The sequence below is a fragment of the Allobosea sp. GW821-FHT03A12 genome, assembly GCF_058986765.1.
The window spans coordinates 562,977-790,719 of the sequence record NZ_JBYSVZ010000001.1 but is presented as its reverse complement, the minus strand read 5'-3'; the positions used below and the strand labels follow the sequence as shown (position 1 = coordinate 790,719).

Sequence of the window (227,743 nt, the reverse complement as noted above, 5' to 3'; positions counted from 1 at the left end):
TAATGGTCGATGTCGGTGCGCCCCGCCGGAAAGGCCGTCTCGCCACGCCGCTCGCGCCAGAGCCGCGTCAACTCCACGAGATCGAGCCCGCCGGCCGCCTGCGCCTGCCGCTCGGGCCCGTCGATATTGCGGCCGAGGCGCTGGTCGAGCTTCTTGCGCTCATAGGCGAGCTTCCAGCCGATCTTGCGCCGGAACAGCCCCGCCTGCGCCCGGAAGGAGCGGGAGCAACGCACGAAGCGCTCATGGTCGAGCCGCTCCCAGAGGCGATCCGCCTCGGGGGAGCCGTCGATCTCGGCCGCGAGATAGCGGCAGCAATCGGCGAGTGGGCCGGAGGCGAACCAGCGCGGGCGGCGATAGCCCTTCAAATCAATGCTGTGCCAGTCCGGAAAGAAGGCGTCGGCAGGCGCCGTCTCGAAGCTCGCCTCCTCCCATTCCGGCGTCGCCATGATGTGGTAGTAGTCGAAGGACAGGACATCGGCGGCGATGCCATGGGCACGCTGGATGCGCGCATTGTTGAAGGCGTTGTTGGCGATGTTCCCGATATGCAGGACGCGCAACGGCCGGCCGAGCCTGGCCTGATGCTGCGCCAGCCAGTCCAGCGCCTCTTCCTGCATCTCAGCGTCCATCATGCGTGGCGACGCGGGTCGAGCGGCTGGCCGAGATCGCCGCCATAGACCCCGAAGCTCTCGCACCAGGCATCGAAGGAGAGCAGCGACCAGATCAGCGGCAACCGGTTCTGCGCGCCGCTCATGTGCTGGTCGATCGCCTGCGCGACGAAGGCCGGGTCGAAGACGCCGCGCGCCGCGATCCGCTCGGGCGACAGCACCTTGCGCACGAAGGGCTGCAGCGCGCCGCGATACCAGGAGGCGTCGGGCGGGCCGAAGCCCATCTTCGGCTTGTCGGCGATCTGCGGCGGCACCCAGTCGCGGATCGCGTCGCGGAACGCGATCTTGCCGGTCTCCCCGTCGCTCAGCAGGCTCCAGTCATAGGTCAGCGCGAGGTCGATCACCTCGTTGTCGAGCAGCGGTACGCGCGTCTCCAGGCTGTGCGCCATCGACACCTTGTCCTCGACCATCAGCAGACCTGCGAGGTAGGTCTTGGCGTCGATGTAGAGCAGCCTGTCCCAGATATCGTCGGAAGGGCAGGTTTCGAGGACCTTGCGCATCTCGCCGTCGAGCGAATAGCCGTCGGCGCCGGCCCGGAACGTTGGCAGCAGCGCCAGTTCGATCTCGTGCGTGGCGACGGGGTAGCTGCAGAGCTGCTGCATGCGGTGGAAAGCGTCGGCCGCGGAGTCCGATGCCGGTGCGCGGTTGCGCCCGAGCAGCCGGCCGAGCCAGGAGCGCGCCTCAGCGCCCCCTTGCTGCGCGGGCGGACGAACATAGGCGTAGCGCGAAACATAGCCGCCAAGGATCTCGTCGCCGCCGCAGCCAGAGAGCACGACCTTGCTGTCGGCAGCGACCCGCCCGGCGATCAGGTAATTCACATAGGCCATGCCCATGCGCGGCTCTTCCAGCGCCGCGACCGTCCGGTGCAGCGAAGTGGTCAGTGCCAGCTGCGGCAGCTCCAGCTCGATATGCGCGATGCCGAGATCCTTCGCCACCAGCCGCGAGAACTCGCGTTCGTCGACGATTTTGTCGTCTCCGACCTGGTCGAGGTTGAAGATGCAGGAATAGGCCCGCACGCTCGGGTCGTCGCGATAGGCCCCAGCGACGATCGAGCTCGAATCGATGCCCCCCGACAGATAGCCCATCACCGGGACATCCGCCGCGAGCTGGCGCCGGATCGCGCCTTGCAGCACCTCGCGCAGCGCCTCCGCCGCATCGGCCCGCGACATCTTGCGGCGGTTGAAGGTGATGTCCCAGTACTGGCGATCGCGCCGGCCGCCGGGCTCGTCGATGAAGATGTGGCCGGGTTCGAGCAGCCTCACCCCCTTGAACAGCGAGCGTCCGCGCCAGACGTTCTGCTGCAGGAAATAGGCATAGACCGACTGGCCATCCGGCTCGACCGGCACCAGGCCGGAGGCATGGATGCCGCGGATCTCCGAGCCGAAGACCACGGTGCCGTCAGCGAATTCCGCCAGATAGAGCGGCTTGATGCCGAGCCGGTCGCGGCCGAGCATCAGCCGGCGCGTACGGACGTCCCAGATCGCGAAGGCGAACATGCCGTTGAGCCGCTCGGCCAGCGCCTCGCCCCATTCCTCATAGCCGTGCACCAGCACTTCGGTATCGGAATGGTCGCTGGCGAAGCGATGCCCCTTCGCCTCCAGCTCCTTGCGGAGCGGGACATGGTTGTAGATCTCGCCGTTGAAGACGACGTGGACGGTGCCGTCCTCGTTCGTCATCGGCTGGTGGCCGCCGGCGATGTCGACGATCGAGAGCCGGCGGAAGCCGAGCTCGACATCGGGAGCGGACCAGAAGCCGGCATCATCGGGGCCGCGATGGACGATGGCGTCGGCCATCCCGACGATGCGCTGGGAGGCGTCGCCGAGCTTGCCGCGATGGAGAATGCCAAGGATGCCGCACATCGGAGAATCCTAGAGAAAGCCGGGGCAGTTCCAGCAGACCTGGATAGCCGTCCTGCGTCCGGAACTGCGTGAGAACGAAGGGATGGAGCCTTGGCGGCGAAGCCGTGTTCGCCGTAACGTTCTAGTCGCCGCCGATCGTCAGCGGGGCCGTCGGATCGCGGTAGATGCACGCCATCGCCCTGGCGGTCTTCACCGGATCATGCCAGCGCTCGACATAGGCGCGGGAGCGGCGCCCGGCCTCGACCAGCGCATCCGGCGCCGAAAGAATCCGGGTGAGGTCGTCTTCGAGCGTGCGCTCGTCAATGCGCAGGATCGGCATCTCATCCCACATCTGCGCCGGGACGAAGGGGCGATCCTCCTCGCGGATATAAGCCGCCACCGGCTTGCCCATCGCCATAAGCTCGACGGCGAAGCCGCCATACCAGCCGGCCAGGAGCTGGTCGATCGCCAGATCGGCGGAGCGGTAGAGCTCCATCGCCTCGGCATGAGGCTTGTTCTCGATCACGATCAGCTCGAAGTCGAAACGCTGCCGCAATCGTTCGAGCACCGGCATGAGCAGGCTCGTCCCCTTGATGCCGCCATTGCTCGGCGCATGGACGACGCGGGGCGGCCTGCCGGCGACGGGCAGAGCGACCGCCTGATCCCAGATCTCGACATTGCAATAGGGCAGGAAATCGCCCTTCTCGATGAAACGGCCGAGCTCGGGATTGAGGTAGAAGACCCGGTCCATCAGCGGCAGCAGGCGCTCGACCATGGCGCGCCGGGCTTCGTCGATACCGCTTGTGCAGGCCGAGAACGCCGGGCAGGCTCCCTCCCGGCACATGGTGACCGCGTTGATCTTGTTCGACCGGTCCGCTTGCCGGACATCGCACCCCTGCAACGTCATGAAGGTCTTGCGGCCGAAAGCGCGCGCCAGCCTGACATCGAACAGCGCCTTTCGGTCCTCCGCCTCGCTGCGGCCGAGCACCCGGCCCCAATCGTCCCAGAGCATGAAGCTCCGGCCGAAATAATAGTGCACGACATCGTAGTTCAGCGGGATGCCGAGCGCGAAGCGGAGCCGGCGCCAGAGCGCGCCCGAGCTTTTCTTGGCATAATCGCTGAGCGTGATGTCGGCGGGGTAGTCGAGCCAGGTGTTGTAGTTGATGACGACGTCGCTGCGCAGGCCGAGCCCGCGCTCGGCGCGCGACAGCGACCAAGGCTGGTTGCCGACATTCACCGGCCCGTGGACGACGCGCGGCGACTTCATGCCCATCGGCATGCCTCGACCTCAAGCCTGCGCACGCGGCAGCTCATCATAGAGACGGACCAGTTTCTGCCACTCGGCCTCCGCGTCGAGATCCGACAGGGCAGCAACCGTGTTCCGGCGCAGCTGCTCGCACAGGGCGGGATCATCGATCAGCCGGTTGATTGCCGCGGCGATCGAGACAGGATCGTGGGGATCGAACGATAGGCCGGTACCGTACTGCTCAACCATTCGGCTCACTTCGGGGTAGTTCACCACCAGCGCCGGGAGCCCGGCAGCCATGTACTCGAATACCTTATTGGGCAGCGCGTGAGTGAAATTTCGGCATACGCCAACCACCGAGTAGATGCCGGCATCCGCCCCCTTCGCGGCAGCCACGACATCCCGCGACGGCACAGGCTGACCGAGAATGAGCCGATCATCGGCTCCAATCCGCCGCGCAATAGCACGATACTCTTCTCCGAACTGATCGAGCGAAGGGCCGCGGAGGACCAAGATGCAGCGGGGAGCATGCTCCAATGCCTCGATGATCGGCTCGAGCAGACGCGCCGGCCCAGTTCCGCCCTGGTACAGGAGAACGAAACTGTCGTCCGGCAGGCCGAACTGCTGCTTCAGCAGAGGGTATTCCCGCGTCGGCGTCGCCGCCAGCAAGGGGATGTTGCGCACCAGGCTGGCCCGGCGGCCCTGGCCGAGTTCCTGCGCCAGCGCCTCGACGATGGACTCCGATACGGTGACCACGGCCGAGGCCTCTGTCATGATCCTGGCTTCGAGCGCCTGCAGCTCGGCCTTCCACTCGCCCGCATAGGGCGTCCAGGCTTCGTTCGCGCTGTCCCAGTGCACATTCTCCGACGTCCATTCGTGGAAATCGGCGATGAAATGCGCGCCCGTCATCCGCGCCGCCGCCAGGGCCGCATAGGAGGTATTGAGATCATGCCCGTGAAAGGCCAGCGGCTGCCCTCGCCTGGCGGCCCGCATCGCCGCGTCGAACATCTCTCCGCCGATGAAGCCGGGCCGTTCGCCAACGAATTCCGCCGCCCCGGGGCGGATCAGTTCGATCGCGACGCCGGGCCCCCAATCCGGGGGCTTGCGCGACCCGCGCGGCTGCGCCGTGTCCGGGCAGATGACATCGACCGCATAGCCCGCAGCGGCAAGCGCGCGCGCTTCCCGCTCGACGCGCGGATCGACCCAGATATTGGAGACCAGCAGCATGATGATGCGCCGCCCGGTCGCCCTGGCCCCGATGCCGATGGCGTCCTGCGCCCTCGCGGCCTGGTGCAGCCGCGCCGCCGAGCCGCGGGATTCGAGCAGCCGCCGGGCCAGGCGGAAGCGCTGCCGGGCGTTGCTCCTCACCCAGGCGACGTTGTCGCGCGTCGCAATGGCGATGAGCGGGCGTGCGACCGGGCGCGCCAGCGTCGCCAGCTGCGGAAAACGCCGCGCAAGGCCGTGCAGGAACTGCTTTAGCATGGTGCAACCATCGGGTTCGGGAACGTCGCGATAAGGTCGCGATAGGCGCTCGCCTGCAGCGAGACGATCCGCTCTGCGGAATGGTAGTCGATCATCCACTGCCGTGCGGCAGCTCCACGCCCGGCCCGATCCTCCGGGTCGAGCAGGACGTCCCGGAGCCGGTCGGCGCAGGCCTCCACCGTCTGCGCGATCAGGCAGGGCGGCGGGCAGCCGAAGAACCGCGTCAGCTGTTCCTCGTCCAGAGCCGTGATCAGCCGGCGCCCGAGCGCCATGGTCTCGAAACCGACGCCGCCGAGCGCCGGCAGCGCGAACTGATCGATGACGGCGTGCGAGCGGCAATATTCCACCCAGAGCTCGCGCTTCTGCATCGTCGGCACCCAGGTCACCTTCGAGGTCAGGCCGAGACTTTCGATCAGCTCCCGGCTTTCGCCGACCTCCTTCCCCCATTCGACCAGGACCAGCCGGAAATCGTGCCCCTCCGCCGCCAGCTTGCCTGCCGCGAGCAGGAACACATCGTTACCCTTGGTCCAGGAACCGCTCTTGTCCTTCCAGTGGTGCCGCGTCGGGCTGAAGAAGACCGGCGGGCCGTCGGGCGGCCTGAGATCGGGATGCGCATCCCGGAAGGCACGCAGCTTCGAGTCGTCGAAGGCGTGAGGCAAATAGACCACGCGCTCCGGCGGCAGGCCGAGCCTGTCGACCGAGGTGATCACGTCGGAATTCGTGACGAGAACGAGGGGCGCCTCCCTGTAGACCCGCGAGCAGACGGCACCGCTGACGGAAGGCTCCCAGGGCAGGTCCCGGATCGTGCCGTGCTCATAGGCGGCGAAGCGCGCGAAACCGTTCATGAACGGAATGAAACCATCCGTCGAATAGCCCTGTACGATGTCGTACTGCTTGAGGATATCGAAGAATTGCAATGGAAGATAAGTGATATAATTCCGGAGGTTACCCTCGAATTCCTGGTGCTTGTTTTCCTCGAGGAAATGGCGCCTGCGATCGGAAAAGATCTGGAACCGCGACTGGAACTCGGCATCGTCGACCAATGACGCCAGCTTCCTGCGAGGCGCTCTCCCAAGCGCCTCGAGCAGATCCTTCACAAGACCGACGAGGAGGGTACGGGTCCAGCCGAACGCCCCAGCCACGCGTCGCAGAAAACCCTGCACGCGCTCCTGGAGCACGCGCCTGCGATGAGTCTTCTCCGCATTCACACGCCACTCGAAATGGGTTCGACTCTCTCGCTTGCCGTCCAGCAATTGCTGGCCCAGAACCCCGGCAAGCGCGGCCGGCGATTCAACCGGATGTCCCCGCATGCGGCGCAGCAACAGCCACATCCTGACACCGGGCGCCTCATAGCGCTCCTCCGACATCGGCCCCATGACGAGCCGGTGAAACAGCCGGATACGCAGGTTTGCAGCGGTCTGCTGAATATGAGCACGCCCGCGTCTCAGGAGGCTGTTCGCTTCTGCCTGTCCCGACGGCGAAACCTCGCCACGACTCTCGGAGTCAGGCTCGCGCTCCGCGGCCAGAAGCGCAATCAGCCTGTCCTTGTCGGCATTGATCGGCCGATGCAGCCCCAGCGCTTCCACCAGCCAGGCAGTCCAGCGCATATGGCGAGGCATGCGCGGCCTTGCCCGCCCTTCCAGAGCCGCGAAATCGTCGAGGATCCGCCAGTAGTTGGCCTGGAGATAGGTCCTCATCAGCCGCGAGGTCAGCCGCATGCCCAGCCGATCGGCCCGCAAATACTGCAGGCAGAGATCAACGGGACCTTGGACGAACCAGTCCGGCCTGGACCATCCTGCAAGGCTGGTCGCGAACCAATCGGGGAAATTACCTTCCGCCGTGCCCGTGAAGGATCCGTCCTCCCATTCCGGGCAACTCATCACGTGATAGTAGTCGTAGCAGATGACATCCGACTGGATGCCGAATTTACGCTGGATGCGCGCATTGTTGTAGGCGTTGTTGGCGATATTGCCGATATGCAGCACGCGTAGAGGACGCCCCAGCGTCGCCTCGAGCTCGGCGATTATCCTGCCGGGAGGCAGTTCCCGCTCCGTTTCCACCCTGGCACCATCGACAGGGGCTTCCCCTGAGATCCCACCGGGGGGCAATTTGCTCACCGCTTCCATCATCAGAGCTCGTAAGCTGGGAAAGGCGGGGCGCCTGCAAGCTGCTCGCGGTGGTATGCAGCTTCCTCCGCTGACAGTACCTCGGAGAGTGGCGAAGTCCCCCAGTCGAACCTGTACCCCATGGCGGCAGCATTCAGGAGCAACTTGTAGTCGCGCCAACGGGCGCTCGAAGCGTGGTTCGCCAGGAACCACTTGCGGGTATTCGCACCGATCTCTCGCCGCAGCTCCGGCTGGTCATACAGCATCGACAGATGAGCGGCGACCGCCTCGGCGCTATCGGCAGCCAGCACCGGCGGGCAGCCATCGGGGACAAGCCCATCATACTGGGCCTTCTCGATCCGCATGATCAACGGCAGGCCACTGGCCATCGCCTCGAGCCCCGATGCGCCGAAATAGCCGAGCACGAACTGCTCCATAGCCACGTCGACGGAGCGCAGATAGCGTGCCAGGCGCGCCTTCCCGACGATCGGCAGCAGCAGGACCTTGTCTGCGACTCCGAGTTCCTCCAGCCTGTCTCGGCTCGACGCCTCGTCGACCCCCCAGCCGAGCACGAGGAGGCGGGCCCGAGGATAGGCCCGGCTGAAGCGTGCAAAGCCCTCGAGGCCGATATGCGCACCCTTCCACTGATTATCGAGCCTCATCGAGGTAAGGATGAAGAAATCGCCTCCCGTCTTTGCTTCCCACTCCGCTCTCAATTCGTCGGCCGGGCCGGGGAAATATCGCTCTTCATCGATAACGAGGGGGAGGTAGAGGCAATTGTTCAGCCCGTGGCGGCGAGCATGCGCAAACGTGATCGGATTGGAGACTAGTATGCACGACGCGCGCTCCAAGGAGCGACGTGTAATACGCCCCAAACTATCGTCTCTTGCTGCATCGAACCAGATTTCACCCCCCATCTGGGCGACGATATAGGGCCTGCGAGACAAGTATCCGAAGTACAGCACCTGCGAGACCAGCAAGGCGTCGTGCCGGTTGAGAACCTTCAGGCCCTTCGCATGGGGCATGAAGTCCGGCCAGGCGATCACGTCTTCCATCTCGATGAATGGGTAGCCGCGAGCGCGCAGCTCATTCTCCCAATCGCCGGAGACCTCGAGCCAGCTTGTGCGTTCGGGCAAAGGACGCTCGAGCAAGCGGGCGACCGGGTCCTCGCCGAGCTCTTCGATGTCGCCGTCGAAATCCTCCCAGGCCGGAAGGCTCATCAGCGCCCGGTCGAATGTCGGCAGGTGCAGATCGATGCCCGGAATGTGCCGCCGCAACCCGCTCGCGCGCATATAGCCGATATTGGCGATGTTGCCGACGAAGCCGAAATCGCCGGTAGCGACGTGATCATCCCCGATCGCCGACCTCAACTCGGCGAAGGCGTTCCGGCTGAACTGCGAGAACGCGCGCATGTTGCCTGATGTCAGCCAGGGATGGCGCCAGGGCGCGCGGTCATAGCTGGCCCACGCATCGCGCGGTTCCGGTCCAAGCCCTGCAGCCTGCCAGCGCTCCGCTGGCGAAGCCTTCTTGAGCGCAATCGCGCGGTCGATCTCGGACGTCTTGTAGGGCGTCAGCCGCTTGGCAGGACCGGCCGCGCTGAAGCCGATCAGGAAAGGGTGTTTCCAGTCGGTCGCATTCGGAATACTCGCCCGGCGCCGTGCCTCCGCATCGCGCTGGGCGCGGATATTGGCGAGAACCGCGTCCGGAAACGCGGCGGTGTCCTCGTACATCTGTCCGAAGCGGCTCGCGACGGCGCTGATCGAATGCCAGCGCTCGATATAGGCCCGGCCCTGCGCACCGACGGCAGCCAGTTTGTCACGATGGGTGACGCACCAGAGCAACGTCTCCTCCAGCGTGTCCGGGGTGACATTGATCAGCGGGCAATCCTCCGGAGCCTCGATCAGCTCCGGCCCCCGCGCATAGGTCAGCACGGGCTTGCCGCGCGCCATCGCCTCCAGCGCGGTGAAGCCATACGCCCCGCCGATGAATTGATCGGCGACGATGTCGGCCTCGCCGAACAGGCGGATCACTTCGGTATTGGGTACGCCTTGAACTTTGACATACTCGATCTGGTGCCCTTGGGACCTGAGCTTCTCGATCGCTGCTTCGAGATGCCCCGACCCCTTGAAGTGCGTATGATTTGGAGCATGGGCGATCTTCAAAGGCCCATCGTGCCGCGAAGGCGCACCAAGGGGGATCGCGGCCGTGTCGATCGGCCAATAATGCATGTTCCGGGCATCAGGGACATAGGCCAGCATGTCCCCCAGGGCGACCGCCTGGGTGACGCGCTCGCACATGCCCTCCATGATCTCGCTTCCGCTTGCGTCATCGCAGACGCAGAACCGGCCCGGATCGGGGCATTCCGTGCAGAAATTCCACTTTCCCAGCGCAAGCGTCGCACCGCGCCGGCGCACATCCGCGCCATAGGCGTAGAGATAGACGCGCTTGCCGGCAGAGCGCAGCAGGTCCAACTCCTGAGGATTGACGCCGAAGCGCGTCACGGGAAGCATCAGGCCGCGGTCGTAGAAGAAATGGAACACGTCATAACGCGCGATGGCCCAGGCGAGGATCATTCGCTCCAGCGCCTGGGACAGTTGCGGGGCAAGCTTGGCGGTCGCATTGACCAGCTTGCGCAGATTGAAATCGAAATTGCGCGAGATGTGATAGGTGACGAAAACGAGCGAGTGGCTCCTGAAGCCGAGAAGGCGATCGGCCTGCGCCTTCAGCGGCAAGGTCAGGATGGGCGTCACACCCCACAACGAGCGCGGCCGGGCCTTGGCCAGCCTGGCATCCGACCAGCCTTTGGCCCGCGGCATCACATAGTCGTTGAGCAGCCACTGCGAGAACCGGTTCGTCGGCTCGGCCATGAGACCTGCCGCCCGATGCGTGATGCGCAGGAGCAGCGCTTGCAGCGCACCCCAATCCCGGCGCAGCACCATCCCGCCGACACGCGCGAGACGAACCGGGATCAGCAGCAGGAACTTCACTGCACGCAGCACCCACCGGGCAGGCTCGCGCCAGCCTGGCGGTAGGCGGTCGACAGAACTGCGAACGACTGCTCGAGCGCGCTTCAAAAGTGACTTCACCGATTCAACGCCCGAACAGCAGAAACGCCCAGATCAACCCTTCAGGGCGCGCCGAACCACATCCACGACGCGCTCCTGGTCGGAACGGCGCATGAACGGCACGATCGGCAGGGTGATGGAGGTGTCCTCCGCCTGGGCGGCATTCGGGAACTGGTCGGCCGCCAGCTGATACTTCTCGCGATAATAGCCGAGCCGGTGGACCGCATGCGTGCCGGGCCGGCTCTGCATTTCGGCCAGGGCCAGGGCGGACATCACGGCGTTGCGGCGCTTGCGCCCACCATCGGCGAGGCGAATGACGTAGGACTGGTAGGTGTGGCCCTCGACCTCGCCCGCCACCGGCAGGATGAGATCGTTGATCTCCCGCAGCATCTCCGTATAGCGCCCGGCCGAGGCGCGCCGGTCGGCCACCAGCCGCTCCAGCTTGGCCATCTGCGCGACGCCCACGGCCGCCTGGATGTCCGACAGGCGCAGGTTGAAGCCGATCCGGTCGAAGCGCGACATGGTCCACGGACCCTGCGGCTCGTCGTCGACCACCGGCAGGCCGGTGGCGCCGTGGTTGCGCAGGGAGCGGACGGCGGCGGCGAGCGCATCGTCATTCGTCGTGACCGCACCGCCCTCGCCCGTCGTCACCACCTTGCGGGGGTGGAACGAGAAGCAGCCGATGTCGCCGAGCGCGCCGACGGGCTCGCCCTTGTAGGTCGTGGCGATGGCGCAGGCCGCATCCTCGATGATGCGAATGCCGCGTGGAGCGCAGATCGCACGGATCTCGTCCATCGGCGCCGCGAGCCCGAACAGATGCACCACCACGACGGCGCGGGTGCGCGGCGTGATGGCGGCTTCCAACGCTGCCGGGTCGATATTGAAGGTCGCAAGATCGACATCGGCGAAGACGGCCTTCGCCCCGACATATTCGGCGGAATGCGCGCTGGTAATCCAGGTGAAGGCCGGCACGATCACCTCGTCGTCCGGCCCGAGACCGAGCGCCATGGTGGCAAGATGCAGCGCCGCGGTGCAGGAGGTGCAGGCCAGGGCATATTTGGCGCGCTGGTTCTGGGCGATCAGCGCCTCGAAGCGCTCGGTCATCGGCCCCTGCGTGACCCATTTCGAGCCGAGCACGGTGCGCACCATCTCGATTTCGGTTTCGTCGAAGCTCGGTTCGGTGATGTTGATCATGGCGCTTGCCTGGCCTCGGGAGTCTGACGCGCGACGGCCCGGAATGCGGCCGTGCTGCGCTGGTGAGGATCGGTGTGGGTCATGGCGGCGCCCTTCGAGGGGCCGGCCGGGTGCTGCGCGGCGAAAGATCCGCGCGGATCGATGGTCATTGCTGGCCGCGCAGCTTCTCTGCATAGGCCAGGACGTTGTCGATCGTGTCGAGCTCATCGAGCACGTCGTCGCTGAACGTGACGCCGTGGTCCTCCTGCAAGGCGAGGACGAAGGCGGCATGATCGAGGGAATCCACGGAATCCCCGAGGAAGCGATAATCCGCCGCCCAGCTCTTCGGCTTTTGCGAGTTCAGCACCTTGCAGAGCGCAGCCCGGACATCCTGTTCTGTCATCATCGATCTCCAAGCAGGAACAAGGGCGCCACCGCCCAGGAAAGGCCAACCCCGAAGCCTGCGGTCAAGATGCAGCGATGCCCCTGATCGGCTTCCGCTTCGAGCATGAGCGGGACAGAGGACGAGACGGCGTTCCCATAGAGCGCCGCACCGAAGGGTGTCTTGTCCATCTGGTCGATCCGCTTCGCGATCGTCTCGACGATGTAGCGGCTGCCCTGATGGAGAATGACCCGGTCAACGTCCTGCCAGCCGATCCCGTTGCGCTCCAGCGCCTCCTGCATGGCGCCCGGAACACGCGTGGCCGAGAATTCGAAGACGCCGCGGCCATTCATCTTGAGCTGCCGGTTGGCCTGGACCTCGAGCGCACCGGCCTTGTCGCCATCCGTGCCGAACACCGCGCGGCCCAGGCGCCAGATGGGCTTACGCCTCGTCAGCGCCGTGGCTGTCGCGGCATCTCCGAACAGCATCGCGGTATCCCGATCATCCGGTGAACCGATCTTCGAGTAAGGATCCGCCGTCACCAGCAGCCCGTCATCGATGCCCTGCGCTTCCATGAGTGCCAGGGCCGTGGCGACCGCATAGACCCAACCCGAGCACCCGAGCCCGATGTCGAAGGCCGCAAGGTCCTTGCGCATGTTCAGGGCGGAGGCGACGCGCGCGGAGACGTGGGGCAGGCCGAAGCCGTCTGGATTCTGCGTCACCACGATCAGGAGCCGCGCCCGCTCGATGACGCCCGGCTCGAGCGCTTCGAGCTTCCTGACGGCCGCGATGGCGAGATCGGAGGTATCCTCGTCGGGGCCGCGACGCGACAGCTTGAGGAAGCCGGTCTTGTTCTCGATGAACTCGGCCGTGACGCCGAAACGGGGCGCCAGCTCGAGCACGTCGACACGACCCGGTGGGATATATCCGGCGATCCGGCCGATGCCGACCGGAGAGGCGCTATCCTGCGCGGGCGAGGATGGGCTGCTCACAGGGATTGGCTCGCGAAATAGATGAGACCCGCGTCGACGCCAGCCGAAAGAATGCGCGTCGCATGGTGCCGCTCGCCGATCCGCCGGACATGCCGGAGCGACAGTGCCGCAAAGGCCGGCAGGTTTCGCGTCAGATCGAAGCGCGTGGCGACATAGCGCTCACTCGCGCCAAGCGAGAAGAGCTCTGTCAGATAGGCCTTGTTGAGCGCCACCAGCCGATCGATCAGGGTGTAGCCGAGGCCCACCCCTTCTCCCAGCTGAGCCATCCCTTCGACAAGGCTCCAGCCCTCGATCGCCTTCTCCTCGGCATAAGGAACACGCAAGGTCGGCATAGCCTCGCCGGCCTCGAACATCAGGATCTTGCCGCTCTGCCGCGGCGCGCTCCACCAGGCGTCGAATACCGCCTCGGCCGGTGTCTCGACCTCTCGCGCCACATGGACGAGACGCAGCCGGTTATGGCTCGTCATCCGCGAAAAGCGTACGGTCAGCGACGTATAGCCCTCGATACGCGGCAGGATGGCGTTGATCACGCTCGTGCTGTGTACATAGGGCCGCGCCCCACGGAAGGGGAACAGGTCTTCCGATTCGGCCAGGGGTGTCATCTGTTCCGTCATCACTTGATGTCCAGCACCTTCTTGGCCGGAACGCCGAAATGAACCTCGAAAGACGGCACGCGCTTGGTCGCAACCGAACCGGCGCCGATCACCGAGAAGTCCTCGACGACCATGCCGTCGACGATCACCGAATTGGGGCCGAGATGGGCCCCCTTCCCGAGAACCGCCTTGCCGCACAAGGTCGCATTCGGCCCGACATAGGAGAAATCGCCGCAAGCGGCATCATGACCAATATTCGCCCCAGCGCGGATGGTGGCGCAGTGGCCGATGCTCGCGCTCGGCTGGACGACGGCATGAGCGGCGAGGAAGGCGCCGGCAGCGATCCGTGCATCGCGCGCAATGACGGCTGTGGGGTGCGCGATGACGGTCCAGCGCTCCATCGGGATGGCGAGGCTTTCGACCAGCGCCTGCCGCCGGTGCATCTGCCTGACCTTGTGGAGAGCAAGGACGAACCGCGTCTCCGGATCGAGGTGCGCCCAGTCCCTCAGCCCGCCCAGCACCGGGCTGCCATCGACCTGCTGGCCAATTAGCCCGTCGTCCAGATAGCCGCGAAGGGTCACCGACTGGCCATGGGCCTCGCAGGTCCGCACGGTTTCGGCCACCACGCGGGCGTCGCCGGCCGCACCGAGAATGACGATGGGAACGGGTCTGGTCATGCGCTCGCCCTCCCGGCGAATCGCCTCAGGCGCGCCATGAAGCCCGGTTGAGCCGTCGGCTCTTGCTGCTCCGGCATAGCCGGCTCGGCGGGCTGGTCCGGCTGCAGGTGGGTCGCGGCTCCGGGTGCGACGATGCTATGGACCGGAGGGTCGGCAATGCCGGCATCACGTGCGCCGAACCAGTCGAGCGCCGCCCCAAAGGTGGCGGCGGCAAACCCCCACTCGCGGACGAGACGATGTGCCGCCTCGTGCATGGCCGCGGCCTTCACCTGATTGGCGGGGTGGAGGTTGAGAACGACGATGCCCGGCACGCCGCTCTTTGCAATCGCCTCCCCGTAGGAGAGCAGGGCTTTCATCGCCTCGTCGGCATTCCAGTCCAGAAGGAAGAACACCCCGTCGCCGAAGGCCGTCAGCTGGCTCCAGTGCTCCGTCACTTTTCCTTCGAGCAGGAGGCGGGCCGGCAGCAGCGAACCGTTGAGCACACGCCCATCCTTCCCCGGCAGGTTGCTTGAGCCAACGATGCCGTGGCTCAGCCAGGGGGTCGCATGGCCCCAGTAGCCATCGTTCAGATAGCCATGGTTGCGCACCAGCCGGGCCGGCTTGCCAGTCAAGGTCTCGAACCAGGCGCATTGCTCGTCGAGGCGCAGGCCATACTCGTCCGGGGTTTCCAGCGCATCCGGATGGAGCTCCCATTCCACCGTCGCATCCTGGCCTTGCCAGGCCATGCTGGCGGCATCGTGCTTCGTGAGCGGATGCAGGAAATAGGTGATCGGGATGAGGCCGAGCTGCTCCTTCTGGCCTCGGTAGTCCTCGAGCGGGGCTTGGTCGTCATCCCCGGTCACGATCACCATGCCCTTGGCGCCGAAAGGCAGCACATCCCGCGCCGGAACGCGCCCATGCCCGGCCAGCGCCTCGCGGGCCGCCCATATCCACCAGTCCGCCGGCCGGTCACGCGGCGCTGTCGGATCGAGCTGGGCCTCGAAGAGATACATCGGGCGCTCGCCGGCATGGTCCCATTCGACCTCGGTCGGTCGATTGGCGGCCGCTGCGGGGTCTCCCTGCCGAAGGCGGGTGAGATCGCGCGCCAGATCGGTGCCGAGAAGCAGCAGGCCGCTGGCCCCGGCCGGAACCCAGATCCAGGCTGGAGCGCCCAAGACCGTGGCAGCGACGGTCTCCGCCTTGTCCGCGAACAGGGCCTGCACCTCGTGCAGGCTTTTCGCCCGCAGGTCCCGCTGTCCGCCTTTCAGCAGCAGCGCCTCATCCATCCGGCCAAGGGGCTCGGCCCGGCCGCCTGCAAGATTGGCGATGGCCGCGGCGGCGCGCAGGACCACGGCGGGACGGCCAGCAGCCGCGGCCGCACGCGCAGCGACCCAGCCTGCCTCGTCGGCACCATCCGCCACGAGGACGGCCGCATGCCTCTCCTCGTGGGCCGCCGTGGCGTCGATGCCGACGACGCGCAGGTGATGGGCGACGAACTCTGCGGCGAAGGACGGCGCCGGGCGCGCATCGTCGCTCCGGAGAACACCGCTCTCGGCCATGTGCGTGGCCACTCTCGCCACCGCCTTGTGCGCGAGGCGCGCATCCATGAACAGGCTCGCCACATTGGTGGGCACGGAGCGCCCCCCGAACTTGCCCTTGAAGGCGGAGACGCGGGAGATCGGCCAGGCTGACGGAACCTCCGGGAAGATCGGCCCGAAGCGATAGGCGGACAAGCCGCGCGCACGGCACGCCAGAATGGCGCGCCAATGCACGAAATCGTTCGGCCGCAGCGCCAACGCCTCCGGCTCGGAGACGCCGCCGAGATAGGAGGCCGCACCCTTGTCGATCAGCAGGAACAGCGCCCCAACATCCTGCCCCTCATGCCGCGCAAAGCACAGCAGCGCCCGGCCGCCCGGCATGAAGGTCCGGATGATGGTCTCGTAATAGGCCTTGTCCGGCAGGGCCTCCCCCGTGCGCTCGGCCGAGCGGCAGGCAAGGGCCCAGTAGCGCTCGAGATCAGCGCCGTCCTGCGAGACCTCGAAGGTCAGGCCGGACTTCTCGGCCTTCCTGACGGCACGACGGCAGGCTTCATCGAGGCCCGCCCAGAGGTCTGCCTCGTCCTGATCGAGCTCGACGATCTGGTCGGCTGCGAGTGTTGCGTAACCCGGCGCCGGCTCGAGACCGTTGGGGCCGAACCCGATGCCGAGCTGGAAGCCGTGATCGCTCACCCAGACAGGGACATGGTCTCTCTGTGCGCTCCGGCTTCGAGGCGCGAGATTCTGTACGGACAACTGGATGCGGTCGGCGCCGATGGCGCGCGCGATCCGCCTAACCTCTCCCATCGCGACCTTCTGCGCGGCGCGTGCCTCGGACTTCGCGAGGTCGGCGGCAAGGGCCAGCCCGGCATGACGATGGATACCGGAATGCAGCAGGCTTTCGCCCGACGATGTGCCCTGTCGCGCCGTGCTCAGATAAAGCGGCTGCACCGCCACGATCCGTCCGGCATCGAGGAGGGCGAAGGAGAGGTTCCGTTCGACGAAGAATGCGGTCTCGATGTCGACCCATGCCGCGCGATGCATCAGCCAGGCATCGGCCGACGAATCGACAGCCCTGTCCCAATCCCCGGCCGCGACGTCAGGGTAGCGAACAATCCGCATCAGACTTCGCGACTGAAGGCGACATTGAAACGGAAGCCGCGATAGGGGTTCTTCTCATGCACCTCGGCCAGCTCGACCTTGGCGCTGAGCCGCTCCCCGGCCGCGAGGAACTCCTCCCAGAGGAAATCGTAGGTCACGATGGCGGGCATGACCTTCGGCTCAGGCGGCTGCGGCGCAGCGGGTTGCGGAGCTGCCTCAGGCCCGCCGAACAGCCTTGCCCAGAAGCCGACCTTGCGCGGCGCCGCCGCCGGCGCGGGGACGGGGATCGCCTGCGGCTCCGGGATCGGGCGCGGCACATAGGGGCCGTGGCGCGCCTCCAGCTCGGCCGCGATCTCCTGCACCCTCGCAGGCAGATCGGCAGCGCGCAGGCGATCCGGGACATTGCCCACCAGCACGCGGCCACCGGGCCGAACAATCCTCAGCATCTCGCCGATCAGCGGAACGCCATCCTCGATGCTCGGGAAGTTGGTGAAGACATCATAGCAGAAGGCGGCATCGAAGGAGGCATCGGGAAAGGGCAGCACTCCGCCGTCCGCCTGCCGGAACTCGGCATTGGCCAAGCCGAGGCGGCGCGCGACGGTCAGCGCCCCGGCGGCCAGATCGACACCCGTGAATTTCCGGACGCGGGGGGCGACGAGATAGGCAAGAAAGCCGGCCGCACACCCCACTTCGAGGATGGAGCTGGTCTCGTCTGCCTTCGTCAGGGACAGGATGCTGTCGGCCAGCTCGCGGGAGGTCTGCTCGTCCCTCCAGATGCGCGGATCGCGGCCCGCGATGTAGCAGAGATCCTCCAGCGTCGGCGCACCGGCAACCGCGGTGCCCCGCTGGTCGAAGAAGGCGGAGAGCGACGCGAGCCAGTCGGAGTTCTCAGGCTTCATCAGCGGTCACTTTCCACTCGTAGACGGGATCGTAGATCAGGCTGATGTTCCAGATGATGCGCCGCGACACTGTGAACTGGCAGGCCTTTTCAATGTAGTGGAGGATCGAATCCTCGCTCTTCGGCATCTGGTGTCGGCAGATCGAGGCGCTGATCCAGTACATGCCCGGGCCGAGGGCATGGTTCTTCACCGAGTAGGTGACGGAACCCTTCTTCGGGAACTCGCGATCCCGGTCGATATAGGCACCGATATCATAGCCCTCGACCCCCGCGACCGCCTGCACCCGGGCGCCGTCGATCCTGAACCCCGCATAGATGTCTGAGGCCCCGGGATCGCCTTCCCAGGAAATCCGGATGTTCAGATTATCGCCATTGGGCACATGCCCGATGATCTCACCGGCATCGTCGACGACATCGACGCCGGTAATCCGGATCCGGTCGCCGGCCAGCTCGTAGCGGCCCGTTTCAGCCGTCTCCTGCAGCTTGGCGCTCGCCTGCTTGTTGGCCGTGAGGTTGGCGGCCTCCTGCCGATCCCAGACGCTCTGCACATAGGCCTTGGCCACGGGCTCCGCCGGCCCCTGCATGACCAGCTGCCCCTGGTTGATCCATACCGCCTGGTCGCAGAGTTCGGCGATCAGCCCATCCGAGTGGCTGACGAAGAACACGGTCGCGCCCGATTCGCAGATCTCCCGGATGCGCTTCATGCACTTGGCGACGAAATAGGAATCGCCCGCCGCCAGCGCCTCGTCGACGATGAAGATCTCGGGATCGACCGCGATGGCGGTGGAGAAGGTGAGCCTTGCCTGCATGCCGCTGGAATAGGTGCGGAAGGGCTGGTCGATCACGCTCTCCAGCTCGCTGAAGGCGATGATCGAGTCCATCTTGGCCTCGATCTCCTCGCGGCTCATGCCGATGCACATGCCGCCGGTGATGATGTTCTCTCGGCCGGTGAAATCCGGATGGAAGCCGGTGCCAAGCTCCAGGATGGCCGAGATGCGGCCGTTCACCTCGACCTCGCCCTCGGTCGCGTCGAGCAGGCCGGTGATGATCTTCAGAAGCGTGCTCTTGCCCGAGCCGTTGGGGCCGATCACGCCGACGATCTGGCCACGCTGCACCTCGAAGGAGATGTCCTTCAGGGCCCAGTGCTCGCGGTGGCGGTGCTTGCCGGTCAGGATCTCGCGCAGCAGGTCGCTGTTGTTGTCATAGAGGCGATAGGCCTTTCCCACGCCCTTGACGCGGATGGCGACATCCTTCTGCTCCGTCGCCACGGCCTGGCCGGCCGGCATGGTCATGTCTTCGGCCTTCATGTCAGAGCACATTCCCGAGATAGGGCTTGACCCTGCGGAATACGACGAGACCAGCGATGAATAGGCCGAGCGCCATGACCGTGAACACGATCCAGGCGAAACCGTGGCGGATCTCGTTGAAGAACAGCGTGTCCTGATAGACCCAGGCCACATAGCTGAACGGGTTCAGGTAGAGCACGGGCCGGATCGTCGGCGGCACCCAGTCGGGCAGGTAGATGGCCGGCGTGAAATACATGGACACGGCCATGTAGATCGACACGAACTCCCTGATGTCACGCAGGAAGGGCGTGGTCACCGAGAGCAGCAGCGTAAGGCCGATGCAGAGCAGGGCGTGGAGGCCCAGCACGACCGGAAGCGCGAGGAAGAGCCAGCCGAGCCCGCCACCGAAGAACAGCTTGTAGGTGAGCATCACCGCGAAAGCGGGAACATAGGTGATGAAGCAGGCGATGATCGTCGCCACCGGCAATGTCTCGATGGGGAAGACGACCTGCTTCACCAGATTGGCATTGCTCGAGAAGGCATTGGGCGCGCGCCCCAGGGCGTTCGACATGAGCAGCCACGGCGTGAGGCCGACCAGGATGTAGCTGGTATAGTCGCCCGGGAAGGTGGTGGTCACCGCCATCTTGCTGCCGATGACCACGCCGAAGATCAGCATGAAGGTGCCGACGACGACGATCGGCTGGATGTAGACCCAGAGCGAGCCGAGCCCATGGCCGGCATGGCCGCCCTTGATGTCCCGGAGCACCATCTCGCGGATGAGAGCAAGATTCCGGCGGATGACCCGCGCGAAATTCAGCACCATCGCGCCGATGCCCGGCTGGCTCGCCTGTATGGCGGGAGATCGCGGCGCGCTCACAGGTAAGCCTCGCAGAATTGTTCCAGGTTGAGCAGCGACCAGATCAGCAGGCGCCGGTTCTGGCGGCCTTCGAGATGGTCCTCGATCAGGCTCTTCACCGTGCCGCGGTCGAGATAGTCGTAGATGCGCGCGCGCTCGTTGAGCAGGCGGCGGCGGACATAGTCGATGCTTTCGCCCTTGAACCAGCTCGCATCCGGCGCCGAGAAGCCCTGCTTCTCGCGCTCCGCCACCTGCGACGGGATATGCCGGCCCATCATCTTGCGCAGGATCAGCTTGCCGTCGCGCGTCTTCTCGAAATAGCGCTGCGCCTTGCCGCCGGGCTCGTTCTCGTTGAGCTGCACCACTTCGGTCAGGTTGCCGAGCTTCATCTTGGCCGGCAGGCGCATGGCGAAGTCGACAAGGTCGTTGTCGAGGAAGGGCACGCGCCCTTCCAGCCCATGCGCCATGGCGAGCTTGTCGTCGACGACGAGCAGGCCGTTGAGGAAGGTCTTGGCCTCGAAATAGAGCGAGTGGTTGATGTAGTCCTCCGGGCGCGTCAGCGTATGCGCGTGCTCGTGGAAGACGTCGCGGAAGATCTCGGTCGGCGCAGGTCCCGTCGCCTGCCCCCAGACCGGAGCCAGCATCTGCGGCAGCAGTTCGGTCGGCACCAGGCGCTGCCAGAAGCCGTAGTACTTCTCGACATAGTGGTCGAAGTCGTCGTTCACCACCGCGCGATAATAGCGCCAGGGATAGCCGGCGAAGAGCTCGTCGCCGCCCGTGCCCGAGAGCACGACCTTGACGAATTTCGAGGCCAGCTTGGCAGCGTAGTAGTTCGGATAGGACTGGCCGACGCGCGGCTCCTCGAGATGCCAGGCGAGGCGCGGCAGGGCGCGCTCCATGTCGCCGGCCTTGAGCACCATCTCGTAATGCTCGGTCTTGAACAGATACGACATGTGCTCGGCTTTCGAGCGCTCGTCATAGCCGAGCTCGACGCCCGAGGCCGAATTGAGGTCGAAGCCGACGGTGAAGGTCCGCATGAACGGCAGCTGCGCCGCCGCCAGGGCCGTGATCGAGCCCGAATCCATGCCGCCAGAGAGATAGGAGCCGACATCGACGTCGCTGATCATTTGCCGGCTGACGGCCTGCCGGAACAGGAAGTCGAGCTCGTCCAGCGCCTTGGCTTCGTCGACCGGGCCGTCCGGCTCCTGGAAGTGATAATCCCAATAGCGCTTCGGCTGGAGCGGCTCGCGGCCCGGCTTCACCTCGAGATAGCAGCCGGCCGACAGCAGCTTGACGCCGGCGAACAGCGTCCTGTCGGTGAAGAAGTTCTGGAAGGTCAGGTACTCGGAAAGGGCGCTCACATCCATCCGGGACGAGAAGCCCGGAAAGCCGCGAAAGGCCTTGATCTCGGAGGCGAACAGGAAGGCGCCGTCGACCTCGGCATAATAGACCGGCTTCACGCCGAAGCGGTCGCGCGCGATCGTCAGCTTGCGCTCTTTTGTGTCCCAGATCGCGAAGGCGAACATGCCGTTCAGCCGCAGCAGGGCCGAGATGCCCCATTCGGCGAAGGCGGTCAGCAGCACCTCGCTGTCGCCGCTGGAGTGGAAGAGATGGCCGCGCGCGCTGAGCTCGGCCTTCAGCTCCTTGAAATTGTAGATCTCGCCATTGTAGCTCAGCACATAGCGACCATCGCGCGTCGCCATCGGCTGGCGTGCCGCGTCGGTGAGGTCGATGATCGAGAGCCGGCGGTGGCCGAGCCCGACCGGACCGTCGCAATAATGGCCTTCACCGTCCGGGCCGCGATGGGCGATGATGTCGGTCATCGCCTTCAAGGTCACCGGCGAAGCCGGTCTGCCGTCCCGATGCAGGACGCCTGCAATGCCGCACATAGCGCTACCGTCCGATCATGGAGCTGAAAGAGGCCGGCGCCTCGAGGCGCCGGCCGATATTGCGAATGGTCAGAGCTGGGCCTTGGCCCGGCGCTGAGCGACCTGCTCGATGTGCTCCTTGCGCCACTCGATCAGCTGCTTCAGCCCCTCGTCGAGGTCGATCTTGGCGGTGAAGCCGATCTCCTTGCTGGCCTTCACCGGCGAGCCGATGCGGTTGCGCACCAGGGTAGCCTGGCTGCGCGGCGCATAGTTGATCGGCTGGTTCGAGCCGGTCAGGTTGAGCAGCTTCTCGGCGACTTCCTTGAGCGAGGTGCGCTTGCCGGTACCGACATTGTAGAAGCTGTCGGTGGCGGTCGACTGCATCGCGCAGAGGTTGGAGCGGGCGCAATCCTCGACCGCGACGAAGTCGAACGCCTCGGAGCCGTCACCCATGATGGTCGGGCCCTCGCCGCGATCGATCGCGTCGAGCATCTTCATGATCACGGCGATATAGGCGCCGCGATAGTCCTGGCGCGGGCCATAGACGTTCATGTAGCGCAGGCCGACATAGTCGAGCCCGTAGCGGAAGTGATAGGCCCGGGCCATCGCCTCGCCGCAGATCTTGGTCGCGCCGTAGAAGTTCTTGTTGTTGAAGGGATGGTCCTCGGTCATCGGCTCCTCGACGGCATCGCCATAGACGGAGGCCGAGGACGACCAGACGAGGCGCTTGACGCCGTTGCGCACGCAACCGTCGAGCACGTTGAACATGCCGCGGACATTGGTCTCGAAGGCCGTGCGCGGATATTCATGGCATTGCAGCAGCCAGAGCGCCGCGAACTGGAAGACGCCGTCCGCGCCCTTGAGCGCCGCGTCCAGGATGTCGGTCTGCGTGATGTCGCCGCCGGCCTCGAAGATCTTGACGCGCGGATCCTTCAGCGCGTCGGCCAGGTTCTCGGTCGTGCCGCGTACGAAATTGTCGTAGATCACGATCTCGCCGACATCGGTCTTGGTCAGCTGATCCACCGCATGCGAGCCGATCAGGCCCGCGCCACCGATGACAACGACGCGCTTTCCCTGGAGTTCCACGTTCAGTTTCCCTTGTTGGCGATGCGACGGCAGGCCCGCGCATGATTTGTCCAAGCTACCGCAGTCCGGGTGCGACGAAGCGCCCGAACCGCACCTTACTAACTGGCCGAAACCGTCCGCTCACGCGGCCTTTTCGACCATGTCCTCGTCCAGCAGCACCCTGACCTTGCCGCCGAGCAGGTCGAGCAGCACGGCGATACGGTCCTGGTCCCTGAAGCCTTCGAAAAGGCCCAGCGTTTCGGCGAAGCTGCCGGAGCGGATGCGCACCATCTGGCCCGGCGCGAGATCCGGCCGCTGCGAGAGCGCGATATAGCCCTGCCCGTCGCGGCGCGCCCGCAGACCCTCGACCACCGCATCGGCGATCGGCAGCGGGCCGCTCTCGCCGGCGACGAGCCGCGCCACGCCATAGGTGCCGTTGATGGAGCGCCAGCGCTGACGAGCCGGATCAAGGCGCACGAACAGATAGCCCGGGAAGAGCGGCGCAGGGGCGAACGTCACCTTGCGCGCATGGCGCCGCTTGCGCAGATAGCACGGCAGGAAGGCCTCGAAGCCCTGATTCTCGAGCTCGTGGACGGCCCGCTGCTCGGACAGGTGCCGAGCCTGCACGACATACCAGCGTGCGCCGGTCGAGAGGGCGGCCGGCATCGTCACGAGCGCGCCTCCGCGCCGCGCACCGACAGCATCGACGGCACCAGGACACGCTGCTCGCCGAGGGCGGCAACCGCCTCGTCATAGTAGCGCTGGGCGTCATGGATGCCGGTCACGATCGCGCCGCCGGGGCGGACCGGCACCTCGGCCAGCGAGGCCACGACGGGAATGTTGAACAGGCTCGGCTTGCGCATGCCGGCGTCGACGATGGCGACGATGGTGACGCCATGCTCGGCGGCGCCCAGGATCGCGATCTCCGTCAGATCGCTGCCGCCGCAGAGCGCAAGGCGATCGAGCTTGCGCTCGCGGGCCTGCTCGAACAGGGCCGAGCATTCGCTGCGGGCACGGCGGAAGAAGGAGAGCGACCAGGACAGGTATTCGGCGGTGAGCCGCGACTTCTCGGCGAAGCCCGACGGCGTCAGATAATAGGCGTAGCGGCGGCGCGGCACCTGCTGGACCTTGATCAGGCCCTTCTTCACACAGCGCTTGATGTAGGTGTTGACCAGGCCGAGCGCGACGCCGAGCTCCCCGGCCAGCGCCCGCTGCGAGACATGGGCCTCGCGCTCGACGAAGGCGAGCAACCCGGCAATGTGGCGCCCTTCGGCATCGGCGGCCCCGAGCTCGGAGCCGTCAGCGGAGACGCCTGCGCCGTTGTTCGATCCGACGATCATGGCCGGCGGCGTATCACGTTCAGCGCGTGAACGTCAAATGCGTTCAGCGCATGAACACTGGGCCGGCAGGGTTAATTGACGGAGCCGAGTCCTCGGATATAAAAGCCCGCCCTGGAAACGATCATGGCAACCTGAGAACGATGCAGCCGGATGCGAAAAATCCGGCAGAGCGGGCCAGTGGACTCGGGAACGTCGTTCCGCTTCGTATGCGTCGAATACCGACCTGAACCCCTAACCTGAAACGGCAATGGCGCTCAACTCGTTCAGCTTCGTCCTCATCGCCGTTCTTGCCGTGCTGGCCTGCCGCCTGTGGGCACCGCGGCTGATCCGCGAGGCGGTAACGCTGCTGCTCAGCTTCTATTTCCTGTCTACTTACCTGTCGGATGGCAAGCAGGTCGCGCTGCTGTGCAGCTTTCTCGTCCTCGTCTTCGCGATCGGCTTTTGCAAGGCACGGTCGAAATCGCTTTGGCCGGCCACGATCTCGTTTGCAATCGTCATTTCCTTCTGGATTGGCCTCTTTCTGCTGAAGGATCCCGACCTCTTCAAATCGCTGAACCCGTTCAACGGGAACCCGATCAAGATCATCGGCATCTCCTATATCGTCTTCCGAGGCATAACCTTCGTCCTCGAGGTCGCTCCCGGCGACCGGTTGAGCTTCATCACCTTCATCAATTACATGCTGTTCTTCCCGACTCTGCTCGCCGGTCCGATCGAGCGGTATCAGCGCTTTGACGCATCGACCGCGCAGCAACTGTCGTGGGAAGCGAGCGGCTACCAGGCGCTCAATCGCGTGCTCAACGGCTTCATCAAGAAGTTCGTCATTGCTGACAATCTGATGGAGCTGGGCATCTTCTCGATGACCGCCGCCGGCAACGACTTCTCGACCCCGATGCTCTGGATCGGCGCGCTGCTGATGCTGACCATCCTGCTGCTCGATTTTTCCGGGTATTGCGACATCGTCATCGGCATCGCAGCCCTGATGGGTTTCAAGCTCGTCGAAAACTTCAATTACCCGCTGATGGCGAAGAACCTGCAGGATTTCTGGTCCCGCTGGCACATGTCGCTCGGCTCGGTGATCCAGGATTATGTCTTCTCGCCGCTCAGCAAGGTCGTCATCACCCGCATGGGACGCGACCTTCAGATGTACGGCATCGCGTCGATCTATGTCATCGCCATGGTGCTCGTCGCCATGTGGCATGGCACGACCTGGGGATTCCTGATCTTCGGCATGCTGCAGGGGGCCGTGCTGTTCGCCATTCAGATCAGGCGCGAATGGGCGCGCGCAAGAGCCAAAGCGCTGAAGATCAAGTTCACCGGGCAACAGACGGCTGCCGGCCTCTGGTCTGGCCGCGTGGCGACCTATCTCTTCGTCTCGCTGACAATGATCTGGTGGCAGGGTACCGTTCCCGAGGCGCTGAGGACATACCAGAAGCTGGCGGGGTGGTGACGATGAAGACTGTCGGCGTCGATCTGCTCAAGGTCTCGGTCATCGTGACCAAGATCGTCATCATCCTGTATTTCATGAACTCAAAGCTCACCTTTTTCACCTATCAGAATTTCTGACCCGCAGCTCGATGAAACAAGCCTTCAAGAACTTGCTGCGGCTGGCCCTGCCCATCGTCGTCGCTTTCGCGTTGATCGATCTCGCGCTGCTCGGCGTGACCCGTCACACGCGCCTGCTCGAGGACGTCGTCGATATTCAGACCCCGGCCGCGCTCTATGCGAAGCTCGATTATCTGCAGGCGCATGCGGGTCGCCGCATCGTCTTCATTGGCGACTCCGTGGTCTATGGCCGACGGATGGAAGAGAAGGGCGACACCGGCTGGCGTGCGCACACGATTCCGGCGGCGGTGGCGTCGCTGATCGAAGCCCGCCCTCCCCGCATGCCGGTCCTTGCAATGAATCTGGCCATGAACGGAGCGCTTCCGGCCGATATCGAGCAGGTCGCGCGGCTCGTCGCTCCTCTGAGACCTGATTGCATTGTCGCCGACATCAGCCTGCGTGCCTTCTCCGCCGATTTTGCCCCCGAAGCGGGCCGGTTCAGCCGTTCCTGGCTCACCTCCATGCAGCTCGACGCCAATCGGAAGCTCACAACGGAGAGCGGCTCTGCCGCAGGCATGAGCCAGCGTCTGGAGACGACGCTGCGCGACTGGGCCATCAACCACTGGCGGCTCTATCAGCTGCGCGACTTCGTCCAGTGGCGCGTATTCGACGGCGAGCCGGCCAGCCTCGTCAGGCGTTTCCGCGCCTGGCTCGATGACAAGCTCCGTGGAAAGTCGGCGACGGCGCCCGATCCCCTGGACGACATCCTGCTGACGCTCAAGACGAAGAACCGACACGACTCGATCACCCTCGCCGCGCAGAACCCGCAGGTCGCAGCCCTGCAGCGCACGCTCGATCGCCTGGCGAGCGACGAGCAGTGCGCAGTCTTCTTCTATGCGACGGAAGACCGGGAGCAGTTGCCCGATCTGATCGAGCTTTCGCGCTACAAGGCGCTGCAGGCCGAGCTGGCGCAGATCTTCGCAGGCTATGCGGCCAGCGGCATCACCTACATCCCGCCGCTGGAGACGCTGGAGCCGAAGCACTACCTTGACTACGGTCATCTGAACGAAGCCGGCAGCGCGATCGTCGCCAGGGCGATCGTCGACGGCGGCCTCGGTCAGGCCATCGATCGCGCTGCGAGGACACCATGACCTTGCCTCCGACCCAGGGCCGCGCGCGGATCACCGCACTCGGCTTCCATTTCCCCGGCTCGCCCGTGCGGATCGACGCCCTGCCGCTGTCGCCGGAAGAAACCGCGCGTCTGCCGCGCCTGGGGCAGGCGATCACCCATATCGCCGGGGAGGATTCGACGGCGCTGATTGTCCATGCGGCGCGTGACGTCCTCGCACGCCATGAGGGTGCGGCCAGCGACATCCGCATGGTGATCTCGGCGCCCTCGCTGGTGACGTCCTATGGCCTCGAAATCCCGGCAGTCGCGGTCCGCGCGGAACTTGGCCTGACCAACGCGCAGTGCCTCAATCTGGCGCAGGGCTGCGTCGGCGTCCTGCGTGGCATCGACCTCGCCGCACAGCTCGTCAACGCTCAGCCGGAGGCCGGCGACATCATGGTGGTGACCAGCTGCCGTGCATCGTCCCATACCAGGAACATGAACCACGGAGCCTTCTTCTGGGGCGATGGCGCCGCTGCGGTGATCGTCAGCGCGAAGGGCAATACGGGGCTGGAGATCGTGGGTTACGCCGAGGCAGCCAGCGACGCCAACTGGGGCGCGATGCGGATCGGCCTAGGCGACGCAATGGATACGGCCAACGCCGAAGACGTCAACCGGATCAGCGTCCATTTCAATACGCCGGAAGACCAGATCGACTATATCCGCGCCGAGCAGCGCCACTTCGCCACCGTCACGAACGCCCTGCTGGAGCGGCAGGGCCTGCAAGAAGACGACATCGACGCGATCTTCCTGCCATCGACCGGCAAGAACCGAACGCCTATTCTCTTCAGCGAGCACCGCGGCCTGCTCAAAAAGGTCGGGACCGATTTCAGCTACGCGCATTTCGGCGGCGTCGATCCCATCCTGTCTATCAGCCAGCATCTCGAGCGCGGAGAGGGCAGGCCCGGCGGTTGGCTACTGCTCGTCTCGCCCGCCTTCACCGCGCAATGGGGCGGCCTGCTGCTGCGCAAGCCGGACTGAACAAGGCTCGCTGGATCGCGCCCCTAAGCGGCGATCTCGGCATCCGTTACCTGCGTCCGTTGGATATCCATCGGCACGGCGGGAGCCTCGTACTGATCGAGATCCAGCGACCAGACCGTCGTGCCTTCATCGCGGGTTTCGACCAGCTCGAAGCCGAGCTTGCGGTAGTGATCCGCGACCATCTCGTTGCGATCGGTCGGGCGATAAGTCCCGATCAGTCGTGTCCCGCCCGCCTTTCTAACAGCCGCCGCTATTTCATTCAGTGCCGCCCGCTCGACGCTGCGGCCAAGAACCCGGCAGCTCATCAGCCAGGTATCGATCGCCCAGTCCTCGACCTGCTTTCGCACGATGATGACACTGATCATGCCGTTGTCGCCGAATGCATCGGCGAGGCGGATCTGGAAGGTCAGCGCGCTGTCGTCGGCGCCGACCTGCTCGATCTCCGCTTCGGTATAGCGCTTCGTCGTCAGGTTGAACTGGTTCGACTTGTTGATCAGCTGGGTGATGCGGCTGCGGCCAGCCTTGTCGAAAGGCCCGACTGTCATGCGCATATCGAGCGACTTGAGATAGGATGCCAGATCGCGAGCCCCAGTCTGGAGCGCCGCTCGCTTGGCATTCGCCTGATACTGCTCAGCACGTTGCCGATCCGCGTCGAGGAAGGCGAGAGCTTCGAAATACCCACCCGCAAGCACGAAGCGCGGATAAAGCGCCGGGTCGTCGCCGATCTCGGGAACCGCGACCTGCGGAAGCGCCTGGCGCACCTGGCGGCGTTCTGCCGGGTTGTCGTCGAGGAAGACCAGCGAGTCGACGCCGATGTTGAGAGTCTTCGCGATGGCTTCCAAATTGCTGGCCTTGTCGTTCCAGTTCGCCTGGAAAACCGCGATATGCTCTTCGCGAAGCAGCATTTCCGGATGCTTCTGGAAGACCTCGCGCGCGATCCGATCCTCGTTCTTCGAGCTGACCGCGAGGATGATACCGCGTTCACGCAGATCGAGCGCCATGCGCTGAATAGCCAGGAAAGCCTCGCCGACGGCCGATCCGTTGCCGAGCACGATCCCGTCCAGGCCATCGTCGCCGATCACGCCGCCCCAAAGCGTATTGTCGCAATCGAGCACGAGGCACTTGCGCGACTTGCCGACCATGGCCGCCAGAAGCCGGGCGCAGTGCTCCGCATAGAGCGGCACATAGCGCTGGGCGAAGGGCAGCTTGGCGATATGCCATTGGGCGGGATCGAACCAGTTCTGGCCGCCGATCGCCTGGCTGATCGCCTCGACGTCGAGCACGACATCGGAGCTGCCATCAAGAGCTTCGACGAGAAGATGATTGAAACGGCTGATCCGGGCACGCTGGCTTTGGCCGAGCCGGATGTCGGCGCTGCCGAACAACGTCTCCGGAGGGGTCGCCAGCGTCTGCAGGATCAGCGCGCCCTTGAACTGATCCCGCAAACCAGCGCGCAGAGCGTTGAGATAGGCGATGGCGGAGTTTGCATCGCCCCTGCTTCCGGATTGCAGGTCCTCATACCCGTTATGGTCGAGCGCCAGAAGAATCGCGTTCGGGTTCGACGAAAGAACTTTCGAATCGCCGCCGGTCGCAGCCTGCATCACCTGATTGTATTCGGCTTCGATGACCTGGAGATCGATCCCGTACCGCGCCGCACTCGCGACGATCGCCGGTGCGAACAGCTTCGTCGTCGCATTGCTGATGAGGCCTAGCTTGAACGGCGTCATTCCGGGAATGGCGCCGCTATTCGCGGCCCGCACCAGGCCGATGGTTTTCGCTAACCGTGCCAGCTGGCTGTCACTCAGCGCCGATTCCGCAAGCGCGCGCAACGAGGCCGCAGGAGAAGGATCGCCCTGCTCCACCGCCGCGCAGCGTGCACGAAAGTCGGCAGGCGCTTCCGGAAGCCAAGGCATGATTGACAGATCGAGGTTCATGTCATGCTCGCTGGTTGCAGGTTGAGACGCTCAACAATCTCGTCAGCCACGTCATCTACGCTGGAGAAGGGCTGCTGTTCTCGCATCAGGTCGAGAAAACGACTGTCGAAGGCATTCAACATATCCGTCTCGATAAATCCGGGCGCCACCGTGGCAACGCGGAGCCAGGGGAACTCCGCTGCCGCGAGCGACATGACGCCCAGTAGGCCGAACTTCGAGATCGTATAGGCTCCCAGGCCGCCCATGGCCTTGGCTCCGTCTTCGAGACCGCACGCGTTGCCCATCGCCTTGGTGAGCACGCCGACGACGGAGCCTGCCTTGCGCGGCCGAAAGCATTGCCGCACCAGCCCTGCCAGCAGACGCTGTGGGCCAACGACATTCGCCGTCCAGAAGAGAGTGTGCTCCTCCGGCGAGATCTTGCCGAACGGGGCGACCACGGGCGGTGGCGAGGCGGCCAGCACTGCGCCGGCGACCGGCCTGCCATCCGCTGCGATGCGCAGGATTCCGGCATCGATCGAGGTCGGATCGGCCATGTCGAGACAGACGGCAATGCCACCGCAGGCTGCAGCCAGTTGCGCCGCCTCCTCCGCCTTGGCGGAGCGATGCCCGATGACGGGACTGAAGCCACGATCGGCGAGCCGACCGGCAAGTCGACGACCGACCCCTCCGGTAGCCCCGGTGATAACGACAAGTTCGCTCACCCAGTCACCTCCACGCGGAACGTCGTGTCATCCCGAGAACGCCTTCCCGGGATCAGCGGGGATGGAGCGTTGCCAACGCGCTGCCGCTGGCGATCAGGCGCTCTCCACGAGTCACCGCTATCTTCAGCGACAGCGTGCGCGTGGCTTCGGAATAGTGGCTCGTGTCGATTTGGACATGAGCGGTCTCCCCGACATAGAGAGGCTGCCGAAAGTCGATCTTCAAGGCGCTCCAGATCCCGGACGGCCCAGGCAGGTGCATGCCGACAATCTGCGAAATTTTTGCGACGATCATTGCGCCGTAGACGACAGCCCCGGACAGCCCCCGCGCCTCGGCAAATGTCGCATCGAGATGCAGGGGATTGTAATCCCCGGACAGCAGCGCGAAAGCCTGCTGATCAGCTTCGCTGACCGTAAAATCCAGTCCGAAGCTCTGGCAATCGACCCCTCCAGCTGAATCAGGCGAACTCGTCCCAATTCCCTCGAGCGGCACGTTATCGCCCACCCTTCGCGATGATACTGCTTACGACCTGGCCGACATTCTCAAAAGACGAAGCCTCTGCCGCACTGAAACGCACAGCAAAGGCCTGCTCAAGCGCGACGATGAGTCTGATATGCGCAAGACTATCCCAGCCCTCGACGTCGGCAGCCACAGTCGTCGGCGTCACGACGATAGATTCATCATCGAACACATCCTGGAAGATGGGGTTCATCTTCTCAATAACGTCGGATTCCATCATCTGACCCGGAACTCTTGCTCGCACTGTCGGAAACGCGGTTGGGCGCGCACGCTAGATAGGGGGGGAACCCTGGCGCGTCAACCCAAACTGCCCGGCGCCTTGGCGGGCCGGACCAGTCTGCGGGCTGCCTTTTGGCGAGCCGCGATGCGCTCCGGAAGCCCCGTATCGGACCTGGCATTTCCCATTTTCGACCCGGCCCTCGAACACCTGGAGCCACTTGGCCCCAAGTTCGCGGATGCCCAAATCACACCTGATCCAGCCCTCTCAGCCTCATGCGCGGGTGGTCCGCGCACCGTGCAAAACCGGCACGGTGCCTTCCCGACCGCTGGCGACTGACTCTCCGTCACCCCGTTGGCCGGCAGAGGCCTAAATCCCGAAGAACGCGGCTCCCACGCGTCCGGAAACCGGCAGCTCTCCACTCTTTACCTTGACTCGTCACGCCGCGCTGAGCTAGCTGTCGCGCATTCGGGCAAAGGGAAAACATGTTGTTTTGGCGTGGAGGAAACCACCCGCGCGCCGCAATCTAGAAAGTCGAGCGCAGACCATGAACAAAACACTGTTGACTAAACTTTGGATCTGCTCGGCCGTGGCCTTGATGTCGCCGCTTTGCCTACCGGCAGCGGCTCAGCCTGCCAAAAGTCTTGAGATCGCCGAGAAAAGCCGGGTTGTTTCTAACAAGGGAAGCTTCCTGATTCTGGTGCTGGACCTACGCCCTAATGCCGAGACGCTGAAGTCTTCCGGGGCCGGTTCAACAGACCTCATCATTGCTACCGCAGCGAATTACGCGAAAGATTATCTGTCGAAAGCTGAATACGCCTCTGTTCCCAAGGTGGTGACCTATCTCATTTCCGTCGACAGCATGGATGAGTACAACCGGGCGAACTTCGACGGCATGAAGCGTTTTGGCACCTTGACCTTTGAACGCAAGGGAGAGGGCGTGGACCTTGTTGAGAATAAACTGTCATACACGCCATAACGCCGCCAACCCGCCCCAGGCCGTGCTGCAGAATCTCCGATGATCGCTGTAAAAAACAAGATACCGCCGAAGAAGCTTTTTCTGATCTTGGTGTCGGCCGTTCTCGTCGCAGCTTTGTTGGCGGTCAGCGTCATCCGCTTGCGAAAATTCCTGCTGTCCCGCATCGACAAGAAGGTCGCTGTGGAGATGCTGCTGCTGAAAAATCAGCTCGAGGCACAGATCGCAGCGCAAAAGCCGGTCGCCGCACCTCAGGCCCTGCGGATGCAGGAAGCCGCTTCAGTCGCTGCCCCGGCAGACATCACGGCGCGCATCGAGACACTGGAAAAGCTGGCGATCGGGGGTACCGACGCCACCTCCGGCCGCCTACCGCTTGTCAGTGACTATCGGGGCGCCGGCGCCCCTGTCCTGGCGATGATCGATGCCGTCGGGCCGTATCGCAAGAATGGCCTGTTCGAGGTTTATGGCGGCAGCTTCCGCGAGCGCCGCTCGGGGCCGATCCGGGTGACCGAGGCCCAGTTCGAGGTTTCCCATGATGAGGGCTGGCTGATCTGGTCGCCGGACGACAGCCCGGCACGGGACGCCACTCATTTGAGCCTCGAGTTCGCCGCCGCGCCAACTGCCGGAGACATCACCGTCGGCTTCGTGCTGGATGACGGCCAAGTCGTTTCCTACGGCCTGCAGACTGGACCGGCAACGGCCAGCCCTTCAGGTTTGCTACCCCCTCTGTTGCCAAAAGACGTCACGGACAAAGCCAGTGCCAGCCAGCCTCTGGCCTCGCTCAAGCTATCCGGGAACAAGGCACTCTTCGCACTTCCTTCTCAAATGCTCGTGAAGTTGCGCAACGGTCAGCGCAACCAGATTGCCCAGTGGTTTCTCAAAGTGAAAGGCGCCGCCGGAACGTCGCTGCGCCTTAGCCAGATCGCTCTCATCCGCCCGACGCCGCCCGCCACGACAGCAGGCGTGACCTTGGCTGGTCGCGTCGTTGGCGTTGACCTCGCGCCCGGGACACAAATCGAGCTCTTGACCGAGTCGGGAAACTTGACGCGGCAGGCGCTGGGCGCTGATGGCGCTTTTGCTTTCACCGGAGTGGACTCGGCACAACCGGCGTCGCTCAGGGTCAGGCATCCACGCATCCTGAACTATGCCACGCTCGGGCGGTGGTTTCTGCCGTCATACAACCGCAGCGATTTACTGGTCGATGTGACCCCGCGCTATGTGAACAAGGATGGCCACGCGCCCGATCAATCGACCGCCCGCTTTGTCGGGCCGCGCACACCGTCGTCGGTTGCAGCGCTGTATGAGCCGCATGCGCGTCAGTACTGGCCGGGCGGAAGCACCGTCCAGGAATTCGATTCGACGACGTTCACCAATAACTATGGCTATCTCGACCGCGATCGGTTCTTCGACAATCCTGACAACTGCGTCCGACTGGCGAGCACCGGCGGCAGCGACATGGTCGCACTGCAGGTCCGCCCTCAGGAGAAGTTCAACATTCTCCTGGAAGAGAGCGTCGGCATCGCGCTTGGAAAGTGCGTCGAGATCATCTCGGCCGGGGCAGACAACGGCGACCTCGGGACCAATTACCCTCGCATTCGAGATTACACCTCGAAGTTCAACGTCGTCCACACCCTGGTGTCCATGGCTTCCGGGCTTGTCTACCAGGTCAATCCGCAGATGCTGCGTGATGGCCTGGGCATGGATCCTGAAAACAGTGCTTTGCCGAATTTCTATTTCGACGACAAAGGCGTCTTTACGTACCGCGATGCGTCGCCCGTTTATCCCGTTTTCATGTCCAAACCGACGCATCCGGAATATATCAAGGGCATACCGTTCACCTACACGCTGAGCGTTCCTTTCGACGTGATGCCCGATCCTGGCAAGGAAGCGTTCCGGTACTGGACCGAGATCGTCAATTATGTTGAGCGCAAGCATCCTGGACAGAATTTCGTCTTTCATACCGGCGTGGACCAGGCACAATGCCGGAAGAATTGCGAGCCGACTTTGACACTCGAGGACGGCCGCAAGGTGTTGGCGGGCGCGCGTGGGTATGTCGACACACTGACCGAATACTGCACCAAGAATGGATATAATTGTATCAACCCACCGTTCACAGAATTCTATACCGAACGACCCAGTTTGCTGACATTCGAGTTTGACAGTCACTATTCTTTGCTCGGCCATCAATGGCTGGCCGAGCAATTGACCACTCCGGTAGTGAAGCTCCTCGGCGGAAACCACAGATGAGCTTTGCGGCTGAGCACAGCCTGCGGCGCCTGGCATCGGTCAGGCGGTGGGCTATCTGGATGATGGCGGCATGGATATCCGGCGTGGCGACCACGCCTGTCCGGGCCGACGAAAACCCGGACATCAGGTCGCTGCCCTATCCATTTTCACATGTCGTCAGCTTCGCCAGCGATGTCGACATGCAGCGGCCATGGCACGGCGCCGCCATGCACCGTGTCTTCAATGAAGAGCTCGGCCTCACGATCTCGGATTCGCTTTGGCCTCAAGGCAGTGGTTATTCATCGGTATTTTTCCTCGGCCCGCACACAATCAACCGAACTCCATCTGAGGTCGGCACACAGCCTGTATTTGCGCTGTTATTGCGCGAATGGCATCGCGGAAACATCGATCACTTCCATGGCTGGCAAGAAGATGGAGTCTTGCAGGCACGGACCGATATTGACCCGCCGCTGGCATTGACATCGGCGCGTGTCAGCTACGAGGTACCGCCCATCCATCCAACGCTCACAGCGCAGAACGCACAAAACTTCCGGCTTTATTTCTCGGCACCACCGCCGCCTGACCTCACGGTCATTGTCCGTGATGTGCAGGGACGCTCGTTGTCGTTACCTGTCGTGGAGCGGTCACGCGGCGAGAACATCCAGCTCGAGGTTGGAACGTTCGGGTGGATCGTGGAGGTGCTGATCCCCCGGGTTCAATCCGACTCGTCGCCGGTCAAGCGCTCGCCAAAGTCGCTTGTCGAGGAGGTGATTCCTCAGCTGCGGGCCGACAGCTCTTCTCTGGCGGTCAGCCCCATGCAGATCAACCGGGTCGAGTTGATTGCCCCATCCTGCGCAGCTGGGTGCAACACCAGCCTCGTTCGGATCGAGCGCGATCATTTCAGCCGCCAAACTGTGCTGGCGCAATTGCCTTGGCTCGAGCAGTGGAACATCCGCCCGGCGCTGGTAACATCTCACGGCGGCAATACGCTCATTCAGGATTACGGGATCAAGGGCAAGAAGCTCGAGCTCCCGAGGACGGAAGGCACCTTTCTCGCCGACAAGTCCACGGTCGTTTCACGCGAGGCATTGGCCGACCGCAAGGAAAGCCACGCCTTCCATTCTGATCTGCTTCGCAGGCTCTCAGTGCTGGGGGTCTGGTCTTATTTCCCAGCCGTGGGAACGGATCTGTATCGGCCGCTATCGACGGGCAAAGTCGATATTGGCTGGCCCGCTCTTACCACATCCTATTCCGGCCTCTACAACGTGCCTCGCTCGATCGTTGTGGTCGACAACTCCAGCGAGAACGCGTTTGTCGAAAGCCTAGGCAAGCTCGCTCCAGGCATGGCTGCGGAAGTTCGCAGAACGCTTTATTGCGGCATCGCCTGCGTTGCCGATCAAGGCGACGCCCTCTCCTTGCTGATCAGCCAAAGTATTTACCTGATCGATGCGGGCGAGAAGGTCAGGCACTTCTGGTATTCGCATTTCGGATCGGGGGGCACGGCTTTCAAGCCCTCGCCCCAGCAACCGCTGACTCCCAGTGTTCTGCTCTGGATGCGGCGCTTGGCCAATCTGGTTTATGACTTCGATCGCAGCGTCGGCGAGCAACGTCGTGTTTGGTCGCCTCCGGCGAACAGCTGGCTGCGCTATCAGATCATGAAAAGCGGCGTTCAGAAGCATGTGAGAATTGGCGAGTCGGGCTCGGATATCGAGATAACGCCATGGCAGGATACCGTCACGCAGGCCACTATGCCGGACCCCGTCGCCGGCACGCGCGATCTGCATGGGCTGACCATTTATGTTACGGATCCGGCCAAGGCATCCATCGAGGTGGCAGGTCGGGAGGTGGGGAGTTTCACGCGCAATCCGCCGGATGCGACTGGGCGCGGCTCCGTCACGATTGTCGATGACAACACCCCCACCTCGCTGATCGGTCCCATCGCCCTGCGGGAGCGTGGGGACATTGAGGTCCCGAGCGGCGACTTCCAGGACGTAGGACCTGCGCGCGACCATATCAGTCTGATGGCCGATGCCGAGGGCCGAGCGCAGGTTGCTTTCGCGCCCTGGCAGTTGGACCTTTGGAACACCAGTCACATCCAGCTCGCCTATCGTAAACTTCCTGCCGCGCCGGGTGAACGCGCGCCTTCGCAGGGAGCGCTCAAAATTGAACTGTCGATGGAAGACGGCGGCACAATTGCCCTTGCCGAAGCGCCGCAGGAGGTAGGCTCAACGTCGAGCTCCTGGCTCCTTGTCAGCAGAGCCACTAACGAGGAATGGGAGCGCGTTACGCTCGATGTCGCCCGTTTGGCCTGGCCTGACCTGAAACTCGATGAAGGCAATTGGCGGCGGCCTCCTTTGCCTATTGGCCGGGTACGAAAGATAAGCGTGTCAATGACGGGCGCTAGCGCGGGGGAGCGTATCGACATTAGCGAGCTGCGGGCCCTACGCCCTTCGGGCAATGGCGAGGCTCCGGAAGGCGCCAAACTGGTCGCAGGCCGCGTGACCGTCGATGGCCTGGCACCTGCCGCCCTCATCCCGGTCGAGGCCGAGGCCGAAGACGGCAAGGTGACGACGACAGCGACCGACCAAGACGGCTATTATTTTTTCCCCGGCCGCAAGCGGAACGAGAAGCTGGCCATCCAGGCAAGGATCGGCGCAACGACATGTCCCCCACTGCAGGGACGAAAGATGGTCGTCACCAAGAACGATGTGGAAGTCGATATCTTGCTGAGCCATTGCCGCAACTGAGGCCGCCCGGCCCGTAGGATGAGCGATCCTGAAAATCCGGAACGCTCATCCTTAAGCAACGCTCCGGCCTCAGAGTTCCGCCTCCACCGTCAGATGGCTGCCGCTGCCCGATGTGACGAGCAGCGCCGCAAATGACTGCCCTGCCCCGATTGACGGCGAGATCAGGGTCAGCGACAGCGTTGCACCATGGGCGCTGCTGCTGCCGAGGCCGGATATCGCGGCGTCGGCGAAGACCCTGCGGCTGAGGCCGGATTGCGTCACGGTCGGGTTCGAGATCCGCAACGGCGCCGGCAAGGCGATGCTCACGGACAGCTCGCCGGTGTCGATGAGCAGGCCCGCGGCCAAGCGCACGCCCGCCGCGCCCGGCCGGACGACATGACAATAGCGCGCCGCCAGCCAGCTCTCCTCGGGCCGCCTCTGCCAGCCCGTCGCGCTCGCCCCGAGCTCGAGCTTGACCTGGCCGAAGCTGACCGAGCCGCCGCCGCTGCGCGCCAGCTTGACCGTGATGTCGCCGGTGTCGCCAGGAGCGGTGGTCAGCGTGACGCTTCGCCGACCGGGGCCGGCAGGGATCGTCCCGGTCGCCGTGCCGACCGTGACCGACAGATCGCTGGTCGGCGCCTCGACCGAGAGCGTCACGATCGTCGATGCCAGCGAGGCCTGCCCCCAGAACGCCCGCTCGACCACTTGGGCGATCTCCCCGGAAGCCAGGGTCAGGACAGTCCCGGACAGCGACAGACTGCTGGCGCCGCTCGCCTTCCAGCGATCATGGCCGTAGACGCCGCTCGCCAGCGAACCGCCGGCGAAGGCGCGCTGGTTGATCTGGAAGTCGCCGTTGATCAGCAGGTTCTGCCGCGGCACGTCACGCGCCCAGCTGCTGGCTGGCAAGCTGACCAGCCCACTCGTCCGGTCGACCACCAGCGCCTCGGTCCAGTTCGCGCCATCGGGGCTGACCTTGATCCGGAACTGGTCGTCGCCGGCAAGGCCGATCTCGGCCCTGCCCGAGAACGCATCCTGGAAGAGCAGGCTCGCCGTGCGCGCCGCGCTCGCCTTGTTGAGCTTGAGCCGATGATCGGTGCCGGCATGGCTGAACAGGCTGGCACTGGCCGAGACGGCGAGCCGGTTCGTCGTGTCGGCCGTCGTGTTCACGCCCCAGAGCGTCGCGCCGAGGCTGCTCTCCGGCTGCGAGCGGCGCCATTGCGTGCCGGTCCAGACATGGTGCTCGGCCTCGTCCGTGACCCAGGCCTGCCAGCCGGCCCGCGGCGCCAGGAAGCTCCAGGCCCCGTCCTCGAAGATGGCGAGTTCGTCCTGACGGCCGGAGAAGACGCCGCTGCCGCCGGTCGGCACGATATAGGCAGCGGTCTCAGCCGGTGAAGCCGGCGGCACGGTCTGCGTCCGGCTGGCGACGACGAGATGCACCAGCGCATCGAGCCGCATCAGCGCATCATTGTGGGTGACGTGTTTTTGCGCCTGCCCGGCGGCGAGCAGGGGCAGGCCAAGACGCGGCGTATCGCTCATGGAACCTCGCAGGATCGGAGCGGCGCGCGGAAAGCGCGCCATGCCGGCCGATTATGCGGGCGCCGGAAGCGGCGGGGATCGATTCAGCTTCTATCCCCGCTCCAAAGCATTTTCGAGCGAAGTGGGCACCGTTCGCGTGAAGAAAATGCGAAAATAAAAAGCTCAGTCGAGCTCGAATGCGTCCTTGTAGTTCAGCTTCAGGGCCGGGTCCTGCTCCTCCTTGCGCAGCAGGCAATTGCCGACGACCAGGAGCTCGATCTCCGAGCCCATGAAGCAGCGGAAGGCGTCGCTCGCCGTGCAGACGATCGGCTCGCCGCGGACGTTGAAGGAGGTGTTGACCACGACCGGGCAGCCGGTCAGCGCCTTGAAACGCGAGATCAGCTGGTGATAGCGCGGGTTGGTCTCTTCATGGACCGTCTGGATGCGGGCGGAATAGTCGACATGGGTGACGGCGGGGATGGTCGAGCGCGGCACGTTCAGCTTGTCGATGCCGAACAGCGCCTTCTCCTCCTGCGTCATCTCGCGTCGCAATTCCTCGCGGACATCGGCGACGAGCAGCATGTAGGGGGAATCGCCGTCGAGTTCGAACCAGTCGGCGACATCCTCGCGCAGCACCGACGGCGCGAAGGGCCTGAAGCTCTCGCGGTACTTCACCTTGAGATTGAGCGTCTTCTGCATCGCCGGCGAACGTGGATCGCCGAGGATCGAGCGGCCGCCGAGCGCGCGCGGACCGAACTCCATCCGCCCCTGCATCCAGCCGACGGCCTTGCCGTCGGCGAGGCCCTGGGCAGTCAGGTCGATCAACGCGGCATCGTCGAGGACCTCGAACTTCGCCCCCGCCGCCGTCAGCTCGGCCTCGATCTCAGCCTGGCTGAACTCCGGGCCGAGATAGCTGCCGCGCATGGCGTCGCCCTTCGCAGGCACCTCGCGCGGCTTGCCATGGAAGAGGTGGTAGCCGGCCAGTGCTGCCCCGAGCGCGCCGCCGGCATCGCCGGCCGCCGGCTGAATCCATAAGCCCTCGAACAGGCCTTCGCGCAGCAGCTTGCCGTTGGCGACGCAGTTGAGCGCCACGCCGCCGGCGAGGCAGAGGTTCTTCATGCCCGTCTCGGCCCGGACCGAGCGGGCGAGCCTGAGCACGATTTCCTCCGTCACCGCCTGCACCGAGGCCGCCATGTCCATGTGGAACTGGGTCAGCAACTGCTCGGGCTTGCGGACCGGCTCGCCGAACAGGGCGGCGAACTTGTCGTTGGTCATCGTCAGGCCGACGCCGTAGTTGAAATAGCTCTGGTCAAGCTGGAAGGAGCCGTCCTCCTTCAGATCGACCAGCTTCTCCAGCATCAGCTTGGCGAAGCGCGGCTCGCCATAGGGCGCGAGCCCCATCACCTTGTACTCGCCGGAATTGACCTTGAAGCCGATATAATAGGTCACGGCCGAGTAGAGCAGTCCCAGCGAATGCGGGAAATGCAGCTCCTTGTGGACCTTGAGGTCGTTCCTCCTGCCGATGGCGAGCGTCATCGTCGCCCATTCGCCGACGCCGTCCATGGTCAGCACCGCCGCCTCCTCGAAGGGCGAGGGGTAGAAGGCCGAGGCCGCATGCGACAGGTGATGCTCGGTGAAGAGCAGTTTTTCGACATCGAAGCCGGGGCTGAGCTTCTTCAGCTCCTTGGCGATGATCTGCTTCTGGAACAGCTTTTCGCGCAGCCAGAGCGGCATGGCCATGCGGAAAGAGGTGAAGCCGCGGGGCGCGAAGGAGAGATAGGTCTCGAGCAGGCGCTCGAATTTGATGAAGGGCTTGTCGTAGAAGACGACCGCGTCGAGCTCCTCCAACCCGCAGCCGGCGACCGAGAGGCAGTATTCGACCGCGTGCTTCGGGAACTCGGCGTCGTGCTTCTTGCGCGTGAAGCGCTCCTCCTGCGCCGCCGCCTCGATGCGCCCGTCGACGACCAGCGCAGCCGCGCTGTCATGGTAGAGCCCCGAAATCCCGAGAATGCGCATCGCGGCCGGGACGCTCAGAACAGCGTGTAGATGAAGGGCGCGATCGCGCTGCCCTTGGTCAGGAAGAGCAGGCCGCCGAGCAGCACGCACATCAGAAGGATCGGCACCAGCCAGAACTTCTTTCGCGCCGCCATGAAGCGGAAGAACTCGCGCAGGAACGACATCGCAGCAATCCCGTCAGAACTGGTCTTTCATCGAGACCGGCTCCGGCCCCGGCGGATCACGGACGATCCAGTAGCTCTTCGCCTCCGGCTGCTTCTTCAGCCGCAGGAAATCCTTGCCGACCAGCCGGGCGATGAAGGCCATCGGCGTGAAGACGAGGAAGAACAGGATGCCGAGCACGATCGGGTTGATGATCATGGCCAAGAGCAGGCCGAACTTCATCCAGAGCCGGTTCAGCGGCGCCAGCACCGCCGGGCGGACCAGCGCGACCACGAGGAAGCCGGCTGCGACCAGCGCGAGCCAGGGCCAGGCCCGGCCGTGATGCCAGGCATTGTAGAGGCCGACCAGCGCGAAGAAGCCGGCGAAGACGAAGCCGAAGGAGCGATCGCTCGATCCTTCGTGATCGTCATGGCCGGCCCCGGCCCCGAATTCGTGATGGACGCCCTTCGACAAGCCGCCGCTCCTGTTCAGGCGGCATCCTCTAGGCGATTAAGGGCGGAAGGTCGAGGGTAGAGGCGCCATCGTCGCCTCCACCAGCGCGTCATGCTCGGGCTTGCCCCGAGCATCTCAGGCCGGAAGAGGCTCCGACCGGCGCCTTCTCGTCCTGAGATTCCCGGGTCTGCGCTTCGCTCCGCCCGAGAATGACGCCTTTCTCCCTCAGCTCAGCATCCGCGTATCGCCGCAGACCGAGATCTCCTGCCCGGAGATCGTCTTGGCGAAGGGAGAAGCCAGGAAGACGATCTGCTTGGCGATGTCATTGGGATCGACGAACTGCTTGATCGAGACGCCGGCGAAAAGCCGATGCGTCATCTCGTCATGCGAGACGTTGAGCGAGCGCGCCTTGTTGGCGATGACGCTCTGGATGCGCGGCCCATCGACGAGGCCGGGGCAGATCGCATTCGCCCGGATGCCGAACTCGCCGAGCTCGGCCGAGAGCGCCTTGGTGAAGCCGATCACGCCCCATTTCGCCGCGGCATAGGGCGAACGCAGCGGGAAGCCGTGCTTGCCCGCCTGGCTGGAGAGATTGACGATCGAAGCGTTCTTCGACTGCTTGAGGTGCTCGACGGCGAGCCTCGTGCAATTGAACTGGCCGGTCAGGTCGATGGCGACGCAAGAATCCCAGTCCTCCGGCGCGATCTCGTCGACCCGGCCGGTCGGCCCGGCGATGCCGGCATTGTTGACGAGGCAATCGAGCCCGCCGAGCGCCGCCAGGGCTTCCTCGAACAGCCGCGCCACGGCCTTGCGGTCGGAGACGTCGCAGACCGAGCGTGTGATCGCAGGATCGCTCTCAGCCATCTCGGCGAGCGCCTTCTCGTCGACGTCGCAGATATGGACCTTGGCGCCCTCCGCCGCGAAGGCGCGCGCCGTCGCCCGGCCGATGCCATTGGCGCCCGCCGTCACCAGCACACGCAAGCCCTTGATCGTCAGGTCCATCGTTTCCGTCCCTCTTCCTTCATTATGAGGCCGCCCGGCTATTCCGCCAGCCGCGCCGTCCGTTCGATATGCTCGGCCGCGGCGCTGATGTCCTCGACCAGCGCCTGCCGCGCCGCCGCCGGATCGCGCCGCCGCAGGGCCGCCAGCAATTGCGCATGCGCGACGACGGCGCTGCCGCCATCGAGCCGGCGCGGCTCGTGCCGCATGTCGAGATTGAGGACCGGCCCGGCCTTGAGCCAGAGCCGCCCGATCATCTCGACCAGCGAGGGCATGCCGGCGGCTTCGTAGAGAGAAAAATGCAGGTCGCGATTGGCCGCGACCGCGGCGGCCGGGTCAGGCGGGTCCTTGGCCGCGGCCAGGAACGCAGCCTCGTGCTCGGCGACCACGGCGATCTGCGCGTCGGTGATGACCTTCGTCGCCTCCTCGGCGGCAAAGCCTTCGACCACCAGCCTGATCCGGGTGAGCTCGCGGAACTGCGCCAGCGTCAGCACCGGCACGCGCACCGCCCGCCCCGGCAGGACTTCCAGCGCCTTGTCGGCGGCGAGCCGGCTCACCGCCTCGCGCACCGGCATCATCGAGACGCCGAGCGCCTCGGCGACGCGGCGCAGCGACAGTTTCTCGCCCGGCGCCAGCCGCCCGGCGATCAAGAGAGCTCTGAGCTCGCCGGTGACCCGTTCGCCCAGCGTCTCGTGCTGGAGCGAGCCGACCTCGTCGAGCGCCGACACCTCTCCCAGCTTCCCCGCTCCTGGGGAGGCGGGCCGCGATTGCGGCGCAACAGAGGGCTGGACTCGGGCAACCATGTCTGCCAACCTAACTGTGATCACAGATCACGACAAGCGGTTCGAAACCGCAGAGTGAAGAAGACGATCCACGCGATCCGACGCCGAAGAGCGCGGGCGAGTTCTGGGAGGAACGGAATGTCAGAGCAGTCAAGGATCAAGGGCCTCTCGCGTCGTCAGACGCTCGTCGGGCTCGGCGGCGTGGCCACTGGCCTCGTCGCCAGCCCGGCGGTCATCCTCGCACAGAGTGCGGATGCGGTCCGCTTCGGGCACCTGACGCCGCGCACCGGCTTCCTCGGCCCGCTCGGCGAATACGGCGTCATGGCCGCTGATCTCGCCGCCGAGGAGATCAACGCCGCCGGTGGCATCAATGGCCGCAAGCTCGAACTGCTCAAGGAGGATTCGGTCAACCCGCAGACCGCCTCGACCAAGGCCGAGCGCATGTTCGAGCGCGACCAGGTCGCCTGTATCATCGGCGAGATCTCGTCGGCCTCCTGCCTGACGATCTCGCAGGTCGCGGCCCGCAACAAGAAGCTGTTCTTCAACACTGGCGGCAATTCCGATGCGCTCCGCGGCGAGAGCTGCAACCGCTACATGTTCCATGTCGAGCACCAGAACTCGATGTATGTGAAGAGCGCCGGCCGCTCGCTGCTGGCACAGGGTCTGGTCAAGGGCAAGAAGTGGTTCTCGCTCACCGCCGACTACGCCTTCGGCCATGACCTCAGCAAGGTCGCCAAGCGCTTCATGGAGGCCAATGGCGGCCAGTTCGCCGCCGACAAGCTGGTGCCGACCGATGCGACCGACTTCTCGGCGCTGCTGCTGGAGATCCGTGCCGCCAAGCCCGACCTGGTCATCTCCAACCTTGCCGGCAACCAGATCACCAATTTCCTGAAGCAGTATTCCGAATTCGGCCTGACCTTCCCGGTCGCCGGCTTCGGCTTCGACACCGCCCTCGCCTGGGCCGCCGGCAAGGACAATTTCGGCGGCATCTGGCCCTGCGTCTGGCATCACCTGATCGACACGCCCTCGACCAAAGCCTTCGTCGCCGCCTTCACCAAGAAATACGGCAAGCCACCGGAGAACCAGGCCTGGGGCGACTATGTCGGCGTCAAGGTCATGGCCCAGTCGATGAACGAGCTGAAGTCGACCGATACGGCCAAGATCCTCGAGCATCTCGAGAAGGGCGCGAAGTTCGACGTGATGAAGCCGCGCCAGGGTTATTTCCGCGCCTCCGACCATCAGCTGATCAGCGAGATGTACACGATCACCGCGCTGCCGGCGGCGCAGGTCAAGAACCAGTGGGATCTCTTCACCTCCTCGCCGCCGGTGCCCGGCCCGAACGAGGACATGGAGGTCATCGCCACCCAGGGCGACGAAGCCGTCTGCAAGATGAGCTGAGCACCTCACGTCATTCTCGGGCGAAGCGCAGCGCAGACCCGAGAATCTCATGACTGGAAGGCGCCAGCTGGCGCCTCCTTCGGCCTGAGATGCTCGGGTCAAGCCCGAGCATGACGGCTCAGCACGTCATCCCATCGCACAAGTCCGCAAAGGCCATCCCTTGCTCACCCTCTTCATCCAGCAGGTGCTGAACGGGCTGCTCGACGGGGTCTACTACCTCCTGATCGCGCTCGGCCTGTCGCTGATCTTCTCGCTCGGCGGCATCGTCAATCTGGCGCATGGCGCCTTCTATGCGATCGGCGCCTATCTCACGATCGTGCTCGCGCCCCATATCGGCTTCGGCGGCGCCATCATCGCCTCTCCGGTGCTGGTCGCGCTGATCGGCATCGTCATCGAGCGCGGACTCTTTCAACGCTTCTACAGATCCGATCCAATTCTCTCGCTGCTGCTGACCTTCGGCCTCGCCATGGTCGCCGAGCAGTCGCTGCGCATGATCTTCGGCGCGCCGCCGCTCTCCTTCTCGATCCCGCCGGCGCTGCGCGGCCAGCTCTTCATCGGCGACTTCATCTATTCGCGCTATCGCGCCTTGCTGATCCTGATCGCCGCCGCCTGCGTCCTCGGCCTCTGGTTCCTCTTGCAACGCACCGCCTTCGGCCGCGTCGTCCGCGCCGGCGTGCAGAATCCCGACATGGTCGGCGCGCTCGGCATCTCCTTGCAGCCCTACATGATGACGGTCGCAGGCATCGGCATCGGCCTTGCCGGGCTTGCCGGCGTGCTGCTGGCGCCGATCTATTCGATCCATCCGGCCATGGGCCAGGAGATCATCACGCCCGCCTTCGTCGTCGTCGTCATCGGCGGGCTCGGCTCCTTCTGGGGCGTCGTCGTCGCCGCCCTGATGGTCGGCCTGGTCAAGGGCATCACCATCGGCCTCGGCCTGACGCAATGGTCGACCGCGGTGATCTACCTGATGATGCTGCTCGTCCTGCTCTTCCGTCCGCGCGGCCTGTTTGGCGAGCGCATCCAGCGCTTCGAGTGAGGCCGACATGACCAGCTCCCAGCGCGACTATCTCCCGCTCGTCCTCGCCGCCATCGGCCTTAGCCTGCTGCCCTCGCTGATGCACGCGGTCGGGCTCGGCACCACCTCGGCGACCGAGGTCGTGGTCTTCGCCATCGCCTGCATGGCGCTCAACGTACTGGTCGGCACCACCGGCCTGGTCTCCTTCGGCCATGGCGCCTGGTTCGGCATCGCCGCCTATGCCGCCGGCCTGATCCAGCGCAACTGGCTCCCCGGCCAGTTCGCCCTGCCGATCCTGCTCGCGGTCGCGCTCGTCGCCCTGATCGCCTTCGCCTTCGGCGCCCTGATCCTGCGCCGTCGCGGCGTCTATTTCTCGCTGCTGACGCTGGCGCTCGCCGCCATGATCTATTCGGTCGCCTTCCGCTGGACCTCGGTCACCGGCGGAGAGGACGGTCTCGGCGGCATCAAGCGCCCGCTCTTTGCCGGCATCGATTTCGAGACCGCCCTACCCTTCTACATGCTGGTGGCGACGATCGGCTTCGCCGTGGTCTACGGCCTCTGGCGCTTCCATCGCTCACCGGTAGGCACTGTGCTGGTCGCGATCCGCGAGAACGAGCAGCGCGCCCGCTTCCTCGGCTATGCCACCACCCGCTACAAGCTCGTCGCCTTCACCGTCTCGGCGGCGCTCACCGGCCTTGGCGGTACACTTCTCCTCTTCAACAACCGCATGACCTCGGCCGAGCCGATCTCGGTCGCCTTCTCCGGCGAATTGCTGGCGATGGTGGTGATCGGCGGTATGCGCTCTTTCCTCGGCCCGGCGCTCGGCGCGCTCTTCTTCGTCGTCTTCCGCGACTTGCTCTCCAGCGTCACCGAGAACTGGCTGTTCTGGTTCGGCCTGCTCTTCGTCGCCTTCATCGTGTTCTCGCCCGACGGGCTCGTCGGCGTTGGCCAGCGCCTGCTCAAGCCCTTCCGCAAGCAGGCGGCCGAGGACGCGGCCATGTCCGCCCGCAAGGCCGGCGCAGTCGAACTCCCCGCCTTCATGAAGCCGAAGGACGCGGGCGACGGCGCTATCCTGACCGCGACCGGCCTTGCCAAGAGCTTTGGTGGCATCAAGGCGGTCGAGAACGTCGACATCACCATGCGCGACCGGCGCCTGCATGCGCTGATCGGCCCAAACGGCGCCGGCAAGACCACGGCCTTCAACCTGATCTCCGGCCTGTTCAAGCCGGATCGCGGCGAAGTCCGCCTGCGTGAACGCGACATCGCCGGCCTCTCGCCCGAGGCGATCACGCGGGCCGGCATCGGCCGCGCCTTCCAGATCACCAATCTCTTCCCGGCGCTTTCGGTCGCCGAGAATGTCCGCCTCGCCGTGCAGGCGCGGGCGCCCGAACGCTTCGGCCTCTGGCAGGCGGCTGGCGGCCTCGATCAGGTCAATGACGAGACCCGTCAGGTCATCTCGACCATGGGCCTTTCCGGCATCGAACAGGCCGAAGCCGGCTCGCTCAGCTATGGCGGCCAGCGCCTGCTCGACATGAGCCTCGCCCTCGCCACCAGCCCGCGCGTGCTCCTGCTCGACGAGCCGCTCGCCGGCCTCGCTGCGGCCGAGCGCGAACGCGTCGGCACACTGATCAAGTCGATCTCGACCGATTTGCCGGTGCTCTTGGTCGAGCACGACATCGACCGCGTCTTCGCCATCGCCGACCATGTCACAGTGATGAACGAGGGCTCGGTGCTGGTCGACGGCACGGTCGAGGACGCTCGTTCCTCGCCCAAGGTGCAGGAGGTCTATATCGGCTCCGGCGCCCATGCGCTGGCCGAGAAGCCCCGCGAGAGCGCCGCCGGCGACAAGGTCCTGCTCGGCCTCGATCAGGTCGATACCTTCTACGGCAAGAGCCACATCCTGCGGCAAGTCAGCTTCGGCGTGCACGAGAACGAGATCGTCGCCTTGCTCGGCCGCAACGGCGCCGGCAAGTCGACCTTGCTCAAGACCATCACCGGCATCGCCCCGCCCGCTTCCGGTTCGATCAGCCTCGCCAGCAGCGACATCGCCCGCCTGCCTCCGGCCCAGATCGCCCGCGCCGGCATCGCCTATGTCCCGCAAGGGCGCGGCCTCTTCGCCGGCATGAGCGTCAAGGACAATATGGAGCTCGGCCGCCTGCGCCGGCGCACCGGCAACGGCACCCATTGGGAGGACGAGAAGATCTTCGCCTTCTTCCCACGCATTCGGGAACGCTGGCAGTCGCCGGCCGATTATCTCTCCGGTGGCGAGCAGCAGATGGTCGCAGTCGCCCGTGCCCTCTCCGGCGACACCAAGGTTCTCCTGCTCGACGAGCCCTTCGAGGGCCTGGCGCCGGCCGTGGTCGAGGAATTGTTCGAGGCCTTCGACAAGCTGCGCAAGGAAATCGCCATCGTCATCGTCGACCACCATCTCGACCTGGCACTGGCATTGTCCGACCGCACCGTCGTGCTCGAGCGCGGCCAGGTCACCCATATCGGCCCATCCCGTGCCCTCAGCCAGGACCTTGCGCTGCGGCGGCAGGTGCTGTGGCTGTGATGGGTGGTCCGAGAGACGATAGAAGCGCGGGGAACCCTCTCCTGGAAGGAGAGGGCAGGGTGAGGTGTTGGCGGCTCGACCAGTTCCGCGAGCGCTCACCGCGCGGGCATGTTCAAGCTAGCGATCACTCTCCCGCACACCTCACCCCTGCCCCTCTCCTTCCAGGAGAGGGGTTCCCTGCGCCCTACCACACCAGCCGAGACCTTCCCTGATGACCAAGATCGCCATCGTCGGCTCGGGCCTGATCGGCCGCGCCTGGGCCACCGTTTTCGCCAGCCATGGCTTCGAGATCGCGCTGCACGATGTGAAACCGGAGGCCGCCAAGGCCGCCCGCACCCATATCGGCAAGAACCTGAAGGAACTCGCCGGCCACGGCCTGGTCGATGATCCCGCGGGCTCGCTCGCCCGCATCCGTGTCGCCAAGGACCTCGCAGATGCGCTGAAGGGCGTCGCGCTGGTGCAGGAGAACGGGCCGGAGACGGTCGAGGCCAAGCGCGAGCTCTTCGCGCAGATGGACGCGCTCGCCCCGGCCTCGGCGATTCTGGCCTCCTCGACCTCCTTCATCATGGCTTCGACCTTCTCCGAGACATTGAAGGGCCGGGCCCGCTGCCTCGTCGCCCACCCGGTCAACCCGCCGCATCTGGTGCCGATCGTCGAGCTCGCGCCGGCGCCCTGGACCGATCCCAAGGTCGCCGCCAAGGCGAAGCGCATCTACGAGCAGGCCGGCCAGGTCGCGATCATGCTGCGCAAGGAGAAGCCCGGCTTCGTGCTCAACCGGCTGCAGGCCGTGCTGCTGGCCGAGGCCTTCCGACTCGTCGGCGAGGGCGTCGCCAGCGCCGAAGACGTCGACAAGACCATCCGCGACGGGCTCGGCCTGCGTTGGTCCTTCATGGGCCCATTCGAGACGATCGAGCTCAATGCGCCAGGCGGGATCCCGGATTACTGTTCGCGCTATTCCGAGTCGCTCGACCGCATGGTCAAGTCCTCGGAAGGGCTGGGCAATCCGTTCAAGGCGGAGACGGTCGCCGAGGTCATGCGCGAATGGCGCGGCGCCCAGGACGCCAGCCGCATCAAGCGCGTCAGCGACTGGCGCGATACGCGTCTCGCCGCCTTGCAGGCGCACAAGCGCGCCGCGAAGCGCAAGCCGGCGTGAGTTTCAAAGATTTTGGGATCAGCGAAGGACTTAGATCGCATGGCCAAGAACCGCAAAGTCATCATCACCTGCGCCGTCACCGGCGCGATCCACACCCCCTCGATGTCGCCCTATCTGCCGGTGACGCCCGACGAGATCATCGATGCCGCCGTCGGCGCGGCCGAGGCCGGCGCGGCTTTGGTTCATGTCCATGCCCGCAACCCGAAGACCGGCCAGCCCGACCAGTCGCCGGAAGCCTTCGAGCCCTTCCTCAAGGTGATCAAGCAGCGCTCGAACTGCGTCATCAACATCACCACCGGCGGCGCCCCGACCATGCTGGTTGAGGAACGCCTGAAGCCTTGCGCACATTTCAAGCCCGAGGTCGCCTCGCTCAACATGGGCTCGATGAATTTCGGGCTCTACCCGATGCTGAACCGCTTCAAGGAGTTCAAGCACGACTGGGAGCGGCCCTATCTCGAAGGTTCCAACGATCGCGTATTCAAGAACACCTTCAAGGACATCGAGAACATCCTGACCACCTGCGCCGAGAACGGCACGCGCTTCGAGATCGAGTGCTACGACATCGGCCATCTCTACACGCTGGCCCATTTCGTCGATCGCGGGCTGGTGAAGCCGCCCTTCTTCGTCCAGTCGGTCTTCGGCCTGCTCGGCGGCATCGGTCCGCATCCCGAGGACGTCGCCCACATGAAGCGCACGGCCGACCGGCTCTTCGGCGACGACTATCACTGGTCGGTGCTCGGCGCCGGCCGCCACCAATTGCCGATCGCGGCGATGGCGGTCGCGATGGGCGGCAACCTGCGCGTCGGCCTCGAGGATTCGCTCTGGCTCGGCCCGGGGCAGCTCGCCAAGTCGAACGCCGATCAGGTCAAGGCCGCGCGCAAGATCATCGAGGGCCTCGGTCTCGAAATCGCGACGCCGGACGACGCCCGCGAGCAGCTCCAGCTCAAGGGCGCCGACAAGGTCGCGTTCTAGGGCTTATCCAGTCGCGTTGAGCGACCGAACGGGCCTTTCCGAAGGTCGGAGAGAAAGCTCCAATCTTCGGAAAAAAGCGGCCGATGGGATCGGCTCGGCGACGCCACGACGGATGCGCGCATGGCTGAACCTCTGGACGCGTCAGCTTCCGAAGTGATAGCCCATCGCGCAATGACCGATGATCACTGCAACGCGGCGCCCGGCCACCAGCCTTGGCAGCACCATCATCATGGCCCGAGGGCCATGGCCCCCGCAGGCCGGGGCTGCGCTCGCGCGTGACCGATCAGGCCTTCGATATCGCCATCGTCGGCGGCGGCGCCAGCGGCACCTTGCTGGCGCTCCATTTGATGCGCCAAAGCTCGTCGCAGCTGCGTGTCGCGCTGATCGATCGCAGTGGAGTCTTCAGCCGGGGCGTCGCCTATGCCGACGGCGCGACGGACCATCTGCTCAACACCCGCATCGGCGACATGAGCGCCTGGCCGGACGATCCCGGCCACTTCGTCCGTTGGCTGCCGCAAGGCACCCACGACTTCGTCGAGCGCCGGCATTATGGCAGCTATCTCGCGGCCGAACTGCAGCAAGCCGTCATCGCGAGCAATGGGCAGCTCGTGCTCGTTCGGGGCGATGTGATCAAGCTGGAGCCAAAAGACGGGGTCATGACCCTGCAGTTGGCAGAGTCCACTAGCCTGGTTGCCTCTCGCGTCGTTCTTGCCGCCGGTCATCGCCCGCCCTCGGCGGACCAGGGCGCGTTCCATGGCAACCCTTGGAGCGAGGCCGCCCTTGCAGCGCTCTCACCATCGGCTGACCTGCTGCTGATCGGCACAGGGCTGACGATGATCGATATGGTCGTTGCGCTTGCCAATCGTGGCCATCGCGGCCGTATCCTGGCACTGTCCCGGCGCGGCCTGCTGCCACGCATGCAACCAGCGGGTCACCCCAAGGCGGATCCGGCGGCGCTGTCGCCGTCCCTGCTCCAGGGCGAGTTGTCGGCCCGGCTCGCGACCTTCCGTCAGCTCGTTCGCAGCGGCAAGGCCTGGATTGCGTTGATGCTGGCGCTGAGGCCGCAGACTGCGGAGCTGTGGCACGGCCTGACCGAGGCCCAGCAGGGCCGTTTTCTACGCCATCTGCGGCCGTGGTGGGACACGCATCGCCATCGGACCGCACCGGAAACCGGCACCATCGTCGAAAAACGCCTCGCCGATGGCCGTCTGACTGTCCTGAAAGGCCGCCTGGCGGCGCTCGTTCCGGCGGCGAACCACGTCGAAGCCACGATCGTGACCAAAGCTGCACCATCCGGCGCGGTCATGCGCTTCGACCGAGCGATCGATTGTCGAGGACCGCGCAATGACATCGCCCCTGATGCCGGCCTGCTGGCTGCGCTGGCAGAAGGCGGATTGGCGCGGCCGGATCGGTTCGGCCTCGCGCTCGACGTCGATGAGGACGGGCGCGTACTCGACAAGCATGCCCGCCCTTCGCAGCAGCTTTTCGCGCTTGGCCCGCTCACGCGCGGTCTGCACTGGGAAGTGACGGCCATCCCCGATATCCGCAATCGAGCCGAGAGGCTGGCCAGCTTGCTAACCAGCGAACTTCGCTCGGCCTAGAGCATTTTCGAGCGAAGTGGACACCGGTTTGCGTGAAGAAAATGCGATAGGATAAAGACTTGGAGCAGTTCCGCGATTCGCGAGAATTGCGGAACTGCTCTAGACTTTTGCCGGGCACCAAAGATGTTGGCTCGCCGCAAGTCGGCACGTTAATCTCGCAGCCTCCGGGCCGACCGCTTCCCCAATGCAGACCTTCACCTTCATCCTGATCCTGGTCATGCTCGTCGTGGCTTCGCAGCCGCTCACCCGGCTGTTCAGGATCATCCCGCTCCCGATCGTCCAGATCGCGCTCGGCGCCGCCATCGCCTGGCCGACCGCCAGCTTCCATCCCAGCATCGAGCCGGAACTCTTCCTCCTGCTCTTCATCGCGCCGCTGCTCTTCGCCGATGCCTGGGAGGCGCCGAAGCGCGAATACCGCAAGCTGCTGCGACCGATCCTGTCGCTCGCCGTCGGCCTGGTCTTCTTCACCACCCTCTTCGGCGGTCTTGCTTTGCACTGGCTGGTGCCGTCCATGCCGCTGCCGGTCGCCTTCGCGCTCGCTGCCGTGCTCTCGCCGACCGATGCGGTCGCCGTCTCCTCCATCGTCGACAAGGAGACCGTGCCGAAGAACCTGATGCATGTCCTGGAAGGAGAATCGCTGCTCAACGACGCGTCGGGTCTGGTGATTTTCCGCTTTGCCACTGCGGCCGCTTTGACCGGCACGTTTTCGTTCTGGCAGACCTCGCTCGCCTTCCTCTTCGCCGTCACCGGCGGCATTGCCGCAGGATTGCTGGCGGTCGCCGTCGTCTCCTGGGCGCTGAAGCTGCTGGCGAAGTTCGACCGGATCGCGCCGGAAGCGCAGGTTCTGGTCGTGATGTTCCTGCCCTTCGCCGCCTTCCTCGCGGCGGAAGCCGTGCATGCCTCCGGCGTGCTCGCCGCCGTCGTCGCCGGCCTCACCGTCGGGCGCACCCGCACTGCCAACCGGCTCAGCGTCTCCGCCTATATGCTCGCCCACTCGTTCTGGACGATGCTGGCCTTCCTCCTGAACGGCACGCTCTTCGTCCTGCTCGGCCTGCAATTGCCGGCGATCATCCGCACCGTTCCGCCGGCGCTCATCGACACACATTGGCTGTGGCAACCGCTCGGCATCATCGTCGCGCTGACGCTCTGCCTGATCCTGCTGCGCTTTGTCTGGATCACGGTCGCCATCGCGCTGAGCCGCGTCGTCAGCCGGCGCCTGCACCTGGAACAGTTCCACACCACCCTGCGCACGCGATTGGCCGGCTCGATCGCCGGCGTGCGCGGCGCGGTGACACTTGCCGGCGTGCTGTCATTCCCGGTGCTGGCGCTCGACGGCTCGCCCTTCCCCGGGCGCGATGCCGCGATCTTTCTGGCAGCCGGCGTAATCCTGCTCTGGCTGGCGATCGCCAGTCTCGGCCTGCCGCCGATCGTGCGCGGGCTGGCCGCTGGCCATGGCGCCGCGCAGGCCACCGAATTGCGGCGGGCGCGGATCACCGCGACGGAAGCCGCGATCGCCCGGCTCGAAGGCGTCGCCCATCGCGGTGGCACCGATGGTGCCGCGACCGTCGACCAGGCGGTTGCTGAGGGCCTGATCGCGACCTATCGGCGGCGCCTCGCGCTGCTCGACGATGGCCAAACACCGCGGGAGGAGGCCGTCGCGTTGTACCAAGCCGAGAGCCAGCTGCGCCAGACCGCCCTCGCCGCAGAGCGCGAGGCCCTGCGCACCCTATTGAAGAGCGGCGAGATCGACGACGTCACCTTCAACGCGCTGGCGCACGAGATCGCCCTGCACGACGTGCTCGCCGCGACGAAGGCCGGATCACACTGACCGCCGGAGCTACGTCCGCGCAGCCAGGATGAACAGGCGCGGGAAGCGCAGCAGCACCTTGCCGTCCGGCTCGACCGGATAGGCCCGAGTGATCTTCTCGCGATAGAGGGCGAGGAAGGCCTCGCGCTCATCGGCCGGCAGCGGGTCGATATAGGGCTTCAAGCCCGTGCTCTTGAACCACTCGACGATCGCGTCATGCCCGGCGAGCGCATGGACATAGGTCGTCTGCCAGATGTCGACCTCGCAGCCGGCCTCCATCAGCCAGCGCCGATAATCCGAGAACGACCCGATCACCGCCTTCGAGGCCCGCGCATTAGCAAGGCGCCCGGCCCACGGCCCCTCGGCCGCCGCCTCGTCCATCGAGACATGCGAGGGCTCGCTGAGATTGTTCGGCATCTGCACCGCGAGCACCCCGCCCGGCGCCAGCGACCCAGCCAGCCGCGCGAACAGGGCCGGATGGTCGGGAATCCATTGCAGCGCCGCGTTGGCGAAGATCAGATCGTAGCGGCCATCCGCCGACCAGCTCTCCAGATCGGCCAAGGTGAAGGAGAGCTGCGGCAGGCGCTTACGCGCCTTCTCCAGCATGTCCGGCGAGGAGTCCAAGCCCTCGACCGTCGCATTCGGAAAACGGGCGGCGACCAGCTCGGTGCTGTTGCCGGGCCCGCAGCCGAGATCGATGCAGCGCTGCGGATTGGTGAGCCGCACGCGCTGGATCAGGTCGAGCGGCGGCCGCGTCCGTTCGTCCTCGAAGCGCAGATACTGGTTCGCATCCCAGTCGACCTTGCCCGTCATCGCGCCTGCTCCGTTCGTCAAATCGTGCGGCGCGATGGCTACGCTTCTACAGCGAACGCATCAAGCCGCCATCGACGCGCAGGTTCTGGCCGGTGATGTAGCCGGCGCCATCCGAGGCGAGGAAGGCGATCGTCGCGGCGATCTCCTCGCTGGTGCCGTAGCGCTGCATCGGCACGCCGGCGCGGCGCTCCTCGGTCGCCGGCAGCGAGTCAATCCAGCCTGGCAGGACATTGTTCATCCGCACGTTCTGCGCCGCATACTGATCGGCAAAGAGCTTCGTGTAGGCAGCGAGCCCGGCGCGGAACACGGCCGAGGTCGGGAAATTGGCAGCCGGCTCGAAGGCCCAGGCGGTCGAGATGTTGATGATCACGCCCGATGTCTGCGTCGCCATCACCGGCGCGACCAGCCGCGTCGGCCGGATCACGTTCATCAGGTAGACGTCGAGCCCGGTATGCCATTGCTCGTCGGTGATCTCGGTGATCGGCGCGCGCGGACCGTGGCCGGCGCTGTTGACCAGCACGTCGATGCGGCCGAAGCGCGCCATCGTCTCGTCGACCAGGCGCTTCAGATCATCGTTCGACTGGTTCGAGCCGGTGACGCCGAAGCCGCCGAGCTCCTTGGCCAGTGCCTCGCCCTTGCCGGAGGAGGACAGGATCGCGAGCTTGAACCCGTCCTGCGCCAGCCGCTTCGCCGCGGCCGCGCCCATGCCGCTGCCGCCGGCGGTAACAATTGCGACTTTTTCTCCTGCCATGGTACGCTCCATCATTCTGCGAAGGGCATATGGCGCCGCCGGTGGCAGCGCTCATTATGGCCTTTCTCGCATTAGCCGCGTAAACTCGCCAGCGAGTTGGCCAACATCATATCGATAGAAAAACTACTGCATGATCGAGCCGCAGCAGCGTCTGCCTTCGCTTAACGCGCTGCGCGCCTTCGAGGCGGCAGCGCGGCATCTCAATTTCCGTGCCGCCGCCGATGAGCTCGGCGTCACCCAGGGCGCGGTCGCCCAGCATGTCCGTGGCCTTGAGACCGAGTTACGCCTGAAGCTGTTCGAGCGCCAGCCGCGCCAGCTCGCCCTGACCAGCGCCGGGCGCAGCTATGCGACCCATGTCGCCCGCGCCTTCGCCCTGTTGGCCGAGGCGACCGACACGCTGCGCCCACAGCCCCTGCGGCTGACGATCAGCGCCACGCCGAGCATCGCGGCGAAATGGCTGGTGCCGCGCCTGCCCGACTTCACCACCACCCATCCGCAACTCGAGCTCAACATCCTCGCCAGCGACGCCTTGGCGAACTTCCAGTCGGACGGCGTCGACATCGCCATCCGCCAGGGCCGCCCGCCCTTCGGCCCCGGTCTCACTGCCGACCTGCTGTTCGAGCACGAGATCGTCGCAGTCTGCCAGCCAGCCATCTGCCCCAGCATGGACGAACTGGCGCACCTGCCGCTACTGCGCGATGGGCACGATCTCTGGCCGGAATTCTTCGAGCGTGCCTTGGGACGGTCCATGCCGCTGGCGGTCCGCAGCACGCGCTTCAACCAGACGGCGCTCGCGATCGACGCCGCGATCGCCGGTCAGGGCATCGCGCTCGCCAGCCGCTTCCTGGTCGAGCCCGATCTCGCCGCAGGCCGCCTCGCTCTGGCGACACAAGCCAGCATGCGCGGCGGCCTCGATTTCTACGTGGTCAGCGCCCGCAAGCCGCGGCACGCCGAGCAGACGGCGCTGGTCAGAGCGTGGTTGCTGAGCCAGCGGGGCTGAAAAGCATTGCAATCGGCCCGAAGCATCCAAGAGGACGTAGAGCACGGCCACCCCTGGATTGCTTCGCTACGCTCGCAATGACGGCTGCGTGCCCGGTCAGCCGGCCGCAAAAGTCTCCTTGAGCCAGCCCTGCCATTTCGGCTCGCTCTCGGCAGCGCGCTTGTCGGCGTCATCGCCATAGAAGAACAGGCAGGCGCTGAGATTGACCTTGTCACCCATGCCGTAACTGCCGATCAGCGCGACGCCGTCATCGGAGCGCAGCAGCACATGGCGCTGCTTCCGGTTCTGCTGGGTCTGCTCGACCGTTCCGGCGAAGGCCTGCGGTACCGAAGGCAATTCGCGCTGCTCGCCGACATCGGCGCCGGAAAGGCCGAGTTTCTCGGTCAACCGCTTCCAGGCAGCGAGATGGTCGCCCTCGGTCGGCAGCATCGCCTGGAAGCATGCCCCCTTCTTCCCCGCGAAATGAGTGAGATAGAGCCTCAGCACCGCGAAGAAACCGGGCCAGCCGCCCTCGAAGCCTTCCATCTGGTCGTCCCAGTCGTCGCTGGAGGCGAAGAGCGAATGCACCATCCTGACCAGGCACTGGTCGCCGGAGCGGCTGGTGATCGTGATCTCTGTCGCGATCGGCGGCGCCTTCTCACCCCATTCATATTCAGTGTAGCCGAAGCGATGCGGCGGCTCCCAGAGATTGACCTCGCCGGTCGAGCTCATCTCCGGCCCAAAGCTGAAGCTGAGCTTGCCGCCGACTCGTCCCTCGATCGTCGTCGGCGTGAACCAGGTCGAATTGCCCGGCCCGGTCGCCATGGCCTGCCAGACCTGTTCGGGCGTGCCGGGCACGAGAACCTCCATCTCGACCCAGCGCTTGCCGGTTCCGTCCTTCTTGATCGGCATGGTCCAGTATCCTTTCAGGACTTGGTCGGTTCGGGCGCCGGATAGGCGGCGACCACGAGGCGATGCGAGCGCCCGCCCGGCGCGCTGTCGTCGTGATAGCGAGCGGCGAGCGCCGCCACGGTTTCGGTAAGCTCACGGGTGAAGGCAGCGCGCTCGGTCGGCGAGCGGAAGCGGATGACGCTGTCGAGCGAGAGCGTCGCCAGCCGCTTGTCCTGCCGACGGGCCTCGCGCCAGAGCGCCCCGACCTCGCGCACGATCCTGGCCGCGAGCGCGATCAGGTAGCTCGCCGAGAGGCGGTCAGGGTTGCGCTCGGGATCGGCCCCTATCGAACCGAGCGCCGCCGGTGAGACGACGAAGGACGCGGCGCTCGCCACCAGCAGTCGCTCGGTCAGCCCACCCCAGTGCCGCTCACCCGCCGGCGCGACCAGCTGGTGCTCTTCGAGCGCGCGCAAATGGTAATTGACCTTCTGCCGGGTGAGCCCAACGCGGCCCGCAAGCGCCGCGGCCGAAGCCGGCTCGGAGAGTTCGGCCAGGATTCGCCGCTTCACCGGGTCGAGCGCCACGGCGGCGCGAGCGGGATCATCGATGACATCAAGGTCGAGCATCCCCGGAAGCTTGCATTGACAAATTTTTTTGTCAATGCGCCGAGACCGCCGTTTCGGCAGTTAGCAAGAAACCGGTTGCAGCATACCAACTAAATGGTATGTATTGGCCATGCCGCGGCCCACCAAACAGTCACCCGAACGCGGCAATGCCCGCACCCGCCTGCTCGAAGCGGCGCGGGACGTCATTCGCGCCAAGGGTTTCGCCGGCACCAGCGTCGACGATCTCTGCCGCGCCGCCGATGTCACCAAGGGCGCCTTCTTCCATCATTTCGCGAGCAAGGAGGTGCTCGGCGTCGCCGCTGCCGAGTTCTGGACACAGGAAGTCACGCCCTTCTTCGCCGCGGCGCCCTATCATCAGCCGGCCGACGCCCTCGCCCGCGTCCTCGCCTATGTCGCCTTCCGCAAGGCGATCATCGCCGGCGATATCCACGAGTTCACCTGCCTGGTCGGGACGATGGCGCAGGAGGTCCACGCCAGCGCACCCGACATCCGCGACGCCTGCGGCCGCAGCATCTTCGGCCATGCCGCGACGCTGGAGGCCGATATCGAGCAGGCTCGCCGCGATCACGGCATCACCACGACCGGCTGGAGCGCGCAGAGCCTGGCCCGGCACACCCAGGCCGTGCTGCAGGGCGGCTTCGTCCTCGCCAAGGCCGGCAACGATCCGGATCTCGCACGCGAAAGCCTCGACCATCTCGATCGCTACATCCGCCATCTCTTCCACGTCGCCGAGGAGTGCGCAGCATGAGCCAGTTCATGACGATCGGATGCGCTTGCCGCCATACGCAGCTCCGAGTTCACGGCGCCCCCATCCTCGTCTCGGAGTGCCTGTGCGACAGCTGCCGGGCCGCCGCGGCGTGGCTCGCCAAGCTGCCCGGCGGCAGCGACATCCTCACCTCATATGGCGCGACGCCGTCGGCCGAGTACCGCAAGGACATGGTCGAGATCGTCGCGGGCGCGGAAAGCCTGCGCGAATTCAGGCTGAAGCCCGATGCCGGCTCGCGCCGCATCGTCGCGACTTGCTGCAACACGCCGGTCTTCCTGGAGATGAAGGGCGCGCACTGGCTCAGCCTCTATCTCCATCTTTGGCCTGAAGCGGCCCGGCCGAGGCCGGAATTGCGGACCATGACCGGCGACCTGCCCGACGGCTCCGCACTGCCGGCCGACATCCCGAACCTGAAGACCCACACGGTGTCCTTCTACGCCAAGCTGCTGGGCGCCTGGATCGCCATGGGCTTCCGCAATCCGACAATCACGACAGCGGGGACGATCGATGCCTGACGACAAAATCGAGATCGAGAACGTCAACAAGCCCGGCAAGTCCGAGCGGGTCGACCGCGCCAAATACCAGGCGATGCGCAAGGCTTTGCTGGCCGCACTGCCGGAGGAGGCGCCCGGCCTGACCGTCCCGGACGCGAAGGAGGCGCTGCTGCCGCTCCTGCCGGACGAGCTCTTCCCGCAGGGCGCCACAGCCGGCTGGTGGCTGAAGGCCGTCCAGCTCGACCTCGAAGCGAAAGGCGTGATCAGGCGCGCCCCGCGCAAGCCGGTACATCTCTACCGGCTCGCTGCGAGCTGACCTCAACCCGTCTCGGCAAAGGCCGTCGCCAGCGCGGCCGCGGCCTCGTCGAGCTCGGCCGTCTCATGCGCAGCGCTGACCTGCAGCCGTAGCCGCGCCTCGCCCTGCGCCACGATCGGGAAGGACACCGCCGGGGCGAAGACTCCAGCCCGGGTCAGGCGCATCGTCATCGCCCGTGCCCGCTCCTCGCCGCCGACCTTCACGGCAGTAATGGCGCTGTCGCTGTCATGGCAGGCGAGCGCATAGAAGCGCAGCGCCTCGCGTAGATGCGCGACATTGCGCCAGAGCCGCTCGCGGGGCGAAGGATCGTCGCGGCAGATCTTCAGCGCCGTCAGAGCCGTCGCGGCATTGGCCGTGGTCATCCCCATGGTGAAGATCCAGCTGCGCGACTTGCCCTTCAGCGTCTCGATCAACGCGCGTGGCCCGGCGACAAAACCGCCGCTGGCGCCGCCCAGCGCCTTCGACAGCGAGCCGGTCAGCAGCATGCCCGGCGCGCCATTAGTAAGGCCGCAGAGCGGCGCGGTTCCGGTGCCGCCAGGCCCGACCACGCCGGTCGCGTGTGCCTCGTCGATCATCAGCAGCGCATCGAACTCGCGCGCCAGCGCCTGGATTTCCGGCAGCGGCGCCGCACCGCCCTCCATGCTGAAGATGCCGTCGGTGACGATCAGCCGGCGCTTCGCCCGCCTTGTCCCCTCCAGCACCCGGCGCAGGCCAGCGACGTTGCGGTTCTCATAGGTCTCGACGTCGGCGCGGCTGAGCCGGCAGCCATCGATGATGCTGGCATGGTTCAGCCGGTCGGAGATGATGACGTCGCCGGCCCCGACCAATGTGGTCAGCACCCCGCCATTGGCGCTGCCGCCTGACGAAAACAGCGCCACCGCCTCGACGCCGAGGAAGGAGGCAAGGTTCTCCGCCAGCGCCTCGTGCAAAGGCGTCGTCGCGAAGACCGGGTATATCCCGGTCCCGCTGCCATAGAGCCGCAGCGCCTCATTGGTCGCCGCCAGCACGCGCTCATCGGTCGAGAGGCCGAGATAGTCGTTGGCGCCGAGCATGATCGTGTCGACGCCGTCGAGCAGGATGCGCCCGCCACAGCGACGCTCGATCACCCTGCGGGTCGGGACATGCGCGTTCATGGCTTGGCCTTCGGCAAGGCACCGGCGACGAGGCTCTGCCAGTAGCGCAGCACATGCGGCACGATGCCGTCATTGAAGACGTAACGGTCGCCATGCAGGCCTTCGCCGGGGCCGACCTCCCCGGCGCCGATCCAGGCATAGCAACCGCCTGCGGCCCGGATCATGAAGGCGAAGTCCTCGCAGCCCAGGCTTGGCTTGAACTCGGTCGAGACGTTCTGCAGCCCGACCGCCGCGGCCGCCGCCCGCGCAGCCTGCGCCGCCGCCTCGACGGTATTGATCACCGGCGGATAGCCGCGCTTGTAATCGAGCGTCGCGGTGACGCCATGCGAGATGGCGACACCCTGCGCGATCTCGCCGATGAGCCGCTCGCACAGATCCGACAGCGCCGGATCGAAGAAGCGGCAGGTGCTCTGCAGCCAGACCTCCTTCGGCACGATATTGCCGACATTGCCGCCATGGACCTGCGTCAGGCTGACGACGATCGGCGTCTGCGGGTCGACGCCACGCGAGACGATGCGCTGCACGCTCTGGATGAAGGCCCCGGCCGCGAGGATCGGATCATCGCCGAGATGCGGCATGGCGACATGAGCGCCGAGGCCGGAGAAGCGCAGTTCGAAATTGTCGACCGCCGCCATCTGCGCCCCGGCGCGGGCCGCGATCGTGCCGAAGGGCACGCCTGGCCAGTTATGCACGGCATAGACGGCCTCGACCGGGAAGCGCTCGAACAGCCCGGCCTCGATCATCCTCATGCTGCCGCCTTCGTTCTCCTCGGCCGGCTGGAAGATGAAGTGGACGGTGCCGTCGAAATCCGGGGTTTCGCTGAGGAGCTTCGCCGCCCCGAGCAGCATGGCGCTGTGGCCGTCATGGCCGCAGGCATGCATCACGCCCTCCCTCTTCGAGGCGTAGGGCAGGCCGGTGCGTTCGATTACCGGCAGCGCGTCGAGCTCGGCGCGCAGGCCGATGGCGCGCTTGCCGGAGCCGGCGCGCAAAGTCCCGACGACGCCAGTGCCGCCGATCCCTTCCTGCACCTCGAGGCCGAAGGAGCGCAGCTTGTCGGCGACGAAGCGTGCGGTCTCGACTTCCTGGAAGCCGAGTTCGGGATTGGCGTGGATGTGATGGCGCCAGGCGACGACCTCTGGCGTCAGCTTGGCGATCGGGTCATTGTGCAACATGGTTCTCTCCTGTCCGTGTATCAGGATTAGGAGAGCGGGCCGGGCAGCGTCTTGAACCAGATTGACCGATGAGTGAGCCGCGACAGGAAAGTCAGGCATTCTGGCGCCACGCCGCCTTCCGCGAGCTCGGCCTGCTCGCAGCGCGCTTTCGCGAGCATCGCTATGACCGCCACACCCATGAAGGCTATGTCATCGCGCTGATCACCGAGGGCTGCGAACGCGTCCGCGTCGGCAGACAGGAGGTGCTGGCGCCGGCCGGCTCGGTGCTCGTCGTCAATCCCGAGGAATGGCACGATGGTGAGGCCGGCGCCGAGCAGGGCTGGGCCTACCGTACCTTCTATCCGTCGGTTGCGCTGCTTTCGGAGGTCGCAAACGAGCTCGGGCAGGCGCAGGCGCCGCTGTTCCCGCAGACGCTGCTCGACGACCCCAGCCTCTCCCGGTTGCTCGCCGCCGCCCATGCGGAATCGACCTCGGCGGATGCGACCCGCGCCGAAGCCTCGCTGTTGGCTGCGCTGCGCCGCCTGATCCTGTGGCATGGCGACGTCGATCGGCCGGCCGAGCTGCTCGATCGCTCAGGCGCTCAGCGCAGGTTCTCGCGCTATGAGGAGATGATCGAGGCAGGCCTCTCCGACGAGCTCGACCTGCAGGTTCTTGCCGCAGCCGCCGGCGTTACCCGCTTCCAGGTCATCCGCGACTTCAAGAAGCTCACCGGCTCGACGCCGGCCATCTTCATCCGCGACCGCCGCCTGCGCCGCGCCAACCGGCTGATCCAGGAGGGGCTGAGCCTGGCGGACGCCGCCTTCGCCGCCGGCTTTTCCGACCAGAGCCATCTCTCGCGCAGCTTCCGCGCCGTACATGGCATCACGCCCGGCATGTTCCGCCGGGCGGGCTGAGGACTCTCTCCGGCAGGATTCGATGAAACCGCGTCACCTCCTGCTCGCGCTCGTGGTCGTCTTCTTCTGGGGCGTCAATTTCGCGATCATCAAGCTCGGCCTGCGCCAGATCTCGCCGCTCGGCCTCGGCGTCATCCGCTTTGTTCTCGCAGCTTTCCCGTGGATCTTCTTCATTCGACGGCCACAGATCCCGCTCGGGTCGCTGGCGCTGTACAGCCTGCTCATCTTCGCGCTGCAATTCGGCTTCCTCTTCACTGGCATGAAGGTCGGCGTCAGCGCCGGGCTGGCCTCGCTGGTCATGCAGCTGCAGGTCTTCTTCACCATCGGCTTTGCCGTGCTCTTCCTCGCCGAGCGGCCGACGCGCTGGCAGCTCCTCGGCGCCCTCTTCGCCTTCGGCGGCATCGCCGTCGTTGCGGCGAATCTTGGCGGCGACATCACACTCGCCGGCCTGTCGCTGCTGATCCTGGGGGCGATGGCATGGGGCGGCGGCAACATCGTCTCGCGCATCATCTCGATGCGTCATGGCGCGATCAACGTGCTCGGCCTGGTCTGCTGGGGAAGCCTGTTCGCCACGCCGCCCTTACTGGCGGTTGCGCTGATCCTCGACCCGCAAGGCCTGGCGGCCAGCTTCAGCGGGCTCGACTGGACCTCGCTCGGCGCAATCGCCTATCTCGTCTACATCTCGACCCTGTTCTGCTTCGGGGCCTGGAGCCTGTTGCTGGCGCTCTATCCCGTGGCGACCGTCGCGCCCTTCACGTTACTCGTTCCGGTCTTCGGCTTCCTCGGCTCGGCGGTCCTGCTCGGCGAAGCCATCCAGCCCTGGAAGCTGCTGGCCTCCGCCCTGATCATCGCCGGGTTGCTGCTCAATGTCTTCGGCCAGCGCCTGTTCAGGTGAACAGCGGCAGCCGCGGTCAGAACTTGTAGGCGAGGCTGGCGCGCACCGCATGGGCGGTGGGCTCGTGCTCGACCGTGCGGCCGAGATAGGCGCCCGCGCCGACATGGTCGAAGCGGCCATAATCGGTATAGCGATAGTCGAGGCCGAGGATCAGATTGTCGGTCAAGGCGTAGTCGACGCCGCCGCCGACCGTCCAGCCGGTCCTGGAGGAATTGATCGTCTCGGTCAGGCCGGCAAGCGGACTGACATAGGCATATTCGAGCTTGGTGAACGCGACGCCGCCGGTGGCGTAGATCATGATCCGGTCGAGGCTGTAGCCGAGACGGGCACGCACCGAGCCCTGCCAGTCCTGTCGCACCCGAACCGTGCCGCCGAGATCGCCCTTCCCTTCAGCGGCATTCATGCCCTCGATGTCGCCCTCCACGCCGACCACGATCGCGCCGAGCTGATAGTTGAAGCCGAGGCGGGCACCGCCGATGAACGAGGAGGGGCTGTAGTCGAAGGAGCGGCCGAGCGGCACACGACCGGCAGTCGCGAATTCGCTGGCCCGGTCGGAGCCCCAGGAATAGCCGACCTGGCCGCCGACATAGAGGCCACTCCAGTTGTAGAAGGTCGGCAGTTCCGGCGCCGGCGGGAGGACGCCCCTGCCACGCAGATCGGCCGCCAGGGAGGCTCCGGCACTGAGCAGGGCGATGGCTGCGACGGCGGCTTTCAGCAGGGTCTTCATCAAGATCTCGGCTCGAACGACGGCTGCAGCCAAGGAGAATCCGGCCGGCGCCGCGATGGCGATGGGAGTGCGATTATGAAATTGTTAAGGTTAACGAACCTCTAAGCCGCCTCATCGCCAGCACCGGGCCGGAACGAAAACCTCCGCCACGACGTTGGCAGCGCGACGGAGCCGTTTAAGATCGGCGGCCTTCGACCGGAGCGCCCATGGCCTATTTCAAGCGACTGACAGGCGCTGCCGGACTCGCCGCCGTCGTCGCCGGCTATGTCCATGGTCTGGTCTCGCGCCGGATCGGCGAGCCGTTGCGCCAGGCGAGACGCGGACGCGGGGCCAGGAGCCCGATCACCCTACCCTGGCGCGGCTGGAAGGACGTGCTGCTGCGCTTCGCCGCCCGCATCCAGGAGGCGCGGGTGCTCTCGCTCGCCGGCGCCGTCGCCTTCTTTACCCTGCTCTCGCTGGTGCCGGCTCTGTCACTGCTGGTGACGCTCTACGGCATGCTGACGGACCCGGCGACGATCGTCGGCCAGCTCGACGACGTCACCATCGTCTTTCCGCTGGCGGCGCGCGAACTGATCCGCGAGCAGGCGATCAGGCTGGCGAGCCAAGGCACCGCCAATCTCTCCGTCACCTTCCTGATCAGCTTCCTCGTCGCAGTCTGGAGCGCCAATGCCGCGATGAAGGCGGTCTTCGATGCGCTCAACATCATCTATGGCGTGCGCGAGCGCCGCGGCTTCATCCGCCTCAACCTGGTCTCGCTCGGCACGACGCTGAGCGCCCTTGTCGTGCTGATCCTGGCCCTGTCGCTGATCGCGAGCCTGCCGGTGGTGAGCGCGCTCTTCCCCTTCGGCCATGAGCTTGAAGTGCTGATCCGCTGGCTGCGCTGGCCGGCCTTCTTCCTCGTCGGCATCACCGCGATCGGCTGCCTGTACTGGATCGGCCCGAGCCGCAAGCCGCCGCGCTTCGCCTGGGTGCTGCCCGGCGCCATCGCCGCGGCGCTGCTCTGGGTCGCGACCTCCGTCGGCTTCTCCTGGTATGTCAGCACGCTCGGCCGCTACACCGCGACCTATGGCTCGCTCGCCACCATCGTCGTGTTCATGACCTGGCTCTGGCTCTCGGCGACGATCGTGCTCTCCGGTGCCGAGCTCAATGCCGAGCTGGAGCATCAGAGCCGCCATGGCTCGGCCCCGGCGCCGGTCACGCAACTCAGCCGCAACGCGCCTGGCGGACGCTGACCGCCAGCTGGAGCACGATGCCACAGCCGCAGGTGCTTGACCTCGCGCTCAGCCACAGCATCTGCTCGCCGGAGCGCGCTTTGCCCTAGGCTAACGACACGGATACGCCCATGATCACCGCGACCCGCATCCACCTCACCATCGCCATGCTGATGGGGCTCACCGGCGTGACGCTGCTCGCGGCCGGCACGCACTCCGGCGCCTCAGACAATGTCCAGATCGCCGGCCAGATGCTGCTGTTCCACGCCCCCGCCGTAGTGGCCGCCTGCGCGGCGCGGCGCGCCGAACTACTGGCAGACTGGCCGGCGCGGCTCGCGATCTCGCTGCTGATCCTCGGTGTCGCGCTGTTTTCCGCCGATCTTTCGGTCCGCGGCTTTCATGGCGAGCGGCTCTTCCTCGGCGCAGCGCCCGCCGGCGGCTTCATGATGCTCGGGGGCTGGCTCGGTCTGGTCATCGCCGCCCTGTTCGCCAAGCGCGCCTGACCGGCATCGCCACGCTTTCGTCACCTGATATCTTCAGTTAGAACGCGGCGCGGCGCGGCTGCCTCCCTGCGCCTTCGCGGAGCCTGCCGATGAACGCCCCCCATAATCTCACGCCCTCGCAAGCCGCCGAACTGCTCGTCCAGGCGCTGCCGCACATGCAGCGCTACGACCAGGAGGTGATCGTGATCAAATATGGCGGCAACGCCATGGGCGACGCCGCCACCGCCGAGGATTTCGCCGAGGACGTGGTGCTGCTCGAACAATCCGGGCTGAAGCCGGTGGTCTGCCATGGCGGCGGGCCGCAGATCGCCCGCATGCTCGACAAGCTCGGCATCAAGTCCGAGTTCAAGCAGGGACTGCGCGTCACCGACGCCGCCACCGTCGACGTGGTCGAGATGGTCCTGGCCGGCTCGGTCAACAAGGAGATCGTCGGCTACATCTCGCGCGAGGGCGGCAAGGCGATCGGCCTCTGCGGCAAGGACGGCAACATGGTCCTCGCCCGGAAGGCGACCCGCACCATCGTCGACCCCGATTCGAAGATCGAACAGGTGCTCGACCTCGGCTTCGTCGGCGAGCCCGAGACGGTCGACACCACCGTGCTCAAGGCGATCCTCAAGGAAGAGCTGATCCCGGTGCTGGCGCCGGTCTGCGCCGCCGCCGACGGCCAGACCTACAATGTCAACGCCGACACCTTTGCCGGCGCGATCGCGGGTGCGCTGGGTGCCAAGCGCCTGCTGCTGCTCACCGACGTGCCGGGCGTGCTCGACAAGGACAAGCAGCTGATCCCCGAGCTCACCATCGAGCAGTGCCGGCGCCTGATCGCCGACGGCACCATCTCCGGCGGCATGATCCCGAAGATCGAGACCTGCATCTACGCGCTGGAGAAGGGCGTCGAGGCCGTCGTCATCCTCGACGGCAAGGTCCCGCATGCGGCCCTGATCGAGCTCTTCACCGATACCGGTTCGGGCACGATCATCCGGAAGTGACACAGGTCGTCATTCTCGGGCGAAGCGAAGCGCAGACCCGAGAATCTCTGGACGAGACGGCGTCGATCGGCGCCTCTTCCGGCAGGAGATGCTCGGGCCAAGCCCGAGCATGACGGAGTACTTCCCTGTCGCAACCGTTTTGCAAGCATCTTGCATGTCATGATGGTGCGTCCCACATGACATGACCCAATGAACCAGAATGCATCAATCACCACCGCCATCCCGCTCCTGCCGGAGCAGGCGGCGTTCGGCCATGTCGACCACTGGATCTTCGACCTCGACAACACGCTCTATTCGCACGAGGCGCAGGTCTGGCCGCAGGTCAATGAGCGGATCACCCTCTTCCTGCTCGAGCTGTTCGGCCTCGACGGCCTCTCCGCGCAGCAGCTGCGCCGTTATTATTACGAGCGCTACGGCACGACGCTGAACGGGCTGATGGCGGAGCACGGCATCGAACCCGACGACTTCCTCGCCTTCGCGCACGACATCGACCTGTCGATGCTCGACCCCAATCCCGATCTCGGCGCGGCGATCGCGGCCCTGCCTGGCCGCAAGCTGATCCTGACCAATGGCTCGCGCGGCCATGCCGAGAACGTCGCCGGCAAGCTCGGCATCCTCCACCATTTCGAGGACATCTTCGACATCGTCGAGGCCGGTTTCCTGCCCAAGCCCGAGCGCGCGACCTATGAGAACTTCCTCGCCAAGCACGCGGTCGACCCCGCCCGCGCCGCCATGTTCGAGGATATCGACAAGAACCTGATCGTGCCGAACGACCTCGGCATGAAGACGGTGCTGATCGTGCCGCGCACGCCCGACCCCTTCCGCGACGCCGCGGAGCAGGCGGTGGTAGAGGCGGCCCATGTCCATTTCGTCACCGACGATCTGACTGGGTTCCTGAAGCCGCTTCCGTCATTGCGAGGAGCGTAGCGACGAAGCAATCCAGAGGCGGCAGCGCTCGACGTCCCCTGGATTGCTTCGCTGCGCTCGCAATGACGTTTAGGCGAAACGCTCCGCCGCGAGCCCATGTGCGCGGCGCAGGCTCGTGAGATCGAGCCCCGGGATCGCACCGTCGATCACGCGCCAGCGCCCACCGACCATGACGCGGTCGGCTTTGGTCGCGCCGCACAACACCAGCGCCGCGATCGGATCATGCGCTCCGGAGAAGCGCAATTCGTCGAGCCGGTAGAAGGCGAGATCGGCCTGCAGGCCGGTGGCTATCCTGCCGATATCAGAACGGCCGAGGCAGCGGGCCGAGCCTTCCGTCGCCCAGCGGATCGTGTCGCGCGCCGTCACCGCGCTCGCACTCTTGTAGTGCAGCCGGTTGACCAGGAGCGCGTGACGCAACTCCTCGATCAGGTTCGAGCCGTCATTGCTGGCCGAGCCGTCGACGCCAAGGCCGACAGGGGCGCCCGCCGCCTCCAGCTCGCGCGTCTTGCAGAAGCCCGAGGCGAGCACGCCGTTCGAGGTCGGGCAATGGCAGACGCCGACCCCGGCCCTGCCGAGCCGCTCGCATTCCTCGCAGGAGAAATGGATGCCGTGCGCCAGCCAGGTTTTTGGCCGCATCCAGCCAGCCTCTTCCAGAAGGTCGAGCGGGCGCTTGCCATAGACCTCCTGGCAATAGGCATCCTCATCCTCGGTCTCCGCCAGATGGGTGTGCAGCGGCGCATCGAAGCGCGTCGCCAACTCTGCCGAGGCCGCCATCAGCGAGGTCGTCACCGAGAACGGCGAGCAGGGCGCGAGCGCGATCTGCACCATGCTGCCGGGCTTGGGGTCATGGAACAGGGAAAGCACCCGCTCGCAATCGGCGAGGATGGTGTCCTCGTCCTGGACGACCTCGTCGGGCGGCAGGCCACCATCTTTCCGCGACAGGTTCATCGAGCCACGCGAGATGGTGACGCGGATGCCGAGCGCCCTCGCCTCTTCCACCGCGATATCGACGGCGTTCTCCAGCCCGGCCGGGTAGAGATAGTGATGGTCGGCCGCCGTAGTACAGCCCGACAGCATGAGCTCGACCAGTGCGGCCCGCACCGCGAGGCGCAGATCCTCCGGCCGCAGCCGGGCCCAGAGCGGATAGAGCGCCTTCAGCCAGGGGAAGAGCTCGCGGTCGATCGCGGCCGGATGGGCGCGCGTTAGCGTCTGGTAGAAATGGTGGTGAGTGTTGATCAGGCCGGGGAGCACGACATGGCCGGAGGCATCGAAGCTCTCGGTCACCGGCAGCGTCGGATAGGCCCCGCTCGCGACCAGCTCGACGATCACCCCGTCCTCGACCACCACCCCGCCCCCGGCATTCCCAGCGAGGATGGCGAGCGGGTTCCTGATCCAGATGCGCATATCGGGTCCGGCGCTCAGTGATTCTCTTGCAATGGCATAGGCTTACGCGAGAGCGAAGGCCAGCCCCGCAGACTGGGTCTTCCGGATGAGGCTTTTGCGTGCTCCGGCGCAAAAACACACGCCCAGGATGAGCCCCGGACGGCTGTTCGCGCCCGCCAACTTTCAATAAGCTGTTGGCAAGGCGGCCAGCGGAATTTCCTCCGCAAGGCTTCCGGTCCAACAGGGGAAAACGTTCGCCTTGCGAGGCGAAGCGTGGCTCAAGGAGAGATCCCATGAAGAAATTGTTGCTGGCGACGCTGTCGGCCTCGGCGCTGATGGCGGCGCAGCCGCTGGCGGCCAAGACGCTGGTCTATTGCTCGGAAGGCAGCCCGGAGAATTTCGCGCCGAGCGTCAACACCACCGGCACCTCGTTCGACGCCAACACCCAGATCTACGACACCATCGTCCAGTTCGAGCGCGGCGGCGTCAAGGTTCAGCCCGCCCTGGCCGAGAAATGGGACGTCTCGCCGGATGGCCTGACCTACACGCTCCACCTGCGCAAGAACGTGAAGTGGCATTCGAACAAGAACTTCAAGCCGACGCGCGACTTCAACGCCGACGACGTGATGTTCATGTTCGAGCGGCAGTGGAAGGAAGCCAATCCCTATTACAAGGTGACCAGCTCGAACCACTCCTACTTCAACGACATGGGCATGCCCAAGCTCTTGAAGTCGGTCGAGAAGGTCGATGACTACACCGTCAAGATCACGCTGAACCAGCCTGAGGCGCCCTTCCTCGCCGACCTCGCCATGCAATATGCCGGCGTGCAGTCGAAGGAATACGCCGATGCGATGCTGAAGGCCGGGACGCCCGAGAAGCTCGACCAGGAGCCGGTCGGCACCGGCGCGTTCTATCTGGTGCAGTACCAGAAGGACGCGATCATCCGCTACAAGGCCTTCCCCGAGTACTGGGCCGGCAAGGCCAAGATCGACGACCTGATCTTCGCGATCACGCCGGACGCCTCGGTGCGCTGGGCCAAGCTGCAGAAGGGCGAGTGCCATGTCATGCCCTATCCGAACCCGGCCGATCTCGACGCCATCAAGAAGGACGCCAATGTCCAGATCCTGGAGCAGCCAGGCCTGAACATCGGCTATCTCGCCTACAACACCACCAAGAAGCCCTTCGACGACGTCAAGGTCCGCCGCGCCGTCAACAAGGCGATCAACAAGAAGGCGATCATCGACGCCGTCTATCTCTCCAGCGGCGTCGCGGCGACCAATCCGATCCCGCCGACGATGTGGTCCTATAACGAGACCATCAAGGACGACCCCTATGATCCGGAGGCGGCCAAGAAGGAGCTGGCCGATGCCGGCTATCCGAACGGGCTGGAGATCGACCTCTGGGCGATGCCGGTCCAGCGTCCCTACAACCCCAACGCCAAGCGCATCGCCGAGCTGATGCAGGCCGATCTCGCCAAGGTCGGCGTCAAGGCCGAGATCAAGACCTTCGAATGGGGCGAGTATCGCAAGCGCCTGCAGGCGGGCGAGCACCAGACCGGCATGTTCGGCTGGACCGGCGACAATGGCGACCCGGACAACTTCCTGCACACGCTGCTTGGCTGCGACGCCTCCAAGAACAACGGCGGCAACGTCGCCAAGTTCTGCTACCAGCCCTTCGACGAGCTGGTGACCAAGGCCAAGACGATCACCGATCAGGCCGAGCGCGAGAAGCTCTATCGGCAGGCGCAGGTGATCTTCAAGGAGCAGGCGCCCTGGTTCACCATCGCCCATGCGGTCCAGCTCAAGCCGGTCCGCAAGGAAGTGATTGACTTCAAGCTCTCGCCGTTCAGCCGCCACGTCTTCTACGGCGTCGACATCAAGTAAGCTCGGCAAGCGAGCCTACCCATCACCCGTGCCGGGTGCCGGCACGGATGATGCTTGCCAATCGGCGCGGCCCGCACGGGCCGCGCCCTTCCCGGGCCGGAAGACGACGGGGCATGAGGCTTCGCGCCCGATCCGGCCGCTGCCTGCCCCCGAGAGATCGCCATGTCCCGATCCGCCCGCCCCCTTACCCTGGCCCTCGGCCTCGGCGCCCTGCTGCTGCCCGCCATCGCAAATGCCCAGGCGCTCGTCGTCTGCTCGGAAGCCAGCCCCGACTTCCTCAATCCGCAGTTCAGCAGCCAGAACACCGCCTATGACGTCGCGGCGCAGATCTATGAGCGCCTGACGGCGACTGAGCGCGGCGGCTCGCAGATCATCCCGAGCCTGGCCGAGTCATGGACGATCTCGGATGACGCGCTGACCTACACCTTCAAGCTGCGCAAGGGCGTGAAATGGCACGCCAGCAAGAGCTTCACCCCGACGCGCGAGTTCAACGCAGACGACGTGCTGTTCTCGTTCAACCGCATGCTCGACGCCAACCACCCCTACGCCAAGGTCGGCAGCGGCAATTACCAGTTCTTCGGCGAGATCGTGAAGCCGAGCCTGAAGGCGGTCGAGAAGGTCGACGACTACACCGTCAGGCTCGTCCTGACCAAGCCGAACGCCCCCCTGCTCTCGGCGCTCTCGGTCGAGCCGATGTCGATCCTCTCGGCCGAATACGCGGCGGCGATGAGCAAGGCCGGCACACCCGAGCAGATCGATTTCGCGCCGATCGGCACCGGCCCGTTCTCGCTGCTCTCCTATCAGAAGGATGCGGTGATCCGCTTCAAGGCGGTGCCGGACCACTGGACCAAGGCCGCCGGCGACCGCGACCGCATGGCGCTGGTCAACGACCTGATCTTCGTGATCACCCCCGACGCCGCCGTCCGCTTCGCCAAGGTCCGCTCCGGCGAATGCCAGATCGCGCGCTATCCCAATCCCGGCGATCTGGCCGCGATGAAAGCCGAACCGACCATCAACCTGCTGCAGGGCAGCATCGCCGATCAGAGCTTCCTCGCCTTCAACCAGCAGAAGAAGCCCTTCGGCGACAAGCGCGTGCGCGAGGCGCTGGCCTATGCCGTCAACATCCCGGCGATCATCGACGCGGTCTACCAGGGCACCGGCAAGCCGACCGCCTCGGCGGTGCCGCCCTCGCTCTGGTCGCATGATCCCGACCTCAAGCCGCGCCCCTATGATCCTGACAGGGCCAAGGCTCTGCTCAAGGAGGCCGGCTATCCCGACGGCTTCGAGACGACGCTCTGGGCCATCCCCGTCGTGCGCGCCTACATGCCGAACGGCCGGCGCGCCGCAGAATTGATCCAGGCCGACTGGGCCAGGATCGGCGTCAAGGCGACGATCCAGACCTTCGAATGGGGCGAATACCTCAAGCGCGGCCGCGCCGGCGAGCACGAGGTCGGCATGTTCGGCTACACCTGGGACTATCCTGATCCGAGCCAGATCCTGCTCACCGGCTGGACCTGCGAGGGCGTAGCGACCGGTGCCAACCGGGCGCGCTGGTGCAACAAGGAGGCCTCGGACGCTCTCGCCAAGGCCAGCACGATCACCGACCAGGCCGAGCGCAGCAAGCTCTACAAGCGCTTCCAGGAAATCTTCCACGAGGATGTCGCCGGCCTGCTCTTCGCCAACGCCCAGGCTTTCACCCCGGTGCGCAAGGAGGTGAAGGACTACAAGATCCACTTCTTCGGCGGCCAACCCTTCTACGGCGTCTCGGTCGGAAAGTGACGGCCAAGACCTGACCCGCCGCGTCAAATAATCCCGGCATCGGCATTGCGATCATTGCTTTGCCGGCGCCGGTACGATGCCCAATATTGCGCTGCAAGCCGCCGGGCTTTTTCAAGTCTTGCGTTGATTGCGGAAGAGAACCTGCGCCCTCGCCCGGGCGATCCACCGATTTTGTTACCGCGTTCTTGATCTTTGCGGCGTTCTGGTGTTTGCGCTGCGCCTGAATTCGAACTTGAATAAGCTCACAAGAGGGGCCGCCGCGCGACGAGACGCCCGGCCAACAAGACTGGCGCAACCATGCTTCGCTTCATCCTGACCAGGGTCAGCCTCGTCATCCCGACCTTCATCGGCATCACGCTGCTGGCCTTCTTCCTGGTCCGGCTCGTGCCGGGCGATCCGATCGAGACCATGGCCGGCGAACGCGGCATCGACCCCACCCGCCATGCGCAATTGCTGAAGGAATACGGGCTCGACCAGCCGCTCTTCGTCCAGTACGGCCGCTATATCGAGCGCGTCGTGCAGGGCGATCTCGGCAAGTCGATCGTGACGCGCGACAGCGTCCTCTCCGAGTTCGGCCAGCTCTTCCCGGCCACGATCGAGCTCGCGCTCTGCGCCATCCTGATCGCGCTGATCATCGGCCTGCCGGCCGGCATCATCGCCGCGGTGAAGCGAAATTCGATCTTCGACCATGGCGTGATGGGCATATCGCTCACCGGCTATTCGATGCCGATCTTCTGGTGGGGCCTGCTGCTGATCCTGTTGTTCTCGGTCCAGCTCGGCATCACCCCGGTCTCCGGCCGCATCGCGGTGCAGTACTTCATCGAGCCGGTCACCGGCTTCCTCACCATCGACAGCCTGCTCGCCGGCGATGTCGATGCCTTCTGGTCGGCGCTGTCGCATCTGGTGCTGCCGGCGATCGTGCTCGGCACCGTGCCGCTCGCCGTCATCGCCCGCATGACCCGCTCGGCCATGCTGGAGGTGCTCGGCGAGGACTACATCCGCACCGCCCGGGCCAAGGGCATGGCGCCGCTGCGGGTCGTCGCCCTGCACGCGCTGCGCAATGCGCTGATCCCGGTCGTCACCGTGATCGGCCTGCAGGTCGGCACGCTCTTCACCGGCGCGATCCTGACCGAGACGATCTTCTCCTGGCCGGGCGTCGGCAAATGGCTGATCGAGGCGATCAGCCGGCGCGACTATCCGGTCCTGCAAGGCGGAACCTTGCTCCTTGGCATGGTGGTGATGAGCGTCAACCTCCTGGTCGACCTCGCCTACGGCCTGATCAACCCGCGCATCAGGCACGCACGATGAACGCTCTTTCCTCCCTTCGCTCCCATCGGAGCCTTCGCCCATGAGCGCCGAAACCTTGCAAGTTCCCGCCACGCCAGCCGGCGCGCCGCCCCACCCCGCCCGCGAGTTCTGGACCTATTTCAGCGCCAATCGCGGCGCCGTCGCCGGCCTGATCGTCATCGGCCTCGTGCTGTTCTGCGCGCTGTTCGCGCCGCTGATCGCCCCGCATGATCCGAACCTGACCAACAACGCCGTCTTCCTGAAGCCGCCGTTCTGGCAGGAGGGCGGCTCGCTCTCCTATCCGCTCGGCACCGACGCGATCGGCCGCGACATCCTCTCGCGCCTGCTCTACGGCGCGCGGCTCTCGCTGGTGATCGGCATCGCCGTCGTCGCGCTCGCCATCGTCGTCGGCATCGTGCTCGGCCTCGTCGCCGGTTTCTTCAAGGGTATCGCCGACATCGCGATCATGCGGCTGATGGACATCCTGATGACCATGCCGAGCCTGCTGCTCGCCATCGTCATCGTCGCCATCCTCGGCCCCGGCCTGATGAACGCGATGCTCGCCGTCGCCATCGTCGTGCTGCCGCATTATGTCCGCATCACCCGCGCCGCCGTCATCGCCGAATCCTCGAAGGATTATGTCGTCGCCGCCCAGGTCAGCGGCGCACGGACCGCCCGGCTGATGTTCTCGGAGATCCTGCCGAACTGCGCCGCGCCGCTGATCGTGCAGGCGACGCTCGGCGTCTCCACCGCGATCCTCGACGCCGCCGCGCTCGGCTTCCTCGGCCTCGGCGCCCAGCCGCCGACCCCGGAATGGGGCACCATGCTCGCCGATGCCCGCGAATTCGTGCTGCGCGCCTGGTGGGTCGTCACCTTCCCGGGCCTTGCCATCCTGATCACCGTGCTCGCCTTCAACCTGCTCGGCGACGGGCTGCGCGACGCCCTCGATCCCAAATTGAAGCGCTGATCCCATGCCCCTGCTCGAGATCGAAAACCTCAGCGTCGAGTTCCCGACATCCCAGGGAACCCTGCGCGCGGTCGACCGCATCGACCTCACCCTCGACGAGGGAGAGGTGCTCGGCGTCGTCGGCGAATCCGGCTCCGGCAAGAGCGTCACCATGCTCGCGCTGATGGGCCTCGTCGGCTATCCCGGCCGTGTCCGCGCCGACAAGCTGCGCTTCGACGGCCGCGACCTGCTGACCATGTCCGCCCGCGAGCGCCGCCAGCTCACCGGCAAGGACGTGGCGATGATCTTCCAGGAGCCGAGCACCAGCCTGAACCCCTGCTTCACCATCGGCTTCCAGCTCGCCGAGACCTTGAGGAAGCACGAGGGCATGGACGGCAAGGCTGCAAAGCGCCGCTCGATCGAGTTGCTCGAGCAGGTCGGCATTCCGGCCCCGGAGAGCCGCCTCAAGGCGTTCCCGCATCAGATGTCCGGCGGCATGAACCAGCGCGTGATGATCGCCATGGCGATCGCTTGCAATCCGCGCCTGCTGATCGCCGACGAGCCGACCACCGCGCTCGACGTCACCATCCAGGCCCAGATCCTCGACCTGCTGATGTCGCTGCAGAAGGAGCGCGACATGGCGCTCGTCCTGATCACCCACAATATGGGCGTCGTCGCCGAGACCGCGCAGCGCATCATGGTGATGTATGCCGGGCAGATCATGGAGGAGCGCAAGGTCGACGCGCTGTTCTCCGCCCCGCAGCACCCCTATTCCGCCGCGCTGCTCGCCGCCTTGCCCGAGCGCAGCGAGGGCGCGAACCGCCTCGCCACCATCCCTGGCATGGTGCCCGGCCTCAACGACCGGCCGAAGGGCTGCCTGTTCAGCCCGCGCTGCGCCTACGCCACCCAGCATTCGCGGACCGTCCAGCCGGAGCTTCGCGCCTGGCAGGACGGGCATGTGCGCTGCCATTACCCGCTCGGCGATCCCCAACGCGAGGCGGAGCGCGCCCGCGACGAAGCCGGCGCAACGACGGAGGCGGCCCGATGAGCACTCCCGTCATCGAAGCCCGCGAACTGGTCCAGACCTATCAGGTCAGGCAGGGGCTGTTCCGCCCGCCGGCGCAGTTGCAGGCGGTGAACAAGGTCTCTTTTGCGGTCGAAGCCGGACGCACCTTGGCTGTCGTCGGCGAATCCGGCTGCGGAAAATCGACGCTCGCCCGCATGGCGACGCTGATCGAGAAGCCGACCTCCGGCTCTCTCACCCTGGATGGCCTCGACGCAGTCTCGCCGCCGGCGAGCGAGCAGCGCCGCCTGCGCCGCACCGTCCAGTTCGTCTTCCAGAACCCCTATGGCTCGCTCAACCCGCGCAAGAAGATCGGCACGATCCTCGAGGAGCCGCTGCTGATCAACACCGACCTTTCCAAGGCCGAGCGCACCGAGAAGGCCCGCGCCATGATGGCCAAGGTCGGCCTGCGGCCGGAGCACTATGCCCGCTACCCGCACATGTTCTCGGGCGGCCAGCGCCAGCGCATCGCGATCGCCCGCGCGCTGATCCTGTCGCCGAAGGTGGTGGTCGCGGACGAGCCGGTCTCGGCGCTCGACATCTCGATCCAGGCGCAGGTTCTCAACCTGCTCGCCGACCTGCAGGACGAGCTCAAGCTCGCCTATCTCTTCATCTCGCATGATCTCAGCGTCGTCCGGCACATCGCCCATGACGTGATGGTGATGTATCTCGGCAATGCCATCGAGCACGGCCCGAAGGAGCGGATCTACGCCCGCCCCTTGCATCCCTATACGCAGGCACTGCTCGCCTCGACGCCGCGCGTCGGCGGCGACAAGCGCGAGAAGATCGTGCTGCGCGGTGAACTGCCCTCGCCGCTCAACCCGCCCACGGGCTGCGTCTTCTCGACCCGCTGCCCCTTCGTCGCCGATCGCTGCCGCACCGAGCGCCCGCAAAAGCGCGAAGTGGACGGACGGCGGGTCGCCTGCCACTACGCCGAGACGTTTTTGGCGAAGGCAGCGGCCTGAGCGCCGAAACGGCTATCGATTGAAGGCTTGCCTCCCGGCAGGCCAGATCATTGCCCAGTGAAAGCAAAACAGCCCGGGAGCTGCCGCTCCCGGGCTGTTTTTTCTCTACGCTCCTCGCAATGGCGAGGCGGCTCACGCCACCTTGGCGATCACCGGCTTGGCTTCCCACTCCTCGCCCCAGATCATCACGGCGTGGCCAGGCGAGACCTCGCGGTACTGGCGCACCGGCGGGACATAGTCGGCCGGGCGGATCGGGCTCTTGATCTCGTCGTTCGAGACCGGGCGTTTCTGCAGGCGCCGGGCCGGATCGGCGATCGGCACCGCCGCCAGCAGCCGCTTGGTGTAAGGATGCTGCGGGTTGCCGAAGATCGCCTCGCGCGGGCCGATCTCGACGATCTCGCCGAGATACATCACCGCGACGCGATGACTGACGCGCTCGACCACCGCCATGTCGTGCGAGATGAAGAGATAGCCCAGCCCCATCCTCGCCTGCAGGTCGAGCATCAGGTTGACCACCTGCGCCTTGACCGAGACGTCGAGCGCCGAGACCGCCTCGTCCGCCACGATCAGGCGCGGCTCGACCGCGAGCGCACGGGCGATGCAGATGCGCTGGCGCTGGCCGCCCGAGAACTCGTGCGGGAAGCGGCTTGCCATGTCCGGCAGCAGGCCGACGCGCTTGAGGAGGTCGGCGACCTTGTCGCGCGCCTCGGAGCGGCTGGCGAGGTTGTTGATCAGCAGCGGCTCGGCGATCGCGGCCCCGACATTCATGCGCGGGTTCAGCGAGGCGAACGGATCCTGGAAGATCATCTGCATGCGCTTGCGCTGCTCGCGCAATTCGCCCTGGCTGAGCTTGAGCACGTCGACGCCATCGAGCAGCACCGAGCCGGAGAGCGGCTCGACCAGGCGCAGAACCGAGCGGCCGGTCGTCGACTTGCCGCAGCCGGATTCGCCGACCAGTGCCAGCGTCTCGCCCGCCTTCAGGCTGAAGGAGACGTTCTCGACCGCGTGCACCCGGCCCTTGACCGAGGAGAGCAGGCCCGAGCGGATCTCGAAGCGGGTCGTCAGCCCCGAGACTTCCAGTACGGGGCGCTCGGCTGCCTGGACCGTGTCGGGAGTTTCGGTCGGGACATCGGATTCGCCGGTCGCACGGTCGACCACCGGGAAGCGCATCGGGCGCCCACGGCCGATCATCGAGCCCAGCCGCGGCACGGCCGAGAGCAGCGACTTGGTGTAGGGCTTCTGCGGATTGGCGAAGATGTCCTCGGTCGGACCGGTCTCGATCTCGTCGCCATTGTACATCACGACGGTGCGGTCGGCGATCTCGGCGACGACGCCCATGTCGTGCGTGATGAAGAGGACGGACATGCCCTCTTCCTGCTGCAGCTGCTTGATCAACTCCAGGATCTGCGCCTGGATCGTCACGTCGAGCGCGGTGGTCGGCTCGTCGGCGATCAGGAGCTTGGGCTTGCAGGCCAGCGCCATCGCGATCATCACGCGCTGGCGCATGCCACCGGAGAAGCGGTGCGGATATTCGTGGAAGCGCGACTTGGCCGAGGGGATCTTGACCTTCTCCAGCAGGCGGATGGTCTCGGCCTCGGCCTCGGAGCGCGACAGGCCGCGATGCAGGATCAGCGCCTCGGCAATCTGGAAGCCGATGGTCAGCACCGGGTTCAGCGAGGTCATCGGCTCCTGGAAGATCATCGCGATGTCGTTGCCGCGGATCTGGCGCATCTGCGCATCCGGCAGGGTCAGGAGCTCCTTGCCGTTGAGCTTGATCGAGCCCTCGATCTTGCTGGAGCTCGGCGGGGTCAGGCGCATGATCGAGAGCGCGGTGACGCTCTTGCCGGAGCCGGATTCACCGACCACCGCCAGCGTTTCCTGCGGCTTGATGTCGAAGGAGATGTTGCGCACCACCGGCTTCCAGAGTCCTTCGACCCGGAACGAGGTCGTCAGGTTCGAGACCGAGAGGATCGGAGAGGTCATGCCAGGTCCTTCTGAGCGATCTGATTGGGCTGCGGACCGGGCACAAGCGCCCACCCCGCGGCCGGTGGGCCGAGTGCAAAGTCTGGTCAGAATAACCAGAGCGCGGCGGATGTCAGCAGCCGCCGTCACAAAAGTTTCGGCAGCCTGCCTGCTTTTGCGCCGCAGCACGGTGTGATTGCACGATCTGCGTGCGGTCGCCCCGATCTTCCCGCCGGCATTGCCCGGGTAAAAATTCAGGCAAGGAGAACGATGCCCGGCGCAGTCGGCGGCCAGGTCCTGCGCACGTGGCTCGCTCCCACGCGTGCCCCCGCAATATCCCCTCTCCCCCTGCGGGAGAGGTTAGGGTGAGGGGTCTCGCGACGCTGATCGCTGGCCCAACACCGAGTTTCACAGAGCTTTCAAGATCTGAGCGACCCCTCATCCGGCCCTGCGGGCCACCTTCTCCCGCAAAGGGGAGAAGGGAGGTGCGGTTCGCGCACCTGGTAGCGCCCACCCTATTTCAGCCCGCTCGTGACGAAGTTGCGGATGTAGAACTTCTGGAAGAGCAGGAACGGCACCAGCGCGACCAGTCCCGCGAGCGTGGTCGAGGAGAACAGGCGCCCCCATTCCGTGCCCTCCAGGCTGATATTGCGCGCGATCGCCACCTGCACCACTGTGTGCTCCGGCGAGGGCGTCGCCACCAGCGGCCAGAAGAACGCCTCGAACTGGTGCATGAACAGCATGATGCCGCCGGTCAGCACCACCGGCCAGGAGATCGGCAGCGCGATCTTCAGCCAGATATGGCCCCAGGAGGCGCCGTCGACCCGTGCCGCCTCGTAGAGCTCGCGCGGCAGGCCGGCGAAGAACTGGCGGAACATGAAGATGACGAAGCCGTTGGCGAGGTCGGGCAGGATCAGCGCGGCGTAAGAGTCGATCAGGCCCAGACTCTGCACGAGAATGTAGAGCGGGATGACGATCGCTTCGAACGGCATCATCGCCGCCGCCAGCACGAAGGCGAAGATCACGTTCTTGAAGCGGAAATCGAAGACTGCGAAGGCGAAGCCCGCCGCGGCGTTGACGACGACGCCGACCACCATCGTCGTCAGCGCGACGAAGAGCGAGTTGCCGACGGCGCGCGGGAAGCCGGTGCCGATGAGCGAGGTGTAGTTCTCCAACGTCAGCCGGTCGGGGATCAGCATGCTCCAGCCGAGGCGGCTGCCATGGGCGAAGATATCAGCCGGCGGCCGCAGCGAGGAAACGACGAGCCAGACCAGCGGCAGCAGCAGCACGAGCGCAATCAGTGACATCGTGACGTAGCGGGCCGTGCCGAGCGCCAGCACGGTGGAGCGGCGGTCGACGCTCATGCCTCGGCTCCTTCCTTGTCGCGGAACAGCCTGAGCTCGATCGCGGCGATCACGCCGATGATGACGAGGATGATCGTCGACAACGCCAGCGAACGTCCCCAGTTGATGAAGGTGAAGGCGTTCTCATAGGCGCGGAACATCAGCAGGTCGGTCGCGCCGTTCGGCCCGCCCTTGGTGATGATGTAGACAGGCGCGAAGAACAGGAAGTTGATCGCGGTATCCGCCACGAAGACGAAGGCGAGCGGCCGGCGCATCTGCGGCAGGGTGATGTGGACGAGCTGGTGCCAGCGGCTGGCGCCGTCGATGCGGGCGGCCTCGTAGAGCTCGCCCGGAATGCGGTAGAGCCCGGCCAGCAGGAAGATCATCCAGTAGCCGCAGCCCTTCCAGGTCGCGATGGCGATCATCGTGCCAAGCGCCTGATGCTCCGACAGGAAGAAGGGCTGGCGGCCGATGCCGATGCCTTCGAGGATGGCGTTCACCGGCCCGAGATTGGAGTCGAGCATGATGTTCCACAACACGGCGGTGAGGCCGGTGGAAAGCGTCATCGGCAGGAAGAAGGCGGCGCGGAAGAAGGTGACGCCCCTGCCCGGCGCCATCACCAAAAGCGCGTAGCAAAAGGCGATCGCGATCTGCAGCGGGTTGATGATGATGTTGAAGATCAGCGTGACCTTGAGCGAATTCCAGAAGCGCTCGTCGCCGAAGAGCTGGGCAAAATTCGTCAGGCCGCCAAAGGAGGTCTCGCCGGCGAGGTTCTGGGTGAACAGGCTGCCGCCGATGGCGATCACGATCGGCGTCAGCCGGAACAGGACGAGGAAGGCCAGCGCCGGCAAGAGGAAGGCGAGCAGCACCAGCGTGCGCGGCTGCATCGGATCGGCGGAGCGGCGACGCGCGGCACGCGGCGCCTCCGAAGCGGCGACGGGGGCCAAGGCCCGGTCGGACAAGGCGGTCATCTCCAGTCAGCCGCGGTACTTGGCGAATTCGCGGTCGATGTCGCGGGCTGCCTTCTTCAGCCGCTGCTCGACATTGGCGCCGCCCTGGATCTCGCGGAAGGCGCCGCGCAGGATGTCCTCATATTCGAGCCAGCCCGGCGTCGCCGGCCGCGGCACGGCGGTGTTCTCCATCTCGGAGCGGACGATGCGCCAGCCGGGCGTATCGAGCTCGGCGCCCATCGAATCCCAGACCGATTTCAGCACCGGCGGGTTCGGCCGCAGCCGGGCCTGCGCCTCGACATACTCAGGCTGGGCGAAGGCCTTGATGAAGGTCTCGGCCGCGGCGCGCTGCTTGCTGCGCGGGTTCATGCCGATATGCCAGCTTCCGGTCGGCGTCACCGCCTTGCCGCCCTCGAAATAGGGCTGCGGCGCCACCGTCCAGTCGAGATCCTTGCGCGCCGAGATCGAGGCGAGGCTTGGCGTCGTCGCGAGATACATCGCGGCCCGGCCGGTCGCGAACATTTCGAGCGCGAGATTGGTGTCGAACACGCCGGTCGGCGTCACCTTATGCTTGTTGAACAGGTCGGCGTAGAACTGCATCGCGTCGATGAAGGGCTTGGAATCGACATAGCCCGTCGCGGTCAGCCCGTCCTCGCTCAACACCTGCGCGCCCTTGGACTGCGGCAGGGTCAGCGCCTGATAGGGCCGGTCGGCCATTTCGAAGACGAGGCCCCATTGGTTCTTGGCCGGGTCGGTCAGCTTCTTGGCGGCTTCGAGCGTCTGCTCCCAGGTCCAGCGCTTGGCGACATCGGGCTCGGGCAGGGCGACGCCGGCATCGGCGAAGTGCTTGCGATTGAGGAACAGCACCATGCCGCTGCTGATATAGGGCAGCGTCATCAGCTTGCCCTTGTAGGTGCCCTGCGCCAGCGCCGCCTTGGTGTAGCGGCTAAGATCGTTGCCGAGGATGCCGTCGAGCTCGGCGAGATGCTTGCGGATCGAATAGGAGGCGGTCAGCGGCCCGTCGGCGAAGAAGATGTCGGGCAGCGGCGTGCGCGCCTGCAGGCGCACTTCCAGCGCCGGGAACAGCTCGTTGAACGGGATGCGCTCGAGCTTCAGGCCGATCGTCGGGTTGTTCTTCATGAACATCTCGGCCATCGGCGTGATGTGGCTTTCCGGCCAGCCGACCCAGATCACGTTGAGCTCGGTCTTGGCCTGGGCGCGCAGCAGTTGCGGCGCAGCGAGCAGGCCGCCGGCGGCGGTCATGCCCTTCAGAACGGTGCGGCGCGTCGTCATCCAATCCTCCTGATCAGTCTTGTTGTTGCGGGCAGCAGGCCAGTCGAAACCGGGCGCTTTCAGCCGCGCCCATAGCTCGCGATCGTCTCGATCACATGCCGGGTCGCGGCCGGCCCATCCATGCGGATACCGGCCATGACGTTGGCGCGCGGCGGCTCCGGCTCGTCCGGGCGGCGCGTGACATTGCGCTGGTCCGCCACGGTCATGCCGCGCAGCAGCGGGCTCGCCAGCTCGACCTGGATGTGGAACGGCTTGTGCTCGACGAGGTCCGGCCGCACGAAGGGCACGAAGGCGCTGGGGTCGTGCATCGGCGAGATCGGCTTGCCGTAGCGGGCTTCGTTGCGCCCGAGATAGAAGTCGAGCATGCCGGCGACGGTCTCCGGCACCGCCCCGCCCGCCTGCCGCAACATCTCGGCATGGCTGCGGTCGAGGATCGCCTGGCGGGTGAAGTTGAGGCCGGCGAGGTAGATTTCGGCATCGCAGGAGAAGACGGCCGCCGCCGCTTCCGGATCCTTCAGGATGTTCGCCTCGGCGTAAGGCGCGGCATTGCCGATATCGAGGCTGCCGCCCATGATCGTGATGCATTTCAGCCAGCGCGCCAGCCGCGGCTCGGTGCGCAGCGCCACCGCGACATTGGTCAGCGGGCCGATCGCCGCGAGCACCAGTTCGCCTTGCGCCTTCTTCGCCTGCTCGACGATCATCGTCACCGCATGCATGTCGACCGGCCGGCGCTTCGGCTCGGGCAGGTCGGCGCCGTCGAGGCCGCTGGCGCCATGGATCATCGACGGCGCGAAGCTGCCGACCAGCGGCGCGCCCATACCGCCGGCGACGGGAATGTCGAGCTTGGCGAGCTCGCAGATCTTCAGCGCATTGCGCGTGGTGTTCTCGACGATCGAGTTGCCGAACACCGTGCTCAGGCCGCGCAGCTCGAAATGCTTCGCCGCATAAAGGATGGCCATGGAGTCGTCATGGCCGGGATCGCAGTCGATGAGCAGCGGGATCATGGGCGGTCATATCCGAGGATGGTGTCGATGACGGCGTCGACGCAGGCCTCGCCGTCCACGGCGACGGCGACGTCGCAATTCGCCGGCCGGCTGGCGCCGGGCTGGTCATGGTCGCGGCGCATCGGCCGGCTGTCGCAGGCGGTCATCCCCCGCAGCGGGCCTTCGCCGAGCTCGATATGGACGGGCAGCGGCTGGAAGGTGATCAGCCCCGGCTTGACCAGCGGGATGACGGCGCAGGGATCATGCATCGCCGCGGTCGGCGTGCCGTAGCGCTCCTGCATCTTGGCAAGGTAGAAGGCCAGCAGGTCGGCCATTGCCGAAGAAACCCGCCCGCCACCCTGACGCAGCCTGGCGATATGGCGCTCGGCGATCCCCGCCTGGCGAGTGACGTTGAGCCCGACCATGCTGAGCGGCACACCGGCATCGAAGACGATCGCCGCCGCCTCGGGATCGCAGACGATGTTGAACTCGGCATAGGGCGTGCGGTTGCCGCTGGTGGTCGAGCCGCCCATGATCGCGATCGACTTGAGCCAGCCGGCGAGCCGCGGCTCCAGCCGCAGCGCCAGCGCGACATTGCTGAGCGGACCGATCGCGATCAGGCTGAGCTCGCCGGGCGCGGCCTTGGCGGTCTCGATGATGAAATCGACGGCATGCCGGTTCAGCGGATCGTAGCCGGGTGCCGGCAGCTCGGCGCCGTCGATGCCGGTCGCGCCATGGACATAGGCGCCGTCAAGCGGCGGCTCGATCAAAGCGCGGTCGAGGCCAGGCACGACGGGCAGCTTCAGGCCCGCCAGCGTGCAGATCGCCAGGGCGTTACGGGTCGAGTTCTCCAGCGAGGAGTTGCCGGCGACGGTGGTCAGCCCGACCACGTCGAGATGCTTGGCGGCGTAGAGGATCGCCATCGCATCGTCATGCCCGGGATCGCAATCGATGATGTAGCGGGTCATGCGGACCTTCCAGGGTTGGTTGCGGGCGTCACGGATAGGCGCTCGACCAGCACGGGTTCCAGCGCCAGCGTGGGCGGCAACGGCCGGCCATGGTCGAGCAGGCCGACCAGCAATTCGGCCGCCTTGACGCCGATGTCGTAGGCCGGCTGGCGGATGGTGGTCAGCGGCGGCGAGGTGAAGGCGGCGATGTCGATGTCGTCATAGCCGATGACCGCAAGGTCCTCCGGCACGCGCAGGCCGCGCTGCTGCGCCGCGCACATCGCGCCGATGGCGACGAGATCGTTGAAGCAGAAGATCGCATCCGGCCGGTTCGCGCCGCAGCGCTCGAGCAGCGCGGCCATCGCCGCATGGCCGCCGCCGACGGTAAGGTCGGACTCGATCATCAACGCCGGATCGAGCGGCCTGCCCGCCTCCGCCAGCGCCGCCGCGAAGCCGGCGAGGCGCTCGGCGCTGCGCGGATGCTCGGCCGGGCCGGTGATGCAGCCGATGCGGGCGAAGCCTTTGCCCGCCAGATGCGCCCCGGCGAGCCGGCCGCCCAGCAGGGAATCGTCGTTGATCAGGCAGTCGACGCGCGGGATCGTCGTGTCGAGCGCGATGATCGGCACCGTCCTGATCTGCTCAAGCCGGCGGAAGAAATCCGAGCTGGCATTGCTGGTCATCACCAGCAGAGCGTCGATCCGCTTCATCATCAGCGTGCGCAGATAGGCGGTGAGCTTCTGCGCGACATCGCCGGAATTGCACAGCATCAGGCTGTAGCCGCGGTCGAAGCAGCCGGTCTCGACGCCACGGATCACCTCGGCGAAGAACGGGTTCGTCGAGCTGGTGACGATCATGCCGACGGTATGGGTGCGGTTGCTCTTCAGCGCCCGCGCCACGCCGCTCGGCTGATAGCCGAGCTGCTCGATCGTCGCCTGGACCTTCTCGATCGTATCCGGATTCACATGGCGCGTGCGGTTGACCGCATGGGACACCGTGGTCACAGAGACCCCGGCCGCACGGGCGACGTCCTTGATCGTCACCATCGGCCGTACCCACGGCCGGAAAGGTCGCTGCGGGAGCGCAGCCCGACTTTCAGCCCGGCGCGGCGGCGCACGCTGGAAAACCGGCAATGACGCGCCAACAGAGCCTCCCGCTGCGGCTCGAAGGCCGCCTTGAGGGGAGGATAGCGATACAAAACGTTTGCGCAAACGTTTTGTATCGCCAAAACAGCGAAGATTCGGCAACTTTCGCGTGCTGAACCCGCCTCATCTCAAGCGATGATAATGTTCAGAAGCGTGCCGACAGGCGCGATCTCATACCGACGGCCCCTAAGACAGACCGATGTTGGTTTGCCGTCATTGCGAGCGTAGCGAAGCAATCCAGGAGCGGCAGCGCTCCACATCCCCCTGGATTGCTTCGTCGCTTTCGCTCCTCGCAATGACGATGGGTCCGTCTCAGGGGCCATTGGTATCAGTCGCGCGCCTGCGCCTCCCCGCCGGCGACGATATGGTCGGCGAGATGGATCGCCTGCTTCGCCCCGCGAGCGAGCCGCCGCATGATGCCGCTCAGCAGCTCGAAATCGGCGCGGTCGAGCGAGGCGAACAGCGCATCGTTCACCGGCCGCTGCAGTGCAGCCAGGCGCTCCAGCATCTCCGCACCTAGCGGCGTCACCGAGAGATTGACCCGGCGCTTGTCGCTGGCATGCGGCTGCTTGGCCACGAGCCCGCCCTTCACCAGCTTGTTCACCTCGATGGTGACGAAGGCGCCGCTGAGATGCAGCCGCTCGGCGACTTGCGCCACGCCCACCTCGCCGACGGCCGCAGCGCGGTTGATCGCGATCATGATCAGATATTGCGGCGGGGTCAGCCCGATATAGGCAGCGAAGCGCGCCCTCGCCTCCTCCAGCCGGCCGCCGAAGGCGAAGAAATCGTAGAGCAGGTCGCGGAAGCGAGCATCGCTGCCGCCATCCAGCAAATCCGGCTTGGCCACGGTCATGCGCCGGTTCTCGCTCGACATGGTTTGGTCGTCCTCAAGGGCCGTTGACTCACTCTAATAGCTTTGCTACAAAGCTATCTAACAAGCATATATCGCAAATGCAACCGGAGAGGAGGGGACGATGGACGCCAAGGCCTTCAGGCAATCCCTGGGCGAGTTCGCCACCGGCGTCGCGGTGATCACCGCGCAGGGCAGTGGCGAGGAGCTCATCGGCATGACCATGAGTTCGTTCAACTCCGTTTCGATCGATCCGCCGCTCGTCCTGTTCAGCGTCGACAGGCGGGCGAACAGCCTGCCGGCCATGCTTGAGGCCAAGGGCTTCGCGGTCAATGTGCTGGCGCGCGAGCAGGAGCACATATCCAACCGTTTCGCCCGCGCACTCGGCGACAAATGGTCCGAGACCAGGCGCAGCGTCGGTCACGCCCAGGCGCCGCTGATCACCGGATCGCTCGCCCATTTCGAATGTGAGCCCTACGCCAATCACGACGGCGGCGATCACGTCATCTTCCTGGTTCGGGTGCTGCGCCACACCGTGCGCCCCGGCACTCCCGCGCCCCTGATCTTCTTCCGCGGCCGCTATCGCGACCTCGTCGACGAGACCCAGCGCGAGCCGTCCTGGCCGCTGCCCATCCACTACTGACTCCAGAAACAGCGAGGAGAGCCCCATGACCAAGACCGGACAGCAGCATCTGGCCAGCATCCGCGACGACCGCTCGATCTATATCGACGGCGCCAAAGTCGAGGACGTCACCACCCACCGCGCCTTCCGCAATGTCGCGCAGTCGGTCGCCGGCCTGTTCGATTTCGCCGGCGATGCCTCGCGGCGCGATCTCATGACCTTCGAAACCGAGACCGGCGGCCGCGCCAACCGGATCTGGCAGCTGCCGACCTCCTATGCCGACCTGGTCGAGCGGCGCCGGGCGCTGGAGGCCTGGACCGCGATCCATGGCGGCTTCCTCGGCCGCGCCCCTGATCACGTCGCCTCCTGCATCTCCGGCATGCGCATGGGCCTGCCGGTGTTCGAGGGCTACGACCCGGCCCGCGCCGCGGCGCTCGAAGCCTATTACCGCCATGCCCGCGACAACGACCTCTACCTCACCTATGTCATCATCAACCCGCAGGCCGACCGCTCCAAGAACGCCGCCGAGCAGGCCGATCCCTTCCTGACCGCCGGCGTGGTCGACCGCGATGCCGAGGGCATCACCATCCGCGGCGCCAAGATGCTGGCGACCGGCGGCGTCGTCGCCAACGAGGTCTTCGTCACCACGATCCAGCCGATGCAGCCGGGCGAGGAGCGCTACGCCGTCTCCTTCGCCATCCCGATGAACAGCAAGGGCCTGAAGATGCTCTCGCGCAAATCGTATGAGGCGCAGGCGGGCTCGATCTTCGACAACCCGCTGGCCAGCCGCTACGACGAGAACGACGCGGTGCTGTTCTTCGACGACGTCAAGGTTCCGTGGGACCGCGTCTTCATCGATGGCAGCGTCGAGATGTGCCAGAAGCAGTTCCACGCGACACCGGCGCATGTCTACCAGAACTACCAGGCGATGATCCGCCTCAAGGTGAAGCTGCAATTCCTGATGGGCATCGCCCATCGCACCACCCAGACCAACGGCATCACCCAGTTCCCGCAGGTGCGCGAGACCCTCGGCCAGCTCGCCGCCGAGGCGGCGATGGTCGACGCCTTCGTCAACGCCATGGAGGCCAAGGGCACGCAGGCCGGCCCCTACTTCGTGCCCGACCGGCACATGCTCTATTCGGCGCAGGTGCTGACCCAGCAGATGTATCCGAAGATCCTGAACTCGCTGCGCGAGCTCGCCGGCGGCGGCATGATCATGCTGCCCTCCTCGATCGCCGATTTCGCCAATCCCGAGATCGCGGCGATCATCGAGAAGACCCAGCAGTCGCCGGCGGCGAATTCGCATGACCGGGTGAAGTTCTACAAGCTCGCCTGGGACGCGGTCGGCTCCGAATTCGGCTCGCGCCACCACCAGTATGAGATGTTCTATGCCGGCGCGACCTTCGTGACGAAGGGCCACTCCTTCCGCACCTATGACTGGAGCAAGGCCGGCGGCATCGTCCAGTCGATGCTCGACTCCTACGACCTCGACACCAAATCGGCCGCCTGAGCCGGCGAAAGGATCGCATCATGCCCGTCAACAAGAGCCATGACGAATTCTACACCCTCGACCTGTCCAAGGGCTGGGAGGTGCCGGCCGGCTACCCTGCCGGCATCCAGCAGAAGATCCTGTCGGGCGCCCTCGACGAGGTGAACAATCGCGGCACCCGCACCCGCCTGCTGCGCTTCCAGCCCGGCGTCTACACCACCGCGCCGTTCTCCCATGACTATTGGGAGGAGGTCTATCTGATGGAAGGCGACCTCACCGTCGGCAACGACGCCGACGGCAATGGCGGCGAGAGCTTCCCGCCGCACACCTATGCGGTGCGCCCGCCGCATGCCCCGCATGGGCCGTTCAAGTCCGAAAAGGGCTGCATCCTGCTCGAAATCCACTATTTCGATCCGGTCTGAACCAGCCATGATGCCGACCCTCGCCAATCTCGCCGACGATCTCGCCTCGGGACGGACGCGCTCGCTCACCCTCGTGCGTGAAGCGCTCGACCGGATCGAGGCACGCGATGGCGAGGGCCGGCTCGCTTTCATAAGGGTTCATCGCGAGGCCGCGCTCGCCGCCGCCGAGGCGATGGACCGCCTGCGGGCCGCCGGGCTCGCGCCCTCGCCCTTCGCCGGCATTCCGATCTCGGTGAAGGACCTGTTCGACCTTGCCGGCGAGCCGACGCCGGCGGGCTCGGTGGTGCTCACCGATGCCAAGCCAGCTGAGCGCGACGCACCCGCGATCGCGCGCCTGCGCCGTGCGGGCTTCGTCGTCATGGGCCGCACCAATATGAGCGAGTTCGCCTTTTCCGGGCTCGGCCTCAACCCGCATCACGGCACGCCGGCTTCGCCCTATGACCGCGCGAGCCGCCGCATCCCCGGCGGCTCCTCCTCGGGCGCCGCCGTCTCGGTCGCGGACGGGATGGCGGCCGCCGGCATCGGCTCCGACACCGGCGGCTCCTGCCGCATCCCCGCCGCGCTCTGCGGCATCGCCGGCTACAAGCCGACCGCGGCGAGCGTGCCGCTCGACGGCGCGTTTCCGCTCTCGCAGAGCCTCGATTCGATCGGCCCGCTCGCCAGGAGCGTCGCCTGCTGTCGCGCCCTGCACGAGATCATGAGCGGAGCAGAGCTGCCGAAGGTCGTGGCCAGTCTGTCAGGCCTGCGCATCGCCGTGCCGCAGACGGTCGCGCTCGACGGGCTCGATGCGACTGTCGCCACGCACTTCGCGCGGGCGCTCACCACCCTGTCCAGGGCCGGCGCTCAGATCATCGAGCAGCCTTTCGCGCGCTTTGCGGAGGTCGCCCGGATCAACGCCAAGGGCGGCTACGCCGCGGCCGAATCCTATGCGCATCACCGCGCCCTGATCGCGGCAAAGGGCGAGGGCTACGATCCGCGCGTGCGCCAGCGCATCCTGCGCGGCGCCAACCAGGACTGCGCCGACTATATCGAGCTGCTGCGCGCCCGCGCCGCCTTCGTCGCCGCCCAGCGCGAGGAGGCCTCGGCCTTCGACGTGCTGGCGCTGCCGACCGTGCCGACGATCGCGCCGACCATCGCCGAATGCGATGCCGACGACGAGGCCTTCACCCGCCTCAACCTCTCGATGCTGCGCAACCCGACCCTGATCAACATGATGGACGGCTGCGCCATCTCGCTGCCGATGCATCGGGCAGGCGAGGCGCCGACCGGGCTGATGCTGGCACGGGCCGGCGGCGAGGATGCGGCCTTGTTCGCGATCGCGGCGGCGGCCGAGGTGGCGCTTACGGGCTGAGCCGGCTAGAGCTCACCCCTGCCGGGTGATGTTGGCGCGGAAGGATTCGATATGCGCCCGCATCGCCCGCTCGGCCTCGTCCGCGTCCTGCCGGGCGATGCCCTCGACGATGGCGGCATGCTCGTCGCAGATGCGCGAATGCTGCTCGTTGGTGCTGAGCGAGATGAACCACATCCGTGCCGAGCGCTCGTGCAGGTTCCGCAGCAGGTCGCTCATCACCGGGTTGCGGGCCGAGCTGGCGATGATCGCGTGGAACTCCTGGTCGAGATCGGCGATCGTCTCGATGTCGCGCGCCTGCGCCGCCTGCCGCATCGCCTCGAGATTGCGCCTGAGCTGGGCCGGCACCTCGGGACTTGCCCGCTCGGCGGCGACGCGCACGCAGTAGGTCTCGTTGACGATGCGCGCATCGATGATGTTGAGGATCTCGTCGAGGCTGACCGGCTTCACGATCGTGCCCTTGCGCGGCATCACCTCGACCAGCCCGTCATTGAGCAGGCGGTCGATCGCCTGCCGGATCGGCGTGCGGCCGATGTCGAGCTGCGTGCTCAAAGCCGGCTCGCTCAGGATCTCGCCTGGCCGCAGCCCGGTGGTGATGATCAGGCGCTTGATCGCATGATAGGCTTGGTCGCGCAGCGAGACATGGCGCTGCGCGTCCTTGGGCTTGTCCAGAAGTGTCACGTTAGGTCGCACCGCGTCTGAGGTCGCCGCCATCGTCCTTCCGGAGGCCGGGGCGATCAACCCCGGATCGGCAGAATCTTGAGGTCGTAGCCGAAGCGGATGCTGCGGCCCAGGACCGGATCCTCCAGCTCGCCTTCAAAGCGGCTGGCCATCTGGATGCCGCCGATCGCCGGCATGGTGCCGCCGAAGATCGCCGTGCCCTCGGGCAGCGCAGCCTTGCCGTTGAAGCCGCGGATCAGGTCCTCCGGCGCGAGCAGGCCCGAGATCGGCCCCTCCTGATAGAGCCGGCGCTCGCCGTCGATCACCGCGAAGCTGCGCAGGATCAGCTCGTCCCAATGGCCGGCGACCTCCTCATAGGGCCAGACGGTCGCGGCGACCGGCTTGTCGCAGACCTGCTTGGAGACGCTGATGCCATAGGTCTCGACCTGGCGGTCGGTGTGGTCGGAGCCGACGCCGACATAGGTCTTGCCGCCGCAGGCGAACAGCACGGCCTCGACCTCGCCGCTGCTATTGGCGCCGACATCCTCGATGACCGGGTCGGTGGTCAGCCGGGCGGCGGCGACGCGGTAATAGACCGGCGTCGAGGTCGGCCGCTTCACGCCGAGCGCCTCCAGCTCGGCCATGTGGTGCTCCATCGCCGCCTTGTCGCGCCCGGCCCAGCCGCCGATCACCAACTCGTCGATCGCCGCGGTCAGCGGGCTGGAGCCGGTCCGGCTCTCCACCGTCAGTGCCAGGGTCTTCATCGCCTCTCGCCTTCCCGAAATCGCGCTGCCCGTTCGCCGGGCAGCCTGCCCAAAAAAACTTCGCGGCTCCTCTATAAAAATCCTTGTGAAGTTTCACAAGGATTTTTATAGAGATTTCCAAGCGCCGCAGTTGCGCAGGGACGGCGACGGCGTCCGGGCAGGGCACCGATCGGAAACGGAGAGGAAAGATGATCAGATCAGCTTGGATGGCCGCTCTGGCGGTCTCGTTCGGTGCGCTCGCGGGCTCGGCGCTCGCGCAGGAGAAGCCGGCTTCGCTCGGCCTCGGCGTGCTGACCTTCACCTCGGGCCCGGCCGCCGCCTATGGCATGCCCGGCAAGAACGCCGCCGAGCTGATGATCGACATGATCAACGCCCGCGGCGGCATCGGCGGCGTGCCGCTGAAGGCGACCTATGTCGACGAGGCGCAGGGCACGCAGGGCGTGATCGCCGAATATCGCCGCCTCGCCGAGGACAAGGGCAACCAGGTGATGATCGCGGCGCTGTCGAGCGCCAACTGCCTGGCGCTGGCCCCGCTCGCCGAGCAGATGCAGGCCCCGACGATCGGCTGGAACTGCGACACGCACCAGCTCCTGCTCGACGGCAAGAGCAAGTATTATTTCCGCCCGAACGGCAACACGATTCCGGAATTCGTCGCCTACGCGCTCTATCTCCTGCAGCGCAAGCCGGACGTGAAGCGGATCGCCATCGTCAATCCCGACTACGCCTTCGGCCATGACGCGGCGCTGATCTTCAAGACCGCGATGAAGGCGCTGAAGCCCGATGTCGAGGTCGTGGCGGAGCTGTTCCCCAAGCTCGGCTCCGCCAATTTCCAGACCGAGATCTCGAAGCTCTCCGCCTCGCGGCCGGATGTGGTGTTCTCCAATCTCTGGGGCGCCGATCTCGAGAACTTCGTGCGCCAGGCCCAGCCGCGCGGGCTGTTCACCTCGAGCCAGGTCGTGCTGGCGCTGGGCGAGACCGTGCTGCAGCGCGCCAACCTGCCCGAGGGCGTGATCGTCGGCGTGCTCGGCGACGGCTGGTGGATGTCGCCCGACGCCAAGGCCAATGGCGTGACCAAGGCCTTCGTCCAGGCCTATGAGAAGCGCTATGGCGAATACCCGGTCTTCCCGGCGATCAAGATGGCCAACGCGATCATCTACATGAAGGCCGCCTATGAAACCGCGCTGAAGAAGAGCGACGGCAAATGGCCGAGCCGCGACGAGATCGCCGATGCCATGCGCGGCAGCACGGTCAAGACGCTGACCGGCACCACCGTGACCCGCAAGGACAATGACGGGCTCGTCGATCAGGTCGTCGGCGTCACCGCCAAGTCGCCCGACTACAAGTTCCCGGTGATCGGCGGCATGGTCCGCTACAAGGGCGACACGCTGATGCCGCCCCAGGGCGAAGACGCGATCAAGTGGGTGGGCACGCTGAGCCCGGCCTTCCTCGCCGCCCAGCCCAAGCCCGGCAGCTACCAGTAAGCCCCGTAGGCGGGAGGCGCGTCCACGCCCTCCCGCCCCTCTTTCCCAGTCATCAATCCCAGGTGCCGCTCATGTTCGACACCCTGATTCCGCTCGCCGTCGACGGCCTTGCCAGCGCGGCGCTGATCTTCTTCGTCGCTGTCGGGCTGACCCTCGTCTTCAGCGTGCTGCGCGTGCTCAACGTCGCGCATGGCAGCTTCTATGCGATCGGCGCCTATGTCGCCGCCTCGATCGGGCTGTGGATCGCCAGCGCGAGCCTGAACCCCTGGCTCTCCTTCCCGGCCCTCGTCTTCAGCGCGGCAATCGTCGCAGGTTTGTTCGGCCCGCTGGTCGAGCGCTGCCTGATGCGCTGGACCTATGGCAAGTCGGAAGCGATCCAGATCCTCGTCACCTTCGGCCTGTTCCTGATCCTGGAAGACCTGCAGCGCATCGTCTTCGGCGTGCGCTCGCTCGCCGAGGACACGCCGATGCAATTGCTCGGCTCGACCGAGATCGGCGGCGTCGTCTACCTCAACTACCAGCTGCTGCTGATCGGCCTCGCCGTCATCGTAGTCCTCGGCCTGCGCATCCTGCTCACGAAGACCCGGATCGGCCGGCTCGTCACCGCCGTCGTCGCCGATCGCGAGATGGCGCAGAGCATCGGCATCAACACCAACCGCGTCTTCATCCTCTCCTTCACGCTCGGCGTCTTCCTGGCGGCGCTCGGCGGAGCGCTGGCGACGCCGACCGCGGGCGCGGCCCCCGGCCTTGGCGCCGAGACCATGGTGCTCGCCTTCGCCGTTGCCGCCATCGGCGGGCTCGGCCAGATCGAAGGCGCGGCGCTGGCGGCGATCATCGTCGGCCTTGCCCGCGTGCTCGCCATCTATTTCGCGCCATCGCTCGATGCGGTCGCCCCCTACATCGTCATGCTCGTCGTGCTGCTGGTCCGCCCCTATGGGCTGTTCGGCCAGGCGGCGACCCGGAGGATCTGACCGCCATGCGCGCCGCCCTCTTCCTCGTCGCCCTCGCGGCGCTGGCGCTCGCGCCGATCGCCGCGCCCTGGCTGCAATTCGTGCTGACGCTCGCCGTCGCCAAGGGCTTTGCCGCGCTCGGCGTCGCCGTGCTGCTGCGCGGCGGGCTGATCTCGATCGGCCATGCCATGTTCTACGCCGTCAGCGCCTATGCCATCGCCTTCCTGGCCCGGGCCGGGCTGAACGAGTTCGTGGTGCTGCTCCTGCTCGGCACGCTCGCCTCGGCGCTGGCCGGCCTGCTCGTCGGCGCCTTCCTGGTGCGCTACCGCGCGATCTTCTTCGCCATGCTGAACCTCGCCATGTCGATGGTGCTCTACGCGCTGCTCTCCAAGCTCTACGGCATCACCGGCGGCACGGATGGCTTGCGCCTGGCGGTGCCGCGCTTCTTCGGCCTGGCGCTCGACAAGGCGAGCTTCGACACCGCGCTCTATTATGCCGGCCTGGTGCTGATGGTCGGCGTCGGCTACGGCGTGCAGCGCTACCTTGCGAGCCCGCTCGGCCAGGCGCTCGCCGCCGTGCACACCAACGAGCTCAGGCTCGAATATCTCGGCGTTCCCGTCCGCATCGTCCTGCTGATCGCCTACACGATCTCGGCCGCGCTCGCCGGCATCGGCGGGGCGATCGCGGCGATGGCGATCGGCCATATCCTGCCCGAATTCGCCTTCTGGACGGCGTCCGGCCATCTCGTCCTGGTCGCGGTGCTCGGCGGCATCGGCGGCGTCGCCGGCCCCTTCATCGGCTCGCTCTTCCTCGAAGTGCTGCACACGCTCGCGGTCGGCGTCACCGATGCCTGGAACCTGATCATCGGCGTCGCGCTGATCGGCGTCATCTTCTTCCTGCCGAGCGGGCTCTACGGCCTGCTCCGGCGCCGCAGCGGAGAACCGGCATGACGACGCCCCTCCTCCAGGCCAAGGACCTGCGCATCTCCTTCTACGGCGTGCAGGCCGCCGACGGCGTCAATCTCGAGATCCGCGAGGGCGAGTTCCTCGCCATCATCGGCCCGAACGGCTCCGGCAAGACGACCTTCCTCAATCTCTGCACCGGCTATCTCCGGCCGAGCTCGGGCGAGGTCTATCTCGACGGCAACCCGATCACCGCCATGGCGCCGCGCACGATCGCCAGGCGCGGCATCGCCCGCGCCTTCCAGATCCCGCAGCTCTTCCTCGACCAGACGGTTCTCGACAACCTGATGATCGCGGTCGCGGCCAAGCGCGGCATCTGGGTGCCGTTCAAGGCGCTGGGCGCCGATGGGCGGCGGCGCGAGGCGGAAGAGCTGCTGGCGCTCGTCGGGCTCGACGGCGAGGCCGGGCAGCTCGCCGGCGCGCTGCCTGAGGGGCGGCGCAAGCTCCTCGACATCGTCATCGCGCTGGCGCTGAAACCGCGCCTCGTCCTGCTCGACGAGCCAACCAGTGGCGTCAGCACGATCGAGCGCTTCACCTTGATGGAGACGCTGATGGCAGCGCTGCGCCGCGCCAAAGTCACGGCGCTGTTCGTCGAGCACGACATGGACGTGGTGCAGCGCTACGCCGACCGCGTCGTCGTCTGGGATTCCGGCTCGGTGATGGCGGAAGGGCCGCCCTCCGAGGTGTTCAAGGACGAGCGCGTGCTGCGCAATGTCGTGGGAGTGGCGTGATGCTGCGCATGGAAGGCGTGACCGTCGCGATCGCTGGCGTGCAGGTGCTGCGATCGGTGTCGCTGGGGCTGACCTCCGGCAAGACGACGATCCTGATCGGCCGCAACGGCGCCGGCAAGACGACGACGCTGCGGGCGATCATGGGACTTCTGCCGGTCGAGGCTGGCGCGGTCCATCTCGACGGCCAGGAGATCGGCACGACACCGGCCTATCAGCGCGCCGCACAGGGCATCGGCTATGCGCCGGAGGACCGCCGGCTGGTGCCGGAGTTCACCGTCGAGGACAACATCCTGCTGCCGGCGCTGGCGCTCTCCTTGCCGGCGGCCGAGCGCGCACGGCGGCTCGACGAGGTCTATAAGCTGCTGCCGCAGCTCCACACCATGCGCAAGCGCCCGGGCGGCGGCGTCTCCGGCGGCCAGGGCAAGATGGTGGCGCTCGGCCGGGCGCTGATGGTCGCCCGCACGGCGCTGCTGCTGGACGAACCCTTCCAGGGCCTCGCCCCGGCGCTGGCGCTTGACTATGCGCGCACGCTGGGCGAACTCCGGCGCGGCCGGCCGGACCTTGCCATCCTGATCACGGAATCGACGCCGGCGCTGCTCGACGCGATCGCCGACGAGACGCTGCAGATCGAGCGCGGCGCCATAAACTGAGCCGGCTTACAGCTTCTTGCCGTCCTTGTCGAACTGCTTGAGGAAGGCGGTGAGATCGGCAATTTCCTTGTCGTTCTTGATGCCGGCGAAGACCATCTTGGTGCCGGGGATCTTGGCCTTCGGGTCCTTGATGTATTCGGCGAAGGCCGCCTCGTCCCAGGTGATGTTCGCGCCCTTGTTGGCGGTCGAATAGCTGTAGCCCTCGACCGCGCCGGTATGGCGTCCGAACAGCCCGTTGAGCTGCGGGCCGACCAGGTTCTTGGCGCCCTCGCCGATCTGGTGGCAGGCCCGGCACTTGTTCCAGGAGCGCTCGCCGGCGGAAATGTCCTGCGCCTGGGCGCTGGTGGCGAGGAAGGTGGCGGCGAAGGCAGCGGCGGCGACAGGCAGTTTCATGCGTTTTGGATCCTGAGAAGGAAGGAAAACTCGGCGCGGGCTCCCGAGGCGGCCGCGCGGTGAATGGCTTCAGCTGAACATGTCGGCGGTGATCGCCGCGTACCAGCCGATGTTCTCGGCCTGGTTCTCCTTGCGCAATTCGGCGCTCTCGCGCGGCTGCGAGACGAAGGTCTCACTCGCCGCGATCTTGCCGTCCTTCGGCTCGTAGCGGCCGCCGACCTTTATGGTGTCGTCGGTCTCGATCAGCGACCAGCAGGTGTTGATGTAGCGCGCCGGGAAGGTACGGGCACCGGCGAGCTCGCCGCGGATCACCATCGCCGCGACCTTGGCCTGGCTGTTGGCGGAGAAGGCGGATTTCGGCATGTCGCCGGCGATGCAGGCGTCGCCGAGCACGAAGATGTTGGGATCGGCAACCGACTTCATCGAGGCCGGATCGATGGTGCAATAGCCACCCGCCGGCGCCAGGCCCGCCGAGCGGGCGATCTCGCCGGCCATCTGCGCCGGGATGACGTTGACGAAAGCACTGTCCTTGTAGGTCTCGAAGCCGGTGACGACGGTGTTGGTCTTGGGATCGACCGACTTGATGCCGTCATGCACCTTCGGCCCGAGCCATTCGATCATCGCGCCATAGTGCTTCTCCCAGCCCTCCTGGAAGACGCCCTGCTTCGAGAAGCTGTCCTTCGGATCGAGGATGAAGATCTTGCAGTCGCGCTTGCCGCTCGCCTTGAGCACATGGGCGAACATCGAGGCGCGCTCATAGGGGCCGGGCGGGCAGCGATAGGGATTGGGCGGGGCGATCATCACGATCGTGCCGCCGTTCGGCACCGCGTCGAGCTTCTGCCTGATCAACTGCGTCTGCCGGCCGGGCTTCCAGCCATGTGGCATGGCTTCCTCGACCTCCTTCGACCAGCCGGGCACGGAATCGTATTTCAGGTCGATGCCGGGCGAGACGACGAGCCGGTCATAAGGCAGGCGATCGCCGGTGGAGAGCACGACCTCCTTCTTGTCGCGGTCGATCTGGGTGGCGCGGGCGCGGGCCAGCGCGATGCCATGGTTCTTCGCCAGAGCGTCGTAGCGATGGCTGATGTCCTCGTAAGACTTGAAGCCGCCGATGAAGAGGTTGGAATGGAAGCAGGTGTGGTAGACCTCGTTCTCCTCGACCAGCGTCACGGCGATGGCGCCGGCTGAATCCTTGGCGATGTACCGTGCCGCGGTCGCGCCGCCGGCTCCACCGCCGATCACCACGACGCGCGGCTTGGCCTGGCCGAGCACGGCGGGCGAGGCGATGGCAAAGCTGCCGGCGGCGGCAAGGCCCGACAGGAATGTGCGGCGGCTGGTCGACATGGTTCCCTCTCCCCTTGCCATTGTGCGCGACAGATTTCGTCCAGGCCCTAGCCGACCTTCAGATAGGCGAAGCCCTTGCTCTGCATCGCCGCGACGGCGGCGACGCCCGACGGCACGAAGCCGACGAACTCGGCCTTGCGCGCCTTGCTCTTGTCGATCTTGAGGCGGGAGAAGGTGATCTCGCAGAGATGAACCTTCAGCCCGTTCTTGGCGACATCCTCGACCCGCTCGAAGATCTTCGGGATCGCGGCCGCCTCCTCGCTCCAGCTCGTGCCCTCGAAATTCTCCAGGAAGAACTTCACCCCGGCGCCATGCGCGACGATGGCAAGCTGCAGCGCGAACGGATCGGCGCCATAGGCGGAATAATGGTTGGCGATGTTCTGCAGCATCTGGATGAAGCGCTGCGGCTCGCCGAAATCGCAATGATAGAGGCAGGCGACGTCGGCCTCCTTCTTGAGGTCGGCGAGCGCCGTCTGCCGGGGCGCTGCAAGCACCGGCGTGGCCGCCGCGACCACGCCGCTGGCCGCCGCCAGCATCAGCACCCGGCGCGAGGCCTGCTGGGTTTCCTCCGACATCGTGTCCTCCTCGGCTCGGGCCATATGCCCGGCTATGGCTGGAGACGGATCCGATCAGGTTGTTCCAACCTGATCGGTGAATCCGTCTCCCACTCTGAGTTGGAGCCCGTTCCGGTTAGCTTGCGGCGCAAGCTAATCGGAACGGGCTCCAGGCTTCAGACTCTCGTAGTAGGCTGCCAGCGCCGCGATCTCCTCGCTGGAGAGCCGCGCCACGACCGCCTGCATCACCTGGTTGTCACGCTGGCGCTCGCGATAGGCGTTCATCAGCGCGACGAACTGCTCGACCGGATGGCCGACAATGGCCGGAATGCCACCGACCTGCTTGCCGCTGCTCTGGTGGCAGCTCGTGCACTCGGAGGAGAGGTATTCCCCCAGCGCCTTGTCGCCGGCGGCGTTCGCCGGCGCGCAGGCCAGCAGCAGCCCGAGCACCGCCAGACGAACGGCGCCGGCCTCCCGCATCAATCGACCTTCGGCGCGGTCTTGGAATCCGGCGTGACGTCGAGGATCACCGCCCGTCCGGTGATCTTCACCTCCGGCTTGCAATTGGTCATGCACGGCTCCTTGCCCCAGAAGGCCTTCTCCGTGGTCTCGCGGTCGTCGTCATAGAAGGCCGCCGCGTTCGGCAGCTTCACCGAGGTGAAGTTCTTATCGGACAGTTCGAAGTCCTCGTCCTTCACGATGTCGTTCAGATAGAGCAAATAGGCGGTGACGGCGTAGAGCTCGTCCGGCGACAGCGACTGGGCGTTGCCATAGGGCATGGCGCGGCGGACATAGTCGAACACGGTCGAGAGATCGGGCCAGAACGAGCCGATCGTCTTCTCCGGCCGGTCGGATTTCAGCGAGCCCATGCCGCCGGCCAGCACCGGCCAGCGGTTATTGCCCTGGCCGAATTCGCCATGGCAGCTGGCGCATTGCGCCTGGAAGATCTCGTCGCCCTGCTTGACCGTGCCCTTGCCGGGCGGCAGGCCCTTGCCGTCGGGGCGCACGGAGATGTCCCAGGCCTTGATCTCCTCCGGCAGCGCCTCGCGGCCGAGACCGAGCTTGGCTACCGGCGCGGGAGCCGGAGCAGCCTTGGCCGGCGGATGCGCCTGCGCCTGCTTGGCAGCCGGCTTGGTCTGGGCGATCAGCGGCGCGGCGGCCAGGACGGCGATCGCCGCAAGGCCCGCGAGCAGAGCGGGATTAACCGATCTCGACATTCTCGGTCTCCCCGTTCGCCTTCACATGCCAGGTCTGGATGCCGTTGTTATGGTAGATCGAGTTGGTGCCGCGGATCTTGCGCAGCTCCTCCTTGGTCGGCTGGAGATAGCCGGTCGAATCCATGGCGCGCGACTGGATCAAGAGGTCCTGCCCGTTCCAGTCGAAATCGACATAGAAGCGGGTCAGCGACTTATCGAGCACCGGCCCGTCGATCCTCGCGTGCTGCCAGTTCTTGCCGCCGTCGAGGGTGACGTCGACGCGCTTGATCGTGCCGCGCCCGGACCAGGCGAGGCCGGAGAGGACGTTGCGGCCCTTCTGCTTCAGCGGCGCCTGCGGCGACGGATTGGTCACCACCGACTTGGCGTCCATGAAGAAGGTGAAGCGGCGCGAGCGGCCATCGGCGAGGAGATCGGTGTATTTCGAGGTCTCCTCGCGCGCCTGCCAGGGCTGGTCGCCGACCTCGATGCGCCGGAGCCATTTGACCCAGAGATTGCCTTCCCAGCCGGGGATCACGGCACGCAGCGGATAGCCCTGCTCGGGCCGCAGCGCCTCCCCGTTCATGGCGAAGGCGATCAGTGTGTCGTCGAGCGCCTTCTCAAGCGGCAGCGAGCGGTTCATGCCGGAGGAATCGGCGCCTTCCAGCATCAGCCATTTGGCATTGGCCTTCACGCCCGCCTCGGCCAGCAGCACCTTCAGCGGCACGCCGGTATACATGACGTTGTGGACCATGCCGTGGGTGAACTGGCAGCCATTGAGCTGCGCGCCACGCCACTCCATGCCGGAATTCGCGGCGCATTCGAGGAAGTGGATGCGGTTCTGCCGCGGCATCCGCTTGATGTCTTCCATGGTGAAGACCAGCGGCTTGTCGACCAGGCCATGGATCATCAAACGGTGATTGGCCGGGTCGATATCGGCAATGCCGCCATGATGGCGTTCGAAGCAGAGGCCGGACGGGGTGATGATCCCGTCGAGCTCATGCAGCGGCGTGAAGTTGACCGAGGATTCCGGCGAAGCCGTCAGCCAGGAGACGTCGCGGCGGATCACGTTCTTCTCGAAGCGCGACGGCGTGCCATAGGGCCGCTTGTCGACGCCCTCGCCGAGATAGCGGCTCCAGTCCTGGACCTCGGTGATCAGCGGGTCGGGCTTGCCGGCTTCAGCGCGGGCGAGCCCGGTGCCGGCGAGGCCGGCTCCGGCGAGTGCCGCCCCGCCGAGGAAGCGGCGGCGGCTCAGCGGATCGGGTTTTGCGGGAGAGGTCATGCCTCGTCTCCTTGGCTTTCGACGAGCGTGATGGCGGAGGCGCTCATGCCCCGCTCACCTTCACGGCGTCGTTCGGCTTGATGGTGATGGTCTTGGTCGCCGTGATGTGGTCGCGGACCACGTCCCAGATCGGCGGTCCCTGCGTGCCTTCGTTGACGCTGGCCCAGCCGGCGACGACGTATTTGCGGGAAGCGTCGATCGGCTTGCCGGATTTCAGATGCGTCAGGCCGGAGATGCGGCTGCCCATCGGCTTGCCGACATCGATGGCGTAGCCCATGCCGCCGATGCGGACCATGTCGCCGCCGCCCTGGAAATAGGGGTCGGGGTGGAAGATGTTGTCGGCGACGTCCTCGAGGATCTCCTTGAGCTGCGCGCCGGTCATCTCCATCCGGTAGCAGTTCGGATAGGTGATCGCGGTCGCATTGCTGATCGCCTCCCAGGTGATCGCCTCGCCCGGCAGGAGCGAACCGCCCCAGCGGAAGCCGGGCGAGAGCGCGATCTCGGCGTCGCGCTGCGAGAGCATGGCGTCACAGATCAGGTCGTCGAAGCTGCCGTTGAAGTTGCCGCGCCGGTAGAGCAGCGACTCGGTGCGACCGATCTCCTTGGCGAGTTCGGCGACATAGGGCGCGCGCAGCTTGGTGACGAGCGCCACCATCTCCGGATCGGGCGCGATCGCATCGGCGAAGACCGGCATCAGCTTGAAGCGGATATCGGCGACCTTGCCGTCCTTCACCGCGATATCGAGGCGCGAGACGAACTTGCCATGCGAGCCGGAGGCGACGAGCACGGTCTCGCCGACCCGGATCAGCCCGGGCATGGCGTCATGGGTATGGGCGGTCAGGATGATATCGAGGCCCTTGACCCGGCTCGCCAGCTTGCGGTCGACGTCGAAGCCGTCATGCGAGAGCAGCACGACGATCGCGGCGCCCTCGGCACGGGCTTCCTCGACCTGCTTCTGCAGCTCGTCCTCGCGGATGCCGAATTCCCACTCCGGGAACATCCAGCGCGGATTGGCGACGGCGGTGCGCGGCAGCGCCTGGCCGATCACCGCGACCTTGACGCCGCCCTTCTCGAAGACCTTGCGCGGCGGGAAGACCGGCTCGTTCCATTCCTTGTCGCGGATGTTTTGCGCGAGGAAGGCGAAGGGCGCGGCCTCGACGATCTCCTTGACCCGCTCGGCGCCGAGCGTGAACTCCCAATGCGAGGTCATCGCGTCGAGCTTCAGGGCCGACATCACGTCGACCATGTCCTGGCCCTTGGTCTGGAGCGAGCTCCAGCTGCCCTGCCAGGTGTCGCCGCCGTCGAGCAGCAGGACCTTGTCGTTGCCGCGCTCGGCCCGAACCGCCTTGACCAGCGTCGCGATCCGGTCGAGCCCGCCCATCCGGCCATAATTGCGGGCGAGCGCGACGAAATCGTCCGAGGTCAGCGCGAAGGCGTCGGCCGAGCCGGCGGCGATCTTGAAATGCTCGCGGAAGGCCGCGTCGGTCAGGTGCGGCGGCAGGCCCTTGACCTCGCCGACGCCGAGATTGACCGCCGGCTCGCGGAACTGCAGCGGCATCAATTGGGCGTGGATATCGGCCACATGCAGGATGGTGACCTGCCCCTGCGGCTCGAAGCGCAGGATATCGGCCTGCGACAGCTTCTGCTGGGCGGCGGCGCGCCCGAGCGGGCCGAGGCCGGAGCCGGCAGTCAGAGCCGCGGCGACCGCCGTCGCCTGCAGGAAGTCTCGTCTCGAGATCATAACTCATCCTTTGGATGCGCGCACATCGCGATCCAGGGGTTCAATCGAGTTCTTTCCCGCCATTCCGGGGCAGGCCGACAGGCCTGAGCCCGGAATCCAGAACCGATGCGCCCTCTCACAAGGGCTGAACGCTCGGCGTACCATCTCCGGAACCCGTATCGGTTCTGGGTTCCGGGCTCGCCGCTGCGCGGCGCCCCGGAATGACGGTTGGCGTTAGCCGACCGTCAGCTTGTTCTTGGCGGTGTATTCGGAGCCGTTGTCATCCTTCCAGGTGAAGGTGAATTCGCCCGATTCCGTCGCCTTGAAGAAGAAGGACTGGTAGGGATTGGCCGAGATCGCCGGGAACCAGTCGGCCGAGAACACCGGCTTGCCGTTGAAGCTCGCCGAGAACTTGTTGATGATCTGGCGCGGGATGGTCTCGCCCTTGGCGTCCTTGCGCTGGCCGGATTCCATCTCGTGCGAGATCAGCGTCTTGATCTCGATCATCTCGCCGGCGGCGGCCTTGGCCGGAACGCGCACACGGGGTGTGGGCTTGGTGGTCATTTCAGTTTCCTCGCCTTGTTCTGTTCGATGACGATGCCGGGCGTCAGCCGCCACAGCCGCCGATCGTGACCTTGATGTTGGCCTTGGCCGTGTGCAGCGCGCCGTTCGACATCTCGGCGACGCAGATGATGTCCTGCGTCTGCGCGAGGCGCATGCGCGTCGCGGCCGAGGCCTTTCCGCAGGCCGGGGTGAACTGGTAGCTGACGACGCCCGGCTGGGGGTTGCCCTCGGCGAAGACGTGCACGGCCTTGACGTAGTCGGCCTCGGTCATCGGGCTCTCGATCTCGACATTGATCGGCACGACCAGGCCGTTCTCGGCAATCTCGGGCACGTCGAGCTTGATCTTGCCGGAGGCCATCGGCTTGTCGCCGTAGAGCTTCTTGATCTCAGCGGCGACGGTCTTCTCGTCGGCGAAGGCGAGCTTCGGCGCGATCGCGGCCGCGGCGAGAGCCCAGGCGGCGGCCTTCACCGCATCGCGGCGCGACAGCGTCGACGGTTGGATCTGCATGCGGGGCTCCTCCCTGGAATTCGTCTCGTTTTAACGCTTGACGGCGCCGCGCCGGGTCGCCAATCATTTGCACGTATCGTGATATTGTTTTTTGTGAATGTAAAGCCCCCGAGAGGGCCGGCAACGAGATCGCAGGATAAGCGGTCCCGGAGGAAACGAAAGGGCTAGGGATGAAGCTTCCGATCCTCGGAGCGGCCGCGCTGGCGGCCGTGATGATCATGACGGCCGGGCCGTTGACCGCCCAATCCCCACCGCAGGACGACAGCGAGAAGGAGATCGAGCGCTATCGCCAGATGCTCTCGGATCCGTTCTCGAATCCGGGTTTCCTCGCGGTCGATCGCGGCGAGGCGCTCTGGGCCGAGAAGCGTGGCACCAAGGGCGTTTCGCTGGAGGGCTGCGACCTCGGTGAGGGGCCGGGCAAGCTCGAGGGCGCCTTCGCCAAGCTGCCGCGCTATTTCGCCGATGCCGACAAGGTGATGGATACCGAGCAGCGCCTGCTCTGGTGCATGGACAAGCTGCAGGGGCTCGACACCAAGGAGGTCGTCCTGCGCCGCTTCTCGGGTCCGGCGCGGGCTTCCGACATGGAGGACCTCGTCGCCTTCATCGCCAACAAGTCGAGCGAGATGAAGATCCAGCCGCAGCTCTCCCATCCCAAGGAGAAGGAGATGGCGGCGGTCGGCGAGGCGCTGTTCTACACCCGTGGCGGCGTCAACGACTTCTCCTGCGCCACCTGCCATGCCGAGGAAGGCAAGCGCATCCGCCTGCAGGGCCTGCCCAACCTCTCGGTCAAGGGCAAGACCGCGCAGGAGACGATGGGCTCGTGGCCGACCTACCGGGTCTCGCAGAGCGCGCTCCGGACGATGCAGCACCGGCTTTGGGACTGCTATCGCCAGCAGCGCTGGCCGGTGCCGGAATACGGCTCGGAAGCCCTGACCGCGCTCACCGTCTTCCTGCAGAAGCAGGCCGAAGGCGGCGAGATCAAAGTCCCGTCGATCAAGCGCTAAAGGGGAAACGTGATGATCAGGACACTCATTCCCCTGGCGGCCTTGCTGGTCGCCACAGGGTCCGCCACGGCCGAGGAGCGTCCGGCCCAGGCCGTGATCGACGCCTATATCAAGTCGACCTTCGGCAAGGCCTCGGCCGAATGGCAGGCCAGGATCAAGCCGGACGATTCACTGGCGGTCTGCAACACGACCCGCAACAACCCGTCCTCGGCCGACTCCGAGGCGATGCTGAAGCGCGAGAGCGCCCGCGTCGTCTATCCCGCCGACGGCAAATTCCTCGGCGACTGGAAGAAGGGCTATCAGGTCGCCAACAACGGCCGCGGCGGCCAGTTCTCCGATCCGCCCGGCACGGTCGCCGGCGGCAACTGCTTCGCCTGCCACCAGCTCGATCCCAAGGAGGTCAGCTACGGCACGCTCGGCCCGAGCCTGTCCGCGTACGGCAAGGATCGGAAATACGATCCCGAGACGATCAAGGACGCCTACACCAAGATCTACAATTCGATGGCGGTGGTGCCCTGCTCGAACATGCCGCGCTTCGGCGTCAACAAGGTGCTGGACGAGCAGCAGATCAAGGATGTGATGGCCTATCTGTTCGATCCGGAATCGCCGGTGAACAAGTAGGGGCGGCCGGCATTGCGGCCACATCCGTCATTGCGAGCGCAGCGAAGCAATCCAGGGGGACGTAGCGCTCTGCCGCCCCTGGATTGCTTCGTCGGCTTCGCCTCCTCGCAATGACGGCTAGGGAAGCGCCGCCTTTGGAACTCACTGCACCGATCGATCCTCGGAGCGCTCCATGCTGACGCGTCGCCTGTTCTTGACTGCCGGCGCTTGTGCGCTGGCCTCACCGGCCCTGGCACAGGTCGTCGCGACGCTCGGCTCCGGCGAGGAGACGCTGACCGTCCTCAGCGACGGCAGCTTCGAACTGCCGCTCTCGATGCTGGCGCGTGACATCGCGCCGGCGGAGCTCGCCATCGAGGCAAAGCAGAGCGGGCCGACGCGCTCGGTGCTCAACGTCACCTGCCTGAAGCGCGGCAAGGACGTCATCCTGTTTGATTGCGGCTCGGGCGCGAACTTCCTGGCCGGCTCCGGCAAGCTCGGCGAAAGCCTGAAGGCGGCCGGGATCGAGCCCGATGCGGTGACGCATGTGCTGTTCACCCATCTTCATCCCGACCATTTCTGGGGCGCGCTCGACGAATTCGACAGCCCGCTCTTTCCCAATGCGCGCTGGCTGGTGGCCGCGCCCGAGATCGGCTTCTGGAGCGATCCCAAGGTCTATGCCGGCCTACCCGAGGATCGGCATGCCTTCGCCGCCGGGGCGCAGCGCATCGCCAAGGAGCTCGGCGACAAGCTCGAGCGGATCGAGCCCGGCCGCGAATGGCTGCCGGGGATCGAGGCGGTGCCGACGCCCGGGCACACGCCCGGCCATGTCTCCTTCGCCTTCGAGGCGGCCGGCGGGCCGGTGATGGTGCTGGGCGATGCGCTGACGCATCCGCTGATCTCGTTCGCCCGGCCGGACTGGCGTCCCGCCTCCGACCATGATGCCGATCTCGCCGTCGCGACGCGGCGCAAGCTGCTCGACCGGCTTGCCCAAGACAAGGTGCAGATCGTCGGCTACCACCTGCCCGGCGCGGTCGGGCGCGTCGAGCGGCAGGGCGCGGCCTACCGTTTCGTCTCAGCGGCCTGATCAGCCGCGCAGATAGAACTTCGCCTTGTCGGGCTTGAAGGTCCAGGGCAGGCCGGCATTGCGCCAGCCGTTGACGCTGCGCCGCCCCTCCGGGGAGAGATCGCCCTCGAAGCCTTCATGCTGGTTGTAGACCTGGGTGAAGCCGGCCTCGGCGAGCTTGTCGACCGCCCGCGCCGAGCGATCGCCCGAGCGGCACATGACGATGACGCGGTCGTTCTTGGCGAGCCCCTTCGCCGCCAGCAGCCGGCCGACATCCTGCGAAAAGGTCGCATTCGCTTCGAGCTTGTAGCGGCCTTCCTTGTCGTCCCAGTCCCAGAACTCGGTGACATCGACGAAGGGCACATTGCCGTCGATCGCCGGGGCCCAGCCGGTGAACATCATCTCGGCGCGCGTGCGGACATCGACGAACAGAGTTTTCGCGCCCTCGCGCGTCATCACATCGGCCGCTTCCCGCGGAGTCATGTAAAGGCCGAGCGTGGTCTGCTTGGCCTTGGCGATGCCGGCCTGCAGGCCGGCTGCCGGTGCAGCCTGCTGCGCCTCGGCGCGACGGGCGATGCCGGCGATGGCCGCCCCGGCTGCGAGCGTCAGGGCATTCCTGCGGTTCATGCCGCCTCCTTGACGATGTGCGTCGACCGACATCCGGTCGCCTCAATCAGATAGTGAATTTAAGATATATTGGAATTGATATGCGTCAATCGAGATGACGCGCAACGGTGTCGCAGGGGCCCCTCAGCCGCGCTGCCACAGCCCCCTGATCGAGCCTTCCACCAGGAAGGCGATGCCGATCCGCGCGCCGATCATCATGCCGGCGATCGCCAGCGGCCAGGACAGCGCCAGCATCGAGCCGGCAGAGATGCCCTGCCCGATCGTGCAGCCACCCGCGAGCACGCCACCGCCGCCCATCAGCACGGCGCCGAGGAGATGGCGGCGCATCTCGCGATCGTCGTCGAACGCTTCCCAGCGGAATTCGCGGTCGTAGAGCGCGGACAGGAAGGAGCCGAGCGTCACGCCCGCCAGCGTGCCGATGCCGAATTCGAGCAGAGCGGAGGGCACGCTCAGCACGGCATAGAGCGCCCGCCCGACCGGCGAGACGAAAGTCAGGCTCTGCGCTCGCGGCACGGTGTCGAAGGCATCGACGGCGACCCCGGTCACCCACCAGCCGGCGACGACGGCGAGGCCGAGCGTCGCGCCCGCCAGCAGCAGGCGCGGCGAACGGCGCAAGCGCGGATCGATGGCGACGATGGCGATCAGGGCGAGTGCGCCGGCAGCGGTGATCAGGACACGTGCAGCCGGGGCGCCAAGATAGCTCAGGACGCCGGCAAGGTCGCCCTTGAGGCCGCCGGGCAGCGGCCAGTAGACCTTCTCCAGCACCTCGATCCGGATCGGGGCGAACATACCGCGCAGGGTCGCATAGGCGACCGCGCCGAAGACCATCATCACGATCAGACTGCGCAGGTCGCCGGAGCCGAGCCGAATCAGCGAGCCGAAGCCGCAGGTGCCGACCAAGGCCATGCCGAGCCCGAACAAGGTGCTGCCGACGAGGATCGAGAGCCAGGGCAGCGCCGGCTGGACATAGGTGGAATTGGCGGGATCGAGCAGGTGGAGCCCAATCAGCGCCTGCGTGCCGATCAGCGCGATGGCGAGGGCAAGGCCGAAGATCCTGAGGCGGCGGGTGTCGCCGCCCATCCAGGCATCCTCGACCGCGCCGAAGGAGCAGAGCCGGGCACGGCGGACGGTGAAGCCACAAACGGCACCAACGCCGACACCCGCCAATGCCGCGCCCCAGGCCGGCAGTTCGATCATGGCAGTCGCCGCTGGCGGCTATGGTTGCTCACGATTTCCCGGCTTCGGGTCCGGGCGGATTGCAGAAGATGTCGTAGATCACGGAGATGACGCGCCGGACATCATCGCTGGCGAGGCTGTAATAGATCGCCTTGCCGTCGCGGCGGGTGGTGACGAGCTGGTCGAGGCGCAGGCGCGCGAGCTGCTGCGAGACCATGGGCTGGCGCAGCGAGAGCAGGTTCTCGAGCTCGGTCACCGTGCGTTCCCGCTCGGCGAGCAGGCAGAGCAGCAGCAGCCGATTCTCATGCGAGAGGGCTTTGAGGAAATCGCTGGCCTTGCGGGCCTTGCGCATCAGCTGGTCGAGCTCGGGCGAGAACTCGGCGCCGTCGCGCAGTTCGGTTTCGAGCGCTTTCGAGACGATCGCGGTCATTGGGTCCGTGTGCCTGATCGTTGAACCTGGTCGGGTGACTCAATGACAGCAACCAGCCGCCCGAGCAAACCCCAGAACATGTCGTCGTTGAGATAGCCGGTGATGCGGCCGATTTCCTGGCCATCCTCGACCAGCACGAAGGTCGGTGTCGCGATCACCGGTTCGCGCAGCCCATTGCCGCGCACGCCGCCGGCCGGCAGATCGATCCGCCGCAGCGGCGCGGCCTTGCCTTCCGGGGTCTTCTCATAGACCGGCGCGACCTCGCGCTCGAAGCGCAGGCAGAACGGGCAGCCATTGCGCGTGTACATCACGAGCTCGGCGGCGAAGGCCGGCAAAGGCAGAAACGTCAGCGACAGCAATAGCGGCAACGTGAACGCTGCCGCCGCCGCTATGCGATATCGCCCGCTTGCAATCATCCTCGGAACATAGTCGTATTCATATGTTTATACCAGAGCCCGTAATGGCCCGGTGCGGAGGCGACGCCATGATCACACGACGCGGCCTGCTGGCGAGCACGCTGGTGACGCTGTCGGCGGCGCCGGCTTTGGCCAAGGCCAAGCTCGGCGAGGACGGGCTCTATCAGGAAGACTGGTATCTGGAGAGCTTCCTCGATCTCGCCGAGGACCTGACCAATGCCAGCCAGGGCGGTAAGCGCTTCGCGATCCTCTGGGGCCTGCGCAACTGCCCGGCCTGCCGGCGCATGCACGAGGTCCATCTCGCCGACCCGGCGATCGAAGCCTATATCCGCGACAATTTCGCGGTGCTGCACCTCAACATCCTCGGCGCCCGCGAGGTCACCGATTTCGGTGGCGGCAAGCTGAGCGAGAAGGCGCTGGCGAAGCATTACGGGATCGAGGGCACCCCGGCGATCCAGTTTTTCCCGACCAGCGCTGCCGGGCTGGCGGCGAAGCCGCCGAGGGAGCGCGAGGTCGCGCGCATGGCCTCGCTGCCCGAGCCAGAGGCCTTCATCGCCCAGTTCCGCGCCGTCAGAAACGGCGTGTGAAGCCGGTACACTCGGCTGTCCAGATCTTGCTGAGTTCCCACGGAACCACCCCCGTCATCCTGGGCGAGCGAAGCTCGGCCCGGGATCCATCGTAGAGCTCCGGAGTTTTACGATGGATCCCGGAGCTGCGCGGCTTCGCCGCTTGTCCAGGATGACGGCGCGGTTCCGAGGGATATCGGCGCCCGTCAGATCAGCGCAAGCATGTGCAGGCCGACGAAGCAGCCGGCCCCGGCTCCGATCAGCAGGAGCGGGTTGACCGGCGTCAGCATCAGCAGTGCGGTCGAGAGCAGGGCGAGACCGCGCGCGAACCAGCCGCCATCGAGCGCCTGGATCAGGACATAGCTCGCCGCCAGGATCATCCCGGCCGCGACCGGCCGCAGGCCCGTCTCCAGGGCAGTGAGGATGCGGGCACCCTGATAGCGCGACCACAGACTGGTCACCGCATAGATCAGCACCGCGGTCGGCCCGAAGATGCCGACGGTCGCGGCGAGCGCTCCCCAGAAGCCGGCGATCTGCCAGCCGATCAGCGTCGCCAGCAGCGAGCCCGGCCCCGGCGCCAGCCGGGCGATGGCGAAGGCGTCGACGAATTGCGAGGCGGTCAGCCAGTGGTTCACGTCGACGATCTGGCGATGCATGTCGGCGATCGCGCTCTGGCCACCACCGATCGTGATCAGCGACAGCGGCAGGAAGATGATGAGGAGGCTGAAGGCGGTGGGCGGCATCGGCGTGCACTCAGCTCTGCTGGTAGGAGACGGCGACGCTGAGCGAGCCGATCCCCAGCACGGTCCAGAGCAGCGGCCAGTGCAGCACCACGACCGCGATGAAGGTCGCGACCATGACCGCGAGCGGGAAGACCCGCCGCGGCACCCGCCGCGCCGCCGTCAACCCCATCGCCAGCGACAGGCCGATCGCGGCGGCGGCCGCGCCGTCGAGCGCGACATGGCTGAGCGCATAGCCGGAGATCGAGGCGAAGGCGCTGCCGATCAGGATGATCACGATCGCGGCCGGGACGACGATGCCGAGCCAGGAGGCGGCGGCGCCGGCCCGCCCTGCGAGCCTGTAGCCGATCCAGATCGCCATGTTGGTGACGTTGACCCCCGGCAGCGCCTGCGCGATCGAGAGGCCGTTGAGGAAATCCTCCTCGCTCAGCAGGCGGCGGCGCTGGACGAACTCCCGCAGCATCCAGCCGCTGAGCCCGCCGCCGAAGCTGGTCAGGCCGATCCGGGCGAAGATCAGGAAGAGCTGCAGCGGCGTCGGCCGCGGGACTTGCGTCTCGGACATGGGCGTTCGTGGCAGCCTCGTCGTTCGGGCGAACAATGCAGGCTTTGCGCCGCCCGGCCAGCCCCATGCCGCATATCCGGCATGAGCGCCACGGCGTGTTGCCGGCACCGGCAGGAAAAAGCGCAAAAGGCGCTTGACCTTACCATCGTTGGAAGGTGCAGGGTGCAGCAATCATCAGTCGAAGGACCTAGCCACCATGTGCTCCTGCCAGCAGCATTCCAATACGGCCTCGGCCACGACGCCTGCCCCCGGCGGCGCGATCAGCTTTCGCGTCGAGGACATGACCTGCGGCCACTGCGCCGGCACGATCAAGCAGGCGGTCGAGGGCAAGGTCCCCGGCGCCTCCGTCACCGCCGATCCCGGCTCGAAGCTGGTCAGCGTGCAGGGCAGCGCCGATGTCGCCGCGATCAGGTCTGCCATCACCGCGGCCGGCTACACGCCGAGCGCGGAGCTGGTCGCTTGAGGCGGGACATGACGAACGAATTCACCCTCTCCCGCCGCGTGCTGCTGCTTGGCGCCGCCGCATTCGGGCTGTCGCGCCCGGCTGATGCCGCCGAGACGCTGCCGAAGATGGTCGTGACGCGCGATCCGAATTGCGGCTGCTGCGGCAACTGGGTCAAGCATGTGCAGGCGGCAGGCTTCCCGGTCGAGGTGGTCGAGGTCCCGGACGTCGCACCGCTGAAGACGAAGCTCGGCGTGCCCGACGCGCTCGCCTCCTGCCACACCGCCGAAGTCGGCGGCTATGTGCTGGAAGGCCATGTCCCGGCCGATGCGATCAAGCGCCTGCTCGCCGAGAAGCCGAAGGTGACCGGTCTCGCCGTTGCCGGCATGCCCGTCGGCTCGCCCGGCATGGAAGTGCCGGGGCAGGCGCCCGACAGCTACGACGTCGTCGTCTTCTCGGCCGGCCGGCAGAACGTCTTCGCGCGCTATCGCGGGGCGCAGCCGATCTGACGATCCCGTGTCCGCAGCGGAGGGACAGTCTCAGTCGAGTTCCGATCGCCGGCCGGTCCGGAACAGCTCCAGGATGACCTCCCGCGCCCAGCGCAGCATGGCGTTCTGGGCGTGGCGCCGGCTCCAGTGCAGCGCGACGCTGAAATCGCGCTGCGGCAGCGCCGGTTCGAGCAGCGCGAAGGAGCCGATCGGCTCGAGGTGCAAGCCGATCTGGCGCGGCATCAGCACGGCGAGGTCGGTGGCGCGGATGATCGGCGGCAGCGCCATGAAGCTGGAGACGACCAGCCGGATGCGCGGATCGAGATGCAGCATCTCCAGCATCCGCTCCGTCTGGGCGTGCGAGCGCACGGCGACGAAGTCGAGCTTCGCAATCGCCTCTGCACTCAAGGCGCCCTCGACGGCCTGACGCGTGACCGGATGGTCGGCGCGGACGAAGACCTGGTAGCGATCGCTCAGCATTTCCGCATGGGCGGTGCCGCCCACGGTCGGCAGGAAACCGAGCGCAAAATGCAGCTGGCCATTGTCGAGCGCCTCCGAGATCGCCTCATGCGGCCAGGCGCGTGCGACGATGCGCAGGTTCGGCGCGATCTCGCAAAAACTGGTCATCAGCGGCGGCAGGAAGCGGCCCTCGCCGATATCGCTGAGATGCAGGCGGAGCTCGGCATCCGTCGTGGCGGGGTCGAAGCGTTCACCCTCGTTGAGGCCCGCTTCCAGGAGGGCCAGCCCCGCCTGGACCGAATGCGCCAGGCGCTCCGAACGCGCAGTCGGCCTGACGCCACCGGCGACGCGCTCGAACAGCGGGTCGCGCAGCAGCAGGCGCAGGCGCGTCAGGGCCTGGCTCGTCGCCGGTTGCGACAGGCCGAGCTCCTCGGCCGCACGGCTGACATTGCGGGTGCGATAGACCGCATCGAACAGTCGCAGCAGGTTCAGGTCGATCGAATCGATATTCGCCATGCGAATAAGACTTAGTTGCTTCATCTAATTGAGCAATGGCGAGCATGTCGTCACAGTGCCCCCAATCCGAGGGACGCGCATGCCAGCCGACAACACATCCTCCCCTGCCCGCCCGAGCGTCCGCGAGGCCGTGCTCGACCTGTTGCGCCAGCTTGGGATCGACACCGTCTTCGGCAATCCCGGCTCGACCGAACTGCCGATGTTCCGGGAGTACCCGGAAGACTTCCGCTATGTGCTCGGCCTGCAGGAAGCGGTCGTGGTCGGGATGGCCGACGGCTATGCCCAGGCGACGCGCAACGCGGCGCTGGTCAACCTGCACTCGGCTGCCGGCGTCGGCCACGCCATGGGCAACATCTTCACGGCGTTCAAGAACCAGACGCCGCTCCTGATCACCGCCGGCCAGCAGGCGCGCTCGATCCTGCCTTTCGACCCCTTCCTCGCCTCGGTGCAGGCGACGGAGCTGCCGAAGCCTTACGTCAAATGGGCGATCGAGCCGGCGCGCGGCGCCGACCTGCCGCTCGCTTTGGCGCGTGCCTATCACATCGCGATGCAGCCGCCGCGCGGCCCGGTCTTCATCTCGATCCCCGCCGATGACTGGGACCAGCCCGGCGAACTCGTCCTGCCGCGCCGCGTCAGCCAGGCGCTCGCCCCGGCGCCGGACGCGCTCGCGGCGATCGCGAAACGCCTCAACACCAGCAAGCGGCCGGCCTTCGTCGTCGGCGCCGGCGTCGCGCGCGACCTGGCGGTAGACGATGTCGTCGCGCTGGCCGAGCGCCATCAGGCCTCGGTCTATGTCCCGCCGATGTGCGCGCGCTGCGGCTTCCCCGAGCGCCATCCGCAGTTCTGCGGCTTCCTCCCGGCGATGCGCGAGAAGATCGTCGAGCGCCTGGCGCCGCACGACTTCATCCTGGTGCTCGGTGCGCCGGCCTTCACCTATCACGTCGAGGGCAACGGACCGCATGTCCCCCCGGGCGCGCAGCTCGCCCAGATCGTCGACGATCCGCAGCAGGCGGCCTGGGCGCCGGTCGGAGACAGCGTCGTCGCCAGCCTCGATCTCGGCGTGCGGGCGCTGCTCGCCGCGAGCGCGCCCCAGGCCGGACGCGAGGCGGCATTGTCTCGCCCCATCCCACCGGTGCCGTCGCCTGGCGTACCGATGTCGGCCGCCTTTGCGCTCTCGGTGATCGACCGGGAGCGCCATGCCGACGATGTCGTGGTCGAGGAGGCGCCTAGCACGCGCTCAACCATCCAGACCTATCTGCCGATGAGCGGCGCCGACAGCTTCTACACCATGGCGAGCGGCGGCCTCGGCCACAGCATGCCGGCGGCCGTCGGTGTCGCGCTGGCGCGCCAGCGGATGAAGCTGCCGGGGCGGGTGATCGCGCTGATCGGCGACGGCTCCAGCCTCTATTCGATCCAGGCGCTCTACAGCGCAGCGCAGCTGAACCTGCCGATGACCTTCCTGATCCTCAACAACCGCCGCTATGCGGCGCTGCAGGATTTCGCGCCGGTCTTCGGCTACGCGCCGAACGACAAGCCGGCCGGGACCGAATTGCCCGGCATCCACTTCACGCAACTGGCGGGGGGACAGGGCGTGCCGGGCGAGCGCGTCGAGCGCCCCGAGGATCTCGCCCCGCGCCTGCGCGCCGCCTTCGCCGCGCCCGGCCCGAACCTGATCGACATCGTGATCGCCTGAGCTTCGAGGATCGAGAGATGACCAGCACCGAAACCATCAATCTCCTGATCGGCGGCAAGGCGGTCGCGGCGGCCGGCGGGCGCGTCTTCGAGCGCCGCAATCCGCTCGACGGCTCGGTCGCCAGCCGCGCAGCTGCGGCGACGCCGGACGATGCCCGCGCCGCGGTCGATGCCGCCGCGCGCGCCTTCCCGGCCTGGTCGCAGACGTCCCCCGCGAAGCGCCGCGAATTGCTGGTCAAGGGCGCGCATGCGCTGGAGGCCCGCGCTGCCGATTTCACCGCCGCGATGTCGGCCGAGACCGGCGCCTCCGCCATCTGGGCCGGCTTCAACGTCCATCTCGCCGCCGACATGCTGATCGAGGCGGCCGCCCTGACGACGCAGATCAGCGGCGAGGTCATCCCCTCCAATGTGCCGGGCAGCCTTGCCATGGCGGTGCGCCAGCCGGCCGGCGTCGTGCTCGGCATGGCGCCGTGGAATGCGCCGGTCATCCTCGCCACGCGCGCCGTCGCCGTGCCGCTGGCTTGCGGCAACACCGTCGTGCTGAAGGGCTCCGAGCTCTGCCCGCGCACCCATGGGCTGATCATCGCGGCGCTGCAGGAAGCGGGACTGCCCGAGGGCGTCGTCAACTTCGTCACCAATGCGCCTGAGGATGCCGCCGAGGTCGTCGCGGCGATGGTCGGCCATCCGGCGGTCAGGCGGGTCAACTTCACCGGCTCGACCCATGTCGGCCGGATCATCGCAAAACTCTGCGCCGAGCATCTGAAGCCGGCGGTGCTGGAGCTTGGCGGCAAGGCGCCAGCCCTCGTCCTCGACGATGCCGATCTCGATGCCGCGGTCGCCGGCATCGCCTTCGGCGCCTTCGCCAATTCCGGCCAGATCTGCATGTCGACCGAGCGCATCGTGGTCGACAGCACGATCGCCGACGACTTCGTCGCGCGGCTTGCCGCGAAAGCAACGAGCCTCCCGCTCGGCGATCCCCGCAAGGGGCCGGTGGTGCTCGGCTCGGTCGTCGACATGAAGGCGGTCGAGCGCTGCAACGCCCTGATCGACGACGCGCTCGCTAAGGGCGCGACTTTGGTCTGCGGCGGCAAGGCGGAGACGACCTTGTTCCCGGCGACGCTGCTCGACCATGTCACCCCGGCGATGCGGATCTATGGCGAGGAGAGCTTCGGCCCGGTCAAGGCGATCGTGCGCGTCGACGGCGAGGAGGCGGCGATCGCCTGCGCCAACGACAACCCCTATGGGCTTTCGGCCGCCGTCTTCACCGGCGACACCGCGCGCGGCTGGCGCGTCGCGGCCCGCATCGAATCCGGCATCTGCCATGTCAACGGCCCGACCGTGCATGACGAGGCGCAGATGCCGTTCGGCGGCGTGAAGAACAGCGGCTATGGCCGCTTCGGCGGGCGCGCCGGCATCGAGGCCTTCACCGAACTGCGCTGGCTGACGCTGCAGACCGCGCCGCGCCACTACCCGTTCTAGGTGTGTGAGGTGAGCGCCCTGCGTATTTCCATTCTGGGCGCCGGCGCGATGGGCTCGCTGTTCGGCGGGCTCCTGGCCGAGGCGGGCCACGCGGTCGAACTCATCGACGTCAACCCGGCCCAGATCGCGGCGGTGCGCGAGCACGGGCTGCTGATCCGCAACGATGCCGGCGAACGGCGGCTGACGCTCCCGATCTTGCGGCCGGAGGGGGCGACGACGCAGCCTGACTGGCTGATCGTCTTCACCAAGGCGATGCATACCCAAGGCGCGCTGGCGGCGGCCAGGCATCTCATCGGGCCGCAGACACGCCTGCTCAGTCTGCAGAACGGCCTCGGCAATGCCGAGAAGCTGGCGGGCTTCGCCGATGCCTCGCGCATTGCCATCGGCATGACCACCGTCCCGGCCGATCTCGTCGCCCCCGGCGAGGTGCATTCGCACGGCGAGAGCAAGACCCGCGTCGTCATGGTCGACGGCAGCACGGACGCCGCGCTCGATGAGCTGGCGGCGGCGCTGGACGCGGCCGGGTTGCCCTGCGCTGCTGATCCCGATGCGGTCGTCGCGATCTGGGAGAAGGTCGCCTTCAATGTCGCATTGAACAGCCTCTGCGCGGTGACGCGGCGCACGGTCGGCGGCCTCGGCAGCGCATCGGACGGGCGCCGGCTCGCTCACGCCGTCGCGAGCGAGGTTCTCGCGGTCGCGCAGGCGGAAGGTCTCGCGGTCCTCCCCGAGCGCAGCCATGCGACGATCGACCATGCGCTCGATCATCATGGCGGGCACAAACCCTCGATGCTGCAGGACCTGCTGGCGAAGCGTCCGACCGAGATCGAGACGCTGAACGGCGCCGTCGTCCGTATCGCCGAAAAGCACGGCATCGCGGTGGCGCGGACCGAGGCGCTCTACGCCCTCGTGAAAATGGCGGAACAGGAGGCATGACGGCCTTTCGGACCATCCATCCGCGACGCGCCCAAGGCGTGCTCCCGCCGTTCAATTTTCCAGTTGCATGTTATTTAACATGTGAAATAGTTTTCGAAGCGCCGGGTGAAGAGGGATCGCACGGCTGACGGGCATGCAAGGGAGCGGGCTCCGGCCTCGTTTCCGTGCGAAGCATAACCGGGGTGGAGCGATCCGCCTGGCGGTCGGAACGCGCGGAAGCAAGCGCGCCGACGGCGGACAAGGGGAGGAAGGCCGATGCAGGAACCCGTGCCGGGCGTGCCGGCGAACGATCCGATCATCTTCGGGCCGTCGGGGCGCATGCTGCTAGCGGTCGCCAAGATCCTGGCGATCATCGGCGGGCTGCTCTTCGTCGGCCTCGTCGTGATGTCGATCGTCTCGATCATCGGCCGCAAGCTCATGTCCGCACCCGTTCCCGGCGATGTCGAGCTGCTGCAGATGATTGCGGCCGCGGCCTCCGCCGCCTTCTTCGCCTATTGCCACCTCAACCACGGCGACGTGAAGGTCGACTTCTTCACCGCCGCCGCCCCGCCCTGGGTCAACCATGCGCTCGACGCCTTCGGCTCGCTGCTGGTCGGGCTGGTCGGGGCCGTGCTGACCTGGCGCGTCTATGTCGGCGCCATCGGCACGCAGGAATCGGGCGAGACCTCGGCGATCCTCGACATCCCCGTCTGGTGGGCGCAGATCGCCATGGTGCCTGGCTTCGCGATGCTGGCGCTGGCCGGCTTCTACATGGCGGCGCGCCATGCCCGGGAAGCGACGCGCCGCGGGGAGCCTCGTCGATGAGCGGGATCTCGGTCGGCTTCACCATCTTCGCCTGCCTGCTCGCGCTGATGGCGTTTCGCGTGCCGATCGGCATCGCGATGTTCGTCGCGGGCTCCGGCGGCTATGTCTACCTGATGGGCGGCAACTGGACGCCCTGGCTCAATATCCTCAAGTCCATTCCTTATGCCCGCCTGTCGAATTACGACCTGACGGTCATCCCGCTCTTCCTGCTGATGGGCCAGTTCGCCACCCATGGCGGCTTGTCGGCGAGCCTGTTCCGCTGTGTCAGCGCCTTCATCGGCCATCGCCGCGGCGGCGTCGCCATGGCGGCGATCGGCGCCTGCGCCGGCTTCGGCGCGATCTGCGGCTCCTCGCTCGCGACCGCGGCGACGATGGGCCAGGTCGCCCTGCCGGAGCTGCGCCGCTACCGCTATTCCGGCAGCCTCGCCACCGGCGCGCTCGCGGCCGGCGGCACGCTCGGCATCATGATCCCGCCTTCGGTGCCGCTGGTGATCTATGCGATCCTGACTCAGGAATCGATCGGCAAGCTGTTCATGGCCGCCGTCCTGCCCGGCCTGATCGCGATGTTCGGCTACATGTTCGTCGTGCAGTTGATCGTGCGGCGCAATCCGGAGGCCGGCCCGGCCGGCCCGCGCGTGCCCTGGCCGGAGCGGCTCAAGGTCCTCGCCGGCGTGTTCCCGGTGATCCTCGTCTTCGTGCTGGTGATCGTCGGCATCTATGGCGGCTGGGCGACGCCGACCGAGGCGGCGGCGATCGGCGCCGCGGCCTGCGGCGCGATCGCGGTGATCAGCGGCGGCATGCGCTGGCGTGGCCTGATAGACAGCGCGCTCGGCACGGCGCAGGCGACGGCGATGATCCTGCTCGTCCTGCTCGGCGCCGACATGCTGAACACGGCGCTCGCCCTGTCGCAGATGCCGGCCGAGCTCGCGGCCTGGGTCAAGGACAGCGGCCTCGCCCCGCTCCTGGTGTTGGCGATGATCCTCGTGATCTACATCCTGCTCGGCTGCGTCATGGACTCGCTGGCGATGATCCTGCTGACGATCCCGATCTTCTATCCGATGATCATCGGGCTCGATTTCTACGGCATGTCGGTCGAGGACAAGTCGATCTGGTTCGGCATCCTCGCCTTGATGGTGGTCGAGATCGGCCTGGTGCATCCGCCGGTCGGCATGAACGTCTACATCATCAACCGCCTCGCCAAGGACGTGCCGCTGGTCGAGACCTTCAAGGGCGTGATGCCCTTCCTCGCCTCGGACCTCGTCCGCATCATCGCCCTCGTCGCCTTCCCCTCGATCTCGCTCGTCCTGGTCAAGACGTTCGGCGCGCTGTGAGGCCATTCACCCAAGCAAGAAGCAAACGCATAGGCAGAAAACGCACAGGGAGGTGCAGCATGAGCAAGCAGCAGACATCGATCCTCAACCGGCTCTGCGCCGGTCTCGTCCTCGGCGGGCTGGCGAGCCTGGCGAGCATCTCGCAGGCGGCGGCGCAGCAGGTCATCCTGCGCGTCCACCATTTCCTGCCCTCGACCTCGAGCGCGCAGGTCAAGCTGATCCAGCCCTGGTGCGACAAGATTAACAAGGAGTCCGGCGACAAGCTGAAATGCCAGATCTACCCGGCGATGCAGCTCGGCGGCACGCCGGCGCAGCTCTTCGACCAGGTGCGCGACGGCGTCGTCGACGTGATCTGGACCGTGCCGACCTATGCCGCCGGCCGCTTCGCCAAGTCCGAGGTCTTCGAACTCCCCTGGATGGTGGTGACCGCCAAGGCCGGCAGCCGCGCCTTCTGGGACTATGCCCGGAAGAATGCGCAGGACGAGTACAAGGGCGTGAAGCCGCTGTTCATGCATGTGCATGACGGCGCACTGTTCCACTTCACCAGCAAGCAGCCCAAGACGCTGGCCGACATGAAGGGCCTGAAGATCCGGGCGGCGACGCGCGCCAATTCGAAGATGCTCGCGGCGCTCGGCGCGACGCCGGTGCAGATGCCGCTGCCGGCCGTGCCGGAATCGCTGGCCAAGGGCGTCGTCGACGGCGCCGCTGTGCCGTGGGAGGGCTCGCCGTCGATCAAGCTCGCCGAGATCGCCAAATATCACCTCAACGTCCCGGCCGGGGCGCCGCGCATCTCGAACACGATCTTCCTGTTCGGCATGAACCAGGCCAAATACGACAGCCTGCCGGCCGATCTGAAGAAGGTGATCGACGCCAATAGCGGCCCGGAAACCTCGGCCTGGGCCGGCGAGACCGGCTTCGACGCGGTGGTCGAGACCTACAAGAAGCAGGCGGCCGATCTCGGCGGCATCTTCTACGACCTGCCGCAGGACGAGTACAAGCGCTGGGTCGAGGCCACCGCCGCGGTCGAGGAGGAGTGGGTCAAGGAGGTCGGCGCCAAGGGTGCGGACGGCAAGAAGCTGCTCGCCGAGGCCCGCGCGCTGATCCAGCAATACGGCAAGTGAGCCGCGGCCCTGCCATGATGAAAGCCGGCGGCCGATAGCGGCGCCGGCGATGATGAGGATGTGTCGGCGGAGACGGGTCAAGGCGCCCGCTCCGCCGTGCCGCACCCGATCTCGATCCGCGAACGCCCCGCCGCTCACTCGTCCTCTCTGAGAATGGGACGGGCGCCCTCCGAGAACAGCCCGCGCAGATAGCCGCGCGAGACCGAGCGGTCGGCATCGGCGAGCAGCACGAGGAAGTCGTGCGCCAGCGCCCGCAGAGCCGCCAGCTCCGAGCCGTGCTCTTCGAGCAATTCGGCGATCATCCCCGTGATTTCGGCATCGAGGGACGCGTCCTCGACCCGCTGGTCGGCTGGCAGCGCTGACATGGTTCTCGCTCTCGAATTTGAGAACATAATGAGAACATTCAGACCCGAAGAGTCAAGTCGATCGGAGGTTGAGTCGGTCCGATAGCGCTCGCGGGCGTGCCAGCCTGCCCGATCGCAGGAACACGCTGCCAACGGCGTGCGTTCGTTTCCGAGGAAGTGGAGCCGTTCATGAGACAGTTCTCTATAGCCCTGGCCGTGGCGGTTGGGTTGGCGGGCGCAGCGAACGCGCAGAGCGTCCACCCGCCCACGAGAGAAGGTTTTGGGGCAAAGCCGGATTCACCGGAAACAAAACGCGAGCGCACGCCCGAAGCGCCGGGCACCCACCGTCCCGAAGCCCGGGGCGGAGCGGATTCCCAGATGAATCGCGAGTACGGTCGAAAGACGGAGCCTGACGGGAAGTCGCTGACGGATGGCACGCCGCAGCCAAAGCGCTAAACGAAAAGGCCCTGCCGGCGCGAGCCGACAGGGCCAAGAGGATGAGCGGGCTGGGGCGCAACACCCAGCTTGCGAGCAGAGGCCGATAGGTCAGCACGTCCGGGATCTCGGCTTGGCAAAACCGCCACCGCGAGCGCAATCTAGCTGACGCTTCGTACAACCGGAACGTGCTCGACGAGATTATCAACAGGCGCGCCGCAACCACTCCGCGGGCATTCGAAGGCCCCGCAGGGTTCGCCGACGGGGCTCTCATCGAGATGCCTGAGCTCGTCGGAACCGCCAGATGGCGCGTCGGGTAAGATCGTCTTCATTCTCCGCAATGGCCACCCGGCTGGCGATAAAGACAAAAAGGCCCGGCCCCGCGTGAGCGAGGCCGCGCCAGTTCGACAAGCCGCAGCACGATGGAGCTTGGTTTTCGCCGGCGATGTCGGTGAGGAGATCACCATCCGCGTCGATGATCTGCTCTTCGGCCTCCTTGTGCGTCTCCGAGGCGGCACGATAGCCTTGGCCCTCGACATAGGTCGCGAGGGTCGAACCGAAGACGCAGAGGGCCATCTGCGTATTCCAATAACGGCACCATGAATAGCCCCGAGTTTCGTGGACACCTTCGGGCTACATCTGGTGCTGTCGTTCGAACTCGACGGGTGACAGCATCCCGTTCCTGACGTGCTTGCGCCTCGGGTTGTAGAACATCTCGATGTAGTCGAACACGTCCTGCCTTGCCTCCTCGCGCGTCCGGTAGATCTTGCGGCGGATTCGCTCGCGCTTGAGCAGATTGAAGAAGCTCTCTGCCACGGCGTTGTCGTGACAGTTCCCGCGCCGGCTCATCGAATACTCAAGGTTGTGGTGCTTCAGGAAGGCTGCCCAATCCATGCTGGTAAACTGGGAACCTTGATCCGAGTGGACCAGGACCGTGGTCTTCGGCTTCCGTCGCCATACCGCCATGAGCAACGCCTGCAGCACGACATCGGTGACCTGCCGGCTCTGCAGGGACCAGCCAATGACGCGGCGGGAGAACAGGTCGATCACCACGGCCAGGTAGGCGAAGCCTTCCTGGGTCCTGATGTAGGTGATGTCCGTCACCCACGCCTTGTCCTGCGCATCGACATCGAACCGTCGGGCCAGGGTGTTGTCGACCACGACCGACGGCTTGCCGCCATGAGAACCGGGACGGCGCCGATAGCCAATCTGGGCCTTGATCCCGGCTAGCCTTGCGAAGCGAGCGACGCGGTTGGCGCAACTGGTCTCGCCCTGATCCAGCAAATCGTCATGCAGCTTGCGATAGCCGTAGACCCGGCCACTTTCCTTCCAGGCCCTGTCGAGAAGCTCGATCTGGCGCGCATCCTCCCGAGCTCGCCGGCTCAACGGGGTCTTCAGCCAGGCATAGAAACCGCTGGGCTGGATGCGCAGGCAGCGACACATCGCCCGCACCGGAAACTGGCGGCGATGCTCGGCCACAAACGCGTATCTCACTTTGCATCCTTGGCGAAATACGCGGTGGCTTTTTTTAGGATGTCGCGCTCCTCGGTGACGCGTGCCAGCTCCGCCTTCAGGCGGCGGATCTCCGCAGCCTGGTCAACGCTGGGCGAAACCGCTGGCTTCGAGAACCTCCGCTTCCAGGCGTAGAGCGAGTGCTGGCTCACGCCGAGCCGCTTCGACACCTCTGCAACCGGGTAGCCCCGTTCGGTGATCTGCGCGACCGCGTCACGCTTGAAATCGTCCGTAAAATGACCGGGCCCCATCATGGCCTCCTTGCCTCAAAATTAGGGAAGAAGGCGTCCACAAATCTAGGGGCTATTCATCCGTTCCGAAGCTGTCTCGCCACGCTTCTCGAAAGGCGGCGTCCAGTTTTCCGCGCTCACCCGAGAAGGTCCATGCTATCGAGCCGAACAAAATCGCTCCGCACCAGATAGCGTAAACTCGCGCCTCCGTGACCTTCATAGACGCCTCGTTCGTCGCGCTGTCGTCAGCTATGCAGGCTCAGGCTGGGGCAAAGCAAGGTCCGCTTTGGGTCGAGACCGGACATTGGTCGGGTGCAAAAGATCGCGCCGGAAGGTGCAAAAGATCGCGCCGGGCTACAGGCGCGCTACAATTGCCGGGCAGCCACCGAACCGTCCGATAAACGGAGCTGGGTGGCTGGGGCGCCAGGATTCGAACCTGGGAATGGCGGTACCAAAAACCGCTGCCTTACCGCTTGGCGACGCCCCAATCTGCGCTGCCTTCTAGAGCGCGTCGCAGCCGTGCGCAACAGCGGATCGTCCTGCCCCGGGGCCGAGATCGACAGCGCGCCGCGCCTGGCCGGGGCTTGCGGCCGGAGCCTTGCCGAAAAAGATCGCGCAACCCCTGTCCTTGGCTGTTGCGCTGCGGCGAGCGGCTGGCTATAAGCCGGCCACCAGTTGATCGGAGTGTGGCTCAGCCTGGTAGAGCACCTCGTTCGGGACGAGGGGGTCGCAGGTTCAAATCCTGCCACTCCGACCAAAATTTCCCGATATATCGCAAATAGTTAGAGACAGGGCCGGATCGGCCCTTTTTCTTTGACCGGCAGAATTACCGACAGAAACGAAAAGACCGCCGCCACCTCTCGGTGACGACGGCCCGGTCCTTTCATTCGGCAGGTCAACGGACAGTGCACGGCGTTCGCTTCATTGCCGGTCGTTGCGTCAGCCTCTGCTGAGCCAGGATCTCGGCCCGGCGCATGATCTCTTCGTCGGCACGGTGCTTGACCCTATAAAATAAATGCGAAGAATATCGACATGATCGGAGCTCGCCAACCATGCTGAGAATTTTGGGCATTGGAGTAGTTTTTCTACTTGTGAGCACGACTTATTCCATGGCGCAGTTTCATCGTGAAAATTGCCACACCCAAGGGCCGCCATTCTATTTTGAAGAAAATAGCAAGATAATACTTGCTACCGAAATGGATGAAAATGGATGCCGATACGGTTTCGCTCCGATCAATAACAACCCGTTTCATAGCAGAAATACTGAGATGGTTTTTGAGAAAGCCGTTATTATGAAGGAGCCGGCAAACGGGAATCTCTCCCAGTCCGGAGAGTTCTCGTTCTTTTACAAACCGAATAAGGGGTTCAGAGGGAAAGACTCGTTTGTCGTTTACATATGCGGTAGTTCGCTAAGAGGCTCCGGCTGCGCGCGCCTGACTTACAATGCGATAATCCGGTAGGAGCCTGGTCGACTCCTTAAAGTCGCGCCAGCCCTTACGAGGGCCAGGCGATCGCGGGGCGCTAGCCCGGCAATGGCGGCACCCGCACGGCGGGGAGCTCTCGCCAGATGGTCCAGAGCCCGTACGGCATGCCCCGCGACCTGGGGCATGCAGAATCGCGCTGATCCCTACGCTCTACCCGGCATGCGCGGCATGACCTTGGAGACGCTCCAGAACGTCTACGGCCACCACCAGACCTTGCGAAACAACCCTTCGGGGCTTTTTTCGTTTTTGGGCGGATGTCCCGGCGGTTTCGAGGAGCCCGCCTGACGCTGGCGATCCCGGCAACAGCCCGTTCGGCTCCTATGGCCGCAGCACGCCAGCAAGATGGCTCGCCCTCACGCCGCCCGGATACGACCGAGAAAATCCGCAACTTCGCTGTCGAGATCGGCCGATTGGCGCGACAGCACGTCGGCCGAATCCGCCACGTGATTCGCCGCTTCGCCCGTCTCCTCCGCGACGCGGCTGACGATGTCGATATGCCCGCCGGCGGTGACCGTCTCGTCCGCGGCGCGCCTGACATTCTCGGCGATCCCCGCCGTCGCCACGTTCTGCTTCTCCACCACCGCCGCGACCGCGACCGAGATCTGGTTGAGCGTGTCGATGGTCGCCGTCATCGCGTCGATCGCGTTGATCGCGTCGGCGCCGGAGAGGCCGATCGCGTCGATCTGGTTCTGGATCTGCTCGGTCGCCCGCCAGGTCTCGTCGGCGAGCCCCTTGATCTCGTGCGCGACCACGGCGAAGCCGCCGCCCATATTGCCGATCCTGGCAGCCTCGATCGAAGCGTTCAGCGCCAGCAGGTTGGTGTGCCGGGCGATGGTCGAGATGACATGGGTGACGTTGCCGATCTCGTGCACCTTGCGCGAGAGCTCGCCGACCCGGTCGAGCACGGTCAGCGCCTGCTGCGTGGTGTCGCCGACGAGCCGGGCCGCCTCGTTCACCTGGCGGTCGACCTCGGTGAACGAGCTGGCGAGCTCGGAGGTCGCCTCGGTGATGGCGACGACGTTCGAGGAGGAGGAGCGCGAGGCCTGTGATGCGGCGACGGAGCGCTGCGACACCTCCTCCGCGCCGGTCCGCATCTGCTCGGACGCGGCCCGAAGCGAGGCGATCGAGGCGATCACGGCCCGCGCGATGCCGGCGATCTTGCGCTCGAACTCGTTGGCGAGGTCGTGCAGGATGCGGCGGCGCTCATGCGCAGCCCGTTCCGTCGTCTCGGCGACGTCCCGGCGCGCCTCGTCGGCGATCGAACGCGCCTCTTGCGCCTCGCTGCGCTCCCGCTCGGACGATTCCACCGCCTGCCGCAGCGACCAGACGATCCAGCTCAGCGCCCCCGCCTGGACGGCCACGATGACGCCATGCAGGAAAGCCCGCTTGATGTCGCTGCCGCCGGGAAACACGCCGATCGAGTTGAAGGTGCTCAGCGCGAGATGATGGACGGTGATGGCGAGCGTCGCCGGCAGGAAGATGCGCCAGTCCAGCCAGCCGGCCAGCACCGCCAGCATCGCGAAGAAATACATGTGCAGGTCGGCCTGGTAGGGATGCCCGGCGAAGGCATAGACCAGCAGCATGACCTGGCCGACGAGCGCGACGCTGGTGACCTGGCGCGTGACCCAGCCAATCCGATCGATGCGCCAGGAGAGCGTGCTCAGGATCGCCAGCGCCGCGCCCATCGCGGTGAGGTTCGACTGGGCCGGCCCGCCGGACGGCGTTCCGACCAGGAGCAAACCGACATTGGCCCAGAGGAGCGCGACCAGCAGCCTGGCGAACCGCGTGCGGAGCCGCTCGACTTCACCCATTTGCGAGGCTCCTGGCCTGGCGGATGCAGGATTGCGCCAGCGATCCGTCGATGACGAGCCAGGCACCGGCCCGATAGAGGGATGCGGCATAGTCGCGACCGTCGCCGACGCTGATCGCGACGGCTGCGGTAGCATCGAGCTGAAGGATGCTGCCGCCCGCCTCGGCGACGGCGCGCGCCATCTCCGGCTGCGAGGTGCCGGTCGGAAAGAAGGCAGCGATCGGCTGCCCCGGAACTGGCCAGGCAGCGACCAGGAACGCGGCCAAGGCCATGGCCAGAGCGAACATCAAGCCGAAGCCGATTTCACGCATCGCGTGCCCCCCGGCATCCGATCCGCAGATAAAAACTGTTCAAAAGAGTGCGGCTGCTGAGCTTTACAACCGGTAAACGGCAGCGATTACTGTGAACAGGTATTCACTTTCTCAGCAGATCTGGGTGTGTACGAACAAATGCCCCCGCCGCAGCATCTCGCCTGCAAGCCTGGGTAGAAGCCGAGAATTCCCTGCTCCGCCGCGCTGTCGCGCGCAGGCCCCCGGCGTGCCGCGCGAGCAGCCCGTCCCGCCCAGTGGCGCGCAGTGGGCCAGTTCGCTATGCTCGCGCCGCAATCTGGAGCCGCGCTCGCATGAAATCCGCCTTCCGCCTCATCGCCATTCTCGGCCTCACGACGCTGCTCGCGGGCTGCGACCGCTGCGGCGGTCTGATGGAGCTCGACATGTTCCTGCAGCCGGTCAAGAAGGCCTGTACCGACCAGAAACCGGCGGGCTGAGCCTTACCGGGCGAGAGCGCAGGCAATAAAAAAGCCGGGGCAGAGCCCCGGCTTTCTGATTCTGTGCAGGTTGTCCGGCTCAGCCGCGGCGCTTCAGCACCGACCAGCCGGCACCGACCAAGCTCGCGGCCAGCGCCGCCTTGATCAGGTCGCCGAGCAGGAAAGGCTGCACGCCGGCGGCCCAGGCCTTGGCGAAACCGATCCCGGTCGCGCCGCTCGCCATCTGCGCACCCAGCGCCAGCCAGGCGAAGCCGAGCGTCATCAGCACGATCTCGGCCAGCACCACGCCGCCGGCGAGGCGCAGGAGCGAGGCGCCGCGCGAGCCGGCCCAGCCGGCGATCGCCGCGGCGGCGACGAAGCCGATCAGGAAGCCGCCCGTCGGTCCGAGCAGATAGAGCGGGCCGGCAGCGACCGGCGGGGTGTTGGTGAAGACCGGCAGGCCGAACAGGCCATAGGCGATGTAGAGCGCGACGGTCGCAGCGCCGAGGCGCGCACCATAGGCAGCGCCGAGGCCGAGCACGGCCAGCGTCTGCAGCGTCATCGGCACCGGCCAGAACGGCACCTTGACCTTCGCGGCGGCGACGATCAGCAGGCTGCCGACGACGGCGAGCGCGACATTGCGCAGGACCTGGCTGCGCGGGGCCGGCAGGGCCGCGTTGACCATGGAGGTGGCGGGCAGTGGCAGCGTCTCGGCCATCGGATCTCGTCCTTCTTCTTCGGGCGCCGTCGACGCCCGGCTCGTTCGTCTATAGGAAATGGCCCGCCGGCCGACAAGCCGGTCACCATGCCCGATCCCGGATGCGCAGATGCCCAACGCCCCTTCCGACGCAGACGAACCGCTCGATTTCGACCGCGACCCCGGCGCAGCCTCGGGCGAGTTGGTGCAGCTCTCGCCTCTGGTGCGCCGGCTGATCGCCGGCAATGGCGGGCCGATGACCTTCACCGGCACCTGCAGCTACATTGTCGGGCGTGGCAGCATCGCGATCATCGATCCCGGCCCGGACGATCCCGACCATGTCGAGCGTTTGCTCGCGGCGATCGCCGGCGAGACCGTCACCGACATCGTCATCACCCACACCCATCGCGACCATTCCCCGGCCGCACGTGCGCTCAAGGCCGCGACCGGCGCACGCATCGTCGGCTGCGGCCTGCACCGGCCGGCGCGCGAGCTGGTGCTCGGCGAGATCAACCCGCTCGACGCCTCCGCCGACCGGAACTACGCGCCCGATCTCATCATGGCCGAGGGCGACGCGGTCTCCGGCCCGGGCTGGACGCTTGAGGCGCTGGAAACGCCCGGCCACACCGCCAACCACCTCGCCTTCGCCCTGCCGGAGGAGAACACCCTGTTCTCGGGCGACCATGTCATGGCCTGGTCGACCACGATCGTCGCCCCGCCCGACGGCTCGATGGTCGCCTACATGGCCTCGATCGAGAAATTGCGCGGCCGCGAGGACCGGCTCTACTGGCCCGGCCATGGCGGCCCGGTGCGCGAGCCCCAGCGCTTCCTGCGCGGACTGGTGCAGCACCGGCGGCTGCGCGAGGCGGCCATTCTCAGCCGTCTGCAGGCCGGCGACGAAACGATCGCCGAAATGGTGCCGCCGATCTATCAGGAACTGCCACCTCGGCTGCTCGGCGCCGCCTCGCTCTCGGTGCTGGCGCAGCTCGAGGATCTGGTCGAACGCGGCGTCGTGCTCTGCGATGACGGGGCGCCATTGCTGGCGAGCCGCTACCGGCTGGCGTGAGGCTCTTCCGTCATTGCGAGGAGCATAGCGACGAAGCAATCCAGAGGCGACAGTGCTCTACATCTCCCTGGGTTGCTTCGCGGAGCCTGTCCTCGGGCTTGCCGGAGGCAAGACCCGGGGGCTCGCAATGACGACGATGCCGCTCAGCGCAATTCCACGAGGAGCTTCACCTCCTCCTCGAAGGCGGCGATGCGCTTGGCATTGGCGCCGAAATCGAAACCGCCCAGCCGCGAGGCCGAGCGGATATCGATCCGGCTGCCGTCGGCGCGCGGCCTGATGCGGATGGTGATGTCGTCGACGAGGCGCAGCACGCGCGAGCGCGCAATCGCATCGAGCCGCCCCGCGCCGCTGCGCCCGCCCGGCGCGGCGCCCTCCAGCACCTGCCAGCCGAGCGTGACGCAGGCTTTTCGGGCGATGTCGTAGGCAATCTCGGCCGGCAGTTCGAGCACGATCGGTACCGCCTTGGGATAGCTCTGGCGCTGCGCCTTGCGCCGCTCGCCCGGAACATCGGGCGGCACCCGCCCCTCGCGCGCCGTCAGAGCCACGCGCGAGCGGCTGAAGGCCGGCGGCTCGTCGATGTCGGTCGAGACGTCGGCGAGGAACGGCAAGGTCGCGAGCTGGAAGCCGCCATAGGCGACCGGCGCGAGCAGCAGCAGGCAGAGCAGGAAGGCCTGCACGGCGATGCCGATGCCGCGATGCCCGTCCTGCCAGATCCGTACAAAGGCGGCGAGCGCCAGCAGGAAGGCGAGCAGCACGAAGATATAGGCGCCGGCGATCGGTGCCAGCCGCTCGACCGAGGGCTGGCCGAAGCGGAAGATCAGCACGGCGAGCACGACGACCGTCAGCCCGAACAGCGCCAGCCGCCGGCTCCAGATCGCCGCGCGTGAGACTGGCTCTTCGAAGACGAGACGCCGGTGCATCTCTCTTAGGTGGCGGAGCGCTGGGAGGAAGGCAAGCGCCCTCGTCAGCGCACGACGATCGGCGCGGTCGCCTCGACCACGCCCGGCACGGCGCGCAGCTTGTCGATCAGGTCGAGCACCTCGTCCGGCGACAGCGTCGCCGCATCATCGCTCGCGCTCGGCGCCACCTTGAGCCAGCGTTCGCGCAGCGCCGCCGGCAGCTCGGCCTCGGTGCCGAAGCAGGCGAACAGGTTCTCGAAGGCCGCGTCGAGCACGATGTCGTTCAAACCGAAATCATAGGGGTAGGACTGGCCGCCGGCGCGCAGCACGCTCCTGCTCTCCTCGCCGCGCACCGGCAGCACGACCGAGGCCGTGCCGTCCGGCGCCAGCACCCAGCAATGGAGTTTCGTGCCCGCCTTGCCCTCGATGCGGACATCGAGCCGCCTCCCCTTGGCGAAAGGCGAGGCCGCCGGCAGCAAAGCGAGCCGCGCCCGGTCCGAGCCGGCGGTGGCGGCGACATGCTCGAGGAAGGGACGCATTGCTGGATCGCAGCCCAGCCCCTCGACCGGGATGCGATTGCGCCCGCTCGGTGCCAGCACGGCGTCGCCGCGGCGGAATTCGAGCGCCATCCAGCTTTGCCCGTTGCGGTCCTGCTCGAAACGGCCACGCGTCATAACCTCGGCGCTGGAAGCCACGCACTGACCGGGCGCAGCCTTGCGGATCTCCAGCGGCCGCGAGCGCAGGACGCGATCGTCGGAACGCGACTCGGCGTCGAGCGCGAGCAGCAGCCGCTCGCCGAGCGCGGCGCTGCAGGCGCTGTAACCGCTCGCCGCGGCGAAGGGACAGATGTCGACCCGCCTGAGATCGGGCACGGCCCGCACCAGGTTCTCGACCGCCCGGCTCATGACCTGGTCGATATCGACGACACCGGGCTTGGTCCGGATCGCGATCTCGACCGGCTCGCTCGTCGCCTTGCAGTCGCCGGCCCTGGCGATCGCCTGCAGGCGGAAGCTCGCTCTGTCCTCCTGCCGCGCCGGCTCGGTGAAGAAGATGCTGGCATCGCCCTCGAACGCTTTGCGGATCTGCGTCTCGGCCTCACCCGGCTTTTGCAAATTGAGGCTATCGCGCAAGGTCTTGATGCGGACGACGTCGGCGCTCGCTGCCAGCCTGACCCGCCCCTCGCTCTGCAGGCGGCTCTCGATCGCGAGCCTGACCTCATCGGCCTGCGTGCGAGACAGCACCTGCTGGCCGCCGTCGAAGCCGACCACGGCGAGCGAGAGGTCGCGCTTGCCCGAGCAGGCCGCGACGCTATCGAGCCAGGTCGAGAGCGCATCGGCGCGTGCGGCGCCGGCCGCCGCGACCAACGCACCAACGACCAACATTCGGCAGATCAGGCGCATTGCGCGGAACCTCTCGCGTCATTCCGGGGCACGCCGCAGGCCTGAGCCTGGAACCCATGAACACGACGACCGCGAATTCCCGCCGTCATTGCGAGCAAAGCGAAGCAATCCAGGAAGACATAGAGCTCTGCCGCCCCTGGATTTCTTCGTCGCTACGCTCCTCGCAATGACGCTGGAGCCCCGTCGTAGTCATGGATTCCGGGCTCTTCGCTACGCGAAGCCCCGGAAAGACGGATGAGGCACCGCATCTGACCTCCAAGCCTAATGCTCCTGCTCCAGCGACCGCGCATAACCATCGAGCGCCCGCACGAAGATGGGGTTGAAGCGGCCATCGATCGCGCCGCTGTAATGATCGGCCTTCTGCGCGGCGCGTTGCAAGGCCCGCACCGTATCCGGCTTCAGCTTCTGCTCGGAGACATCGCTGGCGGAGATCGCCGCGGCGCCCGCCTCTCCCTTCTCCAGTGCCTTCATCAGCATCTGCAGCGAATTCGTGCCGGGGAAGAAGGAGCCGAAACCGTTGTCGATCAGCGTCGCCATCGAGACCATCGCGATCGGATCGCCTTTGTCGGCAGCCTGGCGGAACAGGTCGAAGCCCTTCTGCGGGTTCTTCGGGAAGCCCGGCCGGCCTTCGAGATAGGCCGGCACCAGCTTGGCGATCGAGAAGGCATCGCCCGCCTCCGCCGCCTTCTGGTACCAGCGCAGCGACGCCGCCTCGTCACGCGGCCGGCCCCGGCCATATTGCAGCATGCGTCCGACATTGCTCATCGCGATGGCGTTGCCGGTGCCAGCAGCCTGCTCGTAGAGCGCAAAGGCCTTCTGCAACTCGACCTTGCTGCCCTGGCCGTTCTCATAGAGCGCGCCGAGATTGTTCATCGCCGCGGCGCTGCCGGCATCGGCCGCCTTGTCATAGGCCGCGAGCGCGTCCTTGTAGCGCTCGGCTTTGTCATAGGCGCGGCCGAGCTGGTAGGCGAGCCGCCGCACTTGCGGCTGCGACTCTGCCGCCTGCTTGCAGGCCGCGATCGCAGCGCGCGCATCGATCCGGGCGAACTTCACGCCCTTGACGCCCTCGCGCCTGTCGGGATCGTTGGGATCGCCGGCGAGTTCATCGCAGTCCTGCACGCGCGGATCGCGCGAGACATCGCTGCGGCCGAGATAGCCTTCGGCCAGCGAGCGATAGGCGCAGACGGTGCCGCAGCCCTTGAGATACTCCTCGTACTTGCCGGAGCCGCCGAGCCTGACCCAGTTCTGCTCGTCGCTCGCGGCTTCGCCACTGCGGCGCTTGTCGAGCAGCAGCGCCATCGCCGTCTCGCGATAGCCGCAGGTCTCGCCGCAGCGCGCGACGTAGGCCTCGAGCGCGCTGCGTTCGCCGGCCGCCTTGGCCCGCTGCCAGTTGGCCTCGTCCCGCGCCAATGCGACCGCGCGCGCCACCGCTGGCACCGGCTCCGCCACCGGCAAGGCGATCGAGGCCAGGTCGATCTCCGGAGCCTGTTCGCGGCCGCTGTCGCGCCGCGCCGCGGCCCCGACGCTGTCCTTGAGGTAGCGCTGCAGGTCGGACCAGGCGAGCGGGCCGGTCTCGGGTCCGCCGGCCGGCCGCGCCAGCCCGGCAGCGCCCATCAGGAAGCGGCTGGTGAACAGGCCGAGCTTCTGGTTCTCATCCCAGTTGGCAGGCGTTGCCCCGGAGGTCGCGACCAGCTTGACGATGCCAGCGCCTGTGCGCGGTCTTGCGGGCGTGAAACCCGGCGCCGAGACGGCGAGCAGGCTCTCGCCCTTGCGCCCGGTCTCGCCGGTGAAGCAGGCGTCGATCATCACGATCAGCTGCCGCTGCCCCCCGATCTTCTGCCGGACCAGTTCGAGGTTGCGATAGAGCGTCTGCAGGGCATAGCCGCTTTCGCTGGCATTGGGATTGCCGTCCTGCGGCAGCAGGAAGGGCTGGCGGGTCGCGAGATCGGGCACGCCATGGCCGGAATAATAGACGAAGACGTTGGAGCGGCCCTCGACCGCGCTGCGCCAGAGCTTGCCGCCCTGCGGATTGGCTTCGCTGCCGAACATCTGGGTGAGCTCGCCGAGCGTCGCGTCCTTCAGCAGGAAGACGTTCTGCTCGCGGAAACCGAGCGTGCCGGTGAGATAAGCCTTGATCGCCTCGGCGTCGTTATGGGCGAAGTCGACCGTGCTGGTCTGCTTGTAGGCCTTGTTGCCGACCACCACTGCGATCGACTCGGCATTGTCAGAAAAGGTGACCGGCGGCGCCTGCGCGATCGCAGGTGAGAGGAGCCCCAGCCAGAGCAGGGCTGCGATCAGGAACGCCGGCAAGGCCACCTCCAGAATCCGCGCGCCAGCGCTGTGCCGCGCCGGCGCGTCGATTTGTCGATGCGGCTTTTGTCCGGACGATCCATGGCGAAGATGTGACGCTAGGCAAGTCTAGCTGCTGGCAGGGCGAGCCGCTTGCCCATCCGTCGTCGCCAGCCAGATGCCGAGCCCGACGACCACGATCCCGACGGCGAGGTTCCAGCCGATCGGCTCGTTCAGCACGGCGGCCGCCACCAGCGAGGCCGTGACCGGGTTGACGGTGACGGTGACCGCGACGCTGGTCGGCGACGCCCGCCCGAGGGCGAAGCCCCAGAGATAGAAGGTCAGGGCGGCGCCGATCACGCCGAGATAGAGCGCCGCCGACCATTGCGGGACAGAAAATTGCGCCACCGCGTCGAAGCTGCCGCGAACCGCCGAGATCAGGACCAACACGGCCGCGCCGACGGCCATCGCCACGGTCGTGAACGGGATCGGCCCGCAGCGGCGTATCACCGGCTTCGACCAGATGCCGTAAAGCGCCATGCACAGCGCCGCGGCGATCATCAGGAGGTCGCCGCGCCAGGCCTGCGGCGGCGCGTGGCCGAGGCCCGAGAGCAGCGCGAAGCCGACACCCGCCATCGCGATCAGCACACCGGCCGTCTTCCGCGCCGTGAGCCGTTCCCGGCCGAGTGCCGCGCCGACGACCAGCGACAAGAGCGGCAGGGTCGAGAGCGCCAGCGCCCCGCGCGCGCTGCTCGTATAGATCAGCGAGGCGTTGAACAGGATCGGGAAGACCGCGAAGAACAGCAGCCCCAGCCCGGCGGTCTGGAGCCAATCCCCACGATCGGGCCAGCGCCGGTCGCCGAGCAGGGCGACAGGGGCGAGCAGCAGGCAGCCGATGCCGAAGCGGAAGGAGCCGATCGCCAGGGGATCGAGATGACCGACGAGATAGCGGGTCGCGGCGATGGAGGTTCCTCCAAGCGCGCTCGACGCCGTCGCGGCCACCACACCCCAGAGCTCGCTCATGCCGGGGCCTCCGCTGGCTCTGTCTCAGCTCAATCGATCGCGCGCACCGCCCCCTTGGCCGCGCTGGTCGCCAGCGCCGCATAGGCCTTCAGCGCGGTCGAGACCTTGCGCTTGCGCGGCGCCGCCGGCTTCCAGGCATCCTTGCCCTTTGCGTCCATGGCAGCGCGCCGGCGCGCCAGCTCCTCGTCGGAGACCTTGAGGACGATGCTGCGCTTGGGGATGTCGATCTCGATCACGTCGCCGCTTTCGACCAGGCCGATCGCGCCACCTTCGGCCGCCTCGGGCGAGACATGGCCGATCGACAGGCCCGACGAGCCGCCCGAGAAGCGCCCGTCGGTGACCAGGGCGCAGGCCTTTCCGAGGCCCTTCGACTTCAGATAGCTGGTCGGATAGAGCATCTCCTGCATGCCGGGCCCGCCGCGCGGCCCCTCATAGCGGATCAGCACGATCTCGCCGGCCTTGACCTTGTTGTTGAGGATGCCCTCGACCGCCGCATCCTGGCTCTCGAAGATCACCGCCTTGCCCGAGAAGGTCAGGATCGAGGCGTCGACACCGGCCGTCTTCACGATGCAGCCGTCGAGCGCGATGTTGCCGTAGAGCACGGCGAGGCCGCCATCCTGCGAATGCGCATGCGCCTTCTCGCGGATGACGCCGCCCTCGCGATCGAGGTCGAGCTCCTCATAGCGCCGGTCCTGGCTGAAGGCGGTCTGCGTCGGCACGCCGCCGGGCGCAGCGCTGTAGAACGAGCGCACCGCCTCGCTCTGCGTCTGCCTGATGTCCCAACGCTCCAGCGCCTCGGCCAGCGTCGCGCTGTGCACGGTCGGCAGCGAGGTGTCGAGCAAGCCGGCGCGATCGAGCTCGCCCAGGATCGCCATGATGCCGCCGGCGCGATGGACGTCCTCCATGTGGACGTTCGCGACGGCCGGCGCGACCTTGCACAGCACCGGCACGTTGCGCGAGAGCCGGTCGATATCGGCCATGGTGAAGTCGATCTCGGCCTCATGCGCGGCGGCGAGCAAATGCAGCACGGTGTTGGTCGAACCGCCCATCGAGATGTCGAGCGTCATCGCGTTCTCGAACGCCTTGAAGCTCGCGACATTGCGCGGCAGCACGCTCTCGTCATCCTGCTCATAGTAGCGTTTGGCGATGTCGACGATGAGATGGCCGGCCTCGACGAAGAGGCGCTTGCGGTCGGCATGGGTCGCCAGCGTCGAGCCGTTGCCCGGCAAAGCGAGGCCGAGCGCCTCGGTCAGGCAGTTCATCGAATTGGCGGTGAACATGCCCGAGCAGGAGCCGCAGGTCGGGCAGGCCGAGCGCTCGATCACCTCGACTTCGCTGTCCGAGTACTTGCTGTCGGCGGCGGCGACCATGGCATCGACCAGGTCGACCTTCTTCAGCACGCCCTCGGCGATGTATTTGCCGGCCTCCATCGGCCCGCCCGAGACGAACACGGTCGGGATGTTCAAGCGCATCGACGCCATCAGCATGCCGGGCGTGATCTTGTCGCAATTGGAAATGCAGACCATCGCGTCGGCGCAATGGGCGTTGACCATGTATTCGACGCTGTCGGCGATCAGCTCGCGCGACGGCAGCGAATAGAGCATGCCGTCATGGCCCATGGCGATGCCGTCATCGACCGCGATGGTATTGAACTCCTTGGCAACGCCGCCGGCCTTCTCGATCTCGCGCGCAACGAGCTGGCCGAGATCCTTGAGGTGGACATGGCCCGGCACGAACTGGGTGAAGGAGTTCACCACCGCGATGATCGGCTTGCCGAAGTCCGAGTCCTTCATGCCGGTGGCGCGCCAGAGGCCGCGGGCGCCGGCCATGTTGCGGCCATGGGTGGTGGTGGCGGATCTCAGCCTCGGCATGCTCGACCTCATTGACGCGACGCCCGCACGGACGGGCTCCAGCGTCGTGACTTAGCCGCTGCGGCGCCGCAGCCAAAATTGAATTATTCGATTTCGGCCATCGGCGCCGTCCATGCTGCAGGGCACAGCGCCAGCTGCGTTGCCCTCGCTTGTCGGCCCATGGCTCCCTCCCCTAGCATGCCGCACCGGATCGCGGGCCGATCCGAACAGGGCGGAATCGGACATGAGTGATATCGCGATGCGGGACGCAAAGGCCGCGCCGACTGAGACGCCCCCGCTCTCGGCGACCTCGCCGATGTACAATCTCCCCGAGATGCGCGCGCTCTATCTGGCCTTCTGGGAAGCGCTCGTCGCCGAGCTCGGGCCGGAGGCGGGAGAGCTGCCTGAGGCCTTCGCCTTCGACCGCCCGGCCGTGCCCGATGCGATCGGCCCCGAGGTGTTCTTCTCGCAGACCTGCGGCTACCCGCTGCAGACGATCTATCGCGGCCAGTACCAGTTGCTCGGCGTGCCCAGCTACGACGCGCCGGGCTGCGGCGAGGCCACCCATTGCGCCTTCATCCTCGTCCGCGACGCCTCCCCGTTCCAGGCGATCGAGGACCTGCGCGGCACGCGCTTCGCCTGCAACAGCCGGCAGTCGAATTCCGGCATGAACCTGCCGCGGCGCCTGATCGCCCCGCTCGCCGGCGGCAAGCCGTTCTTCAAGGAGGTCGTCGAGACCGGGACGCACCCGTTCAGCATGGGACGCGTCGCCACCGGCGAGCTCGACGCCGCCTCGATCGACTGCATGACCTTCGCCTATTTCAGCGAGCATCGGCCGCAGGCCGTGGCCGGCTTGCGCGTCATCGCGCAGACGCCGCCGAGCCCGGCCATCCCCTTCGTCACCTCGATCGCGACCGCGCCGGCGCGGGTCGAGGCCCTGCGCGCCGCGCTGCTCGCCCTGTCGTCGAAGCCGGAGCATCGCCTGGTGCTGCAGGCGCTGCGCATCGCGTCGATCGGCCCGGCCTCGCTCGCCCCCTATGAGCGCATCCTCGACTATGAGCGCGAGGCCGCCGAGCTGGGCTATGCCGAGCTGGTGTGACGATGGATCGCCCCGGCTGCTGCGCTTGAGAGATGGCCTTGCTGCGCAATATCGACATCGACCTGCTGCGGAGCTTCGTGACCATCGCGGAGCTGCGCTCCTTCACCCGCGCCGCGGCGGCACTCGCCCGCACGCAGTCGACGATCTCGACCCAGGTGCGAAAGCTCGAGGAGATCGCCGGCCAGACCCTGCTGCAGCGCTCGCCGCAGGAGGTGCTGCTCACCCGCGCCGGCGAGGATTTCCTCGGTTATGCCCGCCGCATCGTCGCGCTTCATGACGAGGCGCTCGACGTGGTTCGCGCCCAGAGCGTTTCCGGCCGCGTCCGGCTCGCGGTGATGGACGACTACGCCACCGTCGTCCTGCCCGAGACGCTCGCCCGCTTCGCGCGCTCGCATCCGGAGGTCGAGCTCGAAGTCACCACCGGCTTCACCCGCGACCTGATCGCCAGCCTCGGTGAGGCCTTCGACCTTGTCCTGGCGACGCAGAAGGCCGGCGACGGCAGCGGCGAGGTGCTGCGCAGCGAGCGCACCGCCTGGGCCTGGTCGGACCGCCACGACTTTCCGCCCGCCGGGCCGTTGCCGCTCGCCTTGCTGAAGGCGCCGAACATGTATCGCGAATGGGCGCTCGCCGCGCTCAACGAGGCCGGCCGGCCCTGGCGCATCCTGTTCTCCTCCTCCAGCATCGGCGCGGTCGAGGCGGTCGCCGCCGCCGGCGCGGCGCTGACCGTGGTCAAGGCGGGCACGGCGCGGGAGGGGTTGCGCCTGCTCGGCAAGACCGATGGCCTGCCAGCGCTACCCGCCTCGGAGATCGCCTTGCATCTGGCTCCGGGCCGCACCGCCCCCGCGACACGCGCCTTCGCGGCCTTCCTGGCCGAGAGTTTGAAAGCTGGAGGCGAGTGAGCCACAGGAGACCGGCATGTCGAGTACCTTCGGCGAGGGTCGCGAACACTCCAGATAGCTCGACAACTAAATATTTCTCAGGTTGCATTAAATTCAGAAAACGCGCCTCGCGCGCATTATTTCGATCGCGACGCGTTCATTGCAACTCTACGGCGAATTCATGCCTTACGATCTCGCCTTGAAAACGCAACCTGCACCATCGAACGGTCATATGGTTAGTAAATCTGACTGATCATTCAGTAAAAATTTACTGTCCGACCTCAGGGTGCGCCTAGAAAAGCGGCACCCTGGATAGACCGGCATGTTCGACCGGAGCAGCGTTCAACCCTCTCGAAACAACGCGCTCCCGCGGTTTCGCGAACGCATCACCATCTGGGTCCCTGCGACCAGACGCTCGTTCCGGCGCCCAGCCGACTGATCGCCCGATCTTCCCGAACGCTCCGAATCCGGTCGCGCGCCTCAGCCCGGCCGCCCTCGTCTCATGTCCAATTGGGAACAAGAAGCATGCGCCTGGCTGCCAATCTCTCGATAAAGCAAGTCTTTCTCTGCGTCGCCGGCCTCTTCGCCGCCCTGATCGCGGCGATCATCGCAACTTGGTACTTCCAGCAGCAGGCCGTCGGCGCCCGGGCCAATGCCTATCGCCAGGTCTATAACTCCTATCTGCTCGCCGATGAGTTCCGGCAGAGCTCGGACGACCTGACGCGGTTGGCGCGGACCTTCGCCGTCACCGGCAATGCGCGCTATGAGCAGCAATATCTCGAAGTCATCGCCATGCGCGCCGGCGAGAAGCCGCGCCCCGTCCAGCCGCACCGTATCTACTGGGATCTCGTCCTCGACAATGCCGTGCGCCCGCGCGGCCCCGGCGAGACCAAGGCGCTGATGACCGCGATGAAGGAAGCCGGCTTCACCGACCAGGAATTCGCCAGGCTCGGCCAGGCCGCAGCCAAGTCGGATGGTCTCGTCGCCCTCGAGACCCGCGCCATCAACGCCGCCAAGGGCCTGTTCGAGGACGGCAGCGGCAAATACACCGTCAAGAAGGAGCGTGATCTCAATCTCGCCCGCGAGCTGCTGTTTTCGGCCGATTACGATCGGATGAAGGCCGAGATCATGAAGCCGGTCGATGAGTTCTTCGGGCTGGTCGAGGCCCGCACCAATGCGCTCCTCGAGGCCACCAGCGCCACCGTCAGCCAGATCCAGTGGGTGTTCAACGTGCTGCTCGCTGCGCTGGTCGCGCTGGTGCTCGCCACCGGCGCCCTGATCGTCTCGCGCGTCATCAAGCCGCTCGCCGCGATCAAGACCAGCATCGACGGGCTCTCCAATGGCGAGCTCGAGACACCGATCCCGCAGACCGGCCGCCGTGACGAAGTCGGCGCCGTCGCCGGGGCGCTGCTGCTCTTCCGCGACAAGCTGGTGCAGATCCGCGCCCTTGAGGCCCAGGAGCGGGCGGAAGCTGCGGCGCGCGCGGCGCGTGCCGATGCGATGTCGCGCGTCGTCTCCGATGTCGGCGAGGTCGTCGCCGCCGCCGCCGATGGCGACTTCTCGGCCCGGCTGCAGATCGACGATGCCGACGAGCAGATGCAGAAGCTCGTCGCCGGCATCAACGAGATCAACGCCGTCGTCGACGGCGCCACGACCGAATTCGTCGCCGTGCTGCAGCGCGTCGCCGAGGGCGACCTGACGCAGGACATCGCCACGCAGTATCGCGGCCGCTTCGGCGAGCTGAAGGCGGCGGTCAACGAGACCGTCGAGCGCCTGTCCTCGACCGTGAAGACGATCCAGCTCACCTCCGCCGATGTCGGGCTCTCGGCCCGCGAGATCGCGACCGGTGCGGACGATCTGTCGAAGCGCACCGAGGAACAGGCCTCCTCGCTGGAGGAAAGCGCCGCGACGACCGAGGAACTGGCGGCGTCCGTCAAGGCCTCGGCCCAGGCCTCGCGCCAGGCAGCGACCACGGCCGAGGAGGCGATGCGCGCCGCCGAGGGCGGCGGCGAGATTGCCGGCAAGGCGGTCAGCGCCATGGCCCGGATCGAGGACGCCTCGAAGAAGATCTCCGACATCACTCGCGTGATCGACGACATCGCCTTCCAGACCAATCTCCTGGCCCTCAACGCCGCGGTGGAAGCGGCTCGCGCCGGCGACGCCGGCAAGGGTTTTGCGGTCGTCGCCTCCGAGGTCCGGACGCTGGCGCAGCGCTCGGGCGAAGCGGCCAAGGACATCTCGACGCTGATCTCCTCCTCGAACGCCGAGGTCGGCGAGGGCGTCAAGCTGGTCCGCCAGGCCGGCGATGCGCTGACGCAGATCCTCGCGGCGTCGCAGAAGGTCGCCTCGACCATCGCCGACATCTCCTCGGCCGCGGCAGAGCAGGCCAACGGCATCGAGGAGATGAGCCAGACCGTCGCCCATATGGACGAGATGACCCAGCAGAACGCCGCGCTCTCCGAGCAGAGCGCCGCCTCCGCCAATGCGCTCAACCAGCGCATCACGCAGCTCAACGACCTCGTCGCGGCCTTCAAGACCGGAGGCGACGGCGTCACCAGCGCCTCCATGGCTCACGCCGCCCCGGCCCGCCCGGCCGCGCGGCCGGCTGCCGCACGCAAGCCTGCGGCCGAGCCGCAGCGCCTGCAGCAGCTCGCCGCGACCGCGTTCAGCCCGGCGCCGCGCAAGGTCGCCAACGCCGGCAAGCACGGCGACAGCGGCTGGGCCGAGTTCTGAGCACACCGCCGGCCGCCTTTCGGGGCGGCCGGCATCCTTGCGAAGGCCGCGCGGGCAAAGGCAGAATGAGCGCTTCGACAACTGCCGGCCGAGCGTGCCCCGAGTGACGACCATCGACCAGCGGGATGCCCTGCTCCGGCTCGGCGAGCACCAGCTCTTCACGCGCAGCTGGACACCGTCTGATCCTGAAGCTGGCCGGCTTGCGCCGATCCTGCTCTTTCATGACTCGCTCGGCTGCGTCGAGCTCTGGCGCAGCTTCCCCGAGAAGCTCGCGGTGGCGACCGGCCGGCGCGTCGTCGCCTATGATCGCCTCGGCTTCGGTCGCTCCGATCCGCATCCAGATCAGCTCGGCCTTGATTTCGTCGCCGAGGAAGCGCGCAACGCCGTCCCGCAGCTTTGCGACGCGCTCGGCATCGGCGATTTCGTCGCCTGCGGCCACAGCGTCGGCGGCGGCATGGCGGTGGCGACGGCGGCGCAATGGCCCGGACGCTGCCGGGCGCTGGTCACCATCGCCGCCCAGGCCTTCGTCGAGGACAGGACGCTGGCCGGGATCAGCCTGGCGCGGCGCGATTTCCAGGACCCCGCCAATCTCGCCCGGCTGGCACGCTATCACGGCGACAAGGCACGCTGGGTGGTCGATGCCTGGATCGAGACCTGGCTATCGCCCGCCTTCGCGGACTGGACGCTCGACAAGCCTCTGGCGGCCGTACGCTGCCCGGTCCTCGCCATCCATGGCGATCTCGACGAATATGGCTCGCTCCGCCATCCCCGGCGCATCGCGCAGGGGCGCGGCGAGACCCTGATCCTGGCGGGGATAGGCCATGTCCCGCATCGCGAGGCGGAGGATGTGCTGGTCAAAGCGATCACGGGTTTTCTGGCCGAGGCTCCCACGGAAGGCTAACCGCAACGCAGAACCCCTCTCCTGTAAGGAGAGGGGCAGGGGTGAGGTGTTCGGAGTTGAATCGCGAGCCTCAACCCAACCGCGCGGTGAGCGCAGCCGGAACTGGTCGCAGGGCCTACACCTCACCCTGCCCTCTCCTTCCAGGAGAGGGTTCCCCGCGTTTCACTGGAACAAGGCTGCGGTTGCGCGGGGACAACCTCCCAATCAATCCCCGCCTGCCAAACCTGTCGTATTCTCTCCCCCGTCCCGCCCGACCAAGGGGGCTGTCGCGAGGCATCGTGCGGCCGGGCGGGAGGGCGGTGTCCGTCTTGAACAGTCGTTGCGGGCTGGAATGGCGGAGGGGCCTCGTCGTCCGGGTACGCCCGGTCCTGCCGGACCTGAAAGCACGGCGAGGCACCATCAGAGAACCGCGCGCGGGGTTCGGCAGCGGCGAGCATTTGGCCGCTTCGACATTTCGACATCGACATTCGACATGGCGGCGGAACGCCGCCGCAACCGGACCCCGCGCCCCCCTTGGGATGGCGGTCACCTTCAACCCCTCGCGGCGGAAGCCGGCGAGGCCGCGCTATCGCGCCATGTCCGCGAGCGCCTCGCGCATCGCCGTGCTCGGGATGTGGAACACCCCCTGATAGGGCAGGCTGAGGTCGACGATCACGAACATGATGCTGGAGACGGAAAGCACGCCGATCGCCAGCACGATGGCGCTCAGGGCCCGGCGCGGAATCTGCAGGCCGAAGCTCAGGAAGACCAGGCTGAGCCAGAAACTCAATATGCCGACGAAAAAGCCGCCGGAGGGGGCGTTTGCATCCTCGATGACGTTCCATCGTGCCGACGACGCATCGGCAAAGGCTGCACGGCAGCGCGTCGCGGTGTTTTCGAGGCCCGTGGTCGGAAGCGCGTCGACAGCGGCCCCGATCTCGTTCATCAACCGCGCCAGCGTGCGATCCTCGCCGCGAATGGCCATGCCCGCGATGTCCGGCATGCCCGCGATCGTCGGCGCGACCTCGCGCGGCCAGGTGCTGGCGATCACAGCGGCGGTGTACTGCCGAAGCTTCAGCCTAAGCGGGTCCGCCGTCTCCTTGAATGGGCGCAGGCACTGGTCGAGATTGGCCAGGCGCGCCGCATAGGCGGAGCGGTGGCCGCTGGTGACGTCGAAATGGCTCCGGGTCGTCGACAATTGCAAGGAGAGGATCAGCGCGGCGAAGGTGACCATCAGCCCGGTCACCAGCCTGATCGAATCCATGTTCTCGCTGGTCAGGTGGCGCTCGTGCAGGCGCTTGCGCAAGGCGATGCCTGCCAGCGCGCTCAGGCTGAACAACGCCAGGAACGCCAGGACCAGGAGGAATTCCATGCGATCTCCTTGGCTCGGCCTATTGGGTACGCTCGGTCGGTGTGAGCCTCGGCTTTCGTAACGTCAATCGCTGTGGTCGCTTGGATGAAGCGGGATCAGGGTCCAACGAGCTGGCCGCCATCGACGACGATGGTCTGGGCGGTGACCCAGCCTGCCTTGTCGGAGGCAAGGAAAAGCACGACCTCGGCGACTTCCTCCGGCTTGCCCATCCGGCCGAAGGGAATGCTGGCCAGGGTCGAGCGATAGAGTTCGGGGTTCGAGGTCTTCCGGTCTTCCCATGTCCCGCCGGGGAACTCGATCGAGCCGGGAGCGACGCCGTTCACCCTGATGCCCTGCTTCGCCAGCATCTTCGCCTGGCTCGCGGTGTAGTGCATCACGGCCGCCTTGATCGCACCATAGGGCGCCGACCGGGATGAGGCCCGCAGCGCCGAGATCGAGGAGATGTTCACGATCGACGAACCCGGCTTCAGATGCGGGATCGCCGCATGGCTGCCGCGGACGATCGCCATCATGTCGATAGTGAGCGAAGCGGCCCAGCCCTCCTCGTCATCCGAATGGCCGAAGCCGGAGGCATTGTTGACGAGGACGTCCAGCCCTCCGAGAGCTTTGACCGCCTCGGGTACATAGGCCTCGATCGCCTTGGCGTCGGCGAGATCGACGCTGGCCGCATGGGCGGTCACGCCGAGGGCCTCGATCTCCCGGCGCGTCGCTTCGAGCGGCCCTGGATTGCGCGCGCAGATCGAAACCGCTGCGCCCTGCGCAGCGAACCCCAGCGCGATCGAGCGCCCGATGCCGCGGCTGCCCCCCATCACGATGACACGCTTGCCGGCGAAGTCCTTGGCCATGCGGACGATTCCTTGCTGCTCTGTCGGAGCCTAGATAACCGCAGTGCAAGGCTTCGCTTCAAGGTCAATCGCCCGCTGCCTGCGCATGGCAGCTCTCTCACCGCGGTAACCGCCTTCCAGGTTAGCCCGCCGCTGCCAACGGGAGGGCCGATCAGCTAACTGCCTTCGCCCGCTCCGGCCGCGGGGATAGTTCAGCAATCAATCCCCGCCTCCAAAGCCCGTCTTATGCTTCCCCCGTCCCGCCCGAGCAGGGGGGACATCGCCAATCAACATAAGCTCTCTGGAGGCTACCAGATGACCTGGGCAAATCCGCTCGATTACACGCTCGACCTGCGAGATTTGATGGATGATCACTACGGTGTCGGCGCCTGGACGATGCGCACCGGGGTGAATATCGGTTCCGATATTGCTCCCGCTTTGGCATTGGGCTTCGTCAGACTCAGGACGGGGTACGGTTACGGCACGGTCCGCATTCCGCCGGGCGCCTGGATGATGAAGACAGCGCTGAATCCTGCCCAGCTCAGCGGGATATCGCTGCAGGGAGCGTATGAAGGCGCCTCGCTGATCTTCTGGTCCGGAACCGGCAATTGCTTGGAAGTGACGGGTGCCGGCGGCTACGGCGGGGTTTCGATCGAACGCCTCGGCATTTTCCGTGAAGACGGAACCTCGGGCGGCGTGGGAATCCTGCTGCGCGGCGATGCCCAGTTCCAGCCCGACCAATACCGCATCGAGAACATCTACATGACGGCCGTTGGAACCGGCCGCTGGGGTTACAATCTGCTGATCGATGGCCTGTTGAGAACCAGCCCCCAGGGCATCCGCGTGTTCAATCATCGAAACCTGCAGCTCTTCCAAAGCGGCCAGGCCGGTGCCTATGCGGTCGGCATTTTCAATGCCGTTCAGGGGCATATCAGCAACATCGGCACGTATGGAGGTACCGGAGCGCTCGCCAACAACGTCTATGTCGGCGGGGCAGCAGCGCTCAACACCAAGACGAACAGCTTGACGATCGACCGTCTCAATTGCGGCGGCGAGCTCAACCTCACCAATCTCATCCGGGGTGAATTCCGCGGCAGCTGCGCCGCCATCGCCTTCGATGCGACCTGCAACTACGCAGAAGGCTGGCTCAATGCCGGATCCATCATCGGTGCTCCCGGCCCGTCGACGAACATCACGATCAGGTAAGTCATGGCCAAGCAGGAAAAACTCTTCGCGCTTCGCTGTGCGAGCGCCTCGCGCATCGACTTTTTCGAGGCCTCGGTCGTAATGACCGCCGATGGATCGGTCGAGATCCGGGGCGGGAATGTTCGCGACCCCTACCTGCCGCACGAAGTCTATATCGTGCCGGCGAAGCAGGCTGGCGACGTACGCCCGATCGTCAGCGAGGTTGAACGGGCTCTCGCCGAGAGCGTAGCCCATCCAAGTGGCTCGTCAGACCGTGGAGACATGACCATGGATGTCTTGAGGACTCGGGGCCGGGACGACATCGAGTGCCTCCTGCCCCGGCGGATGCTCGACCTCGTCGTCCGCCGCTTTGACCTCGTCATGGCCGATCAGCATCTCCGGCTATCGGAACGACGCTCGCCTTCGGTCGAGGATGTGCACGCTCAGTAGCGGGTAAGCGGCCCTTTGCGTCGGGGACACCGAGACAATCTCGATGTCCCCGATAGCGCAGCCTGATGCATCAACGCTCCCCAGCCAAAGCCGGTCCCCTCACCCCGGCAGCCGATATTCCTTGAACATCTCCCGCAGCGCCGTCTTCTGGATTTTGCCAGTCGCCGTGTGCGGGATCGCCTCGACCAGCACGACATCGTCCGGCAGCCACCATTTCGCGACCTTGCCGGTCATGAAGGCGAGCATCTCCTCGCGGCCGGGCGTCTTGCCGGGCTTGGGCACGATCACCAGCAGCGGCCGCTCGTCCCATTTCGGATGGGCGACGCCGATCACCGCAGCCTCCGCCACATCGGGATGGCCGATGGCGAGGTTTTCGAGCTCGATCGAGGAAATCCATTCGCCGCCCGACTTGATCACGTCCTTGGAGCGGTCGGTGACCTGCATGTAGCCGTGGGGATCGATGGTCGCGACGTCGCCGGTATCGAAGAAGCCGCGCTCGTCCAGGATCGGCTGGTCGTGCCTGTAATAGGCGCCGGCGACCGCCGGCCCGCGCACCTTCAAGCGCCCGAAGGTCTGGCCGTCCCAGGGCAGGTCAGTGCCGTCATCATCGGTCAGGCGGAACTCGACACCGAACTGCGGATGGCCCTGCTTGACCTTGAGGTCGTAGAGCGCGTCCCCGGTGAGATCGGCATAGATCGGCTTGATCGAGCAGAACGAGCCGATCGGGCTCATCTCGGTCATGCCCCAGGCATGGTCGACGGTGACGCCGTATTTTGTCTCGAACGCCTCGGTCATCGCCCGCGGGCAGGCCGAGCCGCCGATCACCACCCGCTTCAGCGTGTCGAGCCTGCCGCCGGTCGCTTCCAGATGCTGCAGCAGCCCGAGCCAGACCGTCGGCACCGCCGCGGTCAGCGTCACCCCCTCGCCATTGAGCAGCTCCAGCAGCGAGGCGCCGTCGAGCTTGGCGCCCGGCATGACCAGCTTCGCCCCGGTCATCGGCGCCGAGAAGGCCAGCGACCAGCTGTTTGCGTGGAAGAGCGGCACCACCGGCAAGACGACGGTGCGCGCCGACAGGCCCATATAGTCCGGCTGGGCGCAGGCCATGGCGTGCAGCACATTGGAGCGGTGCGAATAGAGCACGCCCTTGGGACCGCCGGTCGTGCCCGAGGTATAGCAGAGCCCGGCCGCGCTGTTCTCGTCGAGATCGGCCCAGGCGAAATCGGCGTCGGCCTCGGCAAGCCAGTCTTCGTAGGAAGCCGCGTTCCGGAGCGAGGTCTCCGGCATATGCGCCGCGTCGGTCAGGACGATGTAGCGCTCGACCGATGGCAGCTTGTCCTGCAGGCCCTCGGCCAGCCCGACGAAGGTCAGGTCGAGGAAGAGCAGACGATCCTCGGCATGGTTGATCAGCTGGGCGATCTGCTCCGGGAAGAGCCTGGGATTGACGGTATGGGTGATCGCGCCCATGCCGCTGATGCCGTACCAGAGCGCCAGGTGCCGATCGGTGTTCCAGGCCAGGGTCGCGACGCGGTCGCCGGGCTGGATGCCCTCCCGCGTCAGCGTCTTGGCGATCTTGAGCGCGCTCTGGCGGATATCGGCATAGGTCGTGCGCCGGAGCGGCCCCTCGACGCTGCGGGAGACGACTTCGCGCGTACCGTGCTGGATCGCGGCGTGGTCGATGATCCGGTGGATCAGCAGCGGCCAATTCTGCATCAGCCCGAGCATGCGTTTCTCCCTGTCGTCTTGCGTCGCTTTTTGGCAGCATAGCCAGCGGACGGCTTGCGGCGAAAGCCCTCGCCTCCGACTAGGAGATGAGTTAGTTTACAAGTAAACGATCTAGGGATGAACGCCTTGTCAGTGCCGCGCCCAATCCCCGCCCCGGAGCCCATCGAGCCGGATCGCGTCTGGTTCCGCTTCATGCGCCTGCACCAGCGCATGCTCGGCCAGATGACCGCCCGCATCCGCGAGCTCGGCCTCTCCATCCCGCAATTCGACCTGCTTTCGACGCTGACCGAGCGCGAAGGCATCAGCCAGAGCGAGCTTGCCGAGCGGCTTTACGTCACCAAGGGCAATGTCTCCGGCCTGGTCGACCGGCTGGTTCAAGCGGGCCTCGTCGAGCGCCGCGCCATCGTCGGCGACCGGCGTTCCTATGCCATGCACCTGACGCCCGAAGGCCGGCGCCTCGCCGAAGCCGGCATGACGACGCAGCGCGATTATGTCGCCCAGACGCTCGGCAAGCTGCCGCATGAGGACCTCGCCGAGCTCGACCGGCTGGTCCTGGCCTGGCGCGAGCGCGCTCGCGCCATCGACGCACCCTGATGTTCGCCGGTCTGGCCTATGCCGGCGGCGGCAACCGCTGCTACTGGCAGGGCGGCTTCTACGAAACCGTCGCGCCTGAGATCGGCCTGAAGCCGCGCCGCATCGTCGGCGCCAGCGCCGGCGCCGGGGCGATGCTCTACAATGCGCTCGGCGTCGGCCCCACCGTGCGCGAGATGCTGCGCGAGGCCTGCACCGGCCGGACTTCCGAGGTCGACTGGGCTGCCTTCCGCCGCGGCGGCCGGCTCTTCCCGGTCGCGGAGATGTATCGCAGCATGCTCGCGAGCCTGTTCACGCCGGAGCGGCTGGCGGCGCTGAAAGCCCAGGCCGATTTCCTGATCGCGATCTCGCGGCCGCCACGCTTCTGGCCGCTGCCGGTGATCACCACGATCGGCATCGGCGCCTACCAGCTCGAGAAGCGCCTGCGCCGGCCGGTGCATCCGACCGTGGGCCGGAAGCTCGGCTTCCGGCCCGATCTGATCCGCATCGCCGACTGCGCCGATCCCGAAGAGCTGGTCGATGCGCTGATGGCGAGCGCCGCCGTGCCGCCCTTCATGCCGGCCGGGAATATCGGCGCCCGCGCCGCGCTCGATGGCGGGCTGGTCGACAGCGCCCCGGCCTGGGCGCTCGCCGAGATGGAGGCGGCCGGCGAGCAGACATTGGTACTGCTGACGCGGCCTTTCGCCGAGGTGCCGCAGGTCCAGAACCGCACCTATGTCCGCCCGTCGCAGGTGATCCCGGTCAGCCAGTTCACCATCCGCAACTGGGAGGGCATCCGCTTCGCCTATGAGCTCGGCGTGAAGGACGGCGAGGACTTCCTGAGGGCGATGGAGCGGCGGAAGGCTGGGTAGCCTTCCACCGTCATTGCGAGCGTAGCGAAGCAATCCAGGAGGACTTGCCGTAGCACCCCGCCTCCCCTGGATTGCTTCGTCGCTGCGCTCCTCGCAATGACGGAAACGCACGCTGCAAGAAGGCCGTTTTCCTCCTCCGCTGCATTCGGCTACGAATTCCATACCACCCGCCGGACCTCCCGATGGCCTCGATCGACCTCACCGCCTCCGCCGCGAGCCTGCGCGCCGATCTGCTCGCCAGACGCTTCACTGCGACGGACCTGCTCGAAGCGACCTTCGCCCGCATCGACGCGCTGAACCCCACGCTCAACGCCATCGTCGCGCAGGATCGCGACGCCGCGCGCGCAATGGCAGCTGAGTCGGATCGGCACATCGCCACTGGGCAAGCCCGCCCGCTCGAAGGCCTGCCGATCACGATCAAGGACGCCTTCGACGTCGCCGGCCTACCCTCCTCGGGCGGTCTGCCGGCCTATAAGGAGCGCGTCCCGCAGGAAGACGCCGCCGCCGTCGCCCGTTTGCGCGCCGCCGGCGCGGTCATCCTCGGCAAGACCATGGTTCCGGTCTTCTCCGGCGATTTCCAGAGCTACAACCCCGCCCACGGCGTCACCAACAATCCGTGGAACCCCGACTATTCGGCTGGCGGTTCCTCGGGCGGGGCAGCGGTTGCGGTCGCCACGGGCATGAGCGCCTTCGAACTCGGCTCCGATCTCGGCTCCTCGATCCGCTGGCCGGCGCAGGCCTGCGGCGTCTTCGGGCTCAAGACCAGCTGGGGCCTGGTCTCGACCTGGGGCCTGATCCCGCCGCCACCGGAACGGCGTACCTTGCGCAATGCCGACCTCGTCGTCGCCGGCCCGATCGCCCGGGCGACCGAGGACATCGAGCTGATCCTGCCGGTGCTGACCGGCCCGCGCGACCCGAATGTCGCTGGCGCTGCCCTGCCCGCTCCCCGCAAGACGGAAGCGAAGGGCCTGCGCGTCGCGATCTGGGCGCAGGAGCCGTTCGCGCCGGTGACGAAGGAGGTCTCGGACACCGTGCGCGAAGCCGGGCGGCGCCTGGCCGAAGCCGGTGCGATCGTCGACGAGACGGCGCGCCCCGGTTTCCGCTTCAGCGAGGCCTATGAGGTCTATGCCCTCCTGAACCACGCCGTCGTCGCCTATGGCCTGCCGCCAAAGGTGCGCGCCCGCATCCAGGCGCAAGCGGCGAAATTCGCCCCCGGCGATCTCTCGCATCAGGCATTGCAGGCGCGCGGCGCCCGGATGACGCCCGGCCTCTACCAGCAGCTCCATCAGCGCCGCCTCGCCCTGAAGCGGCAATGGGCCCGCTTCTTCCAATCTTACGACGTGCTGCTCTGCCCGCCTGCGCCGGTCGCGGCGCAGAAGCACGACCACCTGCCGGATTTCCACGCCCGCCGGCTCGACATCGACGGGGTGGAGCGGCCCTATCTCGACTTCCTGTGCTGGGCGAGCCTTGCCACCGGCGCCGACCTGCCCTCGCTGAGCGCGCCGGTCGGGCTGTCACAGGCGGGACTGCCGACCGGCGTGCAGATCCTCGCGCCCTTCAGCGAGGACCGGACGGCGATCGCGGTCGGGGCCATGCTGGAGAAAACCGGCGCTGGTTACCAGTCACCGAAAGAGCGATAGCTGCCCGGTCAGAGCGGCATCCGGAAGGTGAACCGGGTCTCGTCCGCATCGGAGGAAACCTTGAGCGTCCCGCCATGGGCCTTCGCGATTTCCGAGCAGATGTAGAGCCCGAGACCAAGTCCCTGCTGATGCGGCTTGGCCGAGGCTCGAACGAATGGCTTGAACAGCTCTTTCCGCACCGCAAGCGGGATCGGCTCGCCGGCATTCGCGACCGACAGCTCGAAAGTGTCGCGCGTCTGGTGGGCCCGCACCATGACCGGACGATCCTCGGCGCCATGCGTGAGGGCATTAGCGACCAGATTCGACAGCATCTGCGCGATGCGCGCGCCGTCGCAAGCGATCGGCCCGGACAGATCGAACTCGCTCAACACCTCACGATCGGGCTGCGAGGATCGCAATTCGCCGACGACCCGCTCGAGCATCTCCTTCAGTTCGGGTTCGTCGCCGCGATCGAGCTGGATACCGCCACCGAGCCTGCCCCGCGCGAAATCCAGCACGTTATCGATCAGGCCGGACATCCGCATCAGGCTGTGTCGCATCATTCCAGTCAGCGTCCGGATTTTCGCGATGTCCTCGGTTCGGTCGAGCATGTTCAGCCCCGCAGCGACCGAGGCCACGGGGTTGCGCAGGTCATGACCGAGCACCGCGATGAACTGCTCGCGGACCTCGCTGTTATGGAGCTCGCTGGCCAGGCTGGCCTGGCTCGCAGCGATTTGCCGATGCGCATCGAGATGGAAGGCGATCAATTCGGCGAAGAGCTTGAACATGCCCAGCGTCGCCGGATTGTTGAGCGAGCGGGGCTTGGGATCGATCGCGCATAGCGTGCCGAAGAACCGGCCGTCCTGAAGGATGATCGGCATCGAGATGTAGCTCTGGAGGCCGTACATCTGCGGCGTGTGGTGCCCGCAATAGATCGGGTCCTCCGCGACATTGTCGATGACGACGACGTCGCGATGCTCCCGGATTTCATTGCAGATCGTCGTTTCGACCTTGAGCTCTCCGCCCGGCTCGAGACCGAAGGCGATCTCGTCGCGGACGCCACAGGCGACCCATCGATCCTCGGTGACGCGCGCCACGGCGGCAAAACCCATCCCGGTCGTCCGGCAGACGACGTCGAGGATGGTCGGCACCGCAGCGATCGATGCGATGGCCGCGACGTCTTCGGAGAAATCCTGCGGCATCGGATTCATTGAAACAGCAATCGGCCCATCGGCGATCTTACGTCTATGTCAAAAGACAGGGCGTCAGTCCAACTGGCCTGTTTCTGCGATACGCCATGCCGACGGGCGGCTCTGGCGCGGTGCGGGCAGGTCAAAGCCAATCCGCCAGCGACGGCCGGCGATTGCCGTCGCGCCCAATCGTCTCCGGCGCGGCCAGCATCGCGTTCAGCACCGCCTCCTGCGTCGCCTCGGCAGCGGCGCGGAAGGGCAGGTCGATCCGGTTCTCGTTGAGCACCGTCAGCGGTACGAGATCGGCCTGCTCGTGATGCGCGATCCGGCTCGCGGTCGAGAAGGCGATGGCGATATCGCCGCTGCCATTGCCCCAGAAGGCGCCGAGCCGCGCCAACCCGGCGCCGCAGCGCCGGGCGATGCGGGTGAGCTGCCGACTCTCCAATGGCAGGTCGGTCGCCAGGATGATGATCACCGAGCCGCGTTCCGGCGGCTGGGTGCCTTGCTCGGGCGGCACCGGGCGGCGCCCGTCGGGCAGGACGAGATCGCCGGCATTGCCGAAATTCGCCTGCACCAGCACGCCGACGGTGAAACTGCGGCCATCGAGTTCGATCAGGCGCGACGCGCTGCCGACGCCACCCTTGAACCCGAAGGCGCTCATGCCCGTGCCGGCGCCAACCGCGCCCTCCTCCACCGATCCGCCGCTGGCAGCATCCAGCGCGGCTTCCGCGTCGGCGACGGTCAGGCGCCGCGCCCTGATATCGGAGAGGAAGCCGTCATTGCATTCGAGCACCAGCGCATTCACCGTGCCCGTGCTGCGGCCGATCTCGGGGTTGGCCGCGAGCGCCCGTCCGACCAGCGCCTCGATCCCCGTCGCAACCGAGAAGGTGTTGCCGAGCAGGAGCGGCGTCTCGATCTGGCCGAGCTCGGCGAGCTGCATCAGCCCGGCGCTCTTGCCGAAGCCGTTGATGACATCGACGCCGGCCCTGACCTTCTCGCGGAAGAGATCGCGGCCATGCGGCAGGACGGCGGTGAAGCCGGTTCGGATATCGCCCTCGCGGATCGTGCGATGGCCGACCGCGACGTTGGCGACATCGGTGATCGCATTGAGCGGGCCCGGCGGCAGCGAGCCGCAGATCAGGCCATAGTCGCGCGCCCGCTTGCTCAAGCTCGCCTCGCTCACGCCGCAGCCTTGACCTTCGCCACGGTCACACGCGGCCGCCCCCCGGCGAGCTCCTCGCGCAGCACCAACCGCTCGTCGGCTGCGATCAGGCCGAGCGGCACGTCATGGTCCGGCATGACCGCCGTCGCCGACTTGTTCAGGAAGACGATGACCGGGCGGTTGCCGGCCGCCGCCCAGCGGCGCAGCTGCGTCAGATAGGGCTCCTTGCGCCAGGCCTGCGGTGCGCCGGGGTCGAGCTGGACGAACAGCCAGTTGGTCGCCGGGTCCATGGTGAGGACGAAGCGGGCCTTGTCCGGCTTCCATTCCGGGCCGAGAAAGCTCTGCGTCATCCAGAGGCAGAAGAAGGCGCGGCAATGATCCGGCCGCGTCGCATGGATGCCGCAGCCGCGTCCGGGCAGGCAGTGCCTGCACCAGCTGCCGGCGACGCTCTCGACCGCCGGCACATCATAGACCTTGCAGCACAGCGTGCAGCTGCCGCAGTCGCGGCCGGGCGCCGGCTGGTTCGCCATGCGGGCGGGATCGATCATGCCTGACCTCTTCGAAGGGCGCCGAACCATGCGCATCGTCGTGGCGGCTGGCAAGCCGGTTTGGAATGATTCCAGGCGCAATATCCGCCTCTCAGCCCTCATCCTGAGGAGCAGCCGTCAGGCTGCGTCTCGAAGGATGCTCCAGGAGGCTCCTGAACCATCTGGAGCATCCTTCGAGACGCGATCTGGGATCGCTCCTCAGGATGAGGGCTGCGGATTGGAAGTCGCCTCAAGATTCCGACGCGCCGGCCCCGCTCCGCGCCAGACTCTGCCCCGATCTGCAGGAAAATCGCTCAGCGCTTGCGTCGGCTGCGGTCTATGCTCGCATAAATCACGCATAAACATCGGGAGCCGGGAATGCTGACCAACCTCGCCGTGCGCGACATCGAGACGCTCGTTCACCCCTACACCAACCTCGCCACCCATCGCGAGGTCGGCCCGCTGGTGCTGGAGCGCGGCAAGGGCGTCTTCGTCTACGACACCGCCGGCAAGGACTATATCGAGGGCATGGCCGGGCTCTGGTGCACCTCGCTCGGCTATTCCAATGAGGAGCTGGCCGAGGCCGCCTATGAGCAGCTGAAGAAGCTGCCCTTCACCCATCTCTTCTCCGGCCGTAGCCACGACCCGGCGATCGAGCTGGCCGAGAAGCTGAAGGAGATCGCCCCGGTGCCGATCTCCAAGGTGTTCTACGGCGCCTCCGGCTCGGATGCGAACGACACCCAGGTCAAGCTGGTCTGGTACATGAACAATGCGCTCGGCCGCCCGAAGAAGAAGAAGATCATCTCGCGCCTGAAAGCCTATCACGGCGTCACCGTCGCCTCGGCCTCGCTGACCGGCCTGCCGGCCAACCACACCGATTTCGACCTGCCGATCCCGAACGTCCTGCACACCTCCTGCCCGCATCACTACCGCTTCGCCCAACCCGGCGAGAGCGAGCTCGACTTCTCGGCGCGCCTTGCCGCCGAGCTCGACGAGATGATCCAGCGCGAGGGCCCGGACACGGTCGCCGCCTTCATCGCCGAGCCGGTGATGGGCGCCGGCGGCGCGGTCACCCCGCCGCAGGGCTATTTCGAGGCGATCAACGCCGTGCTGGCGAAATACGACGTCCTGTTCATCGCCGACGAGGTCATCACCGGCTTCGGCCGCACCGGCGAGATGTTCGGCACCACCACCTACAAGATGAAGGCCGACACGCTCTCCTGCGCCAAGGCGCTGACCTCGGCTTATTTCCCGCTCAGCGCCGTGCTGATCAACGAGCCGGTCTATGAGGTGCTCGTCGACCAGAGCAAGAAGATCGGCACCTTCGGCCACGGCAACACCTATGCCGGCCACCCGGTCGGCTGCGCCGTCGCGGTCAAGACGCTGGAGATCTACCAGCGCGACCGGATCATCGAGCATGTCCGCAAGGTCGAGCCGAAATTCCTGCAGCGCCTCACCAAGCTCGCCGAGCACCCGCTGGTCGGCGAAGCCCGCGGCGTCGGCCTGATCGGCGGCGTCGAGCTGGTCAAGGACAAGGCGAGCAAGGCGCAGTTCGAGGCCAAGAAGGGCGTCGCCCTGAAGTCGACCAGCTTCGCCCAGGAGGAAGGCCTGATCCTGCGCGCGCTCGGCGGCGACCGCGTCGCCTTCTGCCCACCGCTGGTGATCAGCGAGGCCGAGATCGACGAGATGTTCGACCGCTATGAGCGCGCGCTCGGCAAGACGCTCGACTGGGTCAAGGCGGAAGGGCTGCTGGCGGGCTGATCCGCGGAATCCCCTCTCCCAAATAGCTTCCTCGGCGAGACGCTGATCGCCCTGGCTTCTCCCTTCCCCCTTGTGGGGAAGGGTATGGGGATGGGGGTGGTGCCGCTTGGTGAGCGTCAGCAGGCTTGCAACAGCGGCAGCTCGATCAGCTTCACCGAGCGCCCCGGCTTTGCGATCCCCACCCCTGCCCCTCCCCACAAGGGGGAGGGGTTCGCGCGTTCACTTTCGCACCGCCCCGCGAAACTGTGCCAAAGCTGACCAAAGCCTCGGTGTGACACGAAAAATGTCACGAGAATTTCAAAATGCCGCCGCCGGCCCGACCCGATCGGCAGTGACATTGGCGGTGCTGACGGCCCAGGAACCGTCGGCGCCCACAACCGGAAACCGAGGATCATGTCGACGCATAAGCCGCGCCACCCCGCGCACCGCACCGCCAGCTTCCACGATGCCAGCGCACGCGAAGCCTATGCATCGCGCTTCCGTCCGATCGCGATTCCTGCCATTCTCGCGGGAACCCGCTGGACCCCAGCCGCGTTGACCTCGCAGCACAGGGACGTTCCGGCGCTCCTGCGCAACGGTTTCGAAGATTGATACGACGACCTCCCACTGAGACCCAAAATGCTTGACCGGCGCAGAGTTCTCCAAACTCTCGCCGGTCTTTTTCTGTCCAGTTTCGGGCTCGGCGGCTACGCCTATGCCTGGGAGCCCGCTCATCAGGGCGTGACCCGCTACCGCCTGAAGCCGGCGCGCTGGCCGCAAGGCCGGCAATTGCGCCTCGCCGTGATCACGGACCTGCATGTCGGCGGCCCGCATATGCCGGTCGCGCGCGTCCGGCAGATCGTCGCACAGACCAATGCGCTGAAGCCGGACCTGACCTTGCTGGTCGGCGATTTCGTCGCGAGCCGTGCCCGTCTCCCAGATGACCCCGTGCCAGCGGAATGGGCGGCCGAACTCGCCCACCTGGAAGCGCCTGCCGGCCGTTTTGCCGTGCTCGGCAACCATGACTGGTGGCAGGACGAGCGCGCCCAGCGTGAACTCAAGGGGCCGACCCAGTCCACCATTGCGCTGGAGGCGGTCGGCATTCCCGTCCTGGAGAACCGGGCGGTCAGGCTCGAAACCAATGCCGGGCCGCTCTGGATCGCGGGGCTCGGCGACCAGGAGGCCTTCGTGCTGCGCCGCCGCCCGCGCGGGCTGCGCTACGGCCTCGACGACCTGCCGGCGACGCTCGCGATGATAAGCGACGATGCGCCGGTGATCCTGATGGCGCACGAGCCCGACATCTTCGCCCGGGTGCCCGCCCGCGTCGCGTTGACCCTTTCGGGCCACACCCATGGTGGCCAGGTCAGGTTGTTCGGCTGGTCGCCGATCGTGCCCTCGCGCTACGGCAACCGCTATGCCTATGGCCACGTCCAAGAGAATGGCCGCGACCTCGTCGTCTCGGCCGGGCTCGGCACCAGCAAGCTGCCGATCCGGTTAGGCGCGCCGCCGGAGATCGTCCTGATCGAACTGGGCTGAACAGCTCCGTCATTGCGAGGAGCAAAGCGACGAAGCAATCCAGGGCCGCGGCGCGAAACCGTCCGGATTGCTTCGCTTACGCTCGCAATGACGCTGAAGCGGGGACGCCTTAGCGGACGATGACCTTCCCGCCGACCGCGGCGCGGTTGTAGAGGTCGATCGCGTCGATGTTGCGCATCCGGATGCAGCCGGACGAGGCCGAGCGGCCGATCGTCTCCGGCTCGTTGGTGCCGTGGATGCGGTAGAGCGTGTCCTTGCCGTCCTGGTAGAGATAGAGGGCGCGGGCACCGAGCGGGTTGTCGGGGCCGCCCTCCATGCCGCCGGCGCGCGGCGCCAGATGCGGCCAACGCTTGATCATCTCGGCCGGCGGCGTCCAGCGCGGCCACTCGGCCTTGCGCTGCATCACCGCGGTACCGGTCCAGCCGAAGGCCTCGTCGCCGGTCGCGACGCCGTAGCGGATCGCCTTCTTGTTCGGCAGGACGAAGTAGAGGAACTTCTCGGTGGTATCGACGATGATCGTGCCCGGCTCCTCGCCGGTCGGATCGTTGATCTCGTACGGCAGATGCGTGATCTGCGTCTCGAAATTCGGCACCAGCGCCATGTATTCGGCATCGCGCGCCGAGAGCGACGGTGCATGAACGGTCTTGTACTGGCAGGCGCCGAGAAGAATCGACAAGCCGAGCACCGTAACGAAAGTCTGCTTCATGGGGTCCACCGCCGGCACCGATACGGTGCTCGTTATGATGAATGCTTCGTTAATAAACGGTGACCCGACAAGGCACGGCCCGGGTCGAACACAACCCGGTCTTACGGCCCAATCGTCTTGCAGGCAATGAAGTTCCTGCGTCGCACTGGCGTCTTGCTGCGTTGCAGTGACAATATGGTCACGCTTGCGGGCTAACCCGTTCGGCTTGCCTTGCGACTATCGGAGACTTGCGCGTGACCACATTGCTGATCAGCCATCCTTCCAGCCTCCGCCACGTCACCCCGCCGGGCCATCCCGAGCGCGCCGACCGGATTCGCGCCGTCGAGCAGGCTCTGGAGGACGAGCGCTTCGCGCTGCTGCAGCGTGTCGAGGCGCCGGAAGCTACGCTCGCCCAGGTCGAGCTCTGCCACCCCGCCGCCTATGCGCAGGCGATCTCCGAGGCTTCGCCGCAGCAAGGTCTCGTCCAGATCGACGCAGACACGATCATGTCGCCGGGCACGCTCGCGGCGGTCCTGCACGGCGTCGGCGGCGCCGTCCATGCCGTCGACGAGGTGATGTCCGGGCGCGTCAGCAACGCCTTCAGCGCCATGCGCCCACCCGGCCACCATGCCGAGAGCGACAAGGCGATGGGCTTCTGCTTCTTCAACAACGCCGCCATCGCCGCCCGCCATGCCCAAAAGGCCCATGGCGCCGAGCGTGTCGCCATCGTCGACTGGGACGTCCATCACGGCAACGGCACGCAGGAGATCTTCTGGGGCGATGCCAGCGTGCTCTATGCCTCGACCCATGAGATGCCGCTCTATCCCGGCACCGGCGCCCCCTCCGAACGCGGCGAGCACGGCACGATCGTCAATGCCCCCTTGCGGGCCGGCGACGGCACGGACGTCTTCCGCGACGCCTTCGAGAGCGCGATCCTGCCGCGGCTCAACGACTTCCGGCCGGATCTGGTGATCATCTCGGCCGGCTTCGACGCGCATTGGCGCGACCCGCTCGCCAACATCAACCTGAAGGAAACCGACTTCACCTGGGCGACGCAGAAGCTGATGGAGATCGCCGACCGCCATGCCGGCGGGCGGCTCGTCTCGATCCTGGAAGGCGGCTACGACCTCGAAGGCCTGTCGAAATCGACCGCCGCCCATGTCATGGCGCTGATGCGGGGGTGAGTATTCCCGTCATTGCGAGCGCAGCGAAGCAATCCAGGGCGGCAGAGCGCGCCCTCCTGGATTGCTTCGTCGCTACGCTCCTCGCAATGACGGCTGCGCCACTCACTCCAGCGGCGCGGTCTCGGCGATCTCGATGCCGAAGCCGGAGAGGCCGACGAAGGCGCGGGTCGAGGACGCCAGGTTGACGATCGAGGCGACGCCGAGATCGCGCAGGATCTGGGCGCCGAGGCCGACCTCGCGCCATTGCTGCGAGCGCAGCGCGTCCGAGCCTTCCTCGCCCTCGACGCTCTTGATCGGCACGCCGGCCGAGCCGTCGCGCAGATAGACCAGCACGCCCTTGCCCTCCTGCTGGAAGCGGCGCAGCACGCACTGGATCGAGGAGGCGCCGCCGAGCACGTCGGCCACGACATTGGCGCGGTGCAGACGGGCCGGCACCTTCTCGCCATCGCCGAGCTTGCCCATGACGAAGGCGAAATGCTGGGTGTCGTCGAAGGGCGTCACATAGACATGGCCGGTCATCTCGCCGAACTCGGTCTTGACCGGGAAGGAATGCACGCGCTCGACCAGCTTCTCGCGCGCCTGGCGATAGGCAATGAGGTCGGCGACCGTGATCTGCTTGAGCCCGTGCTTCTGCGCGAAGGCGGTGATCTGCGCGCCCTTCATCACCGTCCCGTCGTCATTGGCGAGCTCGCAGATCACGCCGACCGGCGGCAGCTCGGCGAGCTTGCAGAGATCGACCGCGGCCTCGGTATGGCCCGAGCGCATCAGCACGCCGCCGTCCTTGGCGATCAACGGGAAGACATGGCCGGGCCGGACGAAGTCGGCGGCGCCCATATTGCCGTTGGCGAGGGCGCGCACGGTGTTGGTGCGCTGCTCGGCCGAGATGCCGGTGGTCAGCCCGTGCTTGACGTCGACGGTGATGGTGAAGGCGGTACCGAGCGGGGCATCGTTGGACGAGACCATCGGATCGAGCCGCAGGCGGCGCGCCTCGCTCGATGTCAGCGGCGCGCAGACGATGCCGCAGGTGTTGCGGATGATAAAGGCCATCTTCTCCGGCGTGCAGAGCGAGGCGGCGACGATGAGATCGCCCTCGTTCTCGCGGTCGTCGTCATCGGTGACGATGACGATCTCGCCGCGCGCGAAGGCTTCGACGGTCTCGGCGACATTGCTTGCGGTCATGGCAGCCTCGCGCGGGCCCTGCAGGCCCAGGAAGTCGTTGGGGGTTACGGCGCCGCCTGTCGCGGCGGCGATGCGCTCGGCGCTTTCCCGCGAGATCCAGGCAGTCGGATCGTTGCAGAGCGCCGTGACGCTGGCGGGCGACAGGCCGACCTGCCGCGCGAAAGCGCTGCGGGCGGTCTTGGTTTGCTGGAGCCAGACATCGAGCTTCATGACGCCAAGCTAATACGCCTCCGCTTCATCCGCAATGAAGCGAAGAGAATTTTTCAGTAATACTGAAATGACCATCTTGAACCGTCATGGTCGGGCTTGACCCGACCATCTCAGGCCGCGAGAGGCCTCAATTGCAGCCTTCTCGTCAGGAGATTCTCGGTTCAAGCCCGAGAATGACGCGTGTGGTCAGCCCTCGAACGGCCAGCGCGGCTCGATCACGCCGACCTGCGCGCGGTGACGCAAGAACTGGTCTGCAAGCACGCAAGCGACCATCGCCTCGCCCACCGGCACGGCGCGGATGCCGACGCAGGGGTCGTGCCGACCCTTGGTGAACATCTCGGTCTCGCCGCCAGTGCGGGTCACCGTGGCGCGGGGCGACAGGATCGAGGAGGTCGGCTTCACCGCGAAGCGCGCGACGATCGGCTGGCCGGTCGAGATGCCGCCCAGGATACCGCCGGCATGGTTCGACAGGAACAGCGGCTTGCCGTCATTGCCGGCGCGCATCTCGTCGGCGTTCTCCTCGCCGGAGAGCTCGGCGGCGCCGAAGCCCTCGCCGATCTCGACGCCCTTGACCGCGTTGATGCTCATCAGCGCCGCCGCGATCTCGGCATCGAGCTTGCCGTAGATCGGCGCGCCCAGACCCGCCGGCACGCCCTCGGCGACGATCTCCAGCACGGCCCCAATCGAGGAACCGGACTTGCGGATGCCGTCGAGATAATCGGCGAAGCGCTCGGCCGCCTTGGCATCCGGGCAGAAGAACGGGTTGTTGCCGACCTCGTCCCAGTCCCAGTTGCCGCGATCGACCTTGTGCGGCCCCATCTGGACCAGGGCGCCGCGCACCACCATGCCCGGCACGACCTTGCGGGCGATCGCCCCGGCCGCAACCCGCATCGCCGTCTCGCGCGCCGAGGAGCGGCCACCGCCGCGATAGTCGCGAATGCCGTATTTCACGTCATAGGTGAAATCGGCATGGCCGGGCCGGTACTTGTCCTTGATCTCGGAATAGTCCTTCGAGCGCTGGTCGACATTGTCGATCAGCAGCCCGATCGAGGTTCCCGTCGTGACCTGCTCGCCATCGGCCTCCAGCGCGAAGACGCCGGAAACGATGCGAACCTGGTCCGGCTCCTGGCGTTGCGTCGTGTAGCGCGACTGGCCGGGCCGGCGCTTATCGAGGTCGCGCTGGATCTCGGCCTCGCTCAGCGGGATCAGCGGCGGGCAGCCGTCGACAACGCAGCCGATCGCAGGCCCATGGCTCTCGCCGAAGGTGGTGACGCGGAAGAGATGGCCGAAGGTGTTGTGGGACATGTGAGCCTGACACGGTGACGCGTCAGGCTCTTAGCCCCATTTCGGCGCAGGCGGAACCCACGCCCCCGAGGGCTCATTTCACGTCGACGACAACGTCGGTGCTCGTGACGAAGCGTCCGCCGCCATCATTCCGGATGCCGTCATACTGCAAAGACAGGCGATCCTGCCCCCGAAAGCCGGGGTTGGGCGTATAGAGCGACACGCGGTAATCGACGACCGTTCCGTCGCATTTGTCGCCAGGCATCTTGAGCGGGTGCTTCACGAGTGCATGCGTGACCCGCCCATGTGCGGGCGGCGTTGCAACGGAAACCTCGGGAGGCTCCCAGGACCAGCATGACCCGTCCGTGTACATCGCGAACGCGTAAGCGAGCACGGGCTTTCCGGCAGTGGTCGTGCGGGTAACAGTTTGATTGCAGCCGCCGAGAACGGTTGCTGTCGTCGCGAGCGCGGCAAGAAGTCTGATCGTCATGGTGTCCCCCAGCCCGTAGCGGGCTGGCGCAGCTAATGCAATCGGTGGTTGAGTCGCAAGGACATGCTTGGCCTGATGGTGAACGGCCCTTGCCGGCTCGCACGACCTCGGGATTGACAGGCCCAGAGCGGTGGGGCTTCTAGGCCCCATGCGACGCAAGGGCTGCATCCTCCTGCGCTCTTGGCGCCCCGGGAGCGTCATCATCGCGGGCACCTAGCCCCGAGCTGGCGAGAGCGCCGCTCGGGGACCGTGGCGCTGGACCAGCCACGATGCGCGCTGCCGCGGCATCGCAACGAGTCCAATCCGCATCCGACCGGACAGGCTCGCAAGGCTTCGCTTTCGCGCGCCGCCGCTCGCACTTCGTCCTGCGCCATCTCGGCGCCGGCAGCCCGCGCTGCCGTCCGGAAATCATCATGTTCAGACTTCTCGGCCCGGGCCCGGCGCCCGTCAGCCTCGCGCGCGCCCTCTCCAAGCTCGGCTATTGCTCGCGCAGCCAGGCCGAGCGGCTGATAGCCGAGGGCCGCGTCCGCGTCGACGGGCGGCTCGCCCGCAATCCGTCCCTGCGCCTGCAGATCGGCCGCGCCCGCATCAGCATCGATGGCGAGCCAGTCCGTGCCGAGCAGCGCGTCTATCTGATGCTCAACAAGCCGCGCGGCATGCTGACGACGCGGCATGATCCGCAGGGGCGCGCCACGATCTATGCCTGCCTCGACGGGATGGAGCTGCCCTTCGTCGCGCCGGTCGGCCGGCTCGATCAGGCGAGCGAAGGCCTGCTGCTGCTAAGCAATGACAGCCGCTGGGCGAACACCATCCTCGACCCGGCCTCCGGCGTCGAGAAGACCTATCATGTCCAGATCGACAGGGTCCCCGACAAAGCGATGATGCAGCGGCTGCGCGCCGGGGCCATCGACGATGGCGAGAGACTGACGACCAAGGCGGCAAGCCTGCTGCGCCATGGCCAGCGCAATGCCTGGATCGAGATGGTGATCGACGAGGGCCGCAACCGGCAGATCCGGCGGATCGTCGAGTCTGCCGGTGGCAAGGTGCTGCGCCTCGTCCGCATCGGCATCGGCGCGCTGGCGCTCGGCGATCTCCCGAAGGGCGCGGTGCGCCCGCTGCAGCCGGCAGAGATCGAACTGCCGCTGCAGGGCGGACGTCGTCAGGCCGCCGAGTGACGCTGGGTCATCAGTGCCCCGTCGCCGGCACGGCCGGCGCGCCTTCCCAGCGCGTGTTCGCCGGCAGGTTCTCGCCCTTCATGATCACGGTGAGCAGGCCGATCTGGGCATAGTCGCCGACATGGGTGTCGTAGAGCACGGTCGCCCCGGCGCCGACGCAGACGCCCTTGCCGAGCGTGACCTTGCCGACCTTCATCACCCGGTCCTCGTAGAGATGGGTCTGCAAGGCGGAATGGGCGTTGACGGTGCAGAAATCGCCGACCTTGATGCAATCGAACTCGGTGATATCGGTGGAATCCAGCCAGACGCCTTGCCCGTACTGCGCGCCGAACAGGCGCAGGAACCAGGGCAGGAACGGCGTGCCGCGCAGATAGTCGAACAGCACCTTGCCGCCCAAGCCCCAATAGAGCACGGCGATCGCCTCGGTGCGCATCGCCCAGAACGACCACATCGGCTTCATCACCGGCTTGTAGACGCCCATCAGCAGCCATTTCATCAGCGCGCAGATCAGCGCCTGGGTGATGGCGATCAACACGGCGCAGCCCATGAAGGCGAGTCCGAGGCCGACCCAGTCACGATCGAAGATCTTCTGCTGCAGCACGAGGTCGACGGCGAGCGTGCCGAAGGTGATGAACAGCATCGCCGGGAAGGAGGTGTGCAGCGCCTCGAAGACGGCGCGCGCCAGCTTCTTGCCGGTCGAGGGCTTGTAGGTCCAGTCGGCGCCGAGATCGACCTTCTGCCGCGTCGGCAGCCTGATCGGCGGGGAGCCGAACCAGGTGTCGCCGGGGCTCATCAGCTCGTTCGCCGGTGGCTTCGACTTGATGCCGATCAGCACCTTGTCGGGAATGACGGCGCCCGGCGGTACGACCGCGTCGTTGCCGACGAAGACCTGTTCGCCGGTGCGGGTCATGTCGAGGCGCATATAGCCGCGCCGCATGTCCTCGTCGCCGAAGATCACCTCGTCGGCGATGAAGTTGCCGGCGCCGATGCCGGTGATGTCGTAGCGGCCGGAGAGGTTGGTCGAGATCTCGGCGCCCTGGCCGATCCTGGCGCCCATCATCCGGTACCAGAAGCGCATATAGATCGTCGCGAACAGCGAGGAGAGCGTCTCCAGCGTCACCTCGGTCGCCAGCGCCACCGTCCATTTGCGGGCGTAGAAGCCCGAATGGATCGAATAGGTGCCGGAGGAGACGCGCGGCAGGATCGCCCAGCGCAGCGCACAGATCAGGAAGACCGTGACGGTGATCAGGCCGATCGCCGTCGGCCAGGTCAGGATCGGCAGGTACCAGAGATAGCTGACGTCGGACCAGGTCGCGACCCAGTTGTCGATCTTGTCGAACAGCCAGAAGGCCGGGAAGATCGGCAGCAGGCTGATCGGCGGCAGCACGATCAGCATGACGATATAGAACAGCGTCATCGCCGCCCGGCGCCCGGCGCTCGCCTCGGCTTGCGGCGGCAGGGACTCGACATCGACCATGCCGGTCTTGCGGGCGGGCGAACCGTCCCAGATCTCGGCCGCGCCGATCGTCGCGCCGGGCGCGATCGCCGTGAGATCGCCGATCTCGGCGTGGTCGCCGACAGTGCAGCCATGGCCGAACACCACGGAGGAGCCGGCGTAGACGTCCTTGCCGATGGTGATCTTGCCGATGATGAAATCGGCCCCGACCGCCTCGGCATTGGCGAAGGTGGTCTTCGATCCCAGCGTCGTGCCGTCGCCGAGCGTCACCAGATCGACCGCGCCGGCCTCGTAATCGGAGATGATGACGTCGCGCCCGACCTTGGCGCCGAGCAGGCGCCAGTAGAAGCGCATCACCGGCGTGCCCTGCAGCCATTTGATATGCACGAGCCCGGCGACGCGCGAGGCGAACCACCAGCGGAAATAATAGACGCCCCAGAGCGGGTAGGTGCCGGGCCTTGTCCGGCCGAGCACCAGCCATTTCAGGCCGATCGCGATGAAGCCGGTGACGAGCGTGATCGCGACATAGATGCCGAGCAGCGCGAAGACCTGCGCCATCGCCGACAATTCTTCGCCCGAGAGCAGCATGTAGCTGACGAAGATGCCGAGCCATTGCGCCGTCGACAGGCTGATGATGATCGGCAGCGCGATCGCCTGCGCCAGCCCGCAGAGGAAGCGGCGGCGCAGCGGCGGCGGCGTGAAGGAGAGGTCCTGCTCGGCCTGGATGCCGCGCGAATCGAGCAGCGCCGCCATCGCCCGCAAGGTCCGCGCGCCATAGACGTCCTGCAGGGTGATGCCCGCATAGGCCGGCGTCTCGCGCACGATCGAGATGAAGCGCGCCGCCAGCAGCGAATGGCCGCCGAGATCGACGAAGAAATCCGCCTCGAGCGGCAGCGCCTGCGCGCCGAGCACGCGCTTGGCGGCATCGAGCAGGGCCGCCTCGGTCTCGTTGCGCGGCGGTTCCTGCTCGCCGCTCGCAGCCGGCGCCGTCAATGGCGCGGCCTTCAGCATCTTGCGGTCGACCTTGCCGGAGATCATGCGGGGCAGCGAGCCGACCGGCTCGAAATGCGCCGGGATCATGTAAGGCGGCAGCTTCTCGCGCAGCGACGCCCGCAGCACCGAACCTTCCATCTGCACGCCGGGCTCGCCGACCAGGAAGGCGACGAGCCGCTCGATGCCGTCATCGGTCCGCAACACCACGGCGGCCTGGCTGATGCCGGCCTCGTCCGACAAAGCCGTCTCGATCTCGCCGAGCTCGACGCGGAAGCCGCGGATCTTGACCTGGTCGTCGATGCGGCCGTGGAAGACGATGTTGCCGTTCTCGTCGAGGCTGACGGCATCGCCGGAGCGGTAGAGCACGGGATCGCCGCCGCTGCCGCCGAACGGATTGGCGATGAACTTCTCGGCCGTGAGCTCCGGCCTCAAGTGGTAGCCCTTGGCGACGCCGGGGCCGCCGATCAGCAGTTCGCCCTGCTGGCCGACGCCGGTCAGCTTCATCTCGTCGTCGACGATATAGGCGGTGTAGTTCGGGATCGGCCGGCCGATGGTGACGGTCTCGCCCGGCTCGACCGGCGCGGCGGTCGCCACCACCGTCGCTTCCGTCGGCCCGTAGGTGTTGAAGATGCGCCGGCCGGGCTTCGACCATTTCTGCACGATCGAGGGCGGCAGCGCCTCACCGCCGAGCAGGATCAGCTTCAGCGAGGGCACGTCGGCGGGCAGGATGCCGAGCAAAGTCGGCACCGTGTCGATCACGGTGACGCCGGCCTCGTTCAGGATCGAAGGCAGCTTTTCGGCGTCGCCCATCATCTGCGGCGTCGCGACGAACAGGGTCGCGCCGACGAGATAGGGCGTCCAGATCTCCTCCATCGACAGGTCGAAGGCGACCGAGGCGCCCTGGAAGACCACGTCCTCCGGACCCATACCGTAGAGCGCGTTCCCCGAGCGCAGGAAATGGCAGATGTTGCGCTGGCTGATGACGATCGCCTTGGGCGTGCCGGTCGAGCCCGAGGTGTAGATCAGATAGGCCGGATGGTCCGGCGTGAGCCCGGCGGGACGAGCCGCCATCGGCTTGCCGTCGCTCGCCTCGGCGAGCTGCGACGGGCACCAGACCGTGCGTTCGGTCGCTGCGGCGCGCGCCTTCCAGTCGGTCTGCGTCACCAGCCCCTTGGCGCTGGCATCGTTGAGGCAGATGGCGATGCGCTCGACCGGTGCCTCGGCGTCGAAGGGCAGCCAGGCGGCGCCCGACAGCGTGATCGCGATCTGCGCCACCAGGAGCTCGATGCCGCGCGGCATCCACAGGCCGACCATGTCGCCCGGCCCGACGCCGGACAGCGCGAGCCCGCGTGCCTGCTTCTGCGCCTCCGCCCAGACCTGCGCGTAGCTCAGCCGCTGCTCCCCGGAGATCATCGCCGCGTGATCGGGACGCGCCGACACGCTCGCTGCGAAGATCTCGGCGAGCACCTCGTCGCGCAGCAGATCGGGCCGCTTCTCGCCGGCCAGCATCGCAAGCGCCGTGGCGCCTGAGCCGGCCGTGCCGGCCGAAACTGTGGTGATGTCGTTCATCCTGCTCCGCCGCAGGTCCCGGCCGTATGCCTGGACCGCACCTCATGCCGGACGGCCGCCTCCCCGCGACGACGCGTCCATCAATCCTAGGCCGGACACCCGCAGCCGCGCGGAAGCTCGCCTGCCGGCCGTATAGGAGCAGATGTGACTTAACCGCGGCTGAACGGCAAGCCTGAAGACCTGTGTGCGGTTACGTGTCCGCCCGCTTCCCGCGGCCGGCTGTCACATCCATGTCGCCTTGGCGCCCTCGACCACCAGGATCTTGCCCTGCCAGATCTCGACGCGCGCCGCATCGGCCGTGCCGACCGCCCCGATCAGCGCCAGCACCGCCCGCGCCACGCCGCCATGGCTGACCATCACCGTGTCCGGCGCCAGCCCCTCCAGCACCGGCCGGATGCGCTCGGCCAGCATGCGGTAGCTCTCGCCGCCAGGGGGCACGAAGCCCCATTTGTCGCGTTCGCGGGCCTGGGCGCGCTCACGCTCGCTCGCATTCGTACTCTTGCGGATCTCACGCCAGGTGAAGCCTTCCCAGTCGCCGAAGGTCAGTTCGCGCAGGCGCTCGTCGATACGGAACGCTTCGGGCGGCAAGTCGAGCTCGCGGCGCAGGATCGTCATCGTCTCCCGGGCCCGCTCCATCGGCGAGCAGAGATAATCGACGCTTGCGTAATCCGGGGTCAGTGCCTTGAGCCGGCGCGCCGCCTCCTCCGCCTGCATGCGGCCAAGCGCGTTAAGCGGGATGTCCTTGCCGCCCTGCAAGCGGCCTTCGCGATTCCAGTCGGTTTCGCCGTGGCGAACAAGGAAGAGGCGACCGGGAATCGTCAGCGGAATCATGGCTCGCCTCATGCACGCTGCGGGCCATAACGTCAAAGCGGCGAAAGCGCCGCAGGCCTAAGAGCCTCTGACAGAACCTGGACCTGTCTGGACGTCGGCAATTCGTCCGATCCGCCATGAGCGCCGCGGGCGGGCGAACTCCCGACGCCGAAGGTGGGTCTTGGAGGGCCGCCTGCGGCGTCGGACCGACTTGCCGATATCGAAGGATATCGGCTGCGCGCTCCTCCTGGCATTCGGCTCCTCCAAGACCCATCCAGATAGGTCCAGGTTCTGTCAGAGGCTCTAAGCCTCACTGCCTCGTGAGCTTTGTGGTGGCCGCGCCCCACCGCCCTGTGTAAGAGGCAGGCTCTCGCATCGCTCGACAGTCGCATGAACGCCACGCTGACATTGCCGGATGGCCGCAGGCTCGACCTTGGCGCCAGGCCCCTGCTGATGGGCGTGGTCAACGTCACCCCGGATTCCTTTTCCGATGGCGGCCTTTTTGCCGATCCCGCGGTCGCCATCGCGCACGGGCTGACGCTGGCGCGGCAGGGCGCCGACATCGTCGATGTTGGCGGCGAGTCGACGCGGCCGGACCATATCCGCCTCGATGCGGCAAGCGAACTCGCCCGGGTCCTGCCGGTGATCACCGGCATCGCCGCGCAGAGCGACGTCCCGATCTCGATCGACACCTACAAGGCCGAGGTTGCCGAAGCTGCGCTGAAAGCCGGCGCCGCGATCGTCAACGACGTCTGGGGGGCGCAGCGCGAGCCTGCCATTGCCGGCGTCGCGGCCCGCCACGGCGCGCCGATCATCCTGATGCACAATCGCGAGGAGGTCGATCCCGACATCGATATCCTCACTGACGTCCTGCGCTTTCTCGAACGCTCGATCGCGATCGCTCTGGACGCCGGCGTGCCGCGCGAACAGATCGTCGTCGATCCCGGCATCGGCCGCTTCGGCAAGACTGCGGAGCAGTCTCTCCTGCTGATGCGGCAGCTTCGCCGCCTCGGCGAGCTCGGCTGCCCGGTCCTGCTCGGCGCCTCCCGCAAATCGGTGCTCGGCCATGTCATCGGCAAGGCGGTGCCGGCTGAGCGTGTCGCCGCCAGCATCGCAGCCCATCTCTACGGCGTCACCCAGGGCGCCGCCATCATCCGCGCCCATGACGTCGACGAGCATGTCGACGCCTTGAAAATCTGGGCCGCGATCGGAGCAGCACAATGAGCGCGACCGGGCAGATCTTCATCGAGGCGCTCGACCTCTACGCCTATCACGGCCATTTCGCCGAGGAGGGCCGGCTCGGCCAGCGCTTCTCGATGGACCTGGTGCTGGATTGCGACCTGCGGGCATCCTCGCTCAGCGACGACATCGCCGACACCGTCGACTATGGCGAGGTGGTTGGCCTAGTGACGCGCACCTTCTCGGCCAAGCGCTTCAAGCTGCTGGAGGCGGCGGCGCGGGCGCTTGCCGTCGCGATCCTGGGCGAATACCCGGCCGTGACCCGCGTCGCCGTCACCTTGCGCAAGCCGGCGCCGCCGATCCCGGGCCGGATGGAATCGGTCGGCATCAAGCTGGACTTCACGCGGTGAGCATTGCGGCGACGCTCGGTCTCGGCGGCAATCTCGGCGATCCCGTCGCGGCCTTCGCGGCAGCGCTGGCGCGGTTGCGCGCCCATGACGCCGTCGAGCTCAGGGGCGTCTCCTCGGTCTGGCGCACCGCACCCTGGGGCAAGCTCGACCAGCCCGAATTCCGCAACATGGCGGTGCTGGTCGAGACCTCGCTCTCAGCCGACGACCTGCTCGCGCTCTGCCTTACGATCGAGCGCGAGAGCGGCCGCGAGCGGCGCGAGCGCTGGGGCCCCCGCACGCTCGACATCGACATCCTGACCTATGGCGGAGAGACGATCGACCGGCCGGGCCTGCAGGTCCCGCATCCGCGCATCGCCGAGCGCGCCTTCGTACTGGCGCCGCTGGCGGAGATCGCGCCGGCGATCATGATCGGTGACCAGAAAGTCGCCGCCTTGCTGGCAGCAATCGCGAGCCAGGACATCAGCCGCGATGTCGAGGGGACTTCGCGGCTGGAAGGGATGCTGGCGTCTCAGCCGGGCTGAACGCTCACTCGCCCTTGTCGAGCGAGATGTCCGGCGCGGTCGGCACCTTCATGCCGACGACATGATAGCCGGCGTCGACATGCATCACCTCGCCGGTGATGCCGCGCGACATGTCGGAGACCAGGAACACCGCGGTCTCGCCGACTTCCTCGATGGTGACGGTGCGGCGCAGCGGCGAGTTGTACTCGTTCCACTTCAGGATGTAGCGGAAATCGCCGATGCCCGAGGCCGCCAGCGTCTTGATCGGCCCGGCCGAGATCGCGTTGACGCGGATCTTCTGGGGGCCGAGATCGGCGGCGAGATATTGCACGCTCGATTCCAGCGCCGCCTTGGCGACGCCCATGACGTTGTAGTGCGGCATCCACTTCTCGGCGCCGTAATAGGTCAGAGTCAGCAGCGAGCCGCCATCCGGCATCAGCTTCTCGGCGCGCTGGGTGATCGCCGTGAAGGAATAGCAGGAGATCAGCAGCGACTTCGAGAAATTGGCCTCGGTCGTGTCGACATAGCGGCCGGTCAGCTCGTCCTTGTCGGAGAAGGCGATGCAATGGACGACGAAGTCGAGCTTGCCCCAGAGCTTCTCGATCTCGCCGAAGACAGCGTCGATCGTCGCCCCGTCGGTAACGTCGCAATGGCCGACGACATGGCCGCCGAGCTGCTGCGCCAGCGGCTCGACCCGCTTCTTCAGCGCATCGCCCTGATAGGTGAAGGCGAGCTCGGCGCCGGCATCCGCCGCAGCCTTGGCGATACCCCAGGCGATCGAGCGGTTGTTGGCGACGCCCATGACGAGACCGCGCTTGCCCCGCAGGAGGTTGGCGGTCGGGGCGGCGCTGCTGGATTCAGGCATCTGAGACCTTCGAACTGGACGAACCGGCAAAAGAGAACCGGACGGTCTCATAACTGAGGTGGCGGGGCGGTGGAAGCGCCGTCTGCCGAATTCCTGTTCAGCTTCCAGTATCCGGAGGCAGCCCTGGGTGGCACCTGTCCGTCATTACGAGCGTAGCGAAGCAATCCAGGTGGACTTGCCGAGCAGACCTGCCGCCCCTGGATTGCTTCGTCGCTACGCTCCTCGCAATGACGAGGAGGTGCATCCCGCCTTCCAGAGAGAAACGAAGATCTAGCCCGCCCGCGCCTTCATCAGCGCCGTCAGCTCGGCATCCTCGGTGGGCATCTCGATGTCGATCGAGACGAAGAGGTCGCCCTGCTCGCCCTTCTTGGCGCCGGGCAGCCCCTTGCCGCGCAGGCGGAACTGGCGCGCCGTGCCGGTCAGCGGCGGCACGTTCATCTCGACTGCGCCCGACAGCGTCGGCACATGGATCGGCCCGCCCAGCACGGCGAGCGCCAGCGGCACCGCGACGCGTGCGCGCAGATTGATGCCGTCGACGGTGAAGCGGGAATCGGGCTTCACCTTGATCGTCATCAGCACGTCGCCGGCCTCGCCGGTGAGCGGATGGGTCTGGCCGAGGCCGCGCAGGCGCATGACCTTGCCGTCGACCACGCCCTCGGGGATCGTCACCTCGACCTCGCGCCCACCGGGCAGCTTCACCCGGCGCGTGCCGCCATTGACCGCCTCGGCCAAGCCGACTTCGAGGGTGACGCTCTGCTCCGGCGGCTTCTGCGGCTGGCTCTGCCGGCCGCGCCCGCCGCCGCGCCTGGCCGCCTCGCCGAAGAGCGAGCCGAAGATGTCGGCCGGGTCGAAGCCGGGATCGCCGCCGCGGCCGGGTCCACCGCCGTCGAAATGGAAATCGAAGCCGCCATGCTGCGCGCCGCGGCGCCCGGCGCCCATGCCTTCGAAACCGGAAAAGCGCGGCTTGCCCTCGGCGTCGATCTCGCCGCGGTCGAACTGCTTGCGCTTGTCCGCGTCGCCGATGACTTCGTAGGCGGTATTCAGCTCGGAGAACTTTTCCTGCGCCTTCGGATCGCCCTGGTTGCGGTCGGGGTGCAGGTCCTTGGCGCGGCGGCGATAAGCCTTCTTGATCTCGGCCTCGTCGGCCGATTTCGCCACGCCCAGAACCTGATACGGATCACGCATTCAAACACCCCCAGAGGACTCGTATTCCGGCGTACCGGAACCGCATCCTAGATGGGAAGACTGTGGCGCAGTTGCAACAGGCCAAGAGAGGCTCTTAGACCGTGCCTTTCCACGGCTTGGCCTCGGTCACCGCCCATTCGCCACCCGAAGGCCGACAGGCGGTGCCCTGCAGCTTCACCGGACCGGTCTGCAGGCTCATCGCGGCCAGGAAGGCGCGGCAGATCTCGTCCGATTTCAGGAACGGCCCCCCGACCGGGGTGAAGGTGCCCTTCATGCCGCTCTGGGCATTATCCCAGGAGACCGGCGCGCCATTGCCCTGTGGGTCGAGCGCCAGCGCCATCGCGCCTTCCGCCCGGCGCCAGTCCTCGGGGCCGAGATCGGGCGCGAGCGTGACGAGCGGGCTCTTGCCCTCGACGGCGCGCGCCGGCAACACCGAGGCGGTGGTCATCGCGACCTCGTCCTCGGCCTTGCTCGACAAACCCATGATCGGGAAGGAGATCGAGCAGCCCGCCGAGGCCAGCCCGAGCAGGAGCACGCCGAGGAGCGATGCCCCTGATGCAAGGGGACTGCGCTCACGCGGCCTCTGGCTCCGCTGCGCGCGGGGCTTATATATGACTGCCAACTCAAACCGCATTACGGATCGCGCTCGCCCGACGCTTCCAAAACTTGCGAGGATTTAAGACGTGAATCCGTTAACGAGCGGTGACTTCACCGAGGCTAAGGAGCCTTTCGCCCTGTTCGAAAGCTGGCTGGAGGAAGCCAAGGCCTCCGAGCCGAACGACCCGAACGGCATGGCGCTCTCGACGGTCGATGCCGACGGCATGCCCAATTCGCGCATGGTCCTCTTGAACGGCCGCAGCCCCGAGGGCTTCGTCTTCTACACCAACACCCAGAGCCAGAAGGGCGAGGAGCTGGCCGGCCAGCCCAAGGCGGCCGCGCTGTTCCACTGGAAGAGCCTGCGTCGGCAGGTCCGCATCCGCGGCCCGGTCAGCCGGGTCAGCGACGCCGAGGCCGACGCCTATTTCCAGTCGCGTCCGCGCGACAGCCGCATCGGTGCCTGGGCCTCGCAGCAGTCCAGGCCGCTTGAGAGCCGGTTCGCGCTTGAAAAGGCGGTGGCAAGCTATGCGCTGAAATTCGGCGTGGGCGAGGTGCCGCGCCCGCCGCACTGGACCGGCTTCCGCATCGCCCCGGTCTACATGGAGTTCTGGCGCGACGGCGCCTTCCGCCTGCACGACCGCATCGTCTTCCGCCGCGCCGCTCCCGGCGACGCCTGGACGAAAGCCCGGCTCTATCCCTGAGGGAAAGTCACAAATACATGGCCATGCCCAAGTTCGACTTCCCGAAGACGGAGCCTGGCAAGCGCCCGGTCATGCTGCTGACCGGGGCCAGCCGCGGCATCGGCCATGCCACGGTGATGCAGTTCGCCATGGCCGGCTGGCGCATCCTGTCCTGCTCGCGCCAGGCCTTCTCGGACAAATGCCCCTGGCCCTCGGGCGCAGACGACCATGTCCAGATCGACCTCGGCGACCCCGAGGATACGATGCGCGGCATCGCCGAGATCAAGAAGCGCCTCGCCGCCGAAGGCGGCAAGCTCAACGCGCTGGTCAACAATGCCGGCATCTCGCCGAAGGGGCCGAAGGGCGGCCGGCTAGGGGCGGCCACGACCTCGTTCAACGACTGGCACCACGTCTTCCAGGTCAATTTCTTCGCGCCGATCATGCTGGCGCGCGGCCTGCTCGACGAGTTGACCGCCGCCAAGGGCGCGATCGTCAACGTCACCTCGATCGCCGGCTCGCGCGTCCACCCCTTCGCCGGAGCCGCCTATGCGACCTCGAAGGCGGCGCTCGCCAGCCTGACCCGCGAGATGGCCGCCGATTTCGGCCCGCTCGGCATTCGCGTCAACGCGATCTCTCCGGGCGAGATCGACACCGCCATACTCTCCCCCGGCACCGACAAGATCGTCGAGAAGCTGCCGATGCAGCGCCTCGGCAGGACGGAGGAGGTCGCCAGGGCGATCCATTTCCTCTGCACCGACGCCTCGAGCTACGTCACCGGCGCCGAGCTCCACATCAATGGCGGGCAGCACGTGTGAGCGGGCAGGACAACGGTCAGGAAAACAATCGAGTCATTCGGTTCCCGAATCCCGCCCGCGCCGCGGCGCGCCCGGTGCTCGCCGCCTCGGTCGCCGTCTTTCGCGACGGCAAGGTCCTGCTGGCGACGCGGACCCAGCCGCCTGCCGACCAGCTCTGGTCGCTGCCCGGCGGCAAGGTCGAGGCCGGCGAGAGCCTGGAAGAGGCGGCGCTGCGCGAGTTGGAGGAGGAGGTCGGCGTCACCGCCCGGATCATCGGCTTCAATCGCCATGTCGAGATCGTCGGTCGCGATCCCAAGGGCGTGGTGACCCATCATTTCGTCATCGCCTCCTTCGTCGGGGAATGGCTTTCGGGCGAGCCGCGGCCGGGACCTGAGGCCGGGGCGGTCAAATGGGTCGATCCACTGAAGCTCGGCGGCCTGCCGACGACGCGCGAGCTCGGCGACGTGCTGCGTCGCGCTGCCGCCATCGTCGCTGGCAACGGCGCATGACGAAAAGCGCGCTCGCAGCCCTGATGCTCGCCGCACTGGCCGCGAGCCCGCAGGCGCTGCTGGCCCAGACGCGGCGGCCGGCCCAGCCGCAGCAGCAGCGCCCGGCCGAGCCGGCTCCGGAGCCTGAATCACCGGCCCCGCCCTATGAGCCGCAATTGCTGCAGCTCGCCGAGATCATCGGCTCGCTCGCCTATCTGCGCACGCTCTGCGAGACCCGCGAGGCGCAGGATTGGCGCGAGCGCATGGCGACGCTGCTCGAGTCGGAAGGGCGCTCGCCGCAGCGGCGCGAGCGGCTGGCGAGCGCCTATAACCGCGGCTACCGCGCCTATTCGGCGACGCACCGCACCTGCAGCGACGGCTCGCAGGAGGCCTCCGCCCGCCTCGCCCAGGAGGGCGAGAAGCTCGCCAAGGCGCTGGCGAGCCGCTTCGGCGGCTGACGCAGCAGCCCGCGAAACCAGTTGCCCGCTTTCGGGACAATCCAGGGCTCTGACAAGGAGTTAGATCGCCATTTCGTATCCGGCTGGATGCGGGTTCGCCTGCTTTCGGCACGGGCTTGCGCCATTCTTAGGCAGAATTGTCCCCCGCGAATTAACCTTTCTTAAAGACCATGATGGCGCCCGGCCGCCGCCGGCCGTATCCTTGCCGGGCAAATCAGCGGAATGGTCGCGATCCCATGCGCGCCCGTTCCGTCCGACAGGTTCCTTTCGACGCCGGATACCGCTGCCTTCATGTCCGCTCTCTCCGACGACCTGCCGCTCGACCCGACCCTCGCCGAGGACGTCAAGGACGCCCGGCGCGTCGCCTATTGCTATGTCGAGGACGCCTTCGCCGAGGCGCGCCAGGACGGGCTCGACTCCGACTCGCTCGCCCATGCCGCCCTGTTCGCGGCGATGCGCACGCTGGTCGAGACCTATGGCGAGGAGGCGACCGCCGTCTTCGCCGAGGCCTTGCCGGAGAAGATCCGCTGCGGCAACTTCACCACCGGCACGCGGCACTAGCGAAAGCCGGCTGCTCGGGCTTGACCCGAGCATCTCAGACCGGAAGAGGCTCCAGCCGGCCTCTTCAGCCGATTGCTTGCGCCTTTCGCGCCGTCTCCGCCCGACTGAGCAGCAGGTCGCGCTCGCGCCGATTCCGGGTCATCCCGGCGGCGCGGGTGAACTCGGCTTCCGCCTCGCCATGGCGGCCGAGCTTGACCAGGAAATCAGCGCGCACGCTCGGCAGCAGATGGTAATTCTTCAGCGCCGGCGCCGAGGCGAGCGCATCGACCAGAACCAGCCCTGCCGCCGGCCCCTCCGCCATCGAGACCGCGACGGCGCGGTTGAGCTCGATCACCGGCGACGGCGTCAGTGCACCCAGCGCACCATAGAGCGCGGCGATCCTGCGCCAGTCGGTCTGCTCAGCGGTATTGGCGCGGGCATGGCAGGCGGCGAGCTCGGCCTGCAGGACATAAGGGCTCGGCGTGGCGGACAGCCTGCGCGCCGTCTCCAAAGCCTTGAGGCCGTGATTGATCAGCAGCCGGTCCCAGCGCGCCCGGTTCTGGTCGAGCAGCAGCACCGGCTCGCCATCGGGCCCGATCCGGGCGCGCAGGCGCGAGGCCTGCAACTCCATCAGGGCGACGAGGCCGTGCACCTCCGGCTCCTGCGGCGCGAGGCCAGCGAGGATGCGCCCGAGCCGCATCGCCTCCTGGCAGAGGGCCGGGCGCACCCAGTCCTCGCCCCCGGTCGCGGCATAGCCTTCGTTGAAGATCAGGTAGACCACCTCCAGCACCGAGGCGAGGCGGTTCGCCAGCTCGGGCCCATGCGGTACCTCATAGGGCACCTTGGCCTCGGCCAGCGCCTTCTTCGCCCGGACCAGGCGCTGCGCCATGGTCGGCTCCGGCACCAGGAAGGCGCGCGCAATCTCCTCGGTGGTGAGGCCGCCGATCAGGCGCAGCGTCAGCGCGAGGCGCGCCTCGACCGAAAGCACAGGATGGCAAGCAGTGAAGATCAGGCGCAGCAGGTCGTCGCCAAGCTCGTCGTCGAGCGCGTCCTCGATCCCGGCGATCGGATCGTCCTCCTCGTCGAGGTCGCGGCCGATCTCCTCATGCTTGCGCTTCAGCATCTTGGCGCGCCGGAGGTCGTCGAGGGCGCGGTGCTTGGCGGCCTGCATCAGCCAGGCGCCGGGATTGCGCGGCACGCCCTCATCCGGCCATTGCTGGAGCGCGGAGACGAGCGCGTCCTGCGCCAGCTCCTCGGCCCGGCCGACGTCGCGGGTGACGCGGGCGAGGCCCGCGATCAGCCGGGGGGCCTCGATCCGGAAGACCGCCTCGATGGCGCGGTGTGCATCGCTTGCCGTCATGGCCTGCGATACACACCATCAACATCGTGGCTGGCAAGCTGCTCAGCCGTTGCCGACCTCGCTCTTGAGCCGATCCCAAGTCGCGGCGGCCTCCGGCGAGACCATCTCGCCGAAATCGGCGATGTCGACGACCGGGCGGATCTCGATCTCGGACGGGCCGGGCATCGGGTTGGGACAACGCTTGACCCAGGCGATGGCTTCGTCGAGCGACTTGCACTCCCAGAGCCAGTAGCCGGCGACGAGCTCCTTGGTCTCGGCGAACGGCCCATCGACGACGGAACGCTTCTCGCCGTCGAACTGGACGCGTGCGCCCTTCGCACTCGGCTGCAGGCCGTCGCCGCCCTTCATGATGCCGGCTTTCACCAGCTCTTCATTATAGGCCATCATCGCATCGACCAGTTCGCGGGTCGGCGGGGCGCCAGCTTCGCTATCCTTGGTCGCCTTGACCAGAACCATGAAACGCATCGGTCTTCTCCGTTTGATGGGAGCAGTGCAGGCCTCGCCTGCCACCCTCCGGGTTGAATGGGGTTTGAAAGCCTTCGTCCGATCAGCCGGCGAGCTTCGCCGACTCCGCCCGCACGCGCTCTTCCTGCTCGCGCAGCTCGGGCGTCAGCACCTCGCCGAAATCCTCCATCTCGAAGATCGGGCGCAGCTCGATCTCGGTGCCGCCGTCGAAGGGCGCGCGCTTCAGCCACTCGACGGCCTCGTCGAAGGAGCGGACCTGCCAGATCCAGAAGCCGGCGAGCAGCTCCTTGGTCTCGGCGAAGGGCCCGTCGAGGACCGTCCGCTTTGCACCGTCAAAGCGCATGCGCAGCCCCTTCGCGCTCGGATGGAGCCCGTCCATCGCCAGCAGCACGCCGGCCTTCACCAGTTCCTCGTTATAGGCCCCCATCTTGGTGAGGAGGTCCTCGTCCGGCATCACGCCGGCTTCGCTGTCCTTGTTGGCCTTGACCAGAACCATCACACGCATCGGTCTTCTCCCATCTCTACGCGTTGGCTTCGCTTCGGTATGGAGCGAGAAAAATCCCGCCCTCTGTCTTCACGTCGAACGAGGCTCGCCCCGATCGACAGGCTTCCGAAAATTTTTCAGCCCCTGGCCGCATATTTTTCGCGGCGGGCGATTTCGGCGACGCTCGGCTCGGCGAACTCGAAGGAGCCGGTGGTGACCTCGCCCTCACGGCGATAGGTCGCCATGATGACGCCGGTGCTGGAGGCGCTGCTCTCGACCAGCTTGAAGGCAGCCGGCATCGCGCCCTTGCCGAACAGCCGCTTGCCCTTGCCGAGCACGACCGGGAAGGTCAGCAGCGTGATCTCGTCGATCAGGTCCTTGGCGAGCAGCGCCTGGATCAGCTCGCTCGAGCCCTGCAGCAGGAGCTTGCGCCCATCCTGGCGCTTCAGCGCTGCGACCTCAGCGGCGGGATCGCCGCGCAGCGCGACGCTGTTCTGCCAGCTCAGGGTCTGCGGCTCGGAGGTCGCGACATATTTGGTGATGGCGTTGAACTTGACCGCGATTGGATCGTCACCGGCATAGGGCCAGTGCGCCGCGAAGATGTCGTAGGTCCGACGGCCGAGCAGCAGGTCGAACTCGTCGGACAGGGCCTTGTCCATGACCTTGCCCATCGCCTCGTCCCAGTAATGGAAGGTCCAGCCGCCATGGCTGAAGCCGCCCTGCGGATCCTCATGCGGGCCGCCCGGCGCCTGCATGACGCCATCGAGGGACACGAAGGTGGCGGCAACGACTTGTCTCATCTGATCTCTCCCGAACTCGCGGGAACCTGGCCCCGCATCGCGTCCTTCGAAGCTCGGGCGGGTGCCGCCATGACCTGCGGCCGTCCGCTGCTTCTTACCGACACGTCGAACGGGGAAACGCCGGATCGACAGCACCCCGAAAAAATTTCGTCGGCCTCCGGCTGCATGCGGCACCCGTTTCCTGTCTCCCTGGTCGCATCGGTTGAGCCTTTGGCCGAAGCACCCTAACTATCGGGGCGAATGGCGCCCCGCGCCGAAACTAAAGATCGCTCAGAGAGCCCCCCGCCATGCCGGCAACCAGACTGGTCGACCGCGGCGTCATCCGCGTCAGCGGCGACGACACCCGCGACTTCCTCGACAACATCGTCACCAACGCGATGGAGAGCGTCACGCCCGAGCGCGCCGGATATGGCGGGCTGCTGACACCGCAAGGCAAGATCATCGGCGATTTTCTGGTTGTCGCCGTGCCGGACGCGGAGGGCGGCGGCTTCCTGCTCGACACGCCTTTGCTCCAGATTCCCGACCTGATGAAGAAGCTGAAGCTCTACAAGCTGCGCGCCAAGGTGGCGCTCGACGATCTCAGCGAGAGCGCGGCGGTGATCGCCGCGACCGATGGCGGCAAGCTGCCGGCCGATGCCGGGCTGGTCTATGCCGATCCGCGCATCCCTGAGCTCGGCGAGCGCGCCGTCGTCGACCGCGATGGCGCCGACGAGCTCGTCGACGGCGGCATGGACGACTACCACGGCCGCCGCATCGGCCTCGGCATTCCCGATGGCGGGCGCGACTTCCTCTATGGCGACGCCTTCCCGCACGAGGCGCTGTTCGACCAGCTCGGCGGCGTCTCCTTCAGGAAGGGCTGCTATATCGGCCAGGAGGTGGTCTCGCGCATGCAGCACCGCGGCACTGCCCGCTCGCGGATCGTGCCGATCGTCTTCAGCGAGGGCATCAACCCGGATGACGGCGTCGAGGCCAGCGCCGGCGGCAAGACGCTCGGCCGCGTCGGCTCTTGCGCCAATGGCCGTGGGCTCGCCCTGCTCCGACTCGACCGGGTGGCGGATGCGCTCGCCGCCGGCCACAGGCTCGATGCCGGCGGCCTCGAATTCACGCTGGCGCCGAAGCCTTCCTTCATCCGCTTCCCCTATCCGGGCGAGCCAGAATTCGGAGCAGCGGCATGACTGACGTCACCGGCGGGCGCGAGGCGGTCGAGGGTCCCGACGGCAAATATCGCTGCATCTGGCCGGGGAGCGACCCGCTCTATCTCGCCTATCACGACACCGAATGGGGCGTGCCCGAATACGATTCCCGCACGCTCTGGGAAAAGCTGATGCTCGACGGCTTCCAGGCCGGCCTGTCCTGGATCACCATCCTGCGCAAGCGCGACGCCTTCCGCGCCGGCTTTTCCGGCTTCGAGCCGGAAACCGTCGCCCGCTTCGGCGAGGCCGATGTCCAGCGACTCCTGGCCGATGCCGGCATCGTGCGCCATCGCGGCAAGATCGAGGGCACGATCCGCAATGCCCAGGCCTATCTCAGGCTCAGCGAGAAAGGCCCGTTCACCGATTTCCTCTGGAAGCATCTCGACGGGCGCGTGATCCAGAACAGCTTCCGCACCCACGAACAGGTGCCGGCCGAGACCGCCGTCTCCAAGGCGATCTCGAAGGAACTCAAGGCTGCTGGCTTCACCTTCTGCGGCCCGACCATCGTCTATGCGGTGATGCAGGCCTGCGGCATGGTCAACGACCACCTGACCGGCTGCTTCCGCTGGCAGGAATGCGCGGCGCTCGCCAGCGACACGCGCCCCGCCGCCTGATGGCCAAACCGCCTGCCCCACCGCGCGCCTGGCAACGCATGCTGTCCGGCCGCCGGCTCGACCTGCTCGATCCCTCGCCGCTCGATGTCGAGATCGAGGATATCGCCCATGGCCTTGCCCGCGTCGCGCGCTGGAACGGCCAGACGCGGGGTGCGCATTCCTTCTCGGTGGCGCAGCATAGCCTTCTGGTCGAGGCCATCGCCGGCCATCTCAACCCGGACTGGCCGCGGGACTGGCGCCTGATGGCGCTGCTGCACGATGCGCCGGAATACGTCATCGGCGACATGATCTCACCATTCAAGGCGGTGATGGGCGATGCCTACAAGGGCGTCGAGCTGCGCCTGCTGGCGGCGATCCATCTGCGCTTTGGCCTGCCGGCGGCGACGCCGGCGGTCGTCAAGCGCAAGACCAAGGACGCCGACAAGATCTCGGCCTTCCTGGAAGCGACCGAGCTTGCCGGCTTCGAGCGCGAGGAGGCGCTGCGCTTCTTCGGCCGCCCGCAAGCCCTGCCGCGCGAGGTGCTGGCGCTGCTCGAGCCGCAGGCGACGGAGGACGCGCAGGGAGCGTTTTTGAGGCGGTTTAACGAACTGACAGGATGAGGCGCGGGATCCCCTCTCCTGGAAGGAGAGGGGTAGGGGCGAGGTGTTCGGACTGCAAACGTTGGCCTGAACCCGACCGCGCGGTCAGGTCTCGCGGCACTGGTCTGACCTCCTACACCTCACCCTGCCCTCTCCTTACAGGAGAGGGTTCCCCGCGGTCCTATTGCCAGCTGGTTAGCGCTTCGACCTCAATAGCAGGAGACAAACTCCCGATAGACCCAGCCAACCACATGGTTGCGGCCGCGCGGGCTGATCAGCGCCCAGGCCCGGCCGCGCTCGTCGGACGAGGTGTTGATCACGCGGATGCCGGCGCCGTTGGTGACGCGGCCGATGATCTCGCCATTCGGCGTCTCGCGGATGTTGAGGGGCGTGCCGGTCGGGTCGGTGACGGCGCAGCGGTTCTGGGCGAAGGCCGGCGCGGCCGCGAGGCAACTGGCGAGCGCGGCGGCGAGTAGGCCGAGGCGGATGGCGGTCATGAACAAATCCCCTGATCGTCAACCGGCACGCCCCGCGCCGTGACACGCACTGGCAATGGCGCCCTCAGGGCCGCTTTCGCTTCGGCGCGGGATTATTTCCATTTCGGATCAGATCATCTGACATTCTCTGCCATTCCCGACAAAATCGAATACCTGCATACTGCGTTCACCTGATGTAGGTGAGAGACAAGAACTATGACCGTCCCGACCAGCTTGAACCTTCCCGCCGGCGTTGTCGTCAAGGGCGCGCTCGCCGAACGCTATGACGAGGTCCTGAGCCATGATGCGCTCGCCTTCGTCGCCGAGCTGCAGCGCCGCTTCAACGAGACCCGCAAGCGCCTTCTCGCCGTGCGCAAGGAGCGCCAGAAGCGCTTCGACGCCGGCGAGACCCCGGATTTCCTGGCCGAGACCAAGCACATCCGCGAGGGTGACTGGAAGGTCGCGACCATCCCCACCGATCTACTCGACCGCCGCGTCGAGATCACCGGCCCGGTTGATCGCAAGATGATCGTCAACGCGCTGAATTCCGGCGCCAAGGTCTTCATGGCTGATTTCGAGGACGCCTCCTCGCCGGTCTGGGCCAACATGGTCGAAGGCCAGATCAACCTGAAGGACCGCTGGGCCGGCAAGATCGACTTCACCGATGCCGGCAACGGCAAGGCGTACAAGCTCAAGGACAAGCCCGCCGTCCTGATCATCCGCCCGCGCGGCTGGCACCTGCCGGAGCGCCATATCGAGATCGACGGCGAGATCGCCTCGGGCGCGCTGGTCGATTTCGGCCTGTATCTCTTCCACAACGCCAAGGCGGCGCTGGCGCAGGGCTCGGGCCCCTATTTCTACCTGCCCAAGCTCGAGAGCCATATCGAGGCACGTCTCTGGAACGACGTCTTCGTCGCTGCCCAGACCGCGCTCGGATTGAAGACCGGCACGATCAAGGCGACCGTGCTGATCGAGACCCTGCCGGCCGCCTTCGAGATGGACGAGATCCTCTACGAGCTGCGTGAGCACATGGCCGGCCTGAACTGCGGCCGCTGGGACTACATCTTCTCCTTCATCAAGAAGCTCGCCCGCAACAAGGCCTTCGTCCTGCCCGACCGCTCGCAGGTCGTGATGACCAAGGCCTTCCTGCGCGCCTATTCGCTGCTGCTGATCAAGACCTGCCATCGCCGCGGCGCCTTCGCCATGGGCGGCATGGCGGCGCAGATTCCGGTCAAGAACAACCCCGAAGCCAATGCCGCCGCCTTCGCCAAGGTCAAGGCCGACAAGGAGCGCGAGGCTGGTGACGGCCATGACGGCACCTGGGTCGCCCATCCCGACCTCGTCCCCGTCGCGATGGAGGTGTTCGACCGGCTGATGCCGCAGGCGAACCAGCTCGGCAAATTGCGCGAGGACGTCCAGGTCGGCCGCGACAACCTGCTTGAAGTGCATGAGGGCACCCGCACCGAGGAAGGCTTCCGCGAGAACATCCGCGTCGGCGTGCAGTATCTCGAAGCCTGGCTGCGCGGCCGTGGCGCGGTGCCGATCTACAACATGATGGAGGACGCCGCGACCGCCGAGATCAGCCGCGCCCAGATCTGGCAGTTCGTCCAGTACGGTGTCGCGCTCGAAGGCGGCGCCAAGGTCGATGCCGAGCTGTTCAAGCGCTGCCTGCCCGAGGAGATGGCGCGGGTGAAGAGCGAGCTCGGTGCCGAGGCCTATGACAAGGGCCGTTTCCCCGATGCGATCGACCTGTTCTCGAAGCTCTCGCTGGCGCCGGAGTTCGAAGAGTTCCTGACGGTGCCGGCTTATAGCGAGCTGGGCTGAGCCAATCGCCCGCGCCGCTCATCCGGGCGGCGCGGCTCCTTTTTTTGACGATCAATCGGAAACTTTGATTCTGGCCGGTTCGAGTAGAAGCGGCCATTCTCTCTTGCTGAGCGCTAGCTAAGATTGCCCTTCGATAGCCACCTAGAAAATAAGAGAAAATCACAAATACAAATAGCTGACACGATTAGGAATAGTCTGAATCGAAATTCAGCGTCGCTATGATATGAATAAATATACATCATCGGACCTAACATCAACAAAGATATCAATAATCGCCGATATGCAATTTTCGTTACTCTCTCCCTACGAAAAGTAACAACCAAAGATATTATCATAACTACGATCATCGAGAGCGGACTAACTGCAATCTGATACAAAATATCAGTCATGATTGCGCCTATTGAGAGGCTGCTGACACTACAATAGCTATGCCAGAATCCATAGAGTTCGACAAGCAGCGCGAGACCGTCCGGTCAGTGACGAGAACCTGTTTACGGCAAGCTCAGCTGATTCAACAACCCGCGCGCTCAATGGCGCGCAGGTCCACTGCTTTTGTTCCTGGTCGCAGATTTTTGCCTCTCCCCGCAAGCGATCGGAAGCCGACATTCCACTTGACGATGACTGTCGGTGCCGACAGTGTCCCGGGGCATGTTCAGGAACCGCACCCTTTGCGACCGACGCCGACGCCGCTTCACCCAAGCGGCGGCTTTTTGGCTGCGCGTCGATCAGCGTCCTTCCGCGTCGTGAGCGCCTCATTGTAGGCCCCATTCGCCGGAACGGCCCGGCCCGCATTCCTGATCCCCCGCAGCCCTCGGCTTCGGGGGTTTTCTTTTGCCCGAACCCCAGAAGGACACCACCATGAGCATTCGCGTCGGCATTGTCGGCATCAGCGGTTTTGGCGGCGGCGAGGCGCTGCGCCTGATTGCGAGCCACCCGTCTTTCGAGCTGGTCTATGCCGCAGGCGAGAGCAGCGCCGGCAGCCGTCTGGTCGACCGCTTCCCCGGCGTGCCGGCCAAGCTGGCCGAACTGGTCATCGAGAAATGGGATCCTACGACCCTGCCGAAGCTCGACGTGCTGTTCGCGTCGCTGCCCACGGGCGCCTCGGCCGAGGCGCTGGCGCGCATCCCCAGGGATGTGAAGATCGTCGATATCGGCGGCGACCACCGCTACGTCGAGGGCTGGGCCTATGGCCTGGCCGATATCTGGCCGGCTCAGATCGAGGGTCAGACCCGCATCGCCAATCCCGGCTGCTTCCCGGCTGCGACGCTGGCCGCGCTGGCGCCGCTGCTGGCCGACAAGCTGATCGAGCCCGGCAATATCGTGATCGACGTCAAGACCGGCATCTCCGGCGCCGGCCGGGGCGGCGACAGCAAGTTCGGCTACGCCGAGAGCAACGAGAACCTGATACCCTACGGCCTGCTCAGGCACACCCACATGCCGGAGATCGCCAGGACGATCGAGCGGCTGAGCGGCGGCAGCGCGGCCGGGCTGGTGTTCACGCCACATCTGGTGCCGATGACCCGCGGCATCCTCGCCACCATCTATTGCCGTGGCAGCGCCACCACGGACCAATGCCTGGACGCGGCCCGGCGCTTCTACGCCGGGCGCTCCTTCGTCCGCGTGACCGACAAGCCGCCGCAGACCAAATGGGCGACCGGCTCGAACCTCGCCTTCGTCAGCTATGCGGCCGATCCTGAGCGCAATCTGGTGATCGCGCTGGGCGTGGTCGACAATCTCGGCAAGGGAGCGGCCGGCCAGGCGGTGCAGAACGCGAACCTGATCTGCGGCCTGCCGGAAACCGCGGGGCTGGACGGCGCACCTGTCTGGCCATGATGGAAACAGACGATACGGCGCCGGCGTCGCGGTTCAAAAACCGTGGATCGCGATGATGATCGCGAAGGCGAGGGTGAACAGGAGGCCGGCCAAGGTCGGCGCGGTCACGATGAAGGCGGCCAGGACCGGATGGCGGTTCTGCCACGCCAGAGCCGCCGCCGAAACCGCGATCACGGGCAATGCGAGGAAGTAGACCAATGTGAGCCGCGCTTCGGCGTTGACGTGGAACCCATCGCGGATGACGGCTGGCAGCATCCCGAGCCATCCCAGCATCCAGCACGCCGCCACGGCGAGGGTCGCGCCGCGCAAGTCGCGACGCCCGATAAGCACGAAGGCCACCGCAGCGGCCATGAGCTGGAGAGCGCCTGCTGCCGGAACGATCCAGCGCTCGATTCCCGTGTAGAGGTTCGGCGCCCCGACAAACGGCAGCAGCAGCGAAGACAGCCCGAAATAGGCCGCGAGCGCAGCAGACAGAATGAGAAGCGGCCAGGCCGCCCTGCCGAAGGGCGAGCTGCCGCCGGGCTCGACATTCGCCACCGCTACCTCGCTCGATCACAAGCGCGCGGAACCTCGGGAAGGTCGCGGCTCGATTGCCTTCACCTGACCGCCCCGTACGACCATTCCCGAAGATAACGACCAAGGCACGCGCCCGCCAAGCATCACCGCGCTTCGCTGCTCCTCAGATGCGCCAACGCCCCAAAAGATGAGTCCGCTGACAGGGAAAAGCTTGCGCGCCTCTCGCTCATCTCAAAAAACGAAGGTCACTCCTGCAACGATACGTCCTTGCCCGGCGCAAGAATTCGCGGCCCGGCCTTTGCAACCACCACCACGCCCCCTATGTCCGCTCTTTCCGTCGGAGCATGACCAGATGCGGCTCGCGATCCTCTCCGCCCTCGCGCTCGGCCTTCTCGCAACGAATGCCGTCCGCGCCGAGACGCTGAAGCCCGAGCGCAGGATCGAAGCGACCTCCGACTTCACCGGCAAGAAGCCGCGCAAGCCCGCCGAGGACATCAGCGGCATCGCCTGCCGCCCGCCCGCCGGCGGCGACTATCGCTGCCTCGTGATCAACGACGAGAACAAGGCCGCCCAGTTCGCGACGCTGAAGCAGGGCACGATCACCCCCGGCCCCAGCCTGCCGCTGGTGAAGGACAGCGCTCCAAGCGGCGCCAGCGGACGCCAACCGGTGATCGGCTGCCCGCAGAAGGGCGATTTCGAGGATTTCGATGGCGAGGGCGTCGCCTTTGCCGATCGCCATTTCTACGTCGTCGGCTCGCATGGCTGCTCGCGGCGCAGCGGCGAATACCGACCTTCGTCCTTCCTGCTGGCCCGGATCGCGGCCGGCAATGGCGAGGCCGGCACGCCCGAACTGAGCTGGCGCGTCGCCGACCTGCTCGGCGCAGCCGGCGAGGTCGCGCCCTTTGTCGGCAGGGCGCTCGACGACAAGAGCAACGGGCTCAATATCGAGGGCCTCGCCGTGGTCGGCGACCGGATTTGGTTCGGCCTGCGCGCGCCCTCGCTCGACGGCCGTGCCTTCCTCGTCGGCGGCAGCATCGCCGAACTGTTCAAGCCGGGCAGCGAACCGGCCGTGGACAAGCCGCAGCTCATCGCCTTCAAGGCCGGGGCTCAGCGCGGCGTGCGCGATCTTACCTCGCTCGCCGATGGCCGCCTGCTCGTCCTCGTCGGCCCGGCGCAGGAGCAGGACGTGCCCTATGCGATCCTGCTGCTCGACCCCGCCGCCCCTGCTACCGTCCAGGAGCTCGGCCAGCTGCCCAAGCGCAAGGACGCCAAGGCCGAGGCGCTCACCGTGCTGGCGCAGGAACGCGGCGAGCTGCGCGTCCTCATCGGCTATGACAGCGTCAAGAATGGCGGCTTCGAAGAGTATCGCCTGAAGCTGCCCTGATCGGAAGGCGGCCTTCCCGGCCAGCCCCGGACATGCGATGCGCATGGCCATGAGCTTCCTGGCGCGCCTCGATTCGCTGGTCTCCCGCTATCTCGCCGAGGTCGCCGGACCGCGCGAGCGACTAGCCTTGCTGCGCTGGCAGATCGCCGAGCGCCATGCCCTCGACGCGCGCGAGACCATGCCGGGCCACGCCACCACGAGCGCCTTCGTGCTCTCGCCCGACCATGCGCAGATCCTGCTGATCGACCATGTCGTGATCGGCCGCTGGCTCCAGCCCGGCGGGCACTACGAGCCGGCCGCGAGCTTCCATGCCTCGGCCCTGCGCGAGGCGGTGGAGGAGACCGGTGTCGCCGGCCCTATCCTTCATCCCTGGCACCGCGGCGGCGACCTGCCCTTCACCATCGACAGCCATGACGTCCCCGGCAATCCGCGCCGGAACGAGCCGCCGCACATCCATCACGACCTGCAATATCTCTTCATCGCCGATCCGGCCCTGCCGCTGATTGCCCAGGAAGAGGAGGTCCACGCCGCAGCCTGGAAGCCCATCGCGGCGCTGGCCGAAATCGCGCCGGTGGCGTTCGCGCGCCTGCGCAGCGTGAGCCTGCCCGGCTGAGCCGGCAGCAGCTGTTGCATCGCAGCAACAATACGCTGGTATAGCGCGGCGACCGAAGAGTCCATGTTGCGACTCATTCGCATTTACTCAAATGTGGCTTCGTCAACAGGATCGCCAGCCATGCTGAAGCCCGCCGCCGTCGCCCTCGTCGCAGCGAGCCTGCTCTCGCCTGCCTTTGCCGCCGACCTTCCCTCACGCAAGGGCGCGCCGGCCGCACCGCCAGTGCTCTCCGCCTGCACTGAAAGCGAAGGCATCCCGACCGACGCCTTCGGCTTCACCACCGGCTCGGACGTCGCCGATGTCGGCTCCTTCGGCCCGAGCCTGACCTATAATGGCGGCTTCGGCGTCCGCGACGGCCGCCAGGCCGCGCATGGCCTGCAGCTCCAGGGCTCCTATGGGCTCTTCCCCTGCTTCGAGGTCGGCCCCTACCTCCTCGGCGGCTACACCGACGCGACCATCGGCGGCACCAAGGCCGACAGCCGCAGCGCCGGAGCCGGCGTCGAGATGAAGTACCGCCTGCTCGGCCGCGACCTGCACGGCATCGGCCTCACCGTCATCGTCGATCCCAGCTTCAACCGCACCGATCCGACCGGCGCCGGCAACTTCACCACCTACAACACCGGCCTGCGCATTTTCGCCGACAAGACGCTCGTCCCCGGCAAGCTCTACGCCGCGCTCAACCTCTCGCACGACCTGACCTGGACGGGACCGAGCCCCTATCTGCGCTCCTCGACCTTCACGGTCGGCGGCTCGCTCGCCTGGCAGATGCTGGATGGACTCTATCTCAGCGGCGAAGTGCGCCACCAGCGCCGTCACAACGAACTCGGCTTCGGCAAGGAGGCCGGCTACGCCACCTTTGCCGGCCCCGGCATCTTCTGGCAGGCGACCAAGCAGCTCGCGATCTCGGCCGCCTACAACGTCCAGATCGCCGGCAAGGCCAAGGGCGTGCCGGGCGATCTTGACGTCACCAATTTCAGCCAGCACCTGCTGAAGGTGAAGGCGGCCTACAGCTTCTAGACCGCCTTCCTTTTCGGACGCGCACTAGCGGCAGGGCTGCTGCCCGGGGTTGCCGCAATCCGGCCGCCGCGGTCCGTGCGGACCACCCTGCGGGTGCGGCGCCGCCCGACGTTGCTGCACCATCTGGCGCTGCTGTGCAGCCGCCTGGGCGGCTCGCTGCTGCTGTTGCGCTGCCTGCTGTTGAGCCCTCTGCTGCTGCATCTGCATCATCTGATGCTGCTGCGCCGCCTGTTGCTGTGCCCGCATCTGCTGCTCGCGGGCGACCTGTGCGGCCTGCTGCTGCGCTCTCTGCTGTTGGGCAACCTGCTGCGCCTGGCGTTGCTGAACGGCTGCCTGCTGCTGCGCCCGCATCTGTTGGTCGCGAGCCGCCTGTTGCGCCTGTTGCTGCGCCCTCTGCTGCTGGGCAGCCTGCGGCGCCTGGCGTTGCTGGGCCGCCGCTTGTTGCTGCGCCCGCATCTGCTGGTCGCGAGCTGCCTGTGCGGCCTGCTGCTGGGCTCGCTGCTGCTGGGCCGCGTCGACCGCTCCAGGGGCGCGCGATCGCGTCGAAGGTGCAGCCGCAGCACTACCCTTGCCAGTGTCGGCAGGCCCGGGCTGATGCGGCTGCGGTAGCGGCTGGGCGTTCTGCGGCAAAGGCTGCGCCGGTCGCGCGGCCGAGGCGGGACCGTTCGCACCGGCAGGCGGAGCGCCTGGCGCAGCCAAAGACGGCTTCGCCGCTCCCGGTGCCGGCGGCGCAGCCTGGCTCTTGCCGCCAGTGGCCAGCCCGGGCTGGTTCGGCTGCGGCAGCGGCCGGGCACCCGGTGTCGAGGGTTGAACCGGGCGCGAGGCTGCCGCAGGACCGTTCGTGTCCACGGGCGGATTGGTGGGTGTCGCGACCAGCGGCTTGGTTGCTCCAGGGGCGTCATTGCCCTTGCCGCCATTCGCAAACCCCGGCTGCGGCGGCAACGGCTGGGCGCCTTGCAACGGAGGCTGGCCGGGCCGGAGCCCCTGCACGGCATTTCCCGGAAGCTGTTGCTGCGGGCGCGCCTGCTGCGTGGATGGGGATTGCATCGGCGGCTGGCCGGGAACCTGCGGCGGCCTCACCGGTTGAGCCTGGCTCGGGCCGGAAGCGGGTGCAGACACGCCTTGCAGCCCATTCGGCTTCGGACGCTGGCTTGCGGCGCGCAAAGCGGCCGCGGCCGGCAGTGCCGCGACGGCTGCGGCGGCTGCCGCAGCCATGCCCAGATGGCTGGGTGACAGCGCCGGCTGGCCTGGTGCGGGCTGCGGCACGTCCGGCAAGCCGGCCGAGGCCGGCGGCAGCTGCTGGCCGGCCGGGTTGGTGACGACCACCGTCTGGCGGCTCTGGTCGATCACCACAGTGTTGTGGATGTTGACGCTGACGACGTTCTCCGGCGGCGGCGCGACATAGCGCGGGCGTTCGACCCAACTCGCCACCGGATGGTAGACCGGTACCGGCAGCACATAGGCTTCAACCGGCGGCGGAGGCGGCGGCAGCTCGACGAAATAGGCCGGCCGCGGCGGCAGGTAGATCACCGGCACCGGCGGCGGCGGCGGCAGCTCGTAGACCGGGTCGGCCAGATAGACCACCGGCCGCTCGATATAGACGACCTCTTCGGGCGGAGGCGGCGGCACATCGTAGCTCAGCATCGCAAAGGCAGCCGGCGGCTCCAGCTCGGCCGCAAGATGCGCCAGCCGTCGGCGCGCGTCATAGGCATGCGGGCCGCGCGGATAGCGGCGCAAATAGGACCAGTAGCCCTCGCGCGTGTCGGCGAGCGCGCTCTCGCGCCAGGTCGTCGCCTCGCGCCGCGCCGCGACGATGGCGCGCACGCGCCGGGCGAGCGGATCGTCCGGATAGGCTGCGAGGAAGTCCTGGTAGCCGCGCATCGAGTCGCGGGCGACGGCGGCGAGATAGGCCTGCCGGGGATCGAATTCGCGGATCGGCCGCGAGCGCAGCTCGGAGAAGCGCTCGGCCTCGACCGGCGCGCCCTGGGCACGCTCGAAGAACAGGAACGGTGCCTCGACGCGCGAGACGTGCCAGGCGAGCTCGGCCCCCTGGGTTAGCCCGTCCACCCGCAGACGCACACGCTCGAACAGGTCATCGAGCTTGAGCCCACCCTCCTTGATCATCTCCGACAGGGCCGTGGCATAGGCGCCGTAGCCCGCATTGGCCTCGGGCGCGATCGTGCCGGGAGCTGCGTTGAAGGCGAGCAGCATCCCGGCATCGGGCTGGGCCAAAGCAAGGCCGCCGGCGAGCGGTTGACCGGCGCGGGCGAAACCGTTCTGGCGGGCAGCATCGAGCACGACGATCCGCGCCTTCAGCGGCAATCCGGCGAGCGGCCTGAGCAGGTCGCTCAGACGGATCGCCTCGAGCGGCACGTCGCTGTCGCGGGCGATACGGGCATCGACCGGAACGAGATAGTTCTCGCCCTCGAACTGCAGCCCGTATCCGGCGAAATAGACGAAGGCCACGGTGTCGGGCCCGGAAGCGTTGGCCTTGTCGATGAATTCGCGCAGCGAGGCACGAAAGGTCGCCATGTCGAGGTCGCGCGCACCGACGACGTCGAAGCCAGCCGCCTGCAGGGTCTGCGCAACCAGGCCGGCGTCATTGGCCGGGCTCGCCAGCGTACCCGCCTGATAGGCGCCGTTACCGATGACGAGCGCGATCCGCTTCTCGAGCGGCTGCGCCTGCGCATGGCTGAAGCCGATGGCGACGAGCAGCGTCGCAAGGACCAGTCGGAGAAGCTGAGATCCGGGCATCGCGCCCTCCCGCAACGGCTCGTTCTATCGTGGGGAAGGTCGGCCCGGGCCGATGAACCGAGCTTGAACCGAATGAGGCGAGACCGAGGCGCTACTCCGGCACCGGCTGTCCGACCGTCGCGCTCGCCTCGGTTTCCGGCTCGCCCGGCTGCTGCGGCGAGCTACCGGCGCCGGCCCGGCCGATCGTCTCGACGACATCGGCCGCGAGCTTTTCCAGCAGCTCGCGCTCGCGCTGGTCGAGGCTGCGCGCTTCGCGATCGAGGATGCAGAGCGCGCCCAGGACGAAGCCGTCCGACGAGCGCAGTGGCGCGCCGGCATAGAAGCGCAGGCCCCAGGTCTTGGCGACGGGGTTGTCGGTGAAGCGGGCATCGCGCTCGGTATCATCGACGACCAGCGTCTCGCCGCCAGCCACGACGTAATCGCAGATCGCCTCCCGGCGCGGCAGGACGGGCCGGCCGGCCTCGTCCCGGCCGAAACCCGAGAGCTCCCTGCTGCCGCCGATGACGATCTCCTGCTCGGCGTCGATCGCCGAGATCATCGCCACGTCGACGTCGAAGGCATCGGCGGCGCGCTTGGCGATCGCATCGAGATCATCGCGCAGCGCCGCGTCGAGGAAGCCGGTGCCATGGAGCGCCGCCACGCGCTCGGCATCGTTGGCCGGTGTCTCCGCCACGGCCGGCTCGCCCGCCATCTCGGGCAGGAGGCGCTGGACCCGGCCGATCGTCTCCTGGATCGAGGCCGCGAGCTCGTCGGCGCCGATATCCCGGCCCGCCTCGCCTGCCAGCTTTTCGGGCGGCACCGTCCAGAGCACCACGACGATCCTCAGCTCCGGCCAGCGCTGCCGCAGCCGCCGGCAAAACTGCCGGGCGGCATTGTCGGGCTCGCCGCTGAAATAGTTGAGGCAGACGAGCGGCACCCCATCGAGATCGAGTCTCGCGACCGAGTTCATCGTGACATGGGCGATCCGGCGCGCCTGCGCCGGGATGCCTTCGAGATCGAGCGCATGGGCCAGCATCTGCGCGGCGATCCCATCGATCTCCCATTTGCCGCCGATGCAGACCACTTTCGGGCTGGAACCGGCCGTCGCCGGGTGCTCCTCGCGCAATTCCTCCAGCAGCGCCTCCATGCCCTCGGCGATGCGCAGCCGGTGCGCCGCGGTCGCCTGGCGGCCATAATCGTCGCTGGCGAGCCGCAGAACCGCGACACCGACGGCGTCGTAGAAGGGCACCACCGAGAGCGTCTCGATCTCGCTTTCGGCGATCTCGATGGCTTCGTCGACATCGCCGGCGAGCAGGCGCTGATAGATCCGTTCCGTCGGACTGAGCACCGGCACCGAGCCGAGCAGGGTGTCGAGGAACTGCAGTTGCGGCAAGGTCTTGCCGAGGACGAGCAGGCAGACCGTCAGCGGCGTCGACAGGATCAGGCCGACCGGGCCCCAGAGCGCCGTCCAGAAGGTCGCGGCGGCGATCAGCGAGATCGCCGAGAGCCCGGTGCTGGTGCCATAGAGCATCGGCTCGACGATGTTGTTGCTGACGAGCTCGAGCCCTGCGATCAGCGCGAGCGTCCACAGCACCATGTGCCAGCCGGGGTCGACCGCGAAGGCGAGCGCCAGCGGGAAGATGGCCGAGATCAGCGCGCCGACATAGGGTACGAAGCGCAGGACGGCCGCGACGACGCCCCAGAGCAACGCGCCGGGAACGCCGATCAGCCACAGCCCGAGCGCCAGCGGGATGGCGAAACTGGTATTCACCACGAGCTGCATCAGGAGATAGCGGCTGATGCGCCGGCCGGCATCCTCGATCGCGTCGGTCGAGCGGTGCAGATTGCCGCCGAGGATGCGCAGCAGCCGGTCGCGCAGGTCGGTCCGGTCGAGCAGCGCCAGCACGACGAAGACGAGGACGATGCCGGCCGTTGCCAGCGGCTCGAGCACACGGCCGAGCCAGACCAGCGCGACCTGCAGCTGGGTGCCCGGCGCCGCCACGACCTCGACCCGCTGCGCCTGCGCGCCCTGCACCGACTCCACCTCCTTCTGAAGGGAAGCGATCGCGTTCAGCGCGCTGTCGAGCATCCCGGGCGCCCTGAACTGCGCCTTGAGATCGTTGAGCTTGCCGTGGATCGTCGATTGATAGGTCGGCAACTGCTCGCCGAGCGAGCGCAGCTGCGTGCCCAGCACGAGGAAGAGGCTGGCGAGCAGGACGAGCACGACGGTCATCACCACCGCGATCGCGACCACCTTGGGCAGTCCCCGCCGCCGCAGCCACACCACCGGGGGATTGAGCGCGAAGCCGATCAGGAAGGCGAAGGCGAGCGGGATCAGGATGTCCTGGCCGTAATAGAGCGCCGCGATGATCACTGCCGCCGAGACGAGCGCCGCAGCCACCCTGACGATGTCCGCGCCCCCCAGATCGCCCGCGCCGATGCCGCCCGCTTCGTGCTGGATCGGCGCTCGGCGGACTGGCGGTGTCGTCGTCATGATCAAAGCCCCCCGGCCGGCGATGGATGGTCTTGAGAACGTGAGAGGACGCACCCGGTTCCCCCTGCCGCGCACGCCGCATTGCGAACAACGCGCCGCTGACGCTAAGACGAGAAGGATCTTCAACCATTGGTGTCGGCGATGGCGCGGGAAGAGGCCGGAAACGGTGCATCGGACAAGGCCGGGATGATCTGCCGGGCGCTGCGCCGCGCGATCATCGAGCGCGCGCTCGAACCCGGCGCGACCTTGCCGGAGGACGCGCTCGGCGAGCGCTTCGGCGTCAGCCGGACCCTCGCGCGCCATGCGCTCGCCCAGCTCGCGGCCGAAGGGCTGGTCGAGCTGCGCCGCAACCGCACCGCCGTGGTGGCGACGCCGAGCTGGCAGGAGGCGCGCGACACCTTCGACATCCGCATCGAGCTGGAGCGCCTCGTCGTGCGCCAGCTCGCCGGCCGGCTGAGCAAGGCGCAGCTTGCGACGCTGCGCGCCCATGTCGACTCGGAAGATGCCGCGCGCGGCGGCCCGGATGCGATCTCGATCCGGCTCGCGACCGAATTCCACATCCTGCTCGCTGAGATGACCGAGAGCCCGATCCTGATCCGCTATGTCAGCGAGCTCTCCTATCGCTGCTGCCTGATCCTGTCGCTGTACAGCCGGCCGCATTCCTCGGAATGCGGCATCAACGAGCATCGCCTGCTGATCGACGCGCTCGCGAGCGGTGACGTTGGGAAAGTCACGAGCCTGATGCACCACCATCTCGACTCGGTGGCGGCGCGCGCGCTCGTTGCAGAAGCCAAGCCGCGCGAGCGCGACATCATGGCGATCCTTGCGCCTTATGCGGAGGCGCCGCAAACAGTCGCCAGGCCCCGTGGAAAGCGACCGCTCAAAGCGGCCGAATAATCCCCCTCGCAAGGGCCGGCGGGCGCATTGACGCTGCCGCATTTCCGCCCTACTCGTGAACGCGACGGTTCCCTCACGGGATCAAAAGGGAACGCAGTGCGGGTGGCTCGCCACCCCATGCTGCGGCTGCCCCCGCAACTGTAAGCGGCGAGCCTTTCGCCATACGCCACTGGGACCTCGGCCCTGGGAAGGCGGCGAAAGGCAGCGACCCGCGAGCCAGGAGACCTGCCGTCAGCCGTGGTCACACGCGAACACATCGGCCGGGGTGCGCTGATGGGTGGTAGAACCGTGCGCACCCGGTTTCGGGAGCGGCTGGGGACATCTCGTTCGCGGTGACGTGCCACTGACGTTACCGCCGAGGTTTCCCGTGTTCCGTTTGCCAAAACCCGCCAAGAGCGGGCGTTTCCTCCTTGCCTTCTCCCTGCTCGCCACCTCGACCATGCTGACACCGCTCGCCGCACTAGCGCAGTCGGGCGGAAAGCCGATCGCACTCGATGAGATCGTCATCAGCCCGACCGGCGTACCGACGCCCGCCAGGGAAATCGCCAGCTCCGTCACCGTCGTGACCGCCCAGGAGATCGAGCGCCAGCAGCGTCGCACCCTGCCGCAGGCGCTCGCCGCCGTGCCCGGCCTCAACATCGTCCAGACCGGCGGCCCGGGCGGCCTGACGTCGGTGTTCATGCGCGGCACCAATTCGAACCACGTCAAGGTGCTGATCGACGGCATCGAGGTGAACGACCCCTCGACACCGAACCGCTCCTTCGATTTCGGCCAGATGCTGACGACAGACATCGAGCGGATCGAGGTGCTGCGCGGCCCACAGAGTGGCCTCTACGGCGCCAATGCGCTGGGCGGCGTCATCTCGATCACCAGCAAGCGCGGCGAAGGCCCGCCGAAGGTGACGGCGTCCGCCGAGGCCGGTTCCTACGGTACCTTCAACCAAAGCGTCGGGTTGAGCGGCGGCAATGACCGCTTCGACTACGCCTTCAATGTCAGCCATTTCCGCGCGGATTCGACGCCGGTGACGCCGCCGAACCTGGTTCCCGCCGGCCGCCGGCGCAACCCGAACTCCTATGACAACTGGAGCTATTCCGCCCGCCTCGGCGCCAGGCTGACCGACACGCTGAGCATCAACTGGGTCGGCCGCTATATCGACGGGCAATTGCTGTTCACCGGCGATTCCGGCTTCCCGAGCCTGCCGAACAGCTTCCGCAACAGCCAGAACTACCGCCAGGCCTTCACCCGCGGCGAGGTCGTCTGGGACCCGCTGGGCGGCCAGTTCGTCAACCGCTTCGGCGTCTCCTACAGCAATCAGGACCGTTCCGATCGCCGGCCGAATGCCTCCGGTATCCTCGACCTGCCTACCGAGAACCTCGGCGAGCGTACCAAATACGACTGGCGCGGCGATCTGAAGCTCACCCAGAGCCAGACCCTGGTGATGGGCCTGCAATACGAGACCGAACGCTTCGACACGTCCGCCAAGACCGTCTCGAACGGCAACAAGGGCGCCTTCGTCGAATTGCAGTCGAACTGGACCGACCGCTTCTTCACCGTCGCCAATATCCGCTATGACAACGACGACAAGTTCGGCGGCCACACCACCTATCGCATCGCACCGGTCTTCATCGTGCCAGGCACCGACACCAAGCTGAAGGCGAGCTACGGCACCGGCTTCAAGGCGCCGACGCTGAGCGAGCGCTTCAGCGATTCCCGTCCGGCTTTCAACTTCTACGGCAATCCCGACCTGAAGCCCGAGGAGAGCCGCGGCTGGGATGTCGGCTTCGAGCAGCCGCTGCTGAACGGGCAGGTCAATGTCGGCGCAACCTGGTTCCACAACGACATCGACAACCTGATCGTCACCAATGCGGCGCGGACCTCCTACGCCAATATCGGCAAGGCGACGACGCAGGGCCTGGAGAGCTTCGTCGCGCTCGAACTCTCGCCGCAGTTCAAGGTCCGGGCCGACTACACCTTCACCCTGGCGCGCGACGACATCGCCCGCCAGGAGCTGCTGCGCCGGCCGCGCCACAAGGCCAGCGTCACCGCGAGCTGGATGCCGATCGAGAAGCTGACACTGTCGGCGACGCTGATCTATCTCGGCGAGCGCATGGACGGGAACCGCGACTTCTCGGTCTCCAGGATGCGTGCGCCCGGCGCCGCGATCGTCAACCTCGCCGCCGACTACAAGGTCGACGAGCGCTTCACCGTGTTCGGCCGCGTCGATAACCTGTTCGACAAGCGGTATGAGAACCCGGTCGGCTTCCTGGTGCCGGGCCTCAGCGCCTTCGGTGGGATCAGGGTGAGCCTGTGAGAGAGCTGGGAACCTCCCCCGTCATGCTCGCCCTTGTGGCGAGCATCCACGTCTTGAACACGGCATGTGGTCAAGGAAGACGTGGATGGTCGGGACAAGCCCGACCATGACGAGGAGGATAGGCTTCGCGCTTGCGCTCGGCCTCTGGCTGGCGGCGACCGGCGGCCTCGCCCGCGCGGACGACGCCCCGGCCAAGCCGCAGCGTATCGTCTCGCTCAACATGTGCACCGACGAGCTGGTGCTGCGGCTCGCGTCACCGAAGCACGTCGCCTCGGTGACCTGGCTGTCGCAGGACCCGCGCAACGCCAACATGGCCGCGCGCGCCCTCGTCATTCCCGCCAATCACGGGCTGGTCGAGGAGGTGCTGGCGTATAAGCCCGACCTCGTCGTCGCCGGCGCCTACACGACACGCGCGACCGTCGCGCTGCTGAAGCGCGTCGGCGTGACGGTCCGCGAGTTCGGCGTGCCGAGCAACCTCGCCGAGATGCGCCAGCAGATCCGCGACATGGCGAGGCTGCTCGGCGAGCAGCAGAACGGCGAAGCCCTGATCGCAGAGATGGACAAGCGCCTCGCCGCGCTGGCGGATCGCCCCCGCCCGGCCCAGCCACGCGCCATCGTGCTGCGTCCGAACGGCTTCACCACCGGGCGCGGCTCGCTCGTCGACGAGATCCTGATGGCGGCGGGGCTGACCAACCTCGCCGCCGAGCTCGGCATCGACAATTACGGCCAGATCGCACTCGAGACCGTCGCGCTCGGCAAGGCCGATATCCTGATCCTCAACACCACACCGGACGGCCCGCCCTCGCTAGCCCATGAGATCCTGCATCACCCCGTCCTCGCCCGACTCGGCGACCGGCTGAAGCTCGTCGCCTTGCCCTCGAAGCTCTGGACCTGCGCCGGTCCGGCGGTGATCGACGCGATCGAATTGCTGCTCGACGCGACCGCGCCGACGCCAGCCGGAAAAAGCCCATGAGCGCTACGGCCATGCCCTCATCCGCTTCCGACCGGATGTCCTACTGGCGGCTCGTCGCCCTCTTGGCCGTCGCGACGCTCGTCATGGCGGCGCTCTCGCTCGCCGTCGGCTATGCCCGGCTCGACCTTTTCGCCGCGCTCGGCGACTGGCTCGCCGGCCGGCAGAGCCTGCCCGCGCTCGTGCTCGTCGAATTGCGCCTGCCGCGCGCCATCCTCGGCGCACTGGTCGGCTTCAGCCTCGGTCTCGCCGGCGCGGCGATGCAAGGGCTGCTGCGCAATCCGCTGGCCGAGCCCGGCATCGTCGGCATCTCCAGCGCCGCCGCCTTCGGCGCCGTCAGCGTATTCTATTCCGGTTTTGCCGGCGCCTTCGCACTCGCTCTGCCGCTCGGCGGCATCGCCGGGGCGCTGCTCGCAGTCCTCTTGCTCTTCGCCCTCAACGGCCGCGGCGCCGGCACGATGACGCTGATCCTGGCCGGCGTCGCGATCAACAGCTTCGCCGGGGCGATGACCTCGCTGGCGCTCAACCTTGCGCCCAATCCCTATGCCGCACTGGAGATCGTGTTCTGGCTGATGGGTTCGCTTGCCGACCGCAGCCTGATCCATGTCTGGCTGGTGTTGCCGCTGATGCTGGTCGGCTGGGCCCTGCTGCTTTCCTGCGCGCCGGCGCTCGACGGGCTCACGCTCGGCGAAGACACGGCGCGCAGCCTCGGCTTCGACTTGACCTGGCTGCGGGTCCGGCTGATCGGCGGCGCGGCGCTCGCCGTCGGCAGCGCCGTCGCCGTCACCGGGGCGATCGGCTTCGTCGGCCTCGTCGTGCCGCATCTCCTGCGCCCGCTGGTCGGCCACAAGCCCGGCCGGCTGCTGCTGGTCAGCGGTTTCGGCGGCGCGATCCTGCTTCTCGCCGCCGACACGGCGTTGCGGGTGATGCCGATCCGGCCCGAGCTCAAGCTCGGCGTCGTCACCGCCTTGATCGGCGCACCCTTCCTGTTCAGCCTGATCCAGCGCCTGCGGCGGGAGGCGTGATGCGTATCGAAGCGAACGGCATCGCGATCGCCTTCGACGGCAAGCCGATCCTCGCCGGGATCGATCTTGCCCTGCGACCGGGCGAACTCGTCGGCCTGATCGGCGCCAATGGCGCCGGCAAGACCACTCTGCTGCGCATCCTCGCCGACCTGCTGCCGCCGGCAGCAGGCAAAGTTCTCTATGATGGCAAGCCGGCAAGAACGCTGGGCCGTCGCGCGCTGGCGCAGCGCCTCGCCTTCCTCGCCCAAGGCGGCAATGTGCAATGGCAGATGCGGGCGGAGGCCGTCGTCGCGCTCGGCCGCCTGCCGCATCGGCGCCCCTTCGCCGACCTCACCGCAACGGATCAGGCTGCGATCGCCAACGCCTTCGCCTCGACCGATGCCAGCGCCTTCCGCGAACGCAGCTTGGACAGCCTCTCGGGCGGCGAACGCATGCGCGTGCTGCTGGCGCGAGCGCTGGCAGTCGAAGCGGAGATGCTGCTAGCGGACGAACCGCTGGTCGGGCTCGACCCGCGCCATCAGCTCGAGGCGATGGCGCTGTTCAGGCGCATCGCCGCTGATGGCACCGGCGTCGTCGTCGTGCTGCACGACCTCTCGCTCGCCGGGCGTTTCTGCGACCGGCTCGTCCTCATCGATCGCGGCCGCATCCTTGCCGACGGGCCGCCGGCCGCCGTGCTCGACGACGACAACCTTGCAAGCGCCTTCGGTATCGCGGTCGCCCGTGGCAGCCGCGACGGCGAAGATTTCGTCCTGCCCTGGCGGGCGCTGGACCATGGAGAACCCCGCCGATGACGGCAAACGACGTGACCGGCCTGATCCGCGACGAGCTAGCCACCGTGACGACGCAGTGGAATCTCGGCACTTTCGGCGCCATCGCCGAATTCCTGCGCGATCCCGGTGAGCCGGTCGAACTCGGCGACGGACCGGACCGGCTCTTCGCCGTCACCGATCGCGGCGGCATCGGTTTCGATGATCTCTCGCAGGTGAAGCCTTTCGCCTCGGAGACCGCCGTCGGCCAGGGCTGGAGCCATCGCGTCGCGCTCTGTCTGCCGGAAGCGGCCTGCGCAATGAACCGGCGCAGCGTCCTGACCCAGCTCGGCCCGGACAAGGCGGCGCTGCGGCCGCAGGACCGCGCCGGCATCCTGTTCGACATGGGCCTCGGCACGCTGCAGGTCGACATCTGTATCCGCACCGGCGATCCCGAATTGATCGCGACCCTGCGCTCCGTCGCTGGCAGGAGCCTGTTCGAAGCTGGCAATCCGGCGATGGGGACGATCGTCACAAAGGGCCCGCATCGCGTCTTCATCGCCCGCGCCGGCCGCTGCGAGGTCTACCAGCCGATCCCGCCCGCCGACGGCAAGAGCCCGGAAGGGCCGCACACCCATGTCCTGCCGCAATTGCTGCGCAACGGCCGCACGCATGCGGCGACCGAGCCGGTCCCGAGCGGCTGGGTACCGTTCGCCCATCTCGTCCCAGCCCATCCGCTGAAGGACGCGATGGCCCGGCCGCGGCCCTGGGATGGCGCGGCGCATGAGCGCTTCCAGGCGATCCTCGCCACCACCGGCGATCCGGAGCTGACTGCATTGAAGCATCGCGTTCTGGAGGCAGTCCGCAGCGGCTTGGATCCATCGACATTCAGAGAGCCGGCAAATAAATTCGCCCGCCACACCCTGCGCGTCACGCTGCGGCAATTGCGGGCCGGCCCGAAGCTGCCGGGCCTGTCGCGCTGGCTGGAGGCCTTCGACAAGCAGGAGCCAGCAGGCGAGGATGCCGACGCCTACGGCCATGGCTAGTGGAGCGCCGATTTTACGCACAACCGCACCGTCTTTCCGGGACTTCGCGCAGCGAAGGGCCGGAATCCATGAACACGACGCGCAATGTCACGGCGCGGCGAGCGCCAGCTTCTTCTTGCATCGGCAATGTTCATGGGTTCCGGGCTCAGGCCTGCGGCCTGCCCCGGAATGACGGCAGCGGATAATCGCCCCATCTCAGCCCGGCAGCCGCGGCGTCGTCGCCCGCCAGATCGGATCGGGCTCGATGACGATGCCCTGCTGGGCATTGCGGCCGGCGATCCGGTCGAGCAGCATCCGCATCGCCATCTCGCCGAGGTCCTGCTTGGCGATCCGAAGCGTCGTCAGCGCCGGCGAAACCAGGTCGGAGGCCGGAATATCGTCGCAGCCGACCAGGGCGATATCCTCCGGCACCTTGATGCCGGCCTGTTCGAGCGGCTTCATCAGGCCGAGCGCGATCAGGTCGTTGTAGCAGATCATGGCATCGACCTGCACAATCTCCGGCAGGAGCCTCGCCGCGATCTCGGCGCCGCCCTGGAGGTCCGGCGTGCAAGGCAGATCGAAGACCAGCGAGAGACCATGGCGCGCCAGCGCCGCCTCGATCCCTTCCCGTCGCTTGCGCCCTCCCTGTGAGGCGGCCGGCCCGGCGGCGAAGCCGAAGCGCCTGCGCCCTTGCGCGATCAGCTGCGTCACCACGGCCTCGACGCCGGCGCGATAATCGACCTCGATCGTGCCGGCATGGCGCTTGGCCGCGGCGCGGTTGATCAGCACCACCGCCCGGTGCGGCGCGATCGCGCGCAAGAGCCGCTCGTCGTCGAGGCGGGCGCTACAGATGATCAGGCCGTCGACGCGCTTGTCGAGCAGCATGCCGAGCACCTCCTCCTCGCGCTCGGGATCCTCGACGACATTGCAGGAGAGCAGCGTATAGCCCGCCGGCCGCGCCACCAGCTCGGCCCCGCGGATGATCTCGGGGAAGAACGGGTTGACGATGTCGGGCACGACAATGCCGACCGTGTTCGAGCGGTCGTTCTTCAGGCTCTTGGCGAAGGCGTTGGGGCGATAGCTCAGTGCCTGCGCCGCCTCCAGCACGCGCCGGCGCGTCTCCTCGCCGGCACCGCCGCGGCCGTTGAGCACGCGCGAGACGGTCATCGGCGAGACGCCGGCCGCTTCGGCGACATCAGTGATGGTGGGCGACCGCAAGGCCGGCTTCATGTCCATGCCATCTTATCTCACGATATCGATATCGTTTTCCAGAGGCATCTTCACTGAAGATAACTGCTGATTGTAGAGCCCCTTCGCCAAGATCGGCGGCATATCGACCGGGAACGCAGCCATCGCCAGCAAGGCTTGACGCTTCGATTGAGATAACGATAACGTAGTCCCCACAGCGCCCGCCATGAGCAGAAGGCGCAGCGGAGGAAACGATGGCAGCTTTCCCTGGGCGCGCCCTGCGTGGCGCCGCACTGTCCCTGCTTCTCAGCCTCACCGGCGCCGCCTACGCCGCCGAATACAAGGAGGGGCCGGGGCTCGCCGAACTGGTCAAGGGCGGCAAGCTGCCGCCGGTGGCGCAGCGCCTGCCCGAGGCACCGCTGGTACTCACCCCCGTCGAGAAGGCCGGGAAATATGGCGGCACCTGGCGCCAGGCGCTGATGGGCGGCAGCGACTCGCTGATCGAGCGCTCGGTCGGCTACACCCGCCTCGTGCGCTGGAACCGGGCCTGGACCGCAGTCGAGCCCGACGTCGCCGAGAAGGTCGACGTCAAGCCAGACGGCACCGAATACGTCTTCCATCTGCGCAAGGGCACGCGCTGGTCGGACGGTGCGCCCTTCACCGCCGACGACCTGGTGTTCTGGTACCAGGACGTGCTGATGAACAAGGAGCTGACGCCGTCGGTGCCGCGCTGGCTGCGCAGCGGCAACGATCCGGTCATCGTCGAGAAGATCGACGACGTCACCGTGAAGTTCCGCTTCACCGGGCCGAACGGCATGCTCTTGGAGAACATGGCGACGACCTTCGGCTCGGACATCCTCGCCGCGGCGCCGGCGCATTACCTCAAGCAGTTCCATAAGAAGTACAATCCTGATGGCATCGACAAGCTGGTTGCCGAGGCCAAGGCGGCGAACTGGTCGGCCCTTTTCCTGAACAAGACCAGCTTCCCCGGCCGCTGGCGCGCCACGGGGCGGCCGGTGCTCGACCCCTGGCAGCTCACCGTGCCCTATGGCGGCACCACCCAGGTCGTGCTCGAGCGCAACCCCTATTACTTCAAGGTCGATCCGGAGGGGCGCCAGCTGCCCTATATCGACCGCGTCACCTTCGACATCATGGGCGACCAGCAGGCGATCGTGCTGAAGGCGATCAATGGCGAGCTCGACATGCAGAACCAGCGCCTCAACGGGCTGGAGACGCGGATCGTGCTGGCGCAGAATCGCGAGCGCAGCGGCTATCGCCTGTTCAAGGCGCAGCCCGCTTGGTCGAACGCGATGTGCATCTCGCTCAACATGACCAGCAAGAACCCGGTGCTGCGCGAGGTCTTCCGCAACCGCGATGTCCGCGTCGCGCTCTCGCTCGCCATCAACCGCGACGAGCTCAACGAGCTGATCTATGCCGGCCAGTCCCAGCCCTATCAGGCGGCACCGCGGCCGGGCACAGCGCTCTATGACGCTGAGATGGCGACGCAGTACACCAAGTTCGACCCGAAGGGCGCTAACGAGCTGCTCGACAAGGCCGGCTTTTCCAAGCGCGATGGGCAGAAGTTCCGGCTCGGGCCGGACGGCAAGCGCATCTCCTTCGCCGTCGATGCCGCGACCTCGCGCCGTTACCAGATCGACGCGCTCGAACTGATCAAGAAGTACTGGGCAGCGGTCGGCATCGAGATGCAGGTCAAGACCATCGAGGAATCCTTCGCCTTCGCCCGCATGCTCGCCAATGAGCACGACGCCATGGTCTGGATCGGCGGCGGCGGCTACGACTTCCTCGGCGTCCTCGATCCGAAATGGTACTTCCCCTACGAGAACCAGGCGGCCTTCGCCTCGGCCTGGGGCATCTACTTCCAGAACCCGAACGATCCCAATGCCGAGGAGCCGCCGGAGCCGGCGAAGCGTCAGCAGGCGCTCTATGTCGAGATGCAGAAGACGCCCGGCACCGCCGGTCAGTTCGAGGTGATGAAGAAGATCCTCGCCATCACCCGCGAGCAGTTCTACGTGATCGGTACCAACATGGACGCCGACAATTACGGCGTCGTGAAGAACAACATGCGCAACGTGCCCGAGCTGATGCCGGACACCTTCTTCTACATGACACCCGGCCCGACCAATCCGGAGCAGTATTTCTACGAATAGCCAGGTTTAGCGAAACCGGAGCCCGCAGCCGCCGGCTCCGGGCTCCCCGCCCCGCCCGAACCGCATCGGAGGCCTGTGATGCTCCGCTACATGCTGAGACGGCTCGTCTATACGCTTGGAACGCTGGCGGCGGTTTCGGTCGTCGCCTTCCTGGTGATCCAGCTGCCGCCGGGCGACTTCCTGACCTCGTTCAGCGCCAAGTTCGCCGAGCAGGGCGGCTCGCTCGACAATGACTCGCTGACCGCGCTGAAGCTGCGCTACGGGCTCGATCAACCCTGGTACGTCCAGTACTGGCTCTGGATCTCCGGCATCCTCTTCCGCGGCGATTTCGGCGAGTCCTTCGAGTGGAACAAGCCCGTCTCCGAGCTGATGTGGGATCGCTTCGGCCTCACCGTCCTGCTCTCGGGCATCACCCTCGTCGTCACCTGGCTCGTCGCCCTGCCGATCGGCATCTACAGCGCGGTCCGGCGCTATTCCTGGCTCGACTATGTCGTGACCTTCCTCGGCTTCCTCGGCCTGGCGATACCGAGCTTCCTGCTGGCCCTGGCGCTGATGTACGTGTTCTCGCGCTATTTCGGCATGAGCGTCAGCGGCCTGTTCTCGCCTGACTACGTCAACGCGCCCTGGAGCCTCGCCAAAGTCGGCGACCTCGCCATGCATCTGTGGCTGCCGGTCTTCGTGCTGGCGACGCATGGCACGGCGGCGCTGATCCGCGTGATGCGCGCCAACCTGATCGACGAGCTCTATAAGCCCTATGTCCAGACCGCCCGCGCCAATGGGCTCGGCGAAGCGGAGCTGCTGTTCAAGTACCCGGTTCGCGTCGCGCTCAACCCGTTCATCTCGACCATCGGCTGGGTCCTGCCGAACCTCGTCTCGGGCGCGATCGTCACCTCGGTGGTGATGAGCCTGCCGACCGCCGGACCGCTGCTGCTCTCGGCGCTGCTGGCGCAGGACATGTACCTCGCCGGCAGCTTCATCCTGATGCTGAGCGTGCTCACCGTAATCGGCACGCTGATCTCCGACCTCCTGCTCGCGTGGCTCGATCCGCGCGTGCGCTACGCCTGAGGCCGGGATGAGCGATATCGCTGCCCCCACCGCCCCCGAAACCGTCGCCCCGGCGGCGCACCGCTTCGCCGAGGCCGGCCAGTGGGCGCTGATCTTCCGCCGCTTCCGCCGGCACAAGCTGGCCTATGCCAGCCTCTTCGTGGTGCTCGGCATCTATCTCGTCGCGCTGCTGGCCGAGTTCGTCGCGCCCTTCTCGCCCGACAGCTACAACGCCCGCTTCACCTATGGCCCGCCGCAGACGCTGAAATTCTTCGGCACGGACGCCGCCGGCGAAACCCATTTCATGTACGTCAACGGCTACCGGATGAGCTTCGATCCGGTGGCGCTGAAGCGGACCTTCGTCGTCGACGAGAAATCGGTCCACCCCGTCGTCTTCTTCGCCAAGGGCGAGCCCTACCGACTCTTCGGGCTGATCCCCTGGGACCGGCATCTGATCGGCCCGGCCGACCCATCGCAGCCGATGTATCTCTGGGGCGCCGACCGGCTCGGCCGCGACGTGCTCTCGCGCACCATCCACGGCGCCCGCATCTCGATGTCGATCGGCCTGGTCGGGGTCGCGGTCAGCCTGTTCCTCGGCCTGCTGCTCGGCGGCATCTCCGGCTATTATGGCGGCTGGATCGACGAGGTCGTGCAGCGCTGCATCGACTTCCTGAAGTCGATTCCGACCATCCCACTCTGGATGGGGCTCGCCGCCGCGGTGCCGGCCAATCTCGATCCGCTGCTGGTCTATCTCTGGATCACCATCATCCTCTCGCTGATCGGCTGGACCGATCTGGCGCGCGTCGTGCGCGGCCGCTTCCTTTCGCTCAGAACCGAGGACTTCGTGCTGGCGGCGCGGCTCGACGGCTGCTCGCGCCAGCGCGTGATCTGGCGGCATATGGTGCCCTCCTTCACCAGCCACATCGTCGCCTCGGTCACCCTGGCGATCCCGAGCATGATCCTGGCCGAGACCGCCCTCTCCTTCCTCGGCATCGGCCTGAAGGAGCCGGTGGTGAGCTGGGGCGTGCTGCTCAAGGACGCGCAGAGCATCCTGGCCTTGACCACGGCGCCCTGGCTGCTCGCCCCCGGCGTCGCAGTGGTCGTCGCCGTGCTCGCCCTCAACTTCCTCGGCGACGGAATTCGCGATGCGGCCGATCCCTATGCCTGAGCCGACGCCCATGCGCGGGACGGCGGCAGCGCCCTCGCCGCTCGTCGCCGTTAGCGACCTCAAGGTCCAGATCGGCACCGATGACGGGCTGGTGCGCGCGGTCGACGGCGTCACCTTCGACGTGCCGCGCGGGCGCACGCTCTGCATCGTCGGCGAATCCGGTTCCGGCAAGAGCGTCACCGGCAGGGCGCTGATGAACCTGCTGCCGCCGAGCGGGCGCATCGCCGCCGGCAGCATCCTTTATGCCGGCCGCGACGGGCAGGCGATCGATGTGACCAGGCTCGATCCGCGCGGCCGTCAGATCCGCTCCCTGCGCGGCAAGGAGATCTCGCTGATCTCGCAGGAGCCGATGGCGGCGCTCTCGCCTGTCCACACCATCGGCCAGCAGCTCGTCCCGGTGATCCGCCGGCATCTCGGTCTCTCGAAGAAGGCGGCGCAGGCCCGCGCCGTCGAGATGCTCGGCCGCGTCGGCATCCCCCGGCCGGCGGAGCGATTGAACAACTACCCCTTCGAGTTCTCCGGCGGCATGCGCCAGCGCGTCTGCATCGCACTCGCTCTGTCCTGCCGGCCGCGCCTGCTGATCGCCGACGAACCGACCACGGCGCTCGACGTCACCACGCAGGCGAACATCATCGACCTGCTGCAGGAGCTGCAGCGCGAGGACGGGCTCTCGATCCTGTTCATCACCCATGACCTCGGCGTCGTCGCCGAGATCGCCGACGACGTTGCGGTGATGTATCTCGGCAGAATCGTCGAGCGCGGCACGGTCGACGAGATCTTCGCCGATCCGCGCCATCCCTATACCCGTGCGCTGCTGAAATCGGTGCCGCGTCTCGGCTCCGGGCGCGGCTCCAGGCTCGCCGCGATCCGCGGCATGGTGCCCTCGCCTTTCGAGCGGCCGGCAGGCTGCGATTTTCACCCGCGCTGCGACGCCGCCATCAAGGGCGTCTGCGACACCATCGATCCCGGCACGATCACGATCGGCCCGCGTCGCGATGTGCGCTGTGTTCTTGCGCGCGAGCCGGCCGCGCTCGGAGGTGTCGCCCATGGCTGAGACCCCGGCGCTGCCCCCCGACGTCCTGCTCGACGTGCGCGGGCTGACCAAGCTCTTCCCGCCGCGGCGCAGCCTGTTCCAGCGCAAGGCCTCAAATCCGGTGCGCGCCGTCGAGGACGTCTCCTTCGCGATCAGACAGGGCGAGACGCTCGGCCTCGTCGGCGAATCCGGCTGCGGTAAGTCGACGGTGACGCGTCTCCTGCTCGGCATCCACCAGCCGACCGCCGGCACGATGCGCTATCGCCGCAAGGATGGCGGCAGCGTCGATCTCGATACGCTCTCCGAGGACGAGCGGCTCGCCTATTGCACCGATCTGCGCATCGTCTTCCAGGATCCGCAATCCTCGCTCAACCCGCGCCTGCAGGTCCGCGACATCGTCGGCGAGGTGCTGAAGGTCAACCGGCTGGTGCCGCCATCAGAGATCGAGGCCAAGGTCCGCGAGCTCCTCGCCAAGGTGGGCCTCCGGCCCGAATATGCCCGGCGCTATCCGCACGCCTTCTCCGGCGGCGAGCGCCAGCGCGTCGGCATCGCCCGGGCGCTCGCGACCCATCCGCGCTTGGTCGTGCTCGACGAGGCCGTCTCGGCGCTCGATGTCAGCGTCCGGGCGCAGACGCTCAATCTGCTGCGCGACCTGCAGGAGGAGTTCGGGCTGACCTATCTCTTCGTCAGCCATGACCTCAGCGTGATCGAGTACATCTGTGACCGCGTCGTGGTGATGTATGTCGGCCAGGTCGTCGAGATCGCCACCTCCGAGGCGCTCTTCGCCCGGCCGCTGCACCCTTACACCGAAGCGCTGCTCTCGGCCCTGCCGATCCCCGATCCCGCCCAGCGCCGGCAGAATCGCCGCATCCGCCTGCCCGGCGAGGTCGCCGATCCCGCCAACCGCCCCGCCGGCTGCGCCTTCCATCCGCGTTGCCGCTTCGCCAGCGAAGCCTGCCGCACCACCCAGCCGCCACTGCGCGAGCTCGGCGGCCGCAGCGTCGCCTGCCACCACGCCGAGGCGCTCGAGCTCAAGGGCGTCGAGACCATCCAGACCGGACACCCCGCCAATGCCTAAGCACATCCGCGCCGGCGACAACGCCAACCGCGCCATCGTCCATGACGACCCCGGCCTGCCGCATGTCCATTTCAACCTGCTGCGCCTGCAGCCAGGCGAGAGCCTGGAACAGGCCTTGCCCGCCCATGAGAGTGTGCTCGTCGTGCTCTCCGGCACGGTCGACATCATCGTCGATGGCGAGCGTTTCGCCGCGGTCGGCAAACGCGCCGATATCTGGTCGGGCGAGGCGGATTCAGTCTACGCCCCACCGGGCGCCACGGTCCGGCTGGAGAATGCGACCGGCCCTACCGAGATCGCCGTCGCCGGCGGGCTCTGCGACGAAGTGGGGCTGAAGCCCTTCCGCATCGCGCCGGAGGAGGTCGCGATGGTCGATGTCGGCTCGCCCGACACCCATAGCCGCCGCCGCATCTTCCATATCCTCGGCCAGAACGGGCAAGGGCGCGCCGGCAACCTCCTGGTCAGCGAGCTCTATGCCGATCCCGGCTGCTGGTCGGGCTATCCCCCGCACAAGCATGATACCGACCGCGCCGGCGAGACCGCCCATGACGAGCTCTACCACTACCGCTACCAGCCCGGCAGCGGCTTCGGCGCCCAGATCATCTATGCCGATGGCAAGTCCGACTGCTTCATGGTCCAGCACGGCGACACGGTGCTGGTCGATGCCGGCTACCACCCGACCGTCACCTCGCCCGGCCACCGCTGCTACATCTTCACCATCCTGGTCGGGAAGACGCAGCGCGGCCTGGTCCAGCACTTCGACGAGCGCCACGCCCACCTCATGACGGCGATCCCCGGCATCCAGTCGATGCGCGACAAGTTCAAATAGCCAGACATTTAGCCGGCAATTTTCCTGCCTTCAGCGAAGGACCCGTCATGTCCGACACGACCCGCATCCGCATCGATCTCTCCGCGCCGACCACACCCTTCCGGCGCTTCTGGCGCAGCACCGGCTTCTCACCGGCCGAGCTGCTGCTGGAGCCGGAGATGCGGCAGACGCTGGCCTATGTCGGCGGCGTGCCCAATCGCGGCATCGAATATATGCGCGTGCACTACATGCTCGACCTCGTCACCGCCTCCAGCTTCGGCACATATGACTGGTCGCGGCTCGATGCGGCGATCGACGTGATGCTGGAGCATCGCATCCGGCCGTTCTTCGAGCTGATGGGCAATCCCTCCTACATCTACAGCGATTTCAACGATGTCGGCCAGGCGCATCACTGGCGCGACTTCATGGGCAAGATGGCGCAGCGCTACCAGGCCCGCTATGGCGCCGACGAGTTGCGGACCTGGTATTTCGAGACCTGGAACGAGCCCGACATCTGGTGGAGGCTCGGCGGCGAGACCGGCTTCAACAACTATTACGACGCCTGCTCGGAGGCACTGAAGGCGGTCGATCCGGCCCTCAAGCTCGGCGGCCCGGGCGTCGCCCGGCGCATCCCGCCGATCTTCAAGAGCTTCCTCGCCCATTGCGACACCGGCACCAACCTGTTCACCGGCGAGACCGGCGTGCGGCTGGATTTCATCTCGGTGCACGAGAAGGGCGCCAAGAAGCACGCCGAGGACCTGACGCCGAACAGCCTGTCGATCATCCGGCACGAGATGATGGCGGTCGACTATATCCGCGAGCACCATCCGCGCTTCGCCGGCCTGCCCTTCGTCAACGACGAATGCGACCCGCAGATCGGCTGGCATCTCTACCATACCTGGCACGGCATGCCCTATTTCGCCGGGCTCGCCGCCAAGATCGTCGACCAGCACCAGCGCCTGATGATCGACGGCGAAGGCGTCGACTACGAGGTGCTCAGCAACGACAACGGCTTCGTCGGCCATTGGGGCCACCGCACACACCTCACCTATTTCGGCAAGCGCCCGGTGCGCGCCGCCCAGGCCGAGCACAAGACCGACATCGCCGCGCTCGAAGCGCGCCGGGCCGAGCCCGAGCCGTTCGACCTCGTCAAGAAGCCGGCGCTCAGCGTCATGGAGTTGCTCGGCCTGCTCAGCGAGCGCCGTTTCGACCTGAGCGGCCAGGGCCTCGATCCCGACCGCGTCGGGCTCGGCGCGATCGCAACCGCTCTTGGGGGCACCGCGCAGCCTTCCGGTGCCAGTGTCCTTCTCTACAACAGCGTCGACCGCATCTGGCAGTCGGGCGAAAGCACGGTCGCGCTCGACTTCTCCGGGCTGCAGCCCGGCGCCTATGCGCTCGCCAGCTTCCGCATCGCCCATGGCAAGGGCGACCCCTTCACGGTCTGGGAAGACCTCGGCGCGCCCGACCTGCCTGGTGCAGCCGAGCTTGCGGCGATGCGCTTGGCGCAGGAGCCAGCCCTGAGCATCGAGCATCTCCAGATCGGCGGTGCCCAAGCACAGTACGAGCTCAAGCTCGATATGCCCCTGCCTTCGGTGGCGCTGGTCGCGCTGGTCCGGCGGGATGATGCCGCGCCCACCGCTCCGTCCGCCCCCCGGATCAGCCGCTTCGGCGGCCTCAACGGCGAGAACCGCGTCCTGTTCTGGGAGCCGGCACCCTATGACGGCATCCAGCTCTTCGACGTACTCTGGAGCGCTGGCGAAAACGGCCCCTGGCAGGTGATCAACCCGGTCGGGCTGTTGTCGAGCGTCTATCTCGATACCAGCGCCGCAGCCGGCTTCTACCGCATCCGCGCCCGCGATCTCTTCGGCCGCGTCAGCGCCGAGAGCGATAGCCTGCGCGCCGGCTAGCTCTACGCCGGCATAGGTCGTCTTTACATCCTGTCGAAGCTAGAAAGGAGGTGCCCCGCTTGGACAGGTGTCGAATATGACGTTGCGACTGAGCCGCTTCACCACCCTCACCCTCTGCATCTTGGTCGCGCTCGTCGCGATCCCGCTGGCCTTCAGCCACCCCTGGCTCTGGCTGCCCGGCCTGCTGGCCTTGTTGCTGGCGCTGCTCGGCCTCTGGGACCTTTCCCAGACCGAGCACGCCATCCAGCGCAACTATCCGGTGATCGGCCATATCCGCTGGTTCGCCGAGCTGGTCCGCCCCGAGCTGCGCCAATACCTGTTCGAGGCGGACGAGGAGGCGGCGCCGTTCTCGCGCTCGCAGCGTTCGCTGGTCTATCGCCGCGCCAAGAACCTCGCCGGCGACCATCCCTTCGGCACGCTGCTCGACGTCTACAGAGACGGCTACGAGTTCATCGGCCATTCGAACCGCCCGGCGCCGGTCTCCGATCCCGAGAGCTTCCGCATCACCATCGGCAACGACCAGTGCCGGCAGCCCTATTCGGCGTCCGTCTTCAACATCTCGGCGATGAGCTTCGGCTCGCTCTCCGCCAATGCGATCCGGGCGCTCAACACCGGCGCGCGCCTCGGCCGCTTCAGCCACGACACCGGCGAAGGCAGCATCAGCCCCTATCACCGCGAAGGCGGCGGCGACATCGTCTGGGAAGTCGCCAGCGGCTATTTCGGCTGCCGCAACGACAAGGGCCGCTTCGATCCCGAGCGCTTCGCCAGGCAGGCGGTCGATCCCCAGGTAAAGATGATCGAGATCAAATTGAGCCAGGGCGCCAAGCCCGGCCATGGCGGCATCCTGCCGGCGCCGAAAGTGACGCCCGAGATCGCCGCGACCCGCGGCGTGCCGGTCGGGCAGGACTGCATCTCGCCGCCGAGCCACAGCGCCTTCTCGACGCCACTGGAGATGATGGCCTTCATCGCGCAATTGCGCGAGCTGTCCGGCGGCAAACCCGTCGGCTTCAAGCTCTGCCTCGGCCATCCCTGGGAGTTCATGGGCATGGTCAAGGCGATGCTGGAGAGCGGCGTCGTGCCCGATTTCATCGTCGTCGACGGCGCCGAGGGCGGCACCGGCGCTGCCCCCGTCGAGTTCAGCGACCATATCGGCCTGCCGATGCGCGAGGGCCTGCTCTTCGTCCACAATGTGCTCGTCGGCGCAGGGCTGCGCGACAAGGTCAAGATCGGTGCAGCCGGGCGCATCGTCAGCGCCTTCGACATCGCGAGCGTGCTCGCGATCGGCGCCGACTGGGCCAATGCCGCCCGCGGCTTCATGTTCGCGCTCGGCTGCGTCCAGTCGCTGTCCTGCAACACCAATCGCTGCCCGACCGGCGTCGCGACGCAGGACGCCGTGCGCCAGCGCGCGCTGGTCGTGCCGGACAAGGCGCAGCGCGTCCATCGCTTCCACGCCAACACCCTGCATGCACTGGCCGACATGCTCGCCGCCGCCGGCCTGACCCATCCCGAGGAACTCGGCCCGCATCATCTGGTGCGCCGCGTCAGCGCCACCGAAATCCGCCTGTTCTCCGACCTGCACGTCTTCCTGCAGCCGGGCGAATTGCTGACCGGGCTCTGCGAGCACGCTTTCTATCGCCGCAACTGGGATCTCGCCCGCACCGACAGCTTCGACAGGATGTCGTAAGCAGCGTCACGCGGCGGCCGAAGATTGGGCCGGACGCGATTCACCTTTCGAAAGGAAACCCGCACTCCATGCGAAGCCGTCATGTGCTGCGAGTCACAAGGCCGTAGCTTTCCCTGAAGAAAATGCCGAGTATCGGCAGGTGATTTGGATAGCTCGCTGCGGCCCGTCGATTGGGTGCAGCGAGATGGCGATGGGAGTACTCGGATGTCGGAGCGGTCTTGGATGGCGCAGGTCAAGCGGATCCCGGCGGCCTCGCGCCTGTCTCCCGCGGCGCTCATCACCTGCGTCGCGCTCGGGCTCGGAACGACTGCCTTCGCCCAGCAGCCGGCGCCCACCGCAGTCCCGGTCGGCACCGTGATGGCCGAGAAGCGCGCCATCACCCAGACCGCCGATTTTGTCGGACGGATCGAGGCGGTGAACCGCGTCGACGTCCGCGCCCGCGTCACCGGCTATCTCGAGGACGTGCTGTTCAAGGACGGCTCCACCGTCGCCGAGGGCGCACCGCTCTTCCGCATCGAGCGCGCGCCCTTCGAAGCGGCGGTCGAGCAGGCGCAAGGCGCGCTGGAGCGCGCCCAGGGCACCTTGCAGAACGCCACCGTGCAGCGCCAGCGCGCCGAGGATCTGCTGAAGACCAATGCCGGCTCGGTCGCCATCCGCGACCAGCGCGTCGCCGAGGAGAAGGGCGCGCAGGGCGACCAGACCACCGCCGAGGCCAATCTGAAGACGGCGCAGATCAATCTCGGCTACACCGAGATCAAGGCGCCGATCGCCGGCCGCATCGGCCGCACCAAGGTGACCAAGGGCAATGTCGTCGGGCCCGACAGCGGCGTGCTGGCGCAGATCGTCAGCGACGATCCGATGTACGTCACCTTCCCGGTCAGCCAGCGCGAATTCCTGGCGCTGAAGACCAACCGGCTGCCGGCCGACGGTTCCGCCCCGCTCGTCAGCCTGAAATTCTCGGACGGCTCGACCTATGACCAGAAGGGCCGCGTCGACTTCGTCGACGTCTCGGTCGAGCGCGCCACCGACACCGTGCTGGTGCGCGCCACGCTGCCCAACCCGACCGGCAAGCTGCTCGACGGCACGCTGGTGCGCGTCGCCGTCCAGGCCAACAAGAGCGAGGAGAAGGTGCTGGTGCCGCAGGCGGCGCTGATCGCCGACCAGCAGGGCTCCTATGTCTTCGCCGTCGAGGACGGCAAGGCGGTGGCGAAGCGCGTCAAGGTCGGGGCAGAAGCCGGCTCCTATGTCGCCATCGAGCAGGGCCTCGTCGGCAACGAGCAGATCGTTATCCAGGGCCTGCAGAATCTCCGGCCCGGCGTGCCGGTGCTCGCCTCGCCCGTGACGCTGACGACCGGCCGGAGCTGACCTCATGCTGAGCTCCGTCTTCGTCGACCGGCCCCGGCTGGCGATCGTCATCGCGCTCGTCACCACGATCGCCGGCCTGCTCTCGCTGTTCGCGATTCCGGTCGCGCAATATCCCGACATCGTGCCGCCGCAGATCTCGGTGCGCGCCTCCTATCCCGGCGCCTCCGCCGCCGTGGTCGAACAGACCGTCGCCCAGCCGATCGAGGCCCAGATCGTCGGCACCGACAAGATGCTCTACATGAAGAGCGTCAGCGGCAATGACGGCAGCTATTCGCTGCAGGTCTCCTTCGAGCTCGGCACCAACCCCGACATCAACAACGTCAACGTCAACAACCGCGTCCAGCTCGCTCTGTCGAAGCTGCCGCAGGAGGTCCAGCGCAGCGGCGTGACGGTCAAGAAGCAATCCTCGGCCCTGCTCGGCGTCATCGCCGTCTATGCGCCCAAGGGCAATTACGACACGCTCTTCGTCTCGAACTACGTCACCATCAACCTGCTCGACCCGATCAAGTCCACCGCCGGCGTCGGCGACGCCTCGCTCTTCGGCGCACAGGACTACGCCATCCGCGCCTGGGTCCGCACCGACGCCCTGACCGGCCTGGGCCTCACCACCGGCGACGTCATCGCCGCGATCCAGGGCCAGAACGCGCAGGCCGCGGTCGGCCGCATCGGCGCCCGCCCGATCTCCGACGACCAGCAGCTCCAGCTCAACATCCAGACCAAGGGCCGCCTGACCTCGCCGGAGGAGTTCGGCAGGATCGTGCTGCGCACCAACGCCGACGGCTCGATCCTGCGGCTCTCGGACGTGGCGCGCCTCGAGCTCGGCGCCGCCAATCTCGACCGCGACACCCGCCTGAACGGCGGTCCGGCCGTGCTGATCGGCGTCTACCAGGCGCCGGGCGCCAACGCCCTCACCGCGCTCGAAGCGGTCAAGAAGACGATCGGCGACCTCGAGAAATCCTTCCCCGACGGCCTCGCCTGGAAGGTCACCTACGACCCGACCGCCTTCGTCACCGCCACGATCCACGAAGTGCAGAAGACGCTGATCGAGGCCTTCGTCCTCGTCGTCATCGTCGTCTACCTGTTCCTCGGCAATCTCCGGGCGACGCTGATCCCGACCGTCGCCGTGCCGGTGAGCCTGATCGGCGCCTTCATCGTGCTCAACGCCATCGGCTATTCCGCCAACACCGTCTCGCTGCTCGCCGTGGTGCTCGCCATCGGCATCGTCGTCGACGACGCGATCGTCGTGATCGAGAACGTCGAGCGCGTGATGGAGGAGCATCCCGAGCTGACGCCGGCCGAGGCGACGAAGCGCGCCATGGGCGAGATCGTCGCCCCGATCATCGCGATCACGCTGGTGCTGCTCTCGGTCTTCGTGCCGGTCGCCTTCATCCCTGGCATTTCCGGCGAGCTCTTCCGCCAGTTCGCCGTCACCGTCGCGGTCGCGATGGTGCTGTCGGCGATCAACGCGCTGACGCTGTCGCCGGCGCTCTGCGCCATCCTGCTGCGGCCGCATCACGGGCCACGGCGTGGGCCGATCGGCTATGTCATGCGCGGCATCGACTGGACGCGCGACCGCTACGGCAACGGCGTGGCGCGCCTCGTGCGCGTCTCGGTGATCAGCCTTGCTTTGACCGCCGCCTTCGGCGCCGGCATCTACGCCATGGGCCGCGTCACCCCCACCGGCTTCCTGCCGGAGGACGACCAGGGCGCCTTCTTCGTCGTCGCCCAATTGCCCGACGGCGCCTCGATCGCCCGGACTTCGGCGCTCGCCGCCGAGGTCGAGGGCATCCTGAAGACCGAGACGGCGATCGCCGACTATTCGACGGTCATCGGCCTCAACTTCATCGACAATTATTCGCAACCCAATGCTGGCTTCTTCGTGGTGACGCTGAAGCCGTTCGACCAGCGCACCAGCCGGGAGGACTCGGCGTCAGCGGTCATCGCTCGCCTCGCCCAGAAGTTCCGCGCCGTGCGCGCCGGCAACGTCGTCCCGATCGCGCCCCCGCCGATCATCGGCCTCGGCAGCGGCGGCGGCTTCAGCTACGTGCTGATGGACATGGGCTCGGCCGATCCCAAGGCGCTCGGCCAGGCCCTGCGCGGCCTGACCGTCGCCGCCAACCAGGAGCCGCAATTGCGGCGGGTGTTCTCGACCTTCTCGGACTCGGCGCCGTCGATCTATCTCGACATCGACCGCGACAAGGTCCAGATCCTCGGCGTCGCGCTGAGCGACGTCTTCCAGGCGCTGCAGGCCTCGCTCGGCGGCTACTATGTCAACGACATGAACCTGTTCGGCCGCACCTGGCAGGTCCAGGTCCAGGCCGACGGCGCCGACCGCGCCTCGGTCGACGACATTTACCGCATCAATGTCCGCAGCAAATCCGGCGACATGATCCCGCTGCGCTCCTTCGTCGAGGCCAAGGTGGTGGTCGGCCCGCAGGCGCTGATCCGCTATAACAACCGCCTCGCCGTGACGCTGCAGGGCTCGCCCGCCCCGGGCGTCTCCTCCGGCCAGGCCCTGCAGGCGATGGAGGCGGTCGCCGCCAGGACCCTGTCGTCGGGCTATCGCGGCGCCTGGACCGACGTCTCCTTCCAGGAGAAGCGGGCCGAGGGGCAGACGACGATCATCCTCGCCTTCGCGCTGCTATTCGCCTACCTGTTCCTGGTCGCGCTCTATGAGAGCTGGACCATCCCCGTGCCCGTGCTGCTCTCGGTCGCGGTCGGTATCCTCGGCGCCTTCCTTGCGATCGTCGTGGCCGGGCTGACGCTCGACCTCTACGGCCAGATCGGCATCGTCGTGCTGATTGGCCTCGCCGCCAAGAACGGCATCCTGATCGTCGAGTTCGCCAAGGAGCTGCGCGAGAAGGGCCACCCGCTGCTGCATGCGGCGACCGAGGGCGCGCGCCTCCGCTTCCGCCCGGTGATGATGACCTCCTTCGCCTTCATCCTCGGCCTCTTGCCGCTGGTGATCGCGGAGGGCCCCTCGATGCTCGCCAGGCGCCATGTCGGCACGCCGGTCTTCGGCGGCATGCTGGCGGCCTCCCTCATCGGCATCTTCGTGATCCCGGCGCTCTATGTCGTCTTCCAAGGCCTGCGTGAGCGGCTGCGGCCCTCGACCCGTCCCAAGGAGGAGCAGGCCTGAGCCGCATCGTCATCGACACAGGCCGTCACGCCGGCCTGTCGATGACGATGCGATCCTGTCCCGCCGCCGCCATGGCCCTGAGCTGGGCCAGCGCGACCGGAAGCAGCTCGGGACGGGCGTCAAAGCGGAACCGGACGACCTGCGGCAGCTGAAGCAGCCGCGCGCCGGCCTCGCTCAGCACGAGCTCGACATGGTCGCGGCGCCACGCCAGCCGGACCACCTCGCGGCCGTCGCAGGCCAGGTCCTGGTCGGTACGCTCGAGATAGAGCAGATCCTCGAGCCGCGGCGGCTGATGGCCGTCGATCTGCCGACTGCAGGCAAGATGCAGGACATCCAGCGGATCGCTCGCCGACGAAAAGCCGAGCGAAAGCACGAGGAGATCGCCCTCCTCGGTGAAGACCTCTTCGATCTCGAAGCCGTCTGCTTCACTCTCCAAGTCGGCAGTCCTCCTGGGATGTCGCCTCGCTTGGAGCGGCAACGACCAGATTGAATCGATCAGCCAGCGGTGCGAGCGGATCGGAGCATGCTTTAGGGCAGCTCGGTGCAGGATCGGTTGAGCGACCCTCAAATTCCCGCATTGCCGAAGCGGCGGCAATCAGCTATCCAGCCTCCACGGAAAGCGCCCGTAGCTCAGCTGGATAGAGCGTTGCCCTCCGAAGGCAAAGGTCACACGTTCGAATCGTGTCGGGCGCGCCAATCACGAAACTCTTGAAAAATCGAGAGTTTCGGCTTCGGAAGCCTCTCCTGAGAAATCATCAGAATCCCTGTCTGTCACAGCTTTTGTCACAGCTGGCACAGGGATACGCGTGTGGCCACGATCCGCAGAAGGGGAAGCAGTTGGCAGGCGCAGGTGAGGCGCGAAGGCAGCCCTCCTGTCTCCAAGAGCTTCCCGACCAAGGCAGAGGCCTCCGCATGGGCCAGAGCACTTGAAGCGCAGATAGACACAGCGGACCTGTCCCCTAGCATCCGCGATCTTCGCTCGATGACAGTGGCGGAACTGCTACGGCGCTATCAGGAGGAGATTACCCCCGCAAAACGCGGCGCCCCGTTTGAGCGTTCACGCATCAAGTTCTTTCTGACTCAGAGCATTGCTCAGGAGCGCCTAGGAAGCCTCTCAGGAGCCAGTGTGGCTTACTATAGAGATACACGGCTCAAGAGCGTGAAGCCTGCCACCGTGCGCCGCGAGCTTGTGATACTGCGGCATGTGTTCGAGGTAGCAATCAAGGAGTGGAGCATCCCACTTCCGCGAAATCCCGTACGGACAATTAAGGTCCCCAAGGACTCAGAGGCGCGGGACAGGCGGCTGCAAGAAGGAGAGCTAGAGAAGCTCCTCGGGGCGATTAAGCCAAGGACGGCTTGGTACGTTAGACCCTTTATTCTGCTCGCCATAGAGACCGGTATGCGGCGCAGTGAGCTTCTATCACTCCGGTGGGTCCATGTGGACCTCAAGAGGCGCACGGCTGAATTGCCGCTCACCAAGAACGGTCGCTCTCGCCTCGTGCCTCTATCGCCAGGTGCAATTACCGTCTTGGCATCGTTAGAGCGCCATGGAGACCATGTGTTCCCGATCCATGAGAACGCCGTGAATCTCGCGTGGCAGAGACTGAAGACTAAGGCCGGCCTGAGCGATCTCAGGCTGCATGATCTGAGACATGAAGCCGTGTCCCGCTTCTTTGAACACGGCCTCTCAATCCCCGAAGTCGCTCTGATAAGCGGCCATCGGGATATGAGGATGCTCAGTCGATACACTCATCTGAGGCCTGAGGCGGTAGCTGAGAAATTAGCCAGGGGTGTGGATGCCATGCCGCCGGAATGAACGAAAGACCCTGATCGCTTATGGCGCGACCGTTAAACCGACGATTAGGGCTGCGATCAGAACGAAAAAGTTGTATGATCAATCAAAATTAAGTGATCCAGAAATAAATCCATTTATAATCCATTCTGCTCGACAATTTACAAATTTTCTAATATTTGTATTGACTTTCCATACAAATATTGATACAAAAAATAACCTTCAAAACTGATTTATAAAAGCGCTCAGGAATTTACCGAACAGCCTCATTAAAAATCAAAAAAGGAGGAAAGATCATAGAAAATAGGAATGCTAATGAAACTAAAAAACTCAATAACACAAAACCACGATTTTGAATTGTGTTCAATTGATATATTACCATCAACTTGCCAAAATCTCAATCAAAAAATTATGCTATGCGATGCACCCGCGGGAGCGGGAAAGACGCACGCGCTCTGCAAATTTGCGGTCGATATGGCCAATTCCGGCGAACGTATTCTGTTCGTACAACCGACCAAGGACCTTATTGGTGAAACTATTGGGCGACTGAAAGAGTTTGACTCGTCAGTTTGCCTTCAACGTATAGACGAAACAGTCACCCAAAACGTCGTTGATTCCATCAACGATTATCTCAAAAATTCCGATTCTGAGGGGCAGATTCTTTTCATAACCCATGCTGCCTTTGAGCGCTTACCATATGTCCATCGTCCGGAAAGATGGCATCTCATTGTCGATGAAGTTCTTCAAGCACACCAATCTGTGCCACTGCACTTCAAACACACCCATTCTTCCCTGACATCCATTCTAGAGCCGCGGAGGGTGGACGAAACTTGGTCCCGATTGGAAATAAGAGATAAGCATGCATTCTCCGAACTTCAAAAAAAAATGAATGATGACGACGCATTGAAGAGCTTCGAGCCTGTCGTTAATTTTCTTAAATCGCCCCATTGGGATGTATTCGTCAGTACCGAGGCATATGAAAAATTTTTAACTGACGCTGCCGGAACGAAAAAAACTCCCCCTTTGTTCATGCGGCTCAAGCCATCCATTTTTGCTGGATATGCAAGTGTCCGCATCGCAGGAGCTCGGCTTGGCGAAAGATTGCTAACAAAATTATGGAAAGCACAAGGCGTTCAATTTCAAACTCACCCAATGAATGGTCTTCGATATGATTCCCATCATAATTGCAACCGAGTAACAATTTATTATGGCATTAATAACCATTGGTCAAAATGCATACGAGACCGATATCGCGAGCAGTCGTGGCTCCCTTTAATTTCAAAGATTTCAGAATTATCCAAAAATAACAAATTTTTGTTCACAGCAAACAAAGATCAACGATATATATTTTCTAACAACTCGGATGCAATACGATTGCCAAATTCTCCTCACGGGCTAAATTCCTACAAAAATATCAACATCGTTGCATTTTTGTCTGCGTTGAATTTATCACCTCAGTACGCTGCATTTCTAAAGTCATTCGGCTTAAGCGATTACGAGATTCATCAAGATATTTACTACAATACGGCCTATCAAGCGGTCATGCGCGGCGGCCTTCGAAACCCCGATGGAACCGAGGCGCAAACCATCGTGGTTCCGGATAAGGGATTGGCTGAATGGCTTCAATCGATCTTTCCTGGCTCTAAGATTGAATGGCTTGGTTTGACGCTTCCTGAAGCGGTCAAAGGGTCGTCGGGACGCCCCCGTCTTTACGCCAACAATGCTGAGAAGGCACGAGCTTATAGAGATCGAAATTCGACTCAAGATCATCAGCATCTTTTGGAGGACTTGATCTCAAAACTCCCAAATGATGACAAAGACGATTTAGATAATGACAGTGATTGGTGTCACGAAATACCTTATATTAATATAGATAAAGCAACACGTTTTCATGCATCAATTTGGGAGTCGACCGAATCAAAATTTCAGTCGGGAGTAATAATCGCATCATCTCACGCCATGTTTATCAACAAATTAAAAGAGTTCCACAAACAAAAATTTCAATCAAAAGAATCAAATGGACTTCTTAGCGCCGGATTACCCGCCCCCGATGAGCGAAGCATGCGAGGGTTGAAAAATATCATTTTTGCAAACGGAATATTCTTGGACAATGACGGAGGTGTCTTGACACCTCAAAAATTTGCAGAATTTTTGCCAAATACAAAGATGATAATCTTCAATTCTTATTCTAGCACTCCCGAAACCATGAGATGGCGTGTCTACATTCCAACGGAATGTATCATGACCAAGGAGATATATAAGAATGTTGTAGAACGAATTTTTGCCGCGCTGGACTCAGAAGGGTTTAACGAGAACGGCTCATTAGGCAAACGAATGCACGGTTTTGATGTCCGCAAAAAATCGGCCGCAGACTTGATGTATCTTCCATGCCAAGCAGCCCACCCGGATGGCAGCTTCTTCTACGAATTTCTGGAGTCCTCACGCAGGCCTCTCGACCCAAGAAACTGGATCAACTTCGAGGATCAACCTGAATCCTTCAAGGAATTAGCCGAGAAGAGGCCTCCTGGCGAAGGCCACTACGTCCACACGCCTCTGCCAAAGGTCGATATAGAGGATGAGCTTTATCGGTGGCGCATTGAAGGAGATCGACCTCACAAAAGAAATTCGGGTTGGTCGGCTCTCTATTTCGCGCTCGTAAGAAGAAGCATTCCCGGCTCACAAATCGAAGCCATCATGACCGAAGAAGCTTACAGATGCACCACACCTCGGCTTCGTAACGCTAGGCTCAAACAGCTTGCGCGACTGAGAAATAAGGCACGGCGCTAGTCCCTTGCATGCCGATGCACTAACTTGCCGGAATTGCGGTCGCAGCATCATTGATCGTCAGGCGTGGCGATGAAGCTCTGACCAGGCGGTCGTCATTCTGCCTCGCTCGTCTACAGGTCAAAAATGACGCATAGAAACTTCCAAATTTCAGCCTGAAAATTTTGAAAAATTAGCTGCGACTTCTATCTGAGCAGCAGCAATTTTAAGCTGATAATCGTCCAAATGTGCCGCTGCAGCGAGCATTTTATCGCGAAGTTTGGCTCTTTCGTCCTGTTCAGGCTCTTGATCAAAGCCCAGCAGCTGGTTTGGCGACGTTTGCAAAATTCGCGAAATTTTCAGAAGCGTCGCCAGATCCGGTTCTCGGTCGCCCCTGACATAATGGCCATAGCGTCGCTCGCTGATATCGAGCCTTCTGGCTACCTCGGCGTTGGAAATTCCCAGGTCCGCAGCACGCTTTTTCAGGTTGGTCGCGAAGAGTTCCATCAGACCAAAATGGGCTGATGCCACTTCCCATTTCTATGAACGTTATGTAGTATTTAGGCGGACCATAACGGGAAGCAGGCGACAAATGACTATCGGTGTTGAAGGGCGCAAGCGCGCAAATTTTTGGCTCCTGATTTCCGGCATCGCCCTGTGTGTTTTGCCCGCGAGTGCAGGCTCGGCCGCTGACATTTTCCCATGCGACGAACTTATCCGTCATATGGAGAAAGGTGGCTTCGACACTGGCGAGGCCAATCGATCTCAGAGGTGGCGCACCAACTTGGATTCCATGGAGATCATTGCGCCTGATGGCGAATCCAAAAAGGACACGATGATGTATCGCATGAGCGGTGAGGTCGACGTCGGGAGCGCCCTCGTCGTGACCATCAGCTTCCAAGGCAGTGGCGGAGGCTCCGTGCCAATCAGAGTGAGATGGCTGTCACCGGCGCCCATGTCGATTGATAACGAGAAGCTCAACTGTACCAAGGAGGTTGTCGAGAATATCCCGCTGAACGTGGCAGCCGATTTTAAGTTAACGCTGAAAAATCCGGAGGACGTGAGCACTTCGAAGGGCAGATGGCGATTTGTCCTGTACACGCAGAACCGCACCATCCTGCAGTTCGCTGAATATGATCTCAGGCCTCTCCCGACGGCCCAGGAGAAGAAGGAGCGTTGGCTCGCGGAAGCCTACGAACGGTATCTCATTCTAGATAAGTGCGTCGATCTATATGCGGCATCGTTATCCAAACGCGAATACCGCACTGCCATGTCGGCGATTGAGGCAGAAGCCAAGAAGAGGTCCATCGATACCGACGCGGTCTGGAAACGCGTGAATGAGGATCGCAAGGACTTCCTGCAGATGTGGTCGGGGTTCGTTGCCTCTCGCGCGAGCATGACCTACGAGCAGCGATCCAACGTTCGTGAGGTGTGCGCTTCAGCGTCGCGAGCTCTCATTGGAGGGGCGCAGGAAATTCAGCCTGCAGGCGCCGCTCCTAAGAAGGACTTCTAGTAAGACGCCGGGTCCCTTTAGTGGCGCACGCCTTCGTCCGCGTCGCGGCTTTTGTCTTGCTCGTGCAGGCAATGGAGACGGAGCGGCGGCGATCACAGTTCGGAGTTCGAGACGCAATATTGCCGGCTCAACCCTCCAGTGACATTCATCGCTCGCTCAACCGCTTTTCCCGAGCGATGAGCCGTCGGTAAACGGAAGGTCGAATATCGTCACCGGCGGCGCTTTATGGTGTTGCGGAAATCAGTGTTCGCCCTGCTCCTCCACCACCGGTGCACCGCATGCCGGACGGACCGAGCAAAACGACTGTTTTCGACCCTAGGGTGATATTCGCGGGGCGACGTCGTGCAAATCCGACCTCCAGAAGGTGCATCCCGGGCAGACTTGCTGCCGAGAGCGCTGGCGCTGCACTTTTGAGCGATCTAGGGATCACTGCCGCTCAAAGCGTGTGTCCAGCCGGCTCTACCGTTTGCGTGCCGCCCACAGCGAGGATCTCAAATTCCCATTTGTCATCATCTGGGTGACGCCGGCGGCACTGTGGCATTTGCTTCACTCCTGCCCGTCCACATAAGTGTTTCTCGTTAATCAACGCGGCTGGCGGGCAAGCGCCCGGTGGGGTCTCTCATTGCCGATGCAAAAGGTTGATTCGTGTCGCAGATGTGTGGATGCTAGCAATTGTTTGCGGGCAATGCACATCTGACGCGCGCATGTTGGAAGCTGGTATGCATCAAGGTCAACGAAGGAAAAATCGTCTGGTTATCACGATACACGGAATAAGAACGTATGGCGATTGGCAGGAGCGCTTGGAGGCAATAACCACTGCCCAGCTTGGGAAGCGTGGTCTGAAATTCGTCAATTATAAATATGGATACTTTTCCACTATTTCATTTTTAATACCCTTCGCACGAGGGGTAGTAGTAAAAAAATTCCGAGAGGAACTTCGTAGACTTGCAGCAGAGCGTAGATGGTCTCGAATTGACATCGTCGGACATAGCTTTGGAACTTTAGTCATCGCGAACGCAGTATCTGACCTTGACGATCATGATAAATTTAAAATTGATACAGTGATACTGTCAGGAAGTGTATTGCCAAGCGAATTCCCGTGGCACAAGTATATAGGCCGCCGCGTAAGAACGGTTATAAATGATTGCGGATCCAACGACTCAATACTATTGTTAAGTCAGTTATTTGTATTTTTGACGGGTATGGCAGGTCGAGTAGGATTTGTTGGTTCAATCGGAGCATCTCTGCGGAATAGATACTCGACATTTGGTCATAGCGGTTATTTTTTAGATGCCATGGGTAAGCCAGATAGCCATTATATGGTGAAGCACTGGCTACCAATACTTACTACCGACGAGCCTGCTGAGTTCTTTGACCTGAGGGTACCACCATCTCCAATCAATGTTTTCCTTGAAAAAATTGCAACTTACTCTGGATTAATAAAGTTTGCTATTTACTCTGCACCAATTGTGGTTGTCGCGTTGGTGTATATGAATTTATTTACGCAAGCTCAGTTGGAAAGGGACGCAAAGGAAATTGCTGCTGAAAACGCAACCTATTCAGCAAGCAAATTGGTATACTCGTACTTCGGGAGCAAGTCACAGGGGGATTCAAATAAAAACCCGATCAGATCAGAACTTTTATTGGATTCCAAAATAACTCTCGATAGTCTGAATGGTATTAGCAAAAAATCAGAACCCCTAAGGTTAAGGGGGCTTTCGGCGATCGCGATTGAGCAATCAGCCATTCTTAGGATTGATGGCGATTATAAGTCATCTGAACATAAAGCTTACACGGCAATTAATTCACTTAAGGAAGTGATAGAGAAGTACGGCTCTGAAGAAGATATCAATTCTGACCTGGCTGTCGCTTACGATCGGTTGAGCGATGTGCAGTCGCTGATGGGTAAAATAACTGACGCAACTGACGCTATTCAAAATTCTGTACTTTATTTTGAGGCGCCAAGAACAGAAACTAACCGCTCTCACATCAGAATATTGAATTTGGCAAAGGCAAAGAATAAACTGGGTAAGCTTTTGATACAAAATGGTGACTTTACCAATGCAGGACGCGAGTTAAAAGAATCCTGTAGTTTGATTGAACGGACTATAAAAGGCACGACTGGCCATACTGAGTTGACAATCGAACTCTCTAGGTGCCATAGATATGCTGGACTGATCGCTTTTCAAGCCAATGAGCGAGATAAGGCGACGGATTTATTCAATAAATCATTTTCAATACTTGAGCTCTCGAAGAACTCCATACAGATCCTGATGGAGAAGGTCGATTTTCACGCAAACTTAGCTCAGCTATACGAAGATTCGTTTTCATTTAATAAGGGATCTCGTGATCAAGGCGAAAATAATAACGCGATCACAACCTGGACTCATCATGCCAGAGAGGCTTTTGATACGTCTCATAAGATAATTTTGATAGACTCAGAATGTGAAGATTGTGCTTTTCTATATATTTCGGCAGGAATTAACTACGGACTTGCCCTTTCCGGGCAGAGAATGAACGAGCAGGCGCTGCTTTTATATTCTAAGATTGAAGAAACATTCATAAATAATGGATACGAAGCTCTAGGATTTGGCTTAAATAGACTGCGATTCAAGACATGGTCAGCAAAAGCGCAAGCATACGAGGAAATACTAGATTATAAAAATGCAAATAAATATTACAACCGAGCGGTTGAGCTGTTCGATTACGCGAAATCTAGCGGCGCATCAATTTCATTGTGGAAAGATGATTTACTTGAATACTATCGGCGAGCTGCTTCTTCTGAATTCAAGTTGACAAATTATGCAGCCGCTGCGCGGTTCGCTTCGAAACGAGTCGCGTTGTTCAGGGAGCACCCAGGCGCTCTCCGTGATACAATGAGCAAACTTCCCGAGGCTTTGAGTGAACTTTCTTGGTACGCGATTTTTGACAAAAACAACGATGGTGCGATTGCGGCCTCACAAGAGGCGATGTCTTATCTAAGCCAGCCAATACCACCTAATGTCCGATGGATCGAAATCAACTACGGACACTCACTGCTGGCTGCTGGACGAGATGAGGAAGCTCGTGTGATCTATCAGAAAAATGTATCCACCGCGCGCGATGACGGGCATGATGCGGAGCGGAGGATGCGAGATTTAATTCGAGATGACCTTAAGGCGATTGCTCCTAATATAGGATGCAAGAGCGTAATGGCTGAGTTCGAAGGTGACTCATTTTCGTGCGGAACGCAGTAGAACGCGATAGAGAATGGTTCTCTTGAGGATTTCAAATGCAGATTCAAAGTGCTTTTGGAATGCTGCTGGCCTTCTTTTGGTTGACAAAGCCCGGTCTTTCTCAAGGGCTCTCGCATAGCTTTGCTGAGTGGCGTGGAGACGAATGCCTCGTCGCGGATCCCACCGGAACGGCCTTAAACGTGCGTCAGTCCCCAAAAGGGACGGTGGTTGATACCTTAAATAACGGTGATGGTGTTGTTGTTTTGTCGCCAAAGAAAGGTGAATGGATAGAAGTCGGACACGTGACTGGTCCGGCAATGAAGAAGATTGGATGGGTATGGTCGAAATTTATCGATTGTAGTGCGGGGAGAATCCGCGGATCATCGCCGATATTTTTTGAGAGCACTGATGCTTTAGTTGATATAGGCATTAGCTGGCTCGAAGAAAAAACCCCTGATGAATTCGTTAAGTGTCCATATCAAGGTGAGGCGCACACGATATCGATTTCCAAGTTAATAGTTTATTCTCATCGAAAGAGGGGCTTCAATATCGACAAGCTGTGCTTGATGCTGGCCGCGGGATCAGTCCGTTATGATCCAGAAAGCGGACGCCGCCTTAATACATATCTTTTTTCCGGGTGGCCTGACTATGGTTTCTTTCCGGAGGAGTTTCTGTTAGAAGTGCCTGACTGCTTTAAGTCAGGAGCTGTGCAGGGCAAAGGCACTTACTGGCATAAGTTTAAACCTACAGGATGCCGCTTGAATTTTCATCCGTGGACCGGTCGACGTTTGTCGGTGGATGAGAAAGCTGTTTATGCGCGAGCACTAAGTGTCGACGCCGGCGGTGAAGCGGGAGCTGGAGGTTCTTCCTCATCTCTTAGAGAGAATAATCTGCCGCGCGCTTCGGGAGCAAAACTTGAGGATATTAAGCGAAAACTCAAATCCAATGCTAACTAGAGTTTCGATTCGAATTTTGTTAGATACACGCCATTGCGAAAACGCCCATATTGATAAAGCTCGCCACTCCTCATCGGCCGCGGAACGGGTGCGGGATAGCGCGCCCAATCTCTCTAGCGTTCGTGATACCTATGCGGGCCTCTTCCGGCTGAACGTCGCCAGAACCGCTCTCGGAGGCCAATTCGGGAATGTCGCATCCGGTTCGGAC

202 protein-coding genes, 3 tRNA genes, 1 pseudogene and 1 riboswitch (1 of these 207 running past the window's edge) are annotated in these 227,743 nt (G+C 65.9%); of the genes and pseudogenes, 105 read left to right on the top strand and 101 right to left on the bottom strand.

The window, feature by feature from the left end; genetic code table 11:
* The 19 genes from AC3WLC_RS03705 to AC3WLC_RS03615 all read right to left on the bottom strand — a co-directional run.
* On the bottom strand, positions 1-629 hold the start of the coding sequence (locus AC3WLC_RS03705; protein ID WP_493682584.1) for a glycosyltransferase family protein. Its footprint begins 964 nt before the window's first position; only the first 629 of its 1,593 coding nucleotides appear in the window; it begins with the start codon at positions 627-629; its stop codon lies beyond the left edge, outside the window.
* Positions 626-2,524, bottom strand: coding sequence for an asparagine synthase (glutamine-hydrolyzing) (asnB, locus tag AC3WLC_RS03700; protein WP_493682583.1), 1,899 nt, complete (start codon positions 2,522-2,524; stop codon positions 626-628). The genes AC3WLC_RS03705 and asnB (AC3WLC_RS03700) overlap by 4 nt, the downstream gene beginning before the upstream one ends.
* Positions 2,525-2,645: 121 nt before the next feature.
* Positions 2,646-3,782, bottom strand: a complete 1,137-nt coding sequence (locus tag AC3WLC_RS03695) for a glycosyltransferase (protein WP_493682582.1) — start codon at positions 3,780-3,782, stop codon at positions 2,646-2,648.
* A 9-nt stretch (positions 3,783-3,791) separates the two neighbouring features.
* Positions 3,792-5,231: a glycosyltransferase gene (locus tag AC3WLC_RS03690; RefSeq protein WP_493682581.1), complete on the bottom strand. Its 1,440-nt coding sequence runs from the start codon at positions 5,229-5,231 to the stop codon at positions 3,792-3,794.
* Positions 5,225-7,360 carry a glycosyltransferase family protein gene (locus tag AC3WLC_RS03685; protein ID WP_493682580.1) on the bottom strand — a complete coding sequence of 712 codons (2,136 nt, stop codon included), beginning with the start codon at positions 7,358-7,360 and terminating at the stop codon, positions 5,225-5,227. The genes AC3WLC_RS03690 and AC3WLC_RS03685 overlap by 7 nt, the downstream gene beginning before the upstream one ends.
* Positions 7,360-10,323 carry a glycosyltransferase gene (locus AC3WLC_RS03680; RefSeq protein WP_493682579.1) on the bottom strand — a complete coding sequence of 988 codons (2,964 nt, stop codon included), beginning with the start codon at positions 10,321-10,323 and terminating at the stop codon, positions 7,360-7,362. The genes AC3WLC_RS03685 and AC3WLC_RS03680 overlap by 1 nt, the downstream gene beginning before the upstream one ends.
* Before the next feature lie 132 nt (positions 10,324-10,455).
* Entirely contained in the window at positions 10,456-11,595 is a 1,140-nt protein-coding gene (locus tag AC3WLC_RS03675) for a DegT/DnrJ/EryC1/StrS family aminotransferase (RefSeq protein ID WP_493682578.1), read from the bottom strand.
* Positions 11,596-11,740: 145 nt separating this feature from the next.
* Positions 11,741-11,977, bottom strand: coding sequence for an acyl carrier protein (locus tag AC3WLC_RS03670; RefSeq protein WP_493682577.1), 237 nt, complete (start codon positions 11,975-11,977; stop codon positions 11,741-11,743).
* Entirely contained in the window at positions 11,977-12,948 is a 972-nt protein-coding gene (locus AC3WLC_RS03665) for a ketoacyl-ACP synthase III (RefSeq protein ID WP_493682576.1), read from the bottom strand. Before AC3WLC_RS03665 ends, AC3WLC_RS03670 begins: the two co-directional genes overlap by 1 nt.
* Positions 12,945-13,550, bottom strand: a complete 606-nt coding sequence (locus tag AC3WLC_RS03660) for a hypothetical protein (RefSeq protein ID WP_493682575.1) — start codon at positions 13,548-13,550, stop codon at positions 12,945-12,947. The genes AC3WLC_RS03665 and AC3WLC_RS03660 overlap by 4 nt, the downstream gene beginning before the upstream one ends.
* Positions 13,551-13,561: 11 nt before the next feature.
* Positions 13,562-14,218 carry an LbetaH domain-containing protein gene (locus AC3WLC_RS03655; protein ID WP_493682574.1) on the bottom strand — a complete coding sequence of 219 codons (657 nt, stop codon included), beginning with the start codon at positions 14,216-14,218 and terminating at the stop codon, positions 13,562-13,564.
* Positions 14,215-16,689 (bottom strand): lipid II:glycine glycyltransferase FemX, encoded by a 2,475-nt coding sequence (locus AC3WLC_RS03650; protein ID WP_493682573.1) that lies wholly within the window; start codon positions 16,687-16,689, stop codon positions 14,215-14,217. The genes AC3WLC_RS03655 and AC3WLC_RS03650 overlap by 4 nt, the downstream gene beginning before the upstream one ends.
* Positions 16,690-16,853: 164 nt before the next feature.
* Positions 16,854-17,732, bottom strand: coding sequence for a class I SAM-dependent methyltransferase (locus AC3WLC_RS03645; protein WP_493682572.1), 879 nt, complete (start codon positions 17,730-17,732; stop codon positions 16,854-16,856).
* Entirely contained in the window at positions 17,722-19,038 is a 1,317-nt protein-coding gene (locus AC3WLC_RS03640; RefSeq protein WP_493682571.1) for an ABC transporter ATP-binding protein, read from the bottom strand. The genes AC3WLC_RS03645 and AC3WLC_RS03640 overlap by 11 nt, the downstream gene beginning before the upstream one ends.
* Before the next feature lies 1 nt (position 19,039).
* Positions 19,040-19,894 (bottom strand): ABC transporter permease, encoded by an 855-nt coding sequence (locus AC3WLC_RS03635; RefSeq protein WP_493682570.1) that lies wholly within the window; start codon positions 19,892-19,894, stop codon positions 19,040-19,042.
* Positions 19,891-21,762, bottom strand: coding sequence for an asparagine synthase (glutamine-hydrolyzing) (gene asnB / locus AC3WLC_RS03630; protein ID WP_493682569.1), 1,872 nt, complete (start codon positions 21,760-21,762; stop codon positions 19,891-19,893). The genes AC3WLC_RS03635 and asnB (AC3WLC_RS03630) overlap by 4 nt, the downstream gene beginning before the upstream one ends.
* Before the next feature lie 69 nt (positions 21,763-21,831).
* Positions 21,832-22,827: an NAD-dependent epimerase/dehydratase family protein gene (locus tag AC3WLC_RS03625; RefSeq protein WP_493682567.1), complete on the bottom strand. Its 996-nt coding sequence runs from the start codon at positions 22,825-22,827 to the stop codon at positions 21,832-21,834.
* 120 nt (positions 22,828-22,947) lie between these two features.
* A complete protein-coding gene (nusG, locus tag AC3WLC_RS03620) occupies positions 22,948-23,472 on the bottom strand; it encodes a transcription termination/antitermination protein NusG (RefSeq protein ID WP_493683124.1) in 525 nt (174 codons plus the stop codon).
* Between the two features lie 2 nt (positions 23,473-23,474).
* Positions 23,475-24,146 carry a winged helix-turn-helix transcriptional regulator gene (locus AC3WLC_RS03615; RefSeq protein ID WP_493682566.1) on the bottom strand — a complete coding sequence of 224 codons (672 nt, stop codon included), beginning with the start codon at positions 24,144-24,146 and terminating at the stop codon, positions 23,475-23,477.
* A 247-nt stretch (positions 24,147-24,393) separates the two neighbouring features.
* Between AC3WLC_RS03615 and AC3WLC_RS03610 the strand changes: the two genes are divergently transcribed.
* The 3 genes from AC3WLC_RS03610 to AC3WLC_RS03600 all read left to right on the top strand — a co-directional run bounded on the left by AC3WLC_RS03610 (position 24,394) and on the right by AC3WLC_RS03600 (position 27,837).
* Complete coding sequence (locus tag AC3WLC_RS03610) at positions 24,394-25,593, top strand: MBOAT family O-acyltransferase (RefSeq protein ID WP_493682565.1); 1,200 nt, start codon at positions 24,394-24,396, stop codon at positions 25,591-25,593.
* 127 nt (positions 25,594-25,720) lie between these two features.
* Positions 25,721-26,839, top strand: a complete 1,119-nt coding sequence (locus AC3WLC_RS03605; RefSeq protein WP_493682564.1) for an SGNH/GDSL hydrolase family protein — start codon at positions 25,721-25,723, stop codon at positions 26,837-26,839.
* A gap of 65 nt (positions 26,840-26,904) precedes the next feature.
* Entirely contained in the window at positions 26,905-27,837 is a 933-nt protein-coding gene (locus tag AC3WLC_RS03600) for a hypothetical protein (RefSeq protein WP_493682563.1), read from the top strand.
* Between the two features lie 23 nt (positions 27,838-27,860).
* On the opposite strand, the gene AC3WLC_RS03595 is transcribed toward AC3WLC_RS03600, so the two are convergent.
* From AC3WLC_RS03595 to AC3WLC_RS03580, 4 genes are read right to left on the bottom strand one after another with little or no spacing between them, the layout of a single operon-like run.
* The gene (locus AC3WLC_RS03595) at positions 27,861-29,771 is read right to left on the bottom strand and encodes an HAD-IIIC family phosphatase (protein ID WP_493682562.1); all 1,911 of its coding nucleotides are present in this window, start codon (positions 29,769-29,771) and stop codon (positions 27,861-27,863) included.
* A complete protein-coding gene (locus AC3WLC_RS03590) occupies positions 29,768-30,472 on the bottom strand; it encodes an SDR family NAD(P)-dependent oxidoreductase (RefSeq protein ID WP_493682560.1) in 705 nt (234 codons plus the stop codon). The genes AC3WLC_RS03595 and AC3WLC_RS03590 overlap by 4 nt, the downstream gene beginning before the upstream one ends.
* A 52-nt stretch (positions 30,473-30,524) precedes the next feature.
* Positions 30,525-30,962 (bottom strand): MaoC/PaaZ C-terminal domain-containing protein, encoded by a 438-nt coding sequence (locus AC3WLC_RS03585; RefSeq protein ID WP_493682558.1) that lies wholly within the window; start codon positions 30,960-30,962, stop codon positions 30,525-30,527.
* 1 nt (position 30,963) lies between these two features.
* Positions 30,964-31,209, bottom strand: coding sequence for an acyl carrier protein (locus tag AC3WLC_RS03580; RefSeq protein ID WP_493682556.1), 246 nt, complete (start codon positions 31,207-31,209; stop codon positions 30,964-30,966).
* Between the two features lie 544 nt (positions 31,210-31,753).
* Between AC3WLC_RS03580 and AC3WLC_RS03575 the strand changes: the two genes are divergently transcribed.
* Genes AC3WLC_RS03575 through AC3WLC_RS03565 form a run of 3 tightly spaced genes read left to right on the top strand, consistent with a single transcriptional unit; the run spans position 31,754 to position 37,155 of the window.
* The gene (locus tag AC3WLC_RS03575; protein ID WP_493682555.1) at positions 31,754-32,185 is read left to right on the top strand and encodes a hypothetical protein; all 432 of its coding nucleotides are present in this window, start codon (positions 31,754-31,756) and stop codon (positions 32,183-32,185) included.
* Between the two features lie 39 nt (positions 32,186-32,224).
* Positions 32,225-34,429 (top strand): hypothetical protein, encoded by a 2,205-nt coding sequence (locus tag AC3WLC_RS03570; protein WP_493682554.1) that lies wholly within the window; start codon positions 32,225-32,227, stop codon positions 34,427-34,429.
* Positions 34,426-37,155: a hypothetical protein gene (locus AC3WLC_RS03565; protein WP_493682552.1), complete on the top strand. Its 2,730-nt coding sequence runs from the start codon at positions 34,426-34,428 to the stop codon at positions 37,153-37,155. Before AC3WLC_RS03570 ends, AC3WLC_RS03565 begins: the two co-directional genes overlap by 4 nt.
* Before the next feature lie 69 nt (positions 37,156-37,224).
* Here the strand turns inward: AC3WLC_RS03565 and AC3WLC_RS03560 are convergent, their stop codons facing one another.
* The 6 genes from AC3WLC_RS03560 to AC3WLC_RS03535 form a co-directional block, all read right to left on the bottom strand.
* Positions 37,225-38,670: a DUF2793 domain-containing protein gene (locus AC3WLC_RS03560; protein ID WP_493682551.1), complete on the bottom strand. Its 1,446-nt coding sequence runs from the start codon at positions 38,668-38,670 to the stop codon at positions 37,225-37,227.
* 162 nt (positions 38,671-38,832) lie between these two features.
* Positions 38,833-40,665 carry a carbamoyltransferase family protein gene (locus AC3WLC_RS03555; RefSeq protein WP_493682549.1) on the bottom strand — a complete coding sequence of 611 codons (1,833 nt, stop codon included), beginning with the start codon at positions 40,663-40,665 and terminating at the stop codon, positions 38,833-38,835.
* Between the two features lie 14 nt (positions 40,666-40,679).
* Complete coding sequence (locus tag AC3WLC_RS03550) at positions 40,680-40,829, bottom strand: DUF5989 family protein (RefSeq protein ID WP_164470445.1); 150 nt, start codon at positions 40,827-40,829, stop codon at positions 40,680-40,682.
* 13 nt (positions 40,830-40,842) lie between these two features.
* A complete protein-coding gene (locus AC3WLC_RS03545; protein WP_493682547.1) occupies positions 40,843-41,280 on the bottom strand; it encodes an SxtJ family membrane protein in 438 nt (145 codons plus the stop codon).
* A gap of 204 nt (positions 41,281-41,484) precedes the next feature.
* On the bottom strand, positions 41,485-42,261 hold the full coding sequence (locus AC3WLC_RS03540) for an SDR family oxidoreductase (RefSeq protein ID WP_291673291.1): 777 nt from the start codon (positions 42,259-42,261) through the stop codon (positions 41,485-41,487).
* Between the two features lie 38 nt (positions 42,262-42,299).
* Complete coding sequence (locus AC3WLC_RS03535; RefSeq protein WP_348521249.1) at positions 42,300-42,986, bottom strand: GntR family transcriptional regulator; 687 nt, start codon at positions 42,984-42,986, stop codon at positions 42,300-42,302.
* A 192-nt stretch (positions 42,987-43,178) separates the two neighbouring features.
* Here AC3WLC_RS03535 and AC3WLC_RS03530 point away from each other — a divergent pair, with 192 nt between their 5' ends.
* From AC3WLC_RS03530 to AC3WLC_RS03500, 7 genes are all read left to right on the top strand, one after another.
* Entirely contained in the window at positions 43,179-44,438 is a 1,260-nt protein-coding gene (locus AC3WLC_RS03530; RefSeq protein ID WP_493682546.1) for an ABC transporter substrate-binding protein, read from the top strand.
* Positions 44,439-44,598: 160 nt separating this feature from the next.
* Complete coding sequence (locus tag AC3WLC_RS03525; protein ID WP_092156502.1) at positions 44,599-45,474, top strand: branched-chain amino acid ABC transporter permease; 876 nt, start codon at positions 44,599-44,601, stop codon at positions 45,472-45,474.
* Between the two features lie 7 nt (positions 45,475-45,481).
* The gene (locus AC3WLC_RS03520; protein WP_493682545.1) at positions 45,482-48,007 is read left to right on the top strand and encodes a branched-chain amino acid ABC transporter ATP-binding protein/permease; all 2,526 of its coding nucleotides are present in this window, start codon (positions 45,482-45,484) and stop codon (positions 48,005-48,007) included.
* Between the two features lie 211 nt (positions 48,008-48,218).
* Positions 48,219-49,160 (top strand): 3-hydroxyacyl-CoA dehydrogenase, encoded by a 942-nt coding sequence (locus AC3WLC_RS03515; RefSeq protein WP_493682544.1) that lies wholly within the window; start codon positions 48,219-48,221, stop codon positions 49,158-49,160.
* A 39-nt stretch (positions 49,161-49,199) separates the two neighbouring features.
* Positions 49,200-50,132 carry a 3,5-dioxohexanoate:acetyl-CoA acetone transferase gene (gene kce, locus AC3WLC_RS03510; protein WP_454025397.1) on the top strand — a complete coding sequence of 311 codons (933 nt, stop codon included), beginning with the start codon at positions 49,200-49,202 and terminating at the stop codon, positions 50,130-50,132.
* A 275-nt stretch (positions 50,133-50,407) separates the two neighbouring features.
* Positions 50,408-51,733 carry an FAD/NAD(P)-binding protein gene (locus AC3WLC_RS03505; protein WP_493682543.1) on the top strand — a complete coding sequence of 442 codons (1,326 nt, stop codon included), beginning with the start codon at positions 50,408-50,410 and terminating at the stop codon, positions 51,731-51,733.
* A 184-nt stretch (positions 51,734-51,917) separates the two neighbouring features.
* The gene (locus AC3WLC_RS03500) at positions 51,918-53,561 is read left to right on the top strand and encodes a Na+/H+ antiporter (protein WP_493682541.1); all 1,644 of its coding nucleotides are present in this window, start codon (positions 51,918-51,920) and stop codon (positions 53,559-53,561) included.
* Positions 53,562-53,570: 9 nt separating this feature from the next.
* Here the strand turns inward: AC3WLC_RS03500 and tam are convergent, their stop codons facing one another.
* Both tam and AC3WLC_RS03490 read right to left on the bottom strand, forming a co-directional pair.
* Positions 53,571-54,353 carry a trans-aconitate 2-methyltransferase gene (gene tam, locus AC3WLC_RS03495; RefSeq protein WP_493682540.1) on the bottom strand — a complete coding sequence of 261 codons (783 nt, stop codon included), beginning with the start codon at positions 54,351-54,353 and terminating at the stop codon, positions 53,571-53,573.
* 46 nt (positions 54,354-54,399) lie between these two features.
* A complete protein-coding gene (locus AC3WLC_RS03490; protein ID WP_493682539.1) occupies positions 54,400-55,104 on the bottom strand; it encodes an SDR family oxidoreductase in 705 nt (234 codons plus the stop codon).
* 130 nt (positions 55,105-55,234) lie between these two features.
* On the opposite strand from AC3WLC_RS03490, the gene AC3WLC_RS03485 reads away from it, so the two are divergent.
* Entirely contained in the window at positions 55,235-56,104 is an 870-nt protein-coding gene (locus AC3WLC_RS03485; RefSeq protein ID WP_493682538.1) for a LysR substrate-binding domain-containing protein, read from the top strand.
* 96 nt (positions 56,105-56,200) lie between these two features.
* On the opposite strand, the gene AC3WLC_RS03480 is transcribed toward AC3WLC_RS03485, so the two are convergent.
* The gene (locus AC3WLC_RS03480) at positions 56,201-56,995 is read right to left on the bottom strand and encodes an SRPBCC family protein (protein ID WP_493682536.1); all 795 of its coding nucleotides are present in this window, start codon (positions 56,993-56,995) and stop codon (positions 56,201-56,203) included.
* A 14-nt stretch (positions 56,996-57,009) separates the two neighbouring features.
* Positions 57,010-57,600: an ArsR/SmtB family transcription factor gene (locus AC3WLC_RS03475; RefSeq protein ID WP_493682535.1), complete on the bottom strand. Its 591-nt coding sequence runs from the start codon at positions 57,598-57,600 to the stop codon at positions 57,010-57,012.
* Positions 57,601-57,709: 109 nt separating this feature from the next.
* On the opposite strand from AC3WLC_RS03475, the gene AC3WLC_RS03470 reads away from it, so the two are divergent.
* Genes AC3WLC_RS03470 through AC3WLC_RS03460 form a run of 3 tightly spaced genes read left to right on the top strand, consistent with a single transcriptional unit; the run spans position 57,710 to position 59,176 of the window.
* Positions 57,710-58,348, top strand: coding sequence for a TetR/AcrR family transcriptional regulator (locus AC3WLC_RS03470; RefSeq protein ID WP_493682533.1), 639 nt, complete (start codon positions 57,710-57,712; stop codon positions 58,346-58,348).
* Entirely contained in the window at positions 58,345-58,881 is a 537-nt protein-coding gene (locus AC3WLC_RS03465) for a GFA family protein (protein ID WP_493682531.1), read from the top strand. The genes AC3WLC_RS03470 and AC3WLC_RS03465 overlap by 4 nt, the downstream gene beginning before the upstream one ends.
* Entirely contained in the window at positions 58,874-59,176 is a 303-nt protein-coding gene (locus tag AC3WLC_RS03460) for a DUF6958 family protein (protein WP_377800115.1), read from the top strand. The genes AC3WLC_RS03465 and AC3WLC_RS03460 overlap by 8 nt, the downstream gene beginning before the upstream one ends.
* 2 nt (positions 59,177-59,178) lie before the next feature.
* Here the strand turns inward: AC3WLC_RS03460 and AC3WLC_RS03455 are convergent, their stop codons facing one another.
* Both AC3WLC_RS03455 and AC3WLC_RS03450 read right to left on the bottom strand, forming a co-directional pair.
* Positions 59,179-60,309: an aminotransferase class I/II-fold pyridoxal phosphate-dependent enzyme gene (locus AC3WLC_RS03455; protein ID WP_493682529.1), complete on the bottom strand. Its 1,131-nt coding sequence runs from the start codon at positions 60,307-60,309 to the stop codon at positions 59,179-59,181.
* Entirely contained in the window at positions 60,306-61,481 is a 1,176-nt protein-coding gene (locus tag AC3WLC_RS03450; RefSeq protein WP_493682527.1) for an amidohydrolase, read from the bottom strand. Before AC3WLC_RS03450 ends, AC3WLC_RS03455 begins: the two co-directional genes overlap by 4 nt.
* A gap of 68 nt (positions 61,482-61,549) precedes the next feature.
* On the opposite strand from AC3WLC_RS03450, the gene AC3WLC_RS03445 reads away from it, so the two are divergent.
* Both AC3WLC_RS03445 and AC3WLC_RS03440 read left to right on the top strand, forming a co-directional pair.
* On the top strand, positions 61,550-62,374 hold the full coding sequence (locus tag AC3WLC_RS03445; protein WP_493682526.1) for an AraC family transcriptional regulator: 825 nt from the start codon (positions 61,550-61,552) through the stop codon (positions 62,372-62,374).
* Positions 62,375-62,396: 22 nt separating this feature from the next.
* Positions 62,397-63,269 (top strand): EamA family transporter, encoded by an 873-nt coding sequence (locus AC3WLC_RS03440; RefSeq protein ID WP_493682524.1) that lies wholly within the window; start codon positions 62,397-62,399, stop codon positions 63,267-63,269.
* A 16-nt stretch (positions 63,270-63,285) separates the two neighbouring features.
* On the opposite strand, the gene AC3WLC_RS03435 is transcribed toward AC3WLC_RS03440, so the two are convergent.
* On the bottom strand, positions 63,286-63,996 hold the full coding sequence (locus AC3WLC_RS03435; RefSeq protein WP_493682523.1) for an outer membrane protein: 711 nt from the start codon (positions 63,994-63,996) through the stop codon (positions 63,286-63,288).
* A 206-nt stretch (positions 63,997-64,202) separates the two neighbouring features.
* Here AC3WLC_RS03435 and AC3WLC_RS03430 point away from each other — a divergent pair, with 206 nt between their 5' ends.
* From AC3WLC_RS03430 to AC3WLC_RS03415, 4 genes are all read left to right on the top strand, one after another.
* A complete protein-coding gene (locus AC3WLC_RS03430) occupies positions 64,203-65,228 on the top strand; it encodes a YihY/virulence factor BrkB family protein (protein WP_493682522.1) in 1,026 nt (341 codons plus the stop codon).
* Between the two features lie 110 nt (positions 65,229-65,338).
* Positions 65,339-65,710, top strand: a complete 372-nt coding sequence (locus AC3WLC_RS03425) for a DUF423 domain-containing protein (RefSeq protein ID WP_493682521.1) — start codon at positions 65,339-65,341, stop codon at positions 65,708-65,710.
* 89 nt (positions 65,711-65,799) lie between these two features.
* A complete protein-coding gene (argB, locus tag AC3WLC_RS03420) occupies positions 65,800-66,696 on the top strand; it encodes an acetylglutamate kinase (protein ID WP_493682520.1) in 897 nt (298 codons plus the stop codon).
* Between the two features lie 189 nt (positions 66,697-66,885).
* Entirely contained in the window at positions 66,886-67,623 is a 738-nt protein-coding gene (locus tag AC3WLC_RS03415) for a pyrimidine 5'-nucleotidase (RefSeq protein ID WP_493682518.1), read from the top strand.
* A 69-nt stretch (positions 67,624-67,692) separates the two neighbouring features.
* Here AC3WLC_RS03415 and AC3WLC_RS03410 read toward each other — a convergent pair whose 3' ends face one another.
* The gene (locus AC3WLC_RS03410) at positions 67,693-69,027 is read right to left on the bottom strand and encodes an 8-oxoguanine deaminase (protein ID WP_493682517.1); all 1,335 of its coding nucleotides are present in this window, start codon (positions 69,025-69,027) and stop codon (positions 67,693-67,695) included.
* Positions 69,028-69,299: 272 nt separating this feature from the next.
* Here AC3WLC_RS03410 and AC3WLC_RS03405 point away from each other — a divergent pair, with 272 nt between their 5' ends.
* The 6 genes from AC3WLC_RS03405 to AC3WLC_RS03380 all read left to right on the top strand — a co-directional run bounded on the left by AC3WLC_RS03405 (position 69,300) and on the right by AC3WLC_RS03380 (position 76,929).
* Entirely contained in the window at positions 69,300-70,889 is a 1,590-nt protein-coding gene (locus AC3WLC_RS03405; protein ID WP_152015603.1) for an ABC transporter substrate-binding protein, read from the top strand.
* A gap of 162 nt (positions 70,890-71,051) precedes the next feature.
* A complete protein-coding gene (locus AC3WLC_RS03400; RefSeq protein ID WP_493682516.1) occupies positions 71,052-72,668 on the top strand; it encodes an ABC transporter substrate-binding protein in 1,617 nt (538 codons plus the stop codon).
* A 297-nt stretch (positions 72,669-72,965) separates the two neighbouring features.
* Positions 72,966-73,976: an ABC transporter permease subunit gene (locus AC3WLC_RS03395; protein ID WP_152015601.1), complete on the top strand. Its 1,011-nt coding sequence runs from the start codon at positions 72,966-72,968 to the stop codon at positions 73,974-73,976.
* A 40-nt stretch (positions 73,977-74,016) separates the two neighbouring features.
* Positions 74,017-74,922: an ABC transporter permease subunit gene (locus AC3WLC_RS03390; protein WP_152015600.1), complete on the top strand. Its 906-nt coding sequence runs from the start codon at positions 74,017-74,019 to the stop codon at positions 74,920-74,922.
* Positions 74,923-74,926: 4 nt separating this feature from the next.
* A complete protein-coding gene (locus AC3WLC_RS03385; protein WP_493682514.1) occupies positions 74,927-75,949 on the top strand; it encodes an ABC transporter ATP-binding protein in 1,023 nt (340 codons plus the stop codon).
* Positions 75,946-76,929: a peptide ABC transporter ATP-binding protein gene (locus tag AC3WLC_RS03380; protein WP_493682513.1), complete on the top strand. Its 984-nt coding sequence runs from the start codon at positions 75,946-75,948 to the stop codon at positions 76,927-76,929. Before AC3WLC_RS03385 ends, AC3WLC_RS03380 begins: the two co-directional genes overlap by 4 nt.
* 132 nt (positions 76,930-77,061) lie before the next feature.
* Here AC3WLC_RS03380 and AC3WLC_RS03375 read toward each other — a convergent pair whose 3' ends face one another.
* From AC3WLC_RS03375 to AC3WLC_RS03340, 8 genes are all read right to left on the bottom strand, one after another.
* A complete protein-coding gene (locus tag AC3WLC_RS03375; RefSeq protein WP_493682512.1) occupies positions 77,062-78,912 on the bottom strand; it encodes an ABC transporter ATP-binding protein in 1,851 nt (616 codons plus the stop codon).
* 494 nt (positions 78,913-79,406) lie between these two features.
* On the bottom strand, positions 79,407-80,255 hold the full coding sequence (locus tag AC3WLC_RS03370; protein WP_493682511.1) for a carbohydrate ABC transporter permease: 849 nt from the start codon (positions 80,253-80,255) through the stop codon (positions 79,407-79,409).
* The gene (locus AC3WLC_RS03365) at positions 80,252-81,205 is read right to left on the bottom strand and encodes a carbohydrate ABC transporter permease (RefSeq protein ID WP_493682510.1); all 954 of its coding nucleotides are present in this window, start codon (positions 81,203-81,205) and stop codon (positions 80,252-80,254) included. Before AC3WLC_RS03365 ends, AC3WLC_RS03370 begins: the two co-directional genes overlap by 4 nt.
* A 6-nt stretch (positions 81,206-81,211) precedes the next feature.
* The gene (locus AC3WLC_RS03360; protein ID WP_493682509.1) at positions 81,212-82,477 is read right to left on the bottom strand and encodes an ABC transporter substrate-binding protein; all 1,266 of its coding nucleotides are present in this window, start codon (positions 82,475-82,477) and stop codon (positions 81,212-81,214) included.
* 59 nt (positions 82,478-82,536) lie between these two features.
* Positions 82,537-83,481: a nucleoside hydrolase gene (locus AC3WLC_RS03355; protein ID WP_493682508.1), complete on the bottom strand. Its 945-nt coding sequence runs from the start codon at positions 83,479-83,481 to the stop codon at positions 82,537-82,539.
* Entirely contained in the window at positions 83,478-84,428 is a 951-nt protein-coding gene (locus tag AC3WLC_RS03350; protein WP_493682507.1) for a nucleoside hydrolase, read from the bottom strand. The genes AC3WLC_RS03355 and AC3WLC_RS03350 overlap by 4 nt, the downstream gene beginning before the upstream one ends.
* Positions 84,425-85,450 (bottom strand): LacI family DNA-binding transcriptional regulator, encoded by a 1,026-nt coding sequence (locus AC3WLC_RS03345; protein ID WP_493682505.1) that lies wholly within the window; start codon positions 85,448-85,450, stop codon positions 84,425-84,427. Before AC3WLC_RS03345 ends, AC3WLC_RS03350 begins: the two co-directional genes overlap by 4 nt.
* Before the next feature lie 427 nt (positions 85,451-85,877).
* Positions 85,878-86,423, bottom strand: coding sequence for a MarR family winged helix-turn-helix transcriptional regulator (locus tag AC3WLC_RS03340; protein ID WP_493682504.1), 546 nt, complete (start codon positions 86,421-86,423; stop codon positions 85,878-85,880).
* 100 nt (positions 86,424-86,523) lie between these two features.
* Between AC3WLC_RS03340 and AC3WLC_RS03335 the strand changes: the two genes are divergently transcribed.
* From AC3WLC_RS03335 to AC3WLC_RS03320, 4 genes are read left to right on the top strand one after another with little or no spacing between them, the layout of a single operon-like run.
* On the top strand, positions 86,524-87,042 hold the full coding sequence (locus AC3WLC_RS03335) for a flavin reductase family protein (protein ID WP_091837499.1): 519 nt from the start codon (positions 86,524-86,526) through the stop codon (positions 87,040-87,042).
* Positions 87,043-87,067: 25 nt separating this feature from the next.
* Entirely contained in the window at positions 87,068-88,531 is a 1,464-nt protein-coding gene (locus AC3WLC_RS03330) for a 4-hydroxyphenylacetate 3-hydroxylase family protein (protein WP_493682503.1), read from the top strand.
* A gap of 20 nt (positions 88,532-88,551) precedes the next feature.
* Positions 88,552-88,932 (top strand): cupin, encoded by a 381-nt coding sequence (locus AC3WLC_RS03325; RefSeq protein ID WP_493682502.1) that lies wholly within the window; start codon positions 88,552-88,554, stop codon positions 88,930-88,932.
* A 7-nt stretch (positions 88,933-88,939) separates the two neighbouring features.
* Positions 88,940-90,283 carry an amidase gene (locus tag AC3WLC_RS03320; RefSeq protein WP_493682501.1) on the top strand — a complete coding sequence of 448 codons (1,344 nt, stop codon included), beginning with the start codon at positions 88,940-88,942 and terminating at the stop codon, positions 90,281-90,283.
* Positions 90,284-90,295: 12 nt separating this feature from the next.
* On the opposite strand, the gene AC3WLC_RS03315 is transcribed toward AC3WLC_RS03320, so the two are convergent.
* A complete protein-coding gene (locus AC3WLC_RS03315) occupies positions 90,296-90,961 on the bottom strand; it encodes a GntR family transcriptional regulator (RefSeq protein WP_493682500.1) in 666 nt (221 codons plus the stop codon).
* A gap of 56 nt (positions 90,962-91,017) precedes the next feature.
* A complete protein-coding gene (locus AC3WLC_RS03310) occupies positions 91,018-91,704 on the bottom strand; it encodes a DUF2848 domain-containing protein (RefSeq protein WP_493682499.1) in 687 nt (228 codons plus the stop codon).
* Positions 91,705-91,892: 188 nt separating this feature from the next.
* Between AC3WLC_RS03310 and AC3WLC_RS03305 the strand changes: the two genes are divergently transcribed.
* The 5 genes from AC3WLC_RS03305 (at position 91,893) to AC3WLC_RS03285 (ending at position 96,478) form a co-directional block, all read left to right on the top strand.
* Positions 91,893-93,185, top strand: a complete 1,293-nt coding sequence (locus AC3WLC_RS03305) for an ABC transporter substrate-binding protein (protein ID WP_493682498.1) — start codon at positions 91,893-91,895, stop codon at positions 93,183-93,185.
* Between the two features lie 71 nt (positions 93,186-93,256).
* Positions 93,257-94,156, top strand: a complete 900-nt coding sequence (locus tag AC3WLC_RS03300; protein ID WP_493682497.1) for a branched-chain amino acid ABC transporter permease — start codon at positions 93,257-93,259, stop codon at positions 94,154-94,156.
* Between the two features lie 5 nt (positions 94,157-94,161).
* Positions 94,162-95,085 carry a branched-chain amino acid ABC transporter permease gene (locus AC3WLC_RS03295; RefSeq protein ID WP_493682496.1) on the top strand — a complete coding sequence of 308 codons (924 nt, stop codon included), beginning with the start codon at positions 94,162-94,164 and terminating at the stop codon, positions 95,083-95,085.
* Positions 95,082-95,828, top strand: coding sequence for an ABC transporter ATP-binding protein (locus AC3WLC_RS03290; RefSeq protein ID WP_493682495.1), 747 nt, complete (start codon positions 95,082-95,084; stop codon positions 95,826-95,828). The genes AC3WLC_RS03295 and AC3WLC_RS03290 overlap by 4 nt, the downstream gene beginning before the upstream one ends.
* Entirely contained in the window at positions 95,828-96,478 is a 651-nt protein-coding gene (locus AC3WLC_RS03285; protein WP_493682494.1) for an ATP-binding cassette domain-containing protein, read from the top strand. The genes AC3WLC_RS03290 and AC3WLC_RS03285 overlap by 1 nt, the downstream gene beginning before the upstream one ends.
* Before the next feature lie 6 nt (positions 96,479-96,484).
* Here AC3WLC_RS03285 and AC3WLC_RS03280 read toward each other — a convergent pair whose 3' ends face one another.
* From AC3WLC_RS03280 to soxY, 9 genes are all read right to left on the bottom strand, one after another.
* Positions 96,485-96,871, bottom strand: coding sequence for a c-type cytochrome (locus tag AC3WLC_RS03280; RefSeq protein WP_493682493.1), 387 nt, complete (start codon positions 96,869-96,871; stop codon positions 96,485-96,487).
* A 69-nt stretch (positions 96,872-96,940) separates the two neighbouring features.
* Positions 96,941-98,215 carry an FCSD flavin-binding domain-containing protein gene (locus AC3WLC_RS03275; RefSeq protein WP_493682492.1) on the bottom strand — a complete coding sequence of 425 codons (1,275 nt, stop codon included), beginning with the start codon at positions 98,213-98,215 and terminating at the stop codon, positions 96,941-96,943.
* Between the two features lie 47 nt (positions 98,216-98,262).
* Positions 98,263-98,790, bottom strand: a complete 528-nt coding sequence (locus AC3WLC_RS03270) for a DsrE family protein (RefSeq protein ID WP_493682491.1) — start codon at positions 98,788-98,790, stop codon at positions 98,263-98,265.
* Between the two features lie 132 nt (positions 98,791-98,922).
* On the bottom strand, positions 98,923-99,249 hold the full coding sequence (locus AC3WLC_RS03265; RefSeq protein ID WP_493682490.1) for a c-type cytochrome: 327 nt from the start codon (positions 99,247-99,249) through the stop codon (positions 98,923-98,925).
* The gene (locus tag AC3WLC_RS03260) at positions 99,249-99,986 is read right to left on the bottom strand and encodes a c-type cytochrome (protein WP_493682489.1); all 738 of its coding nucleotides are present in this window, start codon (positions 99,984-99,986) and stop codon (positions 99,249-99,251) included. Before AC3WLC_RS03260 ends, AC3WLC_RS03265 begins: the two co-directional genes overlap by 1 nt.
* Positions 99,970-101,244, bottom strand: coding sequence for a sulfite dehydrogenase (gene soxC / locus AC3WLC_RS03255; RefSeq protein ID WP_493682488.1), 1,275 nt, complete (start codon positions 101,242-101,244; stop codon positions 99,970-99,972). Before soxC ends, AC3WLC_RS03260 begins: the two co-directional genes overlap by 17 nt.
* A gap of 43 nt (positions 101,245-101,287) precedes the next feature.
* Positions 101,288-102,985 carry a thiosulfohydrolase SoxB gene (gene soxB, locus AC3WLC_RS03250; RefSeq protein WP_493682487.1) on the bottom strand — a complete coding sequence of 566 codons (1,698 nt, stop codon included), beginning with the start codon at positions 102,983-102,985 and terminating at the stop codon, positions 101,288-101,290.
* 213 nt (positions 102,986-103,198) lie between these two features.
* Positions 103,199-103,528, bottom strand: a complete 330-nt coding sequence (soxZ, locus tag AC3WLC_RS03245) for a thiosulfate oxidation carrier complex protein SoxZ (RefSeq protein ID WP_092160332.1) — start codon at positions 103,526-103,528, stop codon at positions 103,199-103,201.
* A 43-nt stretch (positions 103,529-103,571) separates the two neighbouring features.
* A complete protein-coding gene (gene soxY, locus AC3WLC_RS03240) occupies positions 103,572-104,036 on the bottom strand; it encodes a thiosulfate oxidation carrier protein SoxY (protein ID WP_377013722.1) in 465 nt (154 codons plus the stop codon).
* Between the two features lie 212 nt (positions 104,037-104,248).
* Here soxY and soxA point away from each other — a divergent pair, with 212 nt between their 5' ends.
* The 3 genes from soxA to AC3WLC_RS03225 all read left to right on the top strand — a co-directional run bounded on the left by soxA (position 104,249) and on the right by AC3WLC_RS03225 (position 106,724).
* Positions 104,249-105,040 carry a sulfur oxidation c-type cytochrome SoxA gene (gene soxA, locus AC3WLC_RS03235; RefSeq protein ID WP_493683123.1) on the top strand — a complete coding sequence of 264 codons (792 nt, stop codon included), beginning with the start codon at positions 104,249-104,251 and terminating at the stop codon, positions 105,038-105,040.
* A 12-nt stretch (positions 105,041-105,052) separates the two neighbouring features.
* The gene (gene soxX, locus AC3WLC_RS03230) at positions 105,053-105,661 is read left to right on the top strand and encodes a sulfur oxidation c-type cytochrome SoxX (RefSeq protein WP_493682486.1); all 609 of its coding nucleotides are present in this window, start codon (positions 105,053-105,055) and stop codon (positions 105,659-105,661) included.
* Positions 105,662-105,833: 172 nt separating this feature from the next.
* A complete protein-coding gene (locus AC3WLC_RS03225; RefSeq protein ID WP_493682485.1) occupies positions 105,834-106,724 on the top strand; it encodes an MBL fold metallo-hydrolase in 891 nt (296 codons plus the stop codon).
* Here AC3WLC_RS03225 and AC3WLC_RS03220 read toward each other — a convergent pair whose 3' ends face one another.
* The 4 genes from AC3WLC_RS03220 to AC3WLC_RS03205 form a co-directional block, all read right to left on the bottom strand.
* On the bottom strand, positions 106,725-107,330 hold the full coding sequence (locus tag AC3WLC_RS03220) for a rhodanese-like domain-containing protein (RefSeq protein ID WP_493682484.1): 606 nt from the start codon (positions 107,328-107,330) through the stop codon (positions 106,725-106,727).
* 123 nt (positions 107,331-107,453) lie between these two features.
* The gene (locus AC3WLC_RS03215; protein ID WP_493682483.1) at positions 107,454-108,527 is read right to left on the bottom strand and encodes a YeeE/YedE family protein; all 1,074 of its coding nucleotides are present in this window, start codon (positions 108,525-108,527) and stop codon (positions 107,454-107,456) included.
* Positions 108,528-108,555: 28 nt separating this feature from the next.
* On the bottom strand, positions 108,556-108,936 hold the full coding sequence (locus tag AC3WLC_RS03210) for a metalloregulator ArsR/SmtB family transcription factor (RefSeq protein WP_346357911.1): 381 nt from the start codon (positions 108,934-108,936) through the stop codon (positions 108,556-108,558).
* Positions 108,933-109,352, bottom strand: coding sequence for a thioredoxin family protein (locus tag AC3WLC_RS03205; RefSeq protein WP_493682482.1), 420 nt, complete (start codon positions 109,350-109,352; stop codon positions 108,933-108,935). The genes AC3WLC_RS03210 and AC3WLC_RS03205 overlap by 4 nt, the downstream gene beginning before the upstream one ends.
* Positions 109,353-109,420: 68 nt before the next feature.
* Between AC3WLC_RS03205 and AC3WLC_RS03200 the strand changes: the two genes are divergently transcribed.
* Complete coding sequence (locus AC3WLC_RS03200) at positions 109,421-109,939, top strand: thioredoxin family protein (RefSeq protein ID WP_493682481.1); 519 nt, start codon at positions 109,421-109,423, stop codon at positions 109,937-109,939.
* A gap of 185 nt (positions 109,940-110,124) precedes the next feature.
* Here the strand turns inward: AC3WLC_RS03200 and AC3WLC_RS03195 are convergent, their stop codons facing one another.
* Complete coding sequence (locus AC3WLC_RS03195) at positions 110,125-110,661, bottom strand: chromate transporter (RefSeq protein WP_493682480.1); 537 nt, start codon at positions 110,659-110,661, stop codon at positions 110,125-110,127.
* Between the two features lie 10 nt (positions 110,662-110,671).
* Positions 110,672-111,220, bottom strand: a complete 549-nt coding sequence (locus AC3WLC_RS03190; RefSeq protein WP_493682479.1) for a chromate transporter — start codon at positions 111,218-111,220, stop codon at positions 110,672-110,674.
* 196 nt (positions 111,221-111,416) lie between these two features.
* On the opposite strand from AC3WLC_RS03190, the gene AC3WLC_RS03185 reads away from it, so the two are divergent.
* Together AC3WLC_RS03185 and AC3WLC_RS03180 are read left to right on the top strand one after the other, a co-directional pair.
* Positions 111,417-111,683 (top strand): heavy-metal-associated domain-containing protein, encoded by a 267-nt coding sequence (locus AC3WLC_RS03185; RefSeq protein WP_493682478.1) that lies wholly within the window; start codon positions 111,417-111,419, stop codon positions 111,681-111,683.
* An 8-nt stretch (positions 111,684-111,691) separates the two neighbouring features.
* Positions 111,692-112,171, top strand: a complete 480-nt coding sequence (locus AC3WLC_RS03180; RefSeq protein WP_493682477.1) for a DUF411 domain-containing protein — start codon at positions 111,692-111,694, stop codon at positions 112,169-112,171.
* Positions 112,172-112,201: 30 nt separating this feature from the next.
* On the opposite strand, the gene AC3WLC_RS03175 is transcribed toward AC3WLC_RS03180, so the two are convergent.
* Positions 112,202-113,125 carry a LysR family transcriptional regulator gene (locus AC3WLC_RS03175; RefSeq protein ID WP_493682476.1) on the bottom strand — a complete coding sequence of 308 codons (924 nt, stop codon included), beginning with the start codon at positions 113,123-113,125 and terminating at the stop codon, positions 112,202-112,204.
* Positions 113,126-113,204: 79 nt separating this feature from the next.
* On the opposite strand from AC3WLC_RS03175, the gene mdlC reads away from it, so the two are divergent.
* The 6 genes from mdlC to AC3WLC_RS03145 all read left to right on the top strand — a co-directional run bounded on the left by mdlC (position 113,205) and on the right by AC3WLC_RS03145 (position 120,485).
* A complete protein-coding gene (gene mdlC, locus AC3WLC_RS03170; RefSeq protein ID WP_493682475.1) occupies positions 113,205-114,818 on the top strand; it encodes a benzoylformate decarboxylase in 1,614 nt (537 codons plus the stop codon).
* 17 nt (positions 114,819-114,835) lie between these two features.
* On the top strand, positions 114,836-116,296 hold the full coding sequence (locus tag AC3WLC_RS03165; RefSeq protein ID WP_493682474.1) for an aldehyde dehydrogenase: 1,461 nt from the start codon (positions 114,836-114,838) through the stop codon (positions 116,294-116,296).
* Between the two features lie 9 nt (positions 116,297-116,305).
* Entirely contained in the window at positions 116,306-117,229 is a 924-nt protein-coding gene (locus tag AC3WLC_RS03160; protein WP_493682473.1) for a ketopantoate reductase family protein, read from the top strand.
* 255 nt (positions 117,230-117,484) lie between these two features.
* Positions 117,485-118,033, top strand: coding sequence for a TRAP transporter small permease (locus AC3WLC_RS03155; protein ID WP_493682472.1), 549 nt, complete (start codon positions 117,485-117,487; stop codon positions 118,031-118,033).
* Positions 118,030-119,364, top strand: a complete 1,335-nt coding sequence (locus AC3WLC_RS03150) for a TRAP transporter large permease (RefSeq protein ID WP_493682471.1) — start codon at positions 118,030-118,032, stop codon at positions 119,362-119,364. Before AC3WLC_RS03155 ends, AC3WLC_RS03150 begins: the two co-directional genes overlap by 4 nt.
* 59 nt (positions 119,365-119,423) lie before the next feature.
* Positions 119,424-120,485: a TRAP transporter substrate-binding protein gene (locus AC3WLC_RS03145; protein WP_493682470.1), complete on the top strand. Its 1,062-nt coding sequence runs from the start codon at positions 119,424-119,426 to the stop codon at positions 120,483-120,485.
* Between the two features lie 134 nt (positions 120,486-120,619).
* Here the strand turns inward: AC3WLC_RS03145 and AC3WLC_RS03140 are convergent, their stop codons facing one another.
* The 4 genes and pseudogenes from AC3WLC_RS03140 to AC3WLC_RS03125 form a co-directional block, all read right to left on the bottom strand.
* Positions 120,620-120,850 carry a hypothetical protein gene (locus tag AC3WLC_RS03140; protein ID WP_493682469.1) on the bottom strand — a complete coding sequence of 77 codons (231 nt, stop codon included), beginning with the start codon at positions 120,848-120,850 and terminating at the stop codon, positions 120,620-120,622.
* A gap of 684 nt (positions 120,851-121,534) precedes the next feature.
* Positions 121,535-121,852, bottom strand: a pseudogene (locus tag AC3WLC_RS03135) (phage portal protein family protein); the annotation flags it as partial.
* A 45-nt stretch (positions 121,853-121,897) separates the two neighbouring features.
* Positions 121,898-123,027 (bottom strand): IS3 family transposase gene (locus AC3WLC_RS03130; protein WP_493682468.1). Its coding sequence is split into 2 segments (ribosomal slippage): positions 121,898-122,784 and positions 122,784-123,027, totalling 1,131 coding nucleotides; the frame shifts between segments, so codons are not numbered across the junction.
* 391 nt (positions 123,028-123,418) lie between these two features.
* Positions 123,419-123,493: transfer RNA gene (locus tag AC3WLC_RS03125), tRNA-Gln, on the bottom strand.
* A 193-nt stretch (positions 123,494-123,686) separates the two neighbouring features.
* On the opposite strand from AC3WLC_RS03125, the gene AC3WLC_RS03120 reads away from it, so the two are divergent.
* A tRNA-Pro gene (locus AC3WLC_RS03120) sits at positions 123,687-123,763 on the top strand.
* Positions 123,764-124,843: 1,080 nt separating this feature from the next.
* On the opposite strand, the gene AC3WLC_RS03115 is transcribed toward AC3WLC_RS03120, so the two are convergent.
* Both AC3WLC_RS03115 and AC3WLC_RS03110 read right to left on the bottom strand, forming a co-directional pair.
* On the bottom strand, positions 124,844-126,301 hold the full coding sequence (locus AC3WLC_RS03115; RefSeq protein WP_493682467.1) for a methyl-accepting chemotaxis protein: 1,458 nt from the start codon (positions 126,299-126,301) through the stop codon (positions 124,844-124,846).
* Complete coding sequence (locus AC3WLC_RS03110) at positions 126,294-126,611, bottom strand: hypothetical protein (RefSeq protein ID WP_493682466.1); 318 nt, start codon at positions 126,609-126,611, stop codon at positions 126,294-126,296. Before AC3WLC_RS03110 ends, AC3WLC_RS03115 begins: the two co-directional genes overlap by 8 nt.
* A gap of 311 nt (positions 126,612-126,922) precedes the next feature.
* Here AC3WLC_RS03110 and AC3WLC_RS03105 point away from each other — a divergent pair, with 311 nt between their 5' ends.
* Positions 126,923-127,066, top strand: a complete 144-nt coding sequence (locus AC3WLC_RS03105; protein ID WP_493682465.1) for a hypothetical protein — start codon at positions 126,923-126,925, stop codon at positions 127,064-127,066.
* A gap of 79 nt (positions 127,067-127,145) precedes the next feature.
* Here AC3WLC_RS03105 and AC3WLC_RS03100 read toward each other — a convergent pair whose 3' ends face one another.
* Complete coding sequence (locus AC3WLC_RS03100; RefSeq protein ID WP_493682464.1) at positions 127,146-127,763, bottom strand: biotin transporter BioY; 618 nt, start codon at positions 127,761-127,763, stop codon at positions 127,146-127,148.
* Positions 127,764-127,872: 109 nt separating this feature from the next.
* Between AC3WLC_RS03100 and AC3WLC_RS03095 the strand changes: the two genes are divergently transcribed.
* Positions 127,873-128,808, top strand: coding sequence for an MBL fold metallo-hydrolase (locus AC3WLC_RS03095; RefSeq protein ID WP_493682463.1), 936 nt, complete (start codon positions 127,873-127,875; stop codon positions 128,806-128,808).
* Positions 128,809-128,951: 143 nt separating this feature from the next.
* Here the strand turns inward: AC3WLC_RS03095 and AC3WLC_RS03090 are convergent, their stop codons facing one another.
* From AC3WLC_RS03090 to ilvD, 5 genes are all read right to left on the bottom strand, one after another.
* Positions 128,952-129,728 (bottom strand): DUF1499 domain-containing protein, encoded by a 777-nt coding sequence (locus AC3WLC_RS03090; RefSeq protein ID WP_493682462.1) that lies wholly within the window; start codon positions 129,726-129,728, stop codon positions 128,952-128,954.
* Between the two features lie 44 nt (positions 129,729-129,772).
* Positions 129,773-131,089 (bottom strand): hypothetical protein, encoded by a 1,317-nt coding sequence (locus tag AC3WLC_RS03085; protein ID WP_493682461.1) that lies wholly within the window; start codon positions 131,087-131,089, stop codon positions 129,773-129,775.
* Positions 131,090-131,368: 279 nt separating this feature from the next.
* A complete protein-coding gene (locus AC3WLC_RS03080) occupies positions 131,369-133,423 on the bottom strand; it encodes a caspase family protein (RefSeq protein ID WP_493682460.1) in 2,055 nt (684 codons plus the stop codon).
* A 102-nt stretch (positions 133,424-133,525) separates the two neighbouring features.
* The gene (locus AC3WLC_RS03075) at positions 133,526-134,419 is read right to left on the bottom strand and encodes a DMT family transporter (RefSeq protein WP_493682459.1); all 894 of its coding nucleotides are present in this window, start codon (positions 134,417-134,419) and stop codon (positions 133,526-133,528) included.
* 29 nt (positions 134,420-134,448) lie between these two features.
* Positions 134,449-136,290: a dihydroxy-acid dehydratase gene (ilvD, locus tag AC3WLC_RS03070; RefSeq protein WP_493682458.1), complete on the bottom strand. Its 1,842-nt coding sequence runs from the start codon at positions 136,288-136,290 to the stop codon at positions 134,449-134,451.
* 223 nt (positions 136,291-136,513) lie between these two features.
* On the opposite strand from ilvD, the gene AC3WLC_RS03065 reads away from it, so the two are divergent.
* The 4 genes from AC3WLC_RS03065 to AC3WLC_RS03050 all read left to right on the top strand — a co-directional run bounded on the left by AC3WLC_RS03065 (position 136,514) and on the right by AC3WLC_RS03050 (position 141,880).
* Positions 136,514-137,368 carry a phosphate/phosphite/phosphonate ABC transporter substrate-binding protein gene (locus AC3WLC_RS03065; protein ID WP_493682457.1) on the top strand — a complete coding sequence of 285 codons (855 nt, stop codon included), beginning with the start codon at positions 136,514-136,516 and terminating at the stop codon, positions 137,366-137,368.
* Positions 137,369-137,406: 38 nt separating this feature from the next.
* The gene (locus AC3WLC_RS03060) at positions 137,407-138,267 is read left to right on the top strand and encodes a LysR substrate-binding domain-containing protein (RefSeq protein ID WP_493682456.1); all 861 of its coding nucleotides are present in this window, start codon (positions 137,407-137,409) and stop codon (positions 138,265-138,267) included.
* 504 nt (positions 138,268-138,771) lie between these two features.
* Entirely contained in the window at positions 138,772-140,979 is a 2,208-nt protein-coding gene (locus AC3WLC_RS03055; RefSeq protein WP_493682455.1) for a methyl-accepting chemotaxis protein, read from the top strand.
* Positions 140,980-141,082: 103 nt separating this feature from the next.
* Positions 141,083-141,880 (top strand): alpha/beta fold hydrolase, encoded by a 798-nt coding sequence (locus AC3WLC_RS03050; RefSeq protein WP_493682454.1) that lies wholly within the window; start codon positions 141,083-141,085, stop codon positions 141,878-141,880.
* 565 nt (positions 141,881-142,445) lie between these two features.
* Here AC3WLC_RS03050 and AC3WLC_RS03045 read toward each other — a convergent pair.
* Together AC3WLC_RS03045 and AC3WLC_RS03040 are read right to left on the bottom strand one after the other, a co-directional pair.
* Entirely contained in the window at positions 142,446-143,231 is a 786-nt protein-coding gene (locus AC3WLC_RS03045) for a bestrophin-like domain (RefSeq protein ID WP_493682453.1), read from the bottom strand.
* Between the two features lie 95 nt (positions 143,232-143,326).
* Positions 143,327-144,076 carry an SDR family NAD(P)-dependent oxidoreductase gene (locus AC3WLC_RS03040; RefSeq protein ID WP_493682452.1) on the bottom strand — a complete coding sequence of 250 codons (750 nt, stop codon included), beginning with the start codon at positions 144,074-144,076 and terminating at the stop codon, positions 143,327-143,329.
* A 294-nt stretch (positions 144,077-144,370) separates the two neighbouring features.
* Between AC3WLC_RS03040 and AC3WLC_RS03035 the strand changes: the two genes are divergently transcribed.
* Both AC3WLC_RS03035 and AC3WLC_RS03030 read left to right on the top strand, forming a co-directional pair.
* Positions 144,371-145,261 carry a hypothetical protein gene (locus AC3WLC_RS03035; protein ID WP_493682451.1) on the top strand — a complete coding sequence of 297 codons (891 nt, stop codon included), beginning with the start codon at positions 144,371-144,373 and terminating at the stop codon, positions 145,259-145,261.
* 3 nt (positions 145,262-145,264) lie between these two features.
* The gene (locus AC3WLC_RS03030) at positions 145,265-145,690 is read left to right on the top strand and encodes a hypothetical protein (protein ID WP_493682450.1); all 426 of its coding nucleotides are present in this window, start codon (positions 145,265-145,267) and stop codon (positions 145,688-145,690) included.
* A 99-nt stretch (positions 145,691-145,789) separates the two neighbouring features.
* On the opposite strand, the gene AC3WLC_RS03025 is transcribed toward AC3WLC_RS03030, so the two are convergent.
* Complete coding sequence (locus tag AC3WLC_RS03025; protein ID WP_493682449.1) at positions 145,790-147,412, bottom strand: long-chain-fatty-acid--CoA ligase; 1,623 nt, start codon at positions 147,410-147,412, stop codon at positions 145,790-145,792.
* A 117-nt stretch (positions 147,413-147,529) separates the two neighbouring features.
* On the opposite strand from AC3WLC_RS03025, the gene AC3WLC_RS03020 reads away from it, so the two are divergent.
* The 3 genes from AC3WLC_RS03020 to AC3WLC_RS03010 all read left to right on the top strand — a co-directional run bounded on the left by AC3WLC_RS03020 (position 147,530) and on the right by AC3WLC_RS03010 (position 150,494).
* On the top strand, positions 147,530-148,006 hold the full coding sequence (locus AC3WLC_RS03020) for a MarR family winged helix-turn-helix transcriptional regulator (RefSeq protein ID WP_493682448.1): 477 nt from the start codon (positions 147,530-147,532) through the stop codon (positions 148,004-148,006).
* Positions 148,006-148,854, top strand: coding sequence for a patatin-like phospholipase family protein (locus AC3WLC_RS03015; RefSeq protein WP_493682447.1), 849 nt, complete (start codon positions 148,006-148,008; stop codon positions 148,852-148,854). The genes AC3WLC_RS03020 and AC3WLC_RS03015 overlap by 1 nt, the downstream gene beginning before the upstream one ends.
* 182 nt (positions 148,855-149,036) lie before the next feature.
* Positions 149,037-150,494: an amidase family protein gene (locus AC3WLC_RS03010; protein ID WP_493682446.1), complete on the top strand. Its 1,458-nt coding sequence runs from the start codon at positions 149,037-149,039 to the stop codon at positions 150,492-150,494.
* 8 nt (positions 150,495-150,502) lie between these two features.
* Here the strand turns inward: AC3WLC_RS03010 and AC3WLC_RS03005 are convergent, their stop codons facing one another.
* The 3 genes from AC3WLC_RS03005 to AC3WLC_RS02995 form a co-directional block, all read right to left on the bottom strand.
* Positions 150,503-151,675, bottom strand: a complete 1,173-nt coding sequence (locus AC3WLC_RS03005; protein WP_493682445.1) for a GAF domain-containing sensor histidine kinase — start codon at positions 151,673-151,675, stop codon at positions 150,503-150,505.
* A gap of 130 nt (positions 151,676-151,805) precedes the next feature.
* Positions 151,806-152,831, bottom strand: coding sequence for a DmpA family aminopeptidase (locus tag AC3WLC_RS03000; RefSeq protein ID WP_493682444.1), 1,026 nt, complete (start codon positions 152,829-152,831; stop codon positions 151,806-151,808).
* 11 nt (positions 152,832-152,842) lie between these two features.
* Positions 152,843-153,373, bottom strand: a complete 531-nt coding sequence (locus AC3WLC_RS02995) for a hypothetical protein (protein WP_493682443.1) — start codon at positions 153,371-153,373, stop codon at positions 152,843-152,845.
* A 357-nt stretch (positions 153,374-153,730) separates the two neighbouring features.
* On the opposite strand from AC3WLC_RS02995, the gene AC3WLC_RS02990 reads away from it, so the two are divergent.
* The 3 genes from AC3WLC_RS02990 to AC3WLC_RS02980 all read left to right on the top strand — a co-directional run bounded on the left by AC3WLC_RS02990 (position 153,731) and on the right by AC3WLC_RS02980 (position 156,628).
* Positions 153,731-155,113, top strand: a complete 1,383-nt coding sequence (locus AC3WLC_RS02990) for an aspartate aminotransferase family protein (RefSeq protein WP_493682442.1) — start codon at positions 153,731-153,733, stop codon at positions 155,111-155,113.
* A 393-nt stretch (positions 155,114-155,506) separates the two neighbouring features.
* A complete protein-coding gene (locus AC3WLC_RS02985) occupies positions 155,507-155,704 on the top strand; it encodes a hypothetical protein (RefSeq protein WP_346361338.1) in 198 nt (65 codons plus the stop codon).
* Between the two features lie 27 nt (positions 155,705-155,731).
* Positions 155,732-156,628 carry a metallophosphoesterase gene (locus AC3WLC_RS02980; protein WP_493682441.1) on the top strand — a complete coding sequence of 299 codons (897 nt, stop codon included), beginning with the start codon at positions 155,732-155,734 and terminating at the stop codon, positions 156,626-156,628.
* A 109-nt stretch (positions 156,629-156,737) separates the two neighbouring features.
* Here the strand turns inward: AC3WLC_RS02980 and AC3WLC_RS02975 are convergent, their stop codons facing one another.
* Positions 156,738-157,334 carry a L,D-transpeptidase gene (locus AC3WLC_RS02975; RefSeq protein ID WP_493682440.1) on the bottom strand — a complete coding sequence of 199 codons (597 nt, stop codon included), beginning with the start codon at positions 157,332-157,334 and terminating at the stop codon, positions 156,738-156,740.
* Between the two features lie 233 nt (positions 157,335-157,567).
* Between AC3WLC_RS02975 and AC3WLC_RS02970 the strand changes: the two genes are divergently transcribed.
* Positions 157,568-158,497 carry a histone deacetylase family protein gene (locus AC3WLC_RS02970; RefSeq protein ID WP_493682439.1) on the top strand — a complete coding sequence of 310 codons (930 nt, stop codon included), beginning with the start codon at positions 157,568-157,570 and terminating at the stop codon, positions 158,495-158,497.
* Positions 158,498-158,599: 102 nt separating this feature from the next.
* Here the strand turns inward: AC3WLC_RS02970 and ribB are convergent, their stop codons facing one another.
* The 3 genes from ribB to AC3WLC_RS02955 form a co-directional block, all read right to left on the bottom strand.
* Positions 158,600-159,886 carry a 3,4-dihydroxy-2-butanone-4-phosphate synthase gene (gene ribB / locus AC3WLC_RS02965; protein ID WP_493682438.1) on the bottom strand — a complete coding sequence of 429 codons (1,287 nt, stop codon included), beginning with the start codon at positions 159,884-159,886 and terminating at the stop codon, positions 158,600-158,602.
* 186 nt (positions 159,887-160,072) lie between these two features.
* On the bottom strand, positions 160,073-161,191 hold the full coding sequence (gene aroC, locus AC3WLC_RS02960; protein ID WP_493682437.1) for a chorismate synthase: 1,119 nt from the start codon (positions 161,189-161,191) through the stop codon (positions 160,073-160,075).
* A 73-nt stretch (positions 161,192-161,264) separates the two neighbouring features.
* On the bottom strand, positions 161,265-161,660 hold the full coding sequence (locus AC3WLC_RS02955; RefSeq protein ID WP_493682436.1) for a hypothetical protein: 396 nt from the start codon (positions 161,658-161,660) through the stop codon (positions 161,265-161,267).
* 413 nt (positions 161,661-162,073) lie between these two features.
* Here AC3WLC_RS02955 and AC3WLC_RS02950 point away from each other — a divergent pair, with 413 nt between their 5' ends.
* A complete protein-coding gene (locus AC3WLC_RS02950) occupies positions 162,074-162,835 on the top strand; it encodes a pseudouridine synthase (RefSeq protein ID WP_493682435.1) in 762 nt (253 codons plus the stop codon).
* 10 nt (positions 162,836-162,845) lie between these two features.
* On the opposite strand, the gene AC3WLC_RS02945 is transcribed toward AC3WLC_RS02950, so the two are convergent.
* On the bottom strand, positions 162,846-166,853 hold the full coding sequence (locus AC3WLC_RS02945) for a Pls/PosA family non-ribosomal peptide synthetase (RefSeq protein WP_493682434.1): 4,008 nt from the start codon (positions 166,851-166,853) through the stop codon (positions 162,846-162,848).
* Positions 166,854-167,075: 222 nt separating this feature from the next.
* A complete protein-coding gene (locus AC3WLC_RS02940) occupies positions 167,076-167,684 on the bottom strand; it encodes a histidine phosphatase family protein (RefSeq protein WP_493682433.1) in 609 nt (202 codons plus the stop codon).
* A gap of 369 nt (positions 167,685-168,053) precedes the next feature.
* Between AC3WLC_RS02940 and folP the strand changes: the two genes are divergently transcribed.
* From folP to folK, 3 genes are read left to right on the top strand one after another with little or no spacing between them, the layout of a single operon-like run.
* Positions 168,054-168,887: a dihydropteroate synthase gene (gene folP / locus AC3WLC_RS02935; protein WP_493682432.1), complete on the top strand. Its 834-nt coding sequence runs from the start codon at positions 168,054-168,056 to the stop codon at positions 168,885-168,887.
* Positions 168,884-169,252, top strand: a complete 369-nt coding sequence (folB, locus tag AC3WLC_RS02930) for a dihydroneopterin aldolase (RefSeq protein WP_493682431.1) — start codon at positions 168,884-168,886, stop codon at positions 169,250-169,252. The genes folP and folB overlap by 4 nt, the downstream gene beginning before the upstream one ends.
* Positions 169,249-169,773, top strand: coding sequence for a 2-amino-4-hydroxy-6-hydroxymethyldihydropteridine diphosphokinase (gene folK, locus AC3WLC_RS02925; protein WP_493682430.1), 525 nt, complete (start codon positions 169,249-169,251; stop codon positions 169,771-169,773). The genes folB and folK overlap by 4 nt, the downstream gene beginning before the upstream one ends.
* Before the next feature lie 4 nt (positions 169,774-169,777).
* Here the strand turns inward: folK and fabI are convergent, their stop codons facing one another.
* The 3 genes from fabI to AC3WLC_RS02910 all read right to left on the bottom strand — a co-directional run bounded on the left by fabI (position 169,778) and on the right by AC3WLC_RS02910 (position 172,337).
* Positions 169,778-170,617, bottom strand: a complete 840-nt coding sequence (gene fabI / locus AC3WLC_RS02920) for an enoyl-ACP reductase FabI (RefSeq protein ID WP_291673947.1) — start codon at positions 170,615-170,617, stop codon at positions 169,778-169,780.
* Between the two features lie 270 nt (positions 170,618-170,887).
* Positions 170,888-171,802 carry a DnaJ C-terminal domain-containing protein gene (locus AC3WLC_RS02915; protein ID WP_493682429.1) on the bottom strand — a complete coding sequence of 305 codons (915 nt, stop codon included), beginning with the start codon at positions 171,800-171,802 and terminating at the stop codon, positions 170,888-170,890.
* Positions 171,803-171,896: 94 nt separating this feature from the next.
* The gene (locus AC3WLC_RS02910) at positions 171,897-172,337 is read right to left on the bottom strand and encodes an RT0821/Lpp0805 family surface protein (protein WP_493682428.1); all 441 of its coding nucleotides are present in this window, start codon (positions 172,335-172,337) and stop codon (positions 171,897-171,899) included.
* Between the two features lie 148 nt (positions 172,338-172,485).
* On the opposite strand from AC3WLC_RS02910, the gene pdxH reads away from it, so the two are divergent.
* The 5 genes from pdxH (at position 172,486) to AC3WLC_RS02885 (ending at position 175,380) form a co-directional block, all read left to right on the top strand.
* Positions 172,486-173,100, top strand: coding sequence for a pyridoxamine 5'-phosphate oxidase (pdxH, locus tag AC3WLC_RS02905; RefSeq protein WP_493682427.1), 615 nt, complete (start codon positions 172,486-172,488; stop codon positions 173,098-173,100).
* A gap of 71 nt (positions 173,101-173,171) precedes the next feature.
* Entirely contained in the window at positions 173,172-173,894 is a 723-nt protein-coding gene (locus tag AC3WLC_RS02900) for an SDR family NAD(P)-dependent oxidoreductase (RefSeq protein WP_493683122.1), read from the top strand.
* 74 nt (positions 173,895-173,968) lie between these two features.
* On the top strand, positions 173,969-174,382 hold the full coding sequence (locus tag AC3WLC_RS02895) for an NUDIX hydrolase (RefSeq protein ID WP_493682426.1): 414 nt from the start codon (positions 173,969-173,971) through the stop codon (positions 174,380-174,382).
* Positions 174,379-174,819: a TIGR02301 family protein gene (locus AC3WLC_RS02890; RefSeq protein WP_493682425.1), complete on the top strand. Its 441-nt coding sequence runs from the start codon at positions 174,379-174,381 to the stop codon at positions 174,817-174,819. The genes AC3WLC_RS02895 and AC3WLC_RS02890 overlap by 4 nt, the downstream gene beginning before the upstream one ends.
* A 291-nt stretch (positions 174,820-175,110) precedes the next feature.
* Positions 175,111-175,380, top strand: a complete 270-nt coding sequence (locus tag AC3WLC_RS02885) for a hypothetical protein (protein ID WP_485848461.1) — start codon at positions 175,111-175,113, stop codon at positions 175,378-175,380.
* A gap of 64 nt (positions 175,381-175,444) precedes the next feature.
* Here the strand turns inward: AC3WLC_RS02885 and AC3WLC_RS02880 are convergent, their stop codons facing one another.
* From AC3WLC_RS02880 to AC3WLC_RS02865, 4 genes are all read right to left on the bottom strand, one after another.
* A complete protein-coding gene (locus tag AC3WLC_RS02880) occupies positions 175,445-176,719 on the bottom strand; it encodes an RNA polymerase sigma factor (protein WP_493682424.1) in 1,275 nt (424 codons plus the stop codon).
* A 42-nt stretch (positions 176,720-176,761) separates the two neighbouring features.
* On the bottom strand, positions 176,762-177,184 hold the full coding sequence (locus AC3WLC_RS02875; protein ID WP_493682423.1) for a YciI family protein: 423 nt from the start codon (positions 177,182-177,184) through the stop codon (positions 176,762-176,764).
* Positions 177,185-177,266: 82 nt separating this feature from the next.
* On the bottom strand, positions 177,267-177,689 hold the full coding sequence (locus AC3WLC_RS02870) for a YciI family protein (protein ID WP_493682422.1): 423 nt from the start codon (positions 177,687-177,689) through the stop codon (positions 177,267-177,269).
* A gap of 116 nt (positions 177,690-177,805) precedes the next feature.
* On the bottom strand, positions 177,806-178,468 hold the full coding sequence (locus tag AC3WLC_RS02865) for a dihydrofolate reductase family protein (protein ID WP_493682421.1): 663 nt from the start codon (positions 178,466-178,468) through the stop codon (positions 177,806-177,808).
* A gap of 287 nt (positions 178,469-178,755) precedes the next feature.
* Here AC3WLC_RS02865 and ygfZ point away from each other — a divergent pair, with 287 nt between their 5' ends.
* The 3 genes from ygfZ to AC3WLC_RS02850 are packed head-to-tail and all read left to right on the top strand — an operon-like array spanning position 178,756 to position 180,874.
* Positions 178,756-179,643 (top strand): CAF17-like 4Fe-4S cluster assembly/insertion protein YgfZ, encoded by an 888-nt coding sequence (gene ygfZ / locus AC3WLC_RS02860; protein ID WP_493682420.1) that lies wholly within the window; start codon positions 178,756-178,758, stop codon positions 179,641-179,643.
* On the top strand, positions 179,640-180,275 hold the full coding sequence (locus AC3WLC_RS02855) for a DNA-3-methyladenine glycosylase I (RefSeq protein ID WP_493682419.1): 636 nt from the start codon (positions 179,640-179,642) through the stop codon (positions 180,273-180,275). Before ygfZ ends, AC3WLC_RS02855 begins: the two co-directional genes overlap by 4 nt.
* Positions 180,275-180,874 (top strand): YfbR-like 5'-deoxynucleotidase, encoded by a 600-nt coding sequence (locus tag AC3WLC_RS02850; protein WP_493682418.1) that lies wholly within the window; start codon positions 180,275-180,277, stop codon positions 180,872-180,874. Before AC3WLC_RS02855 ends, AC3WLC_RS02850 begins: the two co-directional genes overlap by 1 nt.
* A 188-nt stretch (positions 180,875-181,062) precedes the next feature.
* Here the strand turns inward: AC3WLC_RS02850 and AC3WLC_RS02845 are convergent, their stop codons facing one another.
* Positions 181,063-181,350: an SH3 domain-containing protein gene (locus AC3WLC_RS02845; protein ID WP_493682417.1), complete on the bottom strand. Its 288-nt coding sequence runs from the start codon at positions 181,348-181,350 to the stop codon at positions 181,063-181,065.
* 195 nt (positions 181,351-181,545) lie between these two features.
* Here AC3WLC_RS02845 and aceB point away from each other — a divergent pair, with 195 nt between their 5' ends.
* Together aceB and argC are read left to right on the top strand one after the other, a co-directional pair.
* The gene (aceB, locus tag AC3WLC_RS02840) at positions 181,546-183,153 is read left to right on the top strand and encodes a malate synthase A (RefSeq protein ID WP_493682416.1); all 1,608 of its coding nucleotides are present in this window, start codon (positions 181,546-181,548) and stop codon (positions 183,151-183,153) included.
* A gap of 858 nt (positions 183,154-184,011) precedes the next feature.
* Entirely contained in the window at positions 184,012-184,986 is a 975-nt protein-coding gene (gene argC / locus AC3WLC_RS02835; RefSeq protein ID WP_493682415.1) for an N-acetyl-gamma-glutamyl-phosphate reductase, read from the top strand.
* A 33-nt stretch (positions 184,987-185,019) separates the two neighbouring features.
* Here argC and AC3WLC_RS02830 read toward each other — a convergent pair whose 3' ends face one another.
* Complete coding sequence (locus tag AC3WLC_RS02830) at positions 185,020-185,523, bottom strand: hypothetical protein (protein ID WP_493682414.1); 504 nt, start codon at positions 185,521-185,523, stop codon at positions 185,020-185,022.
* 331 nt (positions 185,524-185,854) lie between these two features.
* On the opposite strand from AC3WLC_RS02830, the gene AC3WLC_RS02825 reads away from it, so the two are divergent.
* From AC3WLC_RS02825 to AC3WLC_RS02815, 3 genes are all read left to right on the top strand, one after another.
* Positions 185,855-186,886 carry a DUF3616 domain-containing protein gene (locus AC3WLC_RS02825; RefSeq protein ID WP_493682413.1) on the top strand — a complete coding sequence of 344 codons (1,032 nt, stop codon included), beginning with the start codon at positions 185,855-185,857 and terminating at the stop codon, positions 186,884-186,886.
* A 43-nt stretch (positions 186,887-186,929) separates the two neighbouring features.
* Positions 186,930-187,499, top strand: a complete 570-nt coding sequence (locus AC3WLC_RS02820) for an NUDIX hydrolase (RefSeq protein WP_493682412.1) — start codon at positions 186,930-186,932, stop codon at positions 187,497-187,499.
* Between the two features lie 120 nt (positions 187,500-187,619).
* Entirely contained in the window at positions 187,620-188,516 is an 897-nt protein-coding gene (locus tag AC3WLC_RS02815; RefSeq protein WP_493682411.1) for a DUF6662 family protein, read from the top strand.
* A gap of 24 nt (positions 188,517-188,540) precedes the next feature.
* Here the strand turns inward: AC3WLC_RS02815 and AC3WLC_RS02810 are convergent, their stop codons facing one another.
* Positions 188,541-191,270 (bottom strand): caspase family protein, encoded by a 2,730-nt coding sequence (locus AC3WLC_RS02810; RefSeq protein WP_493682410.1) that lies wholly within the window; start codon positions 191,268-191,270, stop codon positions 188,541-188,543.
* A 91-nt stretch (positions 191,271-191,361) separates the two neighbouring features.
* Positions 191,362-193,743, bottom strand: a complete 2,382-nt coding sequence (locus AC3WLC_RS02805; RefSeq protein WP_493682409.1) for an AI-2E family transporter — start codon at positions 193,741-193,743, stop codon at positions 191,362-191,364.
* 141 nt (positions 193,744-193,884) lie between these two features.
* Here AC3WLC_RS02805 and AC3WLC_RS02800 point away from each other — a divergent pair, with 141 nt between their 5' ends.
* From AC3WLC_RS02800 to AC3WLC_RS02775, 6 genes are all read left to right on the top strand, one after another.
* On the top strand, positions 193,885-194,640 hold the full coding sequence (locus AC3WLC_RS02800; RefSeq protein WP_493683121.1) for a GntR family transcriptional regulator: 756 nt from the start codon (positions 193,885-193,887) through the stop codon (positions 194,638-194,640).
* A gap of 50 nt (positions 194,641-194,690) precedes the next feature.
* Positions 194,691-194,887: riboswitch (cobalamin riboswitch) on the top strand.
* Between the two features lie 120 nt (positions 194,888-195,007).
* Entirely contained in the window at positions 195,008-196,951 is a 1,944-nt protein-coding gene (locus AC3WLC_RS02795; RefSeq protein ID WP_493682408.1) for a TonB-dependent receptor plug domain-containing protein, read from the top strand.
* Between the two features lie 106 nt (positions 196,952-197,057).
* Entirely contained in the window at positions 197,058-197,924 is an 867-nt protein-coding gene (locus AC3WLC_RS02790; RefSeq protein WP_493682407.1) for an ABC transporter substrate-binding protein, read from the top strand.
* Positions 197,921-198,946 carry a FecCD family ABC transporter permease gene (locus AC3WLC_RS02785; protein ID WP_493682406.1) on the top strand — a complete coding sequence of 342 codons (1,026 nt, stop codon included), beginning with the start codon at positions 197,921-197,923 and terminating at the stop codon, positions 198,944-198,946. The genes AC3WLC_RS02790 and AC3WLC_RS02785 overlap by 4 nt, the downstream gene beginning before the upstream one ends.
* Complete coding sequence (locus AC3WLC_RS02780; RefSeq protein WP_493682405.1) at positions 198,946-199,737, top strand: ABC transporter ATP-binding protein; 792 nt, start codon at positions 198,946-198,948, stop codon at positions 199,735-199,737. Before AC3WLC_RS02785 ends, AC3WLC_RS02780 begins: the two co-directional genes overlap by 1 nt.
* The gene (locus AC3WLC_RS02775; RefSeq protein ID WP_493682404.1) at positions 199,734-200,738 is read left to right on the top strand and encodes a DUF6925 family protein; all 1,005 of its coding nucleotides are present in this window, start codon (positions 199,734-199,736) and stop codon (positions 200,736-200,738) included. The genes AC3WLC_RS02780 and AC3WLC_RS02775 overlap by 4 nt, the downstream gene beginning before the upstream one ends.
* A 195-nt stretch (positions 200,739-200,933) precedes the next feature.
* On the opposite strand, the gene AC3WLC_RS02770 is transcribed toward AC3WLC_RS02775, so the two are convergent.
* Complete coding sequence (locus AC3WLC_RS02770) at positions 200,934-201,953, bottom strand: LacI family DNA-binding transcriptional regulator (RefSeq protein WP_493682403.1); 1,020 nt, start codon at positions 201,951-201,953, stop codon at positions 200,934-200,936.
* A gap of 206 nt (positions 201,954-202,159) precedes the next feature.
* Here AC3WLC_RS02770 and AC3WLC_RS02765 point away from each other — a divergent pair, with 206 nt between their 5' ends.
* From AC3WLC_RS02765 to AC3WLC_RS02720, 10 genes are all read left to right on the top strand, one after another.
* Positions 202,160-204,073 carry an ABC transporter substrate-binding protein gene (locus tag AC3WLC_RS02765; RefSeq protein WP_493682402.1) on the top strand — a complete coding sequence of 638 codons (1,914 nt, stop codon included), beginning with the start codon at positions 202,160-202,162 and terminating at the stop codon, positions 204,071-204,073.
* Positions 204,074-204,151: 78 nt separating this feature from the next.
* Entirely contained in the window at positions 204,152-205,138 is a 987-nt protein-coding gene (locus tag AC3WLC_RS02760; protein ID WP_493682401.1) for an ABC transporter permease, read from the top strand.
* Positions 205,139-205,145: 7 nt separating this feature from the next.
* Positions 205,146-206,285: an ABC transporter permease gene (locus AC3WLC_RS02755; protein ID WP_493682400.1), complete on the top strand. Its 1,140-nt coding sequence runs from the start codon at positions 205,146-205,148 to the stop codon at positions 206,283-206,285.
* Positions 206,286-206,295: 10 nt separating this feature from the next.
* Positions 206,296-207,339, top strand: a complete 1,044-nt coding sequence (locus AC3WLC_RS02750; protein ID WP_493682399.1) for an ABC transporter ATP-binding protein — start codon at positions 206,296-206,298, stop codon at positions 207,337-207,339.
* On the top strand, positions 207,332-208,396 hold the full coding sequence (locus AC3WLC_RS02745; RefSeq protein ID WP_493682398.1) for an ABC transporter ATP-binding protein: 1,065 nt from the start codon (positions 207,332-207,334) through the stop codon (positions 208,394-208,396). Before AC3WLC_RS02750 ends, AC3WLC_RS02745 begins: the two co-directional genes overlap by 8 nt.
* Positions 208,389-209,222, top strand: a complete 834-nt coding sequence (locus tag AC3WLC_RS02740; protein WP_493682397.1) for a 5-deoxy-glucuronate isomerase — start codon at positions 208,389-208,391, stop codon at positions 209,220-209,222. The genes AC3WLC_RS02745 and AC3WLC_RS02740 overlap by 8 nt, the downstream gene beginning before the upstream one ends.
* Positions 209,223-209,269: 47 nt before the next feature.
* Entirely contained in the window at positions 209,270-211,108 is a 1,839-nt protein-coding gene (locus AC3WLC_RS02735) for a GH39 family glycosyl hydrolase (RefSeq protein WP_493682396.1), read from the top strand.
* A 76-nt stretch (positions 211,109-211,184) separates the two neighbouring features.
* Positions 211,185-212,792 (top strand): FMN-binding glutamate synthase family protein, encoded by a 1,608-nt coding sequence (locus AC3WLC_RS02730; RefSeq protein WP_493682395.1) that lies wholly within the window; start codon positions 211,185-211,187, stop codon positions 212,790-212,792.
* A 204-nt stretch (positions 212,793-212,996) separates the two neighbouring features.
* On the top strand, positions 212,997-214,157 hold the full coding sequence (locus AC3WLC_RS02725; RefSeq protein ID WP_493682394.1) for an efflux RND transporter periplasmic adaptor subunit: 1,161 nt from the start codon (positions 212,997-212,999) through the stop codon (positions 214,155-214,157).
* 4 nt (positions 214,158-214,161) lie between these two features.
* On the top strand, positions 214,162-217,296 hold the full coding sequence (locus tag AC3WLC_RS02720) for an efflux RND transporter permease subunit (RefSeq protein ID WP_493682393.1): 3,135 nt from the start codon (positions 214,162-214,164) through the stop codon (positions 217,294-217,296).
* A gap of 25 nt (positions 217,297-217,321) precedes the next feature.
* On the opposite strand, the gene AC3WLC_RS02715 is transcribed toward AC3WLC_RS02720, so the two are convergent.
* Entirely contained in the window at positions 217,322-217,732 is a 411-nt protein-coding gene (locus tag AC3WLC_RS02715; protein ID WP_493682392.1) for a hypothetical protein, read from the bottom strand.
* 183 nt (positions 217,733-217,915) lie between these two features.
* Between AC3WLC_RS02715 and AC3WLC_RS02710 the strand changes: the two genes are divergently transcribed.
* From AC3WLC_RS02710 to AC3WLC_RS02700, 3 genes are all read left to right on the top strand, one after another.
* Positions 217,916-217,992 (top strand) — tRNA-Arg (locus AC3WLC_RS02710).
* Between the two features lie 112 nt (positions 217,993-218,104).
* Positions 218,105-219,112: a tyrosine-type recombinase/integrase gene (locus AC3WLC_RS02705; RefSeq protein ID WP_493682391.1), complete on the top strand. Its 1,008-nt coding sequence runs from the start codon at positions 218,105-218,107 to the stop codon at positions 219,110-219,112.
* A 291-nt stretch (positions 219,113-219,403) separates the two neighbouring features.
* A complete protein-coding gene (locus AC3WLC_RS02700; RefSeq protein WP_493682390.1) occupies positions 219,404-221,875 on the top strand; it encodes a DEAD/DEAH box helicase family protein in 2,472 nt (823 codons plus the stop codon).
* Positions 221,876-222,022: 147 nt separating this feature from the next.
* Here AC3WLC_RS02700 and AC3WLC_RS02695 read toward each other — a convergent pair whose 3' ends face one another.
* Positions 222,023-222,382 (bottom strand): helix-turn-helix domain-containing protein, encoded by a 360-nt coding sequence (locus AC3WLC_RS02695; RefSeq protein WP_493682389.1) that lies wholly within the window; start codon positions 222,380-222,382, stop codon positions 222,023-222,025.
* Between the two features lie 61 nt (positions 222,383-222,443).
* On the opposite strand from AC3WLC_RS02695, the gene AC3WLC_RS02690 reads away from it, so the two are divergent.
* The 3 genes from AC3WLC_RS02690 to AC3WLC_RS02680 all read left to right on the top strand — a co-directional run bounded on the left by AC3WLC_RS02690 (position 222,444) and on the right by AC3WLC_RS02680 (position 227,535).
* Positions 222,444-223,364 (top strand): hypothetical protein, encoded by a 921-nt coding sequence (locus AC3WLC_RS02690; protein ID WP_493682388.1) that lies wholly within the window; start codon positions 222,444-222,446, stop codon positions 223,362-223,364.
* Between the two features lie 704 nt (positions 223,365-224,068).
* Positions 224,069-226,600 (top strand): alpha/beta hydrolase, encoded by a 2,532-nt coding sequence (locus AC3WLC_RS02685; RefSeq protein ID WP_493682387.1) that lies wholly within the window; start codon positions 224,069-224,071, stop codon positions 226,598-226,600.
* Between the two features lie 35 nt (positions 226,601-226,635).
* On the top strand, positions 226,636-227,535 hold the full coding sequence (locus AC3WLC_RS02680; protein WP_493682386.1) for an SH3 domain-containing protein: 900 nt from the start codon (positions 226,636-226,638) through the stop codon (positions 227,533-227,535).
* Positions 227,536-227,743: the final 208 nt, after the last annotated feature.

Bases quoted from the DNA above. Each gene is read 5' to 3' on its own strand.
- asnB (WP_493682583.1), bottom strand. From the start codon at position 2,524: ATGTGCGGCATCCTTGGCATTCTCCATCGCGGCAAGCTCGGCGACGCC.
- AC3WLC_RS03695 (WP_493682582.1), bottom strand. From the start codon at position 3,782: ATGCCGATGGGCATGAAGTCGCCGCGCGTCGTCCACGGGCCGGTGAAT.
- AC3WLC_RS03690 (WP_493682581.1), bottom strand. From the start codon at position 5,231: ATGCTAAAGCAGTTCCTGCACGGCCTTGCGCGGCGTTTTCCGCAGCTG.
- AC3WLC_RS03685 (WP_493682580.1), bottom strand. From the start codon at position 7,360: ATGATGGAAGCGGTGAGCAAATTGCCCCCCGGTGGGATCTCAGGGGAA.
- AC3WLC_RS03675 (WP_493682578.1), bottom strand. From the start codon at position 11,595: ATGATCAACATCACCGAACCGAGCTTCGACGAAACCGAAATCGAGATG.
- AC3WLC_RS03670 (WP_493682577.1), bottom strand. From the start codon at position 11,977: ATGACAGAACAGGATGTCCGGGCTGCGCTCTGCAAGGTGCTGAACTCG.
- AC3WLC_RS03660 (WP_493682575.1), bottom strand. From the start codon at position 13,550: ATGACACCCCTGGCCGAATCGGAAGACCTGTTCCCCTTCCGTGGGGCG.
- AC3WLC_RS03655 (WP_493682574.1), bottom strand. From the start codon at position 14,218: ATGACCAGACCCGTTCCCATCGTCATTCTCGGTGCGGCCGGCGACGCC.
- AC3WLC_RS03645 (WP_493682572.1), bottom strand. From the start codon at position 17,732: ATGAAGCCTGAGAACTCCGACTGGCTCGCGTCGCTCTCCGCCTTCTTC.
- AC3WLC_RS03640 (WP_493682571.1), bottom strand. From the start codon at position 19,038: ATGAAGGCCGAAGACATGACCATGCCGGCCGGCCAGGCCGTGGCGACG.
- asnB (WP_493682569.1), bottom strand. From the start codon at position 21,762: ATGTGCGGCATTGCAGGCGTCCTGCATCGGGACGGCAGACCGGCTTCG.
- nusG (WP_493683124.1), bottom strand. From the start codon at position 23,472: ATGCCGGCCGCCCTCTCGACCGGCGCACGCTGGTATGTCGTGCAGGCT.
- AC3WLC_RS03615 (WP_493682566.1), bottom strand. From the start codon at position 24,146: ATGATCGTCGGATCGAACAACGGCGCAGGCGTCTCCGCTGACGGCTCC.
- AC3WLC_RS03610 (WP_493682565.1), top strand. From the start codon at position 24,394: ATGGCGCTCAACTCGTTCAGCTTCGTCCTCATCGCCGTTCTTGCCGTG.
- AC3WLC_RS03605 (WP_493682564.1), top strand. From the start codon at position 25,721: ATGAAACAAGCCTTCAAGAACTTGCTGCGGCTGGCCCTGCCCATCGTC.
- AC3WLC_RS03595 (WP_493682562.1), bottom strand. From the start codon at position 29,771: ATGAACCTCGATCTGTCAATCATGCCTTGGCTTCCGGAAGCGCCTGCC.
- AC3WLC_RS03580 (WP_493682556.1), bottom strand. From the start codon at position 31,209: ATGATGGAATCCGACGTTATTGAGAAGATGAACCCCATCTTCCAGGAT.
- AC3WLC_RS03575 (WP_493682555.1), top strand. From the start codon at position 31,754: ATGAACAAAACACTGTTGACTAAACTTTGGATCTGCTCGGCCGTGGCC.
- AC3WLC_RS03570 (WP_493682554.1), top strand. From the start codon at position 32,225: ATGATCGCTGTAAAAAACAAGATACCGCCGAAGAAGCTTTTTCTGATC.
- AC3WLC_RS03565 (WP_493682552.1), top strand. From the start codon at position 34,426: ATGAGCTTTGCGGCTGAGCACAGCCTGCGGCGCCTGGCATCGGTCAGG.
- AC3WLC_RS03560 (WP_493682551.1), bottom strand. From the start codon at position 38,670: ATGAGCGATACGCCGCGTCTTGGCCTGCCCCTGCTCGCCGCCGGGCAG.
- AC3WLC_RS03555 (WP_493682549.1), bottom strand. From the start codon at position 40,665: ATGCGCATTCTCGGGATTTCGGGGCTCTACCATGACAGCGCGGCTGCG.
- AC3WLC_RS03550 (WP_164470445.1), bottom strand. From the start codon at position 40,829: ATGTCGTTCCTGCGCGAGTTCTTCCGCTTCATGGCGGCGCGAAAGAAG.
- AC3WLC_RS03540 (WP_291673291.1), bottom strand. From the start codon at position 42,261: ATGGACCTGACGATCAAGGGCTTGCGTGTGCTGGTGACGGCGGGCGCC.
- AC3WLC_RS03530 (WP_493682546.1), top strand. From the start codon at position 43,179: ATGTCAGAGCAGTCAAGGATCAAGGGCCTCTCGCGTCGTCAGACGCTC.
- AC3WLC_RS03520 (WP_493682545.1), top strand. From the start codon at position 45,482: ATGACCAGCTCCCAGCGCGACTATCTCCCGCTCGTCCTCGCCGCCATC.
- AC3WLC_RS03515 (WP_493682544.1), top strand. From the start codon at position 48,219: ATGACCAAGATCGCCATCGTCGGCTCGGGCCTGATCGGCCGCGCCTGG.
- kce (WP_454025397.1), top strand. From the start codon at position 49,200: ATGGCCAAGAACCGCAAAGTCATCATCACCTGCGCCGTCACCGGCGCG.
- AC3WLC_RS03500 (WP_493682541.1), top strand. From the start codon at position 51,918: ATGCAGACCTTCACCTTCATCCTGATCCTGGTCATGCTCGTCGTGGCT.
- tam (WP_493682540.1), bottom strand. From the start codon at position 54,353: ATGACGGGCAAGGTCGACTGGGATGCGAACCAGTATCTGCGCTTCGAG.
- AC3WLC_RS03490 (WP_493682539.1), bottom strand. From the start codon at position 55,104: ATGGCAGGAGAAAAAGTCGCAATTGTTACCGCCGGCGGCAGCGGCATG.
- AC3WLC_RS03485 (WP_493682538.1), top strand. From the start codon at position 55,235: ATGATCGAGCCGCAGCAGCGTCTGCCTTCGCTTAACGCGCTGCGCGCC.
- AC3WLC_RS03480 (WP_493682536.1), bottom strand. From the start codon at position 56,995: ATGCCGATCAAGAAGGACGGAACCGGCAAGCGCTGGGTCGAGATGGAG.
- AC3WLC_RS03475 (WP_493682535.1), bottom strand. From the start codon at position 57,600: ATGCTCGACCTTGATGTCATCGATGATCCCGCTCGCGCCGCCGTGGCG.
- AC3WLC_RS03470 (WP_493682533.1), top strand. From the start codon at position 57,710: ATGCCGCGGCCCACCAAACAGTCACCCGAACGCGGCAATGCCCGCACC.
- AC3WLC_RS03465 (WP_493682531.1), top strand. From the start codon at position 58,345: ATGAGCCAGTTCATGACGATCGGATGCGCTTGCCGCCATACGCAGCTC.
- AC3WLC_RS03460 (WP_377800115.1), top strand. From the start codon at position 58,874: ATGCCTGACGACAAAATCGAGATCGAGAACGTCAACAAGCCCGGCAAG.
- AC3WLC_RS03455 (WP_493682529.1), bottom strand. From the start codon at position 60,309: ATGAACGCGCATGTCCCGACCCGCAGGGTGATCGAGCGTCGCTGTGGC.
- AC3WLC_RS03450 (WP_493682527.1), bottom strand. From the start codon at position 61,481: ATGTTGCACAATGACCCGATCGCCAAGCTGACGCCAGAGGTCGTCGCC.
- AC3WLC_RS03445 (WP_493682526.1), top strand. From the start codon at position 61,550: ATGAGTGAGCCGCGACAGGAAAGTCAGGCATTCTGGCGCCACGCCGCC.
- AC3WLC_RS03440 (WP_493682524.1), top strand. From the start codon at position 62,397: ATGAAACCGCGTCACCTCCTGCTCGCGCTCGTGGTCGTCTTCTTCTGG.
- AC3WLC_RS03435 (WP_493682523.1), bottom strand. From the start codon at position 63,996: ATGAAGACCCTGCTGAAAGCCGCCGTCGCAGCCATCGCCCTGCTCAGT.
- AC3WLC_RS03430 (WP_493682522.1), top strand. From the start codon at position 64,203: ATGGCCTATTTCAAGCGACTGACAGGCGCTGCCGGACTCGCCGCCGTC.
- AC3WLC_RS03425 (WP_493682521.1), top strand. From the start codon at position 65,339: ATGATCACCGCGACCCGCATCCACCTCACCATCGCCATGCTGATGGGG.
- argB (WP_493682520.1), top strand. From the start codon at position 65,800: ATGAACGCCCCCCATAATCTCACGCCCTCGCAAGCCGCCGAACTGCTC.
- AC3WLC_RS03415 (WP_493682518.1), top strand. From the start codon at position 66,886: ATGAACCAGAATGCATCAATCACCACCGCCATCCCGCTCCTGCCGGAG.
- AC3WLC_RS03410 (WP_493682517.1), bottom strand. From the start codon at position 69,027: ATGCGCATCTGGATCAGGAACCCGCTCGCCATCCTCGCTGGGAATGCC.
- AC3WLC_RS03405 (WP_152015603.1), top strand. From the start codon at position 69,300: ATGAAGAAATTGTTGCTGGCGACGCTGTCGGCCTCGGCGCTGATGGCG.
- AC3WLC_RS03400 (WP_493682516.1), top strand. From the start codon at position 71,052: ATGTCCCGATCCGCCCGCCCCCTTACCCTGGCCCTCGGCCTCGGCGCC.
- AC3WLC_RS03395 (WP_152015601.1), top strand. From the start codon at position 72,966: ATGCTTCGCTTCATCCTGACCAGGGTCAGCCTCGTCATCCCGACCTTC.
- AC3WLC_RS03390 (WP_152015600.1), top strand. From the start codon at position 74,017: ATGAGCGCCGAAACCTTGCAAGTTCCCGCCACGCCAGCCGGCGCGCCG.
- AC3WLC_RS03385 (WP_493682514.1), top strand. From the start codon at position 74,927: ATGCCCCTGCTCGAGATCGAAAACCTCAGCGTCGAGTTCCCGACATCC.
- AC3WLC_RS03380 (WP_493682513.1), top strand. From the start codon at position 75,946: ATGAGCACTCCCGTCATCGAAGCCCGCGAACTGGTCCAGACCTATCAG.
- AC3WLC_RS03375 (WP_493682512.1), bottom strand. From the start codon at position 78,912: ATGACCTCTCCGATCCTCTCGGTCTCGAACCTGACGACCTCGTTCCGG.
- AC3WLC_RS03370 (WP_493682511.1), bottom strand. From the start codon at position 80,255: ATGAGCGTCGACCGCCGCTCCACCGTGCTGGCGCTCGGCACGGCCCGC.
- AC3WLC_RS03365 (WP_493682510.1), bottom strand. From the start codon at position 81,205: ATGACCGCCTTGTCCGACCGGGCCTTGGCCCCCGTCGCCGCTTCGGAG.
- AC3WLC_RS03360 (WP_493682509.1), bottom strand. From the start codon at position 82,477: ATGACGACGCGCCGCACCGTTCTGAAGGGCATGACCGCCGCCGGCGGC.
- AC3WLC_RS03355 (WP_493682508.1), bottom strand. From the start codon at position 83,481: ATGATCCCGCTGCTCATCGACTGCGATCCCGGCCATGACGACTCCATG.
- AC3WLC_RS03350 (WP_493682507.1), bottom strand. From the start codon at position 84,428: ATGACCCGCTACATCATCGATTGCGATCCCGGGCATGACGATGCGATG.
- AC3WLC_RS03345 (WP_493682505.1), bottom strand. From the start codon at position 85,450: ATGGTGACGATCAAGGACGTCGCCCGTGCGGCCGGGGTCTCTGTGACC.
- AC3WLC_RS03340 (WP_493682504.1), bottom strand. From the start codon at position 86,423: ATGTCGAGCGAGAACCGGCGCATGACCGTGGCCAAGCCGGATTTGCTG.
- AC3WLC_RS03335 (WP_091837499.1), top strand. From the start codon at position 86,524: ATGGACGCCAAGGCCTTCAGGCAATCCCTGGGCGAGTTCGCCACCGGC.
- AC3WLC_RS03330 (WP_493682503.1), top strand. From the start codon at position 87,068: ATGACCAAGACCGGACAGCAGCATCTGGCCAGCATCCGCGACGACCGC.
- AC3WLC_RS03325 (WP_493682502.1), top strand. From the start codon at position 88,552: ATGCCCGTCAACAAGAGCCATGACGAATTCTACACCCTCGACCTGTCC.
- AC3WLC_RS03320 (WP_493682501.1), top strand. From the start codon at position 88,940: ATGATGCCGACCCTCGCCAATCTCGCCGACGATCTCGCCTCGGGACGG.
- AC3WLC_RS03310 (WP_493682499.1), bottom strand. From the start codon at position 91,704: ATGAAGACCCTGGCACTGACGGTGGAGAGCCGGACCGGCTCCAGCCCG.
- AC3WLC_RS03305 (WP_493682498.1), top strand. From the start codon at position 91,893: ATGATCAGATCAGCTTGGATGGCCGCTCTGGCGGTCTCGTTCGGTGCG.
- AC3WLC_RS03300 (WP_493682497.1), top strand. From the start codon at position 93,257: ATGTTCGACACCCTGATTCCGCTCGCCGTCGACGGCCTTGCCAGCGCG.
- AC3WLC_RS03295 (WP_493682496.1), top strand. From the start codon at position 94,162: ATGCGCGCCGCCCTCTTCCTCGTCGCCCTCGCGGCGCTGGCGCTCGCG.
- AC3WLC_RS03290 (WP_493682495.1), top strand. From the start codon at position 95,082: ATGACGACGCCCCTCCTCCAGGCCAAGGACCTGCGCATCTCCTTCTAC.
- AC3WLC_RS03285 (WP_493682494.1), top strand. From the start codon at position 95,828: ATGCTGCGCATGGAAGGCGTGACCGTCGCGATCGCTGGCGTGCAGGTG.
- AC3WLC_RS03280 (WP_493682493.1), bottom strand. From the start codon at position 96,871: ATGAAACTGCCTGTCGCCGCCGCTGCCTTCGCCGCCACCTTCCTCGCC.
- AC3WLC_RS03275 (WP_493682492.1), bottom strand. From the start codon at position 98,215: ATGTCGACCAGCCGCCGCACATTCCTGTCGGGCCTTGCCGCCGCCGGC.
- AC3WLC_RS03270 (WP_493682491.1), bottom strand. From the start codon at position 98,790: ATGTCGGAGGAAACCCAGCAGGCCTCGCGCCGGGTGCTGATGCTGGCG.
- AC3WLC_RS03265 (WP_493682490.1), bottom strand. From the start codon at position 99,249: ATGCGGGAGGCCGGCGCCGTTCGTCTGGCGGTGCTCGGGCTGCTGCTG.
- AC3WLC_RS03260 (WP_493682489.1), bottom strand. From the start codon at position 99,986: ATGTCGAGATCGGTTAATCCCGCTCTGCTCGCGGGCCTTGCGGCGATC.
- soxC (WP_493682488.1), bottom strand. From the start codon at position 101,244: ATGACCTCTCCCGCAAAACCCGATCCGCTGAGCCGCCGCCGCTTCCTC.
- soxB (WP_493682487.1), bottom strand. From the start codon at position 102,985: ATGATCTCGAGACGAGACTTCCTGCAGGCGACGGCGGTCGCCGCGGCT.
- soxZ (WP_092160332.1), bottom strand. From the start codon at position 103,528: ATGACCACCAAGCCCACACCCCGTGTGCGCGTTCCGGCCAAGGCCGCC.
- soxY (WP_377013722.1), bottom strand. From the start codon at position 104,036: ATGCAGATCCAACCGTCGACGCTGTCGCGCCGCGATGCGGTGAAGGCC.
- soxA (WP_493683123.1), top strand. From the start codon at position 104,249: ATGATCATGACGGCCGGGCCGTTGACCGCCCAATCCCCACCGCAGGAC.
- soxX (WP_493682486.1), top strand. From the start codon at position 105,053: ATGATCAGGACACTCATTCCCCTGGCGGCCTTGCTGGTCGCCACAGGG.
- AC3WLC_RS03225 (WP_493682485.1), top strand. From the start codon at position 105,834: ATGCTGACGCGTCGCCTGTTCTTGACTGCCGGCGCTTGTGCGCTGGCC.
- AC3WLC_RS03220 (WP_493682484.1), bottom strand. From the start codon at position 107,330: ATGAACCGCAGGAATGCCCTGACGCTCGCAGCCGGGGCGGCCATCGCC.
- AC3WLC_RS03215 (WP_493682483.1), bottom strand. From the start codon at position 108,527: ATGATCGAACTGCCGGCCTGGGGCGCGGCATTGGCGGGTGTCGGCGTT.
- AC3WLC_RS03210 (WP_346357911.1), bottom strand. From the start codon at position 108,936: ATGACCGCGATCGTCTCGAAAGCGCTCGAAACCGAACTGCGCGACGGC.
- AC3WLC_RS03205 (WP_493682482.1), bottom strand. From the start codon at position 109,352: ATGATTGCAAGCGGGCGATATCGCATAGCGGCGGCGGCAGCGTTCACG.
- AC3WLC_RS03200 (WP_493682481.1), top strand. From the start codon at position 109,421: ATGATCACACGACGCGGCCTGCTGGCGAGCACGCTGGTGACGCTGTCG.
- AC3WLC_RS03195 (WP_493682480.1), bottom strand. From the start codon at position 110,661: ATGCCGCCCACCGCCTTCAGCCTCCTCATCATCTTCCTGCCGCTGTCG.
- AC3WLC_RS03190 (WP_493682479.1), bottom strand. From the start codon at position 111,220: ATGTCCGAGACGCAAGTCCCGCGGCCGACGCCGCTGCAGCTCTTCCTG.
- AC3WLC_RS03185 (WP_493682478.1), top strand. From the start codon at position 111,417: ATGTGCTCCTGCCAGCAGCATTCCAATACGGCCTCGGCCACGACGCCT.
- AC3WLC_RS03180 (WP_493682477.1), top strand. From the start codon at position 111,692: ATGACGAACGAATTCACCCTCTCCCGCCGCGTGCTGCTGCTTGGCGCC.
- AC3WLC_RS03175 (WP_493682476.1), bottom strand. From the start codon at position 113,125: ATGGCGAATATCGATTCGATCGACCTGAACCTGCTGCGACTGTTCGAT.
- mdlC (WP_493682475.1), top strand. From the start codon at position 113,205: ATGCCAGCCGACAACACATCCTCCCCTGCCCGCCCGAGCGTCCGCGAG.
- AC3WLC_RS03165 (WP_493682474.1), top strand. From the start codon at position 114,836: ATGACCAGCACCGAAACCATCAATCTCCTGATCGGCGGCAAGGCGGTC.
- AC3WLC_RS03155 (WP_493682472.1), top strand. From the start codon at position 117,485: ATGCAGGAACCCGTGCCGGGCGTGCCGGCGAACGATCCGATCATCTTC.
- AC3WLC_RS03150 (WP_493682471.1), top strand. From the start codon at position 118,030: ATGAGCGGGATCTCGGTCGGCTTCACCATCTTCGCCTGCCTGCTCGCG.
- AC3WLC_RS03145 (WP_493682470.1), top strand. From the start codon at position 119,424: ATGAGCAAGCAGCAGACATCGATCCTCAACCGGCTCTGCGCCGGTCTC.
- AC3WLC_RS03140 (WP_493682469.1), bottom strand. From the start codon at position 120,850: ATGTCAGCGCTGCCAGCCGACCAGCGGGTCGAGGACGCGTCCCTCGAT.
- AC3WLC_RS03115 (WP_493682467.1), bottom strand. From the start codon at position 126,301: ATGGGTGAAGTCGAGCGGCTCCGCACGCGGTTCGCCAGGCTGCTGGTC.
- AC3WLC_RS03110 (WP_493682466.1), bottom strand. From the start codon at position 126,611: ATGCGTGAAATCGGCTTCGGCTTGATGTTCGCTCTGGCCATGGCCTTG.
- AC3WLC_RS03105 (WP_493682465.1), top strand. From the start codon at position 126,923: ATGAAATCCGCCTTCCGCCTCATCGCCATTCTCGGCCTCACGACGCTG.
- AC3WLC_RS03100 (WP_493682464.1), bottom strand. From the start codon at position 127,763: ATGGCCGAGACGCTGCCACTGCCCGCCACCTCCATGGTCAACGCGGCC.
- AC3WLC_RS03095 (WP_493682463.1), top strand. From the start codon at position 127,873: ATGCCCAACGCCCCTTCCGACGCAGACGAACCGCTCGATTTCGACCGC.
- AC3WLC_RS03090 (WP_493682462.1), bottom strand. From the start codon at position 129,728: ATGCACCGGCGTCTCGTCTTCGAAGAGCCAGTCTCACGCGCGGCGATC.
- AC3WLC_RS03085 (WP_493682461.1), bottom strand. From the start codon at position 131,089: ATGTTGGTCGTTGGTGCGTTGGTCGCGGCGGCCGGCGCCGCACGCGCC.
- AC3WLC_RS03075 (WP_493682459.1), bottom strand. From the start codon at position 134,419: ATGAGCGAGCTCTGGGGTGTGGTGGCCGCGACGGCGTCGAGCGCGCTT.
- ilvD (WP_493682458.1), bottom strand. From the start codon at position 136,290: ATGCCGAGGCTGAGATCCGCCACCACCACCCATGGCCGCAACATGGCC.
- AC3WLC_RS03065 (WP_493682457.1), top strand. From the start codon at position 136,514: ATGAGTGATATCGCGATGCGGGACGCAAAGGCCGCGCCGACTGAGACG.
- AC3WLC_RS03055 (WP_493682455.1), top strand. From the start codon at position 138,772: ATGCGCCTGGCTGCCAATCTCTCGATAAAGCAAGTCTTTCTCTGCGTC.
- AC3WLC_RS03045 (WP_493682453.1), bottom strand. From the start codon at position 143,231: ATGGAATTCCTCCTGGTCCTGGCGTTCCTGGCGTTGTTCAGCCTGAGC.
- AC3WLC_RS03040 (WP_493682452.1), bottom strand. From the start codon at position 144,076: ATGGCCAAGGACTTCGCCGGCAAGCGTGTCATCGTGATGGGGGGCAGC.
- AC3WLC_RS03035 (WP_493682451.1), top strand. From the start codon at position 144,371: ATGACCTGGGCAAATCCGCTCGATTACACGCTCGACCTGCGAGATTTG.
- AC3WLC_RS03030 (WP_493682450.1), top strand. From the start codon at position 145,265: ATGGCCAAGCAGGAAAAACTCTTCGCGCTTCGCTGTGCGAGCGCCTCG.
- AC3WLC_RS03025 (WP_493682449.1), bottom strand. From the start codon at position 147,412: ATGCTCGGGCTGATGCAGAATTGGCCGCTGCTGATCCACCGGATCATC.
- AC3WLC_RS03020 (WP_493682448.1), top strand. From the start codon at position 147,530: ATGAACGCCTTGTCAGTGCCGCGCCCAATCCCCGCCCCGGAGCCCATC.
- AC3WLC_RS03015 (WP_493682447.1), top strand. From the start codon at position 148,006: ATGTTCGCCGGTCTGGCCTATGCCGGCGGCGGCAACCGCTGCTACTGG.
- AC3WLC_RS03010 (WP_493682446.1), top strand. From the start codon at position 149,037: ATGGCCTCGATCGACCTCACCGCCTCCGCCGCGAGCCTGCGCGCCGAT.
- AC3WLC_RS03005 (WP_493682445.1), bottom strand. From the start codon at position 151,675: ATGCCGCAGGATTTCTCCGAAGACGTCGCGGCCATCGCATCGATCGCT.
- AC3WLC_RS02995 (WP_493682443.1), bottom strand. From the start codon at position 153,373: ATGATCGATCCCGCCCGCATGGCGAACCAGCCGGCGCCCGGCCGCGAC.
- AC3WLC_RS02990 (WP_493682442.1), top strand. From the start codon at position 153,731: ATGCTGACCAACCTCGCCGTGCGCGACATCGAGACGCTCGTTCACCCC.
- AC3WLC_RS02985 (WP_346361338.1), top strand. From the start codon at position 155,507: ATGTCGACGCATAAGCCGCGCCACCCCGCGCACCGCACCGCCAGCTTC.
- AC3WLC_RS02980 (WP_493682441.1), top strand. From the start codon at position 155,732: ATGCTTGACCGGCGCAGAGTTCTCCAAACTCTCGCCGGTCTTTTTCTG.
- AC3WLC_RS02975 (WP_493682440.1), bottom strand. From the start codon at position 157,334: ATGAAGCAGACTTTCGTTACGGTGCTCGGCTTGTCGATTCTTCTCGGC.
- ribB (WP_493682438.1), bottom strand. From the start codon at position 159,886: ATGAAGCTCGATGTCTGGCTCCAGCAAACCAAGACCGCCCGCAGCGCT.
- aroC (WP_493682437.1), bottom strand. From the start codon at position 161,191: ATGTCCCACAACACCTTCGGCCATCTCTTCCGCGTCACCACCTTCGGC.
- AC3WLC_RS02955 (WP_493682436.1), bottom strand. From the start codon at position 161,660: ATGACGATCAGACTTCTTGCCGCGCTCGCGACGACAGCAACCGTTCTC.
- AC3WLC_RS02950 (WP_493682435.1), top strand. From the start codon at position 162,074: ATGTTCAGACTTCTCGGCCCGGGCCCGGCGCCCGTCAGCCTCGCGCGC.
- AC3WLC_RS02945 (WP_493682434.1), bottom strand. From the start codon at position 166,853: ATGAACGACATCACCACAGTTTCGGCCGGCACGGCCGGCTCAGGCGCC.
- AC3WLC_RS02940 (WP_493682433.1), bottom strand. From the start codon at position 167,684: ATGATTCCGCTGACGATTCCCGGTCGCCTCTTCCTTGTTCGCCACGGC.
- folP (WP_493682432.1), top strand. From the start codon at position 168,054: ATGAACGCCACGCTGACATTGCCGGATGGCCGCAGGCTCGACCTTGGC.
- folB (WP_493682431.1), top strand. From the start codon at position 168,884: ATGAGCGCGACCGGGCAGATCTTCATCGAGGCGCTCGACCTCTACGCC.
- fabI (WP_291673947.1), bottom strand. From the start codon at position 170,617: ATGCCTGAATCCAGCAGCGCCGCCCCGACCGCCAACCTCCTGCGGGGC.
- AC3WLC_RS02915 (WP_493682429.1), bottom strand. From the start codon at position 171,802: ATGCGTGATCCGTATCAGGTTCTGGGCGTGGCGAAATCGGCCGACGAG.
- AC3WLC_RS02900 (WP_493683122.1), top strand. From the start codon at position 173,172: ATGCTGCTGACCGGGGCCAGCCGCGGCATCGGCCATGCCACGGTGATG.
- AC3WLC_RS02890 (WP_493682425.1), top strand. From the start codon at position 174,379: ATGACGAAAAGCGCGCTCGCAGCCCTGATGCTCGCCGCACTGGCCGCG.
- AC3WLC_RS02885 (WP_485848461.1), top strand. From the start codon at position 175,111: ATGTCCGCTCTCTCCGACGACCTGCCGCTCGACCCGACCCTCGCCGAG.
- AC3WLC_RS02880 (WP_493682424.1), bottom strand. From the start codon at position 176,719: ATGACGGCAAGCGATGCACACCGCGCCATCGAGGCGGTCTTCCGGATC.
- AC3WLC_RS02875 (WP_493682423.1), bottom strand. From the start codon at position 177,184: ATGCGTTTCATGGTTCTGGTCAAGGCGACCAAGGATAGCGAAGCTGGC.
- AC3WLC_RS02870 (WP_493682422.1), bottom strand. From the start codon at position 177,689: ATGCGTGTGATGGTTCTGGTCAAGGCCAACAAGGACAGCGAAGCCGGC.
- AC3WLC_RS02865 (WP_493682421.1), bottom strand. From the start codon at position 178,468: ATGAGACAAGTCGTTGCCGCCACCTTCGTGTCCCTCGATGGCGTCATG.
- ygfZ (WP_493682420.1), top strand. From the start codon at position 178,756: ATGCCGGCAACCAGACTGGTCGACCGCGGCGTCATCCGCGTCAGCGGC.
- AC3WLC_RS02855 (WP_493682419.1), top strand. From the start codon at position 179,640: ATGACTGACGTCACCGGCGGGCGCGAGGCGGTCGAGGGTCCCGACGGC.
- AC3WLC_RS02850 (WP_493682418.1), top strand. From the start codon at position 180,275: ATGGCCAAACCGCCTGCCCCACCGCGCGCCTGGCAACGCATGCTGTCC.
- AC3WLC_RS02845 (WP_493682417.1), bottom strand. From the start codon at position 181,350: ATGACCGCCATCCGCCTCGGCCTACTCGCCGCCGCGCTCGCCAGTTGC.
- aceB (WP_493682416.1), top strand. From the start codon at position 181,546: ATGACCGTCCCGACCAGCTTGAACCTTCCCGCCGGCGTTGTCGTCAAG.
- argC (WP_493682415.1), top strand. From the start codon at position 184,012: ATGAGCATTCGCGTCGGCATTGTCGGCATCAGCGGTTTTGGCGGCGGC.
- AC3WLC_RS02825 (WP_493682413.1), top strand. From the start codon at position 185,855: ATGCGGCTCGCGATCCTCTCCGCCCTCGCGCTCGGCCTTCTCGCAACG.
- AC3WLC_RS02820 (WP_493682412.1), top strand. From the start codon at position 186,930: ATGGCCATGAGCTTCCTGGCGCGCCTCGATTCGCTGGTCTCCCGCTAT.
- AC3WLC_RS02815 (WP_493682411.1), top strand. From the start codon at position 187,620: ATGCTGAAGCCCGCCGCCGTCGCCCTCGTCGCAGCGAGCCTGCTCTCG.
- AC3WLC_RS02810 (WP_493682410.1), bottom strand. From the start codon at position 191,270: ATGCCCGGATCTCAGCTTCTCCGACTGGTCCTTGCGACGCTGCTCGTC.
- AC3WLC_RS02805 (WP_493682409.1), bottom strand. From the start codon at position 193,743: ATGACGACGACACCGCCAGTCCGCCGAGCGCCGATCCAGCACGAAGCG.
- AC3WLC_RS02800 (WP_493683121.1), top strand. From the start codon at position 193,885: ATGGCGCGGGAAGAGGCCGGAAACGGTGCATCGGACAAGGCCGGGATG.
- AC3WLC_RS02790 (WP_493682407.1), top strand. From the start codon at position 197,058: ATGACGAGGAGGATAGGCTTCGCGCTTGCGCTCGGCCTCTGGCTGGCG.
- AC3WLC_RS02785 (WP_493682406.1), top strand. From the start codon at position 197,921: ATGAGCGCTACGGCCATGCCCTCATCCGCTTCCGACCGGATGTCCTAC.
- AC3WLC_RS02780 (WP_493682405.1), top strand. From the start codon at position 198,946: ATGCGTATCGAAGCGAACGGCATCGCGATCGCCTTCGACGGCAAGCCG.
- AC3WLC_RS02775 (WP_493682404.1), top strand. From the start codon at position 199,734: ATGACGGCAAACGACGTGACCGGCCTGATCCGCGACGAGCTAGCCACC.
- AC3WLC_RS02770 (WP_493682403.1), bottom strand. From the start codon at position 201,953: ATGGACATGAAGCCGGCCTTGCGGTCGCCCACCATCACTGATGTCGCC.
- AC3WLC_RS02765 (WP_493682402.1), top strand. From the start codon at position 202,160: ATGGCAGCTTTCCCTGGGCGCGCCCTGCGTGGCGCCGCACTGTCCCTG.
- AC3WLC_RS02760 (WP_493682401.1), top strand. From the start codon at position 204,152: ATGCTCCGCTACATGCTGAGACGGCTCGTCTATACGCTTGGAACGCTG.
- AC3WLC_RS02755 (WP_493682400.1), top strand. From the start codon at position 205,146: ATGAGCGATATCGCTGCCCCCACCGCCCCCGAAACCGTCGCCCCGGCG.
- AC3WLC_RS02750 (WP_493682399.1), top strand. From the start codon at position 206,296: ATGCGCGGGACGGCGGCAGCGCCCTCGCCGCTCGTCGCCGTTAGCGAC.
- AC3WLC_RS02745 (WP_493682398.1), top strand. From the start codon at position 207,332: ATGGCTGAGACCCCGGCGCTGCCCCCCGACGTCCTGCTCGACGTGCGC.
- AC3WLC_RS02740 (WP_493682397.1), top strand. From the start codon at position 208,389: ATGCCTAAGCACATCCGCGCCGGCGACAACGCCAACCGCGCCATCGTC.
- AC3WLC_RS02735 (WP_493682396.1), top strand. From the start codon at position 209,270: ATGTCCGACACGACCCGCATCCGCATCGATCTCTCCGCGCCGACCACA.
- AC3WLC_RS02730 (WP_493682395.1), top strand. From the start codon at position 211,185: ATGACGTTGCGACTGAGCCGCTTCACCACCCTCACCCTCTGCATCTTG.
- AC3WLC_RS02725 (WP_493682394.1), top strand. From the start codon at position 212,997: ATGTCGGAGCGGTCTTGGATGGCGCAGGTCAAGCGGATCCCGGCGGCC.
- AC3WLC_RS02720 (WP_493682393.1), top strand. From the start codon at position 214,162: ATGCTGAGCTCCGTCTTCGTCGACCGGCCCCGGCTGGCGATCGTCATC.
- AC3WLC_RS02700 (WP_493682390.1), top strand. From the start codon at position 219,404: ATGAAACTAAAAAACTCAATAACACAAAACCACGATTTTGAATTGTGT.
- AC3WLC_RS02690 (WP_493682388.1), top strand. From the start codon at position 222,444: ATGACTATCGGTGTTGAAGGGCGCAAGCGCGCAAATTTTTGGCTCCTG.
- AC3WLC_RS02685 (WP_493682387.1), top strand. From the start codon at position 224,069: ATGTTGGAAGCTGGTATGCATCAAGGTCAACGAAGGAAAAATCGTCTG.
- AC3WLC_RS02680 (WP_493682386.1), top strand. From the start codon at position 226,636: ATGCAGATTCAAAGTGCTTTTGGAATGCTGCTGGCCTTCTTTTGGTTG.